Raw genomic sequence first — 230,686 nt, 5'->3', positions numbered from 1 at the left:
CTTCTAACAATCTATGCCGAAAAAATTTTCCACACGAACATTGGGATTTTATATACGGTTCAAGGGGCTGGGCTTATGATAGGAAGCCTTCTCGTTAATCTTTACATATCCAGCAATAAAGAAAAAATGAAAAAAGCATTTGGTTGGGCCTACTTCCTACAAGGCATTTTCTTTCTTGGATTCATTCTATCCGATCAACTTATTTTCGGTATCATTACATTACTCTGTATGCGCATAGCAGGGGGAATCATCGTTCCACTTGATACGACATTACTTCAAAATTACACGCGTGAAAATATGATTGGTAAAGTTTTCTCCTTTCATTACTCAATTTACGGTTCACTTATACAGTTATCTATGTTCATTACAGGATGGTTATTAGAAATCCTTTCTCCACAAATGATTGGTAGTTTATTAGCTACATGCTGTATATTTGTAAGTTTTATATGGCTTTACCTGTTTTATCGCGGGAAACTTAGTGAAGAATCTACTATTACTTAATAGCATGTTTTGTACATGCTATTTTTATTTATGTCGAAATACAAAGGAAAAAGACGATTTATTTTCCTTACGTTCTAATTTTTTAGAATGTACAATAAATTTAGATTATAAGAAAGGGGATGCCATAATGTTTGACGATAGACTTACTATTTCAGCTGAACAGCAGAAGCTCATTTCCAACGCAACTCGTATTCAAATTCTTCACCTTTTAAAAGACGAAGCACTCACTGCAAAACAAGTAGCTACTAAACTAAACAAATCTACTGGTAGCGTACATTATCACGTTCAAATTTTATATGATGGAGGGTTACTTGAATTAGTAGACACGAAGGAAAAACGAGGGATTATTGAAAAATATTACAAGGCAAAATCTGCTCATTTCTATATTGAAGAAAGCGGCACAGAGGGAACGAATACAGGTAGTCATATTGTTTCTCATTTATTTTTAACGCCAGAGGAATTACAACAACTTACTTGGGAGGTTACACAAGTTTTATTACGCTGGGAAAACAAAACCGCTCGTCAATCAAACTCTGAAGAGGAATACGCTATTTCCTGCAGGATAAAAAAACAATGAAAGAAAGGTCCATCTGCTCATGAAAAATAAATTATTATTATTGTCGGGAACAGGAATTTCTCGTTTAGGTGATTTTATGTATCTCATCGCCTTAAACGTAATGGTGTTACATAGCACAAACTCTCCTGCTGCTGTAGCAGGATTATGGATTGTCGGTCCAATTGCGACCGTTGTTACAAAAATTTGGTCTGGTAGCATAGTAGATCGATTAAACAAACGGTCCATTATGCTTATCACAGATATCATTCGGGCAGCTCTCATTGGCTGTATACCACTATTTGATTCTATTTGGGCCATTTACATTTTTATCTTTTTGACTCGCATTGCTACATCATTTTTCGATCCGGCTTCATTTTCTTATAAAACAATGCTTATACGTGCTGAAGAACGCGCGCAATTCAACGCTTGGAGTAACTTTTGTACAAGCGGAGCTTTCATTATCGGTCCAGCTCTTGCTGGAATACTTCTCACCACGCACTCAGCAACCTTTGTTATTTACTGCAACTCACTTTCCTTTCTACTTTCTACCATTTTCATTTACTTCTTGCCAAACATTGCATTACAAACAAAGCAAAACGAAGAAGTTGCAAATACTTTCGTACAAACATTACGAAGTGATTGGAAACAAGTTTTTTCCTTCGCTCGAACTGAAACGTACATTATTCTCATATTCGTTTTATTTCAAGCGACTATGCTTGTCGCTATGGCACTTGATTCACAAGAAGTTGTTTTTACAAGACAAGTACTGTTTTTAACCGATATAGAATACAGTATGCTTGTTAGTATAACTGGCGCTGCTTACGTTTCCGGTTCATTTCTTGTCTCTCTCTTTGCCAAACGTTTACCAATTCAATATTGTATCGGATTAGGGACAATTTTCACAGCAATAGGCTATGTAATTTTCGCCTTTTCAAATTCATTTATCGTCGCGGCAGGCGGTTTCATTTTACTTGGCATTTCTTCATCATTTGCTGGTACTGGCTTTTTTACATTTTATCAAAATAACATCCCGGTTCATATGATAGAACGTATCGATAGCGTATTTGATTCCATAAAAAGTTTTATCCAAATCTTTTTCATTTTAGCAATTGGAGCATCCGCACAATTTCTTTCCGTTCAAATGACTGTAATAAGTAGCTCGTTACTCATCCTTTTCCTTTCCTGTTTATTAGCAATCCGAGTAATGACGCCTTCACGAGAAAAATATTTTAAGGCTACAGGATCATCATTGGAATATTAACCGCAACATAACAAGCGGCGATTTGCTAGGTAGTAAGCCCTCACTGATTAAAGTTTTACTTTATGTTAAAATATTAATGAAACTTGATTATGTGGGGGGGCTTTTTTGAATACTATATTCATGTTCATTTGTATTATATTAGTAGCTTCTATTTTACAAACAAGTACCGGTTTTGGCTTTTCTATTATGGCAACACCTTTCTTACTCATGTTATTTCTACCACAAGAAGCTATACAAATAAATATCATTTTATCATTCATTATTTCTATATCACTCATTTGGAAAATAAGAATGGACATTGATTGTATTCTACTGAAAAGATTAATTTTCGGCAGTATAGTTGGTGTTCCTTTTGGTATTATCATTTTCACTTCTATTAACATCAACACATTTAAATTAGCAATTAGCATCCTACTCTTACTATTAACTTTGATGCTAATCTGTAACTTTAAGATTCAATCAACAAAATCTAGAGATTTCATAGTTGGCGGATTATCCGGTCTTTTAACGACAAGTATCGGTATGCCAGGACCACCCCTGTTACTGTACTTTACAGGAACTGATACAAAAAAAGAGAAGCTGAGAGCAACTACTTTAGCTTTTTATCTATTTATATATTTCATTAGTCTACTAACGCAAATACTCTTTACTGGCACAAACAAGATAATTTGGGAATCAAGTTTTTACGCTATTCCAATCGTATTTCTAGGTTTGTATATAGGTCAAATTATTTTCAAATGGCTTAATCAACGGATTTTTAAAATATTTACGTACATCCTTTTAAGTTGCACGGGCATATATCTTCTTATTGAAAGTTTGCATTCGTTATAGAAGGTGCTTTAGTATGTGTCATAACGGCGGATAAGTTTTCAATATTTTTAAACGTGATAACAAATAAAATACCTAAGCTCAGAAAGGAATATCTACATTCTGAACTTAGGTATTAACAATTAAATTATTCACTTATACTAACGTTTCATCACAAAGCTCTGTTACATTTTTAAAGTATTGCAAGTTCTCCTTCGCTTCAGCTTCATTAAATAAATTGAGCTGCCTCATTATTTCAGTAGCAAATTCAACGTACGCAGAACCTACCGCTGTTATTATTTTTCCATCAACCGTTACATCTTTGTTTTGTTTATATTCCCATTCATGTAAATGAGCTAATTGTTTTTCATCTGATGTTAATGATGTTGAGAATTTCTTCTTATTCAGCACCCCTGCTGCATGTAATAAAGATGTTCCGGCACAAATACCCGCTATCCATTTATTTTGCTTATGTAATTTGTTCACAATAGATAACAATTGTTCATTTTCTAAATGATCAAAAATATGTCCGCCTGGTACGATAAACACTTCATAGTCCTCTATTTTAATTTGCTCAATAGAGACATGTGGTTGACACAAAAAACCGCCTTCTCCTGTAACTGTTTTTCCGTCTACAGTTGCTGTTATTATTTCAAATTGCTTACTTATCAAAAATAAACTCGCTATATTCACTTCAAATTCTGCAAATCCATCAAACAAAAAAATTAAAGCTTTTCTCATATTATCTCCTCCCCCTATACTTATTAGAAGACAATCACCTTTCTCCTCCCAAAAAAAGCAAACCTGCATCACAGGTTTGCCTCTTTGCTCTCTTTGCTCACTTCTTATTAAATCCTTTTTCACTTAAAAACTCTTTCATATGCATTCTTTTTTCTTTAGACATAAACGAACTCATCGATTCCGTCCATGTTGCGTTTTTCTTATTTGATGATCTTTCTTTATAATACGCGCTCATCGTTTCATCGTATTCATTTAATAATTCATCATATTTCTTTTCATCATATCCATTTTCATGAAGGATTGCTGCTATCGGTAAACGTGGTTTCACTCCGTGATCTTCATCTGGTACACCGACTGTCATTCCGAATACAGGATATACTTTATCCGGTAAATGAAGCAATTCGCTCACTTCTCTCGGATTATTACGAATACCACCAATATAACAAATACCGTATCCTAACGATTCTGCTGCTAACGCCAAGTTTTGTGCAAAAAGTGAAGCATCTACTGTCGCAACGATAAAGTCTTCTACTCCTTCATGTTTTATCTCGGTACCATGTTTTTCACATGCCATTTCAAGTCGTTTTAAATCTGCACAACAAACAAAGAATGCTGCGCAATCTTTCACATGACGATTTCCGGATAACTCTGCTAGTTTCGCCTTTAAGTCTTGATCTGTTACATATATAACAGAATAAGCCTGTACAAAATGCGAGGAAGCAGCATGCTGCGCAGCTTGCACCATTCTTTCTACTACATCTTTCGGAATGGATTCTTCTTTATATTTACGAACTGAAACGTGTTGCTCCATTTTATGTATCATCTCATTCATGAAAATCACTCCTTTTTTCTCTTCCTAATGAAAAATTAACATATCTTTTCCAATATTCACAACTTATAAGCACAAAAAGAGCAATTCTTTTTGAATTGCTCTTTTTAAAAGATCTATTAATACGGTAAATGAAATTATATAGTCGATTTTTTCAATATATCAACGATTCCCTGCACTATATCGACTTACCGACAAATAACGACAAACTCACTCCGAATTATTCCTTATCTTATTACGCTGTTTTCAACACTTTAACACCTTTTACGATATTCCAAATGAAGTAATAAATCCCTACAAGAATGAATACTGCATATGTGATCATGATCCCAATTCCAGCACCATCAGATTGATTGAATCCTAAACCGTATATTCCTGATATCGCTATCCCTCCGAATAAAATTGCATATGGGAAAATATGTGACCAAAATGCTTTTTTCGCGTGATATTTCACTTCATCCTCTGCAACGAAGTACACGATAATTGGTAATAAAAATGGGGCAAAAAAGATACTAAAGTAACATAGTGAAGATAATATATTATTTCCTTTCATCCGATTCACCTCTAAATAGTTTTTGTTATCTTCATTATGTCAGGAATCCATTCTAGAAACTATCGCTTTACCTTTCATTAAGATGACATATTTGTAAGATTCCCCTCAAAAAATCCCGCCTATAATGCTAGGCGGGATCACTTTCACTATATTCGATTCATAAACCAATATTGCGTAATAGCTAAATACTCTCGTATATTCGATGGAATGACAATTCGCTTCGGTGTTTCGGCCGGAAGACCTTCTAATTGTAAACCTTGCTTAGCTGCTATTTTTTTCGCTCTAAACATGTGGAAATCGTTTGTTACGATCATTCCTTTTTTCATATTGTCCGGAATTAAAGGTTTTGAGAATTTAATATTTTCATCTGTACTCGTTGACTTATCTTCCATGATAATGCGGTCTTCTTCAATTTTTAGTTTCATTAATCCATTTTTCATTGCTAATGCTTCTGAAATATCTTCCCCTTTTCCTTTCCCTCCAGATACAATAGCAATTGCTTTCTCATGTGATTTCAAATACTCAGCTGCTTTATCAATACGATATTGCAATGAGTACGATGGTTTCGTTCCGTTCACTTTCGAGCCTAATACAATGATATAATCAGCTTCATAGGTCGCATTCATTTGCCCATGCTTATAAATGTTATATTGTAAAAATCCCACATAAACGGCGCAAACCATTATAATTCCTATCATATACTTCATTATTTTTTTCTTTTTCATATCCATATACTCCTATGTTCTTTGCTTCTTTCATGATAATATCCATTTATTTGTTTGTATACAGACAAATTCCAATTCAACCTAATTTATCCTCTAGAAAGTAATATTTATATTTCTTTCGGGAACAGTAAGTACAACTTTGCACGAAGGAGTGTCTCTATTGCTTCTCTTTTTATGTAACGTATCGTTCTTTTTTATTTTATTTTTACTATCACTTAAGATGCTCGGTAAATCAGCTTTAGCACAACTAACTCCTCATGATTTTGGTGCTATTATCTTTTTATCTTATTTAGCTTTTCAAGCCATACCAGTCTCTGGTGCTTTGCAAGCTTTTCTCGGTATGGTCGTTATTACATGTTTGCATTTAATCCTTACAAAATTAAGCCTATTCAACAAACTAAATCGTTTTATTCTCGGGCACCCGATTATTTTAATTAAACATGGTGATATTATTTTTGAGAACTTACAAAAAAGTAGGTATCCCATTGCTGAATTACTTTCTAATCTTCGCGTCGCAGGATACCCAAGTGTTCATGAAATTGAATACGCTATTTTAGAAGCGAATGGAGCCATTAGCATTTTACCAAAGCGTGAACTTGTCCCATTAACTCCGAAAGATTTGAATATAGATGTTAAGTATGCTGGATTACCAATTGCCCTTATCGTTGATTCACAAATTCAATACGATAACTTAAAGTTAATTCATAAAGACAAAAAGTGGTTATATAAAGAGTTAAAAGAAAAAGGAATTACAAATATTAAAAACGTTGCCTTTGCTTCTGTTCAAGAAATTGATGGATCTTTTGCTATCAGTTTAAAAAAATAAAAAATCCCCTTACTTGCTCAAGGGGATTTTCTTCATTATATTACTTTTTTCTCACCTACCATATTTAATGGCACAGGATGTTTCATTCGATTCATCGTAAACACGATAATCGCTGTCAATACTTCAGCTACTGGCATAACGAGCCAAATTCCGTTTATCCCAAATAATTTCGGCATAATCCATAATAATGGAATAATAAATAGTAACCCTCGACTCATTATAATAAGTACTGATTTTGTCGTTTGTCGCACTGATTGGAAGTACTCTCCATATACAATGTTATAACCTAAAAATACGTATTGGATAAAGAACAAGCTAATACCCGTTAATGTTAACTCCAATAACTCTGGAGATTGGACATCAAATAGACCAATAATATATTTCCCAAAGAATAATCCGACAATTATTGCAACGCCTCCAAGTACAACTGCAATTTTCACTGCAAACTGCAATCCTTCACGAAGTCTCTCTGCTAAATTGGCACCATAATGGAAACTAGCAATCGGTTGTAATGCAGCACCTACCCCAAAGAATAATAGTAATGTCATTGCATGAATACTATTCACCATCGCATAAGAAGCGACTCCTACTTCTCCTGCATATTGAACGAATGCAATATTAAAACCAATCGTTACAATCGCTACTGTACTTTCTGCTGTAAAGCTCGGGAAACCGATTATCATAATTTGTTTTACTGTATCCCATTCAAAATGGAATTTCGTCCATTTTAAAATACTACTTTTTCTAAAGAAATGCGTTAATAATACAAGGAAACCAATCGCTGCTGAAAGAATAGTTGCTGAAGCAGCTCCTGTTACGCCCCATTTAAAGATGAAAATAAAGATATAGTCAAACACTATATTTAATACAGCTGTTACAACTAAACCTGCCATTGCTAAATTAGGATTTCCATCATTTCGTATAAATGTACTTAAAATATTTTCTAAAACGTATATCATTCCAAATGTTAATAATACGTGTAAATAGTCTAACGCATACGGTAAAATCACTTCGTTTGCACCGAATAAGTATGCTAAGTCTTCTATTCTCCATAAGCAAATCGCCGCTAAAACGCCTACGATAATGACTGCTATCGTCATGGATTGAGTAAAAATAGACCTTGCTCTTTCAATTTTATTTTCACCTAATGCAATGGAATATAACGTTGCCCCGCCCATCCCAATCCATAATGAAATAGAGAAGAAAATTGAAAACGCTGGAATAGCCACGTTTACTCCTGCTAAACCGTTCGCCCCAACTCCTCTACTAATCATGACCGCGTCAATTACAATATTCACTGACATTAATACCATTCCAAGAACGGCTGGTATTAAATAAGAAATAAATAAACCTTTTATCGGTTTTTCTCTTAATTTTTCTGTTGCTTCCATACTATTATGCTCCTTTTTTCAACTCTCTTTTCTTAGTTTAAACCTTCAAGTAACTTGAAGGTCAATAGAGAATTTAAAAAATAGGTAACTGAATTATATGAATGAATGTAAATTTGTAATCAATTCAAAGGTTTTCATCTTATTTTTTTACTACAGGAATTTGAATTTCTGTTACTTGCTCCTCTGGATTTTCTGTTACAGACCAATCGATTAATCCAATCTCAATCGAATCTCCATGTACTTCATAACCTTCTTTATCAATGTATGTAAGTAACTCCTTGTACGTTGCATCTGTTTCTTCATACGGTCCATGATGATAAGAACAAGCATATAAACCTTCCTTAATCTCATCTGAATTATGCACTTCATACGGCATATAATCCAAAAGAATAAACACGCTACTATACGCTTGAAACTCATTTTGCATGAATCCTTTTTTCGCCACTGTTACACCAATATCTCCAGAAAATAAACTATCATCCATTTGCCTCATATTTTTTTGCAACGAATGGATGTAGTACTCAAACATATCATCCGTCGTATTCGGAGCAACCGCAATGGCTGTTATTTTTCGCCGCGGGATCTCTTTTATTACCATTTGTTTAGCTTTTGCTTTTGTTGCTTCCTTAATCAAATGAATTCTATGCTCCATTTTCGCCAAAGCATACTCAATTTCTCTTTGTTTTTTCAACATCATTTCTTGTTGTTTTTCCAACAAATTGAGTGCGTATGCTGGATTTCTTTCATCAATATATTTCTTAATTTCCTTTAATGGAATATTTAATTGGCGTAAAAACTTAATCGTATCTAATAGTGAAAATTGATCGATTGTGTAATAGCGATAATTTGTTTGTGGGTCCACAATGGACGGATGAAAAATTCCTTTTTCATCATAATAACGTAAAGTAGATTCCGCTATATTATGCATTTTTGCCATTTCTCCAATTGTAAAGCGTTTGTTTAATAACATCTTTTATTCCCTTTCATTTCTATTTATTTCATTATATGTTCATTCTGCCTTCAAAACAAAAAAGAATTCCCGTAAGAGAATTCTTTTTATTCATTATTACACCTCTATAATTATAGGAAGAATCATCGGTTTTCTTTTCGTACTCGTATATATATACTTCCCTAAAGCTTCTCTTACTTCTCTTTTCAAAATACCCCAGCTATTCACTTTCTCTTTCTTTACATTATTAATCGTAATAACAGCTAATTTATTTAATTCCTTCAAAAATTCTTCTGAATCACGAACATAGACGAATCCACGAGAAATAATATCAGGACCTGAAATTATTTCTCCATCCACTTTATTAAAAGTAATAACTAAAACGAGCATTCCATCTTCTGAAAGTTGTTTTCGATCACGTAATAATGCATTTCCAACATCACCAATTCCTAATCCATCTACATATATATTTCCTGCTTGTATTTTTCTCGATTGAATTGCCACTTGATTACTTATATCTACAACATCTCCATTACGAACGATAAAGATATTTTCTTTTTCGACACCAATTGATTCCGCTAGCAAGCTATGGTGATGTAGCATTCTAAACTCTCCATGAATGGGGATAAAATATTTTGGCTTCATTAATGTGAGCATTAACTTCAATTCTTCTTGATATGCATGGCCAGATACATGGACTCCAGTAGAACTGCCTGATCCGTAAATCACTCTTGCCCCTAATGCAAATAAGTTATCGATAATTCGTGAAACATTACGTTCATTTCCTGGAATAGGAGTCGCAGCTATAATAACTGTATCTTCTGGTAAAACATCTACTTGCCTATAGTTTCCACTAGCTAAACGCGCTAAAGCTGCCATTGGTTCTCCTTGACTTCCTGTACAAAGTATTGCGACCTGCTTTGGATCTAAATTATTTACCTCATTTGCTTCAATTAGCATACCATCTGGAATATTTAGATACCCTTTCTCTAGAGCAACTTCTACTACATTTACCATACTTCTGCCGAGCAAAGCCAGTTTTCGATTTGTTTTTATACAAGCTTCAACTATTTGCTGAACACGATTCACATTAGAAGCAAAAGTAGAAATAATCACTTTCCTATTTGCTTTCATAAATATTTCCTCTATCCGTTCCCCTACCGACCTTTCTGATGGGGTAAAGCCAGGTCGTTCTGCATTTGTACTTTCAGATATTAAAGCTAATACACCTTCACTACCTATTTTAGCCATTTTGTGAATATCAGGATGTTGATTATTAACTGGTGTTAAATCAAATTTAAAATCACCTGTATGTACTATAGTACCTTCTGGTGTATGAAAAACAATACCGAGGCAATCTGGAATGCTATGATTCGTTTTAAAGAAAGTTGTCTTAATAGCACCGAAATCAATTTCTGATTCTGAATGAATAACGATTAATTCTGTATCATCTTGAAGGTTATGTTCCTTTAATTTAATTTCAATTAAACCTAACGTTAACTTCGTAGCATAGATTGGTACGTTTAGTTGTTTTAAAAAATATGGTATTCCCCCAATATGGTCTTCATGTCCATGCGTCACGACTAATCCGCGAATTTTTTCTTTATTTTCTTGTAAGTAGGTGACATCTGGAATGATTAAATCAATTCCTAATAAACTTTCATCTGGAAATTTTGATCCACAGTCAATAACAACAATATCATTTTCAAATTGAATAACATACATATTTTTCCCTATTTCATTTACTCCACCTAAAGCAACGATAGACAAGTTATTTTTTAATGACTTCAAATGATAAGTCCTCCCTTTCACATTTATAATTCGTGAAATAACATTTAGGCTTTATTATTTGTAATGAAAAAGGACTTCATACTATTTCATACATATATAAATTCACACGCTACTCTTATATGTATATCCCCAATTACACAGTCTCTCTCTAAAAAAGCCCCCATTTTTCCATTGATTTTTTGTAAAATCTATTATATATTAATTACAGGTTCAAATTACGAGTTCAAAAGAACTTGTAATCAGACCCTTTGTTTAATGGGTTTTACATATTTTCATTAGGCAAATTCCGAGAAATCGTATGATAAAAATAAAAATGATAAGGAGAGGATCCGATGGAATTCGAATTTTTCTTTCAAATCGCACTTATTTTATTAAGTACAAAGCTTGCTGGTGATCTTAGTGTCAGATTAGGTCAACCTTCTGTACTAGGTAAATTAATTGTCGGTATCGTTATCGGTCCAGCTGTATTAGGTTGGATTGAAAACTCAGAACTTCTAACACAATTAAGTAATGTTGGTGTTATTCTTTTAATGTTTATGGCAGGACTTGAAACAGACTTAGAGGAATTAAACGCAAATCGTAATTCTTCTTTAGCTGTTGCACTCGGAGGTATCATTCTTCCATTCGTAGGTGGTTACGTTTCTGGTCTTATTATGGGAATGGAACAAGGAAATGCTGTATTTTTAGGATTACTTCTATGTGCGACAAGTGTTAGTATTTCCGTACAAACACTTCGCGATTTAGGAAAGATGAAAACACGTGAAAGTACAACTATGCTGGGCGCAGCTGTATTTGATGACATTCTTGTCGTTATTTTATTAGCATTTGCAATGAGTTTCCTAGGTACAGACGATGTTAACTTAACAATGGTTATCTTGAAGAAAGTTGTATTCTTCGCTTCTATTATTTTAATCGGATGGAAAGGTGTTCCTGCGATTATGCGCTGGTTATCACCGCTACGCGTATCTGAGTCTATCGTGAGCGCGGCTCTTATCATCTGTTTCTCATTCGCATATTTCGGCGAACTATTAGGAATTGCTGGTATTATCGGTGCTTTCGCAGCTGGTATTGCGATTTCTCAAACGAACTACAAACATGAAGTAGAAAAGAAAGTAGAGCCAATCGCTTACGCTATGTTCGTTCCAGTATTCTTCGTAAGTATCGGTATGAATATTACATTTGACGGTATTGGCGATCAAATTTGGTTCATCCTAGCATTAACAGTAATCGCTGTATTAACGAAACTAATCGGTTGTGGCTTAGGTGCACGAATGACTGGATTTGATGCTAAGTCTTCTGCAATTATCGGTTCTGGAATGGTTTCTCGTGGTGAAGTTGCACTTATCATCGCAGGAACAGGACTTTCTTCAGGTCTACTAGCACAAGATTACTTTACAGCTATCGTTATTGTCGTTATTTTAACTACAATGATTACACCACCAATGTTAAAATACACTTTTGGTGCAAAAGATAAAGCAATGAAAGCAAGTAAATAAGCTTTCTACAATAAAAAGAGATTACTATCTTATAAGATAGTAATCTCTTTTTTGTTTTGTCTTTAAACGATTTTGTTCTTTTTTAACCAGTTTTCAAAAATAGTTCGTGCTGGTTCATCATCCATATCATTACTAAATGCGTTCCATCGCTGTCTTCAACGTTCCAACAACAAAGGCAATTTCTTCACTTGAAATAATAAGCGGTGGTGCTAGCGTTAAAACGTTATTATATCCTGCTGTTGTCATACCGTTTCTACCTATAATCAACCCTTTTTCTTTACAAGCATTTACCACACTTGCAATTTTGTCGTTATCAATTGGCTCTTTCGTCTCTTTATCGTTTACTAGTTCAATTCCCACTAGTAGACCTTTTCCTCTAATATCTCCAACAAGTGGATGCTCTCCAATTTCTTCTTTTAATTGTTCTAATAAAAGCGAGCCCATTTGTGCAGAGCGCTCAATTAAATTTTCATTCTCCATAATTTCTAAATTTTTAAGTGCTAGTGCACAAGCTGCAGGATTTCCACCAAATGTATTAATATGACGGAAGAATTCATATTCTCCCTTTCCTTTAAATGCTTCATATATTTCTTTTTTCACAGCTGTTGCTGATAATGGTAAATATGCACTCGTAATCCCTTTTGCCATTGTAATAATATCAGGCTTCACATCATAATTCATAAATCCAAATGCCTTTCCTGTACGTCCAAAACCACAAATCACTTCATCGCTAATGAGCAAGGCACCGTGTTTTTGACACGTTTCATGAACAGCTTTCATATAGTCTTGTGGCGGCATTAAAATGCCTCCGCCTGTAATAATTGGTTCCATAATAAAAGCTGCAATCGTTTCACTTAGTTCCCATGTCATGACCCGATCTACTTCTTTTACACATTCTACATCATAAATGTTCTCTCTTTCTATTCCAGGCATACGATAACAATCTGGCGGCGTTACATGTAAAAATCCTGAAGCAAATGGCTCATATTGATATCTACGCTGTGCCTGTCCCGTCGCTGCCATCGTTGCCATTGTATTCCCATGATAACCGCGGTAACGTGACATAAATTTATAACGATGTGGTTCACCTTTTTGCGCATAGTATTGTCTTGCTATTTTAAAAGCTGTTTCATTCGCTTCCGAACCACTATTAGAGAAGAAAATAACATACTCTCCTCCAAGCCATTCATTTAATTTTTCTGCAAGCTTTATAGCCGGTTCATGTGATTGTGACATCGGAAAGTATGATAATGTTTGTAATTGCTTATATGCCGCTTCTGCAAGCTCTTTTCTTCCATACCCGCTATTTACACACCAAAGGCCACTCATACCATCTAAATATCTTTTTCCCTGTATATCTTCAATCCAGCACCCTTCTGCTTTTGCCCCTACCATTGTACTATTTGGACTAAAGGGACGCATTCCGTGCCAAACATATTGCTCATCTTTTGCTAATAATTCATCAGTCTGTTTCGTTTTCATCATTTCTTCCACCTTCCATAACAACTTATTTTTCACAAAAGCTGCGCTGGTACCATGATGATTTAAATTTCTCCCTGCTTATTTTCATTCCACAAAATTAAGACAAATCCTACTTACAAAGCAGTATTATTTACAAGAAAATGACAAAAGAAAAAGGAGCTTTTCTTATCTATCGAAAAGCTCCTCTTTTTTAATGCGAAGACGCGTCACTAATACCATGCCCAGTATTAGATTTCACGAGAATTTCATCAAATTTTGCTGCATCTTCTTTCTTACTAGATAAAATAGTTCCTAAATACGCTGCAAGAAATCCAAGCGGAATCGAAATAATTCCAGGTGTCGTATATGGGAATATCGCTTCCCCAACAAATATAGCTTTTCCAGCTACAGGGTTCCATACATTTGGGCTTAACGCTACAAGAACAATAGCTGATACAAGACCAGCAATCATACCAGAGATGGCACCTGTTGTATTGAAGCGCTTCCAATATATTGTGAATAATATAACTGGCAAGTTTGCACTCGCTGCAACTGCAAATGCTAACGAAACTAAAAATGCTACGTTCAACGTTTGAGCAAATAACGCTAGTATAATAGACAATACAGCTACTCCAATAGACGCATAACGAGCCATGGATACTTGCTCTTTTTCCGTTGATTTCCCCTTGCGGATAATTTCATTATAAAAATCATGTGCGAATGCGGATGCTGCTGTTAATACAAGGCCTGCCACTACAGCTAAAATCGTTGCAAAGGCAATTGCTGATACGAAAGCAAATAAGAAATCTCCGCCCAATGCTTTCGCTAATAAAGGTGCTGCCATATTACCAGCAGGGTTTGCTTTCATAATCGCCTCATTCCCTACAAACGCCGCTGCCCCAAACCCTAAGAAAATTGTCATAATATAAAATGCGCCAATTAACCACGTAGCGTATACTACAGATTGACGTGCTGTTTTTGCATCACGTACTGTAAAAAAGCGGACAAGAATATGTGGTAACCCTGCTGTACCAAGAACTAGTCCTAAATTTAAAGATAGCGTATCAAGACCATCTTTATACTTTACACCGGGATTTAAAAACGACTCTTTTAACGGAGTAGCTGTTTTCATTTGCGCGAACATTTCCGTCACACTGAAATTAAATTTAGCGAAAACGATTACAGAAATAATAAATGTACCGGCCATAAGTAATACTGCCTTAACAATTTGCACCCAGCTCGTCGCAGTCATACCACCAAAAATAACATACACAGTCATAAGTGTACCAACGATTAATACAGATGTTGTATATTCGATTCCTAATAGTAATTTAATAAGTGCACCCGCACCGACTAATTGTGCAATCATATAAAAAATGGATATCGTCATCGTATTAAGCGCTGCAACTCCGCGAACTTTTTTCGCATCAAAACGCGCCGCAATCATATCTGCTAATGTGTATTTCCCCAAGTTTCTAAGCGGCTCTGCAACTAAGTATAGTACAACTAAATAAGCAACTAAGAAACCGATACTATAGAAGAAACCATCAAACCCAGTTAACGCGATCGCTCCTGCTATACCAAGAAAAGACGCAGCAGACATATAATCCCCCGCAATGGCCAGACCATTTTGCCAACCAGTTAATCCCCCTCCAGCTGTATAAAATTCACTCGCATTTTTCGTTTTCTTCGATGCAAAATAAGTTATGACGAGTGTACCAAGTACGATGATTAAAAATAGTGCAAAAGCGGTTGTATTCAAAGTCAGCCCCTCCCTTTTTGCATCTCTTGCAGAATATTTTGTGAAATTTTATCAAAGGATTCGGCTTTTTTACTGTAAATCATACATAATGACCACGTCATAATAAATTGTGCAAAAGCAAATACCCACGCCCACGTAACATCACCAAATGCCGGTGTATTTAGTACCTTTGAATACGATGTTAAAATAGGTAAAGCAATAAAAAAACTTAAAAAGAAAATACTCATTGGAACGATAAACTTCTTTTTCTTATTTAATAACAATTGAAATTCTTCTGACTGAACAACCTCTGTATAATTCACCTCATTTTGTAACTTACGTGCTGACGTATCATCTCTTTTCATTCTCTTATCCCCTCTCTTACTAGAAATACAATTCCCCCTTGTATACCTAAAGGCTAAATTTTATAAATATTCAGAAACTTATTTTCATTTTAGACAATCCATACATTCCTGCAAAGATTTTTCGATAGACATTTTTCGGCATTTTCCCTTAAATTTTTAATATACTTTTTCAACATAAAATTTACGCACCAGTGAAGCTTTCATACTCATTAAAATAGAATAAAAAAGTAGTGCTTATCGCACCACTTCTGTTTTTTTCTCTTTTTCTAAATTACGAGCTGTTTCGCTTAATTCAACGTCTTTTCCATCTTTAAGCGTTCCAAATATGAAATCGAATACTGGATTTGAAACACCGAACCAAAACTTTTCATTTTTATAATGGTGTAATATGTGCTGTTTTTTTAGCCACCTACCAAACTTAGTGACAGGGCGAATTGGCTTATGTGCAATATAATGTTTCCATTCATAAACGAGAAGCATAATAATCATTCCGATTCCGAATGAAAGTGTAATGGTAACACTTTTTGTTATCACGTATGATATAAGTAAATATATAGTAAAGCTCGGTATACTAAACCATACAGGCAAAAATAAAAGTTTTAAATCATCTGGATATACGTGATGGTCATAATGTAATCTTCTTAGCATTTTTAATAAAAATACGTTTTTAGGTGGCTTTAAGTGAAATAAAAACCGGTGTGTCATATATTCGTTTAGCGTATAAAAAATAATCCCAAACAAACATGCTAACAAACCGATCCATGTGAAAAATTGCATTTTTAAAATAATAATAAAAACAAATAAAATACTATACATAATAACGATATCATGTTGTAAAAAGAACTCTTTCCCCACCCTCTTCATCTTCCTTCCCCCTTTTCAAAAGAAATAGTCGCAACATATCGTTACGACTATTTCTTTTCTATATCTTATTCTATACGCTTTACAAATTTGCCTGTTGCTCTATTGTCGAGAAAAAATTGTTCGGTCCAAATATATTTTGCTTTGGAATAATATGTTCCACCGCAAACACTGTTACTTCTCCTCTTTGTACCTCTCCAATAATAAGTCCAAATATTTCATGATTTACAGCAAACGTTGGTTGCTTTGTTTGTAGTAATCTTGCTGCATTATGAAATACCGCTTCATATAGTGGATTTCTATCAGTAATTTCTTTTCTGATTTTTGGTGCTAACGTAATAATGATTTCTTTTCCGTCAATAGTGGTTCGATACATAAAAATCTCCCCTTCAATCTTATGTGAACAACTGTAAAGCTTTGTATGCAAAATGGATAGAATATCCTACTAAAATAATACCTGCTCCGGCTGTTATATAGCCAAGTGCTTTTTGCTTTAATAAAGTTCTGCCAAAATGGACAGAAAAAGCAATATTTACATTCCATACAATAATACCAACGATAATACAAAGACTGTACAAAAAGGCTTCTTGTTTCGTTACCTTCGTAAGCAATGAGCTAAGTGTACTTCCGTATATACCAAACCAAAAAACAAGATTTAATGGATTGGATATCGCAATTAAAAAACCTGCCATAAACGATTGTTTAAGGCCGCCTACCTCTTCTTTTTTATATTCCATATTCGATTGAGAAATTCCTTGTTTTACACTTTGAAATCCTAAATAAAATAATAAGAAAAACCCTGTGCAATACATAAAAGCTTGTACATATGTATACATAAACAGAGAAGATAAACCGAAATAGATGAGAAGCATAAACAAAATATCTGCTGTCATTCCACCAATTCCAACAATCCACGCATGCCAAAAACCTCGTTCAATTCCTCGTTTTAACATTTCAATATTAATCGGACCTACTGGCGCAGCTAATGAAATACCTAATACAATTTGTTGTATAATCGCTCCAAACATCACTCTATCCTTTCTACTTCCTTTACTATTAAGTAATGATGTAATAATTAAAAATAGACTAGCTTCCCTCAAAATATTTACTACTAAAATACCCTTTTTTATCCAAAATATGCAAAAGAGCCATCCAGATGATGACTCTTACTTTTCTATCTTATGAAGAAAAGGACATTTTCCTTTTAACGGTTCTACATCGTCTCCTATAAAGTATTGTTTCCATTCACGATGATCCGGGTCACCATAATGACTAATGTTAGGATGTTTCGGCAGCTGATCCCACTTTTCAACTCGCTCACGGACCGTTTGCCTAGAATATGCTCCTTTAGGACGATTCCCTTCTAAACCATCAAATATAGTACGTGGCTGAAATCCAATAACGAGAGAATTTCCTAAATGCCTAGTTTTTCGTTGTTTATAGGCTGGTGCGTTTCCAAATGCGAATATCGGTTCCCCGCCAAATGAAAATTCCCATAAGTAATGGTCTGGGTCTTTAGGAATTTGCTTTGGCCATGTTTCCTTATCGTTTTCATGTAAATATTGTAGTACTTTCCAAAAGTAATCACGGTAATATTCCAGTGATTGCTCCTCACATTCCGGTTCTACAAAAAGAAAAAAGCCTCTTCTTACAATTGGACGCTCTTTCATTAGCTCTAAAAAAGATAACATTGTATGTGGCAAATGACTCCAATCATTATGAGAGAGAAATGAATAACGAAGTTCATTCTTTTTTAAAGCTGTTAAGCCGAAATAGCACGGAAAAGTTGGTTCTAGCACAACACTCGAAAAATTTTGAAATTCCTTTACAACCCAATTCGGTATGTCGTTTCTCGTTCTCATTCCTTCATTATCTAATAAATAAGACTCATTCATTCTTTCACCTCATTATGTATAGCGTTCAATTAAGACTATTACATACTCGGCCTGTCCTATACCTATTAAAAAATTTGGCTAAAAAATTATTTAAAAATACAAAAAAATAAAATCGCTTACTTGACTAAATTCTCCCAATTCGTGTATATTTAAATTAGTCATTTAGCAGAATATTCAAGATTATAGCATTTTTAGTTTATATTATCTTTTCAAATGAATTTCACTAAATGAAAAAACGTAAATGTTTTCTAGGAGGAATTGTAACATGCAAGGAAAAGTAAAATGGTTTAACAACGAAAAAGGTTTTGGATTTATCGAAATTGAAGGCGCTGACGATGTATTCGTACATTTCTCTGCTATTCAAGGCGAAGGCTACAAAGCTTTAGAAGAAGGTCAAGAAGTATCTTTCGATATCACTGAAGGAAACCGTGGACCTCAAGCTGCTAACGTAGTAAAACTTTAATCCAACATATGACAGGAGGTTACCTTACTTGGTAACCTCCTTTGTTATTCCTTTGTATATTTCCGTTTTCCAGAGCAAAAACTATGTGAAATGCGCACTATATAAAGGAGGAATTATTAATGGGATCAGAAGTAAATGATTTTGAAGAAGTGAAATTCCGTGTAGAAACAGCACAAAAAATGGTAGGATCAGCGACAATTTCAATGGATCCAGATACATTAGAGCATGCTACTACTGCTGTAGAAGCAGCTCGCTCTCAGCTTGAAATTATGAAATCTGTTGCAACAGATTTAGACGAGCCATTTTTAATAAATGAGGAAAAGAAATTAAGCGAGTGTGAGCATCAATTAAATGAAGCGAAGCACTAAAAAACATCCAGAGAGTTTTCTCTGGATGTTTTTTCATGACAACTGTTCCCCATATTTTTTCAATGTTTCTCCAACTGTACATTGTCTTATACAAAAGGAATGAGCATAATACTTACTATTTGTCTTTCGATTATGTTCTCGCAAAAAACATCCTTCACAATACGTTTCTAATAAGTCATTTACCTCTGTAATGAGTTGCTTTTTATCCACCTTTGCACCTCTCTATTCGGTTATTTCTTTATGACTATCAATCACTGTTCCTTCTAATGCTTGCGTAGCTAATTGATGTGCTTCTTTATTTTGTTTTCTTGATATAGGCTCACATACAAGTTTTAATTTCATTTGCTTCGCCTTTTGCTCAATTTGGTCTAAATAATGATTTAAATGTTCATCATAACAAGGCCATTCTCCAGCCAATTGCTGCAGTACAACTTGAGAATCTCCGCGAAGAGTGACCGCTTCATACTTAATCCCTAATTCCTCGAGTATATTCATGCTATATAATAGTGATGCATATTCCGCTTCATTATTATCATATATACCTTCTATATATGCATTACGGCGAATTCGGTAGTTTTTATTTCCTTTTTTATAGTATACACATATGCCTATACCAGCTTCTTTCGTCTGTACATCATAGCCGCCATCAAAATAAACGAGTATTTCTTGGGGTTCTTCCTCCACTTGTTTGCTCAGCTTCTTCATTTCCTTTAATGACCATTCTGCATCCATTTCATCGTAAAATAATAATTCTTTCACTCTTCCTGTTTTCTCGAAATCCTCCGCAAATTGAAGTGCTTCTTCTATGTTCATATAATCTGTCGTTAATTCCGTCTGAAAACCGCGTTTTGTTTTATACAACCAATGAATTTTATATTTCATACTATAGATTCCCCTTATGTAAGACTTCTTATATGTATCCAGCTAATGAAAGCCTCACTTTATTTTATTATATTTTATCAAGAGTCAAAGAATTATATTCAATATTATCACATGCAAAAAGAGCTATCCCTATAGGAATAGCTCTTTCATCTATTACATAAATCTTTCAAATTGTACTCGTTTATTAATCCAGTACATTACAGGCATACCAATCGCCATAACAACAAATTCACCGATTGCACATGTTAACCAAGTCAACATAAATGGTAAATCAAATGCAAGATGAAGTTCAATTGCAATCATAAACATTGTAATTGTAAAAATAACTGTATTAAAAATCATACGAGCCCAAACACCTTTAATAAATCGCATAGAAATAATCGTTGCAACTAATGCAAGAATAGATTGCCCTACTCCAAATACTAAATCGTAAGCGATCATAGGTGAGAAAAAGAGATTCGTTAAAAATACACCTAATACAATTCCGTAAATTGCTTTCTTATTAAATACAACGAGATGATTAAACATCTCTGAAATACGAAACTGTACATTCGTAAAGCCAAATGGCTGAATAAGCATAGAAACAGCAATATATAATGCCGCTAAAATACCATTACCGACTAATGTTCTAATATTCATGACAAAATCTCCTTAGTTTTTTTACGTGGGATGGTTTCGAACCACGTTATTCGTTTTTTAAGCAACAAGACTATATTTTACGCGGTAGCCCCCCTTTCGTCAATAGATTCCTACCATGAACTACCCTTTTTCTTTTAGACAACGTATAATGAAATATATGAAAGATTTAGGAGGTTTTACTTCATGACTGCAACAATTCAAAATGAAAAAGTGATCGTTACCATCTCTGACAAAGGTGCAGAATTACAAAGCTTTCTCTTAAAAGAAGACAATACAGAATACTTATGGCAAGGTGATGCTACTTATTGGGGACGCCGTGCACCCATTTTATTCCCAATCGTCGGCCGATTAGTAGATAATACATACTACGTAGATGGTAAACCTTATTCTTTAACACAACACGGCTTTGCTCGTGATCTTACATTCTCTGTAGAAGAACAAAGTGAAACGAAAATCACTTACATTGTAACTAGTAATGAAGAAACATTAAAAAAATACCCATACGAATTCGAATTACTCGTTTCTTATGAACTAGACGGACAAACCGTTCATGTAACATACGAAGTGAATAACCCTGCTTCAAAAGAGATGTTCTTCTCAATCGGAGCACATCCTGGTTTCAATTTCCCGTTATTAGAGGGCGAGTCATTTACAGATTACCACCTATCTTTTAATGGTTCAGAGCGTTTAGAAACGAGCGTATTAGAAGGACCTTACCTTTCAAATAAGAAGCAACTAATTGCTGAAAGTACGAATGAGTTGCCACTTACATACGACCTATTTAAAAACGATGCACTTATTTTTGAAAATATGAATACGGATGAAATCTCCATCCGTTCTCATAAACATAATAAATTCGTAAAAGTAGAATTTGACGGATTCCCATTTGTCGGCGTATGGACACCAGGCGAGAATGCACCTTTCTTATGTATTGAACCTTGGTACGGAATTGCTGATGAAGTAAATCCAGCAAAAGATTTCAAGGAAAAAAAAGGAATTCAATCTTTACAAGCGAATGAAACATTTACATGTCGTTATAGTATTACAATCGGCTAAGTTACTCTATCCCCTACTTCAAAGAAACATATAGGTAGGGGATCATCTTATCATTTGGAGGTTTCTCATTTTGATTGAAGTATATATTGATGGTGCATCAAAAGGAAATCCTGGTCCTTCTGGTGCAGGCGTATTTATTAAAGGGGTTCAACCCGCTGTACAATTATCATTGCCCCTTGGGACCATGTCCAATCATGAAGCGGAATACCACGCTTTACTTGCGGCATTAAAATATTGCACGGAGCATAATTATAACATTGTCTCTTTTCGTACAGATTCGCAACTTGTTGAGCGAGCTGTCGAAAAAGAATACGCAAAAAATAAAATGTTTGCACCACTATTAGAGGAAGCACTGCAGTACATAAAAAATTTCGATCTCTTTTTTATTAAGTGGATTCCAAGTAGTCAAAATAAAGTTGCTGATGAGTTAGCTAGAAAAGCTATCTTACAAAATTAACGGGGGTATGAGTGTGAAAAAAGATTGGATTGCTCCTCTTGCTTTATTATTTGTGTCTTTTATTTGGGGAGCTACATTTGTTGTCGTTCAAAATGCTATGTCTTTCGTCGGTCCATTTACATTTAATGGTATACGTTTTTTATTCGCTGGAATCATTTTATTATTCGTTCAACTGATTTTCTCAAAAAAAACTTCAAAACAACATATAAAACAGAGTAGCCTCGCTGGATTAACCGTTGGATTCTTTTTATGCGTCGGCTATGTATTACAAACATTCGGCTTACTTTATACAACTTCTTCAAAAGCTGGTTTCTTAACAGGGCTTAGTATCGTTATGGTACCAATCTTGTCTTTTATCTTTTTAAAACAAAAAGCTACTATTTTTATCGTAATTGGCATTGCTGTAGCAACAGCGGGTTTATATTTATTAACAGCAGGTGATTCTTTTCAATTAAACATTGGAGATATACTCGTTCTCGGTTGTGCAGTTGCTTTCGCTGCTCATATTCTCGTTAACGGCTTCTTCTCTAAAAAAATATCATCTTTATTGTTAAGCACATCGCAAGTATTAGCTGTCGGTATGTTTTCTTCTATTTGCGCCTTTTTGTTTGAAGATTGGGAAAAATTATTTTCAGTAGCACTATGGACGAATTCTTCCTTTTTATTTGCTCTATTTCTAACTTCCCTGTTCGCGACATCCATTGCTTTTTTCATTCAAACATCAGCACAAAAACATACGTCTCCAACGAGAGTAGCAATTATTTTCGCAATGGAGCCCGTTTTCGCTGCATTAACAGGCGTTCTCGTTGCAAACGAACAACTTTCTATTTCCGCTATTATCGGATGCCTCTGTATTTTCCTAGGCATGGTTTTTGTTGAATTACCTTCTAAAACAAAAAAAGAAGCGCAGGCTGCGTGAAGTTACGCTTGTAACTTCCGCATAAAAGCCTTAGCGCTTTTTTTATCTGTAATCTCTTCTTCTTTCAATCGTTCTAATAACGCAACAAAATAACTGCCATCAAACTGCAATTGATGCTTAATTGTCGCTTCTATTGCTGCGTTTACAATGCCATCAGATGCACCCGTATATCCTTGTCCGAACATAATAAATCCTTGTGCTTCCTCTGATAATTTAAATCCTTTCGTATGTAAGAATGAAAGATAATCTTCTACTGTTTGCATGTTATTCCCACCTACTCAAAAATTCTCCACTTCCTATCATACATGTTTTTATACGCCATGAGAATGAAATTTCTTTGACAACTTTGTAAATCAATCGTCTACTTCGCTTATAAATAGAGGATTTCTTTACAATATGAAGGAATATGTACAGTGGAACTTATTCCATATTAAAGGGGAGACATGATGAAACAAGCACTATTAATTATCGATGCGCAGCAAGAATTAATGGATGGAAATGAACAAGAAAGTGAAGTTTTTCGTAAAACCGAATTATTATCTACACTCAATACAGCCGTGCAGAAAGCAATAGATTCCAATGCCCTTATTGTTTTCGTAAGAGATATCGATGTTGCTTCTGGTAGCGGCGTAGGCTTTGAAGTACATAATGAAATTCAAGTACCTCAGTCTGCAATCCTTATTAATAAAGCAGCCACAAACGCATTCTATGGCACTTCTTTACTTGAACTTTTAAAAAAAGAAAAGATTAACCATATTGTTATCGGTGGATGTAAAACAGAGCATTGTATTGATACCGCTGTGAGGACAGCAACTGTACAAGGCTTTGATGTTACATTAATTAAAAACGGTCATTCCACAACTGATTCTGACGTATTGACTGCAGAACAAATTATCTCTCACCATAATAAAATTCTCCATGGTCATTATAATGTTGATCATTTTTCTATGGTAAGGGATATCGAGGAAGACCTCTTTCAGCCGACTCATGATCAATATCGTGATTAGCGAAAAAGAATCCTTCGTTCAGAAGGATTCTTTTTCACCCAAAAATTTGTGCTGCAATGCTATATAACTCATTATTCCTTTTTAATAATTGACCGCTATTTTTCATCATAATTGGTGGTGTATTCACCTTTTTAAAACCAGTAATCTCTAATACTTTCATGAAATCTTTCTTTCCTTCTAGTACATCAATTCTTAATTTACCATTATGCCCTTTTGCTAAATCATGTACAATTCTCATTGCCATCTCATCATTTTTAGCAACAACCGGTCCTATTATTTTATTTTCTGGTGTTTGTATGCTTAAACCGTAACCTAATACATTTTGTTCCTTGTCCCTTACAACAGTGCACTGTTCACTTTGCATAATTCTTTTCTTTAAAAACTCTTTTCTATTTGTTCCAAACGCATATTCATCTATTTTTATTATTTTTTCTAACTCCCCCTCTTCATAGTTCATCACATAATCTTCATTTCTTACACAATAATCATTCGCATTGTACGAGTTACATATGTATTTAGAAACATAACTTACTGCTCTAAATCCTAATTTTTCATATAAAGGTTTCCCTTCATCCGTAGCAATAAGCATAAATGGAGTTTGAGCTGATACGCTATTCATGCATGAATTTGTAATCATCTTTCCAATTCCTCTTCCCTTATAATCTGGATGTACAATTACCATTCCGATAGATGCCAACGCCTCCCCGTATAATATAATTGCTGTGCTAGCAATAAGTTCCTTTCTCTCATTCCATACGCCATATACAATACCTGAGTTAAAAATTGTTTCAACTTCTTCCCTGTTATAATCCCAACCAATATAAGATGATAATGCTACAATATCGCCTATTTGTTCTTCCCTAAGACGCTCCACGCTAAATTCCAATTCAATCATACTCCACCCCCTTATCTAGCCATCTTCCCAATTCAACTTGTACATGTTACCCTTTATTTGTCACACACATATCCTATTTTGACCAAGACTATATTGTAAGTGAGGTGACAACATGCCCATTATAAATCGATTTTCTACCACCACTAACGGCGCACTTGCGATTACAGGAAACACACTCGGTTTAAGTAAAATCAGTAATCAAAACCGTGCTGGTACAATCGGGGCAATTGGTGCATTTATAACTACCAATACCGCTTTACAAGTAACCTCTTTTCCTGCTGGTACAACATTAAACTATACACAAAATAGTTCTACCGCTCTTTTAAATATCCCTGCTGGTAGTACGATTCTTTACGCAGAACTCGTTTGGGGTGGAAACTATTTATCTCGTGATCAAAACATTACGAGCGTATTAGGCAACCCTGTTTCTTTTACAACACCTGTTTCAACATACTCGATTACTCCATCAGTTGTTACAGCTTCTAATCAAACATTCGTTTCAAACTCTATTACATTTGGATTTTACACTCGTTCAGCAGACGTAACGACTCTTATTCAAGCTGGAGGGTCTGGCTCCTATACTACAGGATCTGTACCTGGACTTGTTGATCCTTTAGATGCTTCTAATGGATCAATTAACTCGGCTGGATGGACACTTATCGTCGCATATCAAAATGGTTCCTTACCTGCAAGAAATTTAACAATTTACGTAGCAGGCAACCGGGTTTCTGCAGAAACTGGTAGTGCCGATGTATCTGTTTCAGGATTTTTAACACCTTCAGGAGGGCCTGTAAGCGGGAGATTGTTTTTAAGTTCTACCGAAGGAGATGCTGATTTAATTGGGGATCAGGCTCTATTCGGGCCAAATTTCAGTTCATTAAATGCCTTATCTGGACCTAACAATGCTGTAAATAATTTCTTCGGTTCTCAAATTAATAATGCCGCTGGAAACTTAGATACAACCGGGACATTTGGAACGCGAAATCAAAGTGCTTCTACAGGTACAAACATCTCCGCTGGAAGACAGGGCTGGGACATTACTTCCATTGATATTTCTCCTTATTTAACAAATTCTCAAGTGTCCGCCGCAATCCGTTTAACAACTAACGGAGACGCATATATGTTAAATACAGTCGGTTTACAAATCAACATAAATTCACCTAACATACAAGCAACAAAAAGCGTGAATAAAAGTGTTGCAGCAATTGGAGACGTTCTCACTTATACAGTTACTATCCCTAATACAGGGCTTCTCCCCGCCAATAACGTTATTTTTACAGACATTCTTCCTAACGGTACTTCCTTTATACCTGGAACTGTAACAGTAGATAATGTCCCGCAAACGAATGCAAATCCGGCTGCTGGTATATCTCTTGGAACAATTAATAACAACGCTTCTCGTACAGTAACTTTCCAAGCTACTGTCGTTTCTTTTCCAAATCAAAATCCTATCTCCAACACTGCTAATATTACATTTCAATATACACCAATCGCCGGAGGAACGACTTTTAACGGTCTTGCTACAAGTAACTCTGCTGGAACACAAGTTAATCTTGCAGATATTAACGGGACAAAATCAGTTAACAAACTTTTTACCGATATTGGTGAAACGTTAACTTACAGTATCGCCTTAGCTAATATAGGAAATATTGCTGCAACTAACGTAATATATACGGATCCGATTCCTAGCGGGACTACTTTCGTTCCTGGGAGTGTAACCGTTAACGGTGTTACGCAAGCTGGTGCAAATCCAGCTACTGGCATAGCAATTGGGTCTATTGCTGCTAATGCTACGACTACTGTTTCATTTCAAGTACTCGTCCCTTCTATCCCGCAAACAAATCCAATATTAAATAGCGGGACTACAACTTATCAATACATTCCTGTACCAAATCAACCGGCAGTAAGCGGGACTGATACGACGAATATTGTCTCCACTCAAGTGAATAATGCTACTGTAACAATGACAAAAGCGGTAGATAAAAATTTTGCCGATATTGGTGATACACTAACGTACACCGTTTCTTTTACAGGCACAGGTAATACGAATGCAAACAATGTTATTTTTACAGATATCATTCCTACTGGAACAACTTTTGTTCTCAACAGTTTAACAATTGATGGAACGACACAAGTTGGAGCAAATCCCGCAAACGGTGTAAATATAGGATCCATTCCTACTGGTACGACGAAAAACATTTCATTTCAAGTAGTAGTAAATACAATCCCAGTTTCGAATGTTGTATCTAATGGTTCAAGCGCTTCTTATCAGTACACTGTCAACCCTAGTCAATCACCCGTTACAAAAAACATTTCTTCAAATCTCGTTTCCACTCAAATTAACAATGCGAATGTAACTTTAACAAAATCAACAAATAAACAATTTGCTACGATTGGCGAAACAATCAGTTATACAATCCTTATTACAAACAGTGGAAATACAGCTGCTACTAACGTGCAACTAACAGATCCACTTCCAAATGGAACGATATTGACTCCAGGTACTGTAACACTAAACGGTGTTTTGCAAAATGTAAATTCTCTCGTCGCTTTGCCTATTGGTACAATTCCTGGCGGAGCTACTTTTACACTTTCTTTTCAAGTAACAGTCATCAATATTACTGCACAAAACCCTATCATTAATAACGCTTTTGCTTCTTACATTTACACTGTAAATCCAAGCTTGCCACCCACTTCAAAAACAGCAAATTCTAACTCTGTTACATCAACAATTAGATTAGCAAACATTCAAGCTACTAAATCTGTAGATAAAACATTTGCGGAAGTCGGAGATATATTAACGTACAATTTTTCTCTTACAAACGATGGAAATGTTACAGCGAACAATGTATTACTATCCGACTCAATTGCGAATGGTACTGCCTTTGTACCAAACAGTGTCATAGTTAGCGGTGTTGCTCAGCCAGGCGTTACACCAACTAGCATTACTATTGGTAGTATTAATGCCGGCACTACAATTACAGCTTCATTCCAAGTATCAATAACTAGCATCCCAAATCCAAATCCTATTTCAAATAGCGCTTCTATTTCCTATAACTTTATCGTGGATCCAAATACATCTCCTGTAAGTAAGAACACAACTTCAACCACTACACTCACTCAAGTCAATGACGCAAATGTCATTTCAGCAAAAACAGTGGACCGAACGTTTGCCACTGTTGGGGATGTACTAACTTATAGCATTCTTTTGACGAATGCAGGAAGTGTTACTGCTGATAATCCTACTTTTGTGGATACAAATCCAGATGGTACTACCTTTATTCCAAACACTTTCCTTATTAATGGCGTGCTACAAAACAATGCAGATCCGAACGTTGGTGTTCCGTTACCTTCCATTCCTGCTAACGGCTCACTTACCGTCTCTTATCAAGTAACTGTCACCTCTTTACCAACACAAAACCCAACAATAAATTCATCTAGTACACAATATAGCTTTATTCTAAATCCGGGCGATCCACCAACTATAGAAACCTCTTTAAGTAATACTGTAAGTACGCAAATTAATTTAGCAAATGTAATTATTTTCAAAGATGTAGATTTAACTATCGCTGATGTTGGGCAACCAATCACATATACAATTGCCTTAGCTAACCCAGGAAATACTCCAGCAGATAATGTAGTCGTTACCGATATACTTCCACCTGGTACAATTCTCGTACCAAATAGTATTTTTATAGGGGGTGCTTTACAGCTAGGTGCGGATCCAAGTGCCGGCCTTCAAGTTGGTACGATTCCAGCAGGCGGCATTACAACAATTGTTTTCCAAATTAGTGCAAATAGTTTACCTTCACCAAATCCAGTTCAAAACAGCGCCGCACTTCAATATAGCTTTATTGCCGATCCAAATTTACCTGCTGTTGTGAGAAATGCTACTAGTAATATAGTAACGACACAAATTAATACTGCTAATATTGTCGCTACGAAACTAACAAGTACAAATTTCGCTGATGTTGGTGATGTCATAACTTATGCAACGATTTTAACGAATAACGGCAATATCCCTGCCTCTAATGTAACGTTTACAGATATCATTCCAGCTGGTACCATCTTCCTTCCTAACACTGTAACGATTAACGGCGTCCCTATAGCTAATGCAAACCCGGCTAATGGCATTTTAATTGGTACGATAGGAGCGAATTCATCACGTACTGTTTCATTTCAAGTTTCTGTACCAACTATTCCTAGTCCAAATCCGATTACGAATCAATCGAGCACTACATTCCAATACATGTACGACGCATCCAAACCAATTGTAACGCAGATGGTGGCATCTAACACCGTACAGACGACTATTAATAATGCTACAATTGCCGCTGTAAAATCGGCAGATAAACAGTTTGCTAACGTAAATGATATGATTACGTACACGACTACTTTAACGAATAACGGGAACACACTTGCATCAAATGTAATTTTTACAGATGTACTTCCAAACGGAACATCATTTATCCCTAATAGTGTAACAGTAAATGGAAATACACTCCCTAATACAAATCCAGCAAGTGGGATTGCAATTGATCCAATAAACCCTAATACAAGTGCAACAATCTCATTTCAAGTAATAGTAAATTCCATTCCTAGTCCAAATCCAATCCCGAACCAAAGCAATACAGCGTACCAATATGTCATAGATCCTAACTTACCTCCAGCATCCGCCAATGCATCAAGTAATGTAATAACAACTCAAATTAACAACGCTACGATTATCGCAACAAAATCAGTGAACACACCGAATGCTGCAATTGGGGATATCGTTACTTATACGATTGCCGTTACGAATACAGGAAATATTCCTGCTAGTGCTACAGTTTTAACAGATGGACTCGGCGCAGGCGCTTCATTTGTCCAAAACTCTGTAACTATCAATAATATTCCGCAGCCAGGTTTAGATCCATCACTTGGTATTCACTTAGCAGATATTCCCCCAGGAGATACTGTATTCATTACTTTTCAAGCACAAATTTTAGCGATACCACCTAGTGGCACATTAACAAATAATGCTCTTGTAAATTATGAGTATACCGTGAACCCAAACCAATCACCTGCTGTTGATAGCACAATTACGAATACGACGGTTACTCCAATTATTGATGCTACTTTAGTTTTAAATAAAAATGCGAGTACAACTTTCGCTACAATTGGTGATACGATTACATTCACTTCATCTATTACAAACACAGGAAATACTACTGCGAACAACATTGTGTTTACAGATTCCATTCCAAATGGTACTACCTTTGTCCCAAATAGCTTTAAGATAAATGGTGTAACCGTCCCAAATGCAAATCCGCAAAACGGTATCAATATTGGTAACTTGAATGCAAATGCATCGATTACACTCAATTTTCAAGTAAACATTACAACGCTGCCAAACCCGAATCCAATTCCGAACCAATCATCGCTTCAATATAGCTTTATTGTTGATATAAATGAGCCGCCTGTTTCCCGAACAGTTCAATCCAATAAAACCTTTACACAAGTAAATACTGCTTCCGTTATCGCAACAAAAACTGCAAGCAGTGCATTTGCTGCTGTTGGAGATACAATTACGTATACAACTACTCTCACTAATAACGGCAATACTTCCGCTAACACTCCTGTTTTCACCGATATATTACCACCCGAACTTTCATTCGTGCCTGATAGCGTACAAATAAATACCGTCTCACAACTTGGATTTAGACCAGATAGCGGCATTTCTTTAGACCCAATTCCAGTTGGAGGAACGACAACAATTAGTTTTCAAGCGATTGTTGGCTCAATACCAGCTACAAATCCAACTTTAAACCAATCTAGCACAACATACTCTATCATTGTGAATCCGAACCAGCCACCAGTGACAGAAACAGCTACAAGTAATCCAACTTTAGTGCAAATTAACGAAGCCATTATTCAAGCAACGAAAAGTGTGGATCGACTATTTTCTGACATTGCACCTGGAAATTCATTTTTAACGTATACTGTTTTATTAGAAAATATAGGGAACACAACTGCTACGAATATCATTTTTACAGATCCGACTCCAAATAATACAATATTTATAGAAGATAGCGTTCGAGTAGGTGGGGTTTTATTACCTGGAGTAAATCCAGCGAACGGGATACCAATTGGGGATATTATTGCAGGAGATTTTATAAACGTCACCTTCCGCGTGCAAGTAGTTAGCATCCCAAACCCTATTTTTACAATCGGACCTGGAGGACCAAACTCACCAGTTGTAAACGGCGCTTCTATCGATTACCAATTTATTACAAATCCTAATTTACCACTTGTTTCACGAAATTCGACATCTAATTCTGTTTCGACGCAAATAAATTCTGGGGAGATTGTGGCAATCAAATCTGTAGATAAGACTTTCGCAACGATTGGCGATACAATTTCTTATACAATTACATTAAGTAACCCTGGAAATGTCACTTCACAAAATATAATTTTCACGGATACTTTACCTGATGGGACGACATTCATATCTGGCACTCTTACAAACAATTCTGGTACACAGCAAATCGGAAATCCATCTAACGGGATTCAGATTGGAAATATAAACCCAAATGGAACGGCCGTGATTACTCTTAATGTACTTGTTACAAACATTCCAAGTATAAATCCAATTTCTAATTTTAGTTCAGTACAATTTGCACATGTGGTTGATCCTAGCCAACCTGCCGTAACACAAACGAATGTATCTAATTCTGTTTCGACAACAATTAATAGTGCAATATTAACGACCCAAAAAAGCGTTGATAAATCTATTATTTCTGTTGGAGATACGATTACGTATACAACAACTATTACAAATACAGGAAATACGACTGCAACGAATATAACGTTCACGAGCGCAATTCCAGCTAACACTACCTTTATACCAAACTCAGTCAAAATAAATGGGGTTCAGCAATCTGGTGCGCAACCAGCACTTGGAGTAACTATACCAAATATCGCTCCTGGTGAAACAGTAACCGTTACTTTCCAAGCAACTGTTCTTTCTGTTCCCTCTTCAAGTTCAATTGTGGGTAGTGATACAATTTTATATTCTTATACTGTCGATCCAAACGGAACTCCTATTACAACTTCTACTTCAACGAATATCGTTACAAACCCTGTATTAGATGCTATGATAACGATGGTGAAATCTGTTGATCAAACACTTGTAACACTAGGTGATACCATTACCTATACGACTCTTTTGACAAATATCGGTAATACAAACGCTACGAATATTACTTTCACTGATCTTATACCAAATGGTACAACGTTTATTACTGATAGCGTTACAATAGATGGCATCACGCAAATTGGACTCAATCCTAATACCGGTATAACGCTTGGATCAATTGCTCCTAACAGCTCAATATCTATAGCATTTCAAGTTACCGCTACTTCTACACCAGCCCAAAATCCTATTGCCAATTCCGCTACTGCTTCTTACACATTTATCGCTGATCCAAATGCACCGATTGTTTCAAGAAATGTTACTTCAAACACAACATTTACTACAATTAATACAGCTACTATTCTTTCATCTAAACAAGTTGATAAAGCATTTAGCCATATCGGAGATACACTCACTTATACTGTCACTTTAACAAACAATGGAAATTCATCTGCACAAAATGTTATTTTCACAGATACTATGCCGAGCGGAACTACATTTATTGCAAACACATTTTCCATTAATGGAGTTCCTCAAAGTGGTGCGAATCCAGTAAACGGTGTAAATATTGGACCGATAACAGCGGGGGCTACAGTAAATGTTTCCTTCCAAGTAAACGTGACCTCATTACCGACCGAAAACCCAATTGTAAATTTCTCATCAACATCTTATCAATTAGTCTCACCGCCTGATACAGAAACTTCAATTAGCAATCCTGTTTCAACGCAAATTAAAGAAGCCATATTATCTATGACGAAAAATGAAAGTGCATCCTTTGCAGATATCGGGCAAACTGCCTTTTATACTACTTCTATTTCCAATATAGGAAATACGGATGCAACTAATATAGTATTCACAGATGTATTACCAAGTGGACTCACATTTGTTCCTAACACATTAACCGTCGACGGCGTTTTACAACCTAACGCGAATCCAAATACAGGTGTATTACTTGCAGCGCTTCCACCAAATGAAATATATAGTATCGTCTTTCAAGTGACAGTAAATAATATTCCCCTTAGTAACCCAGCACCGAATACAGCATCAACGACATATGAGTTTACTGTTGATCCTGTTAACCCTCCAGTGTCGAGTTCAGCTACTTCCAACACTACGCTTCTTCAAATAAATAACGCAAATATTATAAGTACAAAAACGGCAGATCTTACCTTTGCGGATGTTAGTAATACAATAACATTTACACTTAACCTCCCTAATACCGGGAATGTGGCTGCAACTGATGTTACCGTCATCGATATACTTGATAGCAATTTAAGTTTCGTTCCAAATAGTTTCACAGTTAATGGGCAAACTATTCCAAACGCTGATTTATCTACTGGTGTCAATATCGGTTCCATTAATGGTGGTAATGCCGCAATCGTCACATTCCAAGCAACTGTTACTACACTTCCTACACTAAATCCTATTTCTAATTCTGCTTCTATCACATATCATTATGTCGTTGATCCTAGCCAGCCATCTATTACAACTTCTAATCAATCTAATACAACGACTACACAAATTAATAGCGCTATCCTTACTGCACAAAAAAATTCAAATGTGTCAACAGTAGATATTGGGCAAGATATTGTCTACTCCGTTACCATTACAAATAGCGGAAATGTTAGTGCAACAAATGTTATTTTCACCGACCTTATTCCAGACGGAACTTCCTTTGAACCGAATAGTTTTACACTTAACGGAACTAGCATCCCAAATGCAGATATCGTTACAGGGGTTCCAATTGGTGATATCGCGCCAAACCAATCTGTCATTGTGGCATTTAATATTATCGCACATGAAATCCCGCCTATAAATCCAATTACGAATCAAGCTAGCGTTAACTTTCAACATATCGTTAATCCAAAAAATCCTCCAGTTTCAAAAAATATTACTTCTAATAACGTTACAACAAAAATTGAAAGTGCAATTTTAAACACGATTAAAATCGGAGATAAAGCTTTTGCAACGATTGGTGATACGATTACGTATACAACTACGATTACGAATACAGGAAATATTCCAGCTAACAACGTTGTTTTCTCAGACCCTTTACCTTCATGGACACAATTTGTTACAGGATCAGTTGTTGTTGACGGTACTTCATTACCATCCGCTTCTATCACCAGCGGTGTTGGCATAAATACAGTCAATCCAGATCAAACTGTAACAATCATATTCCAAGTTCAAATTGTAAGCAATCCGACAACATTCACTCCTGAACTCCAAAACTTAGCATTTGTGAACTTCCAATATAACGTAGGCAATGCATTACAGGCTCAGCCTGGCAACGTGGAAACGAACGTCTTCGTTACTTCTATTAATTCAGCAATACTTTCAGCTGTAAAAACTGCTAGTACAGCCTTTGCAAATATTGGCGACACGATCACTTATACCGTTTTAATTCAAAATAGCGGCAATACAAATGCTACGAATGTAAATTTCTCAGACCTCATTCCAGCAGGAACGACCTTTGTTGAAAATAGTTTTACTGTAAATGGAAATACCATTCCAGGTGCCAATCCAAATAGTGGAGTTACTATCGGGACCGTTAGCGCGGGTAGTTCCTTAACTGTTACTTTCCAAGTCATAGTTACATCTACTCCACCTTCAAATCCAATTACAAACGTTGCATCTATTCAATATGCATTCATCGTTGATCCGGCGGCTCCTCCTGTTACCGGCACAATAACTTCTAATAGCGCTTCAACACAAATTAATAACGCGACTGTTACAACTATTTTAGAGGCAAATCGAACAATCGTATCTATCGGCGATGTCATTACGTATACAGCAACATTAACAAACACTGGAAACTTCCCTGCAAATTCTGTATTACTCATTAACGGAGTTCCTGAAGGAGCATTATTTGTTCCAAATAGTGTTACACTTAACGGGATTTCACTTCCAGATGCAAGTCCAACTCTTGGCATTCCCGTTGGTATTATCGCACCAGGTAATTCTGCTACGATTACGTTCCAATTTCTTGCAAACTCTATTCCACCGCAAGGAGCAATTATAAATCAAGCACTTACAAGTTACACGTATATTGTCAACCCGAGTCAACCTCCAGTTACAGCAACCTCCTCATCTAATACGGTTAGTACAGCTGTCGTTGATGCATCGCTGTCTGTAATTAAAAATACAGATTCTCTCGTACAATCTACTAACGGTACAATCACTTACACTGTAGTCGTTCAAAATAACGGGAATACAACTGCAAATACAGTTACTTTAACAGATTTGGTCCCAGAAGGAACTGCATTTCTTCCGAATAGCGTAACCATTAATGGCGTTGCAGCTCCAGGTGCCGATCCAAGCGTAGGGATACCATTAAACTCCATCGCGCCTTCAGACATTGTCACCATAACATTCCAAGTTATCGTTCAATCCATTCCAAGCGTGAATCCAATTTCTAATATAGCTCGTATTGACTATACTTTTATCGCGGATCCAACCGCTCCTACCATCGCTCGAACAATTACGTCTAATCCAGCTTTCACACAAATTTCGGATGCAAATGTTCTTTCTTTAAAAGCAGTCAATGCAGAGCAAGCAACAACAGGCGATATTTTGACCTATACGATAACACTAGAAAATACCGGAAATATTCCAGCTACTAATCTATTATTTTCAGATACGATTCCAGAAGGGACTACATTCGTAGAAAATAGTTTTACACTTAACGGAACAGCTATACTTGGTGCAAATCCAAATGCAGGTGTTACTTTGCCTAACCTAGCAGCAAACGCTACTCACCTTATTTCGTTCCAAATTCTTATTAACGATCCATTCTCGCAACAATCGATTACAAATCAATCCAATACAACATATACAATTCAACCAGATCCAGGGCAACCGCCTATTACGGAAACATCTACTAGTAATATCGTCATTACAAATTTCGTGCAAGCACAATTAACAATTACAAAAACATCCAATCCAACAACTGTAGATATTGGCGGAACGATCCTTTATATTTCTGAAGTGAAAAATATCGGCAATGTTGACGCAATAAATATTATTTTTACAGATTCTATTCCAGCTGGCACTACATTCGTTACCGACAGCGTCACAATTAACGGTGTACTTCAGCCAGGTGTAAACCCTGAAAACGGAATAGCAATTGGAACGATTCAAGCTAACAGTTCCAAAACACTACTATTTCAAGTACAAACAAATAATCCACCTACTGAAACCGAAATTGTAAATCAATCTTCAGCAACGTACCAATATGTAAGTATTCCTGCAGCTCCCCCAGTGAATCGTTCTGTAACTTCTAATATCGTTACAACATCGCTTCAAAATGCAAATATTATTTCTGTTAAACAGGCGAATGTTACTTTCGTATCCATCGGGCAAAATATTACTTACACAAATACACTACAAAATATCGGAACTGTTCCGGCTAACAATACAGTGTTCATTGACAATATTCCAGAAGGTACGATATTCATTAAAGATAGCTTATCAATAAATAATGTCATTCAGCCTGGTGCGAATCCTGAAATTGGCGTAACGCTTGACACGATACAACCAAATGAAACAGTCACTATTTCATTCCAAGTACAACTTACAAATATACCCGAGGGCAACACAGTCACTAACATTTCAGACACTTCGTATGAATACCAAATTGACTCTAGTTCTCCGGTTATTCAGCGTAGATCATTATCAAATGCAGTAAATACTGAAATCCGTACAGCAAATATTAGTGCAATTAAATCCGCTAACAGATCTATTACACGCATCGGTCAAATCATCACATATACAGTCGCAGTTACAAACGCTGGTACAGTACCTATTACAAATACTCTCCTAATTGACGCAATTGCTGCTGGCACTACATTCGTTCCAAATAGCATTCTTGTAGATGGCATACCAAGACCTAACGAAAATCCAATTACCGGAATCACCCTTAATATTATCCTTCCAAACAATACAATTATCGTTACATTCCAAGTAAATGTAGTCTCTATACCTCCTCAAAATAACATTAATAATATCGCCGTCATCCACTATGAGTATCAGCCAGACCCAAGCTTACCACCAATTTCAGAAACGACATCTTCCAATACTACAAATATACAATTTATTGATGCGATTCTTATCGCCACAAAATCTGCTAATACAATATTAGCTAATATTGATGAAACTATTGAATATACAGTACTCATTCAAAATAACGGATCCACTACAACTAACTCCATCTTTTTTACAGATACGATAGAGGATGGAACAATATTTATCCCGGGAAGTGTATTAGTTAACAATACTGCATTTCCTGCAGCGGATCCGAATATCGGCTTTTCCATTCCTAATATCGCATCAGGTCAAATGGCTACAATAACCTTCCAAGTTTCCGTTATGAATTTACCTACTGTAAACCCAACTCCTAATACTGCAAACATCATCTACGACTTTGTTTTCAACCCTGATTTTGCACCAATTCAAAAATCGACTACTTCCAACACTACTTTCGTTCAAATTAATGATGCTGATATCGTTTCACTTAAAACTGTTGATTTGACTTCTGTAACAATTGGTGACATTTTAACTTATACAACAACGTTAACGAATACAGGGAATACAGATGCCACTGCTGTTGTATTTACAGACAACATTCCTGGTGGAACTACCTTTATTGACGGTAGCGTTTTAGTAAATAACATTCCGCAGCTTAACGCCAATCCAAGTACCGGTATACTTGTAGGAACGATTGCTCCTAACATTTCTATCCCAGTCACGTTTTCCGTTACCGTGGTATCTCTTCCAGCTAGCAGTCGTATCCAAAACCAATCAACTTCTCGTTATACAATTAATGGCGAGGAACAAATATCAACTAGTAATATTACCTTCACTGAAGTTATTTCTGCTAATGTACTCGCTATAAAAACAACGCCTATCCAATATGCTGACCTACAAACGATTATCCCTTACACAATTTCCATTACAAACAATGGGAATATTCAAGTAGAAAACATTATCGTTACAGATATCATCCCAGCAAATACGAGCTTTATAGAGAACAGTGTTATTGTGAATGGCAACGCTCGTCCAAATGACAATCCACTTAGCGGGATACAAATTGATAACATTCCGCCTAATACAACAGCAACTATTCTATTCCAAGTACGGGTTACTTCAATTCCGCAAACAAATCCAATCTCTAACACGAGTACAATTGAATACCAATACACGTTACCAAATCGACCACCTATTACCGAAACTATTATTTCATCAGCTGCCATAACAACAATTAATCATGCGACTTTGAATAGTAATAAAACTGTTGACCTAGCATTTGCAACAGTCGGTGATACGTTAACGTATACGATTACGCTCAATCAAACTGGTAATGTTGCAGCAAATGATGTAGTCATTCAAGATATTATTCCTCAAGGTACTACATTTATAGAAAATAGCGTCATTGTAAACGGAGAAACTCTTCCGGGAGTTAATCCAGTAAGTGGTATACCAATTGGTCCTATAACTGTTGGCGGAAATGCTATCACTTCATTCCAAGTAACTGTAACTTCTATTCCGACACCAAATGAACTCACCAACCAAGCAATCACTACTTTTAACTATATAGTCAATCCAAATAACGCACCTGTTACAAATACAACTACAACAAATACTGTCACAACAACTGTCCAAAATGATGATGTCATTGCGATAAAAGCTGTTGATTTCACGAGCGCCTTACCTGGTCAAACTTTAACGTACACCATTACCATTACGAATAATGGTAATATCACTATTGAAGATCTTCTTCTAGTAGACACAGCACCAGTAGATACGACATTCGTTATTGGTAGTGTTACGATTAACGGAATCAATCAACCTAATGCGAATCCTGAAAATGGTATTACGTTAGGAACTCTTGCTCCAAACGAATCTTTTATTATTACATTCCAAGTGACAATATCTTCTTCTACTCTTCAATCTACAATCAATAACGATGCTACTATTTCCTATACACCTATTGTCGGTCCAACCGAACCTCCTATTACGATTACAAGGCAAATAAATACCGTTACAAAGCAAACAAATACTGTTACAACAATAATAGTTGATCCAATGGTTAGTATTAAAAAAACAGCCGATAAATCTATCGTGGCGACAGGGGACATCATAACTTTCACATTAGAGGTGATAAATCATTCACCAATTCCTACAATCAGTACTTCCGTCCTAGATATAATTCCAGCCGGTACAACATTTATAGAAAACAGCGTATCAATTAATGGTACTCAAGTTCCAAATATCCGTCCAGACACTGGTATGAATATCGGCTCTTTACCTGCAGATGGAGTAGCAACGATAACATTTAAAGTTCTTGTAACTTCTATTCCTTCAAACAGTACAATTATAAATTCTGCAACAGTTACAGCCGCTTTCCAATTGACACCACAGGATCCGATTATTACTTTCGTTGTTAATTCGAATATTGTTCGTATACCAGTTCAATTTGTAACTGCGACAGTCACGAAAAACGCTTCCGTCAGCTCAGCTTATTTAAATCAATATTTTGATTATACGGTGCGTATTACGAATACTTCCGAGATTTCACTCTTAAATATTTCGTTACAGGATACTATTCCAGTAGGTTTACAATTTATGAACGGCACCGTCTCCATTAACGGAGAACGCTCTCCACTAGCGAATCCGAATATCGGTTTCCTAGTTGCTACTAATTTAGAACCAAACGAAACAATTATCGTGTTATTCACCGTACAAGTGATAAGTCCACCTGTTACTAATGAGTTTAAAAATACGGCTAATATTTCGTTACAACTTCAAGCCTCACCTACCGATCCACCAATTACAGTAACCGTTACGAGTAATGAAAATACGGTCACCTTTGTTCCAGAAAATCCAGATGAGACACTTCCAAATTTTAATTGCTTCTTTGACGGTGAACGCTTCATACGGATTACTCCTCGAAATGTACGAAATTACCTTTGGACTTGGATTTGGTGGGATTAAATGAAACAAAAAGAGATTGTAGTTTGGTTGAAACCAAATTACAATCTCTTTTTCATTCTCTTTATCGTACTACTTAATAACTCGTCCAAGCATTTATAACCGAGCATCATCTCAAGTTAATTTAGTCGTAATAAGTTGGCCTGCCTCATTAATTGTTACTTTCCATTTCGCTCCACTAACAGTCTTCATAATGATACCTTTACTTGCTTCTATTTCAATATCTCCAAACATTCTTCCGCCTGTTGTTGCTAACCAAGCATTCCCATTTTCCATAGAAGATCTCGCAAATATACGATTAATTCGAAAACGTTTATGGTCTTGAACATAACCACTCAGTGTAATTCTCGCTTTATATAGTTGACTCGCCTTCATATTCGATATAATTGTGTCGCCTACATTTAATGGAACATCCGATGCAACAACCCAATTTCCAGTTGCACTTAATGCATACTCAATTTTAATTTTCTTCGGACTCTCTCCCCATCCAAAATACATGCCAAAACAATTCAACATTTGGATTGGATTTTTCGTAAAATCTAATTCAATCACAACTGGATTACTATCCGGAACATCGATATAGTTTACACTTTGTTCATCTATTAAATTAAAACAATTTGCAAGATTCCCCCCGTAAGGTAATTTCCCACTTACTTGCTTAACAGTATACTTCTGCTGAGCATTTACTAATATATCATCTTGGTTCCCTATTAAATGTGGTTTATTTAATGTAATCGGCAACTGAATCCGAAGAGATTCTTCATAGGTAGACTTACAAACATTGTATTGTCCTTTATCTACAATAGTTGTGGAAAGTAAATTCGAAAAAAGGTAGTTACGATGCGAATTAGAAGAAAATTCAATGACAATCTGTTCGCTACTCATCCGGTACGTATCCCAGATCATACAATCAAATGTATTATAAGCGCCCGTACAACGAATTACTTTTTTCGTTTGCTGTCTACATTGTACTTGAATATCATGAAATGTATTACCTGAACTTTCATTTGGCAAATCACTATTTCCATCTACTTCTATCCCATACTGACATCCATCAATAAATATAGATTGAAATACATTTGCATTAATCCAGCAAGGGGTATTTATATCATCTATAAATTCTGTCTTTAAATGTATTGCAGTTTGAAAGTTTTTAATTTGAATAAAGTTGACTTGAAAAAAACTAATATAGTCCCATGCTTTTTGACAATAAAAGTGTATAGCCTTTCCTTTATATGACGACGTTGCATTTATTATATTTATATTTGATATAAGAGAGTGATTAGGAACTTCTATTTGTTGTGAACCGGAAACATAAATAACTGCAGATTGAAACAGTGGATTTATAACTTGAACTGTACCACCTGTTATAGACGCATTTTGTTGCAATTCGAACGCATTAAAATCTCCATCGATTTGTAGTGTTACAGTAGGATCTAGCTCTAATCTTACATTTGATTTAACAACAACCGGCTTTACAATTTTGTACGTATTTACCCCTGTAATTCTAACCGTCGAAATTCGATTCGCTACACAATAATTTATAGCTTGCTGAATTGCTAATGAACTATCATTTCCCGAGTTTGGAACTGCTCCAAAACAATCAATATGAACGCTATTTTCTGGTGCACAATCTTCTTGGGAAGAAATATATTCTGACAAAATAAATTCACTCCTCATATTACCTTTTTCATATAATATGTGAGTTTTATCTTAAAAGTTTCTATAATAAAAAAAACAAACGACTTCTACAGTCATTTGTTTAATTCATATAAATCTTTCGTTTCTTCTATCATTTTCGTTAACGAGAAATATCTCTCTGCTTTCTCTCGTGCTTTCAGTCTAATACCATTCACCTTTTCTTCATTCTCTTTTAGTTCCTCAAGCGCACTTACAAATCCTGATTCGCAATATTCAGATATCAAAACACCTGATTCTCCATCTATTACTGCTTCATTTATTCCGCCGACATCTATTGAAATAATTGGTGTTCCTGTGGCCATCGCTTCAATTACCACCATCGGAAACACTTCACGAAAAGATAATAAAAGTAGGGCATCCATATTCCCTATAAATCTATGTGGTTCCGAAATATTCCCTAACATCTTTACATTTTGCTGCAATCCATACTTTTCTATTTCTTTCATAATAGACTCTTTCTCTGGTCCATCACCAGCAATATAAAACTTAAAATCATCTCTCTTTCTCAACACATTTGCAATTTTTACAAATAGTTGATGGTTTTTTTCTTTGGATAATCTGGCTAATATCCCTACATGATAAGTAGATTCTGTCTTTTTCTGCCGAAATAAAAACTTTTCAATATCCACACCATTATAAATCGTCTTTATTTTTTCTGCAGCTACATGCATTGAAATTAAATTATTTTTTTCAAACTCACTTACTGTAATAATATTGTTCACATATTTATTCATGAAATAACGAAAAAGAATTGGCATTTTCTTTTCTAATATCGTTACATTATGTTTCGTATACACGACTTTTATCTTTTTTTTCATAGACTTTTGAAGTAGAAATGAATATAAAACCATTCGTAAACTATTTGCATGAATAATTTCTATCTTTCGATCACAAATTTCTCTTCGCAAGTAATAAATATTTCTCAAATGATTCCATCGACTAAGCAACATGAAATTTTCTTTTCTAGTAAGAGATTCATATAGTTCTCCATCACCTGCAGCTGTATAAACTGTAAAGTTCTCATCACGCAAATTGCTTTCCAATTTACAGAAATAACTTTCAGCTCCTCCAGTTATCAATTTGTCTGTCATCAACAATATATTCATAACTGCGTCTTCCCAACTACATTGATTTTATTTTTTCTATAGGCATGAAAAGCATACTTACTAAAATAGTAAAAAATTTGCACTGCATTCAATCGTTTTTGTTCCTTTAATAATTTCCAATACCGAAAAGCCGCTCTCATTTTATTTCTCGAAACAGAATTCTCTACAATTCTATACTTCGCTAACACTTGCTGTATTCCTTTCGCTTCATGCCCTTCATGTAATAAGTTTAGCCATAGTGCTGTATCTTCCGGCTGTACATTAGGCATTTCAATATGCGAAATTTTTTCCCGATCAATCATTACTGTTAAACAACCGATAATTGTATTTCCTGCCAAACGATGATAGTCAACAAATTTTGGTACATTCACTTCTCGATTTAGTCCGTTACCGTTTTCATCAATTAAACTATACGATGTATATGAAAAGGCCGCATTCATTTCTTCCATAAATAACAATTGCGTCTTCAATTTATTTGGCAACCATATATCATCGCTATCTAAAAAAGCAATATATCTTCCTCTCGCCTCTTCAATCGCTAAATTCCGAGCTTTCGCAGCACCAACATTTTCTTTTAACGATATTAGCCTAATACGCGAGTCCCCTTCTATTATCTCTTTAATTTTTGCAGCAGATTGGTCAGTTGAAGCGTCATCAACGATAATCATTTCCCAATTTTCATATGATTGATTTTGTACTGATAAAATCGTCTCACCTATAAATCGTATACTATTATAAGAAGGTGTTATTACAGAAACATGAGGCGCCTTATTATGTGCTGATAGACATTTTACCATCTACCTTTCCCCTTCCTTCATATATTGAAATGTACTTCACAACCATTGCTAAAAATAAAAAGAACGCTTCGTTAATAATGAGTGACAATGACATCATCTGAAATAAAAATGCAATCATAGTCAATAAAAGATACGGTTTTTCACGAAACAGAGTATACTGCGTTAATTTAAACATTAATATGCATAAAAAAGCGCTATATAAAAGAAAACCAATTGTACCCGATTCAGACAAAATTTCTAAAAATGTATTGTGCACATATAATTTTTCATTAAATTGAAACTCATAATAATTCGAAAAATTAAACGCACCAATTCCGATATATGGATTGGATACATAATATTTAAAAGCAGCTTCCCATAATATAAATCTTCCACTTCCATTATCATGCGAAAAATCAGAAATTCGTTTATTCAATATATCATCCAATTGGCCACCCATTACACTATTCGATAAACTGAAGATCACTACACCAAACAATAGTAAACTCATTATTATTTTTATTTTTTTTGCAAAACTAGATGTACATACATATACAAAAACGACGAGCACAAGTGCTAATATCCCTCCCCTTGAGAAAGTTAATAAACTTGTCGTAACACATAAAATCAATCCTAAAATGTTCGTCATATTATGTAGGTTTGTCATATAATACATAAAAAATATTGTATTATAAAAAATAAAAATGTTAGGATCATCTAGCAAACCAATTAATCTTGGGTACCCTCTATCAACTAATAGTCCGGCAAAAATTTCTCTTTCTTCTCCACCGTACAATCCAAAGTGCTGTAAACCGACTATATACAGTATTAGACTTACAATATTAAATAGAATTCCTACATAGACAATAGATGATTCAAGTGCTGCTATTTCAACATTTCCTACTAAATTTCTCATTATAAAATAACAACCTAAAACAAGTAGCACACCAAAAATCATACGAATACTAGCATGTAAATATATAGAAAGAATTCCACTGAAACAATAGATGAAATAAAATAGTAAAAATACAACTTCGTGAAAATATAGCTTTTGAATATGAAAGTTTTTAACTGTTACACAAAAATATATGACTAAAAAAATCATATATATCTTCAGCGAAAATCCAATATATATGTTGTATTTACTTAACATGACAAATAATATTAAGAGCATGATCCATTTCATCGATATTTTCATATTATTTTCCATAGGCTATATCCCCTGTTTCGTAATATAATCCTTTTTGCGTGTTTTTCTTATAAACGAAAGAAGAAGTTTTTTTAGCTCATAATCATATAGGAATATACCAACTACTACGATTAACGTATTCAGAACGAGCGCAATGAAATGATATGTATGCAACATATATTGCACCCCAATAAAAGTTACGCCAAAATAAATCGTATAAGGTATGACAATTTGAAATACAATTTCCCCCTTCACTACACTTACTGCTATATACCCAACTAAAGCTACAATTTCAAATAAAACCATAGCATAAGCAGCTCCTATCACCCCACCAATACTACTAAAGCTATAAAGCATAATCCCACCTATCACTAATGCTATACATTGCACAACTGTTCTTTTATTTTGACATCCACTCGTTGTTAAGCCGTCAGCTATAGCAATATTTAAACTTTGCAGCACAATGAGAAATGATAATATTTGGAGTGGCTCTACTGTATTTCTCCATTCCTCATGAAAAAATATAGAAATAAAGTATGGAGCTAAATAATATAAACCTATTGTCATACATATTCCCACGATCGCCATTAATTTTATTTGAAGTAAGTTTAATTTCGTATGCTCTTCTAATTTATTCTGATTATAATGCTTAAAGAGCACTGGATAAAACGCCCCCGCAATCACCCCTGGTACTTGATATAAAGCTGCTGGCATCCGATAAGCCACCGCGAAAACACCTACCATACTTAATGGCAATGTATAGTTAAGTAAGATAGGTGCTAATTGTGGCGTACTCATTATTAAAAAACCACTAATAATAAAAGGTGTCACTTGCCAAAACAACGCTTTATGAATTACAACTTTCATATTCACATTCGTCTTTCTTTTCATTACATATATGCTGCATATACCACCAATCATATAACCAAATCCATATAAACGCGCAGTTATATAAACTGGTAACTCTCCGAAAATACAAAAACATGTAATGATAATGACAACTGCCGCTGATACAACTTTAATAAGTGCTATATACTTCATACGCTCCGTTAGCTGAAAGTAGGCAATCCCTATATTTTGCCAAGTTAATCCTATTAACATGAAAAACATTACGTTTATCATCATATAAATCAAATTTCTATCCGCATACATATAATGAATAGCAATATAGCCGATTATAGAAATAAAAATAAGTAGAATCATCCTTACCTTTATATACGACGATAAAATCATCTCTAAGTCTATTCCATCTTTTGCCCCTTCTCGAAGAAACGTATTCGTTAGTCCTAAATCTGTAAAAAATAACATAAAAAACGTCACTGCTATAGCAACACTAAACATCCCATAATTTTGTGCATTAAAAAAATTTGCTAAAGCAATTAAACTCACAGCCTGAAGAAGATTAGCTAAAATTGTGCTATAAAATAGATGGATAATATTATTTAAAATAGATCTACCCATACCTGTTCTCCTTTGCAAGCAACCTACTTACATATATTTATCTTGCACCATTACGGTTCAATACAATTAAAACAGTTTTACATAAAATACGAATATCCATCCTGATCGTTTTCATTTCAATATACTCCATGTCCAACTTCAATTTTTCTTTTGCATCAAGATTATACCCTCCATTTATTTGTGCCCATCCTGTTAACCCTGGTTTCACGATTAAGCGGTCTTTGAATTCTGGAATATACGTATCAAATTGTTTATAAAAATACTCTCTCTCTGGCCTAGGTCCAACAAAAGACATATCGCCTTTTAAAATATTGAAAAGTTGCGGCAATTCATCAATTCTCGTTTTTCTTATAAATGATCCAACTTTAGTAATTCTTGGATCATTTTCATCTGCCCATTGTGGTCCATTTATTTCAGCATCTGTTACCATCGACCTTAATTTAAATACATTAAATCTCTTCCCATTCATGCCTAAACGTTCTTGAAAATAAATTGGAGCTCCTGCTGTTTCGAAAACAATTATAATACAAAAAAACAACATAATTGGCAGCGTAACTAATAACAATATGAGTGAAAATATAATATCAAACAAGCGCTTTATACTTCGATTCAAAATACTGGTCTTTTCTTGGGCCGGAATCGTATACAACTTGGCTTGATTTGTTTCACGAATCATAAATCGTTACCCCCACATTCAAGAATATAAAACTATACCTATTAATTCACATTCTTTCTTCTTTATATTCGCTATCACTTTTTGCACAGTACGTAGGGAATCTTTTCTCTTTTTAACTGCTAAGACCACTCCATCGCATTTCCCTGCAATCATGTGCGTAGCAGGAAGCTCAAATACTTCAGAGGAATACAAGAAAATGTAATCAAAATCTTCCTTCCATTTTGCAATTACATCATCAAATTCATCTGTAGCAACTAAAGGTGTACCGGTGTGTACTGTTTTTTTTGCAGGAATACAATATAAGTATTTAGATAAGTTACTAGAGAAAGTTTCATAACTACAGGAGGGATCGCTTATTATATCATTCACTGTTTTCGTATGGTTGCTTTGTAATAATAGATGTAGCTTAGGATCGGAAAAATTCACATCGATAAGTAACACCTTTTTTTTCATTTCTGCAAATACTAGCCCTATATTGACTATAAACGAGGCAACAACGCCTCTATCCTTCGTTGAACTAATTGTGAACACTTGTTTCCCCGATTTTTTTAACTCGTGATACAGCGTATAAAACTGCTCTTTCATTAAAGTATCATGCGGGTCAAATGGAAGCCGTTTCTTTGTCTTAAACATCGACATGTTCACCTCGATATATAGATGATTGCGGATCAACTTCTGTAGATTTCTTTTTTCTTTTCGGTTTCATATTTATGTAACCAATAACAGGGATTGTTGTTATTTTCTCCAAATCTTGTTCGACGTATATACGCTCATCAAAATAATCTCGAAATACAGCTAAACCTACCCCAACAAAAAAACTAACAAGTAAAGAAATAGGGATAATAAGTTGAAATTTCGGAAACAGTTTTTCAGCTTTTTCCTGTAACTCAGGGTCAGTTAATATTTTTACTCCCTGTACATTCGTATACTGCTGAAAGCTTTTTTGAGATTGTTCTGCCAGTGACTTTACAATTTCTTTTACAATTTGAGGATCCGAATCTTTTACTGTAACAGTAACAATTTGTGAATTGTCCATATTCACTACTGAAATCTTTTGAGCTAATTCGTAACTTGATTGCTCTAATTTCAAAGTTTTTTTGACGGTTGAAATAATAAGTGGACTTTTTAAAATATCAACATACGAAGTTACGAGTTGCTTATTTTCCTGTGTTTTATTTGCTGAATTTTCCTTATTAAACTCATCTAAATTCCCAACGAGAATTTGTGTTGAATATTGATATGAAGGCTTTAATACGTACATAGAGATAAGAATTAGAGAAACAGTTAAACAGCACATCGTCAAAATAATTGTTACTATCCTTCTTTTCAATAACTGTTGAAAATCCTTCATACTAATTTCTTGCTTCAATTATTTCACCGCCTTTGTCTGATTCATATTCTGCACATCATTCTTTACAGATAACTCTTTCTTCTTTCTATTCGCTTGCTTTGTTACATACTTTCCGACTCTGAATGCAAATTTTTCTACAAATATATACGAAAGCATTGCAAGTATAAATGAAAAAACGAGTGAAAAAATTAAAATGATAGGCAACGGCAATATTTCATGAAGCATGTATATAAGGGAAAATAACGATATGATATGGTATAAATAAAGACTGTAAGAAATCTTCCCCAAATATAACAAGTATTTATTACGCAGCAACGATGACAAAGTTGATACTGCTAAACTTAATATGACAAATAAACATGCACTTATCGCTACTACGTAGTCTCGCAATATAAAATTATTGAGCACTTTAATTTCTCCGATAAGCCCTTCATACATATAAAGTAAAATCGCTAATAAAAACCATGCAATTTTCTCATTTTTAGTACGATTACTATAAAAAACTATTACATTATTTTTATACTTCGCAACTAGTGCCCCTAGTAAAAACAGTACTGTGTAATGCAGGGTTAATGCATAGCTTGTTAATGTTAAACTTGAATGAAATAACAATAGAATCACGACAGAACATATACTAAAACTAAACAATGTCAATAACGAATCCCTCAACGTTTTTCGTAAACAAACCATCAAAACTAACGGGAAAATTATTGATATTCGCATTTCATGAACAAGTGACCAAATTACGCCGTTATATGCATCTGTATTATATTTCCCAACCAATAATATATGCTGCACGATTAGGCTTAAAGAACTTTCAAGCGTCCATGAGCGATTAAACCATTCACTTAAATCAGAAATTCCATATTTACTCATTGTAGTTTGGCATAAAATAGCTATCAGTATTGCTACGATATATGGAATATAAATTCTGCATATACGCTTTAAAAGGAAGGACCTATAACTATCGTAGTTGTTTTGAATGGATCTATACAAAACAAATCCACTCAAAACAAAAAAGATAATAACAGATTCGTTACCACTACTAAAAATTAGACGAGCAGGTGTTTCTTTTAATAGATACATAACAAATGGTTTATTATCTTCATAACTGTAATTTTGAAATACTGAAAAAATCATTAAATGATGACCAATCATTACTACCAATGAGGAAATTCCTCGAATTGAATCCAGTTCTTCATACCTATCCATCGTTTTATATCAACTCCTAATGAAATGATAATAATCATTTCAAAGCGACACCATTATTCATATTCCTCTCCTTTCTTTTCATTCCAATTTTTCATATTAAAATGATTTATAGCGTAATTTTGAATGTATTGTAACATTTTTTGCAATATTATGAATAGTTAATCTTTTTAATTGATATATACCAATTTCAACCTCGAAAAATGAAAAAAATTGGTAGAAAAACACTATGAAAATATGTTGTATATTTACAAAAATTAAAGAAGAGAATATAGTTATTTCAATATAAAACAAAAAAAGATAGCCTTTATCGGCTATCTTTTTTACCTTATTTAGTTGCTAGAGCCACTATATGTGACATGTCGTTTCTCAATTCGTTCCTCAATTTCTTTCATATTTTCTTTATTATTTAATAGTGATTGTTTATTTTCAATTAATAGTTGTTTAAAAGATTTTCTCACTTTTTTTCTCATTTTATTGTCCTCCTTGGGGGATGGTTTATATAAAGTGAAACTTTAATCAGTGGGGGGTCTTACTGCCCATTAAAGTGGGATAAAAGATAAAGAATTATCTGGTTGTTCTTATAATAATTGATTGTTGTGAATTCCATTTGAACTTCATATGAAAATTACATTTATTTTCTGACAACTTTGTGAACACGAAAAAAGAGCTCCTTCTAAAGCAGTTTTCTAATCGCTTTATTTCATTACATAATTCGCCATTTACGCCATCTTATATCAATTACCTTGTCGAAATATTTATATATATTTCTAGCGCAGTTTCATATACTTTCGCTAACTTACATACTGTGTTCCAAAATAAAAAAGAAGGTGCCACCTAGTCAAAGTTCGACTCATGCAACATCCTTCTTTCTAAACTATTTACAGCATATTGATTAATATTTCAGGTCTTCCCCAATTCATTTCTTCACAAACGAATCGTAATTTTTCTTCATCTATTGTGTGTAATCCTTCTTCTAGTGAACATGAAATAGGAACTTCACAATGAATTTGCGCTAATTGTAATGAAATATTTAAATTCTCTAAATCACTTTCGATCTTCGTACGTTGCGCTTTCGTTAATGATGCCACATTTTCTAGTACAGTTGCTACTGTACCATGTTCTTGAATAAGCTTATACGCTGTTTTTTCACCGATACCTTTTACACCTGGGTAATTATCGCTCGTATCTCCCATGAAAGCTTTCGCATGCACGATTTGCCACGGTTCTACACCTTTTTCTTCCATAATTTTCTCCGGTGTGTAATACTCGTAATTTCCAATTCCTTTGCGCAGAAGCATAACTGTAACGTTCTTATCAACAAGTTGAAGTAAATCCGTATCACCTGTTAAAATATAAACTTCCGCTTCATTGCAGTATTGTTTTGCTAGTGTACCGATACAATCATCCGCTTCATACCCTTTCATGCCGATAACTGGAACAGATAATTTCGCAGTCATTTCTTGCACTAGATCAAATTGCGGAATTAATTCTTCAGGTGGCGCTGCACGATTCGCTTTATAATTTGAGAACGACTCTGTTCTAAATGTTGTACTTCCCATATCCCAGCATGTTACGATGTGTGTCGGTTCAATTGCTTGCATTGCCGTTAATAAATGTTTCATATAACCATGAATCCCGTTTGTAGGGGTACCATCTTGTCGTTTCATAAACTGCCCGTAGACACTTGTTGCATAAAAAGCACGAAATAATAGTGCCATACCATCAACTAATAATACTTTTTTCATAATTCCTCTCCTACCAAAAAAAATAATAACCCCACGTCATCACGTAAGGTTATATAAATAGATTACCATTCTACGTTTTTCAACTTTGTCTATTATACATTGTTTTTGTATATTTAGCATCATTTACACATTAAGACGTTTTACTACAACAAGTATGAAGAATCCCTGTATACGTATTTTTCCCAGTTGAAACTACTACAGCTTTTGCATTTCCACTAACAATATACGTCCCTTTGAAACATACATTTTCAAGTTCAAGTGGATTATAGTCTTTCATTCTTTTCAAAGGAATAAATCGTTTGCGTTCAAGATGATAACAACTTTCAAATTTCTCAACACTTGCATCGTTTCCTGTTAGCACAGATTCATTTACTAATAAATCATTTGCATAAATGATACGTACATCTGCTGGTACTGTATCACCTTCTGAAAGGAAAATCATATCTCCTGGAACAAGCTCTTGTACTGGCAAATCCATCATTTTTAATTCACCGTTTAAACCTGTTACACTAGAACATTCTACTCGAGACACAGTAATCTTCTCACATTGTAATCCATCTCTCACATGTTGTTTTGAAAAACCTGGGATCATTCCACCTAGCTTCATCATCACTTCTGCAATACGAGCTCTTTTTGAAGTTAATTCATTTCGGCCGTATACTTGAATACGTTTTTGTGCCTCTTTCATAGACAATCCATCTCTTGTTGTTTTAAAATACGCAAATACAGATTTTACATCTCTCGTTGCGATTTCAATTAATAAATCTTTATTTTTTTGAAGCATCGTTTGTTCTTTCATTGATTTTTTGCTTAATTTATATGACGTGTTACCCACAGTTTTGTTTGCATATAACATATTATCGTCTCCTCCTTTACAACGTAGGAAGAAACGCTTTGTTTCTCAATTTATCCACTTTACGGTGAAAGTGTCTAGCGCCTAAACATACATATAAACGCTACATGATGATAAATATAGAGGGAGGAACAAGTCGTTTCCTGCCTACATCATATATTTTTGATTTGAAGTATATGGGTAACGGAACCGAGTCAGAATTTGACATGCTCCTCACCTCCTCGTTTTATTTTATAGTTTATACTATGAAATTACTCATAGCTTTGTAACAAAAAGACCCTTACTCCGAAAAGAGTAAAGGCCATGACATACACAAATAAACGATTCCTAATACAATTAGAAATCTACGGACCTCTCCCTCGCCGAGTTTTAGCACTGTATAGCATAGGTACATTACCAGCTACGTTAAGAAAAACCTTAATTCGATCATTCCTGTTGACCCATTGGCGTCTCTCGACATTTTTGGGCAGTAGCATTTCTCTATACAGGAGCCTCACCTAACAGAGACTTATTTTTATTACATAGAAAATGTTACTCTTATTTAAAATAGATGTCAACACCTTGAATGGAATCTTTTCCTTATTACAACAACTCCCTCTCATATACATACGATTTCTCTTTCTACGTATCAAATGAATGAAGCACATATTTTAAAATTAGTAAAAATAAAAACCTTACGTTTAAACGTAAAGTTTTTAATAAGTTATACAACCAGCAATTACAATCCCAATTGAAAGCGATAAAAACATAAGAAAAAGACCGACCGCTTGATTATCTTCTTCAAGACTTTTATTTATATTAAAGCGTGGTGTAAGCCACTCAGCTAAATAAAAGACGATAATTTGAGCCAAAATCCCAACCGCTCCCCACGAAACCATATCAAGAAGTGAAATGGAATTAGCTGCTGTTGAATATAAAACAATAGCTAACCCAAGTAATCGTCCTCCAAGTACATAGCTTACTGCCTTATTCCCTTGGGCCATTAACTTAAATTCTTTTACTTTCGTTGTCACTTCCATCAGGAAAAGACCTATGCATAAAAGACCAAGTGTTACTGCTAAATATAATAAAAAATTAATCATATACTTCCTCCTTTTTTATACCTACTGGTAAATAGTACGATTCATTCCCCGTAATTTTTTCACCAGCACGAATACCGATACTACTTGCTTTTCCTGCAATTAAAAACGAACCAAACACATACGACAGTTTCTCCATCCCTTTCTCTGTTTCCAAAGATATGACTGGAAGTTCTGTATACTTTTGAAATATCGGCAGTGACGCTTTATACGTTTGGTGTGCATTTTGAATCATAATATTTTCGTCCTTATCACGAATGGTAATCGTGTCTCCCTCTCTACCAAATGAAGGTTTTTGAACGAAAGAACCTTTTCCTAAAAATAAATCTGGTTCTAAATATGTAGGTAACATATATTCTTTAATCCACTGCCGTTCCTCATTTGTATAAAAGGCCTCTTCTTCTGCTAACCCCCAAATAAGACACTGAACTGATTTTGGCTGAAGTAAAAATGCTGACAAAGGATTGATGATAAAAAGCTTTCCGGCTTTTACAAGTTGCAACAACTCCACACCTACCAAATCTCCTGTTTCAGGATCTTGATCCTCAATTAAATCTTCTATCGGATATGTTTGGCGGTATAAAACATCAATTTGCACTCCATCCCTATCCACTAAAGCATCTTTTGTAATTCTAAGTTCTGACATTGGCACGACTTTATTTTCAACATGGCATAGCTGACTCAAATACATAGTCGTATTCCAATCCTCAATATGCTCATGATGCGCTGTAAAAACAACATTTGGGTTGTCTATTCCCTTTGTCGCTTCCATTATAGCTTTTGTAACACCAGAGGATAGCAATCGCTCTTGGCCTAAGTTTGGATCATCATAACCTAGCTTTTTACAAACTTCCCCATTCATTTGAAAGCATTCCATAATAAAGGTAGGTGTATCACTATTAAACTCAAGCATTTTAATTTGGTTATCGCCTGTTAAAACGAAATCAAACCGCGAAATAACAGATTCAGGATATAATCCTTTCATTCTAATGAACGATAAGCTCGCAGGAGGAAATCCAAGTTCAAGAAGCTGTTCGTCACTTAAATTACGCAAAAGTCTAGCAGTCTTAAAAAATATTTTTCCCATTCGTTCAGTTGCTAACTGTAATTGTTTCATAGTCTCATTTGTTATAGAGAAAACATGAAATAAACTATACTCACATTCATATAGATCCGACCAGAAATCCGGATATTTCGAATAAAACTCTTTTCGCTCTCTTATGTACTGCGACATATTTTAGCCCCCAAATCCTCCCTTTGAACCGCTTCCAATTCCACCTTTAAATTCCGCAGACGATTGATAAGATTTAAATGCAGATGAATTTTTGAAAGTGGATTTATTTTGATAGTATCTCCCGCCATAGAAATAATGCCCACGATATCCTGAACTACTATCATCACACTGCCATACCCCAAGTTCATCATCCCAATCCCAATCTGCACAACTTTTATCATTCGGTTTTGGGGGAAGATCTTGTGCGCAGCCAAATAAGGTGCCAGTCATTAAAGACGTTACGACACCACCTACTAACCATTTCGTTTTTGTCACCTTCGCACTCCCCTTTTTAAATTCTATTCCTATTATATAGGATGGCATGATAAAGTAGAAGAAAAAGGAAGAAGAGTGATGAAATGCGCTTAGAATACCGACTTAATGATGAGACGAAAGGGTATCCAGCTTTATGGAACTATGCAAATATTTCTAATTCTGAAATCATTGCACGCATGACTTGTGAATATTTTATAAAAGATAAAAATACATATGTTGTCACTGCAACTTCAGTAGATCCAGACGGAACAGCAGTTATATATATTCAACAAGAAACTTTCTCTAACGATCCTTCAGATCCTACTTACTTCCACATCGGTTTTGAAATTAGAGAGCTAAAGGATACAAGTTCAAACTTGATTGAAAGTAAAGATGTATGGAACTATGAAGAAATCTTGCCATATCTGCATTCAGATATTATATATATTCAACAAGACCGCAAGCATATGGAGTTTGCTTTAGATTCAAGAGAGATTGATGAAGACAGAAAGTGCTATATTTATTACGGAAACTTCACAGGTGAATCAAGATAACATGGATATATGTATACAACAAAAAAACCTTACGTATAAAACGTAAGGTTTTTATATAGCCCCACATATGCCGTTCTCTCTAGATGTCCATAAACCTGCTCTCACAGGTGGATGCTCTCACAAATGTTTGTAACTTCCTTCTTAAAAAGATGGCATGTTAGCTACATTTAAATATTGAACTTCCATATTAAACTTATTGGTTTAAGACATGCATAAGCTACGTACACCGTAGGAATTTTATATAATGTTAGTTGAAATAAGACCCCCGCACGTGCCGCTCCTCGTAAATGTCCAAAAACCCGCTACTCGCAGGTGGATGCCCTCACAGTTACCGTACATCTTCCTCCACAAGGAAGGCTTGATGATGGTCGCTAAATATTGAGCTTCCGTATAACTAACATCGGTTTTAGACATAAATAAGTTACGCACACCGCAGGATGTATTATTTACTTGTCGTTATATTATCACATTGTTTCCAATGTGTAAAATACAAAGTTTTTCGAGCAATCTCTTGCTTGTGACCTTATTTTAATACAAATTATTTTTGCATGCAAGTGATTAATCTTCTTCTTTTGCAATTTGATTTTCTGGATAAGAAATCCAATCACTCCAGCTACCTGCATACAATTTAACATTTTGGAATCCAGCTAATTTCAATGCAACGATATTTGGACATGCTGTAACACCAGAACCACAATATACAATTGTTTCCTTATCTTTCGAAAGGTTTTGGAATCGTTCTTGTTGCTGAGCTTCATTCTTAAATTGTCCTGATTGTAGCATTCCATCCTTCCAAAAATAATTTACTGCTGTTGGAATGTGTCCTGCTTTCGGATCAACAAGTTCCTCTACACCAACATAACGTTTTGGCTCTCTAGAATCAATTAACGTAACATCTGCACCTGCATAGATATTCTCTCTCACCGTTTCCATCGTTACAAGCATATGATTTTGTACATTTGCTTTGAATGCTTTTCGTTTAGCAACAGAAATTTCTGTTGTTACCGGTAGTCCATTCTCTTTCCATGCTGGAAATCCACCATCTAATATATATACTTTCTCATGTCCTACATAGTTTAATAACCACCAAAGACGAGAAGCATTTGCACCCGCTTCACTGTCATATGCAATCACTGTCGTATGTTCATCAATACCAGCCCGCGACAGCTTGTCTGCAAACTCCTCAATATTTGGTAACGGGTGGCGACCACCATGTTCTGTTATAGGACTTGATAAATCTACATTCAAATCAAAATATAATGCATGAGGAATATGTTCCTCCTCATACTTTTCTCTACCCCAATTAGGATTCGCTAAATCAAAACGACAATCGATTATACGGACGTTCTCATCTTCTATATGCTCACGTAACCATTCGACTGTAACCAACATCTTTAACGACCTTCTTTCTCTTTCAAACGACTTACATACTCCATAACCATTTCTTTTGTAACATATTTACGCTCTAGTGTAACACCATTTTTTGCAAGAGCATTAATTTGCTTCGTTACAACATTAATGACATCAACCGAAAATTCTTTCCCATTTGACGCAAGAGATACGGCTGCTTCAATAGCTGCTTCACGCTGCGCATCTAATTGTAAACATGCTTTTACACTTTCATTTTGTTTACGAGAATGTGCTGTAATTGCTTTATGTACTTCCATCTTCTCTTCCCCCTAAATAAGTTATACGTTCTGATTTAATTCCATTGCAAGCCGAATCATATCACGGCATACAATCCCATTTTCAATAATCTCTTCTTCATAATGCTTCGAAAAGTAATCAAAATCAATAGAAAAAATACGAAATCCACATTTTTGATAGAAAGCAAGTTGTGAAACACTAGAATTGCCTGTACCAACTTCAAGTTTTGACATACCATATCCTTTAGCAGTTTCTATAGCATGACTTATTAGCTTCTTTCCAATCCCTTTTCCTTGCAAATGCTCTACAACCGCAATATTCATAATTTCCATCGTCTTCGGCCTTGTTTCCAAAATTACATATATACCGATTACATTATCCTCTTGCTTAGCTACGTATGTTAATCCTCTTTGTACATATGCACCAATTTGCTGTTCACTTGGATCAGCAAGTAGTAATAAAGACTTCGGTATAGCTTCTTTTGAAATACGTTCTATTACAACAGTCATAAAAAATTCCCCCTTCTCTATTGTTCTAAACCCTCCTTGTCTACCATAAGTAATAGAAAGGAGGGATTCACCATGGACAACAATGAGAAAAAATGCAACGTCATCTCTATTGATGGAAAGAAGAAGAAGAGCGACACGTATTCCTATCCAAAATTAGTAGTAGAAAATAAAACATATGAATTTTCTTCGTTCGTCTTATGCGGTGAAACACCAGACGGCAGACGACTCGTTCTTACTCATATGATTTCTACCGATGAATTTGCTGGATTTGTCAAATCTTTAGATACGGTACTACAAAAGAAAATCGAACGAATCTTTTTCTCATAACGACTACATCACATACATTTCTTTTTCAATCTCTACTAATTGCTTTTGCAATTGTTCTTTACTTTGTTCATATAGTGATACATCAATCGTTTCAGCCAATGCAAATAATACACTTTCATAATAATTCATCACATCTTGCTGCATCACTTTTTGGAATAAGTTCCATTTCAAATCCCACTCTTGCTTATAATGATGAACAAATAAATCTTTTTCATCAGCTACATAGTTTGATACGAGAGGTTCTAATACAGATTTAGCGTCTTCTTGCATAAAGGCTTTGTCATTCTTTTCAAAAAAGCTTTTCTCGTTTTTAAAGTGTGCCAATGCTTTTTTGAAATCTTTTATTTCAACTGAAGGGAACGGTTCTTTATGTGTAATATCTTTATATTCATATTCCACTGTTCCATTCATAGAAATTGATTCATTTTCTACTTTACAGTTCACCACAATTTCATTCTTTGCACGCTTCATCGCTTCATCTATCCATCTTTCAAGGCGTAATGATGTCGCACGCATTTCTTGTAATAAATCATGCTGAATAAATGCTACTAATTCCATAACACACTGCTGCAACTGCACTTTCACATTTCCATCCGTTCGAAGCGATGCTGGATTAATAAATTCAGTAAACACATCGTTATAGCGTAGGAATAGACGTTGTTGCACGTAATAAAGCAATTCTTTCACTTCATTTTGCATCGCCTGTTCTTCAGCAAGCACACTATATGATGAAATAATATGAAGTAGTTGATCACGCTCTGCTTCATATTTTTTCGTTTGCTTCTCTTTCTCTTCATTCCCCTGCTTTGCACCATTTATCATATTTACTAACAGCTGATCTGCCCCTTGCAATGCACCATATAAAGCATGAACAGATACGAGCATTAAATCTCTCATCATAAAGGATGTAAATGATTCCTCGAACTTAGCAATCCCAGAGTTTTGTAAAATACCGTACTTCTCTTTCTCAATATTTTTTCCTTGTTTCTCTTCAAGCGCACATAAACTTGAAATTGCAAATAAACGTGGATTTCTAATACCGTATTGCAGTAGCTGGTTTGCGATATAACCTTTTACCATTTCAAGTTCTTCTTCAGACTCTGCTAAATCGGCCGCATTAATTAAGAAGAACATTTTATCAAGAGCAAAAGTATCCTTTACACGACCAAGCTGAATTAAAAATTCACGGTCAGCACGAGAGAACACGTGATTATAATACGTGACAAACAAAATAGCATCTGCGTTTTTAATATACTGGAACGCAACGTCTGTATGGCGGGCGTTAATAGAATCCGCTCCAGGTGTGTCTACAAGCGCTACTCCTTGCCTTGTTAATGCACAATCATAATAAAGCTCCATGTACTCAACAAAACAAGATTTTTCTTCATTCGCTACATAATCAGAAAACTCTTCTAATGTAACTTGTACTTGCTCACCTAAATGTGCAGAAACTGTATCATACCCTTTTTGTACTGCTCGTAAAAAACTAAATGTTGTTTTTTGCTTCCCAGTTGGTGAAGGGTATTTCATAACTTTATCAATCTGTTCTAACGCTTCATCTAACGTAGTAATCTCATAATGAAATAGCTTATAAACAGCTTTCATATCTTCTAATAAGGCTTGCTTTGATTTAAATTGAACCATTACTGTTCCGTGTGGTTTTTCCTCTGTAACTGGAAAAATTTGATTAATCGTTGCCGTCGTCGGATTTGGTGACACTGGAAGTACTTTCTCACCAAGCAACGCATTGGCAAATGATGATTTCCCAGCACTAAAAGCTCCGAATAATGCCACTGTAAATTGTTTTGTTTCCACACGGCGCCTTTTTTCTATTACCTCTTGCTGTACATGTTTTAGCGCTGGCAACGGCTCTAATATCGTTTCAGCTTTCTTCACTTTCTCTAATATACGCTGAATATTTAAAGCTGCCGTTCCTTTTATCTCTTCCTCATGAGCCGCTACGTTATCATTTACAACTTCCTGCTCTTGTAGTGTAAATTTCTCACTAACAATTTGCTTTTCCCTTTGCAATATCTCATCTATTTGCAACCCTTCTGGTGTAGCAACACGCTCATGCCAAACATTTTGTAAATAGCCTTCATATGCCTCCAAATTGTTACTGTATTGCAATTGTGTTTCTTTCGCCGTTTGCAACATCGTATATGTTTCAATCTCTTCTTCAATACGATCAACTTCTTCTTTCACCTTTTGCTTTAAAACGACTGCACTTTTATCAAAAATTTGTTGTGCTTTTGTAAAATAACGTTTCTTTAATTCATTCGCTACATCCGCTGTATAAAGAAGTAAGTAATCACCAGTGAAACCTGCACCTTGTTTAATTACTTCCGCTAACATTTCTGGTCCAAAAGCAATTTCTAAAGCATATATGTCTTTCCCAATCTCTTCTGTAAACAACCCTTCTTCTTTTAAGAAGGCAACAATAAATTCTTTCACATGAAAATCAAGTTGCGTTTCGACAGTCTTTTGCAAAGTAGCATAAAAAGCATCTAAACGTCTCTGTTTTTCTTGCTCAGTCTTTCCTTTCGCAAATAGCAAACCAACTTTAAATTTTGTTAATTTCGTTTCTAAGTACGCATTTGCCAATTCTCTCATTTCAAATGGCATTAAATACGCGTTATCTAATATAGCTTGTAAGCCTTTTATAAATTCATTTCTCATTTGAGACTCTTTATTAGCCTCGTGATATTTCATTTCCGTTAGCTCTTCTTTCTTTTCAACTATTTCTGAAATGGAAAGCGGTGATGCTAACTCTTCCTCATATTTCAAAAGAGCTTTTTCATTTTCAGAAAGAATAAACGAGACATGTTCTCCCATTAAATATTCTGTTTCTCGCTCCATTCCAGCTCTTACATACTGCTCTTTTTCTTTCATAATAGAAGTAATTAATGTTTCCAAGTTTCCAAGTTCATTATGTGGATGGTTCATCATTCGTAATGATGTATAATAAACTCCATCTACTTCAATATCCCAGTTAGAGAACGATTGTTTTACACTGTCTCTATAATCCTCAAATGATAATTCATTTTCTTTATGTTTATCTATTTGATTGACAACGAGATAAACCGTTTTATTACGTTGTTTCAATTCTTTAACAAATTGTAAATTCACTTCCGATTGGACGTGATTATAATCCATCATATAAAAAATTACGTCTGCTAGATGCAGCGTTGATTCTGTCGCTAGTTGATGGGCATCATCTGTTGAATCAATCCCTGGTGTATCAACTAACATAACACCTTCTGGAATTGGCGCATCATTTCGATAAATATGAACACCAATTACCTCATCGCCATCTTTACAAATTTGTTTTAATTCTTCTGCTGAATATGCACCGTCATATTCGTACTGCTCTCCAGATTTAATCGTTACAACAACACGATCAGACCCCTTTTCAATTTTAACGACGTTAGCGCTTGTCGGAATTGGACTTGTCGGTAACAACTGCGCTTTATATAGATGATTCATCATCGTAGATTTCCCTGCTGAGAAGTGACCGCAGAATGCTATCATAAGCTGCTCTCGTTTATATTTTTGAATCACTTCAAACAACTTTAAGCTATTCTCTGCATCGCCGTGTTTTTGCCACTCTTCATAAAAACAAACAAGTTTTTTCATACCGTTTGTCTGTACTATGTTTGTCATCCCCTTGTTCCCCTTTATCCAAGATGTATATACTTTTCCCCGCTATTTGCGAGCTCATAATCAACAGGAGATACATCCTCTCATTGATTACCGTTTCACTTTACTATCATACTAAATTTTCAGCATATTCTCATTAAAAATAAAAAATCCCTTTCATTCTTTTTACAAATGAAAGGGATTTTATGTAATATCACTCATTTTGCTGTTCCTACTCCATTTAAAACATACTTTGCAATAACTGCATATACAGCGACTGTACCTGCTACTAATGCATATACCATACTCGTGCACCAACCTTTTTTGATAATGATTATCACTTTTGAATACATTTTATCATTAAAGAGAATCATTATCAACACTTTTCATAAAGAAAGCCCCTTATAAGAAGGAGCTTTACTGCCTGTTTTGAAGAAGATTAAAACTTGTTGTGCACTCTTATTATATCTCATCTTACATAACTTAATAGTTAAAAAAAATGGAAATCCACCCTATACCCTCCATCTTACATTTTGTATAATAAAAGGGAATTACTTAACAAGGAGGAAAATAATGACACAAAATATTTCACAAGGCGAGAGGATACACTCCATCGATATTATTAGAGGAATAGCTGTACTTGGTATTTTTCTTGTTAACTGGCCTGTTATCGCCGGAGTCGACTCCCGTGATATTACAGGAATTTACGAAGGGATAGACAGCTACATTCGCCTATTTTACGATATGTTTATTCAAACGAAATTTTATACCATTTTTTCGTTTTTATTCGGATTAGGTTTTTATATTTTTATGAATCGTGCTGAGGCGAAAACAGATCGACCAAAAACTTTATTTGTTCGTCGCTTACTTATTTTATTATTATTTGGTTTCTTACATTACGTTCTTTTATGGGACGGAGACATTTTACATACTTATGCAATTACCGGGTTTTTCTTATTTTTATTTTACAAAAGAAAGCCACGTACTATTTTAATATGGTCAGTTGTACTATTAAGTTTCATGCAATTGTTCACATTATTAGGTTCTCTTGTCATGTTAATCGTGCCAGTAGAGGAGTTAGGCCTTTCCACAGCAATTATGCCGTTAGAAAACTGGGGCTTACAAATCACAGACCGATTCTATTCTTTCTACTCTGAAGCAATAAGTAACAGTCTTATTATGCTTCCTGAAACACTAGGATTGTTTTTACTCGGATTATATGCCGGTAAAAAAGATATTTTCCGCCGTGCGAAAGAATTAGATCCAAAACTAAAGAAATGGCAAATCATTATGTTCATTTTAACATTACCGATGTGGTTTATTATGGTTTACTTCTTTATGAACAATCAACCATACACACCATTTTCACTTATGGGTATTACGATGATAAGCGGAAAGACATTATTCATATTCTACATTTTCACGCTCATGCGTTTATTACAAAAAGAAAAATGGCAAAAGATATTACGTCCGTTCCAGTACGTTGGTCGAATGGCATTAACAAATTATATCTCGCATACAATTGTTACGTTGCTTGTATTCGGAATATTGTTCAAAAATGATTATCTTGCTCCATTATGGGTAGGACCACTATTTTGCATCGGTTTCTACACGCTGCAAATCTTTATTAGCCGCTGGTGGCTGTCACGTTACCAATACGGACCACTTGAGTATATATGGCGCCTTGGTACGTACGGAAAGATGATGCCACTTAAAAAGAAAAGCAAGGTCTCGTAGTGAGACCTTGCTTTTTTATGCTTCTCTTACCGCACTTTGTATCGGAACTGGTTCATCCTTTACTTTCACTTTACGCTGCGGCACCATATTAAATACGATATTTAACAATACTGCTGATGCACTTCCAAGTACAATTCCGTTATCCGTTAAAATACGAATACTTTCTGGAAGTTGTGAGAATAATGTTGGAACGACAGTAACCCCTAGTCCAATCCCAACAGAACATGCAACGATTAATAAGTTTTCTTGTCTTCCAAAATCAACACTGCTTAACATTTTAATACCATATGCCATTACCATACCGAACATCGCTAACATCGCACCGCCAAGTACCGATTTCGGAATAATTGTTGTAATGGCTGCGATTTTTGGAATGAACCCAAGAACGATTAACATACCACCACACGTGTAAATAATAACGCGATTTCTTACTCCAGTTAATTGAACAAGCCCTACGTTTTGAGAGTATGTTGTATATGGGAAGGCGTTGAAAATACCACCTAACACCATCGCTAATCCTTCTGCACGATAACCTTTTGTTAATTCTTTTTCACCAATCTTTTTATTGCAAATATCAGATAATGCAAAGTAAACACCTGTTGCTTCTACAATCCCTACGCAAGCAACTAAAATCATCGTAATAATTGGCGTTAATTCAAATGTTGGTGTACCGAAGTAAAATGGCTGAACACCATGGAACCAATTTGCTTCTCCAACCGCTTGCAAGCTTACTTTCCCCATAAATGCTGCAACGATTGTACCGAACAATAGACCTAGTAAAATAGAGATTGAACGAATAAATCCGTCGAAGAAACGATACATAATGATGATAAATAGTAACACACCAAATGCTAATGCTAAATTTTCAAGACTACCGAAATCTTTACTTCCTACTCCACCAGCCATATCATTAATTGCTGCTGGAACAAGTGTAACTCCAATTACAGTAACGACAGATCCTGTTACAACAGGGGGAAACAGCTTTACAAGCTTTCCAAATAATTTCGCAAAAATAACAACGAATAACCCCGCAGCAATAATTGCTCCATAAATAGAAGATACGCCGTATTGTTTTCCGATTGCAATCATCGGCCCAACGGCTGTAAATGTACAACCTAGTACAACTGGGAGCCCAATACCGAAAAAGCGATTTGATAATGCTTGTAAAATTGTCGCAACGCCGCACATTAATAAATCAATTGAGACTAAATACGTTAACTCTTTTTGATTTAAACCTAGGCCGCCGCCCACAATAAGCGGAACGATAATTGCGCCCGCATACATAGCAAGCATATGCTGCATACCGAGCGATGCGATTTTAATTGGATGTTGCTTCATCGTTTATTTCACCTCCGCAGTTTCTTGCTGTACAAATGTAACTGCGTTATTATCAAGTGATGCAATTTCTGCTAGTGATTCAACACGAACGCCTTGTTCACGAAGCTTCTTTCCTCCATCTTGAAATGCTTTTTCAATAACAATACCAAGCCCAGCAATACTTGCTCCTGCTTGCTCAACTAAACTCATTAAACCTAAAGCAGCCTGACCGTTCGCTAAAAAGTCATCAATAATTAAAACGCGATCACTTTCATCAATATGATTTCGAGATAATGAAATTTCATTCGTCTCTTGTTTTGTAAATGAATATACGCTTGCAACATACATATTATCTTGTAACGTTAACGATTTACGTTTTCTTGCAAAAATTACTTTTACACCAAGCTCCAGTGCAGCCATAACCGCTGGTGCAATACCTGAAGATTCAATCGTCACGATTTTTGTAATGTTCTCTTCTTTAAAACGTTTAGCAAATTCTTTTCCGATTTCTTGCATAAGTACTGGATCAATTTGATGATTTAAAAAAGCATCTACCTTTAATACGTCACCAGATAAAACCTTTCCTTCGTTCAAAATCTTTTCTTGTAATACTTTCATGTTTGTTCCCCCTCTTATGCAATAAAAAAACTCCAAAAGCTGCCACCACTCGTTACAAGTGAGAGACGCGCTTTTGGAGTTTCGCAAAAAAAGAATGCTAAACAAGCAAATATATTCGTCCTCACTCATAGTCAAAGTATTTACGGTACTTCGGTAGAAACTTGCAGGCCATATCCCCGCGATTATATGAGTGTAGCTAACTATTTATTTTATAGAAGGATTATAACGTATTTTTTATACTTTGAAAAGCTTTTATTAATAAAACACGGACAAATTTTATAAAATCATCATTTTCGTTCGAGTTTTGTAAACTCTTTCATTCCCAATTATAACTTCGTTAAAATAATTGATCCATCTTTTGTAATCGCAATTGTATGCTCATATTGAGCTGATAATTTCCCATCCATCGTTCTCGCGGTCCATCCATTTAAATCTACTTTCGAATATCGCATACCTACATTGACAATTGGCTCAATTGTAATTACCATCCCTTCTTGTAACTCAGGCCCTTGTCCCGGCTTACCAAAATGAAAAATTGCTGGTTCTTCATGAATCTCTTTACCGATTCCATGTCCCGTAAAGTCTCTTGCGACAGAAAAACCTTCACTTGCTACATAACTTTCAATCGCATAACCAATATCTCCTACATGATTACCGATTATCGCCTGATCAATGCCTTTATACAAAGCATTCTCAGCTACTAGTAATAACTTTTCTGCTTCATCAGAAACTTTTCCAACTCTATACGTCCAAGCAGAATCTGAAAGACCACCATTTAAGTTTACTACCATGTCAATTGTTACAATATCACCTTCAGTTAAAGGAACATCGGCCGGAAATGCATGACACATTTCATCGTTTACAGATGCACATATCGCATATGGATATCCGTTGTACCCTTTCTGCTCAGACGTTGCACCATGCTGTTCTAAATATGCTTCAACAAACGTATTAATTTCTTTTGTCGTAATACCTGGTTTCATCATCTTCGCAATTTCTCTATGACATGAAGCAAGTAATTTTCCAGATTCATGCATTAACTCTATTTCATTTTTCGTTTTCATTATACTCATGCTGTCTCTCCTTACTAAACTTGCTATTTACCATTAAACTTCAATCATACACATCCTCTTCCAAAATTACAAAACTTCCAATTACAAATAGTATGATTTATTTCTGTATAAAAAAACAGAAGGAGATTCTTCTGTTTTTTTAATCATTTTTACATATATAATTCATTTTCAAAAACTCAAAACAACTACCATTTGTTTTCTGTATAAACGTTCCAACTGCTTCAAACCCTGCCCTTTTATACACTTTAATCGCTCTCTCATTAAATGTAACTACTGATAGTGTTATATACTTGCATCCGTATTTTTCTTTACTAAAAGCTATTATAGCGTTTAAGAACTGTAAACCAAATCCGTTCCCAGTTATGTTAGGTCTCATTCCAAGACCAATATCAACCGTTCCATCATTTATTTTACAAACAGTAACATAACCAATGAGAGTGCCATTTTCCTTCACAGAAAATGTATGATCCCCTCTACTTTCATCATGTAAAAATTCGGCTAAATCTTCTTCATCTGCCTCTATATCGTAAAAGGAATATTTCCCTTCATAATGCCAGTTGTATGCAATTTCTTCTGCTTCTTCTTGCGTCATTACTGTATATGTATAAGCCATTCTTCTATCCCCCTTTAAAAAAAGAGCTGCAAGTAAGCAGCCCTTTTTTTATAACTCATAAATCTCTCTATACTTCGTTTCTAAATAATCGGCTAAATAGTTTGCATTTAATCCTTCATCTGTTACATCTTCTAAAATTTCAAGTGGCTTTTTCGTTTTACCGTATTGGTGAATGTTTTCTGTTAACCATTCACGAATTGGTGTTACGTTTCCTTCTTCTAATAATGCATCAAAATTCGGAATGTCTTTTACCATTCTTTGCTTAAATTGCGCTGCATACATATAACCAAGCGCATAAGATGGGAAGTATCCAAATGAACCACCAGCCCAGTGAACATCTTGTAATACGCCTTGTGCATCGTTAGCCGGACGAATTCCTAAATATGCTTCCATTTTATCGTTCCAAGCCGCTGGTAAATCCTTCACTTGTAATGTGCCATCAAATAACTCTTTCTCAAGTTCATAACGAACCATAACGTGAAGCGGATATGTAAGCTCATCTGCTTCTATGCGAATAAATGAAGGCTTCGATTCATTTATTGCATCATAAAACTCATCTACTGATATATCATTGAATTGACCATCGCTATACTCTTTTAATAAATCATAATTTTTCTTCCAGAATGATTTATTACGACCGATAAAGTTCTCAAAGAATAATGATTGTGACTCATGAATACCCATAGATGTTCCACTACATAGCGGTGTACCTTCAAATTTCTCTGCAATATTTTGTTCATATACAGCATGACCACATTCATGAATTGTGCCAAACACAGCCATACGGAAATCTTTTTCGTCATAGCGTGTCGTAATACGAACATCCCCTCTATTTAATGTGATCTCAAATGGATGTACCGTTTCATCAAGACGACCTGCTTCAAAGTCATAATTTAATTGCTTTAATAGCTCTAATGTAAAGTTTTTTTGTTTTTCTTTTGAAAAATGTTCTGATAAAGCACTTGTCTTTAATCTCTTTTGCGAATCCGATATTTCTTTTACGAGCGGTACGATACGCTCACGAAGTTGACCAAATACGTGGTCTAACACTTCTACCGTAATGCCCGGCTCATACATATCTAATAATGTATTATATTTATATGTTTCATAACCCCAATATGTAATAAATTTCTTTTTAAATTCAACGATTTGTTCTAAATACGGACGGAACATTTCGAAATCAGATTTTTCGCGAGCTTCTTCCCACACACTTTCTGCTTTCGCTTCTAATTTCACATACGCTTCATATTCCGCTTGTGGAATTTTCTTATTTCTATCATATTCTTTACGGCACTCTTCCACCATTTTCTTCGTCGTTTCAGAAAGCTTGTCTTCACGTATTAAATCTTCAAGCTCTGTTAAATAATTTCCCATTTCATCTGAAGTCGACATAGCAAACACTTCTGATGAAAGCATGCCAATTACTTCTGAACGCTGGTCTACACCTTTTTTAGGCGCCCCTGTTCTCAAGTCCCAAAACATTAAGCTTAATGCTTCTCCGTAATTTTGTATCTTCTTCACATATGTTAAAAATTGTTTTTCTACTTCATATGTAGCTACTGTCATTATATAAAAACCTCCTTTTTCTACCTCAAACTTAATTCGACATGAAATTCTAAATTCCTTTTATAATAGAAAAAAAGCTTGGCAAGCGCCAAGCTTTCTCTTTATAATTCTTTACCTTCTACTGGTAGTACGTTTTTCACTGCTTCTACCACTTTCTCATCTTCTGTATCAGATAAGAAGATTGATATAGCACCTTTATCTTCGCTCGTACGAATTAAACGGCCAATCCCTTGACGAAGACGTAAAATCATATATGGTACATCTACATCCCAGAATGGATCATTTACGTGCTTACGCTTCGCTTCAAACACAGGATCGTTTGGAGGGAATGGTAATGACCAAATAATAACATGTGATAATGATGAACCAGGAATATCTAAACCTTCCCATAAATGAACGGCACAAAGTACAGTCTCTTCTTCATTTTGGAAACGAGAAACAAGCTGACTAATTTCTTGGTCCCCTTCATATAGGAACGGAACTGACATTTGTTCTTTACTTACATATTCTTTAAACGCTGCAAGTTCTTGCGTTGTACGGAATAATACAAGTGTACGTCCATTTGTTTTTTGTATATTTTCAAGTGTATATTGACACTTTCTTTCCCATTCATTTTCTTTCGTATGAGATAGTAAGTTTACTACCATTTGCTCTTCGTAATCAAACGGGGAGGCAACTGAGAATGATAAGTAATCTTTTACCCCTAGGCTATTTGCTGTAAATGAGAATGAATCGTTGTTAGATAATGTAGCAGAAGAGAAAATATACGGGATTTTCTTCGAGAATACTTTCTCTTGTAATACTTCTTCAACTGCACGCGGCATAATTACTAACGTGAAAGCTCCATCACCTTCTTCACCCCATGTAATTACATTTTTCTCGTGCATAAACAGACGAAGTGAATGCTCTAATACATCTAAATGTTCATCAACGATATTTAAATCATACGTGTTTACTGTATGCATTTCACTTTCAAATACTAATGCATCACCGACTTCACCAATTTTCGCATAAAGTCGCTTCGCTTCAGCCGTTACTTTTTCTGTCACAGTAATTTCTAAACGATCAGAACCAGCAATTTCTTTTTTATTCTCTTGTAACACATCAAAGAATCGCTCTGTTTGCCAAATTGTTTCTTCTACTAAATGCGCAAACTCCTCGCGAATATCATTTTGTAATAATCTCGTTAAAAGTTGCTCCATCATCGTTTGCTTTAAACGATATGTTAAAGCTTTTTGAGCTGCATATTCTACAAGATGTCCTTCATCAAATACAACACAACTACTTTCTGGTAATAATGGAATTTGTCCTTCACGCTTACGAGCATCATACGTCCAAATATGATCCATATAGAAATCTTGAGAGCAAATAATTAAATCTGCTGCTTTACGATAATGTTCACGTGATAGAGTTTGCCCGCAACGATGTCGAGAATCACAAGTGAAACAATCTTGGAAGTAATCCCAATTTACTTTTGACCATTCCTCGTCATTTAAAAGCGGAAATTCTTTTCGGTCACCATAGTGAGTAAAGTTTTGCATCGTACCGTGGTCAAATACAAACTGCGGTAATTCGTAGTATACATCTTCAATTACTTCTGGAGCTCGTCCACTCATAACATCTTCAAGTTTACGTAAACATAAATAATTATCCATTGATTTCGCAAGTCTTACATCTACCGATAAGCCTAATGCCTCAGATAATTTAGCAATGTCCCCTTCTTCTTTTACAAGCTGCTCAATTAACGTTTCATCTGCACAAGCGATAATCGCTGGTTTCCCAGTATAACGCGCATAGCAAATTGCATATAGAAGATATACAATTGTTTTCCCGGTTCCTACACCCGCTTCTGCGAACATAACTTTCTTTTCTTGGAAAGCACGCTCTAATTGAAACGCCATAAAAATTTGTTCATCACGCTCTTCAAAACCTTTTTCCGGAAGGATGTCATAAAACACATCTCCAATCCACTCATTCAACTTATCATAAAAATTGTCTTGTTTCCCTACTTCAAATGGTAATCTCTTCTCAGTAAACATCCTTAGCCTCCAACCAAAAAGTTTTTCTATAAAAGATATAGCAACTGCTACTCATATGTGCGCAGCCACTTTCCCCTGTTGTAATACATGGAAATACACGAAAAAAAATTTTCCTTTCGAAAAAGGAAAATTTTCTTCTATATTAATGACTTTAAATACCGTTTATCTATCGCTGTTTCATGCGAAAGAGCTAACAAATATTCTTCTTGTGCTTTTTGTATTTCATCTACAATCGCACCTTGGTTATCCACTTCTTTTCCGAGCTCATCATACGTACGGTGAATAGCTTTTTGAATCATTGATAATTGGAAACTATCCATATCAGTTCCTCCTTTACGCATTACATAATAGCCAGTATATGCGTGCTGGAGGAGTTTTATACTATGAATTACGAGGTGGACGTTTTCCGAAGTATTGGTAGTAATCTGTACGGATAAATCCATTAAACAGTTTACGTTTCTTCGATGCATCTTTTCCGTAGCACTTCTCAAATGCTTCGTAACTTGTTAATACATATGCCGACCATGTGTCTAATGGACGGAATACTTGTCCCATTTCTTTATACAGTTGTTCAACAAGTGCTTTTTCACTTAAACGCTCTCCGTATGGAGGATTCGTTACAACATAGCCATAATCCTCTTTTGTTGTGAAATCTTTTACTTGCATCTGTTTAAATGTAATTAAATCACCTAAACCTACTTCTTCTGCGTTATCTTGAGCAACTCGAATCATACGATGATCAATATCTGATCCAATGATTTGCAATGGTTGATCATAGTTCGCTAAATCTTCTGCTTCTTGACGAGCTTCACGCCAGTTTTGTTTACCAACCCAGCCCCACTCATCCGATGCAAAACCACGGTTAAAACCTGGTGCGATATTTTGTCCAATTAATGCTGCTTCAATCGGAATTGTACCTGATCCACAGAAAGGATCCACGAAAGGACGATCTGGCTTCCAGTTTGTTAATTTAATTAAAGACGCAGCTAATGTTTCTTTTAAAGGAGCTTCCCCTTGATCCACACGATATCCACGTTTATGAAGTCCAACACCGCTCGCATCGATTGTTAATGTTGCGATATCTTTTAACATTGCAATCTCAATACGGAATAACGGGCCATCTTCTTCAAACCAAGTTGTACGTTTATATGTTGTTTTTAATTTTTCAACGACAGCCTTTTTAACGATACGCTGGCAATCCGAAACACTGAATAACTCAGATTTTAAAGATTTACCGATAACAGGGAACTCACCGTTCTCTGGAATATAATCTCCCCAGTTTAATGCTTTTGTTTTCTCAAACAGCTCATCAAATGTTGTCGCTTTAAATTCGCCAACTTTAATTTTCACACGGTCCGCAGTACGTAACCATAAATTCGTGCGACAAATCGCCTTTTCATCTGCTTCAAATGTTACTTTGCTGTTTTCTACTTGGCATTCATAACCTAGATCACGAACTTCTCGGGCAACTAAAGCTTCAATACCCATTGCCGCTGTTGCGATTAAAGTAACTTTTCCCATTTGCATTCACCTCTTATGTATATTCAAACAATAATTAATAGCCATTTCTCCTATTAATTATTACATTTTACGAAGAATTTTCTCATTAACCATTTTAACTCATCATTTATAACTTCATACAAATAAAAAGCCCTCCTCTAACAAAGGAGAGCTGAGTTATTTCATAGTTGGTTCATAACGTTCTGTAAGCCATGTTCTGTTCCTTTGTACTGCAAACGGCCCACGCCTCGTACTCCGGTGGCAATCATCTATCTACAGGTTATACAACCTGTCCTTTCCCATCGTTCATTTCCTTGGAAAAGATTCCCCTACCATTATTTGGGTTTCTCGCTCGTGGGGTTTACCTCGTTCCACTCCTATCATTTCTTCAAGGACTTCGTCACTGTGGCACTTTAAAGGTAGTCAAACCATATCCGAAAGGACTTAGGTTTTTTCCCTGCCGTTAAACCAGCCTTACAGCCAGAATACCCTAGCTTATGAATTGGCTAGGCACGAACACTACAGCCATCTCAGGCCGTGCGAGCATGGACTTTCCTCTACAACGTTGGCGTTGCAGCGATTACCCAAACGTTATGACATCCATTAGTATAGTGGAAACAAAAAGATTTTGCAATGTTTTTTTCTATGTAAAATGCTGTAACCTTTTTATCACCAGAAATTATTCGTATAACTTACTTCCAAATACAGCTTTTTCTAAATTCGATAAACGTTTTAAAATGTCCGTATTCGTGTTGTTATATACTGGTTGTGCAACTGGTGTTTGTACAACTGGTTGTTGTGGAACTTGCGTTGCTGCTAGCTTTTGCTCTTCTAATTCACGCTTTAAACGAGCATTTTGTTGCTTTAATTGTTCAAATTCCTTGTGAAAAGCTTCATAATCTTTAATGATCATATCAAGAAACTTGTCTACTTCTTCTTGTTGATAACCTCTCATACCTGTTTTAAATTCTTTTTCTAAAATATCTTTCGCCGTTAATTTAATTTTATCCGAAATCATTTTCTTCACCTCAAATTTTTGCCAAAACTTTCATTAACTAAATTTTTTCAGAAACAATGCTTTTTGTCAATCATATATACGAGTACTATATTACATATTACTCAGCATTATTCCACTGTTCCTCTTCTATTATATCTTGTAAATCGGAAAAAAGAATGAAATAACTGTGATAATTTTCTATTTCTCCTTTTTTCTTTGCTGCTTCTACAATATATTTAGGACTCCCTGGTTTTTCTTCATCATATACAGCTAAAAGCGCATCACTTTTTTCAATAAAAAATTGATTTTTTAATTTAAATTGCTCTGGGCTTTCGTACTTACGTTTCGTGATACTATCAACATGGTCTGCTTGAGAGAGAATAAATTCGTAATATTCACGGTTATCTTCCTTCCAACCTTCTTCTTGTTCTAAAAATGGAGTAAATACCGCTAATTTTAAATCTGGATATTCTACTTGTATTTCAAAAACAACTTCAGCAGCCCATAATTCTACACCTAACTGGCCACTTATTATAACCCACTCTAAACCATCTTCTACAAAAGCAATTAATTTACGACGCAACGCCTTTTTTATACATTCTACTCCTGGATGATCATTTTTAAATATTCCAAGTTCAAAGGGCTTATAGCCTGTTACTGCAATAACTTTCATATCAACACTCCAATTACAAAAAAAGAACTAGCATTTCGCTAGTTCTAACATATCATTTACTTTTTAAATATTCCACCAACGTTTGGTCCAATATTCGGACCTACTGGTGATACATTGTTTGGTAAAAATGGTGATACATTTGGTCCTGGTCCGAATGGGGATATTTGATGACCGTGGTGGTGGTGATGATGACCATGGCCACATGGTCCACATCCGCCGAATCCTGGATCGATTGGGTCCACAACATTTACATTTGAATTTGTTTGCGGGAAGAAGTTTTGGTTTTTAATTTGTTGATGATGTACATGTGTTGTATGCGTCGGGAAAATGTGTGGCACCACCGTTGTTGAAAAAGAATGTGTTACGCATTGTTTCGTCGGATGAATGACAGGAGCAGTTGTACAAATAGGTCCTGTAGGCTTATGCCCTCCAAAGCAAGGATGACAATGATGCATAGTTTTTCTCTCCTCTCTCATAAAAAAAATCTGATTACACTTTACAGTATGAGAAAAGAGGGTAAGCCGCTTGTTATATATACCCATTTATTCTAAGGAAATTTGTCTAGTCTTTGATTTTCTATCCAATGCTTTTTATAGACAAACCTTTGACATTACTTACCAAAAAAGCCTCCCACTTGCTTTACAATACCTGTCACTTGATTCATCGCATTCATCATTTGTCCAGCTGTATTCATCATTTTATTTACATCATAGTTACCATCTGAATTTTTAAATTGGGAAACAAAACTAGAAAATTGACTTGGTTGCTGCTGTTGCTTTTGTTTATTTTGTGTCGGATACGGTTGTTTTGGTGGATAAAACATCGCTTGTTGATTGCCATAGGGAGATGGTGGTGGCATATAGTATTGTGAATTTATATAAGGTTGCGGTTGTTGATTCATATACGGTTGCTGCGGTTGATTCATAAACGATACTTCAAATGGCTGGTAATAATTTTGATTTCCATAATGAGGCTCGAAAGGATACATATTATAACGTAAATATGTATCCGTATTATATTGGTACATATTTTGCTGTGCATATGGATTAGATTGCTGATATACGTTAGATTGTTGAAACATGCATTCTCTCCTCCTTCACATAAGTTTCTACATATATAATATGTACTTGTAAAATAATTTGTGTGACGGAGTATGTGTCTATTTTTGTCGGAAGTTTAAATTTTTAAAAAATTATAAAAGAAAACCCTTCCATGCTATGATAAAAAAGAAGAAGATTCTCATGGGGGAGGAATCAACATGGTATTAGGGGATTTAAAACAAGCGTTTTCTCAAAAAAAGGGGTATTACACAGAGAATGTAAATGAATTGTTAGACTTTGCGAGACATTGGTATCTCGAAGGGAAAATATGTATTTCAGATTACCGAACAGTAATAAAAGAACTAGAAATAAACGGGGCAACAAAACCTACAACAGTGACAGAAGCATAAAAAAACAAGGGGGTTTCCCCTCTTGTTACTTACATTGCTCAATTATATTTTGCAAAGTATACGAAATGGCTTGATGCGTTTCAAAGAATCGCTTACCTTTACCTTTATTTACAAAGCATTGCAACACATTTGTTTGTAAATTATCGTACACTTGATCAATTTGCTGTACATGTATATACTTCGGTTTTTCTTCCTTAATCCATTCATAAGCTAATTCTTTCCATACTTTTAATTCCTCATCTACCATATCTACAAACGGTTTCATATCCTTATAAAAATCGTATTCAATCATTTCTCTTTTTTTCACATTTGCTTCATTATTATGTTGCATAAGTTTTTCCGAAGACTGTATTAATGCTTCATACTTCATTTTATTCCCACCTTATTATGCACTCACTACGACGTTTTGAAATGCCTTCACCCAATTCCCTTTTTCTTCGTGATGCACTAATTTATTTTCCATATGCTCAATATGCATTTCTGTTATTTCTATCTTGTTGCATATTTTTTCACTCTTATCCTTTAATGCATGATTCATTCTAATCCCTATATTCATTTCCAGCAAATCGAGAGAACTTAACATTTGATCCATTGTTTTCATTACATCTTCCTTCTGAACCATCGCCATATACAAAACGCCTCCTTCTTTGCTTTTCCTTTGTCATGTAATTTCGCCGGATGATTCTTCACTCCTGCCCACATGACAAAACTAGTTGTTATTCGTCAAAGAAATCATTTTGTATGTCATTTATAGAAATGGTAACAATACAAAAAGGAGGTGCATGAAAATGGCAAAGAACAAAAACGAAAAAAAGAAAAAACAAAATAAACAAAATAAACCCGAAACTGGCAATCCAAAATTAGATGGTCCAAACTTCCCTGCTACATAAAGTGAAACTTCTTTAATCTCTTATATTCATTACGTTTTGAGATTAAATGTTTAGCACGCATAGTAGGGTTACTTCACATTAAGAAGTCCCGTCTTCATTTATGAAGACGGGACTTCTTTTTTATTATATCACGAACTCATCTATCCTTTTAACAAAACGATTTACGGTGGAAGCAATATAGATTTGCTCCCTCTTTCTTTTATACCATTCTGTTATATCAACTTCACCCGTATACTCTTCTGGTAAAAATAGTTCATTTATTTCCGTATCTCTACAAAACCAATCTCTCATACTTATTTCATCATGTGCAACAGCAGGATAAACTTCTCTAAGAGCTGGTGTACAAGATTTTCTAGCTTCACTTACATAACATTCATAATCTGCTCTTGATCCTGTGTGTATTGTTTGCGCTGCAAATCTATGGAATAAGCTTTTGTAATTCGGATGGAACAGTAACGCTGCTAATTTCTTTCCTAATTCTATACGCTTCTGTAACGTTTCAAATTGATAAACTGAAAAACCATACACCTTCCCTTCAACGGTTGGGAATATAACGGCACTAATATGAAGCATTTCTTGTAATTTAAAAAGGGCTGTATGGAATACATGTTTTTTAAAGTATGCATTCTCAATAACTGGTTTTTGAATTTTATTTTGTTCATTTATAATAAGCGCTGTCATAAGTCTATTTATATCTTTTTTCTCCCAAAAATACATCCATTCTTTTTCCATAAAAATGGATACGTTAAAATATTGTAACAAATGGAATAGTGGGATCTGCCTCCTCTTACTTTCTTCGTATAACAACAGCTGAGGAAATACATCTAAAAAAATAATCCAATTCGCTTCTTCATAAGTCAAAAACAAATGTTTTTTTACTGTTTGAGGTAAAACAGTAGCATAATACCTCCCTTGTAAATCAGTCATATTCCACCCCGCATTTCTCGAGACCATACTCGCTAAAAAAGCCCACCTAATTTCACTATTTCTTACATAATAATCTTGATAAGACTGCGTTCGAGAAACGTTGTCCCTATTAGCTGTTTCTATTTCCCTATTAATGTTGTAAACGATTGCTTTTTCTTCTTCTGTACAGACCATATTTTTACGATATTGTTTAATTTTTTCATAATCATTCCATGTAAACATGAATAAGTCATCATACCTTTCTTGAAAAAGGTCACATCTTTTTTCATTTTTTGTTATAATCACCTTTGTAAGTAATTCTTAGCAAGTTGGGAGTGGACACACTATGACCATTCGTTACCCAAATGGAAAACGATACAATCAAGCTTCACAACCTCATAAAACACCAATTAAAAAACATACTTATAGTAACAGAGGTATGTCCCTTGAAGAGGAATTGAATGAAACGAATGAATATTACTTAACCCATAATATTGCATGCGTACATAAAAAACCTACCCCTCTTCAAATTGTAAAAGTAGATTACCCCGCTCGAAGTGCTGCAGTGGTAAAAGAAGCGTATTTTAAACAACCTTCTACAACAGATTACAACGGTGTATATAAAGGGAAATACATCGATTTTGAAGCGAAAGAAACAAAAAATAAAACGAGTTTTCCACTTCAAAACTTCCACCTTCATCAAATTGAGCATATGAAGCAAATAATCGCTCATAATGGAATTGCATTTGTTATTATTAAATTTACACTTTTTGATGAACTTTATTTATTAGATGCAAAACATATTATTGCATTTTGGAATCGTCAAAATACAGGTGGAAGAAAATCGATTACGAAAGAAGAAATAGAAGAGCATGGATCTTTATTATCATGCGGTTATCACCCTCGGATTGATTATATCCGTGTACTAGACACGGTTTATTTTTCGTGATAGAGTCATCACTAAGGCTCTTTTTTCGACTTTTGGGGAGAGAATGAAAGGTAGGAGAAAGTATAATGTCAGATAATTATCGTTCTCGTACAGAACGAAATCATGTAAAAAATCAAAAGCAAGAAACAAATACAGAGAAAAAACCAAAGAAAAAAGGCTCCTTTTTTAAAAAATTCCTTATAGGTTGTCTACTTCTTGGTATCGTTGGTCTTGTAGCTGGCGTTTCCGCTTTCTTTGTTATGGTGAAGGATGCTCCAAAATTAGACAAATCAAAACTCGTCAATCCTTTATCAACAAAGTTTCTTGATAAAGATGGGAACTTTTTCTATGAATACGGTGCTGAAAAACGAACCCACGTTACGTATGATCAAATTCCAAAAGTAGTTGAAAATGCATTCCTTGCAACTGAGGACTCACGTTTCTATGATCATAATGGTATTGATTTTAAACGAACTACAAAAGCAGTTATGGAAAATGTCACTGGAGGTTTCGGATCTCAAGGTGGTAGTACGATTACACAACAAGTAGTCAAAAACTATTTTCTAACGATGGACAAAACTGCAAAGAGAAAAGTACAAGAATGGTACCTATCTTACAAATTAGAGCAACAATACTCTAAACATGAGATTTTAGAAATGTACTTAAATAAGATTAATTTAGGTAACCGTTCATATGGTATTGCGACAGCAGCGCAAAAATATTATGGTAAAGATTTAAAAGACTTACAGTTACATGAAGCTGCTATGCTCGCTGGTTTACCCCAAGGTCCAAACATTTATGATCCAACCAAAAAGGAAAATGTTGAACGAGCAACAAATCGTCGTAATGTCGTATTGTCATTAATGAATCGACATGGTTATATAACAAAAGAAGAAATGAATAATGCAGTTAAGATTCCAGTAACAGAGGGTCTTCAACCGTCTTCAGAAATAACTGAGATGAAGTATCAAGCATTTTTAGATGCGGTTGTAAAAGAAGTTGAAAAAGAATATCCTGATGTAAATATTGGTTCAGATGGTTTAACGATTCATACAACACTTGATCAAGATGCTCAAGATTATGCTGAAAAAATTATGGATGGCAATCTTATTAAGTATCCGAATGATCAATTCCAAGGATCGTTCGTATTTATGGATACACAATCTGGTGAAGTTCGAGCAATTGGAGCTGGGCGTAAAGGAAGTAAGTCTACTTTCAAAGGTCATAATATGGCCACCGATTTAAAACGCCAAGTCGGTTCAACAATGAAACCAATTTTTGACTACGGCCCAGCAATTGAAAATTTACAATGGTCTACATACCATCAATTAAATGACTCAGAGTATACGTATTCCAATGGTAAAAAGATACGAAATGCAACAAATAGTTACAAAGGTGACGTTTCACTACGTGAAGCTTTGAAAAAGTCATTAAACATCCCAGCTTTAAAAACAGCCCAAGCGGTTGGTCTTCCTAAGTCACAAGCGTTTGCTGAAGGTTTAGGTATGACATTTAAAGACGGCAAAACATTTGAATCAACAGCAATTGGTAGTAACGATAGTTCTCCATTACAAGTAGCAGGTGCATATGCAGCCTTTGGTAATGGTGGGAACTACAATAAACCGCATTTCGTAAAAGAAGTTACCTTCCCAGATGGGAAAAAGAAAAGTTTTAAACCGAAAGAACAACGTGCGATGCAAGACTACACAGCTTACATGGTGACTGACGTTCTTCGTGACGTCGTAAAACCTGGTTCTGGCGGTACTGGTCCAACAGCATACGTTTCAGGTGTTGATGTTGCCGGTAAAACAGGAACACAAAACTTTGATGAAGACGTTATAAAAAAATATGGTATACCAGCTGATGCAAACAGAGATAGTTGGTTCGCTGGATATACACCGCAATATACAATGGCAGTATGGACTGGTTACGAAAAAAACGGCCCAGAAAACTACATTAGTGATCGTTATACTAGAATTGCACAGCAAATGTTCCAAATAATGATGAGCAAATTTGCTACAGATAAATCCCGTTTCGAACGTCCTTCTTCTGTACAAGAAATAAACGGAGAGTTATATGTAAAAGGTGCGAAGAAAGATGCAATTAAACAAATTAAAGTAGATGCACCTAGTGGTCTTAATGTCACTTTCGATGGCGCTAGCACAGTTACACTAAACTGGTCTGGACCAGCAGAAGTTGATGCGTATGCAGCAAGCTATAAAGCGACTGACGGTTCAAGTGGTAGTTTATCAGTAAAAGGTACGACAGCTACTCTTGGTGGTATTAAACCAGGCGTTACTTACAGCTTCTCTGTAGTAGCGAAAAAAGGTACTGGAACAAGCCCTGCAGTTGGAGCATCCTTCACTGCGCCTGGCGGAACTCCAGACGCGAAGAAAGCCGAAGAAGAAGCTAAGAAGAAGGCTGAAGAAGAAGCTAAGAAAAAAGCTGATGAGGAAGCTCAGAAAAAGGCCAATGAAGATAAATTAAAACAAGAAGAAGCTACTAAAAAAGCTGAAGAAGAAGCTAAAAAACAACAAGAACAACAACGTAAACAACAAGAAGAAGCTCAAAAGAAAGCTGATGAGGAAGCTAGAAAAAAAGCTGAAGAAGAAGCTAAGAAACAGCAAGAAGAGGCTCAAAAGAAAGCTGATGAGGAAGCTAGAAAAAAAGCTGAAGAAGAAGCTAAGAAACAACAAGAGCAACAGCATCAGCAAGAACAACAACAAAATACCGGAGGAGATACACCTCACGCAGACGGAAATGTTGTTACAACAGAGTCTTAATACAAAAAAAAGAAGTCCTTTCTCTTAACGAGAACAGGACTTCTTTTTTGTTATCATTTTCTTTACATATAGCTTTTCTATTTCAATATACAACTGCGCTAACTGAATATAAGAATGATAATTATTCGGTTTCTTTATAATGAACGAATATCGCTCTATAAAATTAACTGGTTGCACTTCCAATTCACTCGTAAAATCTTCTATTTTATTCAAACTATGAACAGGTTGCTCATTTAGCCAATATACAATTGATAATAAATGTGCTGCAAAAAGAATCATCGGACCTTCAGCTTCTTGTTTCTTTCTGTTTCGAAATAAAGTAGCAATGTCCTCATGCTTATTTTTCCATACATTCAACATTACAGGAATACTGTTTTCAATTTCATTCCACGGCTCATATTGTCTTTCCATATCATATATAAAATAAGTCTTTTGTATTGTTTCTTCAAATGACTGTTCTGTATAATACGCAATCGAATTTATACTTTCTTTAAAAAATGGTAAGCACCGAAATTCTCTCGGTATTTCTATCACTCGCTCCATCCTTTATTTCCCCTTCATTCGCTTCTTTCCTTCTCGACATACTTCTAGTAAAGGGCACTCTTCACATTGTGGTCGCTGCGCTTTACAGTGATAACGTCCAAAGAAAATCATACGGTGATGTGTAACGCTCCATTCATCCATCGGAATTTTCTTCATTAATGTCTTTTCTACTTCTAACACCGAATCTTTCCACCTACAAAACGCTAACCGTTTACTCACTCTCTCTACATGCGTATCAACAGCAATTGCCGGAATACCAAACGCTACCGAAACAACTACGTTTGCTGTTTTTCGACCTACTCCTGGTAACTTCGTAAGCTCATCTCGATCTTTCGGCACTTCCCCATTGTAATCATCTAATAACATTCTGCACAATTTTTGAATGTTTTTTGCTTTATTTCTATACAATCCAATAGAACGTATATCTTGTTGTAATTCTTCTAGAGAAACACTTAAATAATCTTCTGGTGTTTTATATTTTTGAAATAAATTTTTCGTCACTTTATTTACAAGTGCATCTGTACATTGTGCAGATAACGCTACCGCTATTACTAGTTCAAACGGATTATCATGAATTAATTCACAATGTGCTTCTGGATACATATCCGCCATTGTGTCTAAACAATAGCGAATTTGCGTTTTATTTAACATATACTTCCTCCTACATTACTGCTCCAACCAATTATAAAAAGGCACTTTTCCAGTAAATTTCGTCTCTTGTTTTGTCGTTTGCTGCGCTCGTTGTTGATTTGCTCTAAATTTCCGCCCTTGGTTTAGGGCTTGATCTACTGTTTTAATACCATTCTTTTTCCATTCAAATAAAATACGATCAATATATCGGAAATTAAGCTTACCACTCATTACAGCTTCCCTGAGGGCCGCTTGAATTAAATTCGGATGATGTTGATCTTGATCTTCCCACATTCCCAACGTTTCACATTCAAATGGAGAAAGTGGTCTTCCAAATTCTTTTTCAAATACTGTATATAAATTTACTTGCAATTGCTTTATTTCTTTTTGTTCTTCCTCTATTGATTCATTCATTAAGAAATGCAATATTTTTTCCCATAGCGGTTGTAAAGAATAACTTTCACACATCATCGCTTCTGATTTTTGTCCACCTTCTAGTGATAAAAAACCTTTTTGAATCAATGCCTGAATGACTTCCATACATTTCATTTCGGTAATCGTCATCCGTTCTGAAATCTCTGACGGAGTCGGAAACGAATTGCCCGATTCTAAAAATGTATGTACATGAAGTACAACCATAAATTCCGTTTCATTTAACCCTAATTTTTTATAATGCATCATAAGTAATTTTGGAATTGCAATGCTTCCCTGCTCAAACCACTGTAACATCATTTTCTTTTTCATCACCAAACACCTCGCTCTCTAGTATAACACACCTTTCGCTATTTCTTTTTGCCACAATTCGTCAAAAAAACCTCCCTATTATGTAGGAAGGTTTTTGTATTACATTAATAAAATATACAATTAAGCTTGCACTTTACTTTTCATAAACGTGTGAATACGTTCTAATGCTTTCTCCACTTGTTCAAGAGATGTCGCATATGATAAACGAACGTTATTTGGAGCACCAAATCCTGTACCTGGTACAAGAGCTACTTTTTCCTCTTCTAATAGAGCTTTTGCCCAATCATCAACAGTTTCGTATCCTGATAAAGCTACTGCTTCTTTTACATTAGGGAATAAGTAAAATGCACCTTGTGGTTTAATACAAGTAAAGCCAGGGATTTGAATTAATTTATCATAAATAATGTTTAATCTCTCTTCAAATGCTTGACGCATTGTTTCTACAGGTTCTTGTGAGCCTGCATATGCCGCGATTGCGCCGTATTGAGCGATTGAAGTAGGGTTTGACGTACTATGACTCGCTAAGTTCGTCATCGCTTTAATAAGCTGCTTATTTCCTGCTGCATATCCAATACGCCATCCTGTCATAGAATGAGATTTAGATACACCATTAATAATAAGTGTTTGTTCTTTTAATGCATTAGAAAGCTGGGCAACCGAAGTATATTCTGCTCCACCATAAATTAATTTCTCATAAATTTCATCTGAAACGATTAAAATATTGTGTTCTAAACATACTTCTCCAAGCTGTTGTAATTCTTCTTTGCTGTAAATCATTCCTGTTGGATTGCTCGGTGAATTAATAATAACTGCTTTCGTTTTCTCTGTAATTGCCTCACGCAGCTGCTTCGCTGTAATTTTGTATTCATTATCTTCAAGGCCTTCTACATAAACTGGCTTACCACCAGCAAGCTTTACTTGTTCCGGATAACTTACCCAGTATGGCGTAGGGATGATAACTTCATCACCTTCATCAAGTAACACTTGGAATAATGTATATAATGCATGCTTTGCGCCGTTACATACAATAATTTCAGACGGATCATACGCAATTCCTTGATCGCGAGTAAACTTCTTCACAATTTCTTGTTTTAACGCTTGTAACCCACCTGTTGGTGTATACTTCGTATGTCCTTCTAACATCGCTTTATGTGCAGCATCCATAATATGTTCTGGCGTATTAAAGTCAGGTTCTCCTGCCCCTAATCCAATCACATCATGACCTTCTGCTTTTAATGCTTGTGCCTTTGCTGTAATCTCTAAAGTTGCAGATGGTGTTAAAGCAGCTACTCGCTTTGCTAATTTCATTTGTAGTTCCCCCTACATCTATTTTTCAATGCTGTATCGTCGTAAAAACTTCCCATCTTTAAATGCAAGATAGTAATAACTATAACGATTTTCATCATCAATATATGTAACTTCCCATAATGGTATATTGTTTTCAAAGCCTAATTTTATTTTTAAAATTTCTTTAGGCTTACTTTTGTGCTCTTTACTGTCATCTCCGACTTGTTCAATCGTTCTTTGTAAAGCCTCTTTTTCAGAAATACCTTCACTCTTTTTCCTTACTATAGTTTCCCCTTTTTTCTCAGGCACCCAAACGATAAGTTGTTCTCCTTTTTCATCTGTACCTTGTACGACAGTATATGAAGATTCTCCGTTATAATAATCCACAGATTTTACTTTTATAAGCTTTGCTTTTTCTTTTGCAATTTCTACAGATTTTGCCTCTTTAGGGATTTTCTTTTCCATTGCTTTATTATAAACATACGCCCCATATATTCCGCTAGCAACGATTACGATAACGATTGCAAAGATCCACTTTTTCATTGTATCACTACGTTCTGTAAATCGTAAATACAGCTGTTTCTTTATCTTTTTCGTCTAATGCTAATCCGAACATGAGGTCCTGCTCTTTTAACGTACGATTCAAACTATCAACGATTTTATACAAGTCAGACGAATATTTAATACGCGTCGTTGATAGGACTTCGATTTTCTTATCCATGAAAAAACTCCTCCGTTACACAAAAATTTCTAATTATAGAAGAACGCAATGCGGTTACAATAAGAGTACATTCTTTACAACCCCTGCTTCATCACCCATCTATTATAGCAGGACATGTACAGCAAAAAAAGGTTTCAAGTCGAAAACCAATACATTTTGTATACAAGAAGTAAGAAAAATAAAATTCCTCCTACCCACATTTTTTACGCCTGAAGTTTACATGCACTTCAGGCGTGTTTTTCCTTCCAATTTTATTCAATTGGCCGTTCCTTTAATTGTTCTAACAATTCTTCTAGAGGGCCTTCATAAAGCGGAACAGTTGGAATTGATTGTAAAAAACGTTTTCCATAGGAAGCGCTTGTCAAACGACGATCTAATACAAACACCGTTCCGGTATCTGTACTTGTTCTAATAAGACGACCAAATCCTTGTTTGAAACGCAGTATTGCTTGCGGGAGTGCTAACTTAGCGAATACGTCCTCTCCTTGATTTTTTAACCACTCTCCTTTTGCTTCCATCATCGGTTGATGAGGAGGCGTAAAGGGAAGGCGGACAATAACAAGACAACTAAGGGCATCTCCAGGTATATCTATCCCTTCCCAAAAACTACTTGTTCCTAATAAAATTGATTTATCGAACTCTTGAAACTTACGAATGAGACGACTTCTGCTCTTATTATTCACACTTTGCGTTAATAATAAATAGCCTTCTAATTCCTCATCATTTTTCAAATTCTTATACGCTTCTTTCAACATTTCATACGAATTGAACAAAACAAGCATTCTACCTTCTGTAGCTTTCGCTATTTTTGCAATATGAGCCGACACAGATTCAATATATTCTTCATTACTTGCTTGCTTAATAAAGGGCACATCCGTTGAAACCATTAATTTCATCTGTTCTTCAAAATGGAATGGTGATGGGACCTGTAATGTATTTGGAGCAAAATCATGTAAGCCTAGCTCTTCTTTTATATAGTCAAATGAATCGTTTACTGTTAGCGTTGCTGATGTGAAAATAACACTCTTTTTCTCTGTTAAAAATTCATCAGCAAATCTTTCACCAATATGAACAGGTTGTCCATATAAAACAGTTGAATGAATGGTTCCCTTCGTTTCAGTTTCCATCCATGTCACATATGAATTTTTTTCTAAAATGAGTACTTGTAAAGAATGCGCCATCTTTCTCAACAACTCAATTAAATGCATAAATTCACCTGTAACAACATGCATTTCCCATTCTAATTTACTTTGCAATATATCAACTTGCTTCTCAAGTGTAGAGAGTAATTTTCTTACATCATATACAAAGCGATTTGTTAACTCGGTAATACTATCCCATAACTTACCTTTCTCTACTTCCGTGTTATATCGATAAATGAGTGGCATATTGCTTATCCCTTGTTCCTGCTTTGTTTGTTTAAAGATGAATGCACGTAACATTTGGAATAGCTCATCCGCATCAAATTTCAATTCCTTCAAACTATGACTTACCATGCGGAAAGTAGAACGGGAGGCTTGCTCTGATTTTTTCATCATTTTATATACTTTAGAAAGTACATCATCTGTTTCTAGCGTACCAAGACGAGATAAAACTAGCTGGAAATACATACAGGAGAACTGTTCACCTAATGTTCTACTCGCTGCTTCCTCGATATGATGAGCCTCATCAAAAATAATATGTTCACATGAAGCAAACAGTGGTTCTTCACTTGAAAAATCTTGAAATAATAACGCATGATTTGTAATAACGATATCTGCAAATAATGCTCTATTCTTTGCTCGTTGATAAAAACAACGACTAAACCAGTTGCTTTGCATCCCACCCGGACTATGTACATCACTACAAATCCGGTTCCAAAGTAACTTTCCGCCCTCAGGAATATTTAATTCATCACGATCGCCCGTTTCCGTTTGCAATAACCACACTAAAATTTTTGCCTTCGTGAGCGCCATATCATAATTCTTCTCTTCTTCTTGCAAAGCATATTCAAATTTATGTAGACAAAGATAATGCTTTCTTCCTTTCAGAAGAGCTACTTCAAATGAAAATGGCATTATTTTCTGTAATAATGGAATTTCTTTTTCTAGTATTTGTTGCTGCAGTTGTACAGTTTGGGTACTTATGATGACAGGTTCTTCTTTTTTCTTTGCAAAATAAATACTTGGAAGCAAATATGCAAGAGTCTTTCCTGTTCCTGTTCCTGCTTCAATTAGTGAAAACCTAGAATCTCTTAGCGCTGTATATATTTCCTTCATCATACTCTGTTGGCTTTCTCTTTTTTCAAAATTTGGCATATTCGACTCAAGTTTATCAATTGTCTTATGCAAGAAAGCATCAAATTTAAATGCACATGTTTCACTTAAGTTTAAAGAATAATTCCGTTTTCGAAGGGCAATATTTCGATACACTTCATATCCCTCTGCTCCTTTTTTACCGTGCATCATTTTCTTTAAAATATTTTCAGAAAGCACATCCGCTATATCACTTTGAAACACATCACTCAATTCATAAAGCGATTGCAAGGTGACAAGGGGTAACTTCTCAATTTCATTTAAAAATTGTAAAAACAATTCCGCTGTTGCAAGAGCATCACTATCCGCACGATGCGGTTGATCATGCTCTAATTCGTGTTGTTTAGCTAAATCACGTAATTTATAACTATCAGCCGTTGGCAAAAGAATTTGCGCCAACTCAACTGTATCAACTTTTGGACAATGTATTTCTGTATATCCAGCCTGCCTTAATTCTTCCGTTAAAAAATTCCAATCAAAGTGAACGTTATGTGCAACGAAAGCTGCACCTTGTAATAGCTCAACAACCATCGGGGCTACATCTTCAAATAACGGGGCTTGCTTAACCATACTCTCATCAATCCCTGTTAACTCTGTAATAAATGGTGGAATCTCTCTCTTCGGATTAATAAAAGATGAAAAAATCTCTAATATCTCTCCATCTTCCACTACAACAGCTGCAATTTGGGTAATTTTATCTTTCCCATCCTTCCAGGAGTTCCCTGTCGTCTCTAAATCCACAACGACATAACGCTTACTCATATATGTAACACCTCAATTTCTTACCTATCAAACAGAAAATTATATAATGTTACTATACCACGTTTTATCTCATCTTAATGAAAAGATGCACAAAAAAGGCTATCTCCATAATAGAGATAGCCTTCTTACTTATAATATCGTACCCGCTTTTTCAGCACCTAACATTTCAATAATTTGATTATCATCGTCTAATACTGCAATTTTCGGCTCTTGTTTATGAATATTTTCTTCTGCCACTAGACCGTAGCAAATAATAATAACTTTATCTCCTGGCTGTACAAGCCTTGCAGCTGCACCATTCAAACAAACAACACCACTACCACGTTCCCCTTTAATAACATATGTCTCTAAGCGAGCACCATTATTATTATTTACAATTTGGACTTTTTCGTTTTCTACAATATTTACTGCATCCATTAAATCTTCATCAATTGTAATACTACCTACATAATTTAAATTTGCTTCTGTTACTGTTGCGCGATGTAGCTTCGCTCTCATCATTGTGCGAAACATAGATGCTCCCCCTTATTTAACCGTTAATGTTATATTGTCAATTAATCGTACATTGTCAAATTTAACTGCAATTGCTAAAATGATTCGTCCTTCAATTTTATCCACTACTTGTAGTGAAGGATACGTATATAAATCAGCATAATCTACAGTGCCTTTCGTATACGTCTCAATATACTCTTTCACAAGAGTTGTAATGATTTCTGCATTACGTTCTCCTGTCTCAATTCTTTCTTTCGCTATACATAGACTGCGGTATAAATGAGGAGCCTCTTCACGCTCTTCTGGTGATAAATACACGTTACGAGAACTTTTGGCTAATCCATCTTCTTCCCTTACAATATCCACCGGTACGATTGTAACCGGAATATTAAAATCAGCGACAAATCCTTCAATGACAGCAACTTGCTGTGCATCTTTCATACCGAAATAAGCACGTGTTGGCAATGTAATATTAAATAGTTTCATTAGTACAATCGCAACACCAGCGAAATGACCAGGTCTTTGTTTTCCGCATAACACATCGGTACGCTTCACAACTTCTACTGTTGTCGTTTGTTCTGCTGGATACATTTCTTCTACGCTCGGATAAAATAAATAATCTACACCGTTTTCTTTTGCTACATTTTCATCTCTATCAATATCACGAGGGTATCGATCTAAATCTTCATTTGGTCCAAACTGTAGCGGATTAACAAACACGCTTAAAACTACAATTTCATTTTCTTCTCTTGCCTTACGTAATAAAGTCGCATGACCTTCATGTAAATAACCCATCGTTGGGACAAAACCAATACTTTTTCCACTTGCACGTAGTTCGTTTGTAATTTGCTGCATCTCTTGCACTGTATTTATGATTTTCATTATTGTTTTCCTCCGTATAACGCTAAACATTCTTCCTCTTTCATTGTGAATGAATGTTTTTCTTCCGGAAATTGCCCTGTCTTTACTTCAGTTACGTATTGTGAAATCCCTCGCACAATCTCCTCTTGAACAGACGTATATTGCTTCACAAATTTCGGAACACGATTTACGCCATATGAGATAAGATCATGATAAACGAGTACTTGCCCATCCACTTTTTGTCCTGCTCCAATTCCAATCGTTGGAATTGTTAGTTGCTTCGAAATAAATTCTGCTAGCTGCATTGGCACACATTCTAACACAAGTGCTATCGCACCAGCTTCCTCACATCTCTTCGCATCTTCTATTAATTTTTTTGCACTTTCAGCATCTTTTCCTTGTACTTTATAGCCACCTAACACTCCTACAGATTGAGGAGTTAAGCCTAAGTGTGCCACGACAGGAATTCCCGCACTCGTCAAGTAATGAATAGTTGATATCACTTCTCCTGCACCTTCTACCTTCAGTGCATGAGCACCACTCTCTTGAACGATGCGGCGTGCATTCACCATCGTATCTTGAGGCGACACATGATACGACATAAATGGCATATCAGTTACAATAAACGTCTCTTTCGCTCCTCGGCGTACAGCTTTCGTATGATGAATCATATCCTCTACTGTTACAGGTACTGTTGATTCATAGCCGAGCACAACCATCCCAAGGGAATCTCCAACTAGAATCATATCAACTTCCGCTTCTTCTGCTAATTTAGCAGATGGATAATCATACGCCGTTAGCATTGTAATCGGCTCACCTTGCTCTTTCATTTTCAAAAAATCTGTTTTTGTTTTCAAAAACTACTCCTCCTTTATACAGGAGAGAGGAGATGGCCGAAATCATATAAAAAACCCCTCTGGCCATAAAAGGGCAGAAGGGTTGTGTGTTAGTCGGCATTATTCATCCCTCTGTCCCAGTCCGTTATTGGATCAAGGCAGAATCCAAGTTATTATTTTTCGTATTGCATCGAATCATGGTGCAGTTCGCTCTGATACTGCCCATATTCGAACTAATTATAGCAAACTCCAAAAAGGAATTACTACATTTTTTTGAAAAAATAATTTTTATTCTTATTACGGTATGTGAAATTTTTAAATAACGTATGCATAGAAAGATAAACAAATTTGTTTACATGCATAGTATAACTCTTAAAATAATGATGCAGGTTAATTGAGGAAACATACTTACAAAAGGAGAATTGCTAATGTCTATAAGCACATGGTTATTTCGATTCATCGGTTTTCTTGTGATGCTTGTGGGAGTAACAACTTTAAATTCCCTCAATGTATTTGCCTCAATTAACGTCGTAACACAACCTGTTGAGTCTGCCAAGGTGATTGAAGTCGAGCTAAACGATGATTACTTTAAACCGAACGTCATCACGATTCCAATTGAAGAATCAACAACATTGCTATTGAAAAATAAAGGCAAGAGTGAGCACACCTTTACAGTAAAAAAACTCGGCATTGACGTCGTAGTCGAGTCAGGAAAAGAAAAAAATATTACTGTGAAACCTAAAAATACTGGTACATATGAATTAATATGCCGGTATCACCTTCTTAAAGGAATGGAGGGAAAAGTAATCGTCAAATGACAAGTGAATACTAAAAAATTCATTATCGCACCGCAAACTCATTTCAAAAATATTGAAATAAAAAAGAAGTTCCAAAATAGGAACTTCTTTTACTTAATTTCGATATCCGCAGAATGAATGTGATGTACTTTTCCTTCATGGTCTTCTAGGAGCAATACACCATCCTCTGTAATTCCTTTTGCTACACCCGTAATCGTCTCTCTCATCGTTCGAGCGTTAATTTCTTTCCCGATACTCACAGCGTAACTTTCCCAAAGAATTTTAATGACAGAGAAACCATTTTGTAAATACTCTTCATATAATTTTTCTAGTTGTAAAAAGATTTGTTGCATAAGCTCTGCACGAACAATTGGCTTACCAGATTCAATCGCTAAAGAAGTAGCAATATGCTGAATTTCCTCATCAAAATGTTCTTGCTTTTGATTCGCATTAATACCAATACCCATAATAACAGCATTAATTTTATCAGGATCAGCCTGCATTTCTGTTAATATACCTACAGCTTTTTTCCCTTGAATTAAAATATCATTTGGCCATTTTATTCCTACATTTACACCTGTGCACTTTTCAATTGCTTGCGCAACGCTAACAGCGGCTAACAAAGTAAGTTGTGGTGCACGATGAACCGGGATCGATGGACGTAAAATAATACTCATCCAAATTCCTGTTCCTTTTGGTGAATGCCATTTTCTGCTTAAACGACCTCTACCCGCTGTTTGTTCTTCTGCCACAACAATCGTTCCTTCTTCTGCACCTTCATAAGCAAGCTTTGCTGCAATATGCTGCGTTGATTCAACAGACTCTTCAAAATACACTGTTCTACCAATATGTTTCGTTTGTAACCCTAACTGAATTTCATTCGCAGTCACTTTGTCTGGCTTACTTGCAATTCGATAGCCTAATCGACGCACAGCTTCAAGTTCATATCCCTCATTCCGAAGGTCCTCCATATGTTTCCACACAGCGGTTCTTGAACAACCAAGTTTATCACTAATCGTTTGGCCAGATACAAACTCGCCATCGGCTTCCGAAAAAACTTGCAATAACTGCTTTCTTATAGTAGATTGCATTCTTGCAGCCACTCCCTTATACACTCTTTCTCATTAACTACGTTTCCTTGTACGATTGCTTCCTCAATCTTTTGAATCATTTCAGCAACCCATGGACCGGGCTTTTTACTTGCCCAGTTTAACAAATCATTCCCAGTCACATTCATCTCTTGTCGACTCTTGATTGGCAATGCTTGAAACAACGTTTGTACCCGGTTAACAGCTGTATGATCATAGCTTTCAATCATCGATTCATATACTCTTTCTGCCATTTCAGCTATATGAATTCCCGTTTTATAAAGAAGAACTGTATCCCAATCCTTCTCCTTTCTCTTACGGATTGTTAATAAAACTGCGACGATATCTTTTATTTTTTTATTCGAAAACTTCCATTGACGTAAAAAGACAGATGGATGTTCTTCCCCGATACAATATAAGAAAAATGCCCATGCCTCAATGTCTGTTTCAAAAGAATCCCAGTTATACTGCGTAGCTTTTAGCAATCTTTCTTCTGACATTTGTAAATACGGCAGATGAGAAAATAGTTTCGTTTCTACTAATTCTTTGAGACCCTTCACACAATATGTGCCAGTTAACAGTTTTTCAAACTCCACTGTAATTCTCTCAATTGCTATATGTTCCAGCAAATGTCCATATGTTTCAATTGCTTGTTTCGTTTTCGTCTCTAAAGAAAAACCTAACGTACTTACGAACCGAATACCACGCATCATTCGCAGGGCATCTTCTTGAAAACGATCCGCAGCATTTCCCACTGTCACAATTTCTCTCTTTTGAATCGCTTCCTGTCCAGCAAATAAATCGACCATTTCGCCTTCTTCTGTCATGGCAATTGCATTCATTGTGAAATCACGACGTTTTAAATCCTCTTCTAATGAACGAACAAATTGAACACTACTAGGTCTTCGAAAATCTTCATATTCACTCTCTGTTCGAAAAGTGGTTACCTCATAAGGCTCACCATTTTCTACTACAATTACAGTTCCATGTTCAAGACCAACAGGAACATGTCTTGGAAATATAGCCATCACTTCTTCTGGTAAAGCAGATGTCGCAATATCAATATCTCCAATCGGCCTATCGATAATAAGGTCTCGTACGCTTCCACCGACAAAGTAAGCCTCATGCCCTTGTTGCTTTAAAGTCTCAATAATAGAACTAGCTTTTTTAAATCTTTCCATTTTTGTCATCCCTTAGTACATCATAGTAAATCGTTTCATATTGTGAGACGATTTTTTCAGAACGAAACTGCTCGTAAACACTTTCTCTTGCTCGCTCTCCCATATTACGGTGAAGTTCTTCATCCTTTAATAGCTGAATGGCTTGATCTGCCACTCCTGTTGTATCGCCAACTTCACATAAATATCCTGTATCACCATGTTGAATGACTTCTGGAATACCTCCAACCCTTGTTCCGATACAAGGTACACCACACGCCATCGCTTCTAATAAAACAAGACCAAAACTCTCCTTCTCTGATAAAAGCAACATTAAATCACTCATCGCAAGTAGTTCTGCAACATTATCTTGCTTCCCTAAGAATAAGACGCGATCTTCAATATGTAAATTTTTCACCAACTGTAAAATCGTGCAAAATTCTGGTCCATCTCCAACAAGAAGCAACTTCGCATCTACTTCTGTAACAATTTTAGCGAATGCCTGCACAACATCTTGCACACGTTTCACTTTACGGAAGTTTGAAATGTGAATGAGTATCTTTTCACTCTCACTTATACCGTATTCTTTCTTTAATTGGGTCATATCACGTTTGAAATATACACGTTCGTCTATAAAGTTATATACCGTTTGAATGTCTTTATTTGGTTTTACAAGCTCATGCGTTTCGTTAATTAATGAATGCGAGACAGCCGTCACAACATCAGATTGCTCAATACCAAAACGAATTAAATTATTTAGCGAAGGGTCGGATCCTAACACAGTAATATCTGTTCCATGCAAGGTTGTAACAATTTTAATACGCTCTCCAATCATTTGTTTTGCTAAATAAGCACAAATGGCATGTGGTATTGCGTAATGCACATGTAAAATGTCTAGATTTTCTCTTTGTGCAACCTCTGCCATTTTACTCGCTAACGCTAAATCGTATGGTGGATATTGAAATACAGAGTATTGATTTACCGTCACTTCATGAAAATAAATGTTTGGATACACTTTATTTAACCGGAATGGTAAACCCGATGTAATAAAATGAATTTCATGCCCGCGTTCCGCTAATTGCTTTCCTAATTCTGTTCCAACAACTCCAGAACCACCTACAGAAGGATAACATGTAATACCTATTTTTAATTTCATTTACATCCCCCTATTAAATCAGCATGTAATAAAACCGGTTTCTTACTCATAAACCCTTCGGCATATAAGACTCCAACTTCTTTTCCAAACATTTTCTCACGAGCGACTACAGTTTCAACGTAACCTTCTGTTAACGGCGTTTTCACACCATCACTCCCTGTTGAAAACTGACTTTCATACGCTTCTAATGCTTCCACTTTTTGCGATACGTATTCACTAATATCTATACAAAAATTCGGTTTATGAAAACCATTAATCATATAATGATAAAAAGACTCCACACGATGTGGTGGAACCTCTGGCATATATTTGCGAATTCCCGCTGAAAAAATAGCTTCTTCCACAAGTTTTGCACAATTTGCATGATCTGGATGACGATCTTCATAATACGGCGCAAAAACTAGTTTTGGTTTATATGTACGAATTACCTTTACAATTTCACGTATATACTCTTCTTTCATATACAAACCGCGGTCTGGCATCGCTAAATTTAGTCTCGTTTTTACTCCCATTATACGAGCTGCCACCTTTGCTTCTTCTTTTCTTAACTCTATCGTTCCGTTAGAAGAAAGATCAGCTTCTGTTAAATCACAAATACCTACTTCATACCCTTGCTTCGTATATTTAGCAATGGTACCCGCCATGCCGATTTCAACATCATCGGCATGGGCACCAAACGCTAATATATGTAATCCACTCATAATTGTTCCCCTCATTTTCTTAACTTGCGGTAATCTAAATCTCCTCGCTCTAATGCGTGCATTAACATTTCAGCACTTGCCATATTCGTTGCAAGTGGAATTGCATATACATCACATAAACGAAGCAATGCATTCACATCCGGTTCATGCGGCTGTGCTGTTAATGGATCGCGGAAGAAAATTACCATGTCTAAATCATTTTTCGCAATCATTGCACCAATTTCTTGATCGCCACCAAGAGGACCAGATTGATATCTTGTTACAACTAAACCGGTCGCTTCCATAATACGAAGCCCTGTCGTTCCTGTTGCAAATAATTCATGTTGTTCAAAAATTGGTTTATATGCGTATGCAAACGAAACCATGTCATTTTTCTTTTTGTCATGTGCGATTAAGGCAATTTTCATCCGTTGTCTCCCCTTTAGTCGATAATATTCTCTAAACCGTACACAAGATGATCTAGATTCATTACTGTCTCAATTGATAGTTTTACACCAGACATAAATGATGCACGATTGAATGAATCATGACGAACTGTTAACATTTGTCCGTCTCCACCAAACATTACTTCTTGGTGTGCAATAAGTCCTGGTAAACGTACACTATGAATGTGAATGCCGTCTACATTTGCACCACGAGCTCCTTCTAATTGCTCTACTTCATTTGGATGACCTTGCTGCTTGGATTCACGATTTTGACGAATCAATTCTACTGTTTTTACCGCAGTACCAGATGGTGCATCTAGTTTTTGATCATGATGCAATTCAATTACTTCAACATCTTGGAAGTACTTCGCTGCCATTTGTGAGAATTTCATCATAAGAACTGCACCAATTGCAAAGTTTGGAGCGATAATTGTTCCTACTGCTTTTTCTTTCGCAGTCTCGGTTAATTGTTTTAGCTCTTCTTCTGTAAATCCAGTTGTACCAATAACTGAACGAAGTCCACGCTCAACTGCTAGTGTAACGTGTTGTTTCCCAACTTCTGGCGTTGTTAAATCTAACAACACATCTGCTTCTACTTCCTCTAAACAAGTATGTAAATCTGCGTAAATAGGTGCATCTAGCGCTGGCATTCCCGGTAAATCAGAGATTTTCTCTCCACCATGCTTATAATCCACTGCTGCTACTAAATTAAAATGTTCCGTTCTTTCCATAAGAAGAACTGCTTCATGTCCCATACGTCCTCTTGGTCCAGCGATAATTACTTTCATTTCTTTCATTATTCTTTCTCTCCCTCATCAATACGTGTCCAGCGATCTTTATCGCGAGTATTAAATTTATTCATTACAATGTTATGTGCTGTTTCTAAATCAATATTTAAACTATTTGCCATACAAATCATAACAAATAATACATCTCCAAGCTCTTCTTCAATACTACGTTCTTTTTCAGTTGTTTTCTTCGGTTTCTCACCATAATAATGATTAACCTCTCTTGCAAGCTCCCCCATTTCTTCCGTTAAACGAGCCATCATTGCAAGTGGACTGAAATAACCTTCTTTAAACTGACCAATATATGCATCTACTTCTTTCTGCATATCCTTCATCGTTTTCGCTTCCATACAATTCACCTCTAATCCTTCCTCTTTCATGTTAGCCAATTCATCGCGATTTGACAAATATTATTCCCCGCCAAACACCTATTTGCGACCCTTTTTGGGAAAGATTATAATAAAGTGAAACTTCTTTTGCGTTTTTGGCAAAAAATCAACCAGAACCAATCGATTTTTATAGCCTTCACTATTTTCACTAGCAACTAGAAATTACTTATCATTATGTTTTACCGTTTCAGCGGAGCAATGCCATTTACATAATTAGGGGGATTTCTATATGACATCAAATTTGAAGATTCGAAATATCATTTTTATTTTAATCGGTTCCGCTATTTTTTCTTTCGGTATTGTGAATATCAATATTGAAAATCACCTTGCAGAAGGTGGATTTACCGGGATTACACTATTATTGTATTTTCTATTTAAGTTTGACCCTTCTTATTCAAACTTAATTTTAAATATCCCTATATTTTTTATTGGTTGGAAGTTACTTGGAAGAACAACGTTTATCTATACACTAATCGGTACCTTTAGCGTATCTTTATTTCTATGGATTTTTCAGCGTTACGAAGTTCTCAACTTACATGTAAACTTACAAAATGATATGACACTCGCCGCTTTATTTGCTGGGGCATTTATTGGTATCGGTCTCGGGATCATATTTAAATACGGCGGAACTACTGGCGGTGTAGATATTATTGCGAGACTCGCTCATAAATATGTTGGCTGGAGTATGGGGAAAACGATGTTTATGTTTGATGCTATCGTTATTATCGTCTCTATCCTTACCTATTTATCATATCGCGAAGGCATGTATACGTTAGTTGCTGTTTTTATCGGGGCGAAAGTCATTGATTTTATGCAAGAAGGAGCCTATGCAGCAAAAGGAGCAACGATTATCTCAGATAAAAACGATGAAATTGCTGCTAAGATTTTATCTGAGATGGAGCGCGGAGCAACCTTTTTAAAAGCTGTTGGATCTTATACAAAAGTGGAACGGAACGTATTGTATTGCGTTGTTGCTAAAAATGAAATCGTGAAATTAAAAAATATTATTACTTCTGTAGATCCTCACGCCTTTGTTGCTGTAAGTGACGTGCATGATGTAGTTGGTGAAGGTTTTACATTAGATGAAAATAAAAATCCGTTACATACATAAACACAACTAGAAAAGCTTTTTAGCTTTTCTAGTTTTTTATTACATATTGCTTAAGTTTCTCTAAATCCTCATAAATAAGCTCCAATAAGCTCCGATTATAAAAAATAGAAGCAGGATGGAAGGTCGGAAAAATATGATATTCTTTCTCTGACCATGTAAATTCTGCACTTTGCATATCCTTTAATTTTTGAATGGGCTGTTTTAATAATTGCCCGTGTACATCTGTGATTTTTTTACCTTTTCCTGTTAAACGTTGAAGACCTATATTGCCAAGTGTGACGATTAGCTTCGGATTTAGTTTCTCTAATTCATAATCTAACAAAGGTGCATGGGCGAGTATTTCTCCTTGATTTGGCGTTCTATTATACTTTTTCTGTACAATCTCACCATTTCGTTCTTTTTTCTCTCGCCATTTATACGGTCTGCTTCGTACAGCGCTCGTAATATATACTTCTTCCCTTGTAACGTGAATACGTTCTAAAAAGCCCATTAATTGTTTTCCCGCTCTCCCGCTAAACGGAATCCCATTATGAATTTCTGTTTCACCAGGCGCTTCTCCTAACAACATAAATTTCGGATTTTCAGGGCCTTGTCCACTTAAAAAACCTTCTAATTGATAAGGAGCACTACGCTCTTTCACCTGTTTTACTAAATGGTCTGGATATTTCATTTCCCCCACCGCCTTTCCACATTACTTCTATTATTTCTATTTGAAATACATTATATAATTCAATCCACAAAACAAAAAAGACTATCAAAATTGATAGTCTTTAGTCATCGCTACGCTGCATACCAGTATAAATCAATACGAGACGTAATAATTCAAATACCGCTACGGCTGCAGCTGCTACATATGTTAATGCTGCCGCATTTAATACTTTACGAGCTTGCCCATATTCATCTGTTGATACGATACCTAACGCTTCAATTTGTTGCATCGCACGCTTTGATGCATCAAACTCAACTGGTAATGTAACAAGTTGGAACACAACACCTGCTGCCATTAAAATGATACCTAAAAATATCATGTTGGCCATCGATGCAAAAATACCGATCATAATAAATATCCAAGAAATATTCGATCCAAAGTTCGCAACTGGCACTAACGAATGACGAATACGCATAAAGTTATAATCTTTTGCATCTTGAATTGCGTGTCCTACTTCGTGTGCTGCAACTGCTGTACCAGCAACTGAATGACCGTAATAGTTATCTGTTGATAATCGAACTGTTTTGGCAGTTGGATCATAATGGTCTGATAAATGACCTGGTGTTTCTTCTACAGCTACGTTGTATAATCCATTTTCATCTAAAATTTTCCGAGCCACTTCTGCTCCTGTCATACCTGATGTTGAATAAACTTGTGAATACTTGCTATAGGCACTACGTACTTTTGACTGTGCATACAACGGTATGATCAAAATGATCGCGAAGTAAATTAAATAAAACATCATGAACCTCCATTGAAGTTTTAATTATAGTACTTCTCATTCTATTTTCTTCTGCCACCATTGTCAATGAATAAACCTTACAATCCGAATCTTTATTTATTACATTATCTATTCTTAGAATGTACATTGCTTTTTCTTTTTTCTCTCTCTCCTTTATACTTTCTCCACCCAACATAAGTTAATGTGAATAAAATAAGACCTCCAGTAATTGTCATAAACCAAATGAGAGAAGGTGCAATTTCATCTTTTTTTACTGTATGAAATATTTTTTGCAAATCCCCTTTAATGATTCCTAATTGCATTTGCCCACCTTTTGTTTTTAACATAACGTTACGAAATTCATCCAAATAAGATAAATGGGCATTTACACGCTGCACTTCATTTTCTGGCAAGGCAATCATTAAGCTTGGATAAATAATATTAAATTCATGTAAAAATGTGTTTAACGTTTGTTGAAACTGTCCCGTATCTTCTTTTTTCATCGCTTTTTCCATTTGAGAAAAGGCATCCATTACTTTTCCTTCTCTTTCCATCCAAAGTGGTTGATATTTCGATACTTGCGCATCGACAGCGAGCTGCAGGGCTAACACATTATCAATTTTAACTTGTTTCCTTACATCTTCTTCCGCGAGAGATTGTTTCGCCTTGTCATAAGCTAAAGAAATAACTCTAACTTGATCTGGCGTTACTTCCTGCTTCTTTTCATTCCCCTTTATGACAAACTGCTCCGAGAAATGTTGTAATACTTGTACTGCTTTTTCATCTTCATTACGCTTCACTAATTGTAATGAGTCATCTAACAACCCTGTTAGTTCACTCCACTCCTCAGCATATATACGTAACGGAAACATGATAATTAGAAATGCAATCAGTCCAATTAATGTTCTCTTCATCACGGTCCCCCCTATAACTACTAGTACAAAATATGTTAATGTGGACAAGAATAGAACAGAACTGGACCGAAAAATATATTATCGTTTTACAAACAAAAAAATTCTCTTTAAGCAGAGAATTTTTTATTTGACATCCTTTTCTTTTTTAAAAAGTATCTATACAAACTGTAACAAAGTATGCTACCAAATAAAATGAATAATAAAATAGCACACGCAGCATGCATAAAGAATTCTTCTGGTAACATTAATATAATCGGATCCTTCTCAGGATCAAAAACCCAATAATCATTACTGAATAAAAGCTTATGGAATATCACAAAACTCTTTTCAAAATTAATAGCAATCGGTAACATTAACACTATCGGAAAAATGATTGTTAAAATAGATCCATGTAGTAAAAACTTTTCATTTTTCTTTTTTAATAAATACATGCCGCCTATCATTGCAATCATAATTGTCGCATACATTACATATTGTATCTTTACTAAAATATTTTTCACATCTACAAAATGAATACGGCCATTTGTAGACATATCTAATGTGGGCAACTGTAATGCACCGTCATAAAACGGAGATAAATATGTGATAAGCACATCATAATTTCTTTTAATATCATCCTTCGTCATATCTGCTAAATCTGGAATGTTTAAAAAATCAATTTCAAAATAATATAGCCATTTTCCGTATACAACCGCCGTTGTTGCGAGTGCAAATATAGAAAATGCTATGCTATATGAAACAACTATCGTAATCAATCGATCTAATATTTTTGTACCACTCGTATTTTTCTTCATTTTCTCCCCCTACATATTCTAACTATCATAAAGAAAACTGTTTTCGATTCTCGCGTAAGCAATAATAATATGTAATACATAGCACAGCAATACTTAGCCAAAACGTAAAATAACCAATTTCTCCTACAAACAAATGCATAATTCCGTATCTCGGCATTTGCCAGAACAAATAATCAATTGCATCGTTATGTAATGTCCATATAGCGGCTACCGCAAAATGCCATTTTTTTATACGGTAAAACGGTGCATATAGCACTGCTTGTACTGCCATCGCAAAATGCGAAAGCATTAACATATACCCGATAAGGCCAATAGGACCTTTTACATAGATCATAACCCCATTTACAACAACAGCCCATATACCATATTTTATTAAAGTAACAATCGCTAGCGCCTCTATTAATCCAAAGTTTCTCTTCATTAAAAAAGCGATTAAAACAAAGACAAAAAAGAGACTTGCCATAGGACTATCGGGTACAAACGGCCAAAATATAGGTGAAGTTTCTTTTAATTGATTTCCATACCATATAAATCCGTATATTGTACCTAATATGTTAACAACTAATAAAAATAATAATACAGAGCGTTGCCTTAACATTGCATACAAGTAAACCAAGCTGTATGTCCAACACCTTTCATTCTTTCATCAAACTCTACTCTATTATATAGTAAACTTTCTATCATCAAAATAAAAAGCTGACTACAAATTTTGTAGTCAGCTTTTTATTATTTTTTATTATACTTTGCAACGAATTCCGAAAGCTTCTTCAGTTCCTCATCTGTACCTTTAAATACACCTTTAGGCATGGAACCTTTTCCCTCTTTCGCAATTTTAGCAATTTCTTCTGGCTTCAAAGTTAAATTTTGCAGTGCCGGTGCTGCTGCGCCGCCCTGTAAATTGTCACCGTGACATGTTAAACAAGTATTTTTTTGCATTAATTTATAACCTTCATCATTTTTATCAACTGGTGCTGTTTTTACAATTGCTCCTTGTTTTTTTGCAGCTTCCCAGTCGTGGTGTGCTACAGATTCCCAAGTTAAAAAGATAATCGATGCAACTGCTAAAAGCATAAATCCCGTTGCTACAGGACGCTTCAATGGGCGTCTTTCTGGGCCTCGATCAAGAAATGGAGCTAACAGTAATGCGCCAAACGCAATCCCTGGCATAATGAACGCTCCAATTACAGTAAATGAGCCAGAAGCATAAGAATACTTTAATAACTGATACAAGAATAAGAAATACCAGTCTGGAAGTGGTATATACCCAGCATCAGTTGGATCCGCCATTCTCTCAAGCGGTGACGGATGCGCCACTGTTAAACATAAATAACCGATTAAAAAAACTGCACCAACCATCCATTCTTTTAACAAGAAGTTCGGCCAAAATGCTTCTGTTTTCCCTGGGTATTCAGAATAGTCTTTTGGAATATTGGGTTTTCGAGCTACTGGTACCCGAGAATCTCCTACAAACTTCATCCCTTTGCCGCGATGCATAATCTCCCTCCTTTAGTTCTTTCCCCTTTAATTTAGCAATCTCTTATAGCGGACCGGAAATACCTTGTTTGCGAATCATGATGAAGTGGAAGGCCATTAAACCTAGAAGTGCTGCTGGTAAGAAGAAGACGTGAATAGCAAAGAAGCGAGTTAATGTTTGAGCGCCAACAATTTCGGAATGACCAGCGAGTAATGTTTTAATGTAAGGACCAATAAGCGGCGTTTGCTCTGCAATTTGAATCCCTACTTTCGTAGCAAATAACGCTTTCATATCCCACGGTAATAAATATCCGGTAAAACCAAGACCTAACATAACAAAGAAAATAAGAACACCAACAATCCAGTTTAGCTCACGAGGCTTTTTATACGCACCCTGGAAGAAAACTCTAAGTGTATGTAAAAACATCATTACAATTACGAGACTAGCACCCCAGTGGTGCATACCACGAACAATTTGCCCATATGCAACTTCATTTTGCAAATAATAAACCGATTCCCAAGCATTTTTAATATCAGGCACATAATACATCGTCAAAAACATTCCAGATAAAATTTGAATGACAGTAACGAAAAAGGTAAGTCCGCCAAAGCAATAAACGAATGCAGAAAAGTGATGTGCCGGGTTTACATGTTCAGGTACTTCATGATCAGCGATATCACGCCATATTGGTGTAATATCTAACCTTTCATCTACCCAATCATAAATTTTATTTAGCATCTACTTTGCACCCCCTCTTGGCTTCGCTTTTCCTAGATACAACGTTCCATCTTTCACTTTAGATTCGTATACATCAAGTGGAGCAAGGGGCGGCGTGCCTTTAATGTTTATCCCGTCTTTTGTGTAACGGCCCCCGTGACATGGACAAAAGAATTGATTCGGATGTGCTTTGTCCGAATTCCAGTTCACTGTACATCCTAAATGTTTACATACCGGAGAAAACGCAACAATGTCTCCGCTTTCATCTTTATGAACCCAAGCTGATTTTGGCTCTTCGGACTTGTACCAACCATCAACCTGCTTCACCTTAAAATCGAAACGTTTCGGCTCTGTTGTAATATCCTTTACTTGTGCAACAGCAACCATATCCGTTCCCGCTTCTTTTCTTAACACCGGATCAAGCGCAAATCGCGTCATCGGCATTAAAATACCCGCTGCCATAAAGCCTCCTACCCCTGTAAGAGTGTAATTTAAAAACTGTCTTCTTGACACACGATGTTCTTTCTCGCTCACGAAAATTTCCCCCCTCTATCAGAAATTGTCCCCTCGTGATAAATTATATAAAAAATAAAAACTAGGACACTATCATGATATAATACGCTCATGCACAGGTCAATATCATACTACTCATAATAATAAGAACTTTCTGTTTATTATTGTTTTCCCCATTTTTCTTCTAACATTACCATTATATTTTTTATATGTGCATGAATCACTTCTCTTTTCGCTTGATCACTAAATTGTTCTAACGCTAATGAAGGAAACCAAAATAAATCTCCCTGCAATTCTTGCATATCTTCTTTCCATGAAAAATCACTTGTAACATAAGCAATATGCTTAAAACCTTGCTTTTGTAAATGATTTGTCCATTCTTGCAAACGACCTTTTTCATTTTTTTGACTTTCTACTAAATACGTAAATGCAGGTAATAAAAGGACTCTTCCTTTATATTCTCTTTCCAACTCCATACTCAACAGTTCAATAAATTCACCTTGTTCTACTACCGTTTTCATTTCTTTCGCTGCCGAAATTGATAAAAGTGGTATAATACCTGTATCTACATATTCTCTTGCTTGCTCAAACTGTTCCACATCTTTTACAATCCATTTCAAATGTCTTCCCTCCCCCACCTATAAATGACAGAACTTTCACTTTATATATATTAAACCATACTAAAAGAGGTAAAAAAAGAAAAACTACCTATATTAAGGTAGTTTTTCTTGAAAAAGTCTGAAATTTGTAAAATTTCATGAATCCAAATGAATTCTATAACATCTTTAACTCCGCTGTTAACCTATGAAACGCTTCCTTATCTTGCTTATCCAGCGCTTCATCAATTTGTTTCAAAAGACGTTCTCTTCTAAAAGAAAATACACTTTCTTCTAAAAATCTTTCTGCAAGTAAACGATCTTTTTCATTTACTTCAATGTGCTTTGGTAAATACGGGTTTTCTTCTAATACAGCTACGTAATTGGCATTTTGAAACGATGATTTAAAATTGAGTTGAATATAAATATCCTCATCTCGATTTAAACGAATATCATGAAACGATTTTTCAGCATCTGTTGTCATAACATTTTGTTTAAAAAAGTGAAACGGTGTATCTTTTACACAATTCGCGGACATTACTAAGCCACGCGGACAATATTTTGCATGCTCTACGAAGTGGACTTTATGCATCAATTGGTCGTGACTCATTAAATAATTCAAAATCCATACACATTCACGCTGTTTCAGTTGGTAATTATTCAAAAACCATTTTACAAAATCCTTCTTCTCGTTTACAGAAACAGGGGTATTCATAGCAATTAAGTCCCTCCTCTGTCTTTCTCTTTTCTTTTTAGATTCAAGAAGCGGCATTCAGTTTCCTTCCAACTTATGAAAAATCCTCTAAATTATATAACAATTCTTCAATATGAATTTGTGTCGGGTCTAGTTGTATTAACTGAGTAAATACTTCTTTCGCCTCTTTTCGCATACCTTCTTCCAATAAGAAATAACCGTACTCTTCCAAGAAGTCTGGATGATTCTTAAAAGAAGTATATGCACTTTCATAGTGTTTTAATGCATCCGAATACATTTCTAATTGTTTTTTTGCAAATGCAAGATCCCAAAGTAGTTGTGTATCTGGTTCTCCGCTATCAATTGCACGCTCTACAACAGCGATTAACTCTTCATATTTTTCTTGTTCCTTTAAGATGTACGCATATTTTAATGTTGCACCTAAATGTCCTGGATCTAACTCAAGCGCTTTTTGAAGTACTTCCTCTGCTTCCGCAATTTTCCCTAATTTCGCCGCAATGTTTGCTAATTCTACATAAAATGGTACAGAAAGCTCATCTACTTTAATTCCTTCATGAAGTGTTTCATAGCTTTCTTGAAGCATCCCTTCTTTTTCATAACTTTTCGCTAAATACATGTAAAGCGATGCATACTCAGGATCTAATTCTTTCAGTTCTTGCCAAGCACCAATTGCTCTTTGGTATTCTTCACCTTGGTATAACGTGAAGGCATATCCAAATAATGAGTGAATATCTTTTTGTTCCTCTAAACCTGCTTCGTAGTAAGAAATCGCCTCTTCCCAATTTCCAATCGCGCTTAACGTTTCTCCAAGGCGTAGCGCAATGACAACACCACCCATTACTTTATGTTCCGCTAATAGCGACTCATAATAAGTGATTGCCTTTTGTTCTTCACCTTTACTACTATATAACTCTGCTAATCCAAACGTAATGACAGGCTCGTCAGGCATCATTTCTTTCGCCTTTAATAGTTTTTGTTCTGCTACATCATCGAAACCTTGCATTTGGAATAAATCCGCAACAAGTAATAACGATTGAACATATAAATCATCATTTTCTGGAATATCATGAAGCACTTCAATCGCTTCATCTTCTTTGTCTAGATCAATATATAATTCTGCTAAAAATACAGTGAATTCACTTTCCTCTGGATACAATAAACGTAAGTCTTCTGTAATAGCTAACGCTTCATCCGTAAATCCAAGTGTATGATAATAGCGAGCGATATCATACTTCTCTTCATCATTCGCAATTTTTAATTGTTCTTTTAATAATTGTAATCCTTTTTCCGCTTCACCATTTTCAATATATGAAACAGCTTGTTCAAACTTTTGCATAAACGTCTCCTTTAATTCTAAAAAATATTCTTTTCTGTTCATTTATCATAAGCAACTCATTGTTAGAACGCAACCTTTAGAATGTGCATGCTTCTTCTTACAGAGTAGTTAATTGTTCAAAAGGTTCGGATATGATACCGATACCTTCTTATCTTCTTCTATTGTACCGCTTTCTTTTATGACCGTGCAAATAACTTCTCCCACTAATTATCGAGCCATACAAATCGTGATTTACAGAACAACTTAATTACCAAACTTCAACTTTTTTAATGCGATAAAAAAGACTCCTCTAATAGGAGCCTTCACAATCTCTTAAGAATATGTTTCCTCTTTCTGTACTTGCTCATTTACAAGTTCTTTCAGTAACTCTATAATTTCATCATTTTCTTCTTTCAAACCGACAGTAATACGAATGCCATCATCGATACCAAATGCAGCACCAGAACGAACAATATATCCTTTTTTCATTAATCGTTCGAAAGCTTCATTACCAGGAATACCGAGTTTTAGGAAAATGAAATTTGTTTGAGATGGATAATAGAATACATTATATTCCTTACAAAATGCGTAATATTGATGTAATCCTTCTTCATTCTTTTTCACACATTCTTGTAAAAATGCTTGATCTTCTAATGCAGCAAGTGCTACAGATTGCGCTACAGTCGATGTATTAAATGGTAACCTCGCTACTTCTAACTGCCCGATTAACTCCGTATTACCAACTGCATATCCGATACGGAAAGCAGCTAGACCATATGCTTTTGAAAACGTACGTAATACCATAAGATTTTCATACTTTTCAAGAAGTGGTAATGTTTGCGGATAGTCTTCTGCTCCCGCATATTCATAATATGCTTCGTCCATAATAACAAGCGCTGACTTAGGAACTGATTCTAAAAATGAAAGTAATTTTTGTTTTTCTACATATGTACCTGTCGGATTATTCGGGTTACAAATCCATACAATCTTCGTTTGATCATCTACTTGCTGTAACATCGCATCTAAATCGTGAATGCCATCTTTAAGTGATACTTCACGAACTTCTGCTCCTTCAATAACAGCATGGTGATGGTATTGCGAGAATGTTGGATTCGCCATTACAACATTTGTTCCTTCGTGTAGTAACGCACGACTAATCATTTGAATGACTTCATCTAATCCACTACCAAATAACAGTTGTTCCGCTTTAACACCTAAATGTTTTGCTACTTTTGTACGAAGTTCAAAGGCATGTCCATCTGGATAAAGAGCGTATTGACTCGCTAAAGAAGTTAATGCTTCTGTTACGCGTGCTGAGCAACCGAACGGATTTTCGTTCGATGCCAATTTCACAATTTTCGATAACCCATATTCCCTTTTTACTTCTTCAATATTTTTCCCAGGTACATATGCTCTCAAAGTTAACAATTGTTCTTTTACTCTCATTTTTCTTCCCCCAGTCATTTTATTGAATTCGATTACAATACAATTTTAGCCCTTTACTGTAATCTTTTATCCTAACCGTCACTATTACGAAAACACCTCAAAATAAGCACTTCATGGCTACTCTTTATCATTTATTTTTCAACCATATCCTTTTGAAATGCCTCTAACGCAATATGAACAGTCTCATCAGGAATAGATACGACATTCACTACCCCATATTCCTGCATAAGTACCATATGAATTGTCCCTGCATTCGCTTTCTTATCTTGTTTCATCAACCCGACGAGGCGTTCTACACTTAAATCACTTGGCATTTTTGGATAGCCGTACTTTAAAAACCACTGCTTCATCTCTTCATAAGCAAGATTCACCTTATACACTTGTTCACTTAAGAATATAGCAAATAACATTCCAACCGCTACTCCGTCACCGTGAGTAATATTTCCATATCCTAGTTCTTTTTCAAGAGCATGGCCTAACGTATGTCCAAAGTTCAAATGAGCACGTACACCTTTTTCTGTTTCATCTTGTGCTACAATGTTTGCCTTTACAGGAATTGCCTTCGTTAATATGTGGATTAATTTCTCATCACGAAGATCTGCTAATGTTTGCACTTCTTCTTTTAGCCAATGATATAGCTTTACATCACCAATTAGAGCATGTTTTATCACTTCTGCATAACCCGAACGCCACTCTTTTTCAGGAAGAGACTGTAAAAACGGCGTATGATATACAACTGCTTCCGGTTGATGGAATGCACCTATCATATTTTTACCTAACGGATGATTGATTGCTACTTTCCCACCTACCGCGCTATCGTGGGCTAATAAAGTCGTTGGAACTTGAACAAAGCGAATTCCACGCATAAACGATGCAGCAACAAAACCAGCTAAATCTCCAATCATCCCGCCTCCAAGTGCGATAATTAAAGAATTTCTATCTAATTTATTTTCAAGAGCTGACGTATGAGCTGCGTAGAAATTTTCAAAAGACTTCTCTTTTTCACCACTCGGTACGACAAATGAAAATACTTTTTGCTCTACTTGCAATGCATCTACAACTGTCTGTAAATGTAAAGATGCAACAGCTTCATCTGAAATGATCATAATATTTGATACAGATGGATGCATATTTTGAACGATTGTTGTCAAATGTGACAACGATTCTTTTCCTACATATACATCATATTCTTTTGATTTCGTTTGAATATGTATGTTTCCCATTAAAATCCCCTCGCATATTCATTATGTTTCTCAATATTTTCACGAATAAGGTCCATACGATCTAATCCGAATTGTTCTATTAAAGCTGTCGCTAATTCCCAAGCTACAACCGCTTCTGCAACGACACTAGCGGCTGGAACAGCACAACTATCTGAACGTTCAATGCTTGCTGTAAAAGGCTCTTTCGTATCAATATCAACACTTTGAAGAGGTTTATATAGTGTAGGTATCGGTTTCATCACACCGCGCACAACAATTGGCATTCCAGTCGTCATTCCACCTTCTAAACCACCTGCATTATTTGTTCTTCGTGTATATCCATGTTCTTCATTCCAAAGAATTTCATCATGAACTTCACTTCCTGGTCTATGTGCTGCTTCAAAACCAATTCCAATCTCGACCCCTTTAAAGGCATTAATGCTCATTATTGCGGCTGCTAATTTTGCATCTAGTTTTCGATCATAATGCACATAGCTGCCTACTCCAATTGGCATTCCTTCCACAATTACTTCCACGATGCCACCGATTGAATCACCATTTGATTTCGCATCATCAATTGCTTTTATCATTTGATTACCAGCTTCTTCATCTAAACAGCGTACAGGTGATGCTTCAGTAATACTTTTTAATTCTTCAATTGAACGATACGTAGTCTCTTTAGCCTGTACACCGCCAATTTCAATTACATGGCCTGCTACTGCAATACCAAGTTCCGCTAACACTTTTTTTGCAACCGCACCAGCAGCAACACGTACTGTCGTTTCGCGTGCCGAAGAGCGTTCCAGTACATTTCTCATATCTCTATGACCATATTTAATCGCACCATTTAAATCAGCATGTCCAGGTCTTGGTTTTGTTACTTTCCTTTTCATTTCTTTTTCTTCTTGTTCCGTTAACGGCTCTGCACCCATAATTTTTGTCCAATGTGCAAAATCACGGTTTTCAACAACAAGTGCAATTGGAGAACCTAATGTCTCTCCATGCCTAACACCACTTACAATTTGCACTTGATCTGTTTCAATTTGCATGCGTCTACCACGCCCATATCCCTTTTGCCTTCTAGCTAACTCTTCATTTATATCATCCGCTACTAATGGCAGTCCGGCTGGAACACCTTCTATAATCGTTGTAAGTTGTGGACCATGAGATTCACCAGCTGTAATATATCGCATACGTTATTCCTCTTTTCGTATATGTATTTATCTCGCTATATTAAGCAATAATTTTATCTTTCATTACTCTAAAAATATGAAAGAGTTATTCATACATCAGCCATTCGCTTATTCTCCGATAGGCCTTTACTTTACATATCAATATATCATAACAGCTCTAACTTCGTAACTAATAGAAATAAAAAAAGTGCAAGAAGAATACCCCTATTCTCCTTGCACTTTCTACTATTATCACAGTGATTAAAGCGTTTACAAATTATTTCAAAATAATTAGTAAATCCATTCATTCATTAATTTTGAGTAGTCAACTAATTCTTCTTCTTTAAAGAAAATAGCAATCTCGCGCTCTGCACTTTCTAACGAATCAGAACCATGGATAATGTTTTTTGCAACAGTTACACCGAAATCTCCACGAATTGTTCCAGGAGCTGCTTCATGTGGTCTTGTTTTACCCATCATGTTACGAGCTGTATCTACTACACCTTCACCTTGCCATACCATTGCGAATACAGGACCAGATGTAATAAAGTCTACTAATTCACCAAAGAAAGGTTTTTCTGTGTGCTCAGCATAGTGTTGTCCAGCGATTTCTGGAGTGACTTGCATTAATTTTGCACCAACTAATTGAAAGCCCTTCTTCTCAAAACGAGCTACAATTTCCCCAATGAAGGCACGTTGTACACCGTCTGGTTTAACCATTAGAAATGTTTTTTCCATAAAAAATCTCTCCACTTCTGAATTATGTATGTAATTGTATATCCCCACACACATATTAACACCCTTATCACAATTGTGCAATAGTTTTGAAATAGAGAGATTATTTTATTTTTTAGAAAAAACACTAAAATTTTCGTTTTCCAATATACTTTGCTACATTTTGTAATGCATACTTTGCTTGTCCACGTGGGAGTGGTTTTATCATTTCTAATGCTTTATGTAAATAACGTTCACTAAACGCAAATGCTTTATCAATAGCAGCACTATTCTTTACAGCTTCAATAATTTCTTTCATTTCGTCCGCTGTTGTATTTTCATGTACAGATCTGATTTTCTTACAAAGGATTGGATCTTCCATAGCATATAAGGCAGGAAGCGTAATGTTTCCTTGCAATAAATCGCCCCCAGCAGGTTTTCCAAGTTTCTCTTCTGTAGAAACGAAGTCTAAAATGTCATCAATAATTTGATACGACATCCCTACGAAATAGCCATACCAAAACAGACGGCTTACCGTATCACGATTAGCGCCAGCAGCAATCGCTCCTAGTTGGCAACTTGCAGCAATTAATAAAGCGGTTTTTCGCTTTATTCTTCTTAAATATGTTCTTAAATTTTGGTCATAGTTATACTTATCTTTAATTTGTTCGATTTCACCTTTACAAACTTCTAAAATGGTATGCGATAGCGCCTGATGCGCCTCTGGAATTTCAATATTCGTTATACATTCAAGAGACTTAGCGAATAAATAGTCCCCTGTATACATTGCAATACGATCTCCCCATTTCGCATTCACAGTTGCACTACCACGTCGTAAAAACGCAGCATCAATAACATCATCGTGAACAAGAGAAGCCATATGAATAAGTTCTAACGCAACAGCTACATGCTTAATTGCATCTAACTTATAATCTCCAAATTTCCCCGCAAGCAACACAAATACAGGACGAATTCGCTTCCCACCAGCTTCAATAAGTTGTAATGCCGCCTCTTCTACTAATGGCTGTTCAGAAGCAACTGTCTTTTTTAATTCTTTTTCTATCACATTAATATCCGATCGTAAAAAAGAGTACATAAGTTGTAACTTCATATTGTTCACCTTAACCTAAAACTTCTTTTTTCTATTTTGATTCTGGTTTCATGCCTAAATGCATCGCTGCTACCCCAAAAGTAAATGGCTTCACTTGCACACGTTCAAGTCCAGCTTTTTCGAACATATTAGCCAATTCTTTCATACCTGGGAATGTACTAGCAGATTCTTGTAGCCATGAATATTCTTTATAACTTTTCGCAAATAACTTTCCAAATAACGGCATGATATATTTAAAGTATAAAATATAACCTTGTCGAAAACCAATCATTGTTGGTTGAGATGTTTCTAAACAAATTACTTTTCCACCTGGTTTTACTACACGCGTCATTTCTTTTAATACGTGCATATAATCCGGTACATTACGTAAACCAAATCCAATCGTTACATAATCAAACGTGTTATCTTCAAATGGAAGTTCCATTGCATTCCCGTGCAGAAGTTCTACTTGTTTTAATTGTAACGCCTCTACCTTTTGCTTACCAACAGATAACATATTTTCGCTGAAGTCTAAACCAACAACCTTGCCCTGTTCACCCACCGCTCCAGCTAGCGCAATTGTCCAGTCCGCTGTTCCGCAACATACATCAAGCGCTTTACTACCTGGTTTTACATCCATAATGCGCATCGTCTCTTTGCGCCACGCTTTATGTCTTTGAAAACTAATTACAGAATTCATCACATCGTATTTATCAGAGATTTTCTCAAATACATCATGTACTCTTTCTTCTTTTGATTGTTGCATGCTCGTACCTTCTTCCAATGTAAAATTGCTTATGTCTTCGATGTATCTCTTAACACAGAGTTTATTTCGCTTATATCTGTGTGATTTTCTAAAAATTGATTTTCTTTCTTTCCAAGTTTCATCATCCATCCATTCATAACTGTTTCTGCATCTGCTTTATCGTTCACAATCCCTTGAACAGCTTGAAAAACAGGTGAATGTTGTTTATTAACATGTAGTTCACATTCTTTTTGGAGACGATTTTTTCCTAGTACATACGTTATAAACGGCTTCCAATGCGCTAAATGAAAATGATCACATGTTTTTTGCAACAGTGCAGACTCAATCATTACTACACTTTCCATTATGTCATCCACCGTTTTATGCGCTTTTTGATATAACATTATTTTGTGTTCATTAATTTCTTTAATTCCTTCAGCAAGCGCACGAATTAAAACAATATCACGATTCATAGACAATAAGTAATAATATAACCCGCTATAGTAATCACCAGCAAGCACTGTTAACTGGCGACGCTTATGCGATTCATTCGCTTCTTCCCCTGCTTTATTTGATACTCTTTCATGTGTATCAAGCGCAATTTGCACAAGCATAATCGTCACTACATAATGCTCAATTTGTTCTATATGTAAATTTGCACCTTTTAAAGCACCATATAACAATGCGATTTTCTCTTCATCAATAAATGGTTCTTCAATATAGTTTATAAAATAAGGATGGCGTAATTTCACCATCAATTTCTCTCTTATACCCGCATACCCTCCGTAGATGTCACACACAAAAATCACCCTTGTTTTCTAATTCATAAAACTTATTATAACACATACACTCTATTTTCTATAACCAAAACTTGGCTACTCTTTCCAAACTTCTACCGAACTACATAACATCTTCTATTCTTTTAAGTAATCTTTCTATTCTCACTCTGCCTCGCTAAAACTATATCATTTATTTACAAAAAAAAAAAAAGAAAAGCAGTTTCCCACTTTTCTTTACTTCGTTTTAATAAAAGATAAAATTTCACTACGTGCTGCAGCATCATTTTCTAGCACACCACGTACTGCTGTTGTTACTGTTTTTGCACCTGGCTTTTTCACACCGCGCATCGTCATACACATATGTTCCGCTTCTACTACTACCATTACACCATGCGGCTCTAGTACTTCCATAATAGAGTTCGCTACTGTTGATGTAATACGTTCTTGCAGTTGTGGACGACGTGCAATTGTATCTACAGTACGAGCTAATTTACTTAACCCTGTCACTTTTCCGCCTTGCGGAATATATGCAACGTGAGCAACTCCATAGAATGGAACTAAATGATGCTCACACATCGAATAAAACGGTATATCTTTTACTAGTACAAGCTCCTCATGATCTTCTCCGAACACTTTGTGTAAATGTTCTTTCGGATCTTCATGCATACCTGAGAACACTTCTGCGTACATTTTTGCAACACGCTTTGGTGTATCAAGTACTCCCTCTCGATTAGGATCATCTCCAATTGCCTCTAAAATAAGGCGTACTGCATGTTCAATTTGTTCTAAATTAACTTTTGCCATCCGCTAGCCCTCCCGAAAACCTAAAAGTGATACGAACACATTCTAGCATATTTATGTTTTTAAAAGCAAAAAGAAGAGTTTCCAAAAAGGAAACTCTTCTTCCCTGTTAATATGTAAGGATTATTTAACCGCATCTTTTAATGCTTTACCAGGTTTGAATGCAGGTACTTTACTTGCAGCGATTTCAATCTCCTCACCTGTTTGTGGGTTACGACCTTTACGAGCCGCACGCTCACGAACTTCGAAGTTACCGAATCCGATCAGTTGTACTTTATCACCTTGTTTTAAAGCTTCTAAGATAGAATCAAAAACAGCGTCTACTGCTTTTGTTGCGTCCTTTTTAGAAAGGGAACTTGCTTCTGCAACAGCATTGATTAAATCTGTCTTGTTCATGCCATTCACCTCCTCCCAAAGATAAGACTGTATAATGATCATAAAATGAGTCTTACTTTCATTTGTAGGCAATTTTTGCAAATTCTATACTACAAAGATGTAGATAAATCATTATCAACGCCTATATTATACGATTCTCCTTTATAATTCAATATTTTTAAGGAAATTGTTACTCTTAAAATGTGAAAATCTGATGAAACTTGACAATTTACAACAATATATTAGATAATAGCTGTTTATTTTCCTATTCTATATGCGAAAATTAAAAAATCCCTCTACGATGAGAGGGATTTTTTCTTATAATATAATCGCAATTAATCCGCCAGATCCTTCATTAATAATTCTTTCTAGCGTTTCTTTTAATTTATATCTCGCATTTTCTGGCATTAAAGATAGTTTCGCTTGAATGCCTTCCCGAACAATAGAACTCAGTGAACGTCCAAATATATCAGAATTCCAAATTGATAATGGATCATCTTCAAAATCTTGCATTAAGTAACGAACTAGTTCTTCACTTTGTTTTTCCGTACCAATGATTGGCTCAAACGTAGACTCCACATCTACTTTAATCATATGAATAGATGGAGCTACAGCTTTTAATTTCACACCAAATCTTGAACCGTGACGAATAATTTCTGGTTCATCTAAACTCATGTCAGCTAACGCAGGCGCCGCTACACCATATCCTGTTTGTTTGACCATACGCAGAGCATCCGCCACTTGATCGTATTCTATTTTCGCATGAGATAAATCGAGCATAAGCTTCAATAAATGATCTTTCCCTCGAATTTCTACTCCTACTACTTCTTTTAAAATTTGATCATATAATTCATCTGGTGCATATAAATCAATCTCTGCTACGCCTTGCCCCATATCAATGCCAGCTAGGCTCGCTCGATCAATAAATTCATACTGACTAAACTGCCATACGACACGGTCTACATCACGAAGACGTTTTATATCCTTCACAGTCTCTTGAACGGCTTCTTGATAACTTTGGCGTAACCAATGCCCTTCATTTAGTACCATTACCCAGCTCGGAAGGTTCACATTCACTTCTAAAACAGGGAACTCGAATAACGCCTCTCGAAGTACATTGTATACATCTGTTTCTCTTAAACTTTCAACACTCATCGCAATGACTGGGATATCATATTCTTCAGATAAGCTTTGGCGCAATTGCTCTGTATCTGGATGATACGGCTGTACAGTGTTAATGATCATAATGAAAGGTTTTCCGACTTCTTTTAGCTCATTTACGACGCGTTCTTCTGCCTCTATATAATCTCTTCTTGGAATTTCACCAATCGTTCCATCTGTTGTAATTACAACACCAATTGTTGAATGTTCTTGAATTACTTTACGTGTTCCGATTTCTGCAGCTTCATGGAATGGAATAGGCTCTTCATACCAAGGAGTATTAATCATGCGCGGGCCATTCTCATCTTCATAACCTTTTGCTCCTGGAACAGTATATCCGACGCAATCTACTAATCGAATATTCACTTCAAGACCTTCATCTACTTCGATAGAAACCGCTTGGTTTGGAACAAATTTCGGTTCCGTCGTCATAATTGTACGGCCAGCAGCACTTTGAGGTAGTTCATCCTGCGCCCTTTGACGGTCAGACTCATTTTCAATATTAGGAATAACTACAAGTTCCATAAATTTTTTAATGAATGTTGATTTCCCTGTTCGAACAGCTCCTACAACTCCAAAATAAATATCACCGCCTGTGCGTTCCGCAATATCTTTAAAAATATCTACCTTTTCCAAGTGATTCCCTCCCTCAATATTTTTGGGAATAATTCCACGTTTATAGTCAACTAATACCTTCTCTAACGTTGCCTATAATATCTGATATAATATAATGGTATTCTAGAAGTTCGGACAATATATCATATAATTTTGTCCAATTTCATATGACTATTAAAAAATACCTTTTGTTTGCATCGCAAGTTGTGTAACATAAAAAACCTTTCTTCTAGAACTTATTCACTAAAAGAAAGGTTCATGACTTATGATTTTAAAAAAATTGGTTCTCCATTCTTTACCGTATACGGTAAAGAATACGCAGGTACAAACGGAGAATCTTTCGAAAGTATATTTCGAATATCTTCCCCCTCCTTAAATTGCCCTTCATTTTTTTTCAACGCTTCATATAAGTCGATTCTATAATCAACATAAATTTCTCCCTTCTCATTAATTACAAAAGGAAGGCCTTTACCAGAATACGGACTTGTCACTTGCGGTACATCTTTATATCCAAGTTTTTTGAAATCTAATTCATACACACCATCTGAAATTACCTTTTTAAATGGTGGATATTGATGTTCATCTCGATACATCCTAAGCTTTAATGATAATTGCTGAATTTGTTCAGCCATCCTCACATCAATTAACTTTACTGTTGGGTTTGTTTCAACGTCTATTAATACGTATTGATATACTCCCCCGCTTTCATAGGCATTCCCTGGTGCTTCTTGTATGTAACGCGGAGAAATCTTTTGAAAATCGATTGGATATTTTTGATAAATAGGCGTATTCATATCCCGCGTCTTAATTGGCAATATCCCGTCATTTTGCTCCTTAAATGTCGCAACAGCTTTTTGAACGACCTGCAACTGATCTTCATAAGGAACAGCATTTTGTTTCATATTTTCTTTTGGATACAGACACCCTGTTAAAATGCTCATACAACAAAATATTAAAATAATATGGACTTTTTTCACTAGTAATCACCTTTTCATACTAATATAACTCGCTCCGTACCATGCCCTTTACTGCTGCACAGGTCCACTAAATACAACAAGAAAAATAACAATTCCTGACACAATCATGAGGGTGTACGCTACCAATGCTGTAATCCCTTTCAAAACTTTATTCTTTATTTTATATCTGCTTAGTAAAATAAAACTTACTGCAAAAAACATAAATCCAATTGCTCCTAAAGCAAACCACATTTTTATAAGCCCTTCCGACATATACACACCCCTTTTTATTAATCTATTTTTATACTATTTTAACAAATTAAAATCTTTAAACAAATACAAAAAAGAACATTTTACTACAAATCGAGAATATGTAGTTTTAATCAATAGGTTTTTCAGCATTTTCCACCAGTCTAGATAAAAATAAAACCGAAGCAAGCATACCTCTCGCTTCGGTTGACCAAATATGCCCAAAACAGCTCTATTCCCATACTTTCATGGCTATCATATGCAATTTACAAACTCTTTGTTTCTCATATTTTATTTTTTAAACATTTTGCTTAACGAGCCAAAATCTGTCGGCATATTATTGTTAATAATCGCTTTTACAATTTGATCCTCTTGTTCTTTCGGCACCTCACGTCCTGCCATAAGAGCCACTTGATGAATCAATTGACGAAGTACAGTCTCATCACGTAAATTCGCATTTTGTACAGATGATGCTAATTTAAAAATATCTTCTTTATTCACTTTCGCTTCTTTTTCAATGTTATTAAAAATGTTGTTATCCATTCTTTTCACCCTCTCCTCAAGTTACTCTTCATCCTATGCAAAAATAAAAAAATGGTGAAAAGACCCAAAAAAATAAAAAGCGACAGAAGTACAATTGTACTTCTGTCGCTTTTCTTTAAAGTAAGTCAGGTATAGCTTCCACTTCATGTTTTCGAACACGCCCCATTAATGAGCCCACTGCATCTTTTACATTATTCCCATTGAATAAGACGTCATATAAAGCAGCTGTAATCGGCATTTCCACTTCCATTTTCTCTGCCAACTCATGCGCAGCTTTCGTTGTTCTTACACCTTCGACAACCATACCCATGCTTTCTAACACTTCTTCTAAAGAGTGTCCTTTTCCAAGCAAATTCCCAGCACGCCAATTTCGGCTATGGACACTTGTACAAGTTACAATTAAGTCTCCCATACCAGTTAGACCAGCAAACGTTAACGGATTTCCACCCATTTTTCTTCCTAAACGAGCAATCTCCGTTAAACCACGCGTCATTAATGCCGCTTTCGCATTATCACCTAATCCAAGACCATCAGTTATCCCAGCAGCTAATGCGATAATATTTTTTAACGCACCACCAAGTTCAACTCCAACGATATCTGGATTTGTGTATACACGGAAGTAACTATTCATAAACAAATCTTGTACTTCCTCAGCCGCTTCCATACGCTTTGCTGCAGATGTAACAGTTGTCGCCTGACGTAACCCAACTTCTTCAGCATGACTCGGTCCAGATAGTACAACAACATCTTTAATTAAGCCCTCTGGAATTTCTTCCTCAATCACTTCCGAAATACGTTTTGACGTACCAGGTTCAATTCCTTTACTTGCATGAATCCAAGTAGTCGGGCCTGCTACATATTTCTTCATATCTTGCAGTACTTCTCTATACGCTTTCGTTGGTACTACAAGAAGTACTACATTTACATCTACTAATGCTTCTTCTAAAGAAGAGTAGGCTACGATTGTGCTTGGCAATGTAATTCCTGGGAGATATCGACTATTCTCATGTTTTGTATTAATCTCATCCATAAGTTCAGAACGATTTCCCCAAATACGTACATCATGCCCATTGTCAGCTAATACCATCGCTAACGCTGTTCCCCAGCTACCTGCTCCAACTACTGTGATTTTTGTCATAAAATCACATCCTCTCCATTAGTCTCTTGCTCTAGCGATAATGTGAATCGGTGTTCCTACAAAGCCGAATGATTCACGTAAACGATTCTTTAAGAAGCGCTCATATGAGAAGTGCAATAGTTCTGGATCGTTTACAAACACAACAAATGTTGGTGGTTTTACCGCAACTTGTGTTGCATAGAAAATCTTCAGACGACTACCATTATGCGTTGGCGTTGGATTCATCGCTACCGCATCCATAATTACATCATTTAATACGTTCGTTTGAATACGGATACTATGGCTTTCATTTACCTCATCGATAACCGGTATTAACGTTTGTGTACGTTTTCTCGTTTTTGCAGATAAGAATACAATCGGTGCGTACTCTAAAAATTGGAAATGAGCACGGATGTTTTCTTCAAATGCTTTCATTGTTTTCTCATCTTTTTTCACTGCGTCCCATTTGTTTACAACAATCACGACAGCTCGTCCTGAATCATGAGCGTATCCAGCGATTTTTTTATCTTGTTCAATAATTCCTTCTTCACCATCTAAAACGACTAAAACAACGTCAGAACGTTCAATCGCTCTTAGTGCACGAAGTACACTATACTTTTCTGTACTTTCATACACTTTCCCTTTTTTACGCATACCAGCTGTATCGATAATTACATAATCTTTTCCATCTTTACTATATGGTGTATCGACAGCATCACGAGTTGTTCCTGCTACATTACTAACAATTACACGCTCTTGACCAAGAAGAGCATTTACAAGTGATGATTTCCCTACGTTTGGACGTCCAATTAAAGAGAAACGAATTGTATCTTCATCATATCCGTCTTCTTCAATCTTTGGAAAATGCTGTGCAGCTTCGTCTAATAAGTCACCTAATCCTAATCCGTGTGTACCTGAAATTGGGAATGGCTCACCAAATCCTAATGCATAGAAATCATAAATGTCACTGCGCATTTCCGGATTGTCCACTTTATTTACTGCAAGTACAACCGGTTTATTTGAACGATATAATATTTTCGCAACTTCTTCATCAGCTGCTGTTACACCGTCACGACCATTTGTCATAAAAATGATAACATCCGCTTCATCAATTGCCACTTCAGCTTGTTGACGAATTTGTGTCAAAAATGGCTCGTCTCCAATATCAATTCCACCTGTATCAATAATGTTAAATTCATGATTTAACCATTCTCCAGCGCTATAAATACGATCGCGCGTTACACCTGGAATATCTTCTACGATTGAAACTCTCTCTCCAACAATTCTATTGAAAATAGTAGATTTCCCTACGTTCGGGCGGCCTACTATTGCTATTACTGGTTTCGGCATATACTTTCATCCTTTCAACTTGCTTCTGTTTATTATGTAAAAAACCCTTCTTTGTGCAAGAAGGGATTTGCATTCCAGAATATTTCTCAACGTATCAAAACACCTCACATTATAACACACGTTGCTAATGTTTCACAATAATATATACATTCTCTTGTAAGCGATGCGCAATGCCGTCTAGAATTGCCTCTAAATTATTTGCAACAAATTCTAATTCCTCTGTCGATTCACAAGTAAATAGAGGGGCACCACCAGCAAACTTCTCCGGGGTCGTTGTAATAACTGCAAGAATTACACTTTCTAACATCATCTCTTATCTCCCCTTCCTTTCGGGGCTTCTGATGACATATGAACAGCACTTTCTAACGTCGGCACGTTCCCTATGACACCTATCGCTTTCTCCGCATCTTGATCTTGTGGCAAGACAAAGATTCCAACCCTGCCATCCTCTAAATCACGCTTTGCTAAAGGTACAAGTGCCGGCGTACCAGAATCTCTATAAATTCCTAAAGCAACAGAAACATCATGTAAAATAGCTTGTCGTTGTCCTAAGTTAGAGATTGTCACCATCGCATCAATTGATTTCGGTCTTAAAATAAAACCCATTCCATACTTCATAATTTCCTCTTGTCTTGCTGGCAATCCAATATTCATAATGTAAATATTATCAATATACAGCCCCGCTCCTTCAAAACGAAGTGGAACATGCTCGATATCAACAAGATCATGCAACCTCTTACCAGACATTAATTTTTTCGCGATAAAAAATGCGATGATAGCCATAACTACTCCAGCAATCCATGAACGGAACCCTATATAAGCAAACGTCGTTACAAACGACGTTAACATCGCCAAATAGTTGCGACTTTCAAAAACTAATGCAATTCCTTCAATATATGTATTCCCACGTGGTACAAGCTCATAACCATCTAATTGTTGCAATGTATTTCTTTCCATATTACGCACATCACGAAACTGTGTTGCTGCTAACGTAAGAAACGTAATGGCAGAAAAATCTTTTTTCAATATAGACGGAATCGCAATCGCTCCTAAAGCCGCCGCAATTAACCCCATCGCAATATGAATAATTTTCCCGTGGAGCCTCGTCGGATATTGCCGGGTATCTGTCCGAAGCATGAGCACTCTCGTTACTGTCCCTGCTATTACGCCGCATAAAATGGCCGGTGTATATTCAATCATGTATTACCCTCGCCTTTCTTTTACGTGTTTTCCTCTTAAACTGTTCCATGTGTACGGAGACTTTCGCAATCCAAAATAAAATTGCCATGAATAATGTAGAAACAGCAACGATATCAAAAAACGCTAAACTACCGTAATCGTAAGGAAAATGCAGTTTCCGAAAAATAATTGTCACAAACAATTCTCCCTGTAACATTCCTATATAAAGAGAACATAGTCGTAATATGCGATCCTCATGTAATAAAACGGATGCATATACAAGAGCACTACTTAACAAAAACAACCTGTCCACCACAATCCAAATTGGATCATATACTTCTAACAAATGAAAACTTGTATATAACATTGCAATAATAAGTGCCGAAAGTAAGCTATATAATTTTTTCCAAATAGAATAGAGGGTGAGTGCTATAAAAGCTATACCAGAAAGTAAAAGTGCATTTACTGATACTGTGAATGAAGCAATCGTTACATGTAACGGAGAACAAATAATAAAAATCAATATACAGGCGCTTATCTTCCACCGAATAGAGTCCTTTTTCATAAAAAAAGTTACGACAATCCACCCTATCCAAGCTACAAAATAAAAAGTACTCCCTTCCATCATTTCACCTCCTATGTTTTCCATTATGGGAACTTTTTATGAAAGTTAATCCACTTTCTTCACGCATAGTTTTTTCCGATAACAGCAACACTTTTAATAAGGAGGTGCTATTCATTATGGGTAAAGATCGTCAAGAAAGAAAACTAAGAGAATCACGCCGCGTTGAATCTGACCGCGACCAATCACTACAATATCCGGGTGCAACTGGACTGGATACACCAGAGCAAGCTCGTAAGCAGAATCAGCACTAAATAAAAAAACAGCCGATTTCCGGCTGTTTTTTATTTATCATAATATTAATCCATCTTCAGTCGCTTTATTAATTGCTTCCACTCGATTAGAGACCTCCAGCTTAGCGTATATATTAATTATATGTGTTTTCACCGTTGCAATTGAAATACAGAGTCTTTCAGCGATTTCTTTATTCTTAGCACCAGTCGATAAAATTTTTAAAACTTCTAATTCTCTTTGGCTCAATACGCTATCTCTTTGCTCGTTTCCTCCCAATAAAATATATATAAATTTCTTTTCTTCCTTGTTAATGCTTTCTATTCTCTCTTTTTTCAACTGTATAAGTAATGGTTTTATTTGTTCCATCATTAATATATATGGAGAGATTATATGATTTTCATAACTATAATAAATTGCTTCTCTCATCAAATTCAAAAGTTCACGCATATCATTTTTTTCTTTTTTTAATATGTAAATTTTCAACAGTATTGCTTCAATAAGCATAAGCTTCATTTTATTCTTTCTTGTAAACTCTGCAACTTCATCTACCAACTGTATAGCTTCTTGCACGTTTCCTTTTCGAAATATAATTTTTGCATATAACAGCTTATCTTCGATACGTAGCTTTTTTCGCGCCATTTTTTCATGATACATTAAAATAAACTTTTCAATTTGCTCTGTATAATCTTCACTAAGTTCTACTGCATATTTTAAGACTGACGCTAAATATTGTTCATTTTTATATATCGAAAATGTTTGTAATTTCTCTATCGTTCCCTTAGCACTCTGTTTCTCGCCTTTTAACACTTGCACTTCCATCACATTGTATAAATACGCTTTTTCTAATGCTAACTCCTTACTTGAAACACGTTGTAATGATTGTTCCGCTAAATGCAATTGCATTCTCTTCGCATACACACCTGTAATACCAATAGCACAACTACCTTCCAGTGACAATAATGATGGATACTGCTTCATTAAATCATTCATTGTCTTGTATAATACTTCACATTCATTCAAGTCTCCTAAATCTTCTTTTATTTGACTCAATGAACTAAAAATAACCATTTTAACATATGGATTTTCAAGATCTTCCTCAATCCTTTGAGCTTTTTCCAGCATATAAAGAGCATCTTGAACACGATCTTGATATCGTAAAAAAAATGAAAATTCCACATACATAATCGCTTTCGTAACATCACTTACATTCATTTCATCAATTTCATGAGTGAGTTGTACATCCACATATAAATTTTCTTCCGTCACTAAGGCTTTACAAAAATCAAATAACCTCCAAGGTTGCCCCCCCTCACTTTGTTCGTAAATTGCTTTTAACAACTCTTTACAACGTTCTAATTCTAAATTGCAATAATAATAAAAAATAAGCTGTAAAGCCATCTCTCTACGCTTTACAACAAAGGATAAAGGAATAAATCTCAAATATCCCCATCCTTTTCGGTTTTGCGCATAGTGTTCTATTTTAGTTAAAGCCAATTCATAACTTTTCACTTCTAATAGTAGTTTTATACATTCATCAAAATCATTTAAATGTTCGTATATAGTTGATGCATGTATATATAAATTTTCTCGTTCACTTAATTCATTACAATAATGTTGTAAAAACTTTTGAAAAATTGCATGATAACGATATATTCCTGCATTTTCATCAACCACTATTATAAATAAATGTTTTTGAAGCAAACGAGTTAATATTTCTTTAGCATTCTCTATTCCTAGTAATTCATTACAAATATTCTCATTAAAATAATTTAAAATAGAAGTCTTTATAAGAAAACTTTTTTCCTCTTCTTCTAAAGATTTTAAAATTTCATTGGACAAATATGCGATTACATGCTTATTCAATACCTTTATATTCTTCAATTCATCATTGCGATCTATTCGTGCAAGTGCAAGTAATTGTAAACCACCAATCCAGCCTTCTGCCAAACTATTCATCTTTTGAAGAAGTTCTCGTTTCATATTTAGCCCAAGTGTTCTTTGGATAAAATGTTCTCCCTCTAGAGATGAAAAACGCAAATCCATATTATCTATTTCTAACACTTTTCCTTCTACTAATAGATCTCCAATATATATACTTAGTTCATTTCTCATCAAAAAAATAACTCGAACATTAGACGAAGAATATTTTATAAAATACATGATAGATTCACATACATCTTGATCATCTATGCAATGGAAATCATCTAATACAATCGTAATATTTTCTTCTACATTCAAGAGATTAATTAAAGATACAATTATATTTTCTAATTCCGCTTTATGCATAATTGTTTGAAATAGAGAGAGTAAATCATCTCCACCTTTTATAAAATGACGCAAACTTGCCAACATGTAGTGCCAAAAAGAAAACAGCGTATTATTCTCTCTATCTAATGAAATCCAAGTTGCTGATAAATGAGGATTTTCTAATAAAAATGATGCTAAAACTGTTGTCTTTCCGCTACCCGCTTCACCCTTAATAACTATCACTTTATAATCATATATATGCTGCAATTTCCGAATAATATGCTCTCGTTCCACATAATTTTTACGTGGAACTGGCGCTATTAATTTTGTCGAAATGATTTGAAAATCTTTATTCATTAAATCACCTTACTATTCACATTATAAAAATCCATTTTCATTTTATATTTTACCTAATATTACCTTCTTTCTATTTAACCATATACTCAGCGCAAAAAATATCGCAATTATAACAAGTATATATAATAGATGACCTACACTATTTACAAATCGATTTCCATTTTCTATCGATTCAGCAAATAAAAGATATTGTTTCTGCGGGAACAAACTAACAATCCAATCAAATATTGTCCCCTTTTCCTTCACAGTAAAAAACAATCCTGACAAAATAGATGTTAAAACAATAATTGAAGACGAAATCGATACTGCGTTATCTATTTTATTCACTACTGTGCTCATAAATAAAGAAAACGAAATTCCAAATAGTATAAGTAATCCTATTAAAAAGCTATATTGTAAATAACTAAAACCTATATCCACTTTAAACATATTCTTTTCGATAATTAAAACGAGTATAGTTGGTATATATAACATAAAAAAGGTAAATATAATATGCCCTAATAAGTAATTCGCAATAAATATTTTGGATGAAACAATACGTGTAAACATCCCCTTTTCACGTTCTTCCGCATAAAAACTCATAAACATTACAGTACTTATTAAAATAAACATACAAGTGTATCCTAATATGGCTGTCCCTATTTTTCTCTTTGATTGAAATGGTATATTATTTTTTTTTTGAATTGTCTTTTCTAGTTCTTTTTTAAACTCACTTCCTCTTATTGTTTTCACTTCTATCTCCCCATTTCCTACTGGGGTAATTACCGCATCATACTTTTTCGTCACAAATTCCGACATAGCCGGCATTTTATTTACTTGCACGAGATTGATTCCCTGTATTGAAACATAGGAATCCATTTTCCCTACATAAGCTACATTTGCTTTCATTTCAAACTTCACTGTAAAAAAAATAGCCAGTGCTATAGAGATACTTAAAAAAGTAATCGTTAAAAAAATATAGCCTTTCTTACTTAAAGCACGATTCATATTATTTTTGAAAATACTTCTTATTTCATTCATACATAATCCTCCACCTTAAAAAATAACTTACAAAGTAACAAACAGAAGCTAGACATAATGATAAGTATAGTGCTTGTGGTAATAACTAGACTTAAATCTTGGTCATATATAATTTTCATTACACATTCTACAATCCACTTTACAGGTGAAATATAAGATAGAGTGTGTGTTAGCTCCCCATATCCGTCAAGAGAAAAGAATAGCCCTCCTAGAATCGCTAAAACATTATTTACAATACTTAATATCATATTCGTTATTTCTTCACTTTTAAAAATACAGCAAAACAGTACGCCCACTATCGAGGAGAAAAAGTTAAACAAAAATAAAATTATAATGACATAAATAGTATTACTACCTCCATAACTTACATTTAAACAACCATGTACAATTAACATAACCAATAGTAAACAAATAGACGTTACCGTAAAAGTCGCCATTACTTTTGCAACATAAACATATCCCATACGAATCGGACTATATATTACTCGTAAATTACTACTTTTCAAACTCGTTTCCATGAAACTATTAGATGCCGTCATTGACACGTTTAATACACAATAAACTAGTATAGTAATTCCATAATAATCGTAAGATGTAATTTCTTTGTCACCATAATAGTCTGAACTTAAATAACTAAAAATCATAATAAACAACAATGGAAATATGGAATTTATTATTAAAAGCGTTGGATTTTTTATAACGTTAACTACATCTCGTTTATATAGTGTAAAAAAACTCATACATATCACCTTCAATCTCTTAAATTTCTTCCTGTTAATTGTAAAAATACCGTTTCTAAGCTGGCTACCTCACTTGTTATATTTTTGATTTTAATTCCTTTATTCATTAAAAAACTTATCAATTTATCTAAATTTTCTATCCCTTTTATTACCTTGATTTGCAAAACATTCTCTTTTACCTCTACACTTGTTACTCCTTCTATAACAAATAACCGTTCTTCAATTCCTTGTATCATTCCATCACATATAATGGTATAACGCATATCATTTTCAATACTCCGTTTTATTTCTTCTTTCGATCCTTTCGCGATAATTACACCATGATCAATAATGATAATTTCTGTAGCAATTTCCTCTACTTCTTCCATGTAATGAGTCGTATACAAAACCGTATTGCCTCGCTCACTTAATTGCTTAATTGATTGTAAAATGTGATTACGCGATTGCGGATCAATCCCAACAGTTGGTTCATCCATAATAATTACTTTCGGCTTATGAGCAATCGCACACGCTATATTTAATCTTCGTTTCATACCTCCAGAGAAAGTTTTCGGTTTCTCGTTTTTTTTATCTAGTAGAGCAACAAATTGTAAAGCATCTGTTACAGCCCGTTGAAGCTCCAGCCCTTTTAATCCATATAAAGATGCAAAAAATGTTACATTTTTTTCAGCAGATATATCTTCATATATAGCTATATCTTGTGGAACAATCCCAATATTGCTTTTTATATAACGACCATATTTCTTACTACTCTTTCCTTCAAATAAAAAATCTCCATTATCCGGTTTCAATATTGTTGATAATATATGAATCAACGTACTTTTCCCTGCACCATTTGGACCGAGAATACATAAGACCTCTCCCTCCTTAACGGAAAATGAAATATTAGATAAGGCTTTAAATCCCCCATAATATTTCGTCATTTCATTTACTTCAACTATATTTTTCATTTAATCCTCTCCTCTCTATGTCAGTTTACGAAAAGAAAGCATAAAAAAAATCAACCGAACGGTTGATTCCTTCGGTTGATTTTTTATCTCCTACTATAATGCGTCGTATCAATACCACGCTGCGTTAACCAATGATACGTTTCGCCCTTTACAACAAGAGGTACAGATTGTAACTCTTCTATCGTCTTCGCACCGAGAGCTGTCATAATAAATTTCAAATCTGTATGTAGAAGATCAATTTCATCCACTAACTTCTCGATGCCATCTTGCATTAAAATGCGTAAAAAGTATCCAGCAAAAGCAGTTGTATTCGCCCCTAATGCGATTGCTTTCGCTACGTCAAGCGCTGTTTGTATACCCCCAGATGCAATAAAAGAGAGGTTATTATTTGTAGAGGTTGCTTCAATAATCGAGGTTGCTGTTTGTATGCCCCAGTTATTAAAATAAGAAAGCATTCGCTGTCTTCTTTCATTTTCAACAGCAGCAAAATTCGTACCACCTTGTCCGCCAATATCAATTGCCGTTACACCTATGCTCGCTAACTGTTGCATTGTTTCCTTACTCATTCCAAATCCAACTTCTTTCACAATGACAGGAACTTTACTATTTAAAACAATTTTCTCAACACGCTGAAGCACACCAGTAAAGTCACGGTCTCCTTCTGGCATCGTTAACTCTTGTATGACATTTAAATGAATTTGTAATGCGTTCGCTTCAATCATATCAACGGCACGCTCTGCCTGCTCAGTAGTTGCCTCACTACCTAAATTAGCAAAGAAAACCCCATGTGGATTTACCTTTCTAATTATCTTATAAGAAGCAGCCTCACTTTCATCTTTTAACGCAGCCATTTGCGATCCTACAGCCATAGCAAGATTATGATGTTTCGCTACATATGCTAATTGCTCATTAATATGTAACGTTTTCTCTCCTCCACCACCAGTCATCGCATTGATAAAAATCGGCGAACTTAGTGAAAGTTCGCCGATTTTTGTTTCACATGTTATTGTGTCATAATTTGAATTTGGCAAGCTTTGATGCACAAAATCAATATCATGAAAGCCATGCGTACGAGACTGACCAGTAGAAAGAGCGTATTCAATATGATCTAATTTACGTTTTGCCCTTACCACTTGTACCCCTCTTTATTTCTTTAATTTTTTCAGTTGTTCACCAATAATGTCACTTAATTGGAAAGTAGCAGAATCAGCATTCGGTTCATACTGACTATAATCTTCAGTTACATTATTTTCCTCAAGCGCTTCTTTTATACTTAAAGAAATACGTTTCTCTGCTACATGAACTTCAAGTACTTTCACTTTTACTTCTTGTCCCATTTCCAATACTTCATTTGGATTTTTCACGTGACGATTTGCAATTTGAGATACATGCACAAGACCTTCGACGCCAGGTAAAATTTCAACGAATGCACCAAATGTAACAAGACGTTTTACTATTCCCTCACGAATATCACCAGCTTTTACTTCACCAGCAATATTTTCCCAAGGTCCTGGTTGAGCTGCTTTAATTGATAAAGAAATACGTTGTGTATCAGCATCCACAGATAACACCTTCACCTTTACCTTTTGACCTTGCTCTAATACTTCAGAAGGTTGCTCTACACGTTCGTGTGAAATTTGTGAAATATGAACTAAACCGTCCACACCGCCAACATTAACGAAAGCACCAAAATCCGTTAGTCGTTGTACTGTCCCTTCAACAACGTCGCCTTCTTTTAATGAAGAAATTGCTTCTTTCTTCTTAGAATCTAGTTCTAATTCTACTACCGCTTTATGCGAAAGGATCACACGATTTTTTTCACGGTCCAATTCAACAATTTTCACGGCTAATGTTTTGCCTTTATAGTCAGTAAAATCTTCTACATAATGTACTTCTACAAGTGAAGCTGGTATAAAGCCACGAACACCAAGGTCCACAACTAATCCACCATTCACGATATCTTTTACGGTAACATCAAATACGTGACCAGAAGTAAATTTCTCTTGTAATTCTACCCATGCTTTTTCTGCATCAACAGCACGTTTAGATAATACAAGATCATCCTCTTCTAACTTAATAACCTTTAATTCTAGTGTTTGATCTAATTCTACAACATCGCTTGCTTTTTCAATATGAACGTTAGCTAATTCACTAATTGGAATTACGCCATCTGTTTTGTATCCAACATTTACAAGCACTTGTTTCTCTTCAACTTTCGTTACAGAACCTGTAACAACGTCACCAACTTGTAATTCTTTTGAATCCATAACTTCTTCATTCATTTTCTCTACCATGGAAATACCTCCCTACAGAATTGACAAAGCATTTTTTATGTATATACGAAATGAAAACAATTGTTTTCATTTGCATGTTTAAGAATTTATCATCACATACGTAAGCTTCATACATTTCACTAGAAAATATATTAAACCTATATAAATAGTATACAGCAAAATCATCTTGAAGAAAGTATGTTTTGAAATATAATAGCGAATATATTCTGAAAGTTTTATCCCTCTTTTATTAACTTCTTACAAATCTGATTATTTGTCAAGGAAAGAGACTCACAATTCACGTATCCTTTACATTTCACAAATAAAAAAAGAAAGGGGCTATGCCCTTTCTTTATTTCGCAAACACTCCTGAAACAATACTCATAATCTTTTGGACAACTTCTTCAATTGATAAAGAAGTTGTATCTAATTCCAATGCATCATCAGCTTTTTTTAGAGGAGAAACTTCACGTTCTGAATCTAATTTATCACGCTGAGCAATTTCTTCTTTTAACTGCTCTAAATTAGAATCGAAGCCTTTATTCATATTTTCTAAATGTCTTCTCTCTGCTCTTTCTTCAACAGAAGCAAGCATAAAGATCTTCACTTCAGCATCTGGTAACACATGTGTACCAATATCACGGCCATCCATTACAACGCCGCCTTTTTCTGCTAACTCTTGTTGACGACGTACCATTTCTTCACGAACAAGGCGATGTTTTGCCACAATCGATACTCGATTCGTCACCTCAGGTGTACGAATGACTTCCGAAACATCTTGTCCATTTAAAAATACAAGTTGTGTATTTTCTCCTTGCTGAAACTCAATTTTCACATTTTTTACAACTTCCATTAACTGCTCTTCATTTTCAATGTCCACTTTTTGCTCAAGGGCTGCATATGTAATTGTACGATACATTGCGCCTGTATCAATATAAACGTAAGAAAGCTTCTTCGCCACAACTTTCGCAACTGTACTTTTTCCAGCTGCTGCTGGACCATCTATAGCAATTGAAATTCGTTTATCCATTGTAACACCTCATTTTTTCACTTATAAAACAAAACGAAAAGCAGGTATTCTCCTGCTTCTTCTCATTTGCTTCACGTCATTAAATCCTCAATTATTGTAGCATAATCCTTCATAGAAGAAAATGAAAACTACCTATTCACCCGTAAGATTTCTGCTCTGTTTTTTACCATGACACCTTCATAATAAACAATTTTAGATAAATATTTCACTGATGACTTATGTATAAATAACAATTGCACAACAGAAAGACAAATGAATTGTATTATTAATATACGAATAAGCATTCTCTCCATCTTTTTCAACGTAATGGCTCCCTCCTATACTGTATTTGCACATTTCGTTTCGTAATTTTATACATCGTACATATAGCATTTCATTTTATTGTCATTTTCGAGGCATACTTTTATACATTTCCATTGTCGAATTTACTCAAAACATGTTATGTTCTAAATGTATTTTTTTACTTGAAAGGGGTATAAGCATTGAAAAGAATCCTAGTTTTACACACAGGTGGAACAATTGCAATGGAGGAAGATAAAGAAACTGGGGTCGTACAACCAGGTGAAAAAAATCCTCTTTTAAAATTCATTCCTGATTTAGAAGACGATGTTGATTTAATCGTTGAAGATGTGTTTCATCTACCATCTCCTCATATGACACCGAGCGAAATGTTACAATTACAAGTCATCATTGATGAAAGAGTAAAACAAGACAACATTCATGGCGTAGTCATTACGCATGGTACGGATACATTAGAAGAAACGGCCTACTTCTTAGATTTAACAGTACAAGCAACTATTCCGATTGTTGTAACAGGCGCAATGCGCTCTAGCAATGAATTAGGTGCTGATGGTCTATATAACTTCTTATCAGCTGTAAAAGTCGCTAGCAGTAGTGAAGCTGCCGAAAAAGGCGTTTTAGTCGTATTAAACGACGAAATTCATTGCGCTACAAACGTAACGAAAACACATACAAGTAATGTAGCAACATTCCAAAGTCCACAGTATGGACCAATCGGTATGGTAACAAAACGTGGTGTTGTATTCCACCATGCTTTAGTACATCACGAAACATATTCAGTAAATAAGGTTTCTAAAAATGTAGTCGTTCTAAAAGCGTACGCTGGTATGGACGATACATTGTTAGCAGCAATTGAAAATCTTCCGGTAGACGGGATTGTTATTGAAGCGCTTGGACAAGGTAATTTACCTCCAAGAACACTTCCTAGTCTAGAACGGCTAATAAATAAAGGAATTCCTGTCGTATTAGTTTCTCGCTGTTTCAACGGGATCGTTCAAGATGTATATTCATATGAAGGTGGCGGCAAACAATTAAAAGATATGGGTATTGTATTCACATACGGTTTAAACGCTCAAAAAGCACGTATTAAATTATTAGTTGCATTAGAGAATACAACTTCTCATGAAGCAATCCAAAACATGTTTATGCACGATTAAAAAAGAAGCTGTCGAAGTTTATTCCGACAGCTTCTTTTTATATTTCTCTTGTTGCAATGGTTTGCGCAATCGCATCCCCATGAAATCGACCGTTCTCAATAAATATTTCATTTGCATTATTTCCAGCAGCAATTACACCTGCAATGAAAATATTTTCAGCGTTCGTTTCCATCGTATCCTCTGCATAAATTGGACGTCCTGTCTCTTCATCAATCCGAACACCCATCTTTGTTAAGAAACTATGATCAGGATGGTAACCAGTCATCGCAAATACAAAATCATTTTGGATTGTATATGCTTCGCCATCAACTGTATACGTTAATGTATGTTCAGTAATTTCTTTCACATGAGCCCCGAAATGCATATCAATTGTACCATTTCGGACTAACGCCTCAAACTCTGGCAAAATCCACGGCTTTATACTTGGTGAATACTCACTTCCGCGATATAAAACCGTTACACGCGCACCAGCTTTCACAAGCTCTAAAGCGGCATCTACACTCGAGTTTTTCCCACCTATAACGACTACATCTCGATCAAAATAAGGATGTCCTTCTTTAAAATAGTGAGCTACCTTCTTCAATTCCTCACCAGGAACATTCATATAATTTGGATTGTCATAATATCCAGTTGCTACTACAATATATTTTGCTATATATATTTCTTTACTTCCGTCACGCTTTGTCGTCTCAACCTGAAAAGCTTCTCCATCTTTTTGAACGTTCTCCACTCGTTCAAAAGCATTTACACGTACAGATTTACGCTTTACTACTTCACGATAATACGCAAGCGCTTGATTTCGAACAGGCTTACGATTTTCTGTAATAAAAGCTACATCACCAATTTCTAATTTTTCACTAGAGGAGAAAAATGTTTGATGAGTTGGATAATTATAAATTGCATTTACAATGTTTCCTTTTTCAATTACTAACGGATTTATCCCTACCTTTTGCAACGAAATTGCTGCTGCTAATCCGCACGGACCGCCTCCAATTATAATAGCTGTTTCTTTCTGCATACTCGGTTCACTCCTAGTCTTCTACCAATACACTATTTATAAAAACAAGAAAAAACCTACTTACAGCAGTAGGCACCTATCTTTATTGTATTCATTTTTCATATATTTGTCATCTAAACGAAACGTACATCCGATAGACATCTGCTAAAAACTGCTGAAATTTAATACCTTGTTTCCCTAATACATTTTCAGGATCAATCTTTCTAGCTGGGTCAAGTGTTTTATGTGATACGATATCTTTTTTCGGATTCAAGCCGAAGTTTTGACATAAATACGCATGATACCACGTAAAACGGGTATATGCTTCCCAAAAGTTAACATCACCACCATAACAAAGCTCTACTCCAATGGCAGCCTTATTGGCATCATACCCATATAAGTCATTATCTGTCGGCACACCATATCGAACATGGTAGGCAACTTCATTTATAGGAATAATTTCCAATATCGTTTTATCATCTATAAATGTATGTGCCGAAGCTTTCGGCTGTATTTCATTAAAATAATCCCGATTCCCAATCGCATTGCTACCAGGATTCCCCGTATCATGACTTACAATAAACCTTACTTTAGAAAGAGGAATACCCGGTCGTGAACTTCCATATCCAATATAGTTACGCTCTATAGGAAACATCGCCATTACTACCAACTCCCGCTTCAGAAGATTACCTTACTTCTTTATATATGTATTCGGTAGCAATGTCCTTATAGCATATTTCTTACGCGAAGAGAAAATCGAAAATATTTGATGTGAACACCATAAATAATAAAATACTTACAGCAACTCCATAAAAACCGTAAAACCAAACACAATCTTCTTTCGTATCTAAACCGAAAAATTTATTTACTGATTGTAATAATGTGCCGCGCTTACTTTGTTTGTTTCTTAATACTTCCACTCGTTCTACAACATCTGCTGGCATCATAAATCTTTGGTCTACTGTCATTTTCATCATTTATCTCTCCTTAAAATCATTTCCGTTTTGTTTATCTAAGGAGAGTATAGCACGTTTGTTCGTGTAGAACAAGCGTTCTTTTTGTTTTTATTTTATTTTTCAACAAACCAATTAATAATTACTAATATAAAAGCGATAATCGGTCCTACTACAACCGCACCAAATATTAAAAACAATAATCCTTCTCCGAACACCCGAGCGGTACTTGCTTTTCGGTCTTGCTTCGTTTTTACGAGTTCTCCCTCTAACCTCTTAACCTTTTCTTCTAATTGTTCTACCCGTTCCATCATTTCATTTCCCATTTACAACACCTCACTCTAATACTTCAACAAAAAAACGTGATTCCCTCGAAAGGAATCACGTTTTCTCACAATATAATATTATACCCAACCTCTGAAGCGACTTGCTTCAGCCATTTTACGAACACCGACCATATACGCTGCTAAGCGCATATTCACTTTACGAACTTGTGCTGTTTCATAAATAGAATCAAATGATCTTACCATTACTTTTTCTAAACGTTGTTCTACTTCTTCTTCAGTCCAGTAGTAACCTTGGTTATTTTGTACCCACTCAAAGTAAGATACTGTTACCCCACCAGCACTCGCTAATACGTCTGGAACAAGTAAAATTCCGCGATCTGTTAAAATTTTAGTTGCTTCTAATGTTGTTGGACCATTTGCAGCTTCAACAACAATTTTTGCTTTAATATCATTAGCATTTTCTTCTGTAATTTGATTCTCAATTGCAGCTGGAACTAAAATGTCACAATCAAGTTCTAACAATTCTTTGTTTGAAATTGTATTATTAAATAGTTTTGTTACTGTACCGAAGCTATCACGACGGTCTAATAAATAATCAATATCTAATCCATTTGGATCATGCAATGCGCCGTAAGCATCTGAGATTGCAATAACTTTTGCACCTGCATCATGCATAAATTTAGCTAAGAAGCTACCAGCATTACCGAATCCTTGAACAACAACGCGTGCACCTTTAATATCAATGTCGCGTTTTTTTGCAGCTTCGCGAATACAAATTGTAACACCTTTCGCCGTTGCTGTTTCACGTCCATGTGATCCACCTAATACAAGTGGCTTACCTGTAATAAATCCTGGTGAGTTAAATTCATCGATACGGCTATACTCATCCATCATCCATGCCATAATTTGAGAGTTTGTGAATACATCTGGAGCTGGAATATCTTTCGTCGGTCCTACGATTTGACTAATTGCTCGTACATAACCGCGGCTTAATCTTTCTAACTCACGGAATGACATTTCACGTGGGTCACAGATAATTCCACCTTTACCTCCGCCATATGGTAAGTCGACAATACCACATTTTAAACTCATCCAAATTGAAAGTGCTTTCACTTCATTTTCTGTTACATTCGGATGGAAGCGAATTCCACCTTTCGTTGGACCAACAGCATCATTATGTTGTGCACGATATCCTGTAAATATTTTAACAGTCCCGTCATCCATACGAACTGGTATTTTCACTGTCATCATACGAACTGGTTCTTTTAATAATTCATATACTTCGTTTGGATAACCCAATTTTTCTAACGCTTCACTGATAACAATTTGTGTTGAATTCAATAGTTCAAAATGTTGTTCCCTTTGTTGTTGTGTTTTTGTTTGAGTTCCCTTTTCGGCTACCATAGTAAGTAAACCCCCTGTAATTTCACTTGTTTAGTAAACCTTCATTGCCTAGTATACACCGTTAAATTTGGAATGCAATAGAAAACGCTAACAAATATATACAAAGTATTTTCTGTTGCAAGCGTTTTCACTATCATTATAGTCCTTTTATTACTTTTAGAAAAGTAAAATACTTAAATATTTAAATATTTTTTATTTTATTCATGTACAGCACTTTGAAAAGATACATTTAAGTACAATAAAAAAAACAAAACCTTAGGTTATATTAGCTAAGGTTTTGTTTTTTCACAAAGTAATTGTGTATTTGTTCAATTGCTTGAGAAGCCATTAATTCTTTACCATACTCCATTAGACGATAAATAGTTGCTGTAGACGGATTACCATATTCCGCTAAAATAGCTATAAAATCTGCCTTCAGTAATTGAATTTGCTCCTCTTCTTCCATCCAAAGATAGAAACGCCCATCCCACGTATATAATTTTCCGCCAGTTACATCAAGGTTATATAAACGATTCGACAGGTTAATTACGTCATCTAGTGTAGCAAACTCATAAAGGATATGCTCGCTTTCATCTAGAGTCACTTGCATTTCAATAAACTCGTCACGAAACTCATCATCTGTATCCGCTTCTTGATGTTCTTTCGTTACAATTACGACCATTCCTTGCGCTTGTAGAGAAAATACTTCAACTGCAATCGGACCATCCGCTTCAAATCCTAATTCTTTATTTGCTTCTTGCATCATATCACGAAATAATTGCTGTACTTTCGGTGCATTTCTCCACAAATCTTCTTTTGTTAATCCTCTTTCAGATAAATCATCAAATGTTAAGAAAATTTTTATCTTATTGTAATTTAATCGTTCCAGCCTCATCTCATACCCTCCCTACGCAACCAATGAATATAATTTTTATTATATGAAATAGAAAATAGATGGTTCTTTTCGAACAACTATTCTAACATGTTTAACCAATTATCCCATTCTTCTTTCGTATCACCAATTAGGCTTGTTTGAATGTTCAACTGATCTCGAGCACCTATTTCTCCTATAATCCCAACAGAAAGGTTCTCATTTTTTTCTTGCAAAAAATCCACATAGCTCATTGCGTTCTTCCGTTCTCGTCCGTCATCAAAAGAGATTACTACATATTTAGGTCTTATTTGCTCAACAGCTAACGAAATACTATCTTCCGCTAAGCTTGCCCGAATATATATCACATCATATCCTTTTAATCGTAAATACGTTGAGAAAACAAACCCTTTCAACATATTACTTTCTAACACGACAACTTTGTGTATAGAAGAAAACGATGATGCATTATGATATACCATCCCTAGACGCGTTTGTAAAAATGATACGACATATTGGAATTGCACCATTGTAACTTCATTGTTATTTTTTAACGCTAACAATTTATTTGACACTTGAAGAACAATACTTGCTATAACTTTTTCTGTTGCATAAATACTAAAAGCCTCGTTTAACAATGCAGAAGTTGTAATTTCATCAAATTTTAACAAAGCTTGTAGTAAATCGTCCACTAAAACAACTTCTCTATCGTAATGTATTTCATTTTGAACATTACTCTGCAAACGATTCCCTTCTAATAATTGAACTGCTTGTCCAATCATCATGCCGGATGAAACCTTGTCCATTAACCATTTCAAAATTTGAATATGCTCTTCTGTATATAATCGATGCCCCGCGTGATTCCGCTTTGGGGCTATAATTTGATATCGTCTTTCCCATGCACGAAGCGTACTTGGTTGAATTCCAATTATATTCGAAACAGCTTTTATGTTATATTTTCCGTTTAGAGTTGGCATCATTTCCCTCCGCATAACGTAATAATATGTGTTTGAGCAGGTGCTCGGAAGCGAAGTGGAACCAACGTTGTTCCATACCCATTACTAACAAAAAGAGTCATATTTGAATGCTTATATACGCCACCTTTTAAATATTTTTTAAATGGGAATAATCGAATCTGTCCTCCATGTGTATGTCCACTTAACACAAGTGAAATTTGTTCTTTTCCAGATATTTTATTTATTATATCAGGGTTGTGGCTAATTAATATGCGAAAACCATCTTCCTTACAATCAGCCAACGCTAAATCTAAACGATCACGTTTCAAGCCAACATCATCTACACCGAGCAAACAAATTTTCTCTCCTAATTCAGACTCAAATACAACTCTTGTATTATCTAAAACTTTCACATTATTTTCTAATAATAAAGCATCCAATTCATGATATTCAATCTCATAATCATTATTTCCCCATACAAAATATACAGGAGCTATCGCTCTTAACTTTTGTATATTTGCAGAGATTTTCGATAAAGGGACACCTTTTTCCGCTAAATCACCACCAATAATTACAAGATCTACTTTTCCTTTTACTTGTTCAATTAACGAATTCGAAATGCCCCTTCTATGAATATCTGATATAAAGAATACATTTACTTTTTGAAAACTTTTCGGAAATTCTTCAAATATTAAAGTATGTTCTAGCACCGTATCACGCGTTGCTTCCGTATACATTACAAGAAGAAATATAATACCAATACAAACGAGAGTACTTAATAAGATAATCCATATCATATATTTTTTACTCCCTTCCTCATAAAGATAATTCCCAGTTTTTATAGTAAGTATTTTACTAACTCTCTCGCTTTGTGGACTTATCTTTTATCGGAATTTTTAATTCTTGACCTACATTCACTTCATCTTTTTGTAAATCATTATACTTTTTAATCACTTCGATCCCAGTTTCATCTGAAAAATATTGCTTCGCTATACTTTCTAAGGTTTCTCCCTCTTTCACCGTATGCGTGACAACTTTCTCAGATGATGCCTCGGACTGAGATTTAGCTGAATCAAAGAAAATGACCTCAAATGCACTTTTTCCAGCGTTATTACCATCACTTTTCACCTGAATATATTTATCCGTATACCATAAAATACTAATTGGTAATAATATGAATAGAAATGTTAAAACTCGAACGAAAATATGATTCATTTTAAACTTTTGTTTTTTCTCTTTATTTCTATGAATTTCACTACGCGGCGGTAAACCTTCTTTTTCTTCCACTCGCTCAACTTCTAATTCCTCTTCAAAATCAGGAATTCGTCTTCTCATGTTGTTCACCACCACCTTCCATTTATTTTCTTAATTGGAGCCCCATTATAAAATCAACAAGAAAGTGTGCAAAGATTGTTATAAACAAATTTCCTGTCCATTCAAATACATAGCCAAAAACAAAACTAATGAAACAGACGAAACAAAACAAAAATGGCTTTTTTATATACCGAATATGTAATACTGCAAATACGAAACTCGCTATTACAATACCAAAGTGCGTCTGCACTACACCTCTAAATAAAAATTCTTCCGCAAAACCGATAATGAATGTAATAACAAGTAGATGCATAACCGACATCCCTTGAAACATCCTATCATTAATACCACCATCATCAAACCAAGAATCTGGAAATACTCGCATTGCAACATAATCTAATAACACAATACCAATCGCTAACAAGCCACCTATTATAAGTATAGACACCGGTTCCCATTTCCACAGACTATACACCGATTTTATATCTCGGAATAGTATATATGCTAGTAAACAACCGATACCGATAATAATGAACTGTGTGATATACAGATTCAGCCTTATTTCTTTCGGACTCATATCTTCAATATTATGCCTTTGAATGTTCATCATTCCCCCATCTTTTCTAGACCGAAAAGCTTTTGTAACTCTGTTTCCCAATTATAGTCGAAATCCGATTGTTGCGCTTGTCTTTTTTTATAATCTGTTTTTGTAATATGACAATAGTCGCAGCAATTCTTTAACTCGCCCTCTTTTCTGTAACCGAACTGTCGCAGCAAATATTCACGTCTACATTCTTTCACTTGTATCCATGATTTCATGTTTTCTAGCTCACTATATTTATTACGTAGCCTGATTTCTACTTCAGCTATTAATCTTGTCATAATTTCATCTGACAAGCTCTCTAATATTAATTTTCTCTGTTGTATGATTCCAAGCTTTTCAAGATGATAGCGGATGAAACGCCAATATTGTTCATTAAATCTTGCTGCATTATAACAAATTTCTTCTACCTCTTCTATTGGTAATTCTTTCGTTTGAAACATTCTTTCCTGCAGTAAAGAAAATAAAAATTGTATTTGTGACTGGCTTGGCAATTCATCTTCAATGATTGAAATTGGTAAATCGTGATCTAACGGACTGCATAGTAAAATAGCTATACTAGGTTCACCATCTCTTCCAGCTCTTCCGATTTCTTGTAAATAAGAAGCTATATTAGTCGGATAGTGGAAATGAATAATATATCTCGTATTTGATTTATTTACTCCCATACCAAAAGCACTTGTACATATTACAAGCTGCAACTGGTCATTCATAAACTGCTGTTGAATTAACATGCGCTCTTCATGTTCCATACCACCATGATAGAAAGCGACACCAGTAACGCCTTTTCCTCTTAAATATTCCGTTAAACGTTCTGTCCACGCTCTGCTTGAACAATATACAATCCCCGGCCCTTGTAAATACATCACCTGTTCCAAAAGCGCCTCTTTCTTCTCTTCTATCGTCTCCACAAATTGTACTTCCATTGCTATATTTGGACGATCAATAGAATACACATGCTGCGTCACATTCTCCAAATTCAAACTCTCTGCTATATCTCGGAGTACATCTTTCGTCGCTGTTGCAGTTAATGCTAGCACCGTAGGAGACCCGATATTTTCAATAACTACATTTAGTTTTTTATAATCTGGTCTAAAATCATAACCCCATTGCGAAATACAATGAGCTTCATCCACAACAAATAATGAAATATGAACTTTCTTCAATTCTCTTATTAACAATTCCGACTGCAACATCTCTGGTGAAACAAAAATAAATTTATAAGAAGCTAATCTTTTCATCGCTTCTCTTTTTTCCTGTAATGTCCGAAAACTATTAAATGCTATCACTCGGTTTTTCACAACATATTTTAATTGTGTAACCTGATCTTCCATCAAAGATAATAATGGTGATACAACAAGTACTGTCCCTTCTTGCATAAGCCCTGGAAGTTGATAGCACATAGACTTCCCTCTTCCGGTCGGAAGCATCGCTATAACATCTTTTCCTTCCAATAAATCTGTAATGACTCCTTTTTGACCTGGACGAAATTCAGAATATCCAAACCACCTATATAAATATTCCTCAAGTTTCATTTATACCCTCCATCCGCGCCAATACAAGACGAACTTCAAAATAAGAGATATCCTCTCCAACCGCTTGTTTCAACTCACGCAGCTTACGTGTTTGTAATGCATCAATTACTTCTGTTACTTTATCTATTTTGTCTTTTTCCATAAACATTTCAATTGAAAAATCTCTTTCTCGCAAAGCAATTTCAACAAAATGATCTTCTATCGTTGCAACCTTTAGATTTCTAATTGTCGCTATTTCTTCTAATGAGCGCCCTTGCCTCCAAAAATTATATGTTTTTTTCGTTGATAAACTAAATAATTCAGCTCTCTCATTTGGATAAGAGATAATCTCAGATAATAACGGAAATTCACTTTCATAATCGCGAACTTCTTGTATAAGGAAATGAATTGTACCCCAAAATAAAAAGTACACCCTGAAAACATCTCGTTTCGTAATTTCTGCTAATTGCTGCAATGTACAACCGATACGTTCATATCCTGTTAATCTATATGTTACAATCGTCGCTTCTACCACATCACATTTCCTTAAAAGAGTATATATTTCTTTCCATAATCTTTTTGCCAATTCACTACGCCTATACGGCATACCTGTTAAAAAGCGTTTCACCCAAACCATTATTTCTGTATCTTGTTGAATAGGAATAAACTTCGTATTATTCTGTTGTAAATTAGATACAGTTTGAATAATTAAAGATAATCTTTTCCAAAACGTTTCACCTAATTCACCATAGTGCAAACCATGCAAATGGGCTGGAAAAGCATACCCTTCCTCCCATGTATGTAACTGCTTTTTACCTTTAGGTGTTAACAAATATGTATTTTCATGTATTTCTTGAATCAAATCTGCTTGCAACAACTTTGCAACTTCACGATCATATTCATTTCTATTTAACGATTTATATATTCCAAACAAAAAAGAAATTCGGAACATATTTCCATCTTGTAACGTTTGCGAAGAACGTTTTCCCTTTAATAAATAATAAATAGAAGAAACGGTTCTTTCACCATTCAATTGTTTTAAACAATACAATACAGTATATTGCAGTTGCATTACCGCTTCCACCTTTCAATCTAACTTAATTACTTTTGATATGATTGCGCCCTCTACCGTTACTCATTAAACTTATCATATGGGCAATATATACTTGTATATATTATATTGTACCAAACGAAATAACATTTACGTATTTTGAAAATCTTATGACATAATGCAAAAATCAGTTGACACTCTAATTGATAAGGATTATCATTATAATTTTATGTTGAAAAGTTTTAAAAACCGTTTTACAATAAGGTTATAATTTTTATGGCGAGCTTTTCACATACATATTATCAGGAGGGAAAAAAGATGGCAAAATATACAATCGTTGATAAAGATACTTGTATTGCATGTGGTGCTTGTGGTGCTGCTGCACCAGACATTTATGACTATGATGATGAAGGTATTGCATTCGTAACATTAGACGATAACCAAGGTATCGTTGAAATTCCAGATGTATTACTTGAAGATATGATGGATGCATTCGAAGGTTGTCCAACTGACTCAATTAAAGTTGCTGACGAATCATTCGACGGCGATGCTTTAAAATTCGAATAGTCTTTTATTAACTTCAAAAAATACCCCTCATTCATTTGAGGGGTATTTTTTGTTTTCTATTTTCAGTCTCCTTAATAAAAACCCATTAGTAGTTGTATACTACTAATGGGTTTATTTTATATTTATGCATTTTTCATTTTTGCAAATACCCATACTTTCAGGCGTGAGAATAACGCTACAAATACAATTGTTACAACAATTCCTTTAATCAAATTAAATGGTAAGATTGCCGTTACAACCGTTGTTTTTATCGCTTCGCTAGACATAGCTGGTGAATTTAAAAACCAAGTGTAAGCTGGGAATATGATGATGTAATTTAATACACTCATAATGAGCGCCATTGTAATTGTCCCTAGCATTAATCCTGTCGTTAAACTCTTAACAGTACGATACTTCCTAAATAAGAAAGCTGCTGGTCCAATAAATAAACATCCTGCAATAAAGTTAGCAATTTCTCCAACTGGTACTCCCGTTAAACTCCCTTGAATCCCGTAATGTAAAATATTCTTTATCGCTTCTACAATTACCCCTGCAACTGGTCCGAAAATAATCGCAGCAATTAAAGCTGGCACATCACTAAAATCAATTTTTAAAAATGGTGGCAGCCCTGGGAACGGGAAATCCAACATCATCAGTAAATATGCAATACTACTTAGCATTGCTACACTCACCATCTGCACTACACTGTTTTTTTGTTTCATCTTTCTCTCTCCTTTTCCATCGATCATCTCATGGAAAGTGGAAAGGTTCTGCTATGCCTACTTTTTCATAGAACGAAAAAACCCTTTGTGTTTTACACAAAGGGAGAATTTAAGGCACATCAAACAGACGTTCAAATACCTATCTTTTTTGAACGCTTGAACCTCCATCTTCTCCCATCCAGACTGTACTGTCGGCTTTGGAATCACACCAAATCCTGCCTTAACGGCTCGCGGGCTTAGAACAAAATCACATATAGTTCATCACCGCCGGTCGGGATTTTCACCCTGCCCCGAAGATAGACCGATATTCTATTTTCTACTTCATTATACAACAACATGATCGTATTGTGAACAAAAAAATCGTAACTTATTAAAAATAAGTTATTAATTTTACATAATCAAAATCATTCATTATATTTTACAATACACTCCATATTTTTTAGTATTCGGCATTTCTCCTATGAATCCCCTAGTCATATATAATTAAAAGTGATAAGATGTTGAATTGTTAAGATAAGAACATTTTCTGGATTATGGAGGAAATGTCATGAAGAAAGAGAAGAGACACTCTATTCGAGAAACAATGAAAAAAAACTTAAGGAAAGAATACTTTTACTTAAAAAAAGAATTACTTTTCTACTGTCCAATTGATTTAGGCACATTCTCAAGCGAGACATACTATGCTGCTTTCGATGAAGATGGCATCAGTATTTATCAGTATGATAAAAAGACAGAAAGTAAATTAAAATTATGTGAGCGTCATCCATGGAAGAGTTGGAATAAAGTAAAGGTTGATCATTATTTGACAACTTCACAATTTATTTTTCAAGGTGAGCGAAACTGGATATTATCCCTTTTCCAAAAAGGAAAAGAAGCTCAAAAAATAATAGAAGAGCATACATCTTTACAAACTGAAGTTGTTTCCCGCTCTTTCTTAAAAAAGCTTCCTGGTTTCCGTTCTAATGCACCATTGAATAAATACATCGGCAGCATTTGCTATACTGCACTCATTGCATTTTTATTAAAATGGATGATTCCATTTCAAGGACCACAAATCGCCCTGTACTCTATTTCAATCGGTTGTATGCTTCTTGGTTTACTTTGTTTGACAATTGGTTTAATTGAACCGACTATTGTACTATTTCGAACAAACGAAAAAACAAGAGCGAAAGTATTTTACTTATATAGCTACTTAGCTATTTCTGGATTTATATGTGTCTTTATTTTTTGGTAAAAAAGAGCTAGTTATAAACTAGCTCTTTTTTTTACTTTACATATAATTGTTGATTTGGATAAATCAGCTCTTGTTGCAACCCATTTTTTTCTTGAATTTCCTTAACTGACATTCTAAATTTCCGCGCAATGCTAACTAGAGTGTCGCCTTTTTGGACGACGTATAACGATGAAGAAACTGCTTCATTTCTTTGTTCATGTAAAACAAGCAATGGATTCATCGCATTCTTTTTTGCCATCGTCCATCTTCCTTGATGAACTTCTAAATGTAAGTGTGCACCTCGGGATTCTCCTGTATTTCCTACTTCTCCAATTATTTCTCCTTTTGAAATATAATCCCCTTGAACTACATATCTCTTATTTAAATGTGCATACACAGCCTCATATTCTCCATGTTTAATAAAAACAACATTTCCATAACTACTTGAATAATAAGACTTTGTTACCTTACCTTCTTGAATAGCTGACACAGGCGCGCCGATCGGTGCCGCTATATCTATACCGTAGTGTTTTCCGTGCCTTGTCCCAAAATAATCACTTATCTGCCCTTCAACAGGCCATGCCCATTGATTTCCCTCTGCGTACACATGTAATTGAGATAAAAACAGTACTGTCAATAACATGACGCCATATTTTAAAGCTTTCATATACATCCTCCGTTTTCTAATTACGACCATACCTTCTCTATTTTGGTATATTACAGAAAAAACTATACAAAAAAGAAAGTGAATCACTCCACTTCCTTCTCTTTCTTATCACGAAAAACGATTGCACTGCGATTATACTCTACATCTTTTACTTGTAATCGAGCGTTTATTACTCTAGCTACTGCAAATAAATAGTCAGATAATCTATTTACATACTTTAGAACAACTGCATTTATTTCTCCTTCCTTTTGCAAGGATACGATACATCGTTCCGCTCGCCTTACAACTGTACGTGCAATATGAATAGCAGCAGCTGCCGACTCGCTTCCACCTGGTAAAATAAAGCGCTCTAGCGGCGGTGCTTCTTCTATATACGAATCAATTCTACCTTCTAAGTTTTCGACCATTTCAATTTTTACTTTATAAGGAATTTTCTCGCCTACTATCGCCAAGTCTCCCCCGCAATCAAATAGTTCATGTTGAATCGTTTCAAGTTCATTGTAAATATCTCCGAAAGCCCCGCCTTGTAGTTTCGTCATCGCATATCCAATATGAGAATTCGCCTCATCTATCGTGCCATATGCTTCCACTCGGATATCATCTTTATCCACTCTGCCACCTATTACACTTGTTGTTCCTTTATCTCCTGTTTTTGTATATAATTTCATCGCTTTACGACACCCCTCTCATTATTCTTCATTCGACTAAGTTAGAAAAAAAGTTCTACTATTATTTATTTAATTGATTTTACAAAAAAATAAAAAACAGTAGAACTTTATTCATTATCAACTTTAAAAACACATATCTAAATTATACGATTCGGTAAATATACAGAGAATGTAGTTCCCTCTCCAACAACACTTGAAACAGCAATTTTCCCATCATGGCCTTGCACAATATTTTTGGCAATCGCAAGCCCGAGTCCTGTTCCACCTTTTTTCCCACGTGTTCTTGCTTTATCAGCTTTATAGAAACGATCAAATAAAAATGGAATATCTTCTTCTGGAATACCGGCGCCTGAATCTTGCACTTCAAAAATAAGACCATTATTTTTCGTATCAATTACAAGTGTTACATGTCCGCCTGCGTTCGTATGACGTATTGCGTTATCAATTAAATTCGTCAATACTTGTTCCATACGATCTGCATCAAACGGGTACTGCTCAATTGAATCTTTGAAATCAACCGTTAACGCGACTTCTTTATCCTTCGCAATTCCTTGGAATTTACGACCTATTTTTTCAACGAAAGGATGAATATCAACTTCACCTATATGTAACTCTACATTACCACTTTCCATACGCGCTAAATCTAACAATTCATTTACAAGTTTACCTAAACGAACGGATTCATCATAAATGATTTGAACAAACTCATTAATTTCTTCTTTTGTTTGCACAATATCATCTAAAATCGCTTCACTATACCCTTGAAGCATGACCATCGGTGTACGAAGTTCATGTGATACGTTCGCAATAAAGTCTTGACGCATCTTCTCAAGACGGCGTTCTTCCGTCATATCACGCAATACAGCTACAGCCCCGCGAATTTTCGTTTGATTGTAAAGCGGCGTCATAAGAACTACATAGTTACCTTTTTGTAAATTAATTTCAACCACTTGTTGTTGTTCGCTTTCTACAACGAGATGGAATAGTTCAACAAGTTCAGAAGGTAGTTTTTTACTGAGCTCTATCTCTTTTTCTTCTTGCCAAACTTGTAAGAAATGTTCAGCCGGCGGATTGATTACAACGACTTCACCTTCTTGATTTAATGTAATAACCCCATCTGCCATACTACTTAAAATACTAGCTAACTGCTCTTTCTCTTGCTGCAGGGCATTCATATTAAACTTCAACTGTTTCCCCATTTGATTTAAGGCTGTTGCAAGCTCACCAATCTCGTCCTGGGATACCATAGGAGCTTTTGCATCAAACTTCCCACGCGACACCTCAAAAGCAACCTCACGCATTTTACGAAGTGGCGCTGTAATTCGAGTAGATAAGAAGAATGCAAAGAAAGTTGTTAATATAATCGCAATCCCTGCTGATAAGAATATAAAATCAGTCGTTCTTTCCATACCTTGTATCGGTACTTGTAAAGATTCGTATACAAACACTGCACTTTCATTTTTTGACTGTACTGGTTTTCCGACAATCATAATATCATTTTCAGTATTTTTATTCTTTCTACTATTAGAGGCTTTTCTAATGTTATTCTTAATTTCTTTTTTGTCTGTAAAAACAGCCGCTAATTCTTTATCTTCTTTTAAGTCATCCATTGTAAGAGTGACTAATCCTTCTTGTTTCGGTGAAGAAGATATTTCTTTACCATCTTCTACAATAATGATCCTTGAAAGTGGGTCAGAGAATTTGTACGCGATATTCTCAATCGTTTTGACATCGGCACCTTCTTCAATTAACTCTGAAACACTTGTTGCAACCTTTTGAAGCCTAGCTTCACTCATATCAACATAATATGTTCTAAAAAACTGTGAAAGTAAAATCGCAACAAATCCAAGCACGAACGAAACGAGAAGTAATATGGTCATCCATAACTTCCCTACTACACTTCTCCAAAGCATCAGTCGTTCACAACCTCAAACTTGTAACCTACGCCCCAAACGGTAACAATCATCTTCGCAGCATCGGGTGATTTTTTACTTAACTTCTCACGTAAACGCTTTACATGCGTATCAACTGTACGTAAATCTCCGAAGAATTCATATTGCCATACTTCTTTTAGCAATTGCTCACGATCGAATACTTTATCAGGCGCTTTCGCTAAGAATAATAGTAATTCGTACTCTTTCGGTGTTAAGTTCACCTCATTACCATCTGCTGTAACACGGTGTGCATCATTATCAATTGTTAAATGAGGGAATACAGTAACATCTTTTGTCGTTGTATCTTGCGTAAAGAATGTTGTTGGTACAGAACGGCGTAAGACCGCTTTCACTCGAAGCACTACTTCACGTGGGCTAAATGGTTTCACAATATAATCATCGGTTCCTACCTCAAACCCTTGTACCCGATTTACTTCTTCACCTTTTGCTGTCAACATAATAATTGGCGTCGCTTTCTTCTCACGAACCCCTTTACATACTTCGATACCATCTTTACCAGGCATCATAAGATCTAATAAAATTAAATCATAATCATTTTGCAGTGCCATTTCTAAAGCTGTATCACCATTGTCTGCTTCTTCAATTGTGTATTGTTCTCTCTCTAAATACATTTTCAACAAACGACGAATACGATCCTCATCGTCTACAATTAAAATTCTTGATTCATTTTCCATTTCTACCCGTTGCGTACTTTTACCACAACGGTTCACACCTACCCTTCTATACTATTATGTTGCGCTATTCTCGTTTATTTAAGCAATCTTCTAAATGTTTCACTTCCCATATTATGCTTCACAAGAATAATAAAGTTTGTTCAATTTTTTTCCAAAACTATGTATTTTTTTTGAACAGTATATAATGTCCTCGACATCATTTTACAAAATCAACCGCTACTTTGTCATGTTTTTCTCAAAAAAGAAGAAAAGTTGACAAAAATAAAATAGGAAAGTGACATACACTCTCCTATTTTATTTCTCTATGCGTATGAATGTAAACCCGCGATAATTAAGTTTACTACAATAAAGTTAAACATAATAATTGCAAAACCAATTACCGCTAACCATGCTGACTTCTCTCCATGCCATCCTTTTGATAAACGTAAATGTAATACCGCCGCATAAAAAAGCCACGTTATAAGTGCCCAAACCTCTTTCGGATCCCAGCCCCAAAAACGTGTCCACGCTATTTGAGCCCAAATCATGGCGAAAATTAATGCACCCAATGTGAAAACTGGGAATCCAATTGCAATAGAACGATATCCTATTTCATCTAACAAATCGCTATTCGTATTTTTCACTAACGGCTGAAGTGCCGCTGATACTCGTTTACGTAAAATTAGCCTTAATACAATATAGAGTAACGTTCCGACTAACACTGACCAAATAACAGTATTTAATTTTTTCGCATTTACAATCGCCGGAACTTCAACTGTCGGCTCTAATTTATTTTCTGTCAGTAACTTCCCTTCATGCGGCCCCACTAAAGCCGGAAGATTATATTTCATTTCCACTTGTTGTTCATTTTTATCAATCCATTGAAACTTTGCTTCATATTGCATACTAGAATATACCGTTGTTACTCCAATAAACCCAACTGTACAAACAAGTGTGAATACTACCGTCTCTAGCCAAAATGTACGTTTACTTTTCACTGATTGATCTACATTTTTCAATAAATACATAACGCCCGTAATAAAACTAATTGCTAAAATTGCTTGTCCTGCAGCCGCAGTCGTCACGTGAATATGTAACCAATTACTTTTTAAAGATGGAATAAGCGGTGATATTTCCCTCGGAAACATACTTGCATAAGCAATTAATAAAAGCGCAACTGGTAATGCAAATAGTCCGATTATACTTACGCGGTACATAAAGTACATGACAATAAATGCTCCGACAAGCATCATGCCGAAAAACGTACCAAATTCAAAAAAGTTACTAACTGGCGCATGACCTGATGCGATCCACCTTGTTACAAAATAAACTGTTTGTGCAATAAACCCTAAAATTGTAATCGTTATTCCTACGTTTGCCCATTTATGACCCTTTTCTTTAATTGCTCCCCCAAAAAATAGAGTGGCAATTAAATATAAAATAAATGCGGTAAAGAGAAAGTTACTACTTATTTGCACCATATCGTTTCCCCACCTTAACTAATTTTTTTATCGACTACTTTATCATTTGGTTGCGGAATTGCTGTACCTTCTAGTACTCTTTCAATATCTTTCTTTAAACCGAACCAGTTTTTATTCGTATGTCCTGCAATCCACCATTCATCATTAACGCGTTGTATCCAAATACGGCGATGATTCCAATACATACCTTGAATGACACCAACCATAAATATAAATCCTCCAATACCGAGAATCCAAAGCGTTAAATCTTTCCTTACAGTAAGTGCTGTTGCATTTTGCATTTCCACACCTGCAAAGGACATTTTATATTTGTTATTCCCATCAGCTTCTATATTTTGCTGTATACCAACAAAACTCACTTCACCATCTGGTGTTTCAGGTGTAAACATTTTAAATACGAATGCAGGGTTGTTTGGTAATTTTGTTTTTGTATTTGGTCTTCCATTCTCATCAAAATAAAAATCAGGGAAATAGCTTAATAGTTCTAAAGAATAACCATTTCCTAAATCATATTTTTCTGCAGGGTTTGTTAAATCAACTTTAATCGGTCCCCACTTTTGATTATTTTCTTTATTTTGCAAACGGAAGGACATACTTTTAAATTCATTTTCTCTATAACTCAATTGATAAACAGCAAATTGATCAAATTTCAGCGGTTCATTTACTCGAATTTCAACTTCTTTTACTTTTTCCAATTTTGGTTTTTGTCCAGCTATCTTTTCACCTACCGCTTTATATAATACGGCATTCGTTTGGAAGTTTTTCGCAATCATTTTATCACCTACACGGTCAATTGCTTCATCAAAAACTTCCTTGTCCTTACTTTTATCATAAACTTCCTTTATAAACTTCTCACTTTTTAAATAATATTGGCCATCCGTCCCTGGGATTTCTTTCGTTTCACCATCACGTAACCAAAGCGTTTCATCTACATACATACTCGGTAAAAAACGAAGCATCGCACCGAATAAAAAGATAATAAGACCGATATGATTTACATATGGACCCCAACGCGAGAAACGTCCCTTTTCTGCTAAAACGTTTCCGTCTTCCACTTTCACATTATAGTTCGTTTTCTTTAAATTCTTTTGAACTTTGTCAAAATCTCCCTCTTGCGGTGTACCAGTGCCATATAATCTTTGTCTCTTTAAAAAGCTAGGATGCCTTTTTACGCCTTGCTTTTTTAAAGCTTTATAAAGTGGAATAACGCGGTCTAAACTACATATCACAAGTGAAATACCGATAGAAGCAATCAAAATCATATACCACCATGAACCGTATAAATTATTAAAGCCTAATTGATAGTATAATTGCCCTAAAAATCCGTATTCTTGCTTATAATATTCAGCTGGTGCAATCCCTGGAGTTATGTACATTTCTTGCGGAAAAATAGTTCCAATCGCCGATGCAGCTAAAGTGATTACAATGAGCCATACACCGACTTTTACAGAAGAGAAAAAACTCCAAATTTTATCGACTATCGTTTTTGTTTGCGTGAGAGATCTCCGGGCGCTTCCCTCATAGCGCATATCCAATAGTTTTATATTTTCATTGCTTTCAAATGGTTTCCCGCAAGCTTCACAAAAAACGGTTCCTATCGGATTTACATGTCCACATTCACACTTAATTTCTTTCAACACTCTCACCGCCCCTGTATCTATATGTACTATTGTATATTCTAGCCTTAATTTACCGCAATACTCAGAATTTTTAAACCAAAGGCGCTATAGGTAAGCGCCTTGTATGTAAAGGCTTTCTTTATTACGGAGTGATTTTCTTTAAATACTCCTCCAGTTGTTCTATCGTTTGTTCACCTTTAATCTCTTGAATCACCTTACCATCTTTATCAATCAAGAAGCTCGTTGGTAATGGTATTACTCCATACGTTTTTATAATTTCTCCACCTTTATCGATTGCAACGGGGAACTTAAGATCGTATTGTTTCACAAAATTCTTAACAGCAATATCCGTTTCATCTGCATCTAACGCAATAATTTCAACGCCTTTTTCTTTATACTTTGGATATAATTCATTCATATAAGGCATTTCTTTCTCGCAAGGTTTACACCAAGTGCCCCAAAAGTTTAAAAATACACCTTTTCCCTTAAAATCTTTTAGCTCAATTTTCTTTCCTTCTAAATCTGTCACAACAAAGTTAGGTGCTTCTTTTCCAATTTCCATCTTCTCTTCTTTAGTGAAATACCCTTGATAAAGTGTAAATCCTACAGCCCCACATAAAATGAGCAGAATGATAACGCGAAATAATAAGCGATTTTTTTTCATATTGTCTCCCCTCTCTTCGACGAGTGATGAATATATGTATTTTTTAATAAATCACCAGCGGAGCATTCCACTGGTGAAATTTTCACAATATCGATTAGCGAGGCTTTGTAGAAGCCAATGCACGTAATTGTTTTACCTCATGTGGTGTCAATTCTCTTGCATCACCAGGTCGCAGGCTTCCTACTTCTAAGAAAGCATAGCGTTCACGCTTTAGTTTCACTACTTTACAATCTAACGCTTCAAACATACGACGTACTTGACGGTTACGTCCTTCATGAATTGTTAATTGTACAATCGCCATTTCTTTACGCTTGTCCCAAGAAATAATCTTCACACGTGCTGGTGCTGTTTTTCCGTCTTCTAACATAACACCGCGTTCTAACATGCGAATTTTCTCACCTGTTAGTGGACCTTTTATTTTTGCAACATATGTTTTTTCAACTTTATATCTAGGGTGCATTAATACGTTTGCGAAGTCCCCATCGTTTGTCATTAATAATACACCAGACGTATCATAATCTAAGCGTCCGATTGGGAATAAACGTTGTGTAATCTCCGGGAAAAAGTCTGTTACAACACTTCTTCCTTTATCATCTGATACACTTGAAATTACGCCAGTTGGTTTATATAGTAAAAAATAAACAGGTTCTTCTTTTTCAAGAGGGATGTTATTTACTTCTACTTTATCTTGAGGAGTTACTTTCGTTCCTAACTCCTTCACTATTTTTCCGTTAACTTTCACTTTTCCTTGCTGAATTAATTCCTCAGCCTTTCTTCTCGATGCAATACCTGCTTGCGCAATCACTTTTTGTAATCGTTCCATTTCTTTTTTTCACCTCGAATTTATCTTACCTTACATTAGAAAGACTTGGCAACCGCATACGCTTGACGGCTTTTCGCTTCATCTTACTTAAACAACATAGCGATGATAATAAACATATAAAGGTCAAACCATGTTTTTACCTTTTATTATTGTCCATATTTTTCATATTGCTCACAATAAAAGTTCATTATTTTGTCAAAAATACCGCATAAAAAAACCACTATTAAGCAACACCTTAATAGTGGTCGTATACGTATTATAAGCGAAATAGCATAAAAAATGAATAGTATTACTTAAACATTAAAGAAACAAACACAATCGAACAAATAATTCCGATTAAATCAGCAAAAAGTCCTACTTTTAATGCATCTCCCATTTTTCTAATTCCAACAGCTCCGAAGTATACTGTTAAAATATAAAAAGTCGTATCTGTACTCCCTTGCATCGTAGAAGCCAATCGCCCAATGAATGAGTCTGGTCCATATGTGGCAATTAAATCGGTCGTAATACTTAAACCAGCAGAGCCCGAAATAGGACGTATAAGTGCTAGTGGAACAATTTCTGCTGGGACATGAATTAAATCTAACATCGGCTTCATTACTGATATCATTGCATCTAATGCACCTGAAGCTCGAAATATAGAAATAGATACGAGCATTCCAACCATAAACGGTAAAATAGAGATTGCAATTTGAATCCCTTCTTTCCCCCCCTCAACGAACGATTCATACGTCGGCACTTTCTTTATCGTTCCATATAAAAGGATAAAACCAATTACACAAGGGATTACCCATAATGATATCGTATTAACAATACTCATTTTTTCCGCCCCTTCCTACTCCTTCTTCGGTAAAAATAGCGATCAATCCAAATCGCTCCGATCATAGAGAGTACTTGTGCAATGAATGTTACCCCAACAATTTCAGTTGGATTCGCTGATTCATACGTCATTCGAATTGAGATGACAGTAGTAGGAATTAAAGTAATCGCTGATGTATTTAACGCAAGAAACGTCACCATAGAACGGCTCGCCGAATCCTTTCCCCCATTTAACTCTTTCAATTGTTCCATCGCTTTTATACCAAGAGGGGTCGCAGCATTACCTAACCCAAAAAAGTTAGCCATCATATTGGATAAAATAAATCCCATTGACGGATGGTCCTTTGGTATTTCTGGAAACAACCTTTTTACTATCGGCATAAAAAGTGACACTAACTTTTTTAACAATCCTGCTTCCTCTGCAACTTTCATTAAACCGAGCCAAAATACTAAAACACTAATGAGTCCTATACAAATTGTTACTGCGTCTTTTGCTCCATCAAATACTGCTTTATTGATTGCTTCCATCGTTCCATTTATCATGGCATATACAATCCCTATGACTGCCATCGCTACCCATACGAGATTAACCATCGCTTCCAACACCTATCATATGAGAAAAAATTTCTTTCACATTATTCCAATACACTCCCGTTGTAGCTACTAACTTTCGTTTACTATAAAATAAATTTCGTTCTCCAACTTTCTCATTGCCAACATAAATTTCTGTCTTTCCAACCTTTACTCCATCCTTAAGTTTCGCACTTTTATCAAGTTCAACTTTTAATACGACATTCTTTCTTTCCTGCTCAGTTAAAGGTACCGCAAAACTATTTTTCGTATAAACATGATTGGCATATTTCTTTTCAGTTATTTCAGCAAGAGCTCCTTGTCCTACCACGTTTGTTTGTTTGAAACGTTCAAAACCTTTATCAAATAAATTCATATGATCATCCCAATCGCTAGAAGCGCTCAAAGTTACGACAATTAAATCTAGTCCATCTTTTGATGCTGTTGTAACAAGCGTCCGGCCTGCTTTCTTCGTAAAACCCGTTTTTCCTCCTGTTGCAAATTCATAATAAGACGTCACAAGTTTATGTTTGTTTTTCCACGGATAATCCCACGAATCTGATTTATACGTTTTTGTCCCAAAAATCTTCTTAAAGGTTTCGTTCCCCATTGCATACCTTGTTAAAAGTGCCATATCATAGGCCGACGAATAATGGGATCCATCTCCATCCAAACCATGTGGGTTTGAAAAGTGAGTATCTTTCATTCCAATTTGTTTCGCCTTTTCATTCATTAAATATACAAACCCTTCTATACTCCCTCCTACATTTTCAGCAATTACTTGTGCTGCATCATTACCAGATCTAAGCATGAGTCCGTATACTAAATCCTCTAATTTTACTTTCTGTCCAGGCTTTAAATAAATTGCAGATCCTTCGACCCTGACCGCTTCATTACTTACTAATACCTTTTCTTTCATTTTTCCTGATTCAGCAGCTAACAAGGCCGTCATAATTTTTGTTATACTAGCAATTTTTTGCGGCTCATGTTCTGCTTTTCCGTATAATACACGTCCAGAATGTTGCTCCATTAATACAGCATTACGAGCACTGACATTGCTGTTCATCTTTGCATATGTAGGAATTGGTATAACGCTTGCGTACATAATAAGAAGCGTAATGATTACACAAATTCGTCTCATATTTCCCCCCACGTCCTTTTGGCACTTTTTGTACAAGTGTATGCTTGGCCTTTTAAAATATGAACGAAATCTCCCTCTCCTTCCAATAAAAAAGACGCAGAGAACCTGCGTCTAATAAGGTGTCCATTCTATTTGTTTTGCACTTTCAAATCTTTTTTCTACATCCGGCCAATTTACAACATTCCACCAATTTTTAATATATTCATCTTTTCGATTTTGGTATTGTAAATAATACGCATGTTCCCACACGTCTAGTACAAGGAGCGGTATCGTATCCCATTGTGTAAATAATTGATGAAGTGTACTCTGCAAAATTTCTAATCTTCCCGATCGCGGAACCCAAACGAGAATTGCCCATCCTGAACCTTCCACTTTAGAGGCTGCTTCTGTAAAATGTTTTTGAAAACGCAAGAAACTTCCAAAATCTTGTTCAATCCGGTGTGAAAGAGCCCCTCTTGGACTTCCGCCGCCACCTTTTTTCATGTTATTCCAAAATATTGTGTGCAAGTAATGACCTGATCCATGAAAAGCAGCTTCTCTTTCCCAATGCTTAATTAAATCAAATTGATTTGTTTTTCTCGCTTCTTCCATCATTTTCTCTGCCTTATTTAATCCTTCCACGTAACTACGATGATGTTTATCATGGTGTAACATCATAATTTCTCTAGAAATATACGGTTCTAACGCATTATATGGATAAGGTAGTGGTGGGAGTATATGCCCTCCAATTGGAACAGCTCGTTCACTATCTCCTCTTTCACATAGTTCATATTCCTCTTCTCCCTGCACGAATACTTCCTGCAAATGATGCTGAATATGTTCTACATCATCACTTATTTCATACATAAACTCTGCATCTGTATCATACTCATGCTCTTTCATACGGTCTAATAACGTTTGAATTTTATAAGCAAGCATATGGACATCATACACTTCCATTGCACGGCTATCTAATACGTGAAGAACACTTTCACACCAGCTTTCTACTTCATGAAAGTAATCTGTGAATACACCTTGCTGACTCATGTTACACCTCCTTAATGCTATCCCCTTAAATATATTCAAAGGAAACCCCTTATATAACTGTACAAAAGGAAAAGAAGCTAAGTACCCTTAGCTTCTTTTTCACAATTAATATTTGTGTAACATCTTTGTTTGGTAATCCGTCTCATAATATTCTAGTTCTTCACGCATCAATTGAAATTTACCTTCTAAATTCTTCATTACTTGCTCTATAGATGCAGGTGGCGTTTGTTGAAAAACGATGGAGTTTTTCCCTGTATAAGCAGACCGACTATTTTCATACCAATGATCACTCTTTGGTGAAAAAAACTCTGCAATTACTTGATGATAAATTTTATATAAAATCTTTTCAGCTGCTGTCTTTCGAAATGGCTGGCTATTTAACAAAACAAAACACGCATCATGCCCTTCTTCACAAAAAACGAGAAGACGTCTTATTGACGCTAATAACCCTTTATAATATTGTTCGTTTCCTGCCGGTGTCTCTTCTAATAAAGAAGGCAACGTATGATAATTTACATAATTGGTTATCAAATGAATAACATCTTCTAAAAACATAGAAACTTGTTCTGTTTGATTTTCCACCATTAGATTAGACATTTTTCCCTCTCCTTTGCCAGTTCACTCTATTTCTACTCTTTTATTTTTATGTAATTCAGCCAATATTTCTTGTACTTTCACGACTATTTCCTCATCAAAATATTGTTGGAATTCTTCTATATTATTTAAATACAAACGTTTTTGCATGCGAAGCTCATTCTCTTTCAGTAAACAACAGATCGCTACAATATCCCGCAAATATATGTCTTGATTTTCTACTTTACATACCGGATTTCCTTCAAAAGGAGTAATTTCTTGTACAACTTCTTCAAAATATCGAACATATAAAACAGAAAAGATTCTTTCTTTATCATTTAATATATATGTCACTTCAGATCTATTAAAAAAATCTTCTGACGTATTAGGTTTTGCTTTCTCTAGCTCATATCCCGCATAACCTATTATAATCATCTACTTCCCCTCTCTTCCTTCTTTCAATTCATTTTAACTTAATTTTCTGACAAACGAAATACTCTTTTAAATATAACCCTTATAAAAAATAGCTTCCTTATACAGGAATTTACCTTTTTATTTTTCTTGAAGTTTGTCATAATAATATTATTGTCTCAGTTTTCTTATACAAGGAGAGTTGTATTTATGTCGTTTTCATGGAAACGTTTCTTACAAATCGGGAAAATTATCTTCCCATTTGTTGTATTAACCATTGTATTCTTTCAAGCAAAAAAAGAATTAGCAGGCATTTCTTTTTTAGAAGCAATCAATACAATTAAAAACATTCCAACCGGAGGAGTCTTTTTAGCCATTACACTTGGTGCATTTGCCGTATCAACAATGTTCTTTTACGACTATGTTATGCTTCGTTATTTAAAAGCTGATATACCTGTCCAAAAGATTTTTCGTATCTCATGGATTGCTAATACCTTAAATGGATTTATTGGATTTGGTGGTCTCGTTGGAGCGGGTGTACGTACGATGCTTTATCGTCCATACATAAAAGAAAATGGCAAACTGATTAAAAGTATCGCCTGGATGACAACTGCTTTTATTAACGGACTCGCTATTCTTTCATTCCTCGGCCTTATTGGAATATTAGACACAAGTTTTATTTTGCATGAAAAACCGTGGCTATGGCCTGTTTTGATCTTCTTCGCCCTTTTCGTCCCTATATACATTGGCTTTTCTAAACTAAAAAATAGAAAACCAAAGCAAACCGAAGGACAAGATGAACGAGAAGAAGAGAAAAATCCAACTGTTTTATACTCATTAGTTTCATTAGTTGAGTGGGTATCTGCTGGTATTGTTATGTACGTCATACTAATATTATTTGGCATTGATATCGAATTTCAAAAGTTTTTAGGTGTGTATGTAATTGCTGCTTTAGCTGGTGTTGTTAGTCTTGTACCTGGTGGACTTGGTTCATTTGACCTTGTCTTTTTAACTGGGCTCGGACAATATGGCATTGATACAGGCGTATTACTACCTGCTATGTTATTATATCGCCTCGTCTATTACATTTTACCATTCTGCCTTGGTCTTATTTTTGCAGCTTTTGAAATGACAGGCGTGGCCATTAAAAAGTTTGAAGACAAACCTTTTATTGCGCCTGCATTAGAAACAACTGGTGTTATATGGACTTTGCAGCGTGATTTTCTAGGAAAACTAGGTTCGTGGGCCTCTGCTGCTTTAACAGTATTTGCTGGATTAATGGTTATTTTATCGACCATTCTACCGACAAGTATAAACAGAGCACACGCCTTACATATTCTAGCTCCAAAACATCTTATTCAATTTTCTTTTAGCTTATCACTAACATTCGGTATTCTCCTCCTGATCCTTTCACGAGGCATATATTATGGAACAAAACGTTCTTACTATATGACGATTATTTCTTTAATCGGAGCAGCTATCTTTAATACGCTAAAAGGGATTGATATTGAAGAAACGTTTATTTTATTAATTGTACTCGCTGTATTATATATGCTTCGCAAAAGATTTGTACGCGAGAAAATGGAAGTCTCACTTTCTGATATCGTAAAAGTTTTTATATTCTTACTTATAACTTTATATTTATATAAAAACTTAGGTATTTTATTTGCAGGTGCAAAAGAAGCTTTTAAACCTGATTTTGTCGTTCGTAATATTACGCAAGTAAAACGAAGTGCATTAGCAGCTGCCTTTTTCGTTCCTACATTTTTACTGATTGGCTCACTCATTGCTAATCGTTATCGAAATGAATTTCCCGGGCAACCAGCTAATGATAAAAGATTACAAAACTTTTTAGATGAACATGGCGGAAATGTACTTAGTCATTTAGGTTTTTTAGGCGATAAACAATTCTTCTTTAGTAGTGATGGGAAAGCGCTCCTTCTCTTCTCTATAACTGGAAAACGTCTTGTTGTGCTAGGTGATCCAATTGGAGATCCTTCCTCCTACCGTACTGTGTTACAAGAGTTTTTAGCTGAAGCTGACCGATTTGGATACATTTGTGTATTCTACCAAATCGAAAGTAAATGGATGAGTTTATATCATGATTTCGGTTACAACTTCTTTAAGCTTGGTGAAGAAGCTGTCGTTGATTTGAATGCATTTACAATAACAGGAAAAAAACGCGCCGGTATGCGAGCGACTTTCAACCGTTTTGAACGAGAAGGCTATATATTCTCTATTCACCAGCCGCCGTTCTCAGATGAACTATTTGAAGAATTAAAAAAAGTTTCAGATGCATGGCTCGGTGGAAAAAAAGAGAAAAGTTTCTCACTCGGATACTTTGATCGTGAATATATTAGCCGTGCTCCTATCGCTACATTATCTGATGCAGATGGAAAAATCATTGCATTCACGACATTTATGCCCGTATATCAAGACGGATCATTGTCTGTTGATTTAATGCGCTATTATCCAGATGCGCCTAGCGGCATTATGGATGCAATTTTCATCCACCTATTCCAGTGGGCAAAAGAAAATGAATACCACTCCTTTAATATTGGTATGGCACCACTTTCAAATGTAGGTTTATCGACACAATCTTTCTGGTCTGAACGGGTTGCTGCTGCCATCTTTAATAATGTTCGTTACACATATAGTTTCAGCGGGTTACGACATTTTAAAGAAAAATATAAACCAACATGGAGCGGTAAATATTTAGCATTTAGAAAGAATCATTCTTTACCAATTACAATGCTCTCTGTAACAAAATTAATAGGAAAAAGAAAAAACAGCTAAATAGTTAGCTGTTTTTTCTTTTTTGAACTTGTACAATAAATTCTTTTTCATATTTCTTACCATTTATATAGAAATCTCCCCATATTTTGTACGTTCCTTCGGTAGGAAATGTAATACGGTATTGTAATTGGCCCTCTGTATCAACAGGGATTGCATATAAAAAATTTTCTCTCGTTTCATCCACAATATAGAGCGCCTCCACTTCTCCTCTCTCTGCATGTAATTTCAATTTCTCACCCTTTTTCGCTTGAAATTGAAATGTTAACGTCACTGGCTCATTCGGATGCAGTGCACCGAATAAAAGAGAAACTTCATACTCCCCTATTTTTTTTGTAAGTACACTATCGATTGGAAACTTTACTTTTTTCTTATTTTTCTCCTCTATTTCCTTCCCAAAATCTTTCTTCGCAAATGATTGCACAGACTTATTTTTGTCTTCATATAAAAATATTGTATAACCTTCATCTTTCGCTATTTTAGAAGATACTTTATATGATCCATTTCCTGCAAATGTAGGTTTCATTTGTTGTACATGTTTTAATTGTCCGTCTACAATAACTGCCCGAATTTGATCATTCACACCACGTACTTCGCTATTTTTATTATTTAATAATTGAAACAAAATATCTGCTTTCTCATTTCCTTTTCCATTTGACACATCCCATTTTACTTCCTGAACATCACCTACAGTCTCTGTTGTTTCTTGATACTTTTTTATGTAAAATCCGCCTACTACAATAAATAACAAAGCAACAAATCCAATGACAAGATTTTTCAAGACATCACCTACTATTTTTATTATCTCTGTTCATACAAAACTTCTTAACTTATATATTCTAGATTGTGATTTATGAAATCCTCCTGCTTTGAACATATTACAAATAATTAAAAGATTTTAATTAAAAGGATTCGTAGTGTATAATGCAAATGATATTGATTTCTATCAATACATTATAAGGAGGACTTTTCATGAGTGTACATATTGAAGCAAAACAAGGCGAAATTGCTGAATCTATTCTATTACCTGGTGATCCATTACGTGCAAAATATATTGCGGAAACATTTCTAGAGGACGTTACTTGCTATAATAACGTTCGTGGAATGTTAGGATTCACTGGAACTTATAAAGGAAAACGCGTATCTGTTCAAGGTACAGGTATGGGTGTTCCTTCTATTTCTATTTATGTAAACGAATTAATCCAAAGCTACGGAGTTAAAAATTTAATTCGCGTTGGAACTTGCGGTGCGATTCAAAAAGACGTAAAAGTACGTGACGTTATTATTGCAATGACAGCTTGTACGGATTCTAATATGAACCGTTTAACATTCCCAGGTTTTGATTTTGCACCAGCTGCAAACTTTGATCTTTTAAAGAAAGCTTACGATGCTGGAACTGAAAAAGGCTTACACGTTCGTGTTGGTAACGTTTTAACAGCAGATGTGTTTTACCGTGAGAGCATGGACATAGTGAAAAAACTTGGAGATTACGGTGTACTAGCAGTAGAAATGGAAACAACTGCTCTTTACACATTAGCAGCGAAATACGGTGTAAATGCGTTATCTGTATTAACAGTAAGCGATCACATCTTCACTGGTGAAGAAACAACATCTGAAGAGCGTCAAACTACATTTAACGAAATGATTGAAATCGCTTTAGATGCAGCAATTCAACAATAATACATTAAAGAACTCGTCATACGTCTGTCGAGTTCTTTTTATGTGACCTTTTATTAAAAACTACTTTCGAAAGAGACAGATTTTCTCCTCTACTTTTTTGTAACGTTTGTTATAATAAAGTAATCATTTACAGTATTTCTCACAAGAGGTGACGCAGTGAAAAACAGAAGTATCGTCTTTAAACTATTTCTATTAACATCAACATTATTTACAATCATATTCCTCCTTTTTTTCCTAGGGCAATCTCTATTTTTAGAAAAATTTTATATCAATAAAAAAGTAAAAACCGTTCAAACTGCTTTTGAAAAATTCGTAGCTAATTATGAAAAAAGCGAAAAAGATCCTGAGGAAGTTAGAAAACTAAAACAAGAATTTCATGATAAAACAAATGCTGACATGCAATTTTTAAATAAGAATGGCATTATTAAAAGCGACAACAATTACTACATTGATGTATTTAATCCTAAAAATCATGAAACATATTCCATTCCGCTTAATAATCTTTTAACACCCGAAGAATATAAGAAATTCGAAAACTTAGGATTGAAAAAAGACGATGTGATAAACGTCGTAGGTTTGCTACAAAACAAAACAATAACACCAATAAAATTGACAACAAATTATAATCATTGGCAAAACGAATATACCAATTCAGATTTTTCATCTATTAATGGTAATCCTTCTAAAAATAGACTTACAAACCGATACAAAACTGTTACTCAAATTGAGTTTACTGGTACTATATCTAAGTTACAGCTTCCATCGAAAGCCGAGGTTCGTCTTGCAAATGATATTGAAACATTACAAGCCGTTCAATATTTTGCAGAGCTTATTAGAAATGGCACTGCTAACTCGCAGCAATTAAACACTTATATCATAGATAGCGGGGAGAATATAAAGAATAGTATCTTTGTAAAACCTATTATAGAAAATGGAGAGATTACAGAATATGCTTTTGCGATAGCATCCTTGCAACCTGTTAATGAAGCGATGCTCGTTTTAAAAGATTATTATGTCTATGCCTTAATCATCGTATTTCTCGTAATTATTTTGTTATCCTTCTACTACTCAAAAATCATTGTGAAACCATTAATTAAAATCAATCGCGTTACAAAGAAAATGGCCAACTTTGATTTTAGCGAGAAATTACCTGTAACAGCAGACGATGAAATTGGCGGACTTTCTGGTAGTATTAATACGTTATCTGTAAATTTAAAAGATCGAATCGATCGATTAAATGTTGCAAACACAAAATTACAACAAGATATTGAACGTGAACGTCAATTAGAAAAAACGCGGAAAGAATTCATCTCTGGTGTATCACACGAATTAAAAACACCGCTCAGTGTAATTAGAAGTTTCGCAGAAGGAATTAAAGATGGTGTTAGTAAAGATACGACGTATTACACAGATGTTATTTTAGAAGAAACAGAAAATATGAACAGACTTATTGTTGAAATGTTAGAATTAGCAAAATTAGAATCAGGTACGTACAAACTAGATATGACGACATTCTCAATCGGTGAATTAATTCAACAAGTCTATACAAAATTATTATTTAGCATGGAAGAAAAGCATTTACAAGTGAACATAGATGTAGACTCTTCTATAGTTGTGAAAGCGAATCGTAGTCGTATTGAGCAAGTGGTTGTGAACTTACTTAGCAATGCAATTCGCTATACGCCAGATGGAGAAAAAATACAAGTCTCCGTTATAGCAATGGAAGATACAGTAAAAGTCGAAATCGAAAACACAGGAAATCCTATCCCAGAAGAAAGTCTTGAAAAAATTTGGGATCGCTTCTACCGTTTAGATGCATCTCGTAGCCGTCATACTGGTGGTACTGGTCTCGGTTTATCTATTGTAAAAAACATTTTAGATCTCCACCATGCTGAGTACGGTGTATATAACACGACTAATAGCGTTGTATTCTACTTTAATTTACAAAAAGTAAAAGAAGTCAAATAATTTGTCTTAATTTCACTAGGAGTTCACATGAAATTCACACTCTCCCTTTATAGTTAAAAACAAGTTAATCCTTTCCTTTACACATATAAAAGAGGAGAGTGCGTGAAATGAAACAAGCAGGACAACCTATTCAAAACGAAAAACAATTAGAAACTATCAAAAATATACTTTTACAATCTTCGAAACGTGATGGCTTACTATTCGTATTAGCTGTAAATTCTGGCTTAAAAGTAAGTGAAATCTTACAATTAAAAGTTAGTGATGTAATCGATGAAAACGAAAATGTTCGCCATTCCATTTTATTTTACAATGAAAAAGTAAAAAAACATAAATGGTTCGCTGTAAATGAAGACTTACAGCACGCAATCGAAGACTACATGAAAGAACGTAAAACTTGGAAACGTAATGAACCATTGTTAAAGTCTCAAAAAGGAACAAAATCTATTACGAGACAACATGCGTGGTACATTTTAAACAAAGCTGCAAAAGAAGTTGGATTAGAAGGGATTAGCTCACATACACTTCGAAAAACTTGGGGATATTGCGCATACAAATCAGGTGTTGATATCGCATTTTTACAACACTTCTTTGATCATAGTACTCCATCAAAAACTTTAAAGTATATCGGTATTGCTTAATAACTCTTATACATAAAAAAGGTTACCATTTATAAATGGTAACCTTTTTTATGTTTCACATTCTCTTTTCTTGTCTCTCCTATATTGTAGTGGTACTCTAATAGTAAGGGGGAGAAATTATGAACACTTTAACAATTGAATTACCGAAAGAAACGGCTGAAAAACTTGATTTATTGAAACAAGCTTATGAAAAGAAAACAGGTGCTTCTATTTCTGAGAGTACTCTTGTTCAAACACTTATCTCAAAAGAATTTATCCAAGCGATAACTCCTTTTGATTTACAACAATTCATCACTAGCAAAGAACAGCATTAATTGCTGTTCTTTTTTTATACTTTATCCCGCATTAACGGGCAGTATGACCCCCACCTCAAAATTCAGCGGAAGTAAAGAAGTTAGATGGAGGTCGGGCTGCCCGTAAAAGCCCGATTGGTGAGGGCTGATAATCAGTGGGGGATGAACAAAATCTCACTGATTAAAGTTTCACTTTATCAGGGGTTTGCAGGAAATCTACCTCGAAACAATTCTTTACTTTAGCCAAACTCCTATTAGGGATCTCCCTATCGTTACTATCCCATAAAAAATTTTTTATTTATTTTCAGGAAAACCATTGACAATGATAATGATAACCATTATCATTTATTACGAAGCCAACAATTGATGAATCAACCAAACGCTCAGTAACATTGTTACCCCTCTTTTTCATATAGAAAGGCACTGTACATTCCCCCTGTTTGTACAGTGCCTTTCTTGTTTATTATCACTCAAACAAATTTAATTGCTCAGGCTTTGGCTCACCATATGTAATGTTCATCATTTTCATAAGCTGTTTCGCATTATCAGCTGCATCCCCGCCTGAATTATTGTTAAATAATACGTATATGTCCTTTGTCTTCTTTTTTAATTGTTCTAGTCTTTCTACCCATTCTTCTAATTCTTTATTGTTGTAGCGATATAAGCAACGAACCGCTCTCCAATTTTCCCCTTTATCAAGCCAGCCATGAACATTTCGGCCATGAAAACGTATTAACACCATCTCTGCATTCGTTACTTCTAATACGAGTGGTACTGAACCCATCCCTGCCTGTGGCTCATCACAAATTGTATGAATCCATTTTTCTTGCTCTAGAAACTGTAACGTCTTATCTCTCATTTCTGGATAAAACCATGTTTGATTTCGAAATTCTATTGCACACGGCAAACCTTCCATTTTTTCTTTCGTATATCGAAGAAAATCTACATTTTTCTTTTTACAATCAAACCATGGTGGATATTGAAATAAAATCGTTTTTAATTTACCAGCTTCAATTAAAGGAAGAATAGATTGTTTATATACATCAAACATCTCATCGAACGTAGAAAAAGGAACTTCACCTTTCATATGTCCTGTCATTCCTTGATATGCTTTGACGATAAAAGAAAAATCTTTCGGTGTTTCCATTGCCCATTTTGTATAGTTTCGTGCAGGTTGCATCGCATAAAATGAACTATCCACTTCTACTATAGGGAAATACTCACTATATGTTCGTAATTTATTTCTATTTTCATAGGGGTCTATATATAAAGAATCATGATCTCCCCACCCTGTTACTCCAATGAAAAGCAAATATATTCCTCCCTTTTTAACTTCACCTACTATCCATTCTACTCACTTCCTGAACACTTCGACCAATCAATTTCATTAAGTAGTCCCTTCTTTAAGAGTATCCGTATAAAAATATGATATACTAGATGGAAGAATTTTTAAATTGAGGGGTTATTTATTTATGCTTCCAAAAGATGATATTGTGTCTCATGAAAAACGAATAGAAGAATTAGAAAATAAAGTACGTTTTTATGAAGAACTTGTGAATCAATTACCACATCATTTCACATATAAAAATCCACAGATTGGTTTACAAATAAAGAAAACGAGATCCACTCATTCTATTCAAAACATACAAAAAGAGAATAAAGAGGCTGATTTTCAGCTTACTTGCGATTCATTATTTTTATTTAAACAACTTGAAACATACTTTGTTCATATTTTTGATGCTTTTTCACATCATGTAACCTTTGTTGATAATAAAGGAAATATAACTTTATGTAATCAGGCTGCGGCAGATGATTTTGGTGTAGTACGAAATGATATAATCGGAAAGCCAATTCAACAATTACTAAAATTACCTGAAGAAAAAATTAAAGCTCTTGAAACATTAAGAACAGGCACAGAAATATATAATGAAGAAGTTTTAGACAAAAACTATGGTATTTTAAATAACCGAATTATTCGTGATTATAATGGAGAAATTTTTAGAGTTATTAGTGTCTTTCATTATTTAAACACAGAACGTGATGCAGAAAAATTTTCGTTAGCAGGGCGAATCGCAGCTGGTATTGCACATGAAGTCCGTAATCCTCTTACAACCGTACGAGGTTATTTACAATTTTTACAAGAAACTGTTTCTCCATCTAATAAAGAACTATTTAAAAACTTACTTATTCCTGAATTAGATCGCGCAAATAGTATCATTACAAAATTTTTATCTATTTCAAAAACACGTGAATTTACAAGAGAACCCTTTCCAATTAATACATTTTTACGTGAGTATATTCAACAGTTACTAGCTAGCGAAGTCTTTTTACATAACATTTCAATTAATTATAATTTTTCTACCGAATTAGATGATATTTTAGTTCATATTGATCGTCATGAACTTGTGCAAGTTTTTTTAAACTTATTCCAGAACGCTGTCGATGCTCAAGGGGAAAAAAAACTTTCTATCCAAATTACTAGTTACCGCCTAGATAATTTTGTTCGTATTACTTTCACTGATAATGGGACTGGTATTCCATCAGCGATTCAAGAATATATCTTTGATCCATTCTTCTCAACAAAAGATTCCGGTACAGGACTCGGCTTGGCAGTAACAAAAAAAATTATTCAAAATCATAACGGTACATTAAAAATGACTAGTAATGAAGATGGTACTACTTTTACTATTTCAATTCCAATCTTACCTAAAACAGCCCTTGAAAGATTAAATCAAGACAAATAAAATCCAATCCACGAACTGCATGTCAATTGTTAAATCCCTTAACAATCGACATGCAGTTTTTTATGTTGAACTTTTCTTCTTTACATTATATGAAACCTTCTCTATATCTTACTTATTTGTTTGCCAAGTGGGCCAATTTCTTATTTTTTTAGAAATGGTAGTTTGTCCATCACGGATTTAGTATAAATTTCATTTTAATATATAGTAATGACTATTGATTCTATGAAAGAAAGGAATGAAAAGATGAACAATAAAAATAAAGGAAAAGTATTTTATGGTAATGACTGTTGCGAAGTCAGAGCTTGTAGTCATATTAACATCTCTAAGTCCGAACTTACAGAATTTGTTAGACTTCTTCAAGCTCTTGGCCAAGCTATTCAAGCTATTTTTCAAAACCCTTCTCAAAATAATATCGATAACTTAATCGCTACCCTAAATAACTTACAAAAATTTCTCAATTGCTTAGATTTATCTCCAGCACAAAAACAAATTGGAAATTCTATCATTGCTAATCTATTAACTATTTTAAGAACAACACCTTTCTCATGCGGAGCGTTGTACGTTGAACTACAAAGCCTGCTTAATTATTTATTGTATATCGCTAAGTTATTCAAAGTAGATTGTTGTACGACCGACAAACTAGTTAAACTCATCACAGAGATCCAAGCTATCCTAGTTCAATACGGATCAGGTTGTCTTGGAGGCGGAGGCGCAACAGGTGCTACGGGGGCTACCGGCGCTACTGGCGCTACTGGGCCTCAAGGACCGGCGGGGGCTACCGGCGCTACTGGGCCTCAAGGACCAGCGGGGGCTCAAGGTGCCACTGGACCTCAAGGACCTCAAGGACCTCAAGGACCTGCAGGTGTTCAAGGCGCTACTGGACCTCAAGGGCCTCAAGGTATTCAAGGGCCAGCAGGGGCTACCGGCGCTACTGGTGCTACTGGTGCTCAAGGACCTCAAGGTGTTCAAGGGCCAGCAGGCGCTACTGGCGCTACTGGTGCTCAAGGACCTCAAGGCGTTCAAGGGCCAGCAGGCGCTACTGGTGCTACTGGTGCTCAAGGACCTCAAGGCGTTCAAGGACCAGCGGGGGCTACCGGCGCTACTGGTGCTCAAGGACCTCAAGGTGTTCAAGGACCAGCGGGAGCTACCGGCGCTACTGGACCTCAAGGTGTTCAAGGGCCAGCAGGCGCTACTGGCGCTACTGGACCTCAAGGCGTTCAAGGACCAGCGGGGGCTACTGGCGCTACTGGTGCTACTGGACCTCAAGGCGTTCAAGGGCCAGCGGGGGCTACTGGGCCTCAAGGTGTTCAAGGGCCAGCAGGCGCTACTGGCGCTACTGGTGCAACCGGACCAGCGGGTACACCAATTCCTGTAACGATCGCCGCAATCGGAAACTCAAATCCACAAACTATATCACCTGGAACAAACCTTCAATTCAATCAAGTGTTTGAATTAACTAATATCTCTTTCAATGATACTTCAGATACTTTAACGATTTTAGAAACAGGCGTATATGATATTAGTTTCTCAGCGTCTACAACTTTCCCAGGGTCTTCACCATTTGGATTTGGTATTTCATTCAATGGTCAACCACCTACTCGTAATTTCTCAACTAACGTTATCGGCAGTGCTGTTTCTTTCTCTACAATTGTTACTTTACAAGCTGGTACAACGATTTCTATACAGCCTACAGCAAACACTATTTCTATTCCTAACACAGGCGATACAACAGCAACACTATCTGTATTCCGAATTTACTAATTTTCGCTTAAAAAGTATATTTATAATAATATGTATCGTTTAACCGTGCATTAAATCTCTCTTTATATAGAAAGGAGCACTTATTTGGGAGGATAAGTGCTCCTTCTTTACGTTTCTTTACCTCAAATTTACTCTATCTTAATCCTTATTTTGTATGATAAATAGTGAAGTCAAAGATATGAAAGAGGGATGAAAATGAGAGTTATGTCACTAATACGCATTTGGTTTGCACTTATGGTATGCATTATTTTATGTGTAGGATTTTTTTTAACTCTAAAATATTCCACTATATCAAAAGCAGAGAGAAAAACTGCTCCATACAAACTTTTGTATACAAAACAAAGCAACATCCCTTATTCCAATTCCACAAATAATGAAAAAAGGGTTATAAAAGGAATGCTTATTACGAAAGCTTCTAGTTCCGAGGCGTTACTCCAAATTGCTGAAACGATTAAAAATCAGTATACAAATAAAAAAATCGATGAAATTACACTTTCTATCCACAATGAGAATAACGGTAATTACGAAGAAGAATTACTTTATGAACCTATAAGCAAAGGTAGAATAAGTGTCACATACGATTCCGAATCCTATGGCAGTACGAACATTATACTTAACGAATAATAGCTAATAAAGATAGATGAAAATCTCTACCATTTAAAGTTTCATTTTGTTTTTCATACAAAAAAGAGGCGAATTTCGTTATTCGCCTCTCTCTTTTACCAAAATGAAGGAATCCATTCTTTCACTTTATCAAGCCACTCTTGTTGCTCTTGTTTTCGTTGTTGTTCCTCTTCTTTCCTTCTCTTCTCTTCTTCTTTTCTTCGTTTTTCCTCTTCTATTGTAGTCAATTGTTTTTTATAATCAGCCTCAGATATGAGCGATAACTGAAATGCTTTTTGAGCTGGATTTGCGTTCGCTTTTTTCATAATATCCCGGAACATTGTCGTCGTAATTTGACTACCACCCGGAACATAATGATCGCTATCGGTTTTATCATATCCTACCCAAATCGCACCTACTAAATCTGGTGTGTATCCAACAAACCATGAATCCTTTGCACCGGTGCTCGGGCCATTTACAATTTGAGTAGTTCCTGTCTTACCTGCCGTATCAACATTATTAACTTTTGCCTTTTCGCCCGTTCCCTTTTCGACAACACCTTTTAATAAATATGTCATTTTTTGAGAAACTTTCTCACTCGTCACTCGTGTCTCTTTCTTATACCACTTTCCAAGCGTTTCACCTTCAGCATTTTGTATCTCCCTAATTGCATGAGCTTCCACTTGGACTCCGTCATTTGCAAATGTACTGTATGCTTGAGCCATTACAAATGGAGATGTCCCCACATGCATACCGCCTAAAGCAATCGGATACGTACGATCTTCTGGCACTAATGGAATACCAAATCGCTCTAAAGATTTCAATCCTTTATCTAGTCCAATTTGTTCTAATAGCCACACAGCTGAAACATTATACGACTTTGCTACGGCTTCATACATTGTCACATCACCGTGAAAAGTATGATCGCTATTTTGTGGTTTATATTCTTTAATGTTAAATGGTTCATCTTTTAATATATCGTATACTTCATATCCTTGTTCTAACGCTGGTACATATACAGCCAAAGGTTTTAACGTTGAGCCCGGTTGTCTTTTTAATTGGGTTGCATGGTTAAACTGTAAAAACTGATACGGCCCTCTGCCTCCAACTAAAGCTGGTATACCACCTGTTTTGGGATTCATAAGAACTACACCCGTTTGCATGAGTTGGTCTGAGCCACTATCTTTGAAATAACTATCATTATTCACAACGTCTTCTACGGCCTGTTGTTTTTTCGGGTCAAGCTCTGTATAAATACGATAACCACCTGCTAAAATTTCATTTTGTGTTAATTCGTACTTGTCCATCGCCTCTCTAACAATATAGTCTACATATTGAGAGTATTTTCCCTTGTATTTATCATCAACGCCACGTTTTAACACAAGTCCACTCTCTTTTTCTTTATTATACTGTTCGTCCGAAATATACCCTTGCTCTTTCATTAAACTTAATACGACATTACGTCTTTCAATTGACTTGTTAAAGTTTTTATAAGGTGAATACGCAGATGGTGCTTTAATCAAGCCCGCAATCGTTGCTGCTTCTGAAATTGTTAAATCTTTTACATCTTTATCAAAATAAGATTTAGCTGCCCTTTTTATACCCCAAGCACCTTCACCAAAATAAATTTGGTTCATATACATTTCAATGATTTCATCTTTCGTATACGTACGCTCTATTTTTTTTGTTAAAAAATATTCCTTAATTTTTCGAGAGTATGTGCGGTCTTGTGTCAGAAATACATTTTTCGCAAGTTGTTGCGTAATTGTACTTCCACCTGCTACAACTTCTCCTGCTGTAATATTTTTAAAAACTGCACTTATAATTCCACTATAGTAAATCCCGTGATGGTTAAAAAATTCCTTATCTTCTACTGCAACAATGGCCTGAACCATAATATCAGGAATATCTTTCTTTTTTACGCCTTCTGTTTTAGAAGAAGCTAATTTAGTCGCAACTTCATTATTTGCATCATAAATTAAGGTCGGCTGCGGAACAGCTTGCTTTAATTCAGATATGTCTTGAATAGAAATTATTATATTTATAGCAATAAATAGAGTAGCGAGCAAACTTCCTAATACAATTAATGAATTACGAAGCTTCTTCCTCTTGTTGAACCACTCCTGCATTTTTTTTAAGTGAGTGTTCTTCAATTTCATTCGTTCACTTCCTTCGTTTGTTTACACTCTTCTTTTCAAAAGGAAGAATATACCTCCTTTTAAATTTATTATAATAACGTAGTCTTTCCTGTAGTGTAAAGCTTTTCTTTCACATTCATACTTTTTGCAAGAAAAGGACATTCTACAAGTAAGATATTCAATATTGATTATTAATATTATTAATACAACAATAAGAGTTATGTTAAGTTTTTGTAAACTTTTCGATAAAATGTTTTAAAAAACGACAGTTTTTTGTTAGAATTGACTAGCCAATATATTTTACATATATTACTTTTGTGGGGGTAACTAATAATGGTCTTTAAATCAAAAAAAGATAAATTTTCTGAAATGTTAATGAATGTTTCCGAAAATTTAAAAGAAGGCGCGCAGTTTTTCGTGGAGTATAAAATTAAAAATGCTAGCGATTTAAAAGAGTTTTCTATGCGCATGAAAGAGTATGAGTCAAAAGGTGACTCATTTATTCACGAAATCATTATGGAGCTAAACAAAGCGTTTATTACTCCTATTGAACGTGAGGACATCCTACAGCTTGCAATGAGTATGGATGATGTATTAGACGGATTAGATCATAGTGCTGGTCTATTCGAAATGTATTCTATTACAGAAGCTGATGAATACATGATTAAATTCGTAGAAGCAATTAATCAATGTGCGATTGAAATTGCAAACTCTGTTGAATTAATGTCTAACAAAAAATTAGTCGACATTCGTACAAATGCGATTAAGATTAAAGATTATGAATCACAATGTGATGATATTCGCCGTCACGCGATTAAGCACTTATTCTCTCGTGAAAAAGATCCAATTAAGATCATTCAATACAAAGAGATTTACGAAGAGCTTGAAGAAGTAGCGGATAGCTGCCAAAGCGTTGCAAACGTATTAGAAACAATTATTATGAAGAACGCGTAAGGAGTTTGATCATGGATACACTCTTGATACTGACCGTTTTAGTAGTCATTTGCGCTTTAGCTTTTGACTTTATTAATGGATTTCACGATACAGCAAACGCTATTGCAACGGCTGTTTCAACAAAAGCTCTAAAGCCTAGACATGCAATTATTATGGCAGCTATTATGAACTTTTTAGGTGCGATGACATTTACAGGTGTAGCAAAAACGATTACGAAAGATATCGTTGATCCGTTCGCTTTACAAAATGGTTCTCTTGTAATTTTAGCCGCTTTACTTGCAGCAATAGCATGGAATTTGATTACTTGGTACTACGGTATTCCAAGTAGTTCTTCGCATGCAATCATTGGCTCCATCGCAGGTGCAGCTATCGCTGCTGCTGGTTTTAGTTCATTAAACTTTAAAGGATTCATAAAAATTATTGAAGCTTTAATCATTTCACCAATTATCGCATTTGTTATTGGTTATATCGTATACAGTATTTTTAAAGTCGTCTTTAAAAACTTTAATTTAACGAAGACGAACAAAAACTTCCGTATATTCCAGATTTTCACTGCTGCATTACAAGCTTATACACATGGTACGAATGATGCGCAAAAAGCAATGGGAATTATTACAATGGCTCTTATGGCGAATAGTTATCATACTTCTAGCGACATCCCGTTCTGGGTACAATTATCTTGTGCCATTGCAATGGGGCTTGGTACTTCTGTCGGCGGATGGAAAATTATTAAAACTGTCGGTGGACAAATTATGAAAATTCGTCCTGTAAATGGTGTAGCTGCTGATTTATCATCATCTCTTGTTATTTTCGGGGCAACATTCATTCACTTACCAGTTAGTACGACGCACGTTATCTCCTCTTCTATTTTAGGGGTTGGAGCTTCTCATCGTGTAAAAGGTGTAAAATGGGGAACTGCAAAACGCATGTTAATTACTTGGGTTATCACACTTCCTATTTCAGCTTCATTAGCTGCTTTATTTTATTCTTTATTACATTTAATCTTTTAATTAAAAGTCGTCTTCCTTATTTTTCTAGGAAGACGACTTTTTTGTGAACAAAGCTTTTTCTCATGAAAAAGCGTGTATAATAATTGGTGGATAAGTTATATAGAGGAGTTGGCAATTTTGGAATACATCATGTTACTTTTCATCGGGCTAATCGCCGGGACAGTCGGGAGTCTAGTCGGACTTGGCGGCGGAATTATTATTGTTCCGTTATTAATCGGATTACATAGCCTGTCACCACAACTTGCAGTAGGAACTTCAATGGTAACAGTCGTTTTTACGGGACTATCTTCCACCCTTACTTATATGAAGCATAAACGAGTAGATTACAAAAGTGGACTTATTTTATTTATCGGGAGTGGCCCTGGTGGTATCATCGGCTCGTGGGCGAATAAATTTTTAAACCAAGATACATTTTCTTTATATTTTGGGATTTTTCTTATTTTTGTCTCCATTCTTCTTATGTTACGAGACAAATTAAAACCCCTTTCTTTATCAAATATGACTGTAATCAAGCGCTCTTTTACAGATAACGAAGGAAACACTGTACACTATCAATTCCCACCGCTTCTCGCTATCTTTATCGCCTTTATAGTTGGTTTTATATCTGGATTATTTGGAATTGGTGGCGGTGCTTTACTTGTTCCAGCAATGATGCTACTTTTTGCATTCCCAGCACATATTGCTGTAGCAACTTCGATGTTTATCGTATTTCTATCAGCAATTGTAAGTTCTGCAACTCACATCTCCCTTGGAAATGTCAGCTGGATTTACGCATTAATTCTTATTCCTGGTGCATGGATTGGTGGAAAAATCGGGGCATATATTAATACAAAATTAAGCGGTAACGCCGTAATTAATTTATTGCGTATCACATTAATTATTCTTGGGACTAGATTAATCATTACTTCTTTTTTATAACGCGTTCTTTTTAGAATGCGTTTTTTCTTATACACATGAATATAAAAATCCTCCTAAGAGAACAAATAAAATTAGACAAACACATAATAACATGTAATTGGAAATATGTACTTTCTTCACGTTGACCACTCCTATGACTGCGACTGTTATCTTTATGATAGCGAAAAAATAATTCAGTTGCAGTTACAAAGTGCTAACAATGCAAAATCATTTATTACAAATTTTATCCTTATATTTCATTTCTTTGTATATTCTATCGGTTTAATAAAAAAAGATGTCATATTGACATCTTTTTTAATGAAGAAGTGACCATCCCATAAAATCTTCATGTACTTGGCACGCCCTCTTATCGTTTCGATCATATAATTCAGCATAACTATCTGTTTCTTCATCATAAGCCATCGTATAAATAATTTGGCCATCTACTTCAACGGATAACACGACTCCACCTTTCATCTCTTCTACATGAATGATGGCATTCGCTGGAATTCTCATATCCGTCATTTTTATCGCATCTAACAATATACTAAACCCCCTACAGCGTATTCATTGCTAGTACTATTACACACTAAATAGTATACTACTGTAATAGCATATATTTCGTCAATGAAATTGCTGTTGTAAAGTATATTATCTTTATACATATACGCTAAAATAAAAGAAATAGAAATGTTTAAATGGGGGGCTAACATTGATTTTACACAAAGGAGATGTACTATTCCGTCAAGGTGAGGACGGTCCTTTATATTTTATAAAAACAGGTTTATTAAAAGTAGTAAGGTTAGAAGAAAATGGAACACCATTTCTATTCAATATTATCGTTCCAGGAGAAACGATACCTCACCATTCTTTAATTTCACCGAAAGAATATCACGGTACAGCAATCGCTTTAATGAAAACAGAAGTTGAACCTATAATGAGTAATGAATGGTATGATCAACTTCAAGCGGATCCTGCATCATATGCAAATATCGCTATGCAATTACAGTCAAAATTAAGAATGATGCAGCAACGTATCGACCAATTGACGACCGTCTCTCCGAAAGAACGCCTTCATCGCTTACAAGAATGGTTCACACTATATTTAGGTGACATTCCTATATATGAAATATTAACGCAAACTGAAATTGGTCAACTGATCGGTATACGCCGTGAAACAGTAAATCGACTATTACGAGAACAAATAAAAAACGAGGTAAAATAACACCTCGTTTTTTTGCTTCTTAAAGCTCAATTTATTGTAAACTTGCTGCTGGACCGAAAAATTCATAATGAATATGTTCTTGTTTCACACCTAAATCAGTTAGTACAGCATTTATATGTTTCATAAATGGTATTGGACCACAGAAATAAAACTCTGCTTCAGTTGTCGGAATAATAGTTTGTAACCATTCTCTTTCAACAAAACCTTCTTTATCAAAGTTCTTCATTTCTAAATCTTTTTCAGTTGGTGCAGAATAACAAGTATATGCTTTAACTTGTTCATATTCATTATCTACTGCCTCAACGTGTTCTTTCATTGCATGTGTATTGCTATTTATCGCTGCATGAATAAAACATACATTACGTTTTGAATTTTGTTCAATTAACGTATTTAGCATACTCATCATTGGTGTAATACCTACTCCACCACTAATTAGTACAACTGGTAATGTTGAATCCATATTTAAAACGAAATCTCCTGCAGGTGCACTTACTGGTAATATATCGCCTTCTTTTACATGATCATGTAAGTAGTTAGATACTTTACCATCCGGTGTATCTACACCTTTTTCTTTCTTTACACTAATACGATAATATTCTTTTCCAGGGGCATCTGATAAGCTATATTGACGATTATGTGTATATGTTTCACCTTCAATATTTATCTGAACCGTTACATATTGTCCTGGGATGAATGAAGAAACTTTCCCTCCATCTTCAGGTTTCAAATAAAATGATGTAATAACATCGCTTTCCTTCACTTTTTTAACAACTACAAAGTTACGGAAATCCTTCCATCCGCCCTCTTTATGTGCCGCTTCTTCATACATCTCTGCTTCAATGCTAATGAACGCATCAGCGATGACACCGTAAGCTTCTCCCCATGCGTTTAACACTTCATCAGGTGCACCTGCGACCTCTTTAATTGCACGTAGTAAACATGTACCTACAATCGGATAATGCTCTGCTTTAATACCTAAACTTCTATGCTTATGACCAATTTGTTTTACAACCGGAATAATAACTTCTAAATTATCAATATACGTTGCAGCTGCATAAACAGCATTCGCTAACGCTTGTTGTTGTCTTCCCTTTTTCTGATTTGTATGGTTGAAAATATTCAATAACTCCGGATGTTCCGAAAATAAAATTTCATAAAATCTCGTTGTAATTTCAACGCCTTTTTCTTGTAATAATGGTACTGTTGACTTTACGATTTCAATTGTTTTTTCACTTAACATTGTATCCCACTCCTCTATTTCCTTAACTGTTTTTAGTTTAACTGAATTGTATAATACAGATTGTGATTTTAATCACTATTAACACGGTGTTTTTGTGAAAAATATATGAACAGTGCACTTACAAAAGAAAATAAGCTAACTAGAATGCTAGCTAGCTTATTATTTAGACTGTATCGCTTGTTCAATTACCTTTATATCTTTCCCATCTCCAAATTCTGTATACCCCCAGATGTTCGTTTCACCTCTATATTTATTTACAATAATATCTAAGTCATGGTATACGCGATGTGCATACACTACATACTCAATATTTTGGAGCTCCACACCTTTTTTTACAATTTCATAGCTTCTATTTACATCACGTTTTATTTTTTCATTCTTTATGTCTGTATGTATATTTTTTAACGATGATTCTTGTTGTTGAAACCATTGTTTAAATTGGTTCCAGTCCCCTTCTGTATAATTCTCTGCTTTACCATAATTTAAGAAATTATTATAACTTTCATGTGTCATACGAATAAAATCTAGTACTTTTGTCTCTTCTTGCACATCTTCTATTTCAGATGTTGTACTTACCCCAGCGGGCTTATTCGCATAATGTAATAATACTTTCATAAGACTATAGCTCGCAATGATCATTACGGTAATAATCACGAATACATTTAACAATTTCTTCATATACAGAACTCCTTCTCTACTAAAGTTATTACAATGTATGACTATACTTGTAACATTCTCTCGTAGAAATATAATTCCTGTATAAATTCTCCCTATCATTTCGACAATATTCTTTTATACATTTCTCGTTGGCAAATGTTCTTGTAAAACAATATATCCTTCATAAGCTGCGTAACCGAGTATAGCCATTAATCCGATATAACAAGCAAATACCGTCCATTTCGTTTTCGTATCCACTTTATAATAGTTTTTCTGTTGTCTCTTTTCTGCATCCCATTCCTGTATTTTTCTTTCTGACAATTCAAACGCTGCTCTTATATGAATGGTATGTGTTTCTTTTTCATCTTTATATGGGACTTAATCTAGCGGCTCAAACTTTGGTAACAGATACTCTAATACTTCAATTTTTGAAGCTCTCCTTTTTTTAATTCTTTCCCTCTTTCTTTTTGCCTTAATACATTTATTTCATGTTGCATCATTTATGACATCTTTTTTTCTATTGTTAGAAATAATGTTTATATAATCCATTTTTAGCCAAAAATATAAATAAAAGGAGGTGCACACAATTGAATTTACAATCTCTCATAATAGGCGCTCTATCGTTTTTAGCTTCAACTCTTATTTTTTATACCGTTAGTTACGTATTATTATTAGATTTGTTGCCTAATCACGTATTTATTGCCCTTATCATCCTTTCCGCTCTTATGATTTCTTTCCTTATTACACGAAAATCAATGAATGAGCCATCTGCAAAAGCAAAGTAATAGAGAGGGGCGTCCCCTCTCTATTATCATTTCCTAGGAAAGTACATATAAAATTGACAAATTTTTATTCACCCCAATCTGTAAGGACTAAATAAAGATTCACTTTACCTTTGTAAATTCATTTTTTCACCATACTCTTTAACAATTTGAATAATATTTTGAAAAACACCTATTTTTTCTTGTTTACTATTTAATATTTTTAAATCATAATTTTCATAATATGTTTCTAATGACTTTAATTGTGATTCTGAAGCACCTTGTACCGGAACAGTAGCATGCAATTCATACTGTTTATATCCTTCCTTTACCTTTTCACCTAAAATTTCTTCACTCTCTTTTGCTCCAATTAATTTTTGAACTTTTTCCGGATAAATGACTTGCAAATAATACTCTCGTTCCTTCTCTAACTTGTTGTATAGTGATTGTGAAATCGTATACCGTACCGTATAATTCACTTTTTGATCACTTGCTTTAATATGAAACGCGGTAATCTGCAAATCTTTTTTTGTTACTTCCGTTAAAGGACCTACCTGCTTCTCATCTTCTTTTTGTTCTGAAACATTTGGAAATATAGCCAAAAGCTTTTCTGTATCTTTTTTATTCAGCATATACATAGCTTTCTTATGTTGTATCCATCCTTTTCTGTCTTCTCCTCTTAGCCATGCATAATATGTTTCCTTTTTCCCATCTCTACTAATTTGTATTTCATATTCAGGTTCACCGAAGCTACCTGTTATTTCTTGTTTCTCAGCTTTATCGATAATGTCTATTACTACATTAGCTTCAGATTCCTGTAACTTTTTCTCTTTATCTTTTTTTTGTATAACTGTTACCTCTATTATTTCTTTCACTTCATTCACCGTCTCTTCCACTTTTTTTGTTTCTTTTTTTTGCTCAACTTGACTACAAGATGCTAGTAACATAACAAATAACAGCAATACATATTTCTTTTTCAACTTAATCCTCCTTTTACAATAAGAAACTCTTATAATCTTCATACAAAAAACAAAAACGTGACACACTATAAAATACGCTATACTAAGCATTGAAAGGAGGTCTTTTTCATGTCCATTAATTTTCACGATGCAAACAATAAATACACATACGCACAGCGAAACGCCCATATTTCTTGGAGAGAAATGATAAAAAATATTACAGACATACAAAATAAACGAATAATTGATATCGGCTGTGGTGGCGGGATTTATACGAAAGAACTTGCTCTTATGGGAGCAAAAAGTGTTGTTGGACTTGATTTTTCAAAAGAACTATTACAGGCTGCAAAAGAAAATTGTAGCGGATTTTCAAATATTTCATTCATTCACGGTGATGCACATAGCGTCCCATATCCTAATGATACATTCGACATTGTTATTTCGCGCGCAGTTATTCATCATTTACAAGACGTTCCTACATTTCTACGTGAAGCTTCTCGTATATTAAAGAAAAACGGTGTACTTATTGTACAAGACCGAACTATTGAAGATTGTACGATCCCTGGAAGTCCTGAACACATCCGTGGATATTTTTTCTCTATCTTTCCAAAACTCATTGAAATCGAATCAAAAAGACGTCCAAAAACCACCACGATACAGCAAGAATTACAAAAACATTTTCTTTACGTTTTCCCGACTCAAACACAATGGGAGATACGAAAAATACATGGTTCTGTAGAGGCATTATTGCAAGATTTATCACCTCGAACAGGCCGATCCATTCTATATGAACTAACAGATTATGAACTTTCTCAACTTCTACAACAAGTAAAGACCGCCTTACAAAACGTCTCTCCTATTATCGAAAGAGATCGTTGGACTATTTGGAGCGCCATGAAGTTGTAAGGAAGGAAGCCTCACAAAATAATGTGAGGCTTCCTTCTTTCATAATCTAATTTTGCAACACTCTTGATATCCTCCACTTCTGGCCTGTGCACTTCCACACTTCGGACATACTAAATATCTAGACTGATTTGTCAACAAACTACCTTTTTGAAAGAGTAAAACTTCTGCTTGTTTAAACGAACGCGAATAATATAACCACATAAAACCAATTATAGCAATAATGCCAAATAATACTCCCATCGCAAGCATTTCAGTCACCTCTTTTGGTTTGTTCTTTCCAGCAAGTGGATTGTTGTATTATTCTCTCTAAATTCAAACAATCCCTTCTTTACTCCTATAAATATCAACTTTCTCTATAATTTTTACAATTCTCCGCAAATTTTTACTTCTGTTTTACAATTCAATTTACATCAACTATTCATTTCAAAACAAATAACATTTCCGCATATATATATTTTATTAAAAAATATATTGACTTTCTAAAAAAAAAATGTGACAATACTGTCAGAATACTTGAATAAAAATTCATTGACGAGAACGAGTACGTTATAGAACTGTTCCCCAGAGAGTTGGCGATTTGCTGAAAGCCAACGTTCAGTGCGTAGCCGAAAATCATCTCCGAGAAGTAGAACTGAATGTTATAGTAAGTTCTTACCGGCTGTCCCCCGTTACAAGGAACACGTATCATGTTGTACGTTGCAAAGCCGTATACATATAGAATTATTTCTACATGTATAAATTAGGGTGGTATCGCGGGTAAATATAACTCGTCCCTTTCTTTAGGGACGAGTTTTTTGTGTTCTTACAAATGAATTTTAAAAAAGGAGGAAAAACAATGAACACTGTATCAAAAAAACATATTTTTTTCACGGGTCTTATGCTATTTTCTTTATTTTTTGGGGCAGGTAATTTAATTTTCCCTCCCATGCTTGGACAAAATGCAGGCGAAAACTTTTGGCCGGCAATGATTGGATTTTTACTAACAGGAGTCGGTTTACCACTACTAACAGTTATCGCAATTTCTTTATCAGGAAATGGTATGCAGCAACTTGCAAGTCATGTTCACCCATTATTCGGAATATTCTTTACGGTAGTTGTATACATAGCCATCGGTCCTTCTATGGGTATTCCACGCGTGGCAAATGTTGCTTATGAAATGGGCGCTAGTTCTTTCTTACCAGAAACGATTCGCTCTAGCAACCTCGTACTTTTTGTATATACAATCATCTTCTTTGCTATCGTATATTGGCTGAGTTTGAATCCATCTAAACTTGTAGATCGTATTGGAAATATATTAACACCTATTTTATTACTCTCTATTTTCTTATTGTTTGTTAAAAGTGTCTTTACACCACTTGGACAATCAGGACCTGCAATGCAAGAGTATCAAACTTCTCCGATTTTCAAAGGCTTTATGGAAGGATACTTAACGATGGATACCATTTCAGCACTTGCATTTGGAATTATCGTTGTAAATACCATTCGCTCTAAAGGTGTAAAGGATCGTAAATCCATTGCCATCGCAACAGCCAAAGCTGGACTTATTGCTGCTACTGGCCTCGTACTTGTATATGGTGCGCTTGGCTGGCTCGGTGCAACTAGCGTCTCGCTCGGATATGCAAAGAATGGTGGACAATTACTTACTGTGATCGTACAACAATTATTCGGTCCATATGGTCTACTTTTATTATCTCTTATCGTTACACTCGCTTGCTTAACAACATGTGTTGGACTTGTATCTGCATGTAGTCAATATTTCTCGACATTATTGACTAAATTTTCATACAAAACGTTTGCAAGTATCATTTGTGTATTGGGATTATTAGTTGCCAACTTAGGTTTAACAAAAATCATTTCCATCTCTGTTCCAATTCTACTTGTTGTATATCCAGTTGCGATTGTACTTGTTCTACTATCGTTACTTCATAAATATTTTGGTGGATATCGCTCTGTTTATGTAGGTGCTTTAATTGGAGCTGCAATTGTAAGCGTATTCGATGGATTAAAACAAGGTGGTATTTCAGTTTCATTTATCACATCATATTTTGAATTTATCCCTTTATATAATGAAGGAATAGGTTGGCTAGTACCTGCATTAGCCGGAGCTCTTATTGGCCTTGCAATCGCTAAGCTAAGTGGCGCGAAAAAAGTTCCCTTACTAACCGAATCTCATGAAGTAAAAGCATCCTAAAAAACTCCCGAAAGGGAGTTTTTTTACTTTTGATAAGCGCTATGATTAAAACTACTTATTTTATACGCTTTCGTATAATAATCAATATTTGTATCCACTGTTTCTACTTTGACAACATCGTAGCACTCTTCTTGCTTTACTAAAAATAAATAGTACTCTTCTGTCGCCTCAACAATTGCAATTTTATCTGTTTCAACATTATATTCTTCACAAAGCGCTTGTAATGCGTTCACATAATCCCCTAGTTTTTTAGACTTACCCATGCCGAATATAGTTTGAACTAGCATATACATTCTCCCCTTTGTATGTACTGTTAACAACTAAATGATAACGCTTACATTCGTTAGCGTCAATAAAAAGATTTTGTACAAACTAATAACCAGTGGGGACCACCCCACTGGTTAAAATTTCACTTTATCATTTCGTCAATTGATGTCGAAACGCATAAATAACCGCCTGTGTCCGGTCACTTACATTTAGCTTATTTAATATATTGCTCACATGTGTCTTTACTGTTTTGAGGGCAATAAACAACTCGTCTGCAATCTCTTGATTACTTTTCCCCTCTGCAATTAATAACAAAATTTCAGACTCTCTTTCTGTTAACTCCTCATGCAAAGGTTGTTCTTTCTTCTGACGCATACGAGACATCATTTTACCAGTAACTTTCGGCTCTAATACCGTTTCTCCATCATAAGTAGCTCGTACAGCATCTGCTATATCACTCGCTCTTGATGTTTTTAATAAATAACTTGTCGCTCCGGCCTCAATAACAGGGTACAATTTCTCATCATCTAAAAAGCTCGTTACAACTACAATTTTCGCTTCTGGCCATTCCTGAATAATAGCACGTGTTGCTTCAACACCATCCATCTCGTCCATGACAAGGTCCATTAAAATAATATCCGGTCTTAATTGCAGTGCTAACTCTGAACCTTTTCTTCCATTTTCAGCTTCTCCAACTACTTCAATATCTGGCTGCGTTGATAAATATGCTGATACACCCATTCGAACCATTTCATGATCATCCACTAGTAATACTTTTATCATGATTCTCCCCCTCTCTCAATCATAATCGGTACTTTTACTTCTATTTGTGTACCTTTATTTGGAAAACTAAGTACCTTTAATGTCCCACCAATTTCATGAACACGCTCTTGTATTGACCTTAATCCGTAAGAACCAGCCTTATTCACTCCTACTTTAAAACCTACACCATCATCAATAATTTTCAATATTGCATATTGATCAATTTTTCGAAGACGCACTTCCGTTTTCTTTGCCTTCGCATGACGTAAAGTGTTAGATAGCGCCTCTTGCACAATGCGGAATAAGTGATCTTCTACACCTTTTTTTAATTGAATCGGTTCAATTAACCATTCAATTTTCATATGTTGCTTTCTAGATAGTTCTGTTAATAATTCTTCTATACCTTCTGTTAATTTCTTACCTTCTAACTGTACTGGGCGTAAATGAAGAAGCAATGCTCTCATTTCTGACTGTGCATTTACAACCATATTTTCAACAAGCTGTAACTGCTTTTTCGTCGTTTCTGGAAATGCAGCTACTTGTTCATTAATAGCCGACATCATCATCGACATTGCAAAAAGCTGCTGACTTACAGAATCATGCAGCTCCCTCGCCAATCGATGCCTTTCTTGGGAAATCGCTTCTTGTCTCATCTCTTCATTCCAATGAGCTCGTTCATTCGTTACCTTTTGAAAGAGTCCAGCTTGCTCCTCTAATCGACGAGCCAGACCGATCACTTTTCGTTCCACTTCATGAAATTCATCATCTGCGGTAAACGAAACATCACTCGGAAAATTCCCTCGCTCTACTTCAAATAGAAACGTATTTAATCCTTGTATACGCTGCTCTATATAGTAACCGATTGCATATCCTACAATTCCCCCGATAAGTAAGCTTGTAGTCATAATAAACAAGCCAATTGGAACAGAAGCGATGGATTCCTTCCATAATAAATCATATACTTGTTGCTCGCTTTTCCATACATATACAATTGTACAAATGAGTGCGATACTAACTGAGGACAACATAGAATAACGAATATACATCCACGAAATATTTTTTTGTTTCTTCATTATACTTTCCTCACTTCCGTATCGCCTACGACAAGCGAAGAAATAATTTTAATACGACGAGGAGCCTCTTTATACTGCTCTGTTCTAAATGTAACATTGCGGTTAAACCCTGTCTCCTCATGACCTGGCAAGAGCACACGCCCGACAATAACAGAATGATTTAAAGACAGTTCAATATCATATGGCACATATAAACGAATATTACCAACGACACCCCGAATAACAATTACCGTTTCTCCTTCTGGAATCATAGCAGTTGTTAAATCTATTTCCACATCACAAGCACCATATTGAACATTAATATCCTCAAGTTCATAAATATGATCCATCATTCGTACATTGCCTACAAACATATTTTTTAAATATGGTTCTGTACGATATATTTGCTTCTCTTCGTCTATAATCCCTTCTTCTTTAATTTCAACCTTCATTGCTTTTTGCTGATGCCCTTGTTGAATCAATTGATAACCAATTAAAGCTAAACAAGCAAATACGACAAGAACAAATGCTGCTGATGAAAATAAGAAGAATAAAAATACGATACCACCGACAAATAAAAATACATTTCCCCGTACATAACGATTCTTTTTACGATAATGCCTTCCAAACATAAGCATAATAAATGCAAAAATGAGACCACCTGGTTCAAAATGTCCAAGTATCATATCAAGAAAAAGACCGAATCCAAATATGATGAGGAGCATCCCCATTAATTGTGTCTTTGAAAAATGTTTCTTCATTTCAGCTCCCCCCTTCTTGTCACATATACATAGAAGAAAAGGCATTGCTTTCCAACACCTTTTCTCCTATCACTATATCATAAGCCTGTTTTATAATATACTACTATTATTTTGTTAACTCTTTCGTTAACGATACATCATTCTTTTCTTTCATTTCACGCTCAAGCTTTGCAATCTTCATATCAAATGTATCACGTTCATGCTCCTCGTTCATACGAGTTTCTAAGTCGCGAATATGATCTTCAATTTCTTCAAAGCGTAAGAATGGATTATTTTCATCCATTTTATGCATCGCAGTATTCATACGACGATTTGCATGTGCCATATTTTCACGTGCCATTAATTCCATACGTTTTGCGTGCATTTCTTTTAATTTATTTTTCATTTCAGAAAGACGACGCTCTAGCTCATCAATTTGTTCTACAACACCTGCATACATTTCTTCTAATCGAGTTACTTGCCCTTCATAATAAGCTACTTCTTCTAATGCACGCTCATGTAGTTGTAATTCGCCTGCTTCTTGAGCGATGATCGCTTGCTTAGATCTTTTATTCACGAAATAACGTGCTTGCTCAAGCTCACGAGCAAAGTTAGATTTTAATGTTTTATGACGCTGAATTAACTTCTCAATTTTTGTTATTTCACGCTCACTATCACGTAAATATTGGTTTAACATAGCAATTGGATTTTTTCTTTCTTTCTCATCTAACACATTATGAAAATCTGCTAAAATTGCATCGCGTACACGTCCGAATAAAGATTGTTTCATTATAATCTTCCTCTCTTCTACTTTATAAATTTGATTTGATTGATTTTATATTAGTTTTTCATTAACTTGTTCCACTCATCTTCAAAGTTGCTATATGGTTTAGAACTTTCTGGAGCAGAATCAACAACTACATCTTTTTCTTTTTTCCACTCACGGTATCCGTAGTATAAAACTACTAATGCTGCAATACCGATTAATGCTGGAGAATGAGAAAGGGCGATGGACAAACCGATCAAACCAACAATACCCCAAGCTAACTTTCCAAAAAATGATTGTGCTCGCACAAATGATTTATAGCTCCAGTACACAACTCCTGCTCCGATTGCGAATCCTACAATACCAGCAAGACTACCAAGAGCAATTAAAGCTAAAATACCAGCCGCGATAAACGCTAGAAATTGTTTCATCTTGTGCTTGCCTCCCTTCGATTTGATACTCTTATCTTAACTATTTTTTCTTTTTTCCATAACGAGCTTAAGAACCGTTTTTAACTCAGACTTAAGACCGAGTTGCATTCAGCCTTTTGTAAAAACATACGGTAGCATGGGATCATCCACTCTTTTCCCGCACATAAAAAGCCGTACAGAGAACATTCTCTGTACGGCTTTCGTTACTTTTCATACACTTCATTTTCATTATGCTGTTTTATGATACTCTTTCTTTTCCGCTACTTTAGAAAACCTCGGGAAACCAATTAATATAGAAATGATTCCACATACTCCAACTAAGATTGGATAAAACGCATATGGTAACAGTTCAATTGGAGATAACGCCGCAAATCCTGCTGCTGTTAACATTTGCGCACCATACGGAATTAAACCTTGCACACAGCACGAGAAAAGATCTAATACACTCGCTGATTTACGAGGATCAATTTCATATTGATCTGCAATGTTTTTCGCAAGCGGACCTGTAAAGATAATAGAAATGGTATTATTCGCTGTACACATATTCGTCATACCTACTAAACCAGCTATACCGAACTCTGCTCCTTTTTTTGAACGAATGTTACGCGTTAAAATATTCATTAAATATTGAATGCCACCATTATATTGAATCAATTCGACCATACCGCCAATTAAAATAGCAAGTAATACTAACTCCATCATACCGCCCATTCCAGTCGTTACACTTTTAAAGAAACTCTCTAACGTATAACTTCCATCTAAAAGACCGATAACGCCGGATAGTACTGTCCCACCAGTTAACACAATAAGTACATTCCAACCAAGTAATGCTGTAATAAGTACTCCTGCATACGGTAAAATCTTTATCCAGTCAAAGCTATGTGCTTTAATCTGCGTATCGCTTCCTAAAGTAACGATTACTAAAAGTACAATTGTAATAATAGCCGCTGGTAATACAATTAAAAAGTTCGTTTTAAACTTATCTTTCATTTCTGTTCCTTGCGAACGTACAGCTGCGATTGTTGTATCTGAAATAAATGATAAATTATCACCAAACATCGCCCCGCCAACAACAGTAGCCATCGTAAGTGCAATGGAGATATCAGTTTGCCCACTAATACCTACAGCAATTGGTGCTAATGCAGCAATTGTTCCCATTGAAGTTCCCATCGCTAATGAAATAAACGCCCCTATAACAAAAATTCCAGCTACGATAAATCCTTGCGGTAAAACGGATAACGCCAAGTTAACTGTAGAATCAACGCCGCCCATCCCTTTTGCTGTTTCAGAAAATGCTCCTGCTAGGACAAAAATTAGAACCATAATCATAATGTCTGGGTTCCCTGCACCTTTAGCAAATCGTTCCACTTTTACATGAAAACTTTCTTTACGATTCATTGCTAAAGCGACTCCTACAGCAATTGAAATTGCTACAAGTATCGGCAATTTATAGAAATCACCTGTAATAATTCCAGAACCAATAAATAGCGCCAAAAATATCCCAAGTGGTAATAATGCCAAACCATTTCCTCTCGTTTCTTTCAAAGTACCATCTCTCCCTAGTTTCAACCTTTTTCTAATGAATAACAAAAGACCTCTTCCAACGAGAAGAGGTCTTATACATCTATAAGAAACGCTCTTCTCATCTTTCAAGCATATGCTTGCTGGATTTGGCACAGCACTCTGAAATCGAGTCCGCTGCCGAGGCATCGTAGGGCCAGTCCCTCCGCCTCTCTTTATAAGAAGGTTTCATATTTATTTTTTAATAATAATTTCTTCCCTAACTTTACTCGCTTACAAAACAAAAGTCAATTATTTTTTGTATAGATTTTTTTGGTAATTATACAAAAATTTGAATACAATAATCATTTTAACTTTTTGATTTCTTCTTCCAATATTGAAATCCAATAAAATTCATTATTTTTTATTGCAGCTATAATCCACTTTGTAGTGTACCAAGCTAACTCATACTCTTCTTTTGTAACATCGCCACTTCTATAAGCATCCTCTAGCTCATCTTCATCTAGTACATACACCTTACCATTCGGCAATAACACTACATCTAAATATAAATCATCAAAATACGGTAAACCACGCTCGTCTATTTCATAGTCTTTCGCCACATCGATATAATATTGCACTAATTCCTTTTGATCATCTAACATAGCGGTAATCGCAAAGTTTTTCTCGTCTATGAAATATTGAATCCACGTATACTGATTGCCAGCAATACATAGCTCTTTACCGTCATATTCTTTACAACTAGGTTCTCTCACCTTTTTTATTTCCAGTATTCCTAGCATTCCTTCTTCTATTTGCTTAACCGTATAATCCTTCTCTAGTAGTCGCTTCCACGAAGAACCGTCACCATATTTACGTTTCATTATGTCTGCTCCCCTTCTATATAGAAAAGCCCCCACATATTATGTGAGAGCTTGTTCAAATTATAATTAAGCTGCTTGCTTATTAGAAATTTCTTTCAAGTAGGCTTGTCCTTTTTCAGCGTCATATTGACCTTCCCATTTAGACATAACTACAGCTGCTAAAGAGTTACCTACAACGTTAACTGCTGTACGAGCCATATCTAGAATACGGTCAATACCTGCAATAAACGCTAAACCTTCAGGTGGAATACCTACTGTACCAAGTGTCGCTAATAATACAACGAACGATACGCCTGGTACACCTGCGATACCTTTTGATGTAACCATTAATACAAGCAATAATGTAATTTGTTGTGTAATGGATAAATCAATACCGTACATTTGCGCTAAGAAAATAGCCGCAATTGCTTGATATAAAGTTGATCCATCTAAGTTAAATGAATAACCTGTCGGAATAACGAAAGATGTAATTGCTTTCGGACAACCGAACTTCTCCATCTTCTCCATGATTTTCGGTAAAACTGTTTCTGAACTCGCTGTAGAATATGCTAAGATCAGCTCGTCTTTTAAAATCTTAAAGAATTGGAAAATGTTAATTCCAAATATTTTCGCTGTAAGTCCTAAGACAACTACAACGAAGAAAATCATTGCCCCGTATACTACAATTAATAATTTCCCTAATGGAATTAACGAAGCAAGACCAAATGTAGAAACTGTAACTCCAATTAGTGCAAACACACCAAATGGTGCAAATTTCATAACTTGATTTGTTACGTAAAACATCGCATCAGCTACACCTTGGAAAAATTGAAGAACCGGTCTTCCTCTTTCACCAATTGCTGCTACACCTAAACCAAATAATACAGAGAAGAAGATAATAGCAAGCATATCTCCGTCAGCTAATGACTTTACAATGTTTGTTGGAACAATATTTACAAATGTATCTGCAAACGAATGACTTTGTACTTGCTCTGTCGTATGTGTATATTTCGAAATATCTGTCTTTGTTAACTGCTCCATATTTACGCCTTTTCCTGGTTGGAAAATATTCGCAATTAATAGACCGACAATAATTGCAATTGTTGTAATAATTTCAAAGTAAATAATTGTTTTTCCGCCTAGTCGACCTAATTTTTTAACATCGCCAACACCAGCAACCCCAACAACAATACTTGCTACAACAATCGGTACTACAATCATTTTAATTAGTCGGATGAAAATATCACCAATTGGTTGTAAGTACTTCACAACAGCTGGATTGTCAAAGAAAATCGCACCAACCGCAATACCAAGCACAAGTCCTATTAATATTTGCCATGCAAGTCCTATTCTTTTCATATTTGTTGTAACCCCCTCTTCGATGTGTCACTCTACCTCTCATTCTATATCTATAAAACTTGAAATTAAGAGTATTACATATTATTCGACAATTCACTACATTTTGTCCCTGTTAAAAATCATAAATCAAAATTTAAAATCTGACAACAAAATAAGTTTGCCCAAACGCAAATAATTTTCTTGACAAAAATAAAACCCATGTCAGAAAACCTAACATGAGAACGATTCCTTACTAGTATTTTATTGAGTTTCCAAATTAAATTTCACTACATAAAATATACCTATTTATTCCTTTATTTAACAAAATGCAATCCAGAACACACCTTTGTTACACAAATTAAGAAAGAGAATCACCATTACAATTACCGTAAAAAAATGATAAATTCCGACAAAACTTAGTAATTTTATAAAATTTTCTTTACATTATGGTTACAACGATAGACACTCTTCTTCTTATGATATATAACATTCATAGGGAAAGGAGCCAGACAACCATGAAAAAGAAATTTGTAGCGTTCAGCGTTTTAGCAGCAGGAACGATTTTTGCTTCCCCGTTACTTTCACCCACATACGCTGAAACGAATCAAGATAAATTATCTAATATTCAATCTGAATTAGAAGGAAAACAAAATGACTTACAAAATAAATCAGCCGAGAAAGAACAAATAGAAAAAGAAATTCAAGAATTACAAAAGAAAATCGACGATTTAACTACTTCTATTAATAAAAACGAAGCTGAATTAAACGATACAAAAAAAGAAATTAGTAAGACACAACAAGTAATTACTGAAAAAAAGAAACATATAGAGCAATTACAAACAAACATAGATACGCGTCAGGAAGTTATTAAGCAACGACTGCAATCTATGCAAGAAAAACCTCGCACAAATATCATTACAGAAGTATTAACAAATTCTGCAAACATTGCTGATCTTGTTGATAATATGTACTCTGTCAGTTTAATTTTAAATAATGATACTGACATTGTGAAAAAACAAACAAATGACCAAGATGCTGTGACGAAAGAAAAAGAGGCTGTTGAGAAAAAAGAGCAACAACTGAAAGAATCCGAGCAAAAATTAGAACAAAAACAACAAGAATTACAAAACAACCAACAACAGCAACAAACTCTTATTAGCGATCTACATACGAAAGTAGCAAAAGTAGATTCAGAGATTGAAGGATTAGAAGAATCTAAAGGCATTTTAGAAAACCAGCGTCAAGCTGTTCAAAAGGCAATTGAAGAAGAAAAACGCGCAGAAGAAGCTCGTAAAGCTGAGGAAGCTCGCAAGGCGGAAGAAGCTCGTAAACAAGCTGCTACATCTGCTCAAACAGCTCAAGCGGCCCCAACACCACACGATACAAACATCGGAGGATTTATTAAACCAGCAGCTGGATCAAAAACTTCTGGTTTTGGCGTACGCTCTATAGATAACCATAAAGGAATCGATATCGCTGCTTCAGGAACTGTTCCAATTATTGCCGCTGCAGATGGCGTTGTTATTCGCTCAGAATTATCATCTAGTTACGGAAATGTTGTGTACTTATCTCACCGTATTAACGGAAAAACATATACAACAGTATATGCTCATATGAGTAGCCGTTCTGTATCAAATGGACAAACTGTAAAACAAGGAACTCAACTTGGATTTATGGGGAATACTGGCCAATCATACGGACAACATTTACACTTCGAACTTCATCTGGGAGAATGGAATGTCGGCAAGACAAACGCAGTTGATCCATCTCCTTATATCGGATTATAAAAAAACTCGGTGCATACCGAGTTCTTTTATTTCCACTTCACACACTATAGGCATTCTACATAGACTATAACTAAATGCCTATAGTTTACGGGGTGAATTATATGAATACACAATTACAGCAAAAAATACAAGAAGCTAGAGAGACTTTTATTGGCCGGCTATTTACATTTGGTGGCTCAGTTTTATTTTTAATCGGATCATTCCTCGCAGTCATCACAGCCTACAAAGCATATAATCGCTTACTAAATACACCTACAACATAATAAAAAGACGGAGATTTCTCCGTCTTTTTATTATGCAAACATTTTAAATACACCTATCACATTTAAAAATACAATAATTACAGTTACTGGAATAACATAACGAAGTAAGAAGAACCAAATATTAAATAATGTTTTCCCTTTCGTTTCCGTAACTTCTAATTCTTTCATTAACATTTCTTTACTCATTTTATTTGGTACGAATAGCGAAATAGCTAGTACCCCTAACGGCAGCAATACGTTACTTACTGAGAAGTCGACTAAGTCAAAGAATGTTTTCCCAAATATTTTCACATCACTCATAATACCAAACGATAACGCTGACGGAATTCCAACTGCAAAAATTAGAATACCAATTAATAACGATGCTGACGGACGCTTCTTCTCATTCCCCTTCGCAACAGATGCTACTACAATTTCAAGCATGGAAATCGCAGATGTTAACGTTGCAAAGAAGAATAGCACTAAAAACATAATGAAGAAAAATTGTCCAAATGGTATTTTCGCAAATACTGCTGGAAGGACGATAAATAGTAACCCTGGTCCTTCAGTCGGCTTAACACCTAGTGCGAAAATCGCCGGGAAAATCGCTAATCCTGCAAGTACTGTAACAAAAACAGTTAAACTTACAATAGATGTTGCTGACTTCGCTAAATGTTCTTCTTTCTTTAAATATGAACTATACGTTACCATTACTGAGGCCCCTACTGTTAGAGAGAAGAAAGATTGTCCCATCGCATATAAAATCGTATCTGCTGTCAGCTTTGAAAAATCTGGTTTTAAGAAGAACTCTACCCCAGCAAAAGCACCATCCAGTGTTAACGCACGAACAATAATTGCAATAAATAAAATAAATAATAACGGCATCATATACTTACTTGCCTTTTCTATCCCTTTCTCTACACCTTTACTTACGACAAAAATTGTACAAAGCATAAAGATAAATTGTGCTCCGATCGCGCTTACTGGATTTGAAATCGTCTCACCGAATAATTGCCCATAATCAGCCACTCCATTCCAGAAACTTCCTGTCACACTATAGTATAAGTAAAGTAAAATCCATCCACCTACAACACTATAAAAAGATAGTACACTAAAACAAGTAACAACTCCCATGCGACCAATCCAAGGATATAACTTGCTATTTGGCACCAATACTTTATACGCAGTAACTGCCTCTTTTTGTGTACTACGTCCAATAACAAATTCAGCTATAAGAAGCGGCATACCTATAAATAAAGTTAATAGTAAAAATACAAGGAAGAATGCGCCTCCCCCGCCATTACCTGCAACATATGGAAATTTCCATATCGCACCAAGACCTACTGCGGCTCCGGCTGCTGCGAGTACAAAGCCTATTTTCGACGTCCATTGCTGTGTTTCTTTCATCATAATTTCTCCTTTTCTGAATATTTAAACTTTTATTAATTATACACTTTCATTTCATACTCGCACACCTCCTTTAGAAAATAAAAAAGTCCCCTACACGCAAATATGCATGTAGAGGACGATATATGTAATGTTAATACCGTGGTACCACCTCAATTGGATTGATAAATCCCACTTGTTCAAGTACAGGAAAAACTCCGATACTCTATCCTTTTAACGGCGGAACCCGGGTTGCCTACTACAATGTTCAACATACCTCTCGCAAGCCCATTCTGTATATTTTATCGTACCGGGCTCACACCTTACCCCAGCTCTCTGAACGCATCAAATATACATACTCTTCTTGCTCATCGATTTCATCTATTGAAGTTACTTGTGATTATAAATTATATTCTTATAGTTGTAAAGTACAATTTATTTATTATCCTATATGAACTCTTCTCTCTAATTCTTGTAAAAACAATTCTCTTTTTTGTTCATTTTGAACATATATCGACTTCAATACCTCTTGCAACAATATATTTCTCTCTCTTTTCTCTATTTGTAATTCTTTCACCTTTATTCTAACTTCGTATAAAAAATCAAGATACGATTCATACGTCTCATCATATTTATTTGCGATATCATCTCGAATTTTTTTTGCAAGTTTTGGGCTCGCTCCGCCAGTAGAAACAGCCACATTCAGTAATCCACGATGAATCGCTGCCGGAAAATGAACATTTCCACTTTCCGGATTCGTAATAACATTTACTAATTGATTCTCTGCGACATCTTCAGCAATTTGTTCATTCAATACAGCATCACTACTCGCTGCAACAACTAAAAAGGCGTCTTTAATATCACTTTTTTCATACTCCCTTTGATACCAACGAATTTTCTTTTCTTCTACAAGTTTCACTAAATTTGCATCCAATTCAGGACTTACCACAACTATATCTGCACCTTGTTTGAGTAAAGGAATAATTTTGAATCCCGCGACTTTCCCTCCACCAATGACAACAACACGTTTCTTCTCAACTCGCACTGTAAGTGGATACATATTGATCTCCCTTCAATAATTTCTTCGTTTTCTGAATTAACATATACTGAAACGCTTCATTCTTCCCTAAATATGGACTTATTTTTATCTCATCTAGCTCATATTGGCGTACTTCTTTTTCAATATGCTTCATAAGCAAACCTGTAAATAACAAGTAAGGCAGTACAACGATATTCTTTTCTTTTCGTTCTACAACTTCCTTTAACTTCTTCTCAAATTTCGGCTCGGCAGCTGCTAAATAACAAATTTCTACTTTTTTAATTTTCTCTTCCGTTTGAAATAAAGAAGCGATCCAGTTTATATCTCGTAATACTTCAGGATCACTGCTCCCTCTTGCAACGAGAAGTAACGTCACTTCATTCTTATTTTCCTGTTCAATGCCACTACCGTTATACACTGATTTTATAAGTGTTTCTGATACGCCAAATGGATTACCATAGGTCACTTTTATACTTGGATATTGATTATTTAACTTTTCCAATTCAAACGGAATATCTTTTTTCACATGACCTGCTGCTAATAAAAAAACTGGAATAACGATAATCTCTGTAGCACCACGCTTCACACATGTACGGAACCCTTCATCAATAGTTGGACTCGCTAACTCTAAAAAACAAATTTCTTGAATACTTGCCTCTACACGGTTCATACATGACGTAATAAATGCAACCGCTTCTTCTTTCGCTGCTTTCAAGCGACTTCCATGACATATATATAAGATGGCTTTCATTTTATAACACTCCACTTACTTGATACGTACTTTCTGTCTGCTTTTCAAACCAATGGATTTTTTCTCTAAAACGGACGACTTCTCCAATTACAATCATGCTTGGATTTTGAATTTGTTCTTTTTTCGCAACATCTACAATTGTTCCTAACGTCCCAACAACTGTGCGCTGCATAGATGTCGTTCCCCGCTCAATAATAGCAGCAGGCGTACTTTTATTTTTTCCATGCTTTATCAGTTGCTCACATATGTAGGGTAAATTGCTAACCCCCATATATACAGCTAAAGTCTCTACACCTTTCGCTAAATTTTCCCACTTCACTTCCTCTTCAGCATCTTCTTTTCTATGCCCTGTCACAATAGCAAAACTTGCACTTGCATCACGATGTGTCACTGGAATACCAGCATAAGCAGGAGCAGCTATTCCAGCTGAAATACCAGGAACGATTTCAAACGGTACACCTTGCTTTGCTAACGCTTCAGCTTCTTCTCCTCCTCTACCAAATACAAATGGATCCCCACCTTTTAGCCTCGTTACAACTTTTCCTTTTTTCGCATATTTAATAAGAAACGTGTTAATTGTCTCTTGCTTCATCGTGTGATAATTTGGTAGTTTTCCGCAATAAATTAAATCCGCTCCAGACTTTGCATAGGAAAGCAACTCTTTATTTACGAGACGGTCGTACAAAATAACATCTGCCTTCTCAATACATTTCAATCCTTTTACAGTAATTAAATCTGGATCTCCAGGGCCAGCTCCAACGATATATACTTTTCCCATCATCTCTCCTCATTTCTACTATTAAAGTGAAACTTCCATCCTTATATAGGAATGGAAGTTTTCATTTCTTCATATTTCAATGTTCCTTACTCATGAATAACAAAAGCCGCGCTTTTTCGAATCTTCTTTTTTTCAAATAGAGCAATCTCCTTTACTTCTGGTAACGGTAAAAAATGTTTTTCAAGTTCAATCTCCGCCATCTTAAATGCCTTTTCTTCACTTTCAGCAACAACAACAATTGGAACAATACTATTCTCTAATACAGCTTCAAATCGATATAAATCCATATTGTCCCTCCTAAGACGCTATTACTTCTTCTAACACGTTATTTAACGCTGTTTGTAATGTCTCTACACCAACACGGCCTACAAAATCATAAAACGTTTCAGCTGGTAATTTATTTTCTTTGAAATAACTTATAAATGATACGAGTACATCAGGTAGATCCTCACCATCTATTTTTCCTTTTAACTTTTGGTTATAAGCACCACCATCTAACAGCGTTCCACCTACATATATTTCAAAGGCTTCAACAATTCCTTTTTCCTTCGTTTTCATTTTTACACCTTGTAATCCAATGTCAGCAATTTGACGTTGACCACATGAATTCGGGCATCCTACCATATGAATACGAATCGGAACATCGAGTGCAATTTGTGTATCTAAGTATTCGGCAATTTTTCGTAATCTTTCTTTCGTTTCTACTAATGCAAGATTGCAATATTCAATACCAGTACAAGAAACCGCGTGACCAATAAACGATTTCGGATTTGCTGATATCGCTTCAAACAACGGCTCATTTAGCAAGCCAGTTACATTTTCTGGCGGAACATTCGGAATAATGAAGTTTTGTGAATTACATGTACGAATTTGTCCATTTCCATATTGTTTAGCAATTCTTGCAATCTCAAACATTTCTTCTGCATGTAGGCGTCCTACCGGCACATTAAAACCTACATATTTTAGTCCATCTTGTTTTTGGTCTTGGACACCATAAAAGTATCCCGCATTCCAGCCTTTAAGAGCACTTTCTCCTTTACTTTGTAATGGTCCTGTATATTCTATTAGTTTCTCTTTAAACTTCTCTGCTCCCCAGTCTGCAACAAGAAATTTCAAACGAGCTAAATGACGTTTTTCACGATATCCAAAATCACGGAATATCGTAGCAATCGCAATCGCTACCGCTTTGACTTCTTCTGGTAAAACGAATACATCTAATTCATCAGCTAAATATGGACGAGCCGATAACCCACCGCCTACTTTTATATGAAAACCAACTTTTTTCTCACCATCTATTTCTTTCGTAGCAGGTGTAAATGCAACACAGTTAATCTCTGCGTTTGCTGCGTTATAAATGTTAGAACTAATAGACATTTTAAATTTACGTGGTAAGTTAGAAAACTCTTCATTATGTTGGAAGTAGTCATATACCTCTTTCACAATATGCGTTGTATCAAATAATTCATTTGCATCAATGCCAGCAAGTGGATTTCCTGTAATATTACGCGTTATATCACCACACGCCCCAGCTGAAGATAACCCAACTCTTGCTAATCTTTTAAAAATATCTGGAATTTGATGAATTTGTAACCAATGAAACTGAATCGCCTGTCTTGTCGTAATATCTATTACGTCACGTCCATAATCCTCAGCGATAGAAGCAAGCACTTCTGCCTGTGCATTCGTAATAATGCCAGAAGGAATATTTACACGCATCATAAAATAACCAGCTTCTTTCGGTCTTTGTAAATACAACCCTGCCCATTTGAATGCGTCCCACTCTTCTTTCGGAATAGATTCGAAGCCATTCTCTGCATAGTAAGGAATGTCATTAAAGATTTCCAATCCATCTTTTTTTAATTTATTTTTCTCAGTTTGATTTAATTTTTCATTGTTAGCCCATACTTTTTCATAACTCATTTTTTAATCCCCCTATATAAAGTGAAACTTTAATCAGTGGGGGGTTCCTCCCCCACTGATTATTGATTGAACCAATCAGGAATTTACAGGCAATTCATCTCCTACCTAACTTCTTTGCCCTAGACAAATTTTGAGATGACAGTTTTACTGCCCGCCAATTAGCGGGATAAAACTACGCTCTTGTAAGTACTTCACGATTTGTTCTGCACATTCTTCAATAGAATGCTTATGCGTTTCTACAATTAATTCCGCTTTCTCTGGTTCCTCATATGGTGAATCGATACCTGTAAAGTCTTTAATATCACCTTTTCTTGCTTTTTTATAAAGCCCTTTCGGATCACGTTTCTCACACTCTTCAATTGGACATTTTACAAACACTTCTATAAATTCATCTGCAGCTAATAGATCTCTAACTTGTTTTCGGTCTACTCGAAACGGTGAAATAAACGCTGTAAGAACAACAGTACCTTGATCTACAAATAGCTTTGCCACTTCGCCAATCCGTCTTATATTTTCCATACGATCACTTTCAGAAAAACCTAAATCTTTATTTAAACCGTGGCGTATATTATCTCCATCAAGTACATAGTTTCCAATATTCTTTTCAAATAGTTTACGAGCAACCGCGTTTGCTACTGTAGATTTACCCGACGCTGATAAACCAGTAAACCAAATTACAAAACTATGATGCCCATTCTTCACTCTTCTCTCATCTTTTGAAACCGAAGCTGTATGCCAAGTAATATTTGTGTCCATCTCATTCTCTCCCTATTCTGTTACTACTTCTTTTTTCAAGCCTTTAATTAGCACTTCCACTACTTCTTTACGACTAAATGTACTTGGCGGAATCTCACCGTTTCGTAATAGTTCTCTTACTTTCGTACCCGATAAAATAACATGATCTTCTTTTCCGTGCGGGCATGTTTTCGTCGAAGCCATTGCTTCACATTTCGTACAGTAAAAACTATGTTCAAAAAATAACGGTGTAATCCCTAATTCTTCTACTGTAAAGTTTGTAAAAATTTCTTGCGCTTCATAAGTACCGTAATAATCTCCTACCCCTGCATGATCTCGCCCTACAATAAAGTGGGTACATCCAAAATTCTTTCTGACTAGTGCATGAAATATCGCTTCCCTCGGTCCTGCGTAACGCATCGCTGCAGGAAATACACTTAAAAAGACACGATCTTTCGGATAATAGTTTTGAAGTAACACTTCATAGCTTTCCATTCTTACATCAGCAGGAATATCGTCCGACTTCGTTTCCCCGACGAGGGGATTTAAAAAGAGACCATCTACAATTTCAAGAGCAGATTTTTGAATATATTCATGGGCACGATGTACAGGATTTCTCGTTTGGAATCCGACTACTGTTTTCCAACCACGTTTTTTAAATTCTTCTCTCGTTTCAATTGGGTCTAAATGATAAGAAGGAAACGGATTATTTTCAAAGCGTTTCGTAAGAACAATAGCCCCACCGACATAAACGTTCGGTCGTTCATATAATTTTTTCACTCCCGGATGAGCCTCATCCGTCGTTTTATATACTAGTAACGCTTCTTTTTCCTTATCAGGCACAAAAATATCTTCTATTTGAATGACACCATATACGTTTCCACCGTTAACAAGCTTTACTTCCTCTCCAACTTTTAGCGTCTCTGCTACCTCTTCCGTTACTGGTAATGTAATTGGTATACTCCAAACACTTCCATTATTTAAACGAAGCGTTTCTACAACCGAATCATAATCTTTCTTTCCTAGAAAACCAGTAAGCGGGCTATATCCCCCTGTCGCTAATAGTTCTAAATCACTTAACGCAATGTTATCTAGCTCAATTTCTTTTTCAATTTGTGATATGTCATATGTCTCGTCTACAAGGTTTACCAATTCGTTTACTGTACTCATTTTCTATATCTCCTCTTTGTTTTATTTCAAGATTCATCTTATTGATAATGAAGACCACATTCAGTTTTCACTTTCCCAGCCCATCTACCATCTCTCGAATCGCCACCCTCTCCTACAGGCAACGTACACTTCTCACACCCAATACTTGGATATCCAATATCATGTAATGGGTTATACGGCAAGCTATGCTTGTATACATATCGCCATACTTCTTTCCACGTCCAATGAATGAGCGGACAAACTTTAATAGATTGAAAACGATGATCTTGATTTATAAACTTTGTATGCTTACGCGTTTCTGATTGTTCTCTCCTCAACCCTGATATCCACGCTTTTTCATTCGCTAATGATTCTTCTAACGGTAAAATCTTCCTAATTTTACAACAAAGATTAGGATTGCTTTCCCATAGCTTGTTACCATACAAGTTGACTTGTTCATCAAGTGTAAGTTTTGGCTGTTTTTCTATAATATTTAATGAAGGAAATCGTTCCCGCACTTTTTGAATTAATTCATACGTTTCTTGAAAATGTACGTTAGTATCTAAAAAAACAACTTTAGCAGATGGATTTACTTGGTTAATAAGATGCAGCAGTACCATCCCTTCCACTCCGAAGCTACATGCGTATACAATTTCACTTTTATATTCTTTATAAGCCCAACTTAATACAGATAACGCGCCTTTCGTTTCATCTTCTTCTGAAAATGAAACATCATTTTCTTCCCACGTTTCATACGTCAACATGTTTTTTCCCCCTGTAAAAGCAAAAAGACGGTTTTAACCTAATAAAATAGGTTAAAACCGCCTCTAGTTTTTCTAGTCAGCGCTTTTTACTTTAAACGTACTTTTTCACTTTTCTCTAATTGAATGACTTTTCCATCTTGCACAACAATTGTAATTGAACCATATTTCATATCAGCAAGCATCGCTTCAATTTTCTCAGATACTTCCTCAAAATGTTCCCGTACGCTCACGCGAACAGCCCCCCTTTTTATTCATAAAAAAAATCTTTCCCATTTCGAAAAGACTGTTCGGTAATATATTTTACCTTATCTTTCAAAATGGATTCCATTTTGCTGGATTTAGCACCTTGCTTTCTATAAGCAGGTTGCCGAGCTTCGCCGGGCCAGTTCCCTCCGCTTCTCTTGATAAGCTTTGTATTTGTATTTTATCACAATTCTGATTTTTTTCAATCCTAGTTTTCCGATATATTTTAATTATTTTATTTTATAAAAAAGGAATTGCCCATCCGAACAACTCCTTTTTCCTCATTTAAACAAGTTCTTTTATACGTATGCGATCGTTCCCAATAATATTTTCATATGTTTCGCGCTCTACAACAATTTGTGATGTACCACCTTTCGCGAAGACGACAGCTGGTCTACGAATCCGATTATAATTATTTGCCATCGAGTACCCGTATGCCCCTGTACAAGAAATTGCTAGTAAATCCGCAGAAGCAACTTTCGGTAGATTAATATCCCAAATTAACATATCTCCACTCTCACAGCATTTCCCTGCAATCGAAACAACTTCCTCGTTCTCATCATTCCCTCGATTCGCTAACATCGCTTCATAACGAGCGTTATATAAAGCAGGTCTTAAGTTATCAGTCATCCCACCATCCACTGATACATATTTCCGAATACCAGGAATGTCTTTCACAGATCCGACTGTATAAAGTGTCGTTCCGGCATCACCCACAATACTACGGCCTGGTTCAACCCATATTTCTGGCAATGGATAATTACATAACGTAAATTGTTCTCTCACCGCACTTGTTACAGCTCGCACATACGTCTCAAGAGTTAATGGTGTATCGGACTCTGTGTAGCGTATTCCGAATCCTCCCCCTACATTTAGCACTTTTACTACATAGTTTGTTCGCTCTCTCACTGCTTCTAAAAATTGACGAAGAACTTCAATCGCTCGCACAAAGCCAGCCGTTTCAAATATTTGTGATCCGATATGTGAATGAATTCCTAACACGTTATAATTTGATTTTTGTAAAGCAAGCTCAATTGCCTGCATCGCTTGACCATTTGACACGCCAAATCCAAATTTTGAATCATCTTGACCTGTTGTAATATATTCATGTGTGTGCGCCTCTACTCCGGGCGTTACACGAATTAATATGTTCACAAATTTCCCATGTTGCACTGCTAAATCATGCAAAATTTCTAATTCTAAGAAGTTATCTACGACAAAACAACCAATATTCGCCTGAAGAGCCATTACAATTTCTTCATCTGTTTTGTTATTGCCGTGAAAATGAATGCGCGATGCTGGAAATCCTGCTTGTAGTGCAGTATATAATTCCCCTCCAGAAACAACATCTAATGACATATTCTCTTCACGAGCTACTCGGCACATCTCCATGCACAAGAACGCCTTGCTTGCATATGCTACTTGATAAGAGAACCCACTTTCTTTAAAAGCACGATGAAACGCGCGGCACTTTCCTCGAATTGACTCTTCATCGTATACATAAAGTGGTGTTCCATATTGTTTTGCTAGCTGCGTCGTGTCGCACCCTCCAATTTCTAAGTGTCCTTGCCCATTGATTCGGCTTGTGCCGTGTAAATACATTTGAATTCCTCCCTTATTTCCTCTAAAACTCATAACCCCAATCTTCTATTCATTGCAGCACGCTTTTAGATAGACAAAAAACGCGCGGAACAATGTTCACACGCGTTTCTTATTAGGAAAAATATATATTGAAAAAATAAACGAGTTGTTATCTCCTCAAAATAAGAAACCGCATCAACATCTCCAAATAGCTCTCCATAAAATAAATCTTATGACAGTACTACATTTATTCAATGCAGTCCCAATATATGAATAAGATGGTTATTCTTATATTTCGGCAATAGTCCCTTTCAACCTATGATCACAGATTCCATTCAATCTCCCATAGCTTACTCTTTCCTATCGCGGCCTCTACCTTTGAGAGTAGATGAGGTAAGTCTATTTAATTTTCAAACATCTAATTGTTGCTATTAACAATACCAAAGGATCATTTTATTTGTCAAACAATTTTTTATATTGCTTTTTGACAGTTTAGTTTCGTATCGTTTGGTAAGCGCTTTACTGAAACCTTTGTCACTTCCCATTCGCCTTCTTCGTTATTAAATGTAATCGTTACCTTCTCAAATGGTGGCGCAATTTTCCCTGCAACACGTTCATACTTTGTCACTTCAATACTCGCTTGAAATAAATATGTGCCGCTATACACTTTTTTTAAACTAATAATTTTCGGGCATTGATAAGGCTTCAAGCTCCCATATTGTTTTTCGATTGCTTTATTTATTTTCGGAAATAACACAGAATAAAGGGCATCTTCCATAAGAGGTGCATCATACTCTGCTACCGACACACTTGGTGAAGCAAAAAGTATAACACTACTGCATACTATAAAATATAATAATTTTCGCATTATAACCTCCGTATTGTTACACGATTCTTTCCGCGCACGATAATAATCATACATAGAAACTCCATTTTATTGTCTCCTACTGTCCTTTTTCTACTCAATTGTTATAAAAAAGTCCACAACTCTCTTTTATTTTCGTATAATGATACTCATAGTATAATAAACATAATAATAAAGGACTGTTCGTATATATAAAATGAGGCGCTAATCAAATAGGCCCACAAGAACCGTCATGCTTTTTAGGAGAGGAGTATATTATGCTACAACGTCTGTTTCCAAAACTGCGATTCGCACTCGTTGCAGTCGTTTTATTATGGATAAAAACATATATTGTGTACAAGCTAGCGTTTGATATTAAAATTGATAATTTCTTTGAAGAATTTATGCTTTTTATGAATCCACTAGCTGCGTTACTTTTATTTTTCGGTTTTGCATTATTTGCATCTAAACACCGAAATCGCATTATAGTTGGAATTAGTTTTATACTGTCATTCATTTTATTTGGAAATGCAATGTTTTATGGGTTTTATAACGATTTCGTTACGTTCCCAGTATTATTTCAAACAAATAATATGGCTGATTTAGGGACGAGTATAAAAGAACTCTTTACGTATAAAACATTACTGTTATTCGCAGATGCGATCATCTTAATGTTTCTTTCGCGTAAATTCCCATCATTTTGCGACAAAACGCCGCTTTCTCGCTCTGAGAAGAGAACTTTCTTTAGCGGTGTAACAGCTCTATTAGCACTACAAATTGTTGTTTCCATTATTTATAAACCACAAATGTTCTCACGCTCGTTTGACCGTCAAACTGTCGTGAAAAATTTAGGTTTATACACATATCATCTATTTGATATTACACTGCAATCAAAATCTTCAGCTGAACGTGTATTTGCAAGTGGGGACGGGTTCTCTGAAATTAAAAACTATACAGACTCAAAAGATAAGCAAGTTGATAAGAACTTATTTGGAGCTGCAAAAGGTAAAAATGTAATTTTGATTTCAATGGAATCTACACAAAGTTTTGTTATTAATAAAAAAATAAATGGAAAAGAAATTACTCCATTTTTAAATGAATTTATTAAAGATAGTTTTTATTTCGATAACTTCTATCATCAAACAGGGCAAGGTAAAACTTCTGATGCTGAATTTATCGTTGAAAATTCACTTTATCCGTTAGACCGCGGTTCTGTATTCTTTACTCATGCAACAAATGAATATACAGCTACACCAGAACAATTAAAGAAATACGGATATTCTTCTGCTGTCTTCCATTCAAACGATAAAACGTTTTGGAATCGTGATGTAATGTACCCTGCACTCGGATATGATCGTTACTTTAATTTAAGTGATTACGTAGGCACGGAACAAATGTCTGTCGGTTGGGGGTTAAAAGATAAAGAGTTCTTTGAACAATCTATTCCAAAGTTAAAATCTTTACCACAGCCGTTCTATACAAAATTCATTACTTTAACAAACCATTTTCCATTTCTTCTAAATCCAGAAGATCAATATGTTGATGAGTTTAATTCGGAAAGTGGCGTTGTAAACCGTTACTTCCCAACCGTTCGTTATACGGATGAAGCTCTTAAACAATTTATTAAACAATTAAAAGCAGAAGGACTGTATGACAACTCTGTTATTGTCATTTACGGAGATCATTACGGTATTTCTGAAAACCATAACGCAGCTATGGCTCAGTTCCTTGGGAAAGACGCTATTACACCATTTGATTCTATGCAATTACAACGCGTCCCTCTCATTATTCATGTACCTGGTCAAGAAGGAAAAGTCATTTCTAAAGTGTCTGGTCAAATTGATATTAAACCAACGCTACTTCATTTACTTGGTATTAAAACAAATAAATCAGTTGAATTTGGAACTGACTTATTTATTAAAGAAGAAGATCCACTTATGGTAATGCGTGATGGTAGCTTCGTTTCGGAAGATTATGTGTATACAAAAAACATGTGCTATAAACGAAACACAGGTGAAGAAGCAGACATCTCATTATGTCAACCGAATATTGAAAAAGCAAAAACAGAATTGAAACTTTCCGACAAACTCATTTATGGAGATTTGTTACGTTTCGATCCTAACAATCGGTATAAAACTGGAACTATGATAACGAACTTTGAATAATACAAGAAGAGGCTGTCCCAAAAAGTGCTTTTTAGCCAAAATCGAATAAAAAGTGAAGGGCAGAAATGTTAATTTTATAACGTTTCTGCCTTTTCAATTTCATGTGATCTTACCTCGAAAGAGACTTATGAGACAGCCCCTTCTTTTTTCACTTATTTTTCAAATCATTCTGATATGAAATCTTTCACAAATTGGGAATTTCTTTCGTGTGAAGAAGAAATTTATGGTATGATAAAATAAGTAAACTTTCATACACTAATTAAGAATTTATTACAGAAAGCAAGGGATCAGATTTTGTATAGAGCAGCTATTCCAAACTTATTTACGCTCGGAAATTTATATAGTGGATTCTTGTCAATCGGCTATGCATCTTTAGGATATTATAAATCAGCTGCTATTTTAGTACTTATCGGGATGATGTTAGATAGTCTTGATGGGCGTGTTGCTCGTTTATTACGTGTTGATTCACAAATGGGAAAAGAGCTTGACTCGCTTGCGGATGTCGTAACATTTGGTGCAGCACCTGCTGTTCTCATGTATTACACATCTTTCTCTAATTATGGAATCATCGGACTATACATAGCGGGGCTATTCCCTCTTTTCGGAGCATATCGTTTAGCACGATTTAATGTAACACCATCTTCTACTTCAATGAAATATTTCACTGGGGTACCGATTACAGCAGCGGGAGGGCTTGTTGCTTTCTTAACATTATTTTCACATACCATTCCAAAAATCGTTCTTATTACAGTATTTGTAACGTTCGCATTTTTAATGGTGAGCCGCATTCGTATCCCAAGTTTAAAAGATGTACCAATTCCACGATATAGCATCATTATTACACTATTTTTAGTGGGCATCATTATCACAATGTACCAAACAGGGTTCGGTAATTTTTCTGTTTTCTTATTCATTGCTATTCCACTATATATTTTGTACATGCTATCTCAATTCCTTAGACAAAGACCATCAAAAAGAGCAAATAAAGAAAAATAAAAAGAAACCTTCCGGAATCGGAAGGTTTCTTTTTATTTTGTAACGAATACTTTTTGATTAACAGGCGTTACAGCTTCTTCGCCATTTAATACAGCTAAAATATTTCTTACCGCCGTTTCGGCCATCGCATCACGCGTTTCGAATGTTGCATTTCCTACGTGAGGAGCAAGTACCACATTCTTTAATCCTTTTAGCTCTTCCGTAATTTTCGGCTCAAATTCAAACACGTCAAGAGCTGCCCCTTCAATTTCATTTGTTTTTAAAGCATGAGCAAGTGCCGCTTCATGCATAATTGGTCCACGTGAAGCATTTATAATATACGCCGTTTTCTTCATCATTTTGAACTGTTCTTCATCAATCATATGGTGCAATTTCGGATTATACGCACAGTTAATTGTAATAAAGTCTGCCGTTTGTAACAATTCTTCCAATGTTACATATGTTGCTTCCAGTTCACTTTCAGCTTCAGGCTTTCGATTTGGTCCTGTATATAAAATATTCATGCCAAATGCTTTCGCACGTTTTGCAACTGCCTTTCCGATTTCTCCAAGGCCGATAATTCCAATTGTTTTACCATGTACTTCGCGGCCTAAGAAAAATAACGGTGCCCATCCGTTAAATCCAATTGTACGACATAGCGTATCACCTTCAGGAATTCTACGTGCCGCCGCTAAAAGAAGTGCAAATGTTAGTTCTGCGGTAGCTTCCGTTGATACTTTCGGTGTATTCGTTACCGCAATCCCTTTTTTTTCGGCATATGAGTAATCAATATTATCGTAACCAGCACCGTAGTTTGCAACAATCTTCAAATTAGGTGCCGCATCAATCACTTCTTTTGTCACCTTTGTAGAAAGTAGGCTTAACAATGCATCTTTGTCTTTTACACGCTCTGTTAATTCATCTAAAGAAATTAACTCCTCTTTATCGTACATTTCTACATCATGATCCTTTAATAGTTCTAATCCGATTGCTGGAATTTTCCCTGCTACTAATATTTTTGCCACTACTAACACCTCTTCTATAGAAAATAAGATCTCTCTTATCTTTCATTGTAAGAAATCCACATATAAAAACCAAGGAATTTGATTATAGTTTTGAAAATCGACACTTTTCCACAAAAAAAGAGGAGATGCAAGTCTCCCCCTCTTCTTATGCTTTTTCTTGCGATTGTTTTCCAAGCTTCACATCGATCGTTCCTTCTGCAACTGTATCACTAATTTGTTCCTCAATAACGGATTGAGATGTAGCATTCGTTTCAGAAGTATACGCTTGTTGCTGTGCACCTTGTACATTTTGCTTATTTTGCTGTTTCGACATTTCTTACCCTCCTTTTTATTCTTTCTTATTTTGAACAAAAAGATGGATTTTCATGAAAAAATCGTGATCATTTTGAAATTGTTACTTCTTCTAGTAATCTCATCGTTCTAACTCGTTTCGTAAATGTAGCTAAGTGAGCAATATCATGATTACGTAACGTCTTTATATTCTCTTCCACATATTTTCCTAAATCATTCGGATAATGAGCATCTGAAGAAAGTGTAATCGGAACTTCGTGTTTAGCTAATACTTGTAAATATAGCGGACTCGGACACATTTCGCGCACAGGATAGCGATAGTACAATCCCGCATTTATTTCCGTTGCTGTATTTGTTTCTACTAATGCACGCGCAATTTTCTTATAATAAGAAAGTTGTTCATTCTCATCTAATCGATAATTAAATACTTTTATGTTGTCAAGATGAGCAATAATATCAAATAACTCAGAACGAACTGCGCACTCAACCGTTTTGAAAAACGTATCATATAAAACATATAAGTCATGTTCCTTAAAATATTCTTTCGTATCTGGATTATCAAATCCCCAGCCATTTAAAAAATGAACAGAACCAATTACATAATCAAAATCTCCTAATGCGAGTAAAGATTGTAATTGTTGTTCACCACCAATAAAATAATCTGCTTCAATTCCAAGTTTAAGCGTAACACCTCTTTTACTCCACCGTTCTTTCGCCTCTTCAATTGCCTTTGTAAAATCATGTAGTGAAGCTACCCTTACTTGGTCTAACCATTCCTTTTGTAAACGTCCAAGACCCGAATCACTAATATCAACATATTTTTCATAGTATTCTTTCGCTTCATAAAAACGATATAAATGATCGACAATACCAACTTCTTTTATCCCTTTTCGCAAAGCTTCTTCTAAATATAAATCAATCCATTTCATTGTAAATGGCCCTTCATTCACACGTCTTTGCAGGCGTTCTTGTGTTTTCACAAGCCATTCCATAGAATGTTTTTCTTCTTTTAGCGGTTCATAATGTTGCAGTGCTTCATTTATTTTAGCTAGCCATCCTATTGAATATGGCCCTTCTTCTAAATGAATGTGATAATCCACCTTCATACATATTCCCCCTATAATGTATCTATTTCTCTTCTGTCCCCTACTCTCGAAAGCTTCCCATTTCTTTCTGTCACTTCCTCCATAATATCTTCTAATGATATATTTTTTTCGGCTAATAAAACGAAGCAGTGATACATTACATCAACCATTTCTTTCACTAGCTCTTCGTTATCATTATTTTTGGATGCAATAATTACTTCTGTACATTCCTCACCAATTTTCTTTAAAATTTTATCTTCTCCCTTTGAAAACAAGTAATTTGTATATGATTCAGAAAGTGGATTTCTCTTTCGTTCTTTAATTGTTTCAAATAGTAATGTAAAGGCATTTTTCATATGTATCCCCCTATATAATTTTGTAATGAAAACATGTTTTTTCTCCCGTATGACATGCAGGTCCTACTTGCTTTACGACAACAACGATTGAATCTTGATCACAATCTAAATAAAGAGATTGCACATTTTGGACATTACCTGATGTTTCTCCTTTATTCCATAACGACCTTCTTGAACGAGAATAAAACCATGTTCTTTTCGTTTCTATTGTTTTTTCATATGCCTCTTCATTCATATAAGCTAGCATTAAAACTTCTTTTGTATCTTCTTCAATTACAACTGCTGGTAATAGTCCTTTTGAAAAGTTAGGTTTCATAGCCGCACCTCAACATTTGCATTTCTTAACTTTCTCTTTACGTCCCCTATTGTCGCCTCACCGTAATGAAAGATTGATGCCGCTAATGCTGCATCAACTGTTGTCTTTTGAAACACTTCTATAATGTGATCAGCATGACCGCATCCACCTGACGCGATGACAGGTACGGAAACACTTTTTGAAATTTCTTCTGTTAAACGAAGGTCATATCCGTTTTTCGTTCCGTCTGCATCCATACTCGTTAATAAAATTTCGCCTGCGCCTAGCTCTGTAACACGCTTTGCCCACCTGATTGCATCCATTCCTGTATCAACTCTTCCGCCGTTCACATATACATTCCACTTATCCTCCGCTACTTTTCTAGCATCAATTGCTATAACAATACATTGTGAGCCAAAATGCTCTGCCCCTTCTTCGATTAATTTTGGATTTCGCACTGCTGCTGAGTTAATTGAAACTTTATCTGCTCCAGCTCTTAGTAAATTGTACATATCTTTCACACTTGAAATCCCTCCTCCAACTGTAAGAGGAATAAATACTTTTGAAGCCGTTTTTTCTACAACATCTATAATCGTTTTTCGTCCTTCATGCGTTGCCGTAATATCTAAAAATACTATTTCATCTGCTCCCGCATCATTATATAAAGCTGCTATTTCAACAGGATCCCCGACATCTTGTAGTCCTATAAAATTTACACCCTTTACGACTCGCCCTTCTTTCACATCTAGACATGGAATAACGCGTTTTGCTAACATAACTTTGTTACCTCTAGCACTTCTTCTAAATCAATCGTTTTCTCGTAAAGAGCCTTACCAATTATGACACCGTATATGTTCATATCATTTAACTTTTTCACATCTTGAATAGATGCAATTCCTCCAGAAGCAATAAGTCGAGTAGAAACGCTTTTTTGTAGTAACTCCAATTGTTCTATATTCGGTCCTGCAAGTGTCCCGTCTTTCGAAATGTCTGTAAATACAATCGTTTGAACACCTACATTCTCCATTTGTTTTGCTAAATCAATGTAAGAAATTTCAGACATATCAAGCCAGCCTCTCGTTGCTACGAAACCATTTTTCGCATCAATTCCGACGATGATTTTTTCTTTATATAGAAAAACTGCTTCTTCTAAAAATGGCTTATCATAAAGAGCAGCTGTTCCTAAAATCACTTTATCTACCCCTACTGAAAATAATTTCTCTACGGCTACAAGTGATCGAATTCCTCCGCCAACTTGCACTGGAATACGTACCTCCTTACAAATTCGTTCAATGACGGACAAGTTTAACGACTCGCCAGCAACTGCACCATCTAAATCAACAATGTGCAACCTTTTTGCTCCAAACTTTTCAAATATAATCGCTTGCGCAATCGGGTCTTCATTCATTACTGTTTCTTTACTAAACTCTCCTTGATAAAGTCTAACGCAGCGGCCCTCTTTTAAATCGATAGCTGGGAAGATTTCCATGATTCTACCACTCCTTTAAAATTTTTCAACATTTGCATTCCTATGTCACCACTTTTTTCAGGATGAAACTGTGCACCATATATATTTCCTTTTGCTACAAAACCAGGTACTTTCACTCCATATTCACTTATTCCATATACAATTTCATTTGGACAATCTGCGTAATAAGAGTGGACATAATATACGAAAGAACCGTCCTCTACTCCATTCCAAAGCGCTATTTCTCCTTCTTTCTTTAACTCATTCCATCCCATATGAGGAATTTTATAAGGAACCTTTAACTTTCGAATAACGCCTGGCAATAAACTTAACCCGTTACAGTCTTGTAGTTCCTCACTTTTTTCAAATAAAAGCTGCATTCCTAGACAAATACCTAGAAGTGGTTTTCTGGAACGCCCAATTTCTTGTAACACACGTACTAAATCTTTTTCTTCCAATACATCCATCGCTTTTGGAAATGCACCTACTCCTGGTAAAATCACTCCATCACTTCTAAAAATCTCTTCTTTATCACTCGTTACGATATACGCTGCTCCAATATACTTTAATGCTTGTTCTACACTACGAATGTTTCCCATTCCATAATCTATAATGGCAATCAATTACAACATCCCTTTCGTTGAATTTACACCAGTAATATTGGCATTTCTTTCAACTGCTTCTCTAAGCGCTCTACCAAACGCTTTAAATAACGCTTCAATTTTGTGATGTGTATTGCTTCCGTATAAAATACGAGCATGTAATGTAATATTGGCAGCATGAGCAACTGCTCTAAAAAATTCTTCCGTTAGTTCTGTATCAAAATCCCCAAGCTTCGGATTCGTTAATTCTCCTTGAAATACAATATATGAGCGTCCACTTATATCAATTGCAACAAAGCCTAAAGACTCATCCATCGGTACATATGCTGAGCCGTACCTGTTAATCCCCTCTTTACTGTGCAATGCTTCTTTCAAACAATTTCCGAGTACAATCCCAACATCCTCAACTGTATGATGTGCATCAACGAATACATCCCCTTCTACCTCCACTTGCAAACCGAATCTTCCATGCCTTGCAAATAAAGTTAGCATATGATCAAAAAAACCAACTCCCGTTTGTACAGAAACGTTCTTCCCATCATCAAGCTGTAAACTTAATTTTATTTTTGTCTCTGTCGTCTCACGTATTTGACTAGACTCACGCATTATTCTTCCTCCTCAAATCTTATTTGAATTGCTCTCGCATGCGCATGTAGCCCTTCTTTATTGGCAAGTTCTACAATATGATGTTTTACATCTCTTAATGCTTCCTCCGTATAAGATAGAAAACTTGATTTTTTCACAAAATCATCGACTGATAACGGCGAGAAAAACCTTGCCGTTCCACTTGTCGGTAATACGTGATTCGGTCCCGCTAAATAATCACCGAGCGGTTCTGGTGCATATGGTCCAAGAAAGATAGATCCTGCATGTTTCACATAAGCTAGAGCATTCATCGGTTCTTTTATATGTAACTCTAAATGTTCCGGGGCAATTTCATTCGATAACTGTAGCGCCTCATCTAAAGAAGGAACGATAAAAATGGCTCCATTTCTCTTTATTGATTCACGTGCAATTTCGCTTCTTGGTAATGTTTCTAACTGCCTTTCTATCTCTTTTTCTACTTCTTTTGCTAAATCTATATTTGTTGTAATACAAATTGCTGTCGCTCTCTCGTCATGTTCTGCTTGTGATAATAAATCAGCAGCAATATATTTTGCATTGCCAGTTTCATCTGCAATAACTACAATTTCTGACGGTCCAGCAATCATATCGATATTTACTATTCCATATACTTCTCGTTTCGCTAAAGCGACGTACAAATTTCCTGGTCCAACTATTTTATCCACTTTCGGAATCGATTCCGTCCCGTATGCTAAAGCAGCAATTGCTTGCGCACCACCTATCGTATAAATTTCATCTACTCCTGCAAGGCTTGCAGCAACTAAAATATGCGGATCAATTCCTACTGCTCTTGGCGGTGTTACCATTACAATCTTTTTCACACCAGCGAGCTTTGCTGGCAATACATTCATTAATACTGACGAAGGATACGAAGCAGTTCCGCCTGGCACATATACCCCTATATTTTCTAACGGCCGAATGATTTGTCCCCTTATGATGCCTTTACTCGTGCAATCAAACATCGATTGTCTTTTTTGCTTTTCATGGTACGAAATAATGTTTTTCTTCGCCTCTTGTAACGCTTCTAAAAATGAACTCTCTACAAACATACTCGCTTGTTTTATTTCTTCTTCACTTACACGAACATCTTTAATCTCTACACCATCAAACTTTTTTGTATAGAAAGATAACGCCTCATCTCTACTCTCTCTTACGTTATGAACGATTTCCCTGACACTTCTTTGAACAGTTTCTTCTATTATATTAGCGTTTTCTCGTAACAGTTTTATTTTCGTTAACGCCTTTTGAAAATCCTCACAAACTATCTCCATTACAAGTCCCCCTATTTTCCTGACAAAATTTCTTGCTCCATCACATTTATAATACTGAATATTTCGTCTTTTTTAGTTTTTAAGGCAGCCTTATTTACAATCATTCGAGCAGATATAGAATACATTTCCTCAAATACAATGAGTCCATTTTCTTGTAATGTTTTTCCTGTTTCAACAATATCAACAATCGCATCTGCCAATCCAAGAATAGGAGCAATTTCTACAGAACCTTCTATTTTAATAATTTCTACATCCTCTCCTTTATTATGAAAATAGTTAGAAGTAATATGTGGATATTTCGTCGCAATACGTTTCTTCCGGTAGCTCTTCGGATTATAAGTAGGAATAGAAGCAACACAAAACTTACACACACCTACTCCTAAATCTAACATTTCATAAATATCTTTCTCGTTTTCCATTAAAATATCTTTTCCAACGACTCCGATATCCGCTACTCCATGTTCTACATAAGTAGCAACATCTACTGCTTTCACTAAAATAAATGAGATGTCCGTATTTTTACTTTGAAAGACAAGTTTTCTTCCTTTATTTTTGAGCTCTGAACAATCAATTCCAATCTGCTCAAAGAGCGGAATCACATGTTTTTCTAATCTCCCTTTCGTTAACGCAATTTGAATGTTACGCATGAAGTTTCTCCTTCTTTCTGGATGACCCATTTCTCTTTCCATACATGTTCCACTAATGATTCGTTCTTTGCCTCAACGACCGTTACGATTTGATTTTTTCTAGCAAATTGAAAAGTATCATTTAAATTAGAGAATAAAGATAGCGCTACTTTTTTCCCGTCCTTTTGAAGTAAATTTCGTAATCGTTCCGCTTCTGCTAATCTATTTAACTCGTAATGAATCATAATATCTATTCTCTTTCGTTCATATGGCTCTTGCTGCTCTTGCAGCGCCTTTACAATTTGATTAACTTGCACCGCGAGTCCAACAGCCGGTAACATTTCTCCAAAATTTCCAATTAACTCATCATATCTTCCTCCACTAACAATTTCCTCTCCAATTTCATATATATACCCTTTGAAAATAACACCTGTATAATAGTCCAAATGTTGAATCATTCCTAAATCAATGGATATGTAAGATCCATAGCCTAGTTTTTCAATTGCTTCATATATTTCCTTTACTCTTGTAATAGCCATTTTCATTTCATTACTTGAGGCGAGTTTTTCTGCTTCCTCAATCACTTCTAAATTCCCAAATAACCTGGGTAATTTCTCCAGTAACTTTACTGTTTCATCACATCGATCTAATTTCTTATCTCTAATAAAATTGGATAAAGCGGCATAATTTTTACTTTCAATATATGTTCTAAGAACTTTCTCTTCTTCCTCATGAATGGAGAGCTTTTTGACAATACATTTATATAACTGTACTTGCCCAATCTCTATTGTAAAAGATTGCACCTTCAACTTTTGAAGTGATTGAATGACGCTTATAACACATTCAATTTCAGCTCTTACATTATCAATACCGATAACTTCAATACCACTTTGTACAATCTCATTATATTTTCCAGCAAGGGACTCATTCGCCCGAAATACATTTCCGCTATATGTTACTTTAAGTGGCGTATCACACCTCTGTGTTCCGATCACTCTCGCTAAAGGAATTGTCATATCTGGACGCAATACGATAATCCGTCCCTTTTCATCAAAAAATTTATACATCTTTTCTTCATCTATCGGCCTGCTTTGAAAGGCGAACACGTCATAAAATTCAATTGTTGGTGTCCTTATTTCTTCATAACCTCTCTCTAAAAAAGTACGCCTCAATTTTTGCTCCACTTCTTCAATTAACGTACATTCTTCGAATAAATAATCTCTCGTTCCATTTGGGTTTGCGCGTTTCCATTTTGTCATCTAAATTCTCACACCTTTCCCTTTCTAATGTATGCTTATTTCATGCACCTAAACCGAAAATAAAAAGAGCCTTGTAGATAAAATATACCTACAAGGCTCTTTAGTAGCGTGTAGGTACAACGGGAATAACCCTTGCACCTACACGTTTTCACGTTAGGTTCAAGGGCTTTACGTATGATGATGTAGTTGTGTAAGCATTTTAATAGATTGCATTGTTTTCATAATACTTACTCCCTTTCTCCTCTAATTTTCACATAGTATATAACACATAATTCTGAATGTAAATACATTTTAAATATTACGTTATTTCTTAATATACAGCTACCCTTCTTTCATACTCTTTTATTTCTTGTTCATACTGCATTGTAATACTAATTTCATCTAAACCATTGAATAATTTCTCTTTCCACATTTTCTCGATTGTAAAATGAAACCTGTTCGTACTCGTTGTAATGACTTCATTCTCTAAATCTACTTCTATCTGTTCTCTCGCATCCGTTTTGGCAAGTTGTTCCCGCATTTCTTTATCCATTACAATTGGTAACATACCATTCTTCATACAATTCATATAAAAAATATCTGCAAACCCTCCCGCGATAATTACGCGGAAACCATAATCAGCAAGTGCCCAAGGTGCGTGTTCTCTTGAAGAACCACATCCAAAATTATCACCTGTAATTAATATACTTGCCCCTTTTCTATCCGGTGCATTAAGTGGGAAATTAGGGTTTTCGTTTCGTTCATTATCATATCGCCACTCATCAAATAAATATTTTCCAAACCCCGTCCTTTCAATTCTCTTTAAATATTGCTTCGGAATAATTTGATCTGTATCAATGTTATCATTCATAAGTACTGCGGCAGTACCTTTATGAATACGAAATGGCTCCATCATAACTCTCCTTTCTAGTATCAACAAAATGACCATATAACGCAGCTGCTGCCGCCATTGCTGGGCTAACTAAATGCGTTCGTGCTCCTTTTCCTTGCCTCCCTTCAAAATTACGATTTGAAGTTGAAGCGCAATGCTCTCCTTCAGGTACTTGATCTGGATTCATTCCAAGACACATGGAACATCCAGGTTCTCTCCATTCAAATCCTGCTTCTTCAAATATGTGATGTAGTCCTTTTTGCATCGCCGCGTCCCTTACTCTTTTCGATCCAGGCACAACGAGTGCTCGCACACCTTCTTTTACCTTTCTCCCTTTCACAACAGCTGCAGCAATTTCTAAATCAGAGAGCCTGGAATTTGTACAAGATCCAATGAAGACATGCTGAACTGGAATGTCATACGTACTTTGTCCAGGGCTTAATCCCATATAAGAAAATGCTCTTTCGTCATTTACATCATGTTTTTCTGGCAATTTCTCATCAATACGAACTCCCATACTCGGATTTGTTCCCCACGTAACGTATGGCGCTAAATCTGTAACATCTATCGAAATATGTAAATCATAAATTGCATCTGCATCTGTATAAAGTTCAGACCATTTCTTCTCGAAAGTTTCATAGTCTCTCGGTGCATATTTACGTCCTTTTACATAAGCAACTGTTTTTTCATCTGGCGCGATAATACCTGCTTTTGCTCCTCCTTCAATCGCCATATTACAAAGCGTCATTCTCTCTTCCATCTCCATAGCCTGAATCGTCTCTCCGTAAAATTCCATTACGTATCCAGTTCCAACTGCTACACCGTACTTTGAAAGGAGATGCAAAATAATATCTTTTGCGTAAACACCTTTCTGTAATTTTCCTTTTAGTTCAATTCCCATCGCTTTCGGTTTTCTTTGCCACAGCGTTTGCGTTGCCAATACATGTTCCACTTCACTCGTACCAATACCAAACGCTAGCGCACCAAACGCACCGTGCGTCGCTGTATGACTATCACCACAAACAATTGTTTTTCCTGGCTGCGTGAGCCCAAGTTCTGGCCCTATAACATGAACGATCCCTTGTTCTTCATCTCCGATATCCGCTAACGGCACCTGAAATTGTTTACAATTTTCCCGAAGTGTATCTAGTTGCTGCTTCGCAATGCGATCGGTAATATTCCAAACATCTTTCGTTGGAATATTATGATCCATCGTTGCGAACGTTAAATCTGGTCTGCGTACCGTTCGATTTGTAAGCCGCAAGCCTTCAAAGGCTTGCGGTGACGTTACTTCATGAACAAGGTGCAGATCGATATATAATAAATCTAATCCATTTTCATTTGTCGCAACTACGTGTCTTTCCCAAAGTTTATCTAGCAACCTTTTCCCCATTATCTTCCTCTCCCTACTAGTGCTTGCTCTTCCATTTCTTGCATTACTGCCTTCGTAAATGAAGTTGTCGTTTCAGTCCCCCCGATATCCGCTGTACATTTTCCTAATTTAAGGACTGCTGAAATCGCTTCTTCAATTGCACACCCTTCTCTCGTTAATCCGAACGATTGCCCAAGCATCATGGCAACAGAGCGCATCATCGCAATTGGATTTGCCTTATTTTTTCCGGCAATATCTGGCGCTGATCCGTGAATAGGCTCGTATAGCGAAGGGCCCTTTTCCGCGTGACTTGCTGACGGAAGCATTCCTAATGATCCAGCTAATACGGAAGCTTCGTCACTTAAAATATCCCCAAATAAATTTTCTGTTACAATTACATCAAACCGTCCTGGATTCCGAATTAACTCCATCGCAGCTGCATCTACTAAAATATGTTCTAGTTCAACATCTGGATAACGAAGTGCTACTTCTTCTGTTACAGTTCTCCATAGTTTACTAGATTCTAAAACATTCGCCTTATCAATAGATGTTACTTTTTTCTTCCGTTTACTTGCTAATTGAAAAGCATAAGAAACGATACGTTCAATTTCATGGCGATGATACGTAAGTGTATCCGTTGCTACTTCGTCGGTTCGTTCTTTCGGATAAGAAAAATAAATCCCACCTGTTAATTCACGAACGACAACGAAATCAATTTCATCAGCCTTTTTTAATGGCGATAAATGTGCCGTTGCACTTTCTACCGTTACAGGGCGAACGTTCGCAAATACACCGAGCCCTTTTCTTAAAGCTAATAATCCTTTCTCTGGTCTTTCTTTCGCACTATCCCACCTTGGTCCACCAACTGCTCCTAGTAAAACCGCATCACTTGCTAAACAAGCGGCAAGCGTTCGTTGTGGTAATGGTTGCCCATTTAAATCGATAGCACTCCCGCCGAAGTACTCATCTTGCAAATGAAAATGATGACCATATAACCTTTCTACCATATGCAATACTTCCTTCGCACTTTCCATAACTTCCGGTCCAACCCCATCACCAGCTAAACAAACGATACGTTTTTCCAATTTCAACACCCCTTTTAACTGAATTTTCAGAACTTTAATTTGATAGGTGAGAATAGCCCCTCTCACCTATCAAACACTTATTTCACAAGCTGGATAAAAGATTTCAATTTCCCCGCTGCGTGGACATATGCTCTCGCCGACGCTTCCAATACGTCTTGCGCAACACCAAAACCTGATACTTGATGTGTTCCTTCTTTTAATTCAACATGAACATGAGCCAGTGCATCTTGACCTTGTGTAATAGATTGTATGCGATAATCCGCCAATTCACATTCTAATCCTAAAATTCTTTGGATTGCATTATAAATTGCTTCAATACTACCAGAGCCAGTAGCTGCATCTTCGAATACATTTCCTTCCTCATCTTTTAGTACAACTGTCGCACATTGTGTACTATTTGATACGAAATGTACTTGCAGTTGCGTAATATTATATTGCTGAGCCGCAAATGCTGCTTCACCAAGCATAAGTGCTCGTAAATCTTCCTCCGTAATTTCCTTCTTACGATCAGCTAATTTTTTAAACGCTTCAAACACTGCATCTCGTTCTTCCTTTGTAAATTCATAGCCAAGCTCTTTCATTTTTTCTGTAAACGCGTGACGTCCAGAATGTTTTCCAAGTACAAATAAGTTTTGAGATTCGCCTACTAACTCTGGTTCAATAATTTCATACGTTGTCACTTCTTTTAATACACCATCTTGATGAATTCCGGATTCATGAGCGAATGCATTCGCTCCCACGATTGCTTTATTTTTCGGTACAACCATACCTGTTAATCTGCTTACTAATGTACTTGTCGCTTTAATTTCTTTTAGCGTCATAGAAGGCTCTGCTTGATAGAAATCTTTTCTAATATGAAGAGCAACTGCGACTTCTTCTAATGCCGCATTCCCTGCTCTTTCACCAATTCCATTAATTGTTCCCTCTACTTGCAATGCTCCCCCTTCAACTGCAGCTAGCGAATTTGCTACAGCCATCCCAAGATCATCGTGACAATGACAAGAGAAAATTGCTTTTTCATATGAAGGAACGGATTCTTGTAAGTACTTAAAAAGAGAATAATATTCTTCTGGATTCGTATATCCAACTGTATCTGGAATATTAATTACATTCGCTCCTGCACGAATCGCAACTTCTACTGCCTCAGCTAAAAAATCTCTTGATGTTCTTGTCGCATCTTCTGCTGAAAATTGTACTGTCGGAAATAACGACTTCCCAAGTGTAACCGAGCGGTAAATACTATCTAATACATCTTCTTTTGACATACAAAGTTTATATTTCATATGAATATCACTCGTAGCTAAAAATACGTGTAAACGGGGAGATACCGCACCTTTCACAGCTTCATATGCTCTTCGAATATCACTTTCTTTCGCTCTAGCTAAACTCATAACTGTAGCATTTTGAATCGTATTTGCGATACGTTTTACCGATTGAAAATCCCCTTCGGAAGCTGCTGCAAAGCCAGCTTCCATAACATGAATCCCTAGTCTTTCTAATTGCCTTGCAATTTGCAATTTCTCTTGTTCATTTAAATTCACTCCTGGTGATTGTTCGCCATCACGTAGCGTCGTATCCATGAACAAAATCTGCTTCATATTATTTCATCCCTACCTTTACTCGCGGCTGTACGAAAGGCATCATTTCACGTAATTTACGTCCAACTACTTCGATTTCGTGTTCATTCTCTTTCTCATTTGTCGCATGGAAATTCGGTCTTCCTGCTTTATGCTCTGCAATCCAACCTCTTGCAAATGTACCATCTTGAATTTCTGCTAGCACTGTACCCATCGCTTTCTTCGTATCTTCCGTTACAACGCGTGGCCCTGATACGAAGTCGCCCCACTGCGCTGTATCTGAAACTGAATATCTCATATTTTCAAGTCCACCTTCATACATAAGATCAACAATAAGTTTCAGTTCATGTAAACATTCAAAATATGCAAGTTCCGGCTGATATCCCGCATCAACTAACGTTTCAAATCCAGCTTTTACTAGCGCAGTTACTCCGCCGCAAAGTACAGCTTGCTCTCCAAATAAGTCTGTTTCTGTTTCTTCTTTAAATGTCGTTTCTAATACACCAGCTCTCGTCGCTCCAATTCCATCGGCATAAGAAAGTGCCTTTTCAGTCGCAACTCCTGTTGCATCTTGGTATACTGCAAATAATGCAGGAACAGCTCCTCCTTCAGCAAACGTACGACGAACTAAATGTCCCGGCCCTTTTGGTGCTACTAAAAATACATCTACATTCGCTGGTGGTTTCACTTGATCAAAGTGAACATTAAATCCGTGTGCAAAAACGAGAGAATTTCCTGCCTGTAAATTTGGCGCAATTTCCGCTTCATATACTTCTGGTTGCAGTTCATCTGGCAGTAAAATCATTACTACATCAGCCTGCTTTGCTGCTTCTGCTACTGTATATACAGAAAATCCATCTTCTTTCGCTTTATCCCAAGACTTCCCTTTTCTTAAACCTACTACTACATCAAATCCGTTATCACGTAAATTTTGCGCATGCGCATGACCTTGCGAGCCATATCCAATGATTGCTACTTTCTTTTCCTTTAATACATTTACCGTTACATCTTTTTCATAATAAACTTTTGCCATTTTCATTTCCCCCTATATTTAAATGATTATTGAATTAACATAACTTGCTTATCTTGTTTTTTCATACTACGCGTAAAAGCTGTTACACCTGTTCTTGCAATTTCTTTCAAACCGTATGGACGAAGTAATTCAATTAATGCTTCTACTTTCTCCTGTGTACCTGTTACTTGCACAACTATGGAATCCTTCCCAACATCTATTACAGCGGCTCGAAACGGTTCAATTAAACTGTATAATTCTGCTCTTGCTACTGATGTTGCTACTTTAATAAGTGCGAGTTCTCTTGCAATCATCGCTTCTTCTGTAATATCTGATACTTTCAAAACATCAATTTGCTTATGAAGTTGTTTAATTAACTGCTCTACTTGCTGTTCATTTTCAACGTGTACAACAATCGTCATCCGCGATATGTCCGATGATTCCGTATGACCTACTGAAATACTTTCAATATTAAAATGTCTTCGTGTCATAACACCTGTAATTCGGTTTAACACACCACTTTGATTTCGAACTGTTGCTGTAACAATTCTCTTCACCTTTTTTCCACTCCCTCCATTTGGTGAACACCTTTCCCGGGCGCAACCATTGGCATTACCTTTTCTGATTGAAGTACACGGCAATCAATTACGACTGGTTCTTGTAATTCAATTGCATGCTGCAATTGTTTCTTCGCAAGAAGTGGATCATCTATGCGAACTCCTTTTATGCCATACGCATTCGCAAGAGCAACGAAATCTGGTTGACACGATAGTAAAGAGTGCGAATATCTTTTGTTATAAAATTCATCTTGCCATTGTCTTACCATTCCTAAAGCTTCATTATTTAAAATAAATACTTTAACAGGTAAAGAGTGTTCTTTTAACACACTTAATTCTTGCAGTGTCATTTGAAATCCAGCGTCACCAACAATTGCAATAACTAGTTCTTCAGGCTTTGCAATTTGTGCACCAATTGCTGCAGGAAATCCGAATCCCATCGTTCCTAATCCTCCTGAAGTTACCCATTTATCTGGATTTTTCAGCGGATAATATTGGGCTGCCCACATTTGATGTTGCCCCACATCTGTCGTTACAATCGCTTCTCCTTTCGTAATTTCATATAGCATATCAATTGCATATTGAGGTTTAATACTTTCAGAATTTCGTTTATAGGAGAATGGATACTTTTCTTTTCTATGCTTTAATAAAGAGATCCACTCATGATGATTTTCTTTCCTTCCTTCTGGTTGAAGTAATACTTGGAGCGCTTGCTTAGCACTTGCAACAATAGGAATTTCAGTCGGCACATTTTTTCCGATTTCTGCTGGATCAATATCAATATGCGCGACAGTCGCCTCCTTAGCAAAATAAGCTAAATTTCCAGTAAGACGATCATCGAATCTCGCACCTATATTAATGAGTAAGTCGCATTCATATAACGCCATATTAGCTGTGTAAGAACCATGCATTCCTCCCATCCCTAGAAAAAGCTCTTCATCTGGCGGAAAGCCACCAAGACCAAGTAATGTATGCACAACAGGAATTTCGTATTTACGAGCAAAACTTGTTAATTCTTTCGAAGCTTTCGCATGCAATACACCTGCTCCAGCTAAAATTAATGGCTTGTTTGCAACCATAATTGCTTGTAATAATTTGTTTATTTGAAGTAGATTCGGTTCATAATTCGGGTTGTATCCTGGTAAATCCATTTGCGCATCACTACATCGTTCGCCTTGCTCTACTACCATATCTTTCGGAAGGTCAATAACGACTGGCCCTGGTCTTCCTGTTCTAGCAATATGAAATGCTTCTTTAATAATTCGAGGTAAATCTGAAGCCTTTCGCACTTGATAATTATGTTTTGTCACCGGCATCGTAAGCCCCATAATATCGGCTTCTTGGAAAGCATCACTTCCAATTAACGTTGTCGCTACTTGCCCTGTGAATACAACAAGTGGTAACGAATCAATCATCGCATCTGCTAGACCAGTAATCACATTTGTAGCACCCGGTCCACTCGTTGCAATGACAACCCCTGGATTGCCAGTAATTCTGGCATATCCTTCAGCAGCATGAATAGCACCTTGTTCATGTCTCGTTAAAATATGCGGAATTTCACAGTCATAGAGTGCATCATAAAGAGGTAAAACAGCACCACCAGGATAACCAAAAATCACTTCTACTCCTTCCTTTTCTAGCGCTTCTAACAATAGCTGTGCACCAGTTGCCAGTTTCTCTTCCGTTTTTGAAGACATTGTTCTTATAAGCCCCCTTTTCAAAACTTTTATCAATAAAAAAAATCCTACGTCCACACTCCAGCTATGTGCTGAAGGGACGAAAGATTTCGCGGTACCACCCTTCTTTGCAAGAATACTCTTGCCTCAGTGACTCATAAAATGAGTCTAGCTAATAACGGAGCTACCGTCTAAGCCTAGACAAATGCTTCAGCTTAGCACTCAAGGGCGATGTTCGTCGACGTGAACCATCGGTTTCCAGCAACCACCGACTCTCTGTGAGGCTTCACAATCAACTACTCCTCCCTATCAACGCTTTCTTATGTTATAAAAAGTTGTTATCCAACTTTATTTTCTTCGTAAATTTTCTCTCCATCTTCTATAACTAACTTTCGGAATTCTTCTAGTAAACGATTCGTATGTGGACCCGTTTGCCCTAAACCAATCGTTCTACCATCTACTGTCGTAACAGCAATTACTTCCGCAGCCGTTCCTGTTAAAAATACTTCATCAGCTACATATACATCATGTCTTGTAAATAACTCTTCTCTAACGTCATATCCAAGTTTTTCACCAATTTCTAAAATAGCGTTTCGTGTAATGCCTTCTAACGCTCCAGCAGAACTTGGTGGTGTAATTAATTTATTTCCTTTTACAATAAATACGTTATCCCCTGAGCCTTCAGCTACGTATCCTTGATCATTTAACATAAGCGCTTCTTGTACTCCAGCCAATTTCGCTTCGATGCGAACTAAAATATTGTTTAAATAATTTAAAGATTTTACTTGAGGCGACAATACATCTGGACGGTTTCGGCGCGTTGCAACTGTTACAACTGGAATCCCTTTTTCATAATATTCTTGCGGGAATAAAGATAGTTGCTCTGCAATTACTACTACATTCGGTTTTTTACAAGAATCAGGATCTAACCCAAGATTTCCTGCTCCTCTCGATACAACTAGGCGAATGTATCCATTAGATAATTTATTTTGTCGAATCGTCTCAACAACAATATTCGTTACTTCATCTAAAGAATATGGAATTTCTAACATGATGGATTTTGCTGATTCATATAACCGGACAAGATGCTCTCTCAAACGGAAAACATTACCGCTATAGACTCTAATTCCTTCAAATACTCCATCTCCATATAAATAACCATGATCATATACTGATACTTTTGCCTCGTCTTTTGGAACAAATTCTCCATTTAAGAAAATCCATTGCTCGTTCACTGGAAAGCGCCTCCTATGTTCTATGAATTTTTTATTGTTTCCTAGTTTACTCTCCTTTCTAAATAAATCAAGTGAATTTTTAGAAAATTTATAATTTTTATTCGTACGTACATCTTTAATTATATTGATTTAACAACATTGTTAACGTTTACAAAAAGTCAAAAAAATTTTTTCGTCAATTTCCATTAAAAAAATATTTGCTTAAAAGAAGGATTTTCGTCAATTGATACGAATCTATTGTATTCAATAAACGGACGTCCGTTTTTATAAATTCGGGAATATACAACGACTTTTGCTGAAAAAGGGGGGAAATAGTAAAAATAACGCTGTCTAAAAATAACATTCATATTTTCCATTTCGGAATCATAATCCTATTTTAAAAAAACAATTTGTCAAAATGAAGGAGGAAATCAATATGGCGTGTGTACAAATTAAAGGAACGAGACAAGAGGTAGTAGAAATGCTTCAACTATTTGATCTAATGGATACGAAAGGTTTTTGTAAATTCGATAATTATGTAAAGGTAGAACCAAATAATAAAAAACATAACAATTTTATTGCTTCCATCGACATCCATTCAAATACTTCTTCCGCCCAAGATACTTTAAACGATCAATTCGTAAGCCAAATGCTTACTGGTGTATATAACGACTAAACAAATAAAGTGAAATTTTAATCAGTGGGGGTTTTCTTCATCCCCCACCTAACTTCTTTGCTTTCGCTGCATTTTGAGGTGGGGGTCTTACTGCCCATTAAAGTCGGCTAAATGTATCCTACCATCTTTCATAAATATATGCGATGTACTTGAGCATACTAGCAACTAGATGGTAGGAGGTGAGAATTATGGCTAGAATCGGTGTTGAAAACTCGCTAACAGATGTTCAGCAAGCTCTTAAGCAACAAGGACATGAAGTCGTTCCCCTTAACTCCGAACAGGATGCACAAGGATGCGACTGTTGCGTTGTAACTGGGCAAGATTCTAATATGATGGGTATCGCAGATGCATCAATTAAGGGTTCAGTAATTACAGCTCATGGTTTAACAACGGATGAAATTTGTCAACAAGTTGAAAGTCGCACTTAAAAAATGAAAGAGGACCCCTTTTGAAAAGGAGTCCTCTTTTTTATATTCACCTAACGGGAAAGTAACATATACTGGATGAAAGCCCTACCTCTCTCTCATCATTACGGTTCCACTGACCGCTCCTTGATTCACTAGTATACCTATAAAGCCTATAATTATAATTTATAGGGTTTGTTCACAAAAGTTGTTGGTAAGATTACCCGATCTTTCGCAAACTTTTCGTATTATATTTATAAGATTTATTTACTTTACACTAGCTGTAACCGAGACACGAATTAAAATTTTAACATCAATACGATAACTTGTCAACATTTTTTACAAATTTAAAACAGACAGTAACGGTTTGTCTGTTTTAGAATGGAGCTTTTTCTTTTATTACATATACAACAAAGCCGCTTACTAACATACATAAGCCAACTACTAAGTTTTTGATATTAATCATAAATTCCTCTCCCTTATTCCACACATCATATATATTTACAGTTCATTTATTCCGATCATCATAAAGCACACTTGTTCTAATATATCATAATTCCTAAAAAATGCAAGTTCACTTTTGACGATTATTTACAAATTTATCTACAGTGCTTGGTACAGTATTTAAAGCCTTCTCAATTAAATGTGTACTACTATTGAGGTGCAATACTTGCACACCGTTAGAACCAACTACTAAAAAAGCAACTGGGCTAATAGAAACCCCAGCCCCGCTCCCGCCTCCAAATGGATGACTTTGTTTGTGCTCTTTATGTTGCCCTTGTCCGTTCTTATGTTTTTCGGAAATAAAATCACCTTTAAAATCACTTCCGCCAGCTCCAAAACCAAAGGCCACTTGAGATACTGTTAATACTACATTTCCGTCAGCTGTTGAAACCGGGCTGCCAACAATTGTATTTACATCTACCATCTCTTTTAAATTTGTCATTGCTGTTTTCATTAAATTTTCAATTGGATGTTCCATTATGTATTGCACCCTTTCCTCATTATTCTTTTTTATACTTTCCAAAATAGAGGAAGTCATACTAACTTTTCCTATTTCAAAAAAACAATCTTCACCTTTTAAATGGATATTACTCCCTGTACATACTCGGATAAAAAGGGAAAAGAGATACATACTACTATTGAACCTTGTTATGAAAGGAGTCATGACTTTGACTGAGAAATTTGATGAGTATAAAAAAAGAGATAGAATAGATAGTGATTATAGTGACTATAAAGAAGAATATGCAGCTGAGGTTGCACCACAGCGCATTGATTATGATTACGATGAGAAGGAACATAAAGATGATGTAAGATCGTCCGCTGCTGGATCAACGGCTGGCTTTATCGCTCTTGCCTTATCTATCTTATCACTTTTCACCTTCCCAACATTATTCGGTCTTGTTTCTGTACTACTAGGTATTTACGCTTATAACCGCGGAGCTACTGTAACTGGTGGTATCGCTGCGATTGTCGGCGGAATTGCAGCACTCATTGCAATTTTATTCCGAGTAGCGCTTATCGGCTTATTGTTCTCCCTCTTTTAAAAAGAAAAAGGTATCTCGCTTATGCGGGATACCTTATCCTGTAAATACATCTTCTGACGGATATTTAATTTTTTGTTTTGCTGGTCGCGCTAAAGAAAATACAAGTGTTAACGGTCCGATTAATCCACAAAACATAACAAACATAATCATACATTTTCCAAACGCTGATAACTTTGCAGTAATTCCCATCGTTAATCCTACCGTTCCAAACGCTGAAATTGTTTCAAATAGTAACTGAATAAAACTGAAGTCTTCTGTAAGCATTAATATAAATACTGCTGCAAAAATGAGAATTTGACTGGCCACAGCAATTGCTAATGCTCTCGTTACTGTCGACATTTTAATTGTGCGCTGAAATAATACGATTTCCTCTTTCTTTCTAAAGAAAGAAAGAACAGATGTAACTAAAATAACAAACGTTGTTAATTTAATCCCTCCACCTGTTGATACACTTCCTGCACCAATAAACATTAAAACCATCGTAAATAATATAGATGATTCTTCCATTCCACCGTAGTCAACTGTATTAAATCCAGCCGTACGAGGAGTAATCCCTTGGAAAAAAGAAGCCCATAACTTTTCATTTAACGGTAAATTCCCTAACGTCTTCACATTATTATATTCCAATACAAAAATCACAATCATCGCTATCACATTTAGCGCTACCGTTCCAATAATCATGATTTTGGAATGAAGCGATAGCTTTCGAAAACTCCGGCTATACCATATATCAATTAGTACGGTAAATCCGAGACCACCTATTACGATTAAAGAGCAAATCCCAATATTAATAATCGGATCGCCTACATACCTCGTTAAATTATCCGGCCATAGAGCAAATCCGGCATTATTATAAGATGCGATCACGTGAAAAATACTATAGTGTATACCTTTTCCAAAGCCAAACTCTGGAATAAAGCGAAACGATAAAAAGATAACCCCAATCAACTCAATACAAATTGAAAATATAAAGACACGTTTTACTAATTTTACAAGACCACCTATATTCGTCTGATTAAATGCCTCTCCAATTAATAAGCGATGACGTAATCCGATTTTTTTACCTAATACCCAAACAATTAAAATGGCAATTGTCATAAGACCTAAACCGCCCGTTTGAATTAAAAACATAATTACAATTTCGCCAAACATCGTAAACGTACTTGCAGTATCTACTACTCCCAACCCCGTTACAGTTGCTGCTGACGTTGCCGTAAAGAAAGCATCTACCCAACTAATATGTACTTTCGTTGCGAATGGTAACTTTAATAACAAACCGCCAACCACAATTAAGCAGAAAAAACCTAATGCTAATATTTGTGGTGGATTTAATCGTATAAAACGATTATACAGCCTTTGTCTTTTTGTTACTTCCATATTCACTAGCTCCCTTTTCCCCCTCATAACTAAAGGCTTATAAAAAACCTTAAATAGCAGGATAAACCTTATATTCTTATAATATAGTTGAGCATAATCCTTTTTTTCATAGTTTTCAACTTTTATTTATACTCGAACTTCACTTCATTTATGAAAAGACTCTTTCTATTATAAGTATCCTTACTCTATAACTCTCACAACAATCATTTTATATGTATCATTGCTTAAATCCTCATATCTTTCACTCTATGTTCACATAGGGGTCACATCTATCTTTTATAGTATATGTATCGGAGCTGTTCCTCCCTAATTTATAAGACATTCCCCAGTGTCTTGAACAGCTTTCCATCCCTAATTAAATTGACATAAATTGTCCCCTTCCTTTGGCCATCCTGTGTGATGGTCTTATTTTTTTGTCTTTCTATCTTCTATTTAAAACTCCCTCTCTCTTTCACTCTATGTTCACATGGGGGTCACATCTATCTTTTATAGTATATGTATCGAAGTTGTTCCTCCCTAATCTATAAGACATTCCCCAGTGTCTTGAACAACTTCCATCCCTAATTAAATTGACATAAATTGTCCCTTCCTTTGGCCATCCTGTGTGATGGTCTTATTTTTGTCTTTCTATCTTCTATTTAAAACTCCCTCTCTCTTTCACTCTATGTTCACATGGGCGTCACATCCACATTTTATAGTATATGTATCGAAGTTGTTCCTCCCTAAT

235 protein-coding genes, 3 other RNA genes, 1 pseudogene, 7 riboswitches and 3 other annotated features (1 of these 249 cut by a window edge) are annotated in these 230,686 nt (G+C 35.5%); of the genes and pseudogenes, 48 read left to right on the top strand and 191 right to left on the bottom strand.

What is annotated here, in order from left to right:
- The 4 genes from MR070_RS05915 to MR070_RS05900 all read left to right on the top strand — a co-directional run.
- On the top strand, nt 1–501 hold the 3' end of the coding sequence (locus MR070_RS05915; RefSeq protein WP_242260765.1) for an MFS transporter. Its footprint begins 714 nt before the window's first position; the window shows 501 of its 1,215 coding nt (coding positions 715–1,215); its start codon lies beyond the left edge, outside the window; the stop codon is at nt 499–501.
- 127 nt (nt 502–628) lie between these two features.
- Complete coding sequence (locus MR070_RS05910; protein WP_000459093.1) at nt 629–1,078, top strand: ArsR/SmtB family transcription factor; 450 nt, start codon at nt 629–631, stop codon at nt 1,076–1,078.
- A gap of 19 nt (nt 1,079–1,097) precedes the next feature.
- A complete protein-coding gene (locus tag MR070_RS05905) occupies nt 1,098–2,318 on the top strand; it encodes an MFS transporter (protein WP_242260763.1) in 1,221 nt (406 codons plus the stop codon).
- A 105-nt stretch (nt 2,319–2,423) separates the two neighbouring features.
- Entirely contained in the window at nt 2,424–3,149 is a 726-nt protein-coding gene (locus MR070_RS05900; RefSeq protein ID WP_242260761.1) for a sulfite exporter TauE/SafE family protein, read from the top strand.
- Between the two features lie 132 nt (nt 3,150–3,281).
- Here the strand turns inward: MR070_RS05900 and MR070_RS05895 are convergent, their stop codons facing one another.
- From MR070_RS05895 to MR070_RS05880, 4 genes are all read right to left on the bottom strand, one after another.
- Entirely contained in the window at nt 3,282–3,866 is a 585-nt protein-coding gene (locus tag MR070_RS05895; RefSeq protein WP_139895796.1) for a type 1 glutamine amidotransferase family protein, read from the bottom strand.
- A gap of 97 nt (nt 3,867–3,963) precedes the next feature.
- Nucleotides 3,964–4,698 carry an oxygen-insensitive NADPH nitroreductase gene (nfsA, locus tag MR070_RS05890; RefSeq protein WP_001004534.1) on the bottom strand — a complete coding sequence of 245 codons (735 nt, stop codon included), beginning with the start codon at nt 4,696–4,698 and terminating at the stop codon, nt 3,964–3,966.
- A gap of 232 nt (nt 4,699–4,930) precedes the next feature.
- A complete protein-coding gene (locus tag MR070_RS05885) occupies nt 4,931–5,248 on the bottom strand; it encodes a magnetosome magnetite crystal formation protein family (RefSeq protein WP_000678037.1) in 318 nt (105 codons plus the stop codon).
- Nucleotides 5,249–5,394: 146 nt separating this feature from the next.
- Nucleotides 5,395–5,946 carry a YdcF family protein gene (locus MR070_RS05880; RefSeq protein WP_306821671.1) on the bottom strand — a complete coding sequence of 184 codons (552 nt, stop codon included), beginning with the start codon at nt 5,944–5,946 and terminating at the stop codon, nt 5,395–5,397.
- Between the two features lie 187 nt (nt 5,947–6,133).
- Here MR070_RS05880 and MR070_RS05875 point away from each other — a divergent pair, with 187 nt between their 5' ends.
- Nucleotides 6,134–6,799, top strand: a complete 666-nt coding sequence (locus MR070_RS05875; RefSeq protein WP_000923934.1) for a DUF421 domain-containing protein — start codon at nt 6,134–6,136, stop codon at nt 6,797–6,799.
- A gap of 35 nt (nt 6,800–6,834) precedes the next feature.
- On the opposite strand, the gene MR070_RS05870 is transcribed toward MR070_RS05875, so the two are convergent.
- The 3 genes from MR070_RS05870 to MR070_RS05860 form a co-directional block, all read right to left on the bottom strand.
- The gene (locus MR070_RS05870; protein WP_242260759.1) at nt 6,835–8,190 is read right to left on the bottom strand and encodes an MATE family efflux transporter; all 1,356 of its coding nucleotides are present in this window, start codon (nt 8,188–8,190) and stop codon (nt 6,835–6,837) included.
- A 139-nt stretch (nt 8,191–8,329) separates the two neighbouring features.
- A complete protein-coding gene (locus MR070_RS05865) occupies nt 8,330–9,160 on the bottom strand; it encodes a MerR family transcriptional regulator (RefSeq protein WP_000925927.1) in 831 nt (276 codons plus the stop codon).
- Nucleotides 9,161–9,256: 96 nt separating this feature from the next.
- Complete coding sequence (locus tag MR070_RS05860) at nt 9,257–10,930, bottom strand: ribonuclease J (RefSeq protein ID WP_242260757.1); 1,674 nt, start codon at nt 10,928–10,930, stop codon at nt 9,257–9,259.
- Nucleotides 10,931–11,262: 332 nt separating this feature from the next.
- Here MR070_RS05860 and MR070_RS05855 point away from each other — a divergent pair, with 332 nt between their 5' ends.
- Nucleotides 11,263–12,426, top strand: coding sequence for a cation:proton antiporter (locus MR070_RS05855; protein ID WP_046197296.1), 1,164 nt, complete (start codon nt 11,263–11,265; stop codon nt 12,424–12,426).
- A 132-nt stretch (nt 12,427–12,558) separates the two neighbouring features.
- Here MR070_RS05855 and MR070_RS05850 read toward each other — a convergent pair whose 3' ends face one another.
- The 7 genes from MR070_RS05850 to MR070_RS05820 all read right to left on the bottom strand — a co-directional run bounded on the left by MR070_RS05850 (nt 12,559) and on the right by MR070_RS05820 (nt 18,749).
- Entirely contained in the window at nt 12,559–13,908 is a 1,350-nt protein-coding gene (locus tag MR070_RS05850; protein ID WP_242260755.1) for an aspartate aminotransferase family protein, read from the bottom strand.
- Between the two features lie 190 nt (nt 13,909–14,098).
- Nucleotides 14,099–15,649 (bottom strand): solute symporter family protein, encoded by a 1,551-nt coding sequence (locus tag MR070_RS05845; RefSeq protein ID WP_242260754.1) that lies wholly within the window; start codon nt 15,647–15,649, stop codon nt 14,099–14,101.
- 2 nt (nt 15,650–15,651) lie between these two features.
- Nucleotides 15,652–15,993: a DUF485 domain-containing protein gene (locus tag MR070_RS05840; RefSeq protein ID WP_044790364.1), complete on the bottom strand. Its 342-nt coding sequence runs from the start codon at nt 15,991–15,993 to the stop codon at nt 15,652–15,654.
- Between the two features lie 234 nt (nt 15,994–16,227).
- Nucleotides 16,228–16,857 (bottom strand): sterol desaturase family protein, encoded by a 630-nt coding sequence (locus MR070_RS05835; protein ID WP_000832152.1) that lies wholly within the window; start codon nt 16,855–16,857, stop codon nt 16,228–16,230.
- Nucleotides 16,858–16,936: 79 nt separating this feature from the next.
- Nucleotides 16,937–17,230 (bottom strand): hypothetical protein, encoded by a 294-nt coding sequence (locus MR070_RS05830; RefSeq protein WP_000286361.1) that lies wholly within the window; start codon nt 17,228–17,230, stop codon nt 16,937–16,939.
- Between the two features lie 19 nt (nt 17,231–17,249).
- Nucleotides 17,250–17,882 carry a LysE family transporter gene (locus MR070_RS05825; protein ID WP_242260951.1) on the bottom strand — a complete coding sequence of 211 codons (633 nt, stop codon included), beginning with the start codon at nt 17,880–17,882 and terminating at the stop codon, nt 17,250–17,252.
- Nucleotides 17,883–18,020: 138 nt separating this feature from the next.
- Nucleotides 18,021–18,749 carry a YqcI/YcgG family protein gene (locus MR070_RS05820; RefSeq protein ID WP_242260752.1) on the bottom strand — a complete coding sequence of 243 codons (729 nt, stop codon included), beginning with the start codon at nt 18,747–18,749 and terminating at the stop codon, nt 18,021–18,023.
- Nucleotides 18,750–19,014: 265 nt separating this feature from the next.
- On the opposite strand from MR070_RS05820, the gene cspB reads away from it, so the two are divergent.
- Nucleotides 19,015–19,212 (top strand): cold shock-like protein CspB, encoded by a 198-nt coding sequence (cspB, locus tag MR070_RS05815; RefSeq protein WP_001161727.1) that lies wholly within the window; start codon nt 19,015–19,017, stop codon nt 19,210–19,212.
- A 119-nt stretch (nt 19,213–19,331) separates the two neighbouring features.
- Nucleotides 19,332–19,580 carry a DUF2564 family protein gene (locus MR070_RS05810; RefSeq protein ID WP_000534391.1) on the top strand — a complete coding sequence of 83 codons (249 nt, stop codon included), beginning with the start codon at nt 19,332–19,334 and terminating at the stop codon, nt 19,578–19,580.
- A 33-nt stretch (nt 19,581–19,613) separates the two neighbouring features.
- Here the strand turns inward: MR070_RS05810 and MR070_RS05805 are convergent, their stop codons facing one another.
- From MR070_RS05805 to MR070_RS05795, 3 genes are all read right to left on the bottom strand, one after another.
- Nucleotides 19,614–19,790: a zinc-finger domain-containing protein gene (locus MR070_RS05805; RefSeq protein WP_000358801.1), complete on the bottom strand. Its 177-nt coding sequence runs from the start codon at nt 19,788–19,790 to the stop codon at nt 19,614–19,616.
- A 12-nt stretch (nt 19,791–19,802) separates the two neighbouring features.
- Nucleotides 19,803–20,462 carry a ribonuclease H family protein gene (locus MR070_RS05800; RefSeq protein ID WP_000875517.1) on the bottom strand — a complete coding sequence of 220 codons (660 nt, stop codon included), beginning with the start codon at nt 20,460–20,462 and terminating at the stop codon, nt 19,803–19,805.
- 153 nt (nt 20,463–20,615) lie between these two features.
- A complete protein-coding gene (locus MR070_RS05795) occupies nt 20,616–21,101 on the bottom strand; it encodes a QueT transporter family protein (RefSeq protein WP_001026467.1) in 486 nt (161 codons plus the stop codon).
- A gap of 6 nt (nt 21,102–21,107) precedes the next feature.
- A riboswitch (PreQ1 riboswitch) is annotated at nt 21,108–21,152 on the bottom strand.
- Nucleotides 21,153–21,284: 132 nt separating this feature from the next.
- On the opposite strand from MR070_RS05795, the gene MR070_RS05790 reads away from it, so the two are divergent.
- The 3 genes from MR070_RS05790 (at nt 21,285) to MR070_RS05780 (ending at nt 23,533) form a co-directional block, all read left to right on the top strand.
- Complete coding sequence (locus MR070_RS05790) at nt 21,285–22,157, top strand: aldose 1-epimerase family protein (RefSeq protein WP_242260750.1); 873 nt, start codon at nt 21,285–21,287, stop codon at nt 22,155–22,157.
- 70 nt (nt 22,158–22,227) lie between these two features.
- The gene (locus MR070_RS05785; RefSeq protein WP_000573872.1) at nt 22,228–22,614 is read left to right on the top strand and encodes a reverse transcriptase-like protein; all 387 of its coding nucleotides are present in this window, start codon (nt 22,228–22,230) and stop codon (nt 22,612–22,614) included.
- Nucleotides 22,615–22,627: 13 nt separating this feature from the next.
- Nucleotides 22,628–23,533, top strand: a complete 906-nt coding sequence (locus tag MR070_RS05780) for a DMT family transporter (RefSeq protein ID WP_242260748.1) — start codon at nt 22,628–22,630, stop codon at nt 23,531–23,533.
- Nucleotides 23,534–23,535: 2 nt separating this feature from the next.
- Here the strand turns inward: MR070_RS05780 and MR070_RS05775 are convergent, their stop codons facing one another.
- Nucleotides 23,536–23,796, bottom strand: coding sequence for a DUF6123 family protein (locus tag MR070_RS05775; protein ID WP_001195212.1), 261 nt, complete (start codon nt 23,794–23,796; stop codon nt 23,536–23,538).
- A 183-nt stretch (nt 23,797–23,979) separates the two neighbouring features.
- On the opposite strand from MR070_RS05775, the gene MR070_RS05770 reads away from it, so the two are divergent.
- A complete protein-coding gene (locus tag MR070_RS05770) occupies nt 23,980–24,540 on the top strand; it encodes a cysteine hydrolase family protein (protein ID WP_044790366.1) in 561 nt (186 codons plus the stop codon).
- Nucleotides 24,541–24,574: 34 nt separating this feature from the next.
- Here the strand turns inward: MR070_RS05770 and MR070_RS05765 are convergent, their stop codons facing one another.
- Nucleotides 24,575–25,435, bottom strand: a complete 861-nt coding sequence (locus MR070_RS05765) for a GNAT family N-acetyltransferase (RefSeq protein WP_242260746.1) — start codon at nt 25,433–25,435, stop codon at nt 24,575–24,577.
- Nucleotides 25,436–25,547: 112 nt separating this feature from the next.
- Between MR070_RS05765 and MR070_RS05760 the strand changes: the two genes are divergently transcribed.
- Nucleotides 25,548–40,601 carry a DUF11 domain-containing protein gene (locus tag MR070_RS05760; protein WP_242260745.1) on the top strand — a complete coding sequence of 5,018 codons (15,054 nt, stop codon included), beginning with the start codon at nt 25,548–25,550 and terminating at the stop codon, nt 40,599–40,601.
- Nucleotides 40,602–40,712: 111 nt separating this feature from the next.
- Here the strand turns inward: MR070_RS05760 and MR070_RS05755 are convergent, their stop codons facing one another.
- The 15 genes from MR070_RS05755 to MR070_RS05685 all read right to left on the bottom strand — a co-directional run bounded on the left by MR070_RS05755 (nt 40,713) and on the right by MR070_RS05685 (nt 55,296).
- Nucleotides 40,713–42,260 carry a glycoside hydrolase family protein gene (locus MR070_RS05755; RefSeq protein WP_070805642.1) on the bottom strand — a complete coding sequence of 516 codons (1,548 nt, stop codon included), beginning with the start codon at nt 42,258–42,260 and terminating at the stop codon, nt 40,713–40,715.
- A 92-nt stretch (nt 42,261–42,352) separates the two neighbouring features.
- The gene (locus tag MR070_RS05750) at nt 42,353–43,405 is read right to left on the bottom strand and encodes a glycosyltransferase family 4 protein (protein ID WP_001023695.1); all 1,053 of its coding nucleotides are present in this window, start codon (nt 43,403–43,405) and stop codon (nt 42,353–42,355) included.
- Nucleotides 43,402–44,202: a glycosyltransferase family 2 protein gene (locus tag MR070_RS05745; RefSeq protein WP_000237688.1), complete on the bottom strand. Its 801-nt coding sequence runs from the start codon at nt 44,200–44,202 to the stop codon at nt 43,402–43,404. Before MR070_RS05745 ends, MR070_RS05750 begins: the two co-directional genes overlap by 4 nt.
- The gene (locus MR070_RS05740) at nt 44,177–45,391 is read right to left on the bottom strand and encodes an O-antigen ligase family protein (RefSeq protein WP_242260742.1); all 1,215 of its coding nucleotides are present in this window, start codon (nt 45,389–45,391) and stop codon (nt 44,177–44,179) included. Before MR070_RS05740 ends, MR070_RS05745 begins: the two co-directional genes overlap by 26 nt.
- Nucleotides 45,392–45,394: 3 nt before the next feature.
- Nucleotides 45,395–46,831, bottom strand: a complete 1,437-nt coding sequence (locus tag MR070_RS05735; RefSeq protein ID WP_044790372.1) for an oligosaccharide flippase family protein — start codon at nt 46,829–46,831, stop codon at nt 45,395–45,397.
- A 37-nt stretch (nt 46,832–46,868) separates the two neighbouring features.
- Entirely contained in the window at nt 46,869–47,507 is a 639-nt protein-coding gene (locus MR070_RS05730; RefSeq protein ID WP_044790373.1) for a sugar transferase, read from the bottom strand.
- A gap of 18 nt (nt 47,508–47,525) precedes the next feature.
- On the bottom strand, nt 47,526–48,146 hold the full coding sequence (locus tag MR070_RS05725) for a CpsD/CapB family tyrosine-protein kinase (RefSeq protein WP_041184092.1): 621 nt from the start codon (nt 48,144–48,146) through the stop codon (nt 47,526–47,528).
- Nucleotides 48,133–48,876 carry a YveK family protein gene (locus tag MR070_RS05720; RefSeq protein WP_000806895.1) on the bottom strand — a complete coding sequence of 248 codons (744 nt, stop codon included), beginning with the start codon at nt 48,874–48,876 and terminating at the stop codon, nt 48,133–48,135. Before MR070_RS05720 ends, MR070_RS05725 begins: the two co-directional genes overlap by 14 nt.
- Complete coding sequence (locus MR070_RS05715; protein ID WP_000376426.1) at nt 48,877–50,070, bottom strand: acyltransferase family protein; 1,194 nt, start codon at nt 50,068–50,070, stop codon at nt 48,877–48,879.
- 329 nt (nt 50,071–50,399) lie between these two features.
- The gene (locus MR070_RS05710; RefSeq protein ID WP_001228049.1) at nt 50,400–50,540 is read right to left on the bottom strand and encodes an FbpB family small basic protein; all 141 of its coding nucleotides are present in this window, start codon (nt 50,538–50,540) and stop codon (nt 50,400–50,402) included.
- 408 nt (nt 50,541–50,948) lie between these two features.
- Complete coding sequence (locus tag MR070_RS05705; RefSeq protein WP_000757053.1) at nt 50,949–51,815, bottom strand: 5'-3' exonuclease; 867 nt, start codon at nt 51,813–51,815, stop codon at nt 50,949–50,951.
- A gap of 130 nt (nt 51,816–51,945) precedes the next feature.
- Entirely contained in the window at nt 51,946–52,671 is a 726-nt protein-coding gene (locus MR070_RS05700) for a P-type ATPase actuator domain-containing protein (protein WP_000964970.1), read from the bottom strand.
- A 343-nt stretch (nt 52,672–53,014) separates the two neighbouring features.
- Nucleotides 53,015–53,180: riboswitch (M-box (ykoK) riboswitch) on the bottom strand.
- A 183-nt stretch (nt 53,181–53,363) separates the two neighbouring features.
- Nucleotides 53,364–53,750 carry a DUF350 domain-containing protein gene (locus tag MR070_RS05695; RefSeq protein ID WP_000606860.1) on the bottom strand — a complete coding sequence of 129 codons (387 nt, stop codon included), beginning with the start codon at nt 53,748–53,750 and terminating at the stop codon, nt 53,364–53,366.
- The gene (locus MR070_RS05690; RefSeq protein WP_138322231.1) at nt 53,743–54,981 is read right to left on the bottom strand and encodes a glutathionylspermidine synthase family protein; all 1,239 of its coding nucleotides are present in this window, start codon (nt 54,979–54,981) and stop codon (nt 53,743–53,745) included. Before MR070_RS05690 ends, MR070_RS05695 begins: the two co-directional genes overlap by 8 nt.
- A gap of 3 nt (nt 54,982–54,984) precedes the next feature.
- On the bottom strand, nt 54,985–55,296 hold the full coding sequence (locus MR070_RS05685) for a hypothetical protein (RefSeq protein WP_000169020.1): 312 nt from the start codon (nt 55,294–55,296) through the stop codon (nt 54,985–54,987).
- 83 nt (nt 55,297–55,379) lie between these two features.
- Between MR070_RS05685 and MR070_RS05680 the strand changes: the two genes are divergently transcribed.
- The gene (locus MR070_RS05680) at nt 55,380–55,829 is read left to right on the top strand and encodes a hypothetical protein (RefSeq protein WP_242260740.1); all 450 of its coding nucleotides are present in this window, start codon (nt 55,380–55,382) and stop codon (nt 55,827–55,829) included.
- A gap of 54 nt (nt 55,830–55,883) precedes the next feature.
- Here the strand turns inward: MR070_RS05680 and ssrS (MR070_RS05675) are convergent.
- From ssrS (MR070_RS05675) to MR070_RS05655, 5 genes are all read right to left on the bottom strand, one after another.
- Nucleotides 55,884–56,067, bottom strand: a non-coding RNA gene (gene ssrS, locus MR070_RS05675) — 6S RNA.
- 21 nt (nt 56,068–56,088) lie between these two features.
- Nucleotides 56,089–56,271: non-coding RNA, 6S RNA (gene ssrS, locus MR070_RS05670), on the bottom strand.
- A 116-nt stretch (nt 56,272–56,387) separates the two neighbouring features.
- The gene (locus tag MR070_RS05665) at nt 56,388–57,221 is read right to left on the bottom strand and encodes a sulfurtransferase (RefSeq protein ID WP_000961783.1); all 834 of its coding nucleotides are present in this window, start codon (nt 57,219–57,221) and stop codon (nt 56,388–56,390) included.
- A gap of 2 nt (nt 57,222–57,223) precedes the next feature.
- On the bottom strand, nt 57,224–57,496 hold the full coding sequence (locus tag MR070_RS05660; RefSeq protein WP_000451811.1) for a YpbS family protein: 273 nt from the start codon (nt 57,494–57,496) through the stop codon (nt 57,224–57,226).
- A gap of 21 nt (nt 57,497–57,517) precedes the next feature.
- On the bottom strand, nt 57,518–57,985 hold the full coding sequence (locus tag MR070_RS05655; RefSeq protein WP_044790378.1) for a GNAT family N-acetyltransferase: 468 nt from the start codon (nt 57,983–57,985) through the stop codon (nt 57,518–57,520).
- A gap of 72 nt (nt 57,986–58,057) precedes the next feature.
- Between MR070_RS05655 and MR070_RS05650 the strand changes: the two genes are divergently transcribed.
- A complete protein-coding gene (locus MR070_RS05650; protein ID WP_000369740.1) occupies nt 58,058–58,312 on the top strand; it encodes a DUF3931 domain-containing protein in 255 nt (84 codons plus the stop codon).
- Between the two features lie 3 nt (nt 58,313–58,315).
- Here MR070_RS05650 and MR070_RS05645 read toward each other — a convergent pair whose 3' ends face one another.
- Nucleotides 58,316–61,975 (bottom strand): dynamin family protein, encoded by a 3,660-nt coding sequence (locus MR070_RS05645; RefSeq protein WP_242260738.1) that lies wholly within the window; start codon nt 61,973–61,975, stop codon nt 58,316–58,318.
- 194 nt (nt 61,976–62,169) lie between these two features.
- Nucleotides 62,170–62,325, bottom strand: coding sequence for a hypothetical protein (locus tag MR070_RS05640; protein ID WP_000600129.1), 156 nt, complete (start codon nt 62,323–62,325; stop codon nt 62,170–62,172).
- Nucleotides 62,326–62,524: 199 nt separating this feature from the next.
- On the opposite strand from MR070_RS05640, the gene MR070_RS05635 reads away from it, so the two are divergent.
- A complete protein-coding gene (locus tag MR070_RS05635; protein WP_144660181.1) occupies nt 62,525–63,688 on the top strand; it encodes a DUF418 domain-containing protein in 1,164 nt (387 codons plus the stop codon).
- A gap of 15 nt (nt 63,689–63,703) precedes the next feature.
- Here the strand turns inward: MR070_RS05635 and pbuX are convergent, their stop codons facing one another.
- From pbuX to MR070_RS05570, 13 genes are all read right to left on the bottom strand, one after another.
- Nucleotides 63,704–65,026 carry a xanthine permease PbuX gene (pbuX, locus tag MR070_RS05630; protein WP_139895787.1) on the bottom strand — a complete coding sequence of 441 codons (1,323 nt, stop codon included), beginning with the start codon at nt 65,024–65,026 and terminating at the stop codon, nt 63,704–63,706.
- Between the two features lie 3 nt (nt 65,027–65,029).
- Nucleotides 65,030–65,623: a xanthine phosphoribosyltransferase gene (locus MR070_RS05625; RefSeq protein WP_000866495.1), complete on the bottom strand. Its 594-nt coding sequence runs from the start codon at nt 65,621–65,623 to the stop codon at nt 65,030–65,032.
- Nucleotides 65,624–65,731: 108 nt separating this feature from the next.
- Nucleotides 65,732–65,833, bottom strand: a riboswitch (purine riboswitch).
- A 116-nt stretch (nt 65,834–65,949) separates the two neighbouring features.
- A complete protein-coding gene (locus MR070_RS05620) occupies nt 65,950–66,696 on the bottom strand; it encodes a type I methionyl aminopeptidase (protein WP_242260736.1) in 747 nt (248 codons plus the stop codon).
- Between the two features lie 139 nt (nt 66,697–66,835).
- Nucleotides 66,836–67,309, bottom strand: a complete 474-nt coding sequence (locus MR070_RS05615; protein WP_242260734.1) for a GNAT family N-acetyltransferase — start codon at nt 67,307–67,309, stop codon at nt 66,836–66,838.
- Between the two features lie 48 nt (nt 67,310–67,357).
- Complete coding sequence (gene ypwA, locus MR070_RS05610) at nt 67,358–68,875, bottom strand: carboxypeptidase M32 (protein WP_242260732.1); 1,518 nt, start codon at nt 68,873–68,875, stop codon at nt 67,358–67,360.
- 101 nt (nt 68,876–68,976) lie between these two features.
- Nucleotides 68,977–70,914: an ATP-dependent DNA helicase gene (locus MR070_RS05605; protein WP_242260725.1), complete on the bottom strand. Its 1,938-nt coding sequence runs from the start codon at nt 70,912–70,914 to the stop codon at nt 68,977–68,979.
- A 137-nt stretch (nt 70,915–71,051) separates the two neighbouring features.
- Nucleotides 71,052–71,234: a DUF3921 family protein gene (locus MR070_RS05600; protein ID WP_000376892.1), complete on the bottom strand. Its 183-nt coding sequence runs from the start codon at nt 71,232–71,234 to the stop codon at nt 71,052–71,054.
- Between the two features lie 61 nt (nt 71,235–71,295).
- On the bottom strand, nt 71,296–72,435 hold the full coding sequence (locus MR070_RS05595; RefSeq protein ID WP_000521234.1) for a THUMP domain-containing class I SAM-dependent RNA methyltransferase: 1,140 nt from the start codon (nt 72,433–72,435) through the stop codon (nt 71,296–71,298).
- A 180-nt stretch (nt 72,436–72,615) separates the two neighbouring features.
- Nucleotides 72,616–73,006: RNase P RNA component class B (rnpB, locus tag MR070_RS05590), an RNA gene on the bottom strand.
- A gap of 87 nt (nt 73,007–73,093) precedes the next feature.
- The gene (gene gpsB / locus MR070_RS05585; protein ID WP_000622430.1) at nt 73,094–73,432 is read right to left on the bottom strand and encodes a cell division regulator GpsB; all 339 of its coding nucleotides are present in this window, start codon (nt 73,430–73,432) and stop codon (nt 73,094–73,096) included.
- A gap of 97 nt (nt 73,433–73,529) precedes the next feature.
- Complete coding sequence (locus MR070_RS05580) at nt 73,530–74,084, bottom strand: SLOG family protein (protein WP_000862920.1); 555 nt, start codon at nt 74,082–74,084, stop codon at nt 73,530–73,532.
- 56 nt (nt 74,085–74,140) lie between these two features.
- Complete coding sequence (locus MR070_RS05575) at nt 74,141–74,539, bottom strand: CotD family spore coat protein (RefSeq protein WP_088119130.1); 399 nt, start codon at nt 74,537–74,539, stop codon at nt 74,141–74,143.
- 155 nt (nt 74,540–74,694) lie between these two features.
- Nucleotides 74,695–75,165, bottom strand: a complete 471-nt coding sequence (locus MR070_RS05570; protein WP_000487707.1) for a YppG family protein — start codon at nt 75,163–75,165, stop codon at nt 74,695–74,697.
- 177 nt (nt 75,166–75,342) lie between these two features.
- Between MR070_RS05570 and MR070_RS05565 the strand changes: the two genes are divergently transcribed.
- A complete protein-coding gene (locus MR070_RS05565; RefSeq protein WP_000242664.1) occupies nt 75,343–75,534 on the top strand; it encodes a YppF family protein in 192 nt (63 codons plus the stop codon).
- Between the two features lie 25 nt (nt 75,535–75,559).
- On the opposite strand, the gene MR070_RS05560 is transcribed toward MR070_RS05565, so the two are convergent.
- Nucleotides 75,560–75,904, bottom strand: a complete 345-nt coding sequence (locus MR070_RS05560) for a YppE family protein (RefSeq protein ID WP_000872959.1) — start codon at nt 75,902–75,904, stop codon at nt 75,560–75,562.
- A 15-nt stretch (nt 75,905–75,919) separates the two neighbouring features.
- Nucleotides 75,920–76,162, bottom strand: coding sequence for a hypothetical protein (locus MR070_RS05555; RefSeq protein WP_001252039.1), 243 nt, complete (start codon nt 76,160–76,162; stop codon nt 75,920–75,922).
- A gap of 85 nt (nt 76,163–76,247) precedes the next feature.
- On the opposite strand from MR070_RS05555, the gene MR070_RS05550 reads away from it, so the two are divergent.
- A complete protein-coding gene (locus MR070_RS05550) occupies nt 76,248–76,424 on the top strand; it encodes a hypothetical protein (protein ID WP_001982922.1) in 177 nt (58 codons plus the stop codon).
- Between the two features lie 123 nt (nt 76,425–76,547).
- Here MR070_RS05550 and MR070_RS05545 read toward each other — a convergent pair whose 3' ends face one another.
- Nucleotides 76,548–77,573, bottom strand: coding sequence for a DUF2515 domain-containing protein (locus tag MR070_RS05545; RefSeq protein WP_242260722.1), 1,026 nt, complete (start codon nt 77,571–77,573; stop codon nt 76,548–76,550).
- 103 nt (nt 77,574–77,676) lie between these two features.
- Between MR070_RS05545 and recU the strand changes: the two genes are divergently transcribed.
- A complete protein-coding gene (gene recU, locus MR070_RS05540) occupies nt 77,677–78,279 on the top strand; it encodes a Holliday junction resolvase RecU (protein ID WP_000155590.1) in 603 nt (200 codons plus the stop codon).
- Nucleotides 78,280–78,344: 65 nt separating this feature from the next.
- Nucleotides 78,345–81,041, top strand: a complete 2,697-nt coding sequence (locus tag MR070_RS05535) for a PBP1A family penicillin-binding protein (RefSeq protein ID WP_001283129.1) — start codon at nt 78,345–78,347, stop codon at nt 81,039–81,041.
- A gap of 24 nt (nt 81,042–81,065) precedes the next feature.
- Here MR070_RS05535 and MR070_RS05530 read toward each other — a convergent pair whose 3' ends face one another.
- From MR070_RS05530 to panB, 10 genes are all read right to left on the bottom strand, one after another.
- A complete protein-coding gene (locus MR070_RS05530; protein WP_000442681.1) occupies nt 81,066–81,584 on the bottom strand; it encodes a YpoC family protein in 519 nt (172 codons plus the stop codon).
- A gap of 3 nt (nt 81,585–81,587) precedes the next feature.
- Nucleotides 81,588–82,235 (bottom strand): endonuclease III, encoded by a 648-nt coding sequence (gene nth / locus MR070_RS05525; protein WP_000933023.1) that lies wholly within the window; start codon nt 82,233–82,235, stop codon nt 81,588–81,590.
- 15 nt (nt 82,236–82,250) lie between these two features.
- The gene (gene dnaD / locus MR070_RS05520) at nt 82,251–82,958 is read right to left on the bottom strand and encodes a DNA replication protein DnaD (protein WP_000728538.1); all 708 of its coding nucleotides are present in this window, start codon (nt 82,956–82,958) and stop codon (nt 82,251–82,253) included.
- A 120-nt stretch (nt 82,959–83,078) separates the two neighbouring features.
- A complete protein-coding gene (aspB, locus tag MR070_RS05515) occupies nt 83,079–84,266 on the bottom strand; it encodes an aspartate transaminase AspB (RefSeq protein WP_000761548.1) in 1,188 nt (395 codons plus the stop codon).
- 18 nt (nt 84,267–84,284) lie between these two features.
- On the bottom strand, nt 84,285–84,788 hold the full coding sequence (locus MR070_RS05510) for a cell wall elongation regulator TseB-like domain-containing protein (protein ID WP_000758746.1): 504 nt from the start codon (nt 84,786–84,788) through the stop codon (nt 84,285–84,287).
- 7 nt (nt 84,789–84,795) lie between these two features.
- Nucleotides 84,796–84,966: a YpmA family protein gene (locus MR070_RS05505; RefSeq protein WP_000358352.1), complete on the bottom strand. Its 171-nt coding sequence runs from the start codon at nt 84,964–84,966 to the stop codon at nt 84,796–84,798.
- 251 nt (nt 84,967–85,217) lie between these two features.
- Complete coding sequence (dinG, locus tag MR070_RS05500; protein ID WP_242260720.1) at nt 85,218–88,022, bottom strand: ATP-dependent DNA helicase DinG; 2,805 nt, start codon at nt 88,020–88,022, stop codon at nt 85,218–85,220.
- 129 nt (nt 88,023–88,151) lie between these two features.
- Nucleotides 88,152–88,535, bottom strand: coding sequence for an aspartate 1-decarboxylase (gene panD / locus MR070_RS05495; protein WP_000490176.1), 384 nt, complete (start codon nt 88,533–88,535; stop codon nt 88,152–88,154).
- Between the two features lie 12 nt (nt 88,536–88,547).
- Complete coding sequence (panC, locus tag MR070_RS05490; RefSeq protein WP_000691779.1) at nt 88,548–89,396, bottom strand: pantoate--beta-alanine ligase; 849 nt, start codon at nt 89,394–89,396, stop codon at nt 88,548–88,550.
- On the bottom strand, nt 89,396–90,232 hold the full coding sequence (gene panB, locus MR070_RS05485; RefSeq protein WP_044790543.1) for a 3-methyl-2-oxobutanoate hydroxymethyltransferase: 837 nt from the start codon (nt 90,230–90,232) through the stop codon (nt 89,396–89,398). The genes panC and panB overlap by 1 nt, the downstream gene beginning before the upstream one ends.
- 407 nt (nt 90,233–90,639) lie before the next feature.
- Between panB and MR070_RS05480 the strand changes: the two genes are divergently transcribed.
- Nucleotides 90,640–91,029 carry a cupredoxin domain-containing protein gene (locus MR070_RS05480; RefSeq protein ID WP_000028418.1) on the top strand — a complete coding sequence of 130 codons (390 nt, stop codon included), beginning with the start codon at nt 90,640–90,642 and terminating at the stop codon, nt 91,027–91,029.
- 89 nt (nt 91,030–91,118) lie between these two features.
- Here the strand turns inward: MR070_RS05480 and MR070_RS05475 are convergent, their stop codons facing one another.
- From MR070_RS05475 to MR070_RS05445, 7 genes are read right to left on the bottom strand one after another with little or no spacing between them, the layout of a single operon-like run.
- Nucleotides 91,119–92,099 (bottom strand): biotin--[acetyl-CoA-carboxylase] ligase, encoded by a 981-nt coding sequence (locus MR070_RS05475; RefSeq protein WP_138322237.1) that lies wholly within the window; start codon nt 92,097–92,099, stop codon nt 91,119–91,121.
- Complete coding sequence (locus tag MR070_RS05470; protein WP_242260718.1) at nt 92,084–93,277, bottom strand: CCA tRNA nucleotidyltransferase; 1,194 nt, start codon at nt 93,275–93,277, stop codon at nt 92,084–92,086. Before MR070_RS05470 ends, MR070_RS05475 begins: the two co-directional genes overlap by 16 nt.
- Nucleotides 93,264–94,409, bottom strand: coding sequence for an N-acetyl-alpha-D-glucosaminyl L-malate synthase BshA (gene bshA, locus MR070_RS05465; RefSeq protein ID WP_000768296.1), 1,146 nt, complete (start codon nt 94,407–94,409; stop codon nt 93,264–93,266). Before bshA ends, MR070_RS05470 begins: the two co-directional genes overlap by 14 nt.
- Nucleotides 94,406–95,110 (bottom strand): bacillithiol biosynthesis deacetylase BshB1, encoded by a 705-nt coding sequence (gene bshB1 / locus MR070_RS05460; RefSeq protein ID WP_242260716.1) that lies wholly within the window; start codon nt 95,108–95,110, stop codon nt 94,406–94,408. Before bshB1 ends, bshA begins: the two co-directional genes overlap by 4 nt.
- 11 nt (nt 95,111–95,121) lie before the next feature.
- Nucleotides 95,122–95,517, bottom strand: coding sequence for a methylglyoxal synthase (gene mgsA, locus MR070_RS05455; RefSeq protein ID WP_000684765.1), 396 nt, complete (start codon nt 95,515–95,517; stop codon nt 95,122–95,124).
- 14 nt (nt 95,518–95,531) lie between these two features.
- Nucleotides 95,532–96,332: a dihydrodipicolinate reductase gene (gene dapB / locus MR070_RS05450; protein WP_000661724.1), complete on the bottom strand. Its 801-nt coding sequence runs from the start codon at nt 96,330–96,332 to the stop codon at nt 95,532–95,534.
- On the bottom strand, nt 96,332–96,673 hold the full coding sequence (locus MR070_RS05445) for a nucleotide pyrophosphohydrolase (protein WP_002108639.1): 342 nt from the start codon (nt 96,671–96,673) through the stop codon (nt 96,332–96,334). The genes dapB and MR070_RS05445 overlap by 1 nt, the downstream gene beginning before the upstream one ends.
- Before the next feature lie 268 nt (nt 96,674–96,941).
- Here MR070_RS05445 and MR070_RS05440 point away from each other — a divergent pair, with 268 nt between their 5' ends.
- Nucleotides 96,942–97,823 carry a YitT family protein gene (locus MR070_RS05440; protein WP_000203308.1) on the top strand — a complete coding sequence of 294 codons (882 nt, stop codon included), beginning with the start codon at nt 96,942–96,944 and terminating at the stop codon, nt 97,821–97,823.
- Nucleotides 97,824–97,851: 28 nt separating this feature from the next.
- On the opposite strand, the gene MR070_RS05435 is transcribed toward MR070_RS05440, so the two are convergent.
- The 29 genes from MR070_RS05435 to MR070_RS05295 all read right to left on the bottom strand — a co-directional run bounded on the left by MR070_RS05435 (nt 97,852) and on the right by MR070_RS05295 (nt 122,410).
- Complete coding sequence (locus tag MR070_RS05435; protein ID WP_242260714.1) at nt 97,852–98,493, bottom strand: uracil-DNA glycosylase; 642 nt, start codon at nt 98,491–98,493, stop codon at nt 97,852–97,854.
- A gap of 100 nt (nt 98,494–98,593) precedes the next feature.
- Nucleotides 98,594–99,274: a zinc metallopeptidase gene (locus MR070_RS05430; protein ID WP_000499536.1), complete on the bottom strand. Its 681-nt coding sequence runs from the start codon at nt 99,272–99,274 to the stop codon at nt 98,594–98,596.
- A 104-nt stretch (nt 99,275–99,378) separates the two neighbouring features.
- Nucleotides 99,379–100,167 (bottom strand): sporulation protein YpjB, encoded by a 789-nt coding sequence (gene ypjB, locus MR070_RS05425; RefSeq protein ID WP_000831595.1) that lies wholly within the window; start codon nt 100,165–100,167, stop codon nt 99,379–99,381.
- 107 nt (nt 100,168–100,274) lie between these two features.
- Entirely contained in the window at nt 100,275–100,961 is a 687-nt protein-coding gene (gene lit, locus MR070_RS05420; protein WP_242260712.1) for a lipoprotein intramolecular transacylase Lit, read from the bottom strand.
- A 25-nt stretch (nt 100,962–100,986) separates the two neighbouring features.
- On the bottom strand, nt 100,987–101,577 hold the full coding sequence (lhaT, locus tag MR070_RS05415) for a lipoprotein heptaprenylglyceryl N-acetyltransferase LhaT (protein WP_000262837.1): 591 nt from the start codon (nt 101,575–101,577) through the stop codon (nt 100,987–100,989).
- Nucleotides 101,578–101,687: 110 nt separating this feature from the next.
- Nucleotides 101,688–102,455 (bottom strand): menaquinol-cytochrome c reductase cytochrome b/c subunit, encoded by a 768-nt coding sequence (gene qcrC / locus MR070_RS05410; protein WP_000554607.1) that lies wholly within the window; start codon nt 102,453–102,455, stop codon nt 101,688–101,690.
- Nucleotides 102,456–102,498: 43 nt separating this feature from the next.
- The gene (qcrB, locus tag MR070_RS05405) at nt 102,499–103,173 is read right to left on the bottom strand and encodes a menaquinol-cytochrome c reductase cytochrome b subunit (protein WP_000932700.1); all 675 of its coding nucleotides are present in this window, start codon (nt 103,171–103,173) and stop codon (nt 102,499–102,501) included.
- Nucleotides 103,174–103,686, bottom strand: a complete 513-nt coding sequence (gene qcrA / locus MR070_RS05400) for a menaquinol-cytochrome c reductase iron-sulfur subunit (RefSeq protein ID WP_001290418.1) — start codon at nt 103,684–103,686, stop codon at nt 103,174–103,176. It lies immediately after the preceding gene.
- Nucleotides 103,687–103,826: 140 nt separating this feature from the next.
- The gene (locus MR070_RS05395; RefSeq protein ID WP_000871301.1) at nt 103,827–104,285 is read right to left on the bottom strand and encodes a YpiF family protein; all 459 of its coding nucleotides are present in this window, start codon (nt 104,283–104,285) and stop codon (nt 103,827–103,829) included.
- A 154-nt stretch (nt 104,286–104,439) separates the two neighbouring features.
- Nucleotides 104,440–104,976: a ReoY family proteolytic degradation factor gene (locus MR070_RS05390; RefSeq protein ID WP_001095923.1), complete on the bottom strand. Its 537-nt coding sequence runs from the start codon at nt 104,974–104,976 to the stop codon at nt 104,440–104,442.
- 73 nt (nt 104,977–105,049) lie between these two features.
- Nucleotides 105,050–106,312, bottom strand: a complete 1,263-nt coding sequence (locus MR070_RS05385) for a tetratricopeptide repeat protein (RefSeq protein ID WP_001168676.1) — start codon at nt 106,310–106,312, stop codon at nt 105,050–105,052.
- Between the two features lie 312 nt (nt 106,313–106,624).
- Nucleotides 106,625–107,737 carry a histidinol-phosphate transaminase gene (gene hisC, locus MR070_RS05380; protein WP_001264005.1) on the bottom strand — a complete coding sequence of 371 codons (1,113 nt, stop codon included), beginning with the start codon at nt 107,735–107,737 and terminating at the stop codon, nt 106,625–106,627.
- Between the two features lie 131 nt (nt 107,738–107,868).
- A complete protein-coding gene (gene aroB / locus MR070_RS05375; protein ID WP_044790552.1) occupies nt 107,869–108,960 on the bottom strand; it encodes a 3-dehydroquinate synthase in 1,092 nt (363 codons plus the stop codon).
- Complete coding sequence (gene aroC, locus MR070_RS05370) at nt 108,960–110,132, bottom strand: chorismate synthase (RefSeq protein WP_044790553.1); 1,173 nt, start codon at nt 110,130–110,132, stop codon at nt 108,960–108,962. Before aroC ends, aroB begins: the two co-directional genes overlap by 1 nt.
- A gap of 270 nt (nt 110,133–110,402) precedes the next feature.
- Complete coding sequence (gene ndk, locus MR070_RS05365; protein ID WP_000415885.1) at nt 110,403–110,849, bottom strand: nucleoside-diphosphate kinase; 447 nt, start codon at nt 110,847–110,849, stop codon at nt 110,403–110,405.
- Between the two features lie 124 nt (nt 110,850–110,973).
- Complete coding sequence (hepT, locus tag MR070_RS05360; RefSeq protein WP_000776082.1) at nt 110,974–111,936, bottom strand: heptaprenyl diphosphate synthase component II; 963 nt, start codon at nt 111,934–111,936, stop codon at nt 110,974–110,976.
- Nucleotides 111,937–111,967: 31 nt separating this feature from the next.
- Nucleotides 111,968–112,681, bottom strand: coding sequence for a 2-heptaprenyl-1,4-naphthoquinone methyltransferase (gene menG / locus MR070_RS05355; protein ID WP_001187667.1), 714 nt, complete (start codon nt 112,679–112,681; stop codon nt 111,968–111,970).
- A gap of 29 nt (nt 112,682–112,710) precedes the next feature.
- Nucleotides 112,711–113,460, bottom strand: coding sequence for a heptaprenyl diphosphate synthase component 1 (locus MR070_RS05350; protein WP_041184091.1), 750 nt, complete (start codon nt 113,458–113,460; stop codon nt 112,711–112,713).
- 213 nt (nt 113,461–113,673) lie between these two features.
- On the bottom strand, nt 113,674–114,243 hold the full coding sequence (folE, locus tag MR070_RS05345; RefSeq protein WP_001151482.1) for a GTP cyclohydrolase I FolE: 570 nt from the start codon (nt 114,241–114,243) through the stop codon (nt 113,674–113,676).
- A gap of 120 nt (nt 114,244–114,363) precedes the next feature.
- Nucleotides 114,364–114,636, bottom strand: a complete 273-nt coding sequence (locus MR070_RS05340; protein WP_001043860.1) for an HU family DNA-binding protein — start codon at nt 114,634–114,636, stop codon at nt 114,364–114,366.
- 297 nt (nt 114,637–114,933) lie between these two features.
- Complete coding sequence (gene spoIVA / locus MR070_RS05335; protein ID WP_000416519.1) at nt 114,934–116,412, bottom strand: stage IV sporulation protein A; 1,479 nt, start codon at nt 116,410–116,412, stop codon at nt 114,934–114,936.
- 242 nt (nt 116,413–116,654) lie between these two features.
- The gene (locus MR070_RS05330; RefSeq protein WP_049113550.1) at nt 116,655–117,368 is read right to left on the bottom strand and encodes a hypothetical protein; all 714 of its coding nucleotides are present in this window, start codon (nt 117,366–117,368) and stop codon (nt 116,655–116,657) included.
- A gap of 48 nt (nt 117,369–117,416) precedes the next feature.
- Entirely contained in the window at nt 117,417–117,620 is a 204-nt protein-coding gene (locus MR070_RS05325; protein WP_001288998.1) for a DUF2768 domain-containing protein, read from the bottom strand.
- 267 nt (nt 117,621–117,887) lie between these two features.
- Nucleotides 117,888–118,139, bottom strand: a complete 252-nt coding sequence (locus MR070_RS05320; protein ID WP_000369754.1) for a stage VI sporulation protein F — start codon at nt 118,137–118,139, stop codon at nt 117,888–117,890.
- Nucleotides 118,140–118,254: 115 nt separating this feature from the next.
- Nucleotides 118,255–119,277, bottom strand: coding sequence for an NAD(P)H-dependent glycerol-3-phosphate dehydrogenase (locus MR070_RS05315; protein WP_000161779.1), 1,023 nt, complete (start codon nt 119,275–119,277; stop codon nt 118,255–118,257).
- An 18-nt stretch (nt 119,278–119,295) separates the two neighbouring features.
- Nucleotides 119,296–120,606, bottom strand: a complete 1,311-nt coding sequence (gene der, locus MR070_RS05310) for a ribosome biogenesis GTPase Der (RefSeq protein WP_001125893.1) — start codon at nt 120,604–120,606, stop codon at nt 119,296–119,298.
- Between the two features lie 124 nt (nt 120,607–120,730).
- Complete coding sequence (locus MR070_RS05305) at nt 120,731–120,916, bottom strand: capping complex subunit for YIEGIA (protein ID WP_000979054.1); 186 nt, start codon at nt 120,914–120,916, stop codon at nt 120,731–120,733.
- The gene (locus tag MR070_RS05300; RefSeq protein ID WP_000575281.1) at nt 120,913–121,806 is read right to left on the bottom strand and encodes a YIEGIA family protein; all 894 of its coding nucleotides are present in this window, start codon (nt 121,804–121,806) and stop codon (nt 120,913–120,915) included. Before MR070_RS05300 ends, MR070_RS05305 begins: the two co-directional genes overlap by 4 nt.
- Nucleotides 121,799–122,410, bottom strand: a complete 612-nt coding sequence (locus MR070_RS05295; protein WP_242260710.1) for a YphA family membrane protein — start codon at nt 122,408–122,410, stop codon at nt 121,799–121,801. The genes MR070_RS05300 and MR070_RS05295 overlap by 8 nt, the downstream gene beginning before the upstream one ends.
- Before the next feature lie 116 nt (nt 122,411–122,526).
- Here MR070_RS05295 and MR070_RS05290 point away from each other — a divergent pair, with 116 nt between their 5' ends.
- Nucleotides 122,527–122,661: a YpzI family protein gene (locus tag MR070_RS05290; RefSeq protein ID WP_000513900.1), complete on the top strand. Its 135-nt coding sequence runs from the start codon at nt 122,527–122,529 to the stop codon at nt 122,659–122,661.
- 37 nt (nt 122,662–122,698) lie between these two features.
- Here the strand turns inward: MR070_RS05290 and MR070_RS05285 are convergent, their stop codons facing one another.
- From MR070_RS05285 to MR070_RS05250, 8 genes are all read right to left on the bottom strand, one after another.
- The gene (locus MR070_RS05285; protein WP_242260708.1) at nt 122,699–125,245 is read right to left on the bottom strand and encodes a winged helix-turn-helix domain-containing protein; all 2,547 of its coding nucleotides are present in this window, start codon (nt 125,243–125,245) and stop codon (nt 122,699–122,701) included.
- A gap of 42 nt (nt 125,246–125,287) precedes the next feature.
- Entirely contained in the window at nt 125,288–126,265 is a 978-nt protein-coding gene (locus MR070_RS05280; protein ID WP_242260706.1) for an ABC transporter permease, read from the bottom strand.
- Nucleotides 126,262–127,005, bottom strand: a complete 744-nt coding sequence (locus tag MR070_RS05275; RefSeq protein ID WP_138322250.1) for an ABC transporter permease — start codon at nt 127,003–127,005, stop codon at nt 126,262–126,264. The genes MR070_RS05280 and MR070_RS05275 overlap by 4 nt, the downstream gene beginning before the upstream one ends.
- A gap of 11 nt (nt 127,006–127,016) precedes the next feature.
- Complete coding sequence (locus tag MR070_RS05270) at nt 127,017–127,955, bottom strand: ABC transporter ATP-binding protein (RefSeq protein WP_138322251.1); 939 nt, start codon at nt 127,953–127,955, stop codon at nt 127,017–127,019.
- 83 nt (nt 127,956–128,038) lie between these two features.
- On the bottom strand, nt 128,039–129,088 hold the full coding sequence (locus tag MR070_RS05265) for a type 2 isopentenyl-diphosphate Delta-isomerase (RefSeq protein WP_000251030.1): 1,050 nt from the start codon (nt 129,086–129,088) through the stop codon (nt 128,039–128,041).
- 12 nt (nt 129,089–129,100) lie between these two features.
- Nucleotides 129,101–130,249, bottom strand: coding sequence for a 30S ribosomal protein S1 (gene rpsA, locus MR070_RS05260; protein WP_000229565.1), 1,149 nt, complete (start codon nt 130,247–130,249; stop codon nt 129,101–129,103).
- Nucleotides 130,250–130,580: 331 nt separating this feature from the next.
- Nucleotides 130,581–131,258 carry a (d)CMP kinase gene (gene cmk, locus MR070_RS05255; RefSeq protein WP_000361265.1) on the bottom strand — a complete coding sequence of 226 codons (678 nt, stop codon included), beginning with the start codon at nt 131,256–131,258 and terminating at the stop codon, nt 130,581–130,583.
- A 128-nt stretch (nt 131,259–131,386) separates the two neighbouring features.
- Nucleotides 131,387–131,560, bottom strand: a complete 174-nt coding sequence (locus tag MR070_RS05250) for a YpfB family protein (RefSeq protein ID WP_000738062.1) — start codon at nt 131,558–131,560, stop codon at nt 131,387–131,389.
- 180 nt (nt 131,561–131,740) lie between these two features.
- Here MR070_RS05250 and ansA point away from each other — a divergent pair, with 180 nt between their 5' ends.
- Nucleotides 131,741–132,715, top strand: coding sequence for an asparaginase (gene ansA / locus MR070_RS05245; protein ID WP_000822000.1), 975 nt, complete (start codon nt 131,741–131,743; stop codon nt 132,713–132,715).
- Nucleotides 132,716–132,752: 37 nt separating this feature from the next.
- On the opposite strand, the gene MR070_RS05240 is transcribed toward ansA, so the two are convergent.
- The 12 genes from MR070_RS05240 to MR070_RS05185 all read right to left on the bottom strand — a co-directional run bounded on the left by MR070_RS05240 (nt 132,753) and on the right by MR070_RS05185 (nt 142,663).
- A complete protein-coding gene (locus tag MR070_RS05240; RefSeq protein ID WP_138322254.1) occupies nt 132,753–133,733 on the bottom strand; it encodes a YpdA family putative bacillithiol disulfide reductase in 981 nt (326 codons plus the stop codon).
- Between the two features lie 109 nt (nt 133,734–133,842).
- Complete coding sequence (locus tag MR070_RS05235; protein ID WP_001240643.1) at nt 133,843–134,373, bottom strand: peptidoglycan recognition protein family protein; 531 nt, start codon at nt 134,371–134,373, stop codon at nt 133,843–133,845.
- A gap of 79 nt (nt 134,374–134,452) precedes the next feature.
- On the bottom strand, nt 134,453–134,689 hold the full coding sequence (locus tag MR070_RS05230) for a DUF3961 domain-containing protein (RefSeq protein ID WP_001983018.1): 237 nt from the start codon (nt 134,687–134,689) through the stop codon (nt 134,453–134,455).
- A 92-nt stretch (nt 134,690–134,781) separates the two neighbouring features.
- Nucleotides 134,782–134,991, bottom strand: a complete 210-nt coding sequence (locus tag MR070_RS05225; RefSeq protein WP_000526183.1) for a hypothetical protein — start codon at nt 134,989–134,991, stop codon at nt 134,782–134,784.
- Nucleotides 134,992–135,069: 78 nt separating this feature from the next.
- Nucleotides 135,070–136,356: an NAD-specific glutamate dehydrogenase gene (gudB, locus tag MR070_RS05220; protein WP_000225176.1), complete on the bottom strand. Its 1,287-nt coding sequence runs from the start codon at nt 136,354–136,356 to the stop codon at nt 135,070–135,072.
- Between the two features lie 265 nt (nt 136,357–136,621).
- A complete protein-coding gene (locus MR070_RS05215; protein WP_001235392.1) occupies nt 136,622–137,230 on the bottom strand; it encodes a genetic competence negative regulator in 609 nt (202 codons plus the stop codon).
- Nucleotides 137,231–137,307: 77 nt separating this feature from the next.
- On the bottom strand, nt 137,308–138,183 hold the full coding sequence (locus MR070_RS05210; protein ID WP_001142646.1) for a MerR family transcriptional regulator: 876 nt from the start codon (nt 138,181–138,183) through the stop codon (nt 137,308–137,310).
- Nucleotides 138,183–138,959 (bottom strand): metallophosphoesterase, encoded by a 777-nt coding sequence (locus MR070_RS05205; RefSeq protein ID WP_000637811.1) that lies wholly within the window; start codon nt 138,957–138,959, stop codon nt 138,183–138,185. Before MR070_RS05205 ends, MR070_RS05210 begins: the two co-directional genes overlap by 1 nt.
- A gap of 58 nt (nt 138,960–139,017) precedes the next feature.
- Entirely contained in the window at nt 139,018–139,497 is a 480-nt protein-coding gene (locus MR070_RS05200; protein WP_001254344.1) for a LysM peptidoglycan-binding domain-containing protein, read from the bottom strand.
- Nucleotides 139,498–139,519: 22 nt separating this feature from the next.
- Entirely contained in the window at nt 139,520–140,083 is a 564-nt protein-coding gene (locus MR070_RS05195) for a CPBP family intramembrane glutamic endopeptidase (RefSeq protein ID WP_001025762.1), read from the bottom strand.
- Complete coding sequence (locus tag MR070_RS05190; protein WP_000762993.1) at nt 140,083–141,612, bottom strand: RecQ family ATP-dependent DNA helicase; 1,530 nt, start codon at nt 141,610–141,612, stop codon at nt 140,083–140,085. Before MR070_RS05190 ends, MR070_RS05195 begins: the two co-directional genes overlap by 1 nt.
- Nucleotides 141,602–142,663, bottom strand: a complete 1,062-nt coding sequence (locus MR070_RS05185; RefSeq protein ID WP_001177001.1) for a YpbB family protein — start codon at nt 142,661–142,663, stop codon at nt 141,602–141,604. The genes MR070_RS05190 and MR070_RS05185 overlap by 11 nt, the downstream gene beginning before the upstream one ends.
- Before the next feature lie 297 nt (nt 142,664–142,960).
- On the opposite strand from MR070_RS05185, the gene MR070_RS05180 reads away from it, so the two are divergent.
- Nucleotides 142,961–143,209, top strand: coding sequence for a ferredoxin (locus tag MR070_RS05180; protein ID WP_001151996.1), 249 nt, complete (start codon nt 142,961–142,963; stop codon nt 143,207–143,209).
- 122 nt (nt 143,210–143,331) lie between these two features.
- On the opposite strand, the gene MR070_RS05175 is transcribed toward MR070_RS05180, so the two are convergent.
- Nucleotides 143,332–143,910 carry an ECF transporter S component gene (locus MR070_RS05175; protein ID WP_000810855.1) on the bottom strand — a complete coding sequence of 193 codons (579 nt, stop codon included), beginning with the start codon at nt 143,908–143,910 and terminating at the stop codon, nt 143,332–143,334.
- 162 nt (nt 143,911–144,072) lie between these two features.
- Nucleotides 144,073–144,212, bottom strand: a riboswitch (FMN riboswitch).
- A gap of 245 nt (nt 144,213–144,457) precedes the next feature.
- Here MR070_RS05175 and MR070_RS05170 point away from each other — a divergent pair.
- On the top strand, nt 144,458–145,144 hold the full coding sequence (locus MR070_RS05170; protein WP_000711807.1) for a hypothetical protein: 687 nt from the start codon (nt 144,458–144,460) through the stop codon (nt 145,142–145,144).
- A 31-nt stretch (nt 145,145–145,175) separates the two neighbouring features.
- Here MR070_RS05170 and MR070_RS05165 read toward each other — a convergent pair whose 3' ends face one another.
- The 14 genes from MR070_RS05165 to MR070_RS05100 all read right to left on the bottom strand — a co-directional run bounded on the left by MR070_RS05165 (nt 145,176) and on the right by MR070_RS05100 (nt 158,217).
- Nucleotides 145,176–145,790, bottom strand: a complete 615-nt coding sequence (locus MR070_RS05165) for a peptidoglycan DD-metalloendopeptidase family protein (protein WP_000645699.1) — start codon at nt 145,788–145,790, stop codon at nt 145,176–145,178.
- A gap of 83 nt (nt 145,791–145,873) precedes the next feature.
- Nucleotides 145,874–146,458 carry a cob(I)yrinic acid a,c-diamide adenosyltransferase gene (locus MR070_RS05160; protein WP_242260704.1) on the bottom strand — a complete coding sequence of 195 codons (585 nt, stop codon included), beginning with the start codon at nt 146,456–146,458 and terminating at the stop codon, nt 145,874–145,876.
- A gap of 137 nt (nt 146,459–146,595) precedes the next feature.
- Nucleotides 146,596–148,371, bottom strand: coding sequence for a sensor histidine kinase ResE (gene resE / locus MR070_RS05155; RefSeq protein WP_000964668.1), 1,776 nt, complete (start codon nt 148,369–148,371; stop codon nt 146,596–146,598).
- On the bottom strand, nt 148,371–149,087 hold the full coding sequence (gene resD / locus MR070_RS05150) for a DNA-binding response regulator ResD (protein WP_000426862.1): 717 nt from the start codon (nt 149,085–149,087) through the stop codon (nt 148,371–148,373). The genes resE and resD overlap by 1 nt, the downstream gene beginning before the upstream one ends.
- Before the next feature lie 302 nt (nt 149,088–149,389).
- Nucleotides 149,390–150,547: a cytochrome c biogenesis protein ResC gene (resC, locus tag MR070_RS05145; protein WP_000250097.1), complete on the bottom strand. Its 1,158-nt coding sequence runs from the start codon at nt 150,545–150,547 to the stop codon at nt 149,390–149,392.
- Nucleotides 150,548–150,561: 14 nt separating this feature from the next.
- Nucleotides 150,562–152,187 (bottom strand): cytochrome c biogenesis protein ResB, encoded by a 1,626-nt coding sequence (resB, locus tag MR070_RS05140; protein ID WP_000910544.1) that lies wholly within the window; start codon nt 152,185–152,187, stop codon nt 150,562–150,564.
- 121 nt (nt 152,188–152,308) lie between these two features.
- Nucleotides 152,309–152,830 carry a thiol-disulfide oxidoreductase ResA gene (gene resA, locus MR070_RS05135; RefSeq protein ID WP_000742199.1) on the bottom strand — a complete coding sequence of 174 codons (522 nt, stop codon included), beginning with the start codon at nt 152,828–152,830 and terminating at the stop codon, nt 152,309–152,311.
- Between the two features lie 94 nt (nt 152,831–152,924).
- Nucleotides 152,925–153,653, bottom strand: coding sequence for a 23S rRNA pseudouridine(2605) synthase RluB (rluB, locus tag MR070_RS05130; protein WP_000440555.1), 729 nt, complete (start codon nt 153,651–153,653; stop codon nt 152,925–152,927).
- A 289-nt stretch (nt 153,654–153,942) separates the two neighbouring features.
- Nucleotides 153,943–154,473 carry a spore maturation protein SpmB gene (gene spmB, locus MR070_RS05125; RefSeq protein ID WP_000029511.1) on the bottom strand — a complete coding sequence of 177 codons (531 nt, stop codon included), beginning with the start codon at nt 154,471–154,473 and terminating at the stop codon, nt 153,943–153,945.
- Entirely contained in the window at nt 154,470–155,066 is a 597-nt protein-coding gene (spmA, locus tag MR070_RS05120; protein ID WP_000247807.1) for a spore maturation protein SpmA, read from the bottom strand. The genes spmB and spmA overlap by 4 nt, the downstream gene beginning before the upstream one ends.
- A complete protein-coding gene (gene dacB, locus MR070_RS05115) occupies nt 155,059–156,183 on the bottom strand; it encodes a D-alanyl-D-alanine carboxypeptidase DacB (protein ID WP_197225708.1) in 1,125 nt (374 codons plus the stop codon). Before dacB ends, spmA begins: the two co-directional genes overlap by 8 nt.
- Before the next feature lie 111 nt (nt 156,184–156,294).
- Entirely contained in the window at nt 156,295–157,209 is a 915-nt protein-coding gene (locus MR070_RS05110; RefSeq protein WP_000082666.1) for a superoxide dismutase, read from the bottom strand.
- 105 nt (nt 157,210–157,314) lie between these two features.
- Entirely contained in the window at nt 157,315–157,806 is a 492-nt protein-coding gene (locus MR070_RS05105) for a YpuI family protein (RefSeq protein ID WP_000067566.1), read from the bottom strand.
- Between the two features lie 21 nt (nt 157,807–157,827).
- Nucleotides 157,828–158,217, bottom strand: coding sequence for a hypothetical protein (locus MR070_RS05100; RefSeq protein ID WP_000583784.1), 390 nt, complete (start codon nt 158,215–158,217; stop codon nt 157,828–157,830).
- Nucleotides 158,218–158,403: 186 nt separating this feature from the next.
- Here MR070_RS05100 and mprF point away from each other — a divergent pair, with 186 nt between their 5' ends.
- Complete coding sequence (gene mprF / locus MR070_RS05095; protein ID WP_000010859.1) at nt 158,404–160,989, top strand: bifunctional lysylphosphatidylglycerol flippase/synthetase MprF; 2,586 nt, start codon at nt 158,404–158,406, stop codon at nt 160,987–160,989.
- Nucleotides 160,990–160,993: 4 nt separating this feature from the next.
- Here mprF and MR070_RS05090 read toward each other — a convergent pair whose 3' ends face one another.
- A complete protein-coding gene (locus tag MR070_RS05090) occupies nt 160,994–161,782 on the bottom strand; it encodes a hypothetical protein (RefSeq protein ID WP_138322256.1) in 789 nt (262 codons plus the stop codon).
- 176 nt (nt 161,783–161,958) lie between these two features.
- Here MR070_RS05090 and deoD point away from each other — a divergent pair, with 176 nt between their 5' ends.
- The 4 genes from deoD to MR070_RS05070 all read left to right on the top strand — a co-directional run bounded on the left by deoD (nt 161,959) and on the right by MR070_RS05070 (nt 165,586).
- Entirely contained in the window at nt 161,959–162,666 is a 708-nt protein-coding gene (gene deoD / locus MR070_RS05085; RefSeq protein ID WP_000110703.1) for a purine-nucleoside phosphorylase, read from the top strand.
- Between the two features lie 156 nt (nt 162,667–162,822).
- Complete coding sequence (locus MR070_RS05080; RefSeq protein WP_000797495.1) at nt 162,823–164,634, top strand: sensor histidine kinase; 1,812 nt, start codon at nt 162,823–162,825, stop codon at nt 164,632–164,634.
- A gap of 107 nt (nt 164,635–164,741) precedes the next feature.
- Entirely contained in the window at nt 164,742–165,272 is a 531-nt protein-coding gene (locus MR070_RS05075; RefSeq protein WP_000806236.1) for a tyrosine-type recombinase/integrase, read from the top strand.
- A gap of 119 nt (nt 165,273–165,391) precedes the next feature.
- Nucleotides 165,392–165,586: a DUF3924 family protein gene (locus MR070_RS05070; RefSeq protein ID WP_001094859.1), complete on the top strand. Its 195-nt coding sequence runs from the start codon at nt 165,392–165,394 to the stop codon at nt 165,584–165,586.
- A gap of 445 nt (nt 165,587–166,031) precedes the next feature.
- On the opposite strand, the gene MR070_RS05065 is transcribed toward MR070_RS05070, so the two are convergent.
- Nucleotides 166,032–166,877: a DUF72 domain-containing protein gene (locus tag MR070_RS05065; protein WP_000897342.1), complete on the bottom strand. Its 846-nt coding sequence runs from the start codon at nt 166,875–166,877 to the stop codon at nt 166,032–166,034.
- Between the two features lie 160 nt (nt 166,878–167,037).
- Between MR070_RS05065 and MR070_RS05060 the strand changes: the two genes are divergently transcribed.
- The 3 genes from MR070_RS05060 to MR070_RS05050 all read left to right on the top strand — a co-directional run bounded on the left by MR070_RS05060 (nt 167,038) and on the right by MR070_RS05050 (nt 170,694).
- Entirely contained in the window at nt 167,038–168,309 is a 1,272-nt protein-coding gene (locus tag MR070_RS05060) for a PAS domain-containing sensor histidine kinase (protein ID WP_074540231.1), read from the top strand.
- Nucleotides 168,310–168,552: 243 nt separating this feature from the next.
- Complete coding sequence (locus tag MR070_RS05055; protein ID WP_242260701.1) at nt 168,553–170,070, top strand: Gly-Xaa-Xaa repeat protein; 1,518 nt, start codon at nt 168,553–168,555, stop codon at nt 170,068–170,070.
- Between the two features lie 195 nt (nt 170,071–170,265).
- Nucleotides 170,266–170,694 carry a hypothetical protein gene (locus MR070_RS05050; protein WP_044793702.1) on the top strand — a complete coding sequence of 143 codons (429 nt, stop codon included), beginning with the start codon at nt 170,266–170,268 and terminating at the stop codon, nt 170,692–170,694.
- Between the two features lie 95 nt (nt 170,695–170,789).
- Here MR070_RS05050 and MR070_RS05045 read toward each other — a convergent pair whose 3' ends face one another.
- Nucleotides 170,790–172,832 carry a transglycosylase domain-containing protein gene (locus tag MR070_RS05045; RefSeq protein ID WP_000769281.1) on the bottom strand — a complete coding sequence of 681 codons (2,043 nt, stop codon included), beginning with the start codon at nt 172,830–172,832 and terminating at the stop codon, nt 170,790–170,792.
- 312 nt (nt 172,833–173,144) lie between these two features.
- Here MR070_RS05045 and MR070_RS05040 point away from each other — a divergent pair, with 312 nt between their 5' ends.
- The 3 genes from MR070_RS05040 to MR070_RS05030 all read left to right on the top strand — a co-directional run bounded on the left by MR070_RS05040 (nt 173,145) and on the right by MR070_RS05030 (nt 175,693).
- Nucleotides 173,145–173,765, top strand: coding sequence for a DUF47 domain-containing protein (locus MR070_RS05040; protein WP_000231448.1), 621 nt, complete (start codon nt 173,145–173,147; stop codon nt 173,763–173,765).
- An 11-nt stretch (nt 173,766–173,776) separates the two neighbouring features.
- A complete protein-coding gene (locus MR070_RS05035; RefSeq protein WP_000380271.1) occupies nt 173,777–174,775 on the top strand; it encodes an inorganic phosphate transporter in 999 nt (332 codons plus the stop codon).
- 117 nt (nt 174,776–174,892) lie between these two features.
- Nucleotides 174,893–175,693, top strand: coding sequence for a sulfite exporter TauE/SafE family protein (locus MR070_RS05030; protein ID WP_000455758.1), 801 nt, complete (start codon nt 174,893–174,895; stop codon nt 175,691–175,693).
- A gap of 294 nt (nt 175,694–175,987) precedes the next feature.
- On the opposite strand, the gene MR070_RS05025 is transcribed toward MR070_RS05030, so the two are convergent.
- Nucleotides 175,988–176,215, bottom strand: coding sequence for a hypothetical protein (locus MR070_RS05025; RefSeq protein WP_000882907.1), 228 nt, complete (start codon nt 176,213–176,215; stop codon nt 175,988–175,990).
- 169 nt (nt 176,216–176,384) lie between these two features.
- On the opposite strand from MR070_RS05025, the gene MR070_RS05020 reads away from it, so the two are divergent.
- Nucleotides 176,385–176,897 carry a Crp/Fnr family transcriptional regulator gene (locus tag MR070_RS05020; RefSeq protein WP_000600590.1) on the top strand — a complete coding sequence of 171 codons (513 nt, stop codon included), beginning with the start codon at nt 176,385–176,387 and terminating at the stop codon, nt 176,895–176,897.
- Nucleotides 176,898–176,928: 31 nt separating this feature from the next.
- Here the strand turns inward: MR070_RS05020 and hmpA are convergent, their stop codons facing one another.
- From hmpA to MR070_RS05005, 3 genes and pseudogenes are all read right to left on the bottom strand, one after another.
- A complete protein-coding gene (hmpA, locus tag MR070_RS05015; protein WP_242260699.1) occupies nt 176,929–178,137 on the bottom strand; it encodes an NO-inducible flavohemoprotein in 1,209 nt (402 codons plus the stop codon).
- Between the two features lie 159 nt (nt 178,138–178,296).
- Complete coding sequence (locus MR070_RS05010) at nt 178,297–178,815, bottom strand: hypothetical protein (protein WP_044793704.1); 519 nt, start codon at nt 178,813–178,815, stop codon at nt 178,297–178,299.
- Between the two features lie 114 nt (nt 178,816–178,929).
- A pseudogene (locus tag MR070_RS05005) lies at nt 178,930–179,294 on the bottom strand (site-2 protease family protein); the annotation flags it as partial.
- An 87-nt stretch (nt 179,295–179,381) separates the two neighbouring features.
- On the opposite strand from MR070_RS05005, the gene MR070_RS05000 reads away from it, so the two are divergent.
- Nucleotides 179,382–179,579, top strand: a complete 198-nt coding sequence (locus tag MR070_RS05000; protein WP_001053353.1) for a hypothetical protein — start codon at nt 179,382–179,384, stop codon at nt 179,577–179,579.
- Nucleotides 179,580–179,683: 104 nt separating this feature from the next.
- Here MR070_RS05000 and MR070_RS04995 read toward each other — a convergent pair whose 3' ends face one another.
- The gene (locus MR070_RS04995) at nt 179,684–180,535 is read right to left on the bottom strand and encodes a YhfM domain-containing protein (RefSeq protein WP_242260698.1); all 852 of its coding nucleotides are present in this window, start codon (nt 180,533–180,535) and stop codon (nt 179,684–179,686) included.
- Between the two features lie 108 nt (nt 180,536–180,643).
- On the opposite strand from MR070_RS04995, the gene MR070_RS04990 reads away from it, so the two are divergent.
- Nucleotides 180,644–181,420 (top strand): class I SAM-dependent methyltransferase, encoded by a 777-nt coding sequence (locus MR070_RS04990; RefSeq protein WP_242260696.1) that lies wholly within the window; start codon nt 180,644–180,646, stop codon nt 181,418–181,420.
- 39 nt (nt 181,421–181,459) lie between these two features.
- On the opposite strand, the gene MR070_RS04985 is transcribed toward MR070_RS04990, so the two are convergent.
- On the bottom strand, nt 181,460–181,669 hold the full coding sequence (locus tag MR070_RS04985; protein WP_000880630.1) for a hypothetical protein: 210 nt from the start codon (nt 181,667–181,669) through the stop codon (nt 181,460–181,462).
- A 270-nt stretch (nt 181,670–181,939) separates the two neighbouring features.
- Nucleotides 181,940–182,198, top strand: a binding site (T-box leader).
- Between the two features lie 57 nt (nt 182,199–182,255).
- On the opposite strand from MR070_RS04985, the gene brnQ3 reads away from it, so the two are divergent.
- Nucleotides 182,256–183,611, top strand: coding sequence for a branched-chain amino acid transport system II carrier protein BrnQ3 (brnQ3, locus tag MR070_RS04980; RefSeq protein WP_001099145.1), 1,356 nt, complete (start codon nt 182,256–182,258; stop codon nt 183,609–183,611).
- Between the two features lie 23 nt (nt 183,612–183,634).
- Here the strand turns inward: brnQ3 and MR070_RS04975 are convergent, their stop codons facing one another.
- The 9 genes from MR070_RS04975 to gltP all read right to left on the bottom strand — a co-directional run bounded on the left by MR070_RS04975 (nt 183,635) and on the right by gltP (nt 191,351).
- Nucleotides 183,635–183,904: a DUF3992 domain-containing protein gene (locus tag MR070_RS04975; RefSeq protein ID WP_308667987.1), complete on the bottom strand. Its 270-nt coding sequence runs from the start codon at nt 183,902–183,904 to the stop codon at nt 183,635–183,637.
- A 124-nt stretch (nt 183,905–184,028) separates the two neighbouring features.
- Nucleotides 184,029–184,661, bottom strand: coding sequence for a response regulator (locus tag MR070_RS04970; protein WP_000598709.1), 633 nt, complete (start codon nt 184,659–184,661; stop codon nt 184,029–184,031).
- Nucleotides 184,658–185,713 carry a sensor histidine kinase gene (locus tag MR070_RS04965; RefSeq protein WP_000744319.1) on the bottom strand — a complete coding sequence of 352 codons (1,056 nt, stop codon included), beginning with the start codon at nt 185,711–185,713 and terminating at the stop codon, nt 184,658–184,660. The genes MR070_RS04970 and MR070_RS04965 overlap by 4 nt, the downstream gene beginning before the upstream one ends.
- Nucleotides 185,713–186,453 (bottom strand): cell wall-active antibiotics response protein LiaF, encoded by a 741-nt coding sequence (liaF, locus tag MR070_RS04960; RefSeq protein WP_000716091.1) that lies wholly within the window; start codon nt 186,451–186,453, stop codon nt 185,713–185,715. Before liaF ends, MR070_RS04965 begins: the two co-directional genes overlap by 1 nt.
- 106 nt (nt 186,454–186,559) lie before the next feature.
- On the bottom strand, nt 186,560–187,222 hold the full coding sequence (locus tag MR070_RS04955; RefSeq protein WP_000814138.1) for a PspA/IM30 family protein: 663 nt from the start codon (nt 187,220–187,222) through the stop codon (nt 186,560–186,562).
- Between the two features lie 50 nt (nt 187,223–187,272).
- Nucleotides 187,273–187,629: a lmo0954 family membrane protein gene (locus MR070_RS04950; protein WP_000808648.1), complete on the bottom strand. Its 357-nt coding sequence runs from the start codon at nt 187,627–187,629 to the stop codon at nt 187,273–187,275.
- Between the two features lie 228 nt (nt 187,630–187,857).
- Complete coding sequence (locus tag MR070_RS04945; protein WP_242260694.1) at nt 187,858–189,174, bottom strand: Na+/H+ antiporter NhaC family protein; 1,317 nt, start codon at nt 189,172–189,174, stop codon at nt 187,858–187,860.
- Nucleotides 189,175–189,268: 94 nt separating this feature from the next.
- Nucleotides 189,269–189,374: riboswitch (SAM riboswitch) on the bottom strand.
- Nucleotides 189,375–189,494: 120 nt separating this feature from the next.
- Nucleotides 189,495–190,013, bottom strand: a complete 519-nt coding sequence (locus MR070_RS04940; protein WP_242260691.1) for a ribonuclease FAU-1 family protein — start codon at nt 190,011–190,013, stop codon at nt 189,495–189,497.
- Between the two features lie 66 nt (nt 190,014–190,079).
- Nucleotides 190,080–191,351: a glutamate/aspartate:proton symporter GltP gene (gene gltP, locus MR070_RS04935; RefSeq protein WP_000821148.1), complete on the bottom strand. Its 1,272-nt coding sequence runs from the start codon at nt 191,349–191,351 to the stop codon at nt 190,080–190,082.
- A gap of 494 nt (nt 191,352–191,845) precedes the next feature.
- On the opposite strand from gltP, the gene MR070_RS04930 reads away from it, so the two are divergent.
- Nucleotides 191,846–193,117 carry a murein hydrolase activator EnvC family protein gene (locus tag MR070_RS04930; protein ID WP_139896204.1) on the top strand — a complete coding sequence of 424 codons (1,272 nt, stop codon included), beginning with the start codon at nt 191,846–191,848 and terminating at the stop codon, nt 193,115–193,117.
- 101 nt (nt 193,118–193,218) lie between these two features.
- Nucleotides 193,219–193,380, top strand: a complete 162-nt coding sequence (locus MR070_RS04925) for a hypothetical protein (RefSeq protein WP_242260689.1) — start codon at nt 193,219–193,221, stop codon at nt 193,378–193,380.
- 30 nt (nt 193,381–193,410) lie between these two features.
- On the opposite strand, the gene MR070_RS04920 is transcribed toward MR070_RS04925, so the two are convergent.
- The 12 genes from MR070_RS04920 to MR070_RS04865 form a co-directional block, all read right to left on the bottom strand.
- The gene (locus tag MR070_RS04920) at nt 193,411–194,766 is read right to left on the bottom strand and encodes a sodium-dependent transporter (protein WP_139304176.1); all 1,356 of its coding nucleotides are present in this window, start codon (nt 194,764–194,766) and stop codon (nt 193,411–193,413) included.
- A 111-nt stretch (nt 194,767–194,877) separates the two neighbouring features.
- Nucleotides 194,878–195,126, bottom strand: a binding site (T-box leader).
- A 61-nt stretch (nt 195,127–195,187) separates the two neighbouring features.
- Nucleotides 195,188–195,805, bottom strand: a complete 618-nt coding sequence (locus tag MR070_RS04915; RefSeq protein ID WP_000283344.1) for an NAD(P)-binding protein — start codon at nt 195,803–195,805, stop codon at nt 195,188–195,190.
- Complete coding sequence (locus MR070_RS04910) at nt 195,780–196,535, bottom strand: sirohydrochlorin chelatase (RefSeq protein ID WP_000644361.1); 756 nt, start codon at nt 196,533–196,535, stop codon at nt 195,780–195,782. The genes MR070_RS04915 and MR070_RS04910 overlap by 26 nt, the downstream gene beginning before the upstream one ends.
- 1 nt (nt 196,536) lies before the next feature.
- The gene (cobA, locus tag MR070_RS04905; RefSeq protein WP_000521286.1) at nt 196,537–197,313 is read right to left on the bottom strand and encodes a uroporphyrinogen-III C-methyltransferase; all 777 of its coding nucleotides are present in this window, start codon (nt 197,311–197,313) and stop codon (nt 196,537–196,539) included.
- 86 nt (nt 197,314–197,399) lie between these two features.
- Complete coding sequence (locus MR070_RS04900; RefSeq protein WP_000366909.1) at nt 197,400–197,600, bottom strand: DUF3906 family protein; 201 nt, start codon at nt 197,598–197,600, stop codon at nt 197,400–197,402.
- Nucleotides 197,601–197,610: 10 nt separating this feature from the next.
- On the bottom strand, nt 197,611–199,233 hold the full coding sequence (locus MR070_RS04895; protein ID WP_000119649.1) for a nitrite/sulfite reductase: 1,623 nt from the start codon (nt 199,231–199,233) through the stop codon (nt 197,611–197,613).
- A 144-nt stretch (nt 199,234–199,377) separates the two neighbouring features.
- Nucleotides 199,378–199,989 carry an adenylyl-sulfate kinase gene (gene cysC / locus MR070_RS04890; RefSeq protein WP_242260687.1) on the bottom strand — a complete coding sequence of 204 codons (612 nt, stop codon included), beginning with the start codon at nt 199,987–199,989 and terminating at the stop codon, nt 199,378–199,380.
- Nucleotides 199,990–200,001: 12 nt separating this feature from the next.
- Complete coding sequence (gene sat / locus MR070_RS04885) at nt 200,002–201,138, bottom strand: sulfate adenylyltransferase (protein WP_242260685.1); 1,137 nt, start codon at nt 201,136–201,138, stop codon at nt 200,002–200,004.
- A gap of 38 nt (nt 201,139–201,176) precedes the next feature.
- Nucleotides 201,177–201,881: a phosphoadenylyl-sulfate reductase gene (gene cysH / locus MR070_RS04880; RefSeq protein WP_242260683.1), complete on the bottom strand. Its 705-nt coding sequence runs from the start codon at nt 201,879–201,881 to the stop codon at nt 201,177–201,179.
- Between the two features lie 86 nt (nt 201,882–201,967).
- Complete coding sequence (locus MR070_RS04875; protein WP_000116161.1) at nt 201,968–202,111, bottom strand: YezD family protein; 144 nt, start codon at nt 202,109–202,111, stop codon at nt 201,968–201,970.
- Between the two features lie 72 nt (nt 202,112–202,183).
- Nucleotides 202,184–202,292: riboswitch (SAM riboswitch) on the bottom strand.
- 117 nt (nt 202,293–202,409) lie between these two features.
- Entirely contained in the window at nt 202,410–203,726 is a 1,317-nt protein-coding gene (gene lysA, locus MR070_RS04870; RefSeq protein ID WP_000280638.1) for a diaminopimelate decarboxylase, read from the bottom strand.
- A 180-nt stretch (nt 203,727–203,906) separates the two neighbouring features.
- A riboswitch (Lysine riboswitch) is annotated at nt 203,907–204,088 on the bottom strand.
- An 89-nt stretch (nt 204,089–204,177) separates the two neighbouring features.
- Nucleotides 204,178–204,627 (bottom strand): DUF3888 domain-containing protein, encoded by a 450-nt coding sequence (locus MR070_RS04865; RefSeq protein ID WP_002091837.1) that lies wholly within the window; start codon nt 204,625–204,627, stop codon nt 204,178–204,180.
- Between the two features lie 200 nt (nt 204,628–204,827).
- On the opposite strand from MR070_RS04865, the gene MR070_RS04860 reads away from it, so the two are divergent.
- Nucleotides 204,828–206,714 (top strand): LTA synthase family protein, encoded by a 1,887-nt coding sequence (locus MR070_RS04860; RefSeq protein WP_000941731.1) that lies wholly within the window; start codon nt 204,828–204,830, stop codon nt 206,712–206,714.
- A gap of 294 nt (nt 206,715–207,008) precedes the next feature.
- Nucleotides 207,009–207,710, top strand: coding sequence for a CDP-diacylglycerol--serine O-phosphatidyltransferase (gene pssA, locus MR070_RS04855; RefSeq protein ID WP_000285422.1), 702 nt, complete (start codon nt 207,009–207,011; stop codon nt 207,708–207,710).
- Nucleotides 207,711–207,742: 32 nt separating this feature from the next.
- Here pssA and MR070_RS04850 read toward each other — a convergent pair whose 3' ends face one another.
- The 20 genes from MR070_RS04850 to ilvE form a co-directional block, all read right to left on the bottom strand.
- Nucleotides 207,743–208,714, bottom strand: a complete 972-nt coding sequence (locus tag MR070_RS04850; protein WP_242260682.1) for an NAD(P)-dependent oxidoreductase — start codon at nt 208,712–208,714, stop codon at nt 207,743–207,745.
- Between the two features lie 145 nt (nt 208,715–208,859).
- Nucleotides 208,860–209,027 carry a YozQ family protein gene (locus MR070_RS04845; protein ID WP_000043572.1) on the bottom strand — a complete coding sequence of 56 codons (168 nt, stop codon included), beginning with the start codon at nt 209,025–209,027 and terminating at the stop codon, nt 208,860–208,862.
- Between the two features lie 67 nt (nt 209,028–209,094).
- Complete coding sequence (locus MR070_RS04840) at nt 209,095–210,111, bottom strand: histidinol phosphate phosphatase domain-containing protein (protein WP_242260681.1); 1,017 nt, start codon at nt 210,109–210,111, stop codon at nt 209,095–209,097.
- An 11-nt stretch (nt 210,112–210,122) separates the two neighbouring features.
- Nucleotides 210,123–210,446 carry a phosphoribosyl-ATP diphosphatase gene (gene hisE / locus MR070_RS04835; RefSeq protein ID WP_000786132.1) on the bottom strand — a complete coding sequence of 108 codons (324 nt, stop codon included), beginning with the start codon at nt 210,444–210,446 and terminating at the stop codon, nt 210,123–210,125.
- A gap of 10 nt (nt 210,447–210,456) precedes the next feature.
- The gene (gene hisI, locus MR070_RS04830; protein WP_044793714.1) at nt 210,457–210,762 is read right to left on the bottom strand and encodes a phosphoribosyl-AMP cyclohydrolase; all 306 of its coding nucleotides are present in this window, start codon (nt 210,760–210,762) and stop codon (nt 210,457–210,459) included.
- Nucleotides 210,759–211,517, bottom strand: a complete 759-nt coding sequence (gene hisF / locus MR070_RS04825; RefSeq protein ID WP_044793715.1) for an imidazoleglycerol phosphate synthase cyclase subunit — start codon at nt 211,515–211,517, stop codon at nt 210,759–210,761. Before hisF ends, hisI begins: the two co-directional genes overlap by 4 nt.
- On the bottom strand, nt 211,511–212,230 hold the full coding sequence (gene hisA / locus MR070_RS04820; RefSeq protein WP_242260679.1) for a 1-(5-phosphoribosyl)-5-[(5-phosphoribosylamino)methylideneamino]imidazole-4-carboxamide isomerase: 720 nt from the start codon (nt 212,228–212,230) through the stop codon (nt 211,511–211,513). The genes hisF and hisA overlap by 7 nt, the downstream gene beginning before the upstream one ends.
- Nucleotides 212,203–212,832, bottom strand: a complete 630-nt coding sequence (gene hisH, locus MR070_RS04815) for an imidazole glycerol phosphate synthase subunit HisH (RefSeq protein ID WP_070805583.1) — start codon at nt 212,830–212,832, stop codon at nt 212,203–212,205. The genes hisA and hisH overlap by 28 nt, the downstream gene beginning before the upstream one ends.
- Nucleotides 212,833–213,417 carry an imidazoleglycerol-phosphate dehydratase HisB gene (gene hisB, locus MR070_RS04810; RefSeq protein ID WP_070805582.1) on the bottom strand — a complete coding sequence of 195 codons (585 nt, stop codon included), beginning with the start codon at nt 213,415–213,417 and terminating at the stop codon, nt 212,833–212,835.
- A complete protein-coding gene (gene hisD, locus MR070_RS04805; protein ID WP_242260677.1) occupies nt 213,417–214,706 on the bottom strand; it encodes a histidinol dehydrogenase in 1,290 nt (429 codons plus the stop codon). The genes hisB and hisD overlap by 1 nt, the downstream gene beginning before the upstream one ends.
- A gap of 11 nt (nt 214,707–214,717) precedes the next feature.
- On the bottom strand, nt 214,718–215,353 hold the full coding sequence (gene hisG / locus MR070_RS04800) for an ATP phosphoribosyltransferase (RefSeq protein WP_001244480.1): 636 nt from the start codon (nt 215,351–215,353) through the stop codon (nt 214,718–214,720).
- Nucleotides 215,329–216,591, bottom strand: coding sequence for an ATP phosphoribosyltransferase regulatory subunit (gene hisZ / locus MR070_RS04795; RefSeq protein ID WP_242260675.1), 1,263 nt, complete (start codon nt 216,589–216,591; stop codon nt 215,329–215,331). Before hisZ ends, hisG begins: the two co-directional genes overlap by 25 nt.
- A 310-nt stretch (nt 216,592–216,901) precedes the next feature.
- Nucleotides 216,902–217,483, bottom strand: coding sequence for a 3-isopropylmalate dehydratase small subunit (leuD, locus tag MR070_RS04790; protein WP_242260674.1), 582 nt, complete (start codon nt 217,481–217,483; stop codon nt 216,902–216,904).
- Nucleotides 217,461–218,855 (bottom strand): 3-isopropylmalate dehydratase large subunit, encoded by a 1,395-nt coding sequence (leuC, locus tag MR070_RS04785; RefSeq protein WP_242260672.1) that lies wholly within the window; start codon nt 218,853–218,855, stop codon nt 217,461–217,463. Before leuC ends, leuD begins: the two co-directional genes overlap by 23 nt.
- A complete protein-coding gene (gene leuB, locus MR070_RS04780) occupies nt 218,855–219,919 on the bottom strand; it encodes a 3-isopropylmalate dehydrogenase (RefSeq protein WP_000415369.1) in 1,065 nt (354 codons plus the stop codon). Before leuB ends, leuC begins: the two co-directional genes overlap by 1 nt.
- A gap of 77 nt (nt 219,920–219,996) precedes the next feature.
- Complete coding sequence (gene leuA, locus MR070_RS04775; RefSeq protein WP_242260670.1) at nt 219,997–221,517, bottom strand: 2-isopropylmalate synthase; 1,521 nt, start codon at nt 221,515–221,517, stop codon at nt 219,997–219,999.
- Nucleotide 221,518: 1 nt separating this feature from the next.
- Nucleotides 221,519–222,529, bottom strand: a complete 1,011-nt coding sequence (gene ilvC / locus MR070_RS04770) for a ketol-acid reductoisomerase (RefSeq protein ID WP_001151733.1) — start codon at nt 222,527–222,529, stop codon at nt 221,519–221,521.
- 26 nt (nt 222,530–222,555) lie between these two features.
- Complete coding sequence (ilvN, locus tag MR070_RS04765; RefSeq protein WP_000822948.1) at nt 222,556–223,065, bottom strand: acetolactate synthase small subunit; 510 nt, start codon at nt 223,063–223,065, stop codon at nt 222,556–222,558.
- Complete coding sequence (ilvB, locus tag MR070_RS04760) at nt 223,062–224,762, bottom strand: acetolactate synthase large subunit (RefSeq protein ID WP_242260669.1); 1,701 nt, start codon at nt 224,760–224,762, stop codon at nt 223,062–223,064. The genes ilvN and ilvB overlap by 4 nt, the downstream gene beginning before the upstream one ends.
- Nucleotides 224,763–224,834: 72 nt before the next feature.
- Nucleotides 224,835–225,063, bottom strand: a binding site (T-box leader).
- Nucleotides 225,064–225,079: 16 nt separating this feature from the next.
- Nucleotides 225,080–225,976, bottom strand: a complete 897-nt coding sequence (gene ilvE, locus MR070_RS04755) for a branched-chain-amino-acid transaminase (protein ID WP_001005497.1) — start codon at nt 225,974–225,976, stop codon at nt 225,080–225,082.
- A 415-nt stretch (nt 225,977–226,391) separates the two neighbouring features.
- Between ilvE and MR070_RS04750 the strand changes: the two genes are divergently transcribed.
- Nucleotides 226,392–226,631, top strand: coding sequence for a DUF3911 family protein (locus MR070_RS04750; protein WP_242260666.1), 240 nt, complete (start codon nt 226,392–226,394; stop codon nt 226,629–226,631).
- A 188-nt stretch (nt 226,632–226,819) separates the two neighbouring features.
- Nucleotides 226,820–227,059: a YkuS family protein gene (locus MR070_RS04745; RefSeq protein ID WP_000101003.1), complete on the top strand. Its 240-nt coding sequence runs from the start codon at nt 226,820–226,822 to the stop codon at nt 227,057–227,059.
- A 352-nt stretch (nt 227,060–227,411) separates the two neighbouring features.
- Here the strand turns inward: MR070_RS04745 and MR070_RS04740 are convergent, their stop codons facing one another.
- Both MR070_RS04740 and ytfJ read right to left on the bottom strand, forming a co-directional pair.
- Nucleotides 227,412–227,501 (bottom strand): hypothetical protein, encoded by a 90-nt coding sequence (locus MR070_RS04740; RefSeq protein ID WP_000608225.1) that lies wholly within the window; start codon nt 227,499–227,501, stop codon nt 227,412–227,414.
- Between the two features lie 108 nt (nt 227,502–227,609).
- Nucleotides 227,610–228,077 carry a GerW family sporulation protein gene (ytfJ, locus tag MR070_RS04735; RefSeq protein WP_002071000.1) on the bottom strand — a complete coding sequence of 156 codons (468 nt, stop codon included), beginning with the start codon at nt 228,075–228,077 and terminating at the stop codon, nt 227,610–227,612.
- Between the two features lie 112 nt (nt 228,078–228,189).
- On the opposite strand from ytfJ, the gene MR070_RS04730 reads away from it, so the two are divergent.
- Nucleotides 228,190–228,582: an imidazole glycerol phosphate synthase gene (locus MR070_RS04730; RefSeq protein ID WP_001997037.1), complete on the top strand. Its 393-nt coding sequence runs from the start codon at nt 228,190–228,192 to the stop codon at nt 228,580–228,582.
- Between the two features lie 33 nt (nt 228,583–228,615).
- On the opposite strand, the gene MR070_RS04725 is transcribed toward MR070_RS04730, so the two are convergent.
- On the bottom strand, nt 228,616–229,959 hold the full coding sequence (locus tag MR070_RS04725) for a TrkH family potassium uptake protein (RefSeq protein ID WP_000454132.1): 1,344 nt from the start codon (nt 229,957–229,959) through the stop codon (nt 228,616–228,618).
- Nucleotides 229,960–230,686: the final 727 nt, after the last annotated feature.

The organism is Bacillus cereus group sp. BfR-BA-01453, assembly GCF_022662915.1.
GTDB lineage: Bacteria > Bacillota > Bacilli > Bacillales > Bacillaceae_G > Bacillus_A > Bacillus_A paranthracis.
This window is presented reverse-complemented; position numbering and strand designations above follow the sequence as displayed.

Coding starts and splice junctions, on each gene's coding strand:
- MR070_RS05910 (WP_000459093.1), top strand. CDS start 629: ATGTTTGACGATAGACTTACTATTTCAGCTGAACAGCAGAAGCTCATT.
- MR070_RS05905 (WP_242260763.1), top strand. CDS start 1,098: ATGAAAAATAAATTATTATTATTGTCGGGAACAGGAATTTCTCGTTTA.
- MR070_RS05895 (WP_139895796.1), bottom strand. CDS start 3,866: ATGAGAAAAGCTTTAATTTTTTTGTTTGATGGATTTGCAGAATTTGAA.
- nfsA (WP_001004534.1), bottom strand. CDS start 4,698: ATGAATGAGATGATACATAAAATGGAGCAACACGTTTCAGTTCGTAAA.
- MR070_RS05885 (WP_000678037.1), bottom strand. CDS start 5,248: ATGAAAGGAAATAATATATTATCTTCACTATGTTACTTTAGTATCTTT.
- MR070_RS05880 (WP_306821671.1), bottom strand. CDS start 5,946: ATGATAGGAATTATAATGGTTTGCGCCGTTTATGTGGGATTTTTACAA.
- MR070_RS05870 (WP_242260759.1), bottom strand. CDS start 8,190: ATGGAAGCAACAGAAAAATTAAGAGAAAAACCGATAAAAGGTTTATTT.
- MR070_RS05865 (WP_000925927.1), bottom strand. CDS start 9,160: ATGTTATTAAACAAACGCTTTACAATTGGAGAAATGGCAAAAATGCAT.
- MR070_RS05855 (WP_046197296.1), top strand. CDS start 11,263: ATGGAATTCGAATTTTTCTTTCAAATCGCACTTATTTTATTAAGTACA.
- MR070_RS05850 (WP_242260755.1), bottom strand. CDS start 13,908: ATGAAAACGAAACAGACTGATGAATTATTAGCAAAAGATGAGCAATAT.
- MR070_RS05840 (WP_044790364.1), bottom strand. CDS start 15,993: ATGAAAAGAGATGATACGTCAGCACGTAAGTTACAAAATGAGGTGAAT.
- MR070_RS05835 (WP_000832152.1), bottom strand. CDS start 16,857: ATGAAGAGGGTGGGGAAAGAGTTCTTTTTACAACATGATATCGTTATT.
- MR070_RS05830 (WP_000286361.1), bottom strand. CDS start 17,230: ATGTATCGAACCACTATTGACGGAAAAGAAATCATTATTACGTTAGCA.
- MR070_RS05825 (WP_242260951.1), bottom strand. CDS start 17,882: ATGTTTGGAGCGATTATACAACAAATTGTATTAGGTATTTCATTAGCT.
- MR070_RS05820 (WP_242260752.1), bottom strand. CDS start 18,749: ATGAATGAGTCTTATTTATTAGATAATGAAGGAATGAGAACGAGAAAC.
- cspB (WP_001161727.1), top strand. CDS start 19,015: ATGCAAGGAAAAGTAAAATGGTTTAACAACGAAAAAGGTTTTGGATTT.
- MR070_RS05810 (WP_000534391.1), top strand. CDS start 19,332: ATGGGATCAGAAGTAAATGATTTTGAAGAAGTGAAATTCCGTGTAGAA.
- MR070_RS05800 (WP_000875517.1), bottom strand. CDS start 20,462: ATGAAATATAAAATTCATTGGTTGTATAAAACAAAACGCGGTTTTCAG.
- MR070_RS05795 (WP_001026467.1), bottom strand. CDS start 21,101: ATGAATATTAGAACATTAGTCGGTAATGGTATTTTAGCGGCATTATAT.
- MR070_RS05790 (WP_242260750.1), top strand. CDS start 21,285: ATGACTGCAACAATTCAAAATGAAAAAGTGATCGTTACCATCTCTGAC.
- MR070_RS05775 (WP_001195212.1), bottom strand. CDS start 23,796: ATGCAAACAGTAGAAGATTATCTTTCATTCTTACATACGAAAGGATTT.
- MR070_RS05770 (WP_044790366.1), top strand. CDS start 23,980: ATGAAACAAGCACTATTAATTATCGATGCGCAGCAAGAATTAATGGAT.
- MR070_RS05765 (WP_242260746.1), bottom strand. CDS start 25,435: ATGATTGAATTGGAATTTAGCGTGGAGCGTCTTAGGGAAGAACAAATA.
- MR070_RS05760 (WP_242260745.1), top strand. CDS start 25,548: ATGCCCATTATAAATCGATTTTCTACCACCACTAACGGCGCACTTGCG.
- MR070_RS05750 (WP_001023695.1), bottom strand. CDS start 43,405: ATGAATATATTGTTGATGACAGACAAATTGATAACTGGAGGAGCTGAA.
- MR070_RS05745 (WP_000237688.1), bottom strand. CDS start 44,202: ATGGTAAAATGTCTATCAGCACATAATAAGGCGCCTCATGTTTCTGTA.
- MR070_RS05740 (WP_242260742.1), bottom strand. CDS start 45,391: ATGGAAAATAATATGAAAATATCGATGAAATGGATCATGCTCTTAATA.
- MR070_RS05735 (WP_044790372.1), bottom strand. CDS start 46,831: ATGGGTAGATCTATTTTAAATAATATTATCCATCTATTTTATAGCACA.
- MR070_RS05730 (WP_044790373.1), bottom strand. CDS start 47,507: ATGATTCGTGAAACAAATCAAGCCAAGTTGTATACGATTCCGGCCCAA.
- MR070_RS05725 (WP_041184092.1), bottom strand. CDS start 48,146: ATGTCGATGTTTAAGACAAAGAAACGGCTTCCATTTGACCCGCATGAT.
- MR070_RS05715 (WP_000376426.1), bottom strand. CDS start 50,070: ATGGATAGGTATGAAGAACTGGATTCAATTCGAGGAATTTCCTCATTG.
- MR070_RS05710 (WP_001228049.1), bottom strand. CDS start 50,540: ATGAGAAAAAAAGTGAGAAAATCTTTTAAACAACTATTAATTGAAAAT.
- MR070_RS05705 (WP_000757053.1), bottom strand. CDS start 51,815: ATGAAAAAAGTATTATTAGTTGATGGTATGGCACTATTATTTCGTGCT.
- MR070_RS05700 (WP_000964970.1), bottom strand. CDS start 52,671: ATGTTATATGCAAACAAAACTGTGGGTAACACGTCATATAAATTAAGC.
- MR070_RS05695 (WP_000606860.1), bottom strand. CDS start 53,750: ATGATTAATTTTTTATTATATTTAGCAGTAACACTTGGTCTTTTATGC.
- MR070_RS05690 (WP_138322231.1), bottom strand. CDS start 54,981: ATGTCGCAGTACATAAGAGAGCGAAAAGAGTTTTATTCGAAATATCCG.
- MR070_RS05680 (WP_242260740.1), top strand. CDS start 55,380: ATGCGCTTAGAATACCGACTTAATGATGAGACGAAAGGGTATCCAGCT.
- MR070_RS05665 (WP_000961783.1), bottom strand. CDS start 57,221: ATGTTGGTTACAGTCGAATGGTTACGTGAGCATATAGAAGATGAGAAC.
- MR070_RS05660 (WP_000451811.1), bottom strand. CDS start 57,496: ATGGAAGTACATAAAGCAATTACAGCACATTCTCGTAAACAAAATGAA.
- MR070_RS05655 (WP_044790378.1), bottom strand. CDS start 57,985: ATGACTGTTGTAATAGAACGTATTTCAAAAGAAGCTATACCGAAGTCT.
- MR070_RS05650 (WP_000369740.1), top strand. CDS start 58,058: ATGGACAACAATGAGAAAAAATGCAACGTCATCTCTATTGATGGAAAG.
- MR070_RS05645 (WP_242260738.1), bottom strand. CDS start 61,975: ATGACAAACATAGTACAGACAAACGGTATGAAAAAACTTGTTTGTTTT.
- MR070_RS05640 (WP_000600129.1), bottom strand. CDS start 62,325: ATGATTCTCTTTAATGATAAAATGTATTCAAAAGTGATAATCATTATC.
- MR070_RS05635 (WP_144660181.1), top strand. CDS start 62,525: ATGACACAAAATATTTCACAAGGCGAGAGGATACACTCCATCGATATT.
- pbuX (WP_139895787.1), bottom strand. CDS start 65,026: ATGAAGCAACATCCAATTAAAATCGCATCGCTCGGTATGCAGCATATG.
- MR070_RS05625 (WP_000866495.1), bottom strand. CDS start 65,623: ATGAAAGTATTACAAGAAAAGATTTTGAACGAAGGAAAGGTTTTATCT.
- MR070_RS05620 (WP_242260736.1), bottom strand. CDS start 66,696: ATGAGTATAATGAAAACGAAAAATGAAATAGAGTTAATGCATGAATCT.
- MR070_RS05615 (WP_242260734.1), bottom strand. CDS start 67,309: ATGGCTTATACATATACAGTAATGACGCAAGAAGAAGCAGAAGAAATT.
- ypwA (WP_242260732.1), bottom strand. CDS start 68,875: ATGACAGTAGCTACATATGAAGTAGAAAAACAATTTTTAACATATGTG.
- MR070_RS05605 (WP_242260725.1), bottom strand. CDS start 70,914: ATGTTTACTGAGAAGAGATTACCATTTGAAGTAGGGAAACAAGACAAT.
- MR070_RS05600 (WP_000376892.1), bottom strand. CDS start 71,234: ATGGATAGTTTCCAATTATCAATGATTCAAAAAGCTATTCACCGTACG.
- MR070_RS05595 (WP_000521234.1), bottom strand. CDS start 72,435: ATGGGAAAAGTTACTTTAATCGCAACAGCGGCAATGGGTATTGAAGCT.
- gpsB (WP_000622430.1), bottom strand. CDS start 73,432: ATGATTTCGGATAAAATTAAATTAACGGCGAAAGATATTTTAGAAAAA.
- MR070_RS05580 (WP_000862920.1), bottom strand. CDS start 74,084: ATGAAAGTTATTGCAGTAACAGGCTATAAGCCCTTTGAACTTGGAATA.
- MR070_RS05575 (WP_088119130.1), bottom strand. CDS start 74,539: ATGCATCATTGTCATCCTTGCTTTGGAGGGCATAAGCCTACAGGACCT.
- MR070_RS05570 (WP_000487707.1), bottom strand. CDS start 75,165: ATGTTTCAACAATCTAACGTATATCAGCAATCTAATCCATATGCACAG.
- MR070_RS05565 (WP_000242664.1), top strand. CDS start 75,343: ATGGTATTAGGGGATTTAAAACAAGCGTTTTCTCAAAAAAAGGGGTAT.
- MR070_RS05560 (WP_000872959.1), bottom strand. CDS start 75,904: ATGAAGTATGAAGCATTAATACAGTCTTCGGAAAAACTTATGCAACAT.
- MR070_RS05555 (WP_001252039.1), bottom strand. CDS start 76,162: ATGGCGATGGTTCAGAAGGAAGATGTAATGAAAACAATGGATCAAATG.
- MR070_RS05545 (WP_242260722.1), bottom strand. CDS start 77,573: ATGTTTACATGGAATGATTATGAAAAAATTAAACAATATCGTAAAAAT.
- recU (WP_000155590.1), top strand. CDS start 77,677: ATGACCATTCGTTACCCAAATGGAAAACGATACAATCAAGCTTCACAA.
- MR070_RS05535 (WP_001283129.1), top strand. CDS start 78,345: ATGTCAGATAATTATCGTTCTCGTACAGAACGAAATCATGTAAAAAAT.
- MR070_RS05530 (WP_000442681.1), bottom strand. CDS start 81,584: ATGGAGCGAGTGATAGAAATACCGAGAGAATTTCGGTGCTTACCATTT.
- nth (WP_000933023.1), bottom strand. CDS start 82,235: ATGTTAAATAAAACGCAAATTCGCTATTGTTTAGACACAATGGCGGAT.
- dnaD (WP_000728538.1), bottom strand. CDS start 82,958: ATGAAAAAGAAAATGATGTTACAGTGGTTTGAGCAGGGAAGCATTGCA.
- aspB (WP_000761548.1), bottom strand. CDS start 84,266: ATGAAATTAGCAAAGCGAGTAGCTGCTTTAACACCATCTGCAACTTTA.
- MR070_RS05510 (WP_000758746.1), bottom strand. CDS start 84,788: ATGAAAAAGTGGATCTTTGCAATCGTTATCGTAATCGTTGCTAGCGGA.
- MR070_RS05505 (WP_000358352.1), bottom strand. CDS start 84,966: ATGGATAAGAAAATCGAAGTCCTATCAACGACGCGTATTAAATATTCG.
- dinG (WP_242260720.1), bottom strand. CDS start 88,022: ATGAGTAAGCGTTATGTCGTTGTGGATTTAGAGACGACAGGGAACTCC.
- panD (WP_000490176.1), bottom strand. CDS start 88,535: ATGTTTCGCACAATGATGAGAGCGAAGCTACATCGCGCAACAGTAACA.
- panC (WP_000691779.1), bottom strand. CDS start 89,396: ATGAAAATCATAAATACAGTGCAAGAGATGCAGCAAATTACAAACGAA.
- MR070_RS05480 (WP_000028418.1), top strand. CDS start 90,640: ATGTCTATAAGCACATGGTTATTTCGATTCATCGGTTTTCTTGTGATG.
- MR070_RS05475 (WP_138322237.1), bottom strand. CDS start 92,099: ATGCAATCTACTATAAGAAAGCAGTTATTGCAAGTTTTTTCGGAAGCC.
- MR070_RS05470 (WP_242260718.1), bottom strand. CDS start 93,277: ATGGAAAGATTTAAAAAAGCTAGTTCTATTATTGAGACTTTAAAGCAA.
- bshA (WP_000768296.1), bottom strand. CDS start 94,409: ATGAAATTAAAAATAGGTATTACATGTTATCCTTCTGTAGGTGGTTCT.
- bshB1 (WP_242260716.1), bottom strand. CDS start 95,110: ATGAGTGGATTACATATATTAGCGTTTGGTGCCCATGCCGATGATGTT.
- mgsA (WP_000684765.1), bottom strand. CDS start 95,517: ATGAAAATTGCCTTAATCGCACATGACAAAAAGAAAAATGACATGGTT.
- dapB (WP_000661724.1), bottom strand. CDS start 96,332: ATGAAAGAAATGAAAGTAATTATCGCTGGACCAAGAGGACGTATGGGA.
- MR070_RS05445 (WP_002108639.1), bottom strand. CDS start 96,673: ATGGAAGCGAAAACGATGAAGGATATGCAGAAAGAAGTAGATGCATAT.
- MR070_RS05440 (WP_000203308.1), top strand. CDS start 96,942: ATGACATCAAATTTGAAGATTCGAAATATCATTTTTATTTTAATCGGT.
- MR070_RS05435 (WP_242260714.1), bottom strand. CDS start 98,493: ATGAAATATCCAGACCATTTAGTAAAACAGGTGAAAGAGCGTAGTGCT.
- MR070_RS05430 (WP_000499536.1), bottom strand. CDS start 99,274: ATGTTTTATTTAATTTACTTCGCGATCATTTTGATCATACCGTTGTAT.
- ypjB (WP_000831595.1), bottom strand. CDS start 100,167: ATGAAGAGAACATTAATTGGACTGATTGCATTTCTAATTATCATGTTT.
- lit (WP_242260712.1), bottom strand. CDS start 100,961: ATGAAGAAAAATACGAGTGGTACAAAAATATTAGATCGATTGATTACG.
- qcrC (WP_000554607.1), bottom strand. CDS start 102,455: ATGCATCGCGGCAAAGGGATGAAGTTTGTAGGAGATTCTCGGGTACCA.
- qcrB (WP_000932700.1), bottom strand. CDS start 103,173: ATGCTAAATAAAATTTATGATTGGGTAGATGAAAGGTTAGATATTACA.
- MR070_RS05390 (WP_001095923.1), bottom strand. CDS start 104,976: ATGAATACCCCTGTTTCTGTAAACGAGAAGAAGGATTTTGTAAAATGG.
- MR070_RS05385 (WP_001168676.1), bottom strand. CDS start 106,312: ATGCAAAAGTTTGAACAAGCTGTTTCATATATTGAAAATGGTGAAGCG.
- hisC (WP_001264005.1), bottom strand. CDS start 107,737: ATGAGAGTAAAAGAACAATTGTTAACTTTGAGAGCATATGTACCTGGG.
- aroB (WP_044790552.1), bottom strand. CDS start 108,960: ATGGGAAACATACATATTCAAACGAAATCAAAAGAATATGATGTATAT.
- aroC (WP_044790553.1), bottom strand. CDS start 110,132: ATGCGATATATTACAGCTGGTGAATCTCATGGTCCACAACTTACAACG.
- ndk (WP_000415885.1), bottom strand. CDS start 110,849: ATGGAAAAAACATTTCTAATGGTTAAACCAGACGGTGTACAACGTGCC.
- hepT (WP_000776082.1), bottom strand. CDS start 111,936: ATGAAGTTACAACTTATGTACTCTTTTTTACGATCGGATATTAATGTG.
- menG (WP_001187667.1), bottom strand. CDS start 112,681: ATGCAACAATCAAAAGAAGAAAGAGTACATGATGTATTTGAGAAAATC.
- folE (WP_001151482.1), bottom strand. CDS start 114,243: ATGGCAAAAGTTAATTTAGAACAAATTGAACATGCAGTACGCCTTATT.
- MR070_RS05340 (WP_001043860.1), bottom strand. CDS start 114,636: ATGAACAAGACAGATTTAATCAATGCTGTTGCAGAAGCAAGTTCCCTT.
- MR070_RS05325 (WP_001288998.1), bottom strand. CDS start 117,620: ATGTCGGAAGGGCTTATAAAAATGTGGTTTGCTTTAGGAGCAATTGGA.
- MR070_RS05320 (WP_000369754.1), bottom strand. CDS start 118,139: ATGGATAACAACATTTTTAATAACATTGAAAAAGAAGCGAAAGTGAAT.
- MR070_RS05315 (WP_000161779.1), bottom strand. CDS start 119,277: ATGACAAAAATCACAGTAGTTGGAGCAGGTAGCTGGGGAACAGCGTTA.
- der (WP_001125893.1), bottom strand. CDS start 120,606: ATGCCGAAACCAGTAATAGCAATAGTAGGCCGCCCGAACGTAGGGAAA.
- MR070_RS05305 (WP_000979054.1), bottom strand. CDS start 120,916: ATGATGTTAGAAAGTGTAATTCTTGCAGTTATTACAACGACCCCGGAG.
- MR070_RS05300 (WP_000575281.1), bottom strand. CDS start 121,806: ATGATTGAATATACACCGGCCATTTTATGCGGCGTAATAGCAGGGACA.
- MR070_RS05295 (WP_242260710.1), bottom strand. CDS start 122,410: ATGGAAGGGAGTACTTTTTATTTTGTAGCTTGGATAGGGTGGATTGTC.
- MR070_RS05290 (WP_000513900.1), top strand. CDS start 122,527: ATGGGTAAAGATCGTCAAGAAAGAAAACTAAGAGAATCACGCCGCGTT.
- MR070_RS05285 (WP_242260708.1), bottom strand. CDS start 125,245: ATGAATAAAGATTTTCAAATCATTTCGACAAAATTAATAGCGCCAGTT.
- MR070_RS05280 (WP_242260706.1), bottom strand. CDS start 126,265: ATGAATGAAATAAGAAGTATTTTCAAAAATAATATGAATCGTGCTTTA.
- MR070_RS05275 (WP_138322250.1), bottom strand. CDS start 127,005: ATGAGTTTTTTTACACTATATAAACGAGATGTAGTTAACGTTATAAAA.
- MR070_RS05270 (WP_138322251.1), bottom strand. CDS start 127,955: ATGAAAAATATAGTTGAAGTAAATGAAATGACGAAATATTATGGGGGA.
- rpsA (WP_000229565.1), bottom strand. CDS start 130,249: ATGGTAGAGAAAATGAATGAAGAAGTTATGGATTCAAAAGAATTACAA.
- cmk (WP_000361265.1), bottom strand. CDS start 131,258: ATGGATAAACGAATTTCAATTGCTATAGATGGTCCAGCAGCAGCTGGA.
- MR070_RS05240 (WP_138322254.1), bottom strand. CDS start 133,733: ATGCAGAAAGAAACAGCTATTATAATTGGAGGCGGTCCGTGCGGATTA.
- MR070_RS05235 (WP_001240643.1), bottom strand. CDS start 134,373: ATGGCGATGTTTCCTATAGAGCGTAACTATATTGGATATGGAAGTTCA.
- MR070_RS05230 (WP_001983018.1), bottom strand. CDS start 134,689: ATGATGAAAATGACAGTAGACCAAAGATTTATGATGCCAGCAGATGTT.
- MR070_RS05225 (WP_000526183.1), bottom strand. CDS start 134,991: ATGGGAAATGAAATGATGGAACGGGTAGAACAATTAGAAGAAAAGGTT.
- gudB (WP_000225176.1), bottom strand. CDS start 136,356: ATGGTAGCCGAAAAGGGAACTCAAACAAAAACACAACAACAAAGGGAA.
- MR070_RS05215 (WP_001235392.1), bottom strand. CDS start 137,230: ATGAGGCTGGAACGATTAAATTACAATAAGATAAAAATTTTCTTAACA.
- MR070_RS05210 (WP_001142646.1), bottom strand. CDS start 138,183: ATGCCAACTCTAAACGGAAAATATAACATAAAAGCTGTTTCGAATATA.
- MR070_RS05205 (WP_000637811.1), bottom strand. CDS start 138,959: ATGATATGGATTATCTTATTAAGTACTCTCGTTTGTATTGGTATTATA.
- MR070_RS05200 (WP_001254344.1), bottom strand. CDS start 139,497: ATGAGAAGACGAATTCCTGATTTTGAAGAGGAATTAGAAGTTGAGCGA.
- MR070_RS05195 (WP_001025762.1), bottom strand. CDS start 140,083: ATGAACATTCAAAGGCATAATATTGAAGATATGAGTCCGAAAGAAATA.
- MR070_RS05190 (WP_000762993.1), bottom strand. CDS start 141,612: ATGAAACTTGAGGAATATTTATATAGGTGGTTTGGATATTCTGAATTT.
- MR070_RS05185 (WP_001177001.1), bottom strand. CDS start 142,663: ATGCAACTGCAATATACTGTATTGTATTGTTTAAAACAATTGAATGGT.
- MR070_RS05180 (WP_001151996.1), top strand. CDS start 142,961: ATGGCAAAATATACAATCGTTGATAAAGATACTTGTATTGCATGTGGT.
- MR070_RS05175 (WP_000810855.1), bottom strand. CDS start 143,910: ATGAAACAAAAAAACAGTGTAGTGCAGATGGTGAGTGTAGCAATGCTA.
- MR070_RS05170 (WP_000711807.1), top strand. CDS start 144,458: ATGAAGAAAGAGAAGAGACACTCTATTCGAGAAACAATGAAAAAAAAC.
- MR070_RS05165 (WP_000645699.1), bottom strand. CDS start 145,790: ATGAAAGCTTTAAAATATGGCGTCATGTTATTGACAGTACTGTTTTTA.
- MR070_RS05160 (WP_242260704.1), bottom strand. CDS start 146,458: ATGAAATTATATACAAAAACAGGAGATAAAGGAACAACAAGTGTAATA.
- resE (WP_000964668.1), bottom strand. CDS start 148,371: ATGCTTTGGAGAAGTGTAGTAGGGAAGTTATGGATGACCATATTACTT.
- resD (WP_000426862.1), bottom strand. CDS start 149,087: ATGGAAAATGAATCAAGAATTTTAATTGTAGACGATGAGGATCGTATT.
- resC (WP_000250097.1), bottom strand. CDS start 150,547: ATGGTGCAAATAAGTAGTAACTTTCTCTTTACCGCATTTATTTTATAT.
- resA (WP_000742199.1), bottom strand. CDS start 152,830: ATGAAAAAAAATCGCTTATTATTTCGCGTTATCATTCTGCTCATTTTA.
- rluB (WP_000440555.1), bottom strand. CDS start 153,653: ATGGAACGATTACAAAAAGTGATTGCGCAAGCAGGTATTGCATCGAGA.
- spmB (WP_000029511.1), bottom strand. CDS start 154,473: ATGAGTATTGTTAATACGATATCATTATGGGTAATCCCTTGTGTAATT.
- spmA (WP_000247807.1), bottom strand. CDS start 155,066: ATGGTTAATCTCGTATGGGTAGCGATGGCAGTCATAGGGATTGTATAT.
- dacB (WP_197225708.1), bottom strand. CDS start 156,183: ATGAGACGAATTTGTGTAATCATTACGCTTCTTATTATGTACGCAAGC.
- MR070_RS05110 (WP_000082666.1), bottom strand. CDS start 157,209: ATGAGTCAGCAAGGTGTATTCACAGATTACTTTCATGAAGTAGAAAGC.
- MR070_RS05105 (WP_000067566.1), bottom strand. CDS start 157,806: ATGTCTAATCTAATGGTGGAAAATCAAACAGAACAAGTTTCTATGTTT.
- MR070_RS05100 (WP_000583784.1), bottom strand. CDS start 158,217: ATGATTATAATAGGTTATGCGGGATATGAGCTAGAGAAAGCAAAACCT.
- mprF (WP_000010859.1), top strand. CDS start 158,404: ATGTCGTTTTCATGGAAACGTTTCTTACAAATCGGGAAAATTATCTTC.
- deoD (WP_000110703.1), top strand. CDS start 161,959: ATGAGTGTACATATTGAAGCAAAACAAGGCGAAATTGCTGAATCTATT.
- MR070_RS05075 (WP_000806236.1), top strand. CDS start 164,742: ATGAAACAAGCAGGACAACCTATTCAAAACGAAAAACAATTAGAAACT.
- MR070_RS05070 (WP_001094859.1), top strand. CDS start 165,392: ATGAACACTTTAACAATTGAATTACCGAAAGAAACGGCTGAAAAACTT.
- MR070_RS05060 (WP_074540231.1), top strand. CDS start 167,038: ATGCTTCCAAAAGATGATATTGTGTCTCATGAAAAACGAATAGAAGAA.
- MR070_RS05055 (WP_242260701.1), top strand. CDS start 168,553: ATGAACAATAAAAATAAAGGAAAAGTATTTTATGGTAATGACTGTTGC.
- MR070_RS05050 (WP_044793702.1), top strand. CDS start 170,266: ATGAGAGTTATGTCACTAATACGCATTTGGTTTGCACTTATGGTATGC.
- MR070_RS05045 (WP_000769281.1), bottom strand. CDS start 172,832: ATGAAATTGAAGAACACTCACTTAAAAAAAATGCAGGAGTGGTTCAAC.
- MR070_RS05040 (WP_000231448.1), top strand. CDS start 173,145: ATGGTCTTTAAATCAAAAAAAGATAAATTTTCTGAAATGTTAATGAAT.
- MR070_RS05035 (WP_000380271.1), top strand. CDS start 173,777: ATGGATACACTCTTGATACTGACCGTTTTAGTAGTCATTTGCGCTTTA.
- hmpA (WP_242260699.1), bottom strand. CDS start 178,137: ATGTTAAGTGAAAAAACAATTGAAATCGTAAAGTCAACAGTACCATTA.
- MR070_RS05010 (WP_044793704.1), bottom strand. CDS start 178,815: ATGAAGAAATTGTTAAATGTATTCGTGATTATTACCGTAATGATCATT.
- MR070_RS04990 (WP_242260696.1), top strand. CDS start 180,644: ATGTCCATTAATTTTCACGATGCAAACAATAAATACACATACGCACAG.
- MR070_RS04985 (WP_000880630.1), bottom strand. CDS start 181,669: ATGCTTGCGATGGGAGTATTATTTGGCATTATTGCTATAATTGGTTTT.
- brnQ3 (WP_001099145.1), top strand. CDS start 182,256: ATGAACACTGTATCAAAAAAACATATTTTTTTCACGGGTCTTATGCTA.
- MR070_RS04975 (WP_308667987.1), bottom strand. CDS start 183,904: ATGTATATGCTAGTTCAAACTATATTCGGCATGGGTAAGTCTAAAAAA.
- MR070_RS04970 (WP_000598709.1), bottom strand. CDS start 184,661: ATGATAAAAGTATTACTAGTGGATGATCATGAAATGGTTCGAATGGGT.
- MR070_RS04965 (WP_000744319.1), bottom strand. CDS start 185,713: ATGAAGAAACAAAAAAATATTTCGTGGATGTATATTCGTTATTCTATG.
- liaF (WP_000716091.1), bottom strand. CDS start 186,453: ATGAAGAAACATTTTTCAAAGACACAATTAATGGGGATGCTCCTCATC.
- MR070_RS04955 (WP_000814138.1), bottom strand. CDS start 187,222: ATGAAACAATCTTTATTCGGACGTGTACGCGATGCAATTTTAGCAGAT.
- MR070_RS04950 (WP_000808648.1), bottom strand. CDS start 187,629: ATGAAACAATTTCTAGCGTTTATCGCGGCTGGTATTTTAGCTTTAATT.
- MR070_RS04940 (WP_242260691.1), bottom strand. CDS start 190,013: ATGAAACGTAAATATGGTGACGGTTCTTCGTGGAAGCGACTACTAGAG.
- gltP (WP_000821148.1), bottom strand. CDS start 191,351: ATGAAAAGAATAGGACTTGCATGGCAAATATTAATAGGACTTGTGCTT.
- MR070_RS04930 (WP_139896204.1), top strand. CDS start 191,846: ATGAAAAAGAAATTTGTAGCGTTCAGCGTTTTAGCAGCAGGAACGATT.
- MR070_RS04925 (WP_242260689.1), top strand. CDS start 193,219: ATGAATACACAATTACAGCAAAAAATACAAGAAGCTAGAGAGACTTTT.
- MR070_RS04920 (WP_139304176.1), bottom strand. CDS start 194,766: ATGAAAGAAACACAGCAATGGACGTCGAAAATAGGCTTTGTACTCGCA.
- MR070_RS04915 (WP_000283344.1), bottom strand. CDS start 195,805: ATGTATCCACTTACAGTGCGAGTTGAGAAGAAACGTGTTGTTGTCATT.
- MR070_RS04910 (WP_000644361.1), bottom strand. CDS start 196,535: ATGAAAGCCATCTTATATATATGTCATGGAAGTCGCTTGAAAGCAGCG.
- cobA (WP_000521286.1), bottom strand. CDS start 197,313: ATGGGAAAAGTATATATCGTTGGAGCTGGCCCTGGAGATCCAGATTTA.
- MR070_RS04900 (WP_000366909.1), bottom strand. CDS start 197,600: ATGGATTTATATCGATTTGAAGCTGTATTAGAGAATAGTATTGTTCCA.
- MR070_RS04895 (WP_000119649.1), bottom strand. CDS start 199,233: ATGAGTTATGAAAAAGTATGGGCTAACAATGAAAAATTAAATCAAACT.
- cysC (WP_242260687.1), bottom strand. CDS start 199,989: ATGGACACAAATATTACTTGGCATACAGCTTCGGTTTCAAAAGATGAG.
- sat (WP_242260685.1), bottom strand. CDS start 201,138: ATGAGTACAGTAAACGAATTGGTAAACCTTGTAGACGAGACATATGAC.
- cysH (WP_242260683.1), bottom strand. CDS start 201,881: ATGTTGACGTATGAAACGTGGGAAGAAAATGATGTTTCATTTTCAGAA.
- lysA (WP_000280638.1), bottom strand. CDS start 203,726: ATGTATTTACACGGCACAAGCCGAATCAATGGGCAAGGACACTTAGAA.
- MR070_RS04865 (WP_002091837.1), bottom strand. CDS start 204,627: ATGTATGATTATTATCGTGCGCGGAAAGAATCGTGTAACAATACGGAG.
- MR070_RS04860 (WP_000941731.1), top strand. CDS start 204,828: ATGCTACAACGTCTGTTTCCAAAACTGCGATTCGCACTCGTTGCAGTC.
- MR070_RS04845 (WP_000043572.1), bottom strand. CDS start 209,027: ATGTCGAAACAGCAAAATAAGCAAAATGTACAAGGTGCACAGCAACAA.
- MR070_RS04840 (WP_242260681.1), bottom strand. CDS start 210,111: ATGAAGGTGGATTATCACATTCATTTAGAAGAAGGGCCATATTCAATA.
- hisE (WP_000786132.1), bottom strand. CDS start 210,446: ATGAAAAATGCCTTTACATTACTATTTGAAACAATTAAAGAACGAAAG.
- hisI (WP_044793714.1), bottom strand. CDS start 210,762: ATGAAACCTAACTTTTCAAAAGGACTATTACCAGCAGTTGTAATTGAA.
- hisF (WP_044793715.1), bottom strand. CDS start 211,517: ATGTTAGCAAAACGCGTTATTCCATGTCTAGATGTGAAAGAAGGGCGA.
- hisA (WP_242260679.1), bottom strand. CDS start 212,230: ATGGAAATCTTCCCAGCTATCGATTTAAAAGAGGGCCGCTGCGTTAGA.
- hisB (WP_070805582.1), bottom strand. CDS start 213,417: ATGCGTGAGTCTAGTCAAATACGTGAGACGACAGAGACAAAAATAAAA.
- hisD (WP_242260677.1), bottom strand. CDS start 214,706: ATGGAGATAGTTTGTGAGGATTTTCAAAAGGCGTTAACGAAAATAAAA.
- hisG (WP_001244480.1), bottom strand. CDS start 215,353: ATGCGTAACATTCAAATTGCGTTAACGAAAGGGAGATTAGAAAAACAT.
- hisZ (WP_242260675.1), bottom strand. CDS start 216,591: ATGACAAAATGGAAACGCGCAAACCCAAATGGAACGAGAGATTATTTA.
- leuD (WP_242260674.1), bottom strand. CDS start 217,483: ATGGAGCCATTTCGTATTCATAAAGGTACTGCCGCAGTACTTATGAAT.
- leuC (WP_242260672.1), bottom strand. CDS start 218,855: ATGGGGAAAAGGTTGCTAGATAAACTTTGGGAAAGACACGTAGTTGCG.
- leuA (WP_242260670.1), bottom strand. CDS start 221,517: ATGAAGCAGATTTTGTTCATGGATACGACGCTACGTGATGGCGAACAA.
- ilvC (WP_001151733.1), bottom strand. CDS start 222,529: ATGGCAAAAGTTTATTATGAAAAAGATGTAACGGTAAATGTATTAAAG.
- ilvB (WP_242260669.1), bottom strand. CDS start 224,762: ATGTCTTCAAAAACGGAAGAGAAACTGGCAACTGGTGCACAGCTATTG.
- MR070_RS04750 (WP_242260666.1), top strand. CDS start 226,392: ATGGCGTGTGTACAAATTAAAGGAACGAGACAAGAGGTAGTAGAAATG.
- MR070_RS04745 (WP_000101003.1), top strand. CDS start 226,820: ATGGCTAGAATCGGTGTTGAAAACTCGCTAACAGATGTTCAGCAAGCT.
- MR070_RS04740 (WP_000608225.1), bottom strand. CDS start 227,501: ATGATTAATATCAAAAACTTAGTAGTTGGCTTATGTATGTTAGTAAGC.
- ytfJ (WP_002071000.1), bottom strand. CDS start 228,077: ATGACTTCCTCTATTTTGGAAAGTATAAAAAAGAATAATGAGGAAAGG.
- MR070_RS04730 (WP_001997037.1), top strand. CDS start 228,190: ATGAAAGGAGTCATGACTTTGACTGAGAAATTTGATGAGTATAAAAAA.
- MR070_RS04725 (WP_000454132.1), bottom strand. CDS start 229,959: ATGGAAGTAACAAAAAGACAAAGGCTGTATAATCGTTTTATACGATTA.